Genomic DNA, 219,329 nt, shown 5'->3' with positions numbered 1-219,329 from the left:
CACCAGTCGGCCGATGCCATGCGCATGAAATAGGCGCTGACGGCAAGGCTGAAAATCGCGCCGACGACGCCGAGAAACACGAAGAGGCCGATCTTCACCGCCGGCACCGGCGGCCGGTCGACGCCATGACGATCCGGCAGTTGCACCGAGCCGGTTTCGAGCCAGGGCTTTGAGGTCAGCCGCTGCCCGGCCAGCCACCAGATGATGATGGCGCCGATTGCGGCCAGGAAGATCAGCATCACATTCATGCGGGAACCTCCCGTGTGACGCCGCCGCTCGCCGGCACATTCTGCGGGATGAAATCCTCGGCCGCCCCAGGCACACTGTAGTCATAGGCCCAGCGATAGACGACAGGCAGATCCTTGCCCCAGTTGCCATGCGCGGGCGGCGTCTGCGGCGTCTGCCATTCAAGCGTCGTTGCCCGCCATGGATTGCCGCCTGCCTGCCTGCCCCGGAAAAGGCTCCAGGCCAGATTGAACAGGAAGACGATCTGTGCCGCCCCGACGATCAGCGCCATGATGGTGATGAATATGTTCAGCGTATGCGCCGAAGGCGGAACGAAAGCCGTCTCTCCCATCTCGAAATAGCGGCGCGGCACGCCGAGCAGGCCGAGATAATGCATCGGAAAGAAGATGGCATAGGTGCCGAGGAAGGTGATCCAGAAGTGGATCTGGCCGAGCGTCTCGTCCAGCATGCGTCCCGTCACCTTGGGATACCAGTGATAGATCGCCCCGAAGATGACGAGGATCGGCGCGACCCCCATGACCATGTGGAAATGCGCGACGACGAACATCGTATCCGACAGCGGCACGTCGACGACGACGTTGCCGAGGAACAGGCCCGTCAGGCCGCCATTGACGAAAGTGACGATGAAGGCGAGCGCAAAGAGCATCGGCAGCGTCAGGTGGATATCACCGCGCCACAGCGTCAGCACCCAGTTATAGACCTTGATCGCCGTGGGCACAGCGATGATCAGCGTCGTGGTGGCGAAGAAGAAGCCGAAGGCCGGGTTCATGCCGCTGACATACATATGGTGCGCCCAGACGACGAAACTCAGCGCGCCGATGATGACGATCGCCCACACCATCATGCGGTAGCCGAAGATGTTCTTGCGCGCATGCGTGCTGATCAGGTCCGAAACGATGCCGAAGGCAGGCAGCGCCACGATATAGACCTCAGGATGGCCGAAGAACCAGAACAGGTGCTGGAACAGGATCGGGCTGCCGCCGCCATGCTGGAGCTGCGTGCCCATCTCGACGATGGCGGGCATGAAGAAGCTGGTGCCGAGCAGGCGGTCAAACAGCATCATGACGCAGGCGACGAAGAGCGCGGGAAAGGCGAGCAGCGCCATCACTGTGGCAGTGAAGATGCCCCAGACGGTGAGCGGCATCCGCATCAGCGTCATGCCGCGCGCCCGGCCCTGCAGCACCGTCACCACATAGTTCAGGCCGCCCATGGTGAAGCCGATGATGAAGACGATCAGGGAGATCAGCATCAGGAGGATGCCCCAGTCGTTGCCGCCCGGCGTGCCTGACAGAACCGATTGCGGCGGATAAAGCGTCCAGCCGGCCCCTGTCGGGCCGCCGGGGGCAAAAAAGCCCGCGACCAGGATCAGCACTGCAAGCAGATAGATCCAGTAGCTCAGCATGTTCGCGTAGGGGAAGACCATGTCGCGCGCGCCGACCATCAGCGGAATGAGATAGTTGCCAAAACCGCCGAGGAAGAGCGCGGTCAGGAGATAGATCACCATGATCATGCCGTGCATGGTGATGAACTGGTAGTAATGATCGGCATCGATAAAGGAGAGAGCGCCGGGAAAGGCGAGCTGAATCCGCATCAGCCAGGAGAGCACCAGCGCCACTAGGCCGATCGAGATGGCGGTGATCGAATATTGCACGGCGATGATCTTCGCATCCTGGCTGAACACATATTTGGTCCACCAGCTGTGCGGATGATAAAGCTCGACATCCTCGACTTCGGCGGAGGGGATGCTGCCGGATGGAATCTCGACCATGATCTCTCTTCCCTTTCCTTCCCCGATGCGGCCTCCGACCCTCTTCGTCGGTTTAGTTTGCCGGCGGTGGCTCTCCCGATGATGCCGTAAGCTGGGTGAATGTCTGCTGCTGATCGAGCCAGGTCTGATAGTCTGCGGCGTTGTCGACCACGACGGTCCCGCGCATCTGCGGATGGCCGACGCCGCAAAGTTCGGCACAGAGAATTTCGAAGGTTCCCGTCCGTGTCGGCGTAAGCCAGAAATAGGTGACCATGCCGGGGATCATGTCCATCTTGGCGCGGAATTCCGGCACGTAGAAATCGTGGAGCACATCGACGGAGCGCAGCAATATGTGCACCGGCTTGTCGATCGGCAGGTGCAGCTCGCCGCCCTCGATGATGACGTCGTCGAGGCCGCTTGCGTCGTTCTTGTCGAGGCCGAGTGGATTTTCGGCGGTGACATCGCGCGTCTCGGCGCGGCCGAGCTTTCCGTCAGCGCCCGGCAGGCGGAAGCTCCACAGCCATTGCTGGCTGACGACCTCCACCGATGCGGCATCTGGGGGCACCGTGATGAACTGTTTCCACACGATGAGGCCGGGCGCCAGCATGGCGGCGACGCCGACCGCCGTTCCCGAGGCGAGCAAAACTTCCAGCCTGCGGTTCTCGGGCTCGTAATGCGCCCGGTTCCCCGGCCTGTGCCGGAAGCGGAACACGCAATAGGCCATGAAGGAAATCACCGCCACGAAGACGACGCCGGTAATCCAGAAGGTGATGACGAGCGTGCTGTCGATATAGCTCCAGTTGGACGCAATCGGCGTCCACCACCACGGGCTCAGCACATGGAACAGCACGGAGCCGACGACAACAAGGACGAGGATCAGCACGACAGCCATTTCCGCTCCTCCCTGAGCAGGTTGACCGTGAAACCGCATTCCGCAAAAGTCCGTATTTATTATCGCACAGATGGAAAATATCTACAAATACGGCAATTTAGGCATGTGCCGGCCGGCTGCTACCCGACATTTGGAGTATGGTCCGTCACTGGGAATATTGCTTGAGATAGGCGATGAGATTGGTGATCTCCTGGTCGTCCTTCACGCCGACGAAGGCCATCTTCGTGCCCTTCACCTTTCCTTTCGGATTGTGCAGGTAGTCGCGCAGCGTCGTCTCGTCCCAGACGAGACCGCCCTCACCGGCCGCCTTCATTCCGGTCGAGTAGGCGAAATTGGGATGTGTTCCGGCCTGTCGGCCGAACAACTTGTTCAGCGACGGGCCAACCTTGTTCGTATCGGAATCGACGATATGACAGGTCGCGCATTTCTTGAAAACAACGGCACCCGCGGTTGCATCACCCTCCTGCGCCCCGGCATGGCCAGGGGAAAGGGCAATCACGGATGCACCGATCAGCAGAACAACACGGTAATCCACGGCAAACCTCATCCTCCTCAAGGTCGCCCAGCAACTCACACCCTCCGCTGGCATTCGCGCGCGGATGGTGGATTGCTACGTCTCAAAGCTTAATCATTCGCGGGAGCAAGTCAATCGGCTCCACAATTCCAGGCTGGGGAACGGATGGGAAGGTCGAAACCATCAGGCTGAGTGACCCTACCTGCGCACCGCGGCAATGGTCTTCTGCGCAAATATCTGGCCGGCCTGCGGCAGACCAGGCAAAAGCGATCTTTTCCGGCAGGACGGCCCATGGCAAACTCCACCGCGAGTGCCGATGCAGGCGCATCGAACATGACGTCACTGGAGGCTGTCTTGCCATTGAACCGATTGGTGATCTACGCCGGCGATGTCGAGGAAACCGCCGCATTCTACGAGACACATTTCGGCTTCAAGCCCATGCGGCTGACCGGCGACCGCATTGTCGAACTGGTCGCGCAGGATGGCGGCGCCAATATCATGCTGCATCAGGCCGCCAAGGGGCAGCGCCGAGGCCAGTCCACCGTCAAACTGGTCTTCGATGTGGAGAACGTCGAATCCTTCTGTGCCGAATGCGCCGGCAACGGCCTGACATTCGGGCCGATCCACAAGGCGGACGGCTATGTCTACGCCAATGCAAAGGACCCGTGTCAGAACTCGATCCAGGTTTCCAGCCGGGCCTTCCGGACCTGACATTGAGCACTTGCCGAAGCCTCGGGCCTCGCATTTTCAGCCGCACAGCAAACTCAGGAGATCCTGCACGTGCAGATGAATGGCATCCGCACCCTCCTCTGCTGAGAGCGAGGTAACATCCAGGTTGAGCGTATTCGCATGCTCGGGATCGAGTACCTGCAGCGTCCGGCTGCGCTCCAGCGAGGCCTCGGCATTGACCGATTTCAGCCGCTCTCGCCGCTCCGGTATCGCCACCCGCCGCGCCAACTCCTCCGCCTCGCAAAGCAATCGCACTGGCACCAGCAATGAACCCCGCCCTTCGGCAGCTTCGGCAATCTGCCGGAAGGTTCGGTGGCTGCGCTCATCGCCCTGAATGCCGGCATGGGTGAAGATGAAATTGGCTGACGGTGTGCTGAAAGCGACGATCGTATCCAGCACCGCCTGCCGCACTCTGCCCGTCTGCTCCCAGATAGCCTCTGGCAGCGGCTTTGTCAGATCGTGATCGAGAACCCCGAGGACCGGATTGTTGACCCAGTGATTGTCGATGATTTTTGCCGAAATGAGCGGGCTCAGCCGCTTGGCGATGGTGAGCTTGCCGGTACCGGGAAAGCCGATGAGCAGGAGGAAAATGCCGGTCATGAGAGCGCAACTTCGATAATATTGCTTAAGCTATGTCCGCAATCTGACCGCTTGCACCGCCGTCTGCAAGGGGCTTGAGCGAGCGCTTCAATTTCGAAGGGCTTGTTGTCAGTCGAGCCAATTTTCGATGTCGCGGGGACCGCAAACGATCGCCACCACGAAGATGCCATAAGGCATCGGGGAAGCCGGCGGCCGGGCGCATCTCGAATACCGGATACCGACCGAAAAGATGGACAGCTTCAACGCCGCCATCGTCGGGACCATCGCAGTGACGCAGATCTTCCAGTAATCTCCGCCTACTTGCACACGGCCCGTCCGCCCCTGCGCGACATGAGATCGAAGTGGAAATGGTTCCAGTGTTCGGGATTATAGCCCGGGCCAAGTACCGTCGTGAAATAATTGCAACTGTCGCTGCGCACGGCCTTCAATAGGCGCCCTTCGCGGAAGGAGAACAGCCCCTTCTTGCGCACATCGATCTTGTGGCCGTTCTTCAGCACGAACTTGCCGACATCGATGGCATTGCCCTTCGCATGTTCCGAAATCGGATTGTATCTCTGGCGGCTGTTGTTCATGCGCCGGCAGGAATAGCCGCCGAGCGGCTCGATTGTCTGAATGCCGGTCCAGTAACGGAAGCGGGCCGATGGTGCGAGCTCGTTCTTCACCCATTTGGCGAAGGCGAGTGTCACCTGGCAATTCAGGATCACCGCCGGCTTGACGCCGATATTGCCGGAGAGGCCCTTCAGCGACACCGGGTATGGCACCTGGCAGGCCGGCCCGTTGGAGATCGGCGGGCGATCCTCGAAGATCACCCCCATGCGTTTCAGCTCGCGCCGGCAGGAGAGTTCCGAGGCCGGCATGGCGCCGGGATCGATGGGCGCTGCCGGCTCGCTCATCATGGGGTTGTTCGGCCGCAGCATGGCGACCTCTTCCGGCTCATCCTCCTCGGGCACGCGCGTCGGCGCCAGAACTGGGCTGCCGTCGCTCCAGGTCTGGGCACCATTGCCCCGAGCGACACGTACCGGCGCGCGGCTCATCTGCGCAGCCGCGACCGGTTGCGGCATGTTCCGCTGATTGATCTGCGTGGGATTTTCCGTGCCGATGCCGTCGACAACAGGTTCGGTGGCATTGCCCTCGGCGATCTGCTGCTGTTGCTCTTGCGCCAGGCCGACGACCGGCTGATTGCCCGGCCCTGCGCCGAGCTCCTCATCCATGTTGACGCCGCCCTGGGGAACGGCGAGCGGCTGCACGCCGCCCCAGTTGCCGTTGGATGCCTGTTGCTGACTTTGTTGCGCCAAGGCTTCATCGCTATCGATCATAGGCAAGCGTCGCTGCCCCCGCTGCGGCACGGCCATAGGCGCCGATTGCTGTCCCGGCGCGCGCATTTGCCGGCCCGTTTCGGCAAGGTTTGGCGTATCGAGATAATCGATCTGCCCCTGCGTATTGCCGAGGGGCGCGCTGGCGACGGGATAGGGTTGCTGGCTCTGGACCGGAGCCATGCGCATGGCCCCGCCCCGCACCGGCGAAATGGAGCTGACACGCGTGCTGCTATCGACATTCTCAGGCGGCACAAGCCCATCGCTGATGGAACAGGTCGTCAACGCCGTGGAAAGCAGGATTGGCAGGGCAGTACGCCGGAGAAGGGAAAGAAACGCCATACTTATCGCTTCCGCATGCGGCCTGTGATCGGAAAACCTCGATTCAAATTTAATTAAAAACGGTGAATGAAAGCTTTACGTGTGGAGATTGACTGATCGCGAGCGTTCGCACTCGTTAGAGAGGTATCTCCACACCGCAGGATTAAAACGTATCCCAGCACATAAGAGCTGTTGCCATGAGCCGGCCTGCTCTAGCTTTCCGGCAAACTTCGAGAGGCACAGACCCCTATGACCCCACCCGAGATCCGCATAGAAGATCTCCGCACGCTTGAAGAAGCCCTGCATCGGCCGGAGATACGTCGCTCCCGCGAAGCTCTGGAAGACTTGCTGGCAGATCGCTTTGGCGAATTCGGCGCGTCGGGAACGATTTATCGCCGCGACGTTATGATCGGGCTTCTGCTGCAGGAAGACGACAGCGCCGACAACGACGAACTGCATTCCGACGACTATGCCTTGACGCAGATTTCGGCCGATGCTGCCCTGCTGACCTATCGTACCTGGCGCCGACAAGCGGATGGATCGGAGCGGCATGTGCTGCGCAGCTCCATCTGGAAACACGATGGACGGCGATGGCAGATGCTCTTCCACCAGGGCACGCCGACCCGGCTATAGCGTCGCAGCTGATTACCGATTGAGCTCTGGCGATCCGGCAAACGCTCGTCTTTGCTTTCGGACCTATTGGCATCTCAAGCCAGCACCATAACTACTGCACCATGAGCCCGGTCCTTACTCTGGAAAGTAGCCGATGGAAGCAGCGGTAAGCAAACTGTTCGAGCGCTATGAACGCCTTTTCCGGCAGGCTCTCGCCGGCAAAGCCGATATGGACGAGGTCGCCTCCCTCTATGCCTCAGATGTCATCGCCGCCTCGCCTGCCGGGGTCATGTCCGGCAAGAATGACGAAGAGTTCAAGCGGATGATGATACAGGGCTATGAGCACTATCGCTCCATCGGCACGAAGGAGATGATGCTTCGGCATGTCCGTCTCTCGCCAATCGATGAGAGCCACTGTGTGGCGCATGTCGCCTGGAGGGCGACTTACGCCCGCAAGAACCAGCCGGACACGAAAATCGACTTCGATGTCCATTACCTCGTGCAGGTTCTGGATGGAGAAGCGAAAGTCTTCGGCTGGGTTTCGGGCGACGAGCAGGCGCTCCTGAAGCAACACGGTATTGGCTGACGCCTGGTGCCAGGCCTGATCTGTCTTCCGAGGAAAAACAAAGGGCCGAGGCAGCGATGCCACGGCCCTTTCTCGTCAGATCGTCACCGGCCTATCAAGCAGCCCGGCCGTATCGCGCACCCTGCCCCGTCTGGTCGCGCAGGCGGAATTTCGACAACAGCGCCCGCAGCTGCTGGCTTTCCTCCGCCAGCGTCTGGCTGGCGGCCGTCGTTTCCTCGACCATCGCGGCGTTCTGCTGGGTCATCTGGTCCATGTGGTTGACCGAGGTGTTGATCTCATGCAGCCCGGTTGCCTGTTCGCGGGCAGCCGTCGCAATCGAGTCGACATGGGCGTTGACGCGGTTGACCAGCGCCTCGATCTCGACCAGCGCATCGCCCGTGGAGCGCACCAGCGCCACGCCACCTTCGACTTCGGCTGCCGAGCTTGAAATCAGCGTCTTGATCTCCTTGGCCGCATTGGCCGAACGCTGGGCAAGCTCGCGCACCTCCTGCGCGACGACTGCAAAGCCGCGGCCGGCTTCGCCCGCACGCGCTGCTTCCACGCCGGCGTTGAGCGCCAGCAGATTGGTCTGGAAGGCGATCTCGTCGATCACGCCGATGATCTGGTTGATGCGGCTCGAACTATCCTCGATGCGGCTCATGGCCGAGACGGCATTGCGAACGATCTCGCCGGATTTGCCGGCACTCGTCTTCGTCTCCGCCACCATGGTGCGGGCCTCGTTGGCACGCTCGGAGGCAGTACGGACCGTCGCGGTAATTTCGTCGAGCGCTGCGGCGGTTTCCTCGAGCGCTGCGGCCTGCTGCTCAGTGCGCTTGGAAAGATTGCCGGTCGCATCGCTGATGTCCCGGGCGCTGTCATTGACGATATGGCTGGATTCCGCGATCGCATGGATGACGCCGTTGAGCGCATCTACCGCCGCGTTGAAATCGGAGCGGAGCTTCGCATAATCATGGCCGAGATCGTCGATCGCGACCGTCAGATCGCCGGCCGCAAGCCGCTCCAGGCCGGCGCCGAGCGCGTGCATCGCCGCCGTCTGGCGTTCGGAGGACGAGCGCAGGCTCGCCTCGTTGCCGCGCCGTTCGCTTTCGATCTCCCGTTGGCGCTCGTCTTCGCGAACGCGCAGTTCGGCGCGCTCGGCAACGGAGTCGCGCAGCACGATCAGCGATTTCGCCATCTGGCCGATCTCGTCGCGCCGGTCGGCATCCGTGATATCGACCGAGGCATCCTCATTAGCAATCGCATTCATCGCAGCCTTCAGGCGCGCAACCGGCGCCGTCACGCTGCGCACGATCGCATAGGCGATGGCAAGGGTAACGAGCGCGCCGATGAGACCGACCACGGCCGTCCAGATCGCGTTCTGGCGATAGAGCGCTGCAAGGTCATCCGAATAGACGCCGGTGCCAACGATCCAGCCCCAGGGCGCAAAGCCCGCCACATGCGAGTATTTCAGTACCGGCTGGTCGGCGCCCGGCTTCGGCCAGTAGTAATCCACGAAACCCTGCCCGCTCGCCTTCACCGTATTGACGAATTCAACGAACAGGAACTTGCCGTTCGGATCCTTGTTCTGCGACAGGTCCGTGCCGTTGAGCTCAGGCTTGACCGGATGCATCACCATCGTCGGATGCATGTCATTGATCCAGAAATAGCCGGTGCCGCCGCCATAGCGCATGGAAGCGATCACTTCCTTGGCAGCCGTCTGCGCCTGCTCGCGGGTCATCGTGCCCGCCTGCTCCAGCTTGTAATATTTGTCGAAGATGGCAAGCGCCGTCGCATCCATCTGCGCCAGGCCGGCTTTGCGCTCGGCCTCCAGCTCCCGATAGGAATAGTTGAGGAAGAAGATCATCGTTGCGGCCAGCACGGCAAGCGCGAAGGCGACGAGGCTGTAGAGGCGGGTTGAAATCCTGATGTTGCGCATGGGGTTCCGGCAGCTCTCATGTGTGACAATCATCAGATACTGATATGAGCCGCTTACCGGACGGTAAAACTTGATTAGAATGTGATTAAATAACGCAACGTGAGGCAATCGGGCGCAGCCTCGCTGCAAGATCAAGCATTTGAATTCGAACCGAATTTTAACGGTTGAGATTCTTCTGCAGCCGCCTGATATTTTTTACAGGCGCAGCGCAAACCTGTGTTTTTGCGCCCTTTCCCACCGGCTAGCCTTTGCATTAGGGTGATTCCAGATGAATCACCGGCCAAACGGAGAGCCCCTGATGACCGATGCCGCCAAGCCGACAGGCGAACTGACGCTACGTACGCTCGCCATGCCCGGGGACGCCAATCCTGCTGGCGACATCTTCGGCGGCTGGGTCATGGCACAGATGGACCTTGCCAGCGGCATCCGTGCCGCCGAGCGCGCCAGGGGCCGCGTGGTCACCGCGGCGGTGAAAGAAATGGCCTTCGAACTGCCGGTCAAGATCGGCGATACGCTGTCCATCTATACCGAGGTGGAGCGGGTCGGGCGCACTTCGATCACGCTGCGCGTGGAAGCCTGGGCGCACCGCTCGCGCTACAATCAGCAGGAAAAGGTCACCGCCGGCACCTTCATCATGGTGGCGCTCGACGAAGACGGCAAACCCAAGGCCGTCCCCCAGGAGTGAGATGATGCAGGCGGCCGCGACACCGGAAGTCTACGTCTACATCCGGACCGTGATGTCGATGGTGATCGGCCTCTCGCTTGCCCGCCTGCTCACCGGCCTCGGCGGCATTGTGCAGTCGCCGGGCAAATTCAGGGTCTACTGGGTGCATCTCGGCTGGGTCGCCTCGATGTTCCTCTTCATCATCCATTTCTGGTGGTGGGAATATCGCCTGCAGTCGCTTGCGGTCATCTCCTTCGGCGTCTACCTGTTCCTCATCAGTTTCTGCTGCCTGTTCTTCTTCCTCTGCGTGCTGATCTTCCCGACGACGATCGAGGATTACGGTGGCTACGAGGAATATTTCATCTCGCGGCGCAGATGGTTTTTCGGCATGCTGGCCGTGACCTATGTGGTGGATTTTCTGGATACGCTGTTGAAGGGCAAGGCGTATCTGGCAGCACTCGGATGGGAATATCCGGCGCGTAATGCCGTCTATATCGTGCTGTGCATCGTGGGGGCCTGGACGGCGAACCGGCGGTTTCATGCGGTGTTCGTCAGCGCTGGCCTCATCTACCAGATCACGTGGATCTTCCGGCTGTATGATTTCATTTGAGGTGTTGAGCCCTCTGAATAGAAAGCCCCATCAAGCCCGCAAGAACTGCGACCCCTTGTCAAAACTCAGCCCCGGAAAGATCTTCCCCGTCAGATCCTCCGCCGATACATCGAACTGCCGGTAGAGCATCGCCGCCGCCAGCTCCCGCACATCCGCCGTCGGCATCAGGTCCCGGTCATCAAGCAGCGCACCATCGGCAAGCCCTGGCCATCTGCCGAGAGTACGTCCGCCATCGATCGCCCCGCCCGCAAGCACCGCACAGCCGCCCGTGCCGTGATCCGTCCCGCCGGAGCCGTTTTCACGCACGGTGCGGCCGAATTCCGTCATGGCGAGCACCACCGTCTTCGACCAGAGATCGGCGCCCATCGTGGCTTTCAGCGTCGTGATCGCCTGTGCCAGATCCTGCACCGGCCGCTTGAACTGGCCGAGCTGGCCGACATGCGTATCCCAGCCGGTAATCGAGAAACTGGCGATGCGGTAATCGCCCTTCAGCATATTGCCGGCGAGAACAGCCACATCGGTGATCTTCTCGCCGCGCTGGCCGGAGGGTTCGGCCATCATGGAGGCGCTATTTGCCCGCATCGCCTCGTCCATTGCTTTCGCGAAAGCCGGATCGCCGGCGTAAAGGCGCATCAGGAACTGCATCTCGTCCTTGGCCGGCCCGAGATTGGAGTCCGATGCCCAGACATCGACATTGTTCGGCCCGGTCAGGATCAGCTCGGTGGAGGTGTTGACGTCGATCGCCTTCCTCGCATCCGAGCGCGGGATGACGGCAAGCGCCCGGTTCAGCCAGCCGGTCTTTTCCTCCGCCACATGTTCGCCGCCGGATTCCAGCATGTCCTGCCCATCGAAATGACTGCGCTGGTCGCGATAGGGCGTGGAGACCGCATGCACGAAGGCAAGCTCTTTCGCCCTCCATAGCGGCATCAGATCGGCCGCCGCCGGATTGAGCCCGAAATGCCCGTCGAGATCGAGAAGCCCCTTGTCCGGCGTCAGCGCCAGCGTCGGCCTGAGCGCCGCAAAGCCGGGCTCGGCATAGGGCTGCACCAGGTCGAGCCCGTCCATCGCCCCCCGCAGCACGATCGTCACGAAGCGCTTGTCGCCCGGCATGGCCGCGAAGGTGACTGGCGTGAAGATCGGCGCTGCTGCGAGACAGCACGCGGAGGTGAGGAAGCCGCGGCGCGAAAGCGTAAACTCTGTCATGACAGGCTCCTATCGCCGATTGAATTCAGGGGAAGCAAGAACCAGCGTCAGCCCGCTCACCCTGCTCGGCGCCTGGGAGACGACGCAAATCGTCTCGTCGCGGGCGGCGTCCGCAAGCGTCGCCTTCAGAAATTCGCGTGGATCGACATCCTTGCCGAACTGGGCACTGGCGCGCCGCGCCCATGACAGCCGTTCGGAAAGCTGGCTCGCGGTGATCCAGGCGGAAAAACTCTCCTCGAAGCCGGCCGGGCTCGGCGGCAGCCATGTCGGCTGGCCCATGCGGCGAAGAGCGCCCTGCCCGAGCGCACGCGCCATCTGGAACGCCTTGCGTCGCTTGACACGCGCCTCATCCTCAGGGCTCGGCGGCACCTGCATCATCGCCTGCCCGTCGGAAGCGGGCGCTGCATCCTTCTTCGGCATCGCCATCATCTCGTCATTGTCGGCATCGTCCTGCTGATAGGCCTGCATGAAGGCCGCGACATCGCCCGCCCCCGCGCTGCTATTCAGCGCCCGCAGGCCCGTGACGATAAAATCGAAAGGCTGGCGCGCCTTGGCGCCCTCATCCGCCCAAGCGGCCGGATGGTCGAGCATGGCGCGGTAGACGGCGGGCAGTTCCCCATCCGTCTTCTTCCACGCCTCGCTCATGGCCCGGATCATCTCTTGCGGCGGTTGGTCCGAGATGAAATGCACCGCAAGCTTGCGGCTGATATGCTCGGCCGTCTTTGGATTGACCGCGAGATCGTCGAGCATCGCAAGGTAATCCTTGCGCGTGCGCTTGGCCCCGCCATAGGTGACGCCGAGCACCTCATGTGCGCCCGGCTCCGAGATCTGCGGGCGGAAAGCCGTTTCCATCGCCTGCTGGTCGACGGTTAGTCCGGTCAGCACCATGGCTGCCGAGCGTACGTCGGCTTGGGTATAGCCGCTGCCGGCGCCGAGCGTGTGCAGTTCCAGAAGCTCGCGGCCGAGATTTTCGTTGAGCCCTTTGTTGCGTTGCATGCCCCCTTTGGAATCCGGCCCCAGCGACTGCGCCTGATCGAGATAGATCAGCATGGAGGGATGCTCGGTGGCGCTGCGCAGCAGCGTCGCAAACTTGGCTCCCATATAGGGCCGGATCGCCTCGGCCTCATAGAGCGGCACGATCAGCCGCATCGGCAGGCTTTTGGCAGCACTGGTAGAAAAATGGTTGGTCCAGAAGGTCGCCAGCCGCTCGTTGAACCCATCGGGCGAAAGAACCGCCTGAATCAGCCGCGCATTGGCATCCATCTGGAAGAGCACCTGCGCCCGGTGCTGGAGAAGCCGACGCTGCTGCCGGCGATCGAGATCGTCGCCATCGGCTTGCCGGATCTGCTTCAGCCTGTCTTGTAGGTCGAGGATCGCAGTATGCCGCGCCTCGACGCCGCCGACGGGAAAGTCCGGCACGCCATTCGCGCCGCGCGTCACCTGCCCGATCAGATCATCCTTGGTCTGCGGCAAGGCCTCGCCCGGCCGCAGCCCGTAACCGAAACGGATCGCCGCCATCGTCGGAAAAGACAGGCTCATGACCGTTCACCTCCTCATCACCTGACGGTGACAGGGTCTCAGCCAATTGCGACGGCAAGGTGTAGGAAATGCGGCGATTTTCCGACATGGACGATTTGTAATCCATTGAAATCGTTGAATTTGAGTTGTCGGTGGCGTGACCCCATTACTTGTGGGTGGGTTTGTCAATTGCCTGTGGAACGGCACCATTGACCGCGTTGTCACTGGCTCAGCAACCGCGCGCGAGAGACACCACCCGCGGGCTGGACATGTCGCGCGGCGGCTCGCCCTCGACCATCACCCTGTTGCGCCCGGCCTCCTTGGCGGCATAGAGCGCCTTGTCGGCCCGCGCGATCTGCTCATAGAGGGAATGATCGGCCGGATTGGCGCCGGCGACACCGAAGCTTGCGGTGATCTTGCCGTCGAAGCCGATCGGTTTGCGGTCGACAGCAGCAAAGGCAAGCCGCACCCGGTTTGCGAAATCGGCAGCCGAAGCCAGCGGTGTTGCCGGCAGGAAGATCACGAACTCCTCGCCGCCGAACCGCGCCGCAAAGCCGCCCTCCTGCATCCGCGCCTGCAGCATCTCGGCAAAGGCGCGGATCACCTCGTCGCCGGGTCCGTGGCCAAACGTGTCGTTCACCCATTTGAAATTGTCGATGTCGCAGATGATGACGGCGCCTTCCGCCCTGCCGCGCTCCCCGACCATGCGGTCAAAGCCGCGCCGGTTCAGCATGCCGGTCATCGGATCGCGCTCTGCGGCATCGCGATGCGCGGCGATCGTATCGAGCGTCGTTGCCGCAAGGGCTGACAGCGCAAACATCAGCACCAGGATGGAAGCCGCCGCCTGCATGGTGAAGGCGTATTGCGACGAGATGAAATCCTCGTGGCCGCCATAGGATGGCACGATGAAGACGAAGACCACATTGCGGATGACGATGTCGGCAATGACGAGACCGGAAACGGCAAGCAGCAGCTTGTCGGCCGCATGGCGCATGTGCGGCAGACTGACAGCGACGGCAAAGCCGAGCAGTGCCACGCAGGCAAGATCATTCAGCAGGAACTCTGCCGGAATGCTGACGGCCACCAGCGCCGCATAGAGCATGCCCGCATACATCACCCCGGCAAAGACAAGACGCAGCCGGAAATAGGAAGGCCGTTTGAAACGGGCGAGCACGGCGCCTGAATAGAAAAGGAACGCGAGAAGGAACAAGGCATCGGCAATGGCCGAGGCGGTGCGCTCTTCAAGCAGGCTATCGAAAAGCGGAACGGAAAACGCGGCCGCAGAAAAAAGATAACCCGGCCCCCAAAGCTTCGCTTCCCGCGACCCGAACCGGGCGACGATCAGGAAAGTGCAGCCGAAAATCAGCATCATGACCGGCAGCAGGAAGGCGAAATTACTATCCATGACCCCTCGCGGCGGGACGCAATACAGAACCGGCGCTCGGACACGCTAGGACAATGATCTTAAAAAAGGAGAAACCGGCCGGCACCAGAAATTCGTACCAGAACTAGGCATTACGCAGCAGACAGCGAGCCTGCAGGGTGACCACAAGGAAAGGCCGGCAGCTTTCGCCGCCGGCCTTCAAGCCGCAGGCAGCGCTATATTCGCATCGCGCCACGCGGCTCCTCGGCCTCCTCCGTGCCGAAGCGCACATTCTTCTTCTCGTAACCGAGGCCCGTAAGCACTGCCACGACGACAGCGACGATCACGGCCACTATGACCAACGCATAGGCGTAGTCGCCGTTCCAATGGGCTGCGAGATCGGCCTGCATCGTAGCATTGCCTGAGGCCAGCAGATTGCCGAGCTGGTAGGCGAAGCCGGGGAATGTGCCGCGCACTTCGTCAGGCGAAAGCTCGTTGAGATGCACGGGCACGATGCCCCAGGCGCCCTGCACGAAAAACTGCATCAGGAAGGCGCCGATCGCGAGCAGCACCGGCCCCGGCGCATAGGCCCAGAGGGGTGCGACAGGCACGGCGATCAGTGCGGCGATGACGATCGCCCGCTTGCGGCCGATGCGCTGCGACAGCGCTCCGAAGAACAGCCCGCCGACGATCGCGCCGATATTGTAGACGACGGCGATCGCGCCGACCGTATAGCTCGAATAGTTGCGCTGGCTTTCGAGGAAGGTCGGGTAGATATCCTGCGTGCCGTGGCTGAAGAAGTTGAAAGCGGTCATCAAGAGCACCGCCCAGATGAAGAGCGGAATGTTTTCGCGCAGCACGGTGAGGAACGGACGGCGTCCCTGCTGCTGGCGTTTCAGGAAGGCCGGGCTCTCCTGCACATTGCGGCGGATATAGAGCACGAGCAGCGCCGGAGCCACGCCGACGAAGAACATGCCGCGCCATCCGATGACAGGAAAGAGCAGGAAGAACAGCAGCGAGGCGAACAGATAGCCGGAGGGATAACCCGCCTGCAGAATGCCCGAAACGATGCCGCGGCTTTCCTCCGGCACCGTCTCCATGACGAGCGAGGCGCCGACACCCCACTCCCCACCCATGGCGATGCCGTAAAGCGCGCGCAGTACCAGGAACATGGTGAGCCCGGTCGAAAAACCGGTGAGGAAGTCGAAGAGCGAATAGAGCAGCACATCCACCATCAGCGTGATGCGCCGCCCGTAACGGTCTGCCGCAAGCCCGAAGATCAGGGCACCGAGCGCCCGCATGGCAAGGGTCAGAAAGATCGCCACGGACACCGCGGGAACATCGGTATGAAACTCCTCGGCGATATATTTGAGAACGAAAACGAGAATGAAGAAATCGAAGGCGTCGAGCGTCCAGCCGAGATAGCTGGCGATGACAGTGTTGCGCTGCTGCGGCGTGAGCGCGCGCAGACTTGCCAATGCGGACATAAGCATTCCTCCGTCCGAAAGCGGCGGCGAGGCGGGGCAATTCCGGATGCCGTCGGAAGGGGTGTCAGGGTGGGCGTGCTGCCGGGAGACAGCGGTGCGGAAACGTCAGGGTTGCTGACTGGGTTCCATCACATCGGCGCGATTGGGGGATGCGTGGCTTTGAGCGTTAGCGCGTAGGATACCCCCCTCTGGCCTGCCGGCCATCTCCCCCCACAAGGGTAGAGATCGACAAGCGGCGCGGCCTTCGCGCATCACTAATGTCGTGCAATTTGCAACGTTGATTGTTTGGGGAAGCCCGTGCTCCCAGCCAATCTCCACCCTTGTGGGGGAGATGGCCGGCAGGCTAGAGGGGGGTGCCACGCGGCAGGCCTTAGCGTCTTCAGCAGCGGACGCAGGAGCCCAAGTCCGTGTCACCTTACGAGCGGCGAAAGCCTCCATCGCCGCCCATCAGCCTCAGCCACGGCCCGACATGGAACAGGCCCATAAGTCCATACATGGCCGCCATGCCGCTGAAGGCCGATGCGCCATGCATCGGCATCCCGCCCATCGAGCAGATCATGTCCGCCGCCGGGTCGCTTGCCGAGAGCGCGGCCATCACGGCAAAGGTGGGTGCCGCGGCAAGTGATAGCCCGCGCGCGATACCGGGCAGAAGCGGGCCGGCGCTATTGCCGGCCCCCATCTTCGAAGGCGTGCTCATTGCCCTGCCCCGTACCGGTCGTGGTGACGCCACCATACGCCCGTTTCGTTGCGACCCAGCGGTGCGCGGTCGAGCAGCTGGTACATGCCCCAGATCCCGTCCAGCCCGCGGGCATAGGAGGAGTAGCTGTGGTAGATTTCTCCGTCCTGCAGGACGAAGGCGCTGAGGCCAGGGCGGTCGCGGGTGTAGGTGGAGATATCGGTGCCCGTCGTTGCGGCCATCTGCGCCACCGGACCTTCGCCGCCGCGCAGTTCCCATTGCTGTACCCTCTTGCCGGCCTGCGCATCCGGCATCGGCGGTTCGCGCCGGTAGTTGTATTCGATGCTGCCGTCGCGCTGTTCCTGCAGCGTGAACACCACATTGAAATCATGGTTGAAATCGCTGCCGGCCGACGACGCCCAGTCGAAGGTCCAGCCCATGCGGCGCTTGTATTCCAGGAGTTTGGCCAGCGGCGCGCGGGAGATGGCAGTAAAGGCGACATCGTGGTTTTCCAGATGCACGGTGACGCCGTTGAAGCCATCGGCGATCGCCGAGCAGGATGGGCAGCCGGCCGTATAGTCCGGCCCGAACATGAAGTGATAGACGAGCAGCTGCGAGCGGCCCTTGAAGAGTGCCGACAGCGGCACGATGCCGGCTTCGGTCTCGAACCGGTAGTCCTTGTCGATCTTAACCCACGGCAGCTCCTGACGGCGCTCGGCCAGTGCATCGCTGCGGCGTGTCAGATCCTTTTCCTTGTCCAAGAGCGCCAGCCGCGCCTGCAGCCATTCCGCCCGTGTTCCGGTCTTGTGCATCGTCATTGGTCTTCTCCTCATTTGCATTGAAGGGTCTAAGCCGGCGGGCCGTTGCCTGCCGATGGGGAATAAACTAGGTCTGAATGCCCGAGGGGTGGGAGTTACAAGTGTGACGGGATTCCGATGGACTCGCTGATAACAGCTGCTGCACAGGCGCTGGCCGTGGGCGATGCGTTGGGCGCGATGAAGCGCGTGGCGCTGCGCGACGACCCGCCGGCTCTCGCCCTTCGCGGCATCGCCATGGCCCAGCTCGGCGATCTCATCCGCGCCAAGGCACTGCTGAAGAGCGCTGCTCATGCCTTCGGCCCGCGCGAGGCTGTGGCCCGCGCCCGCTGCATTGTGGCCGAGGCCGAAATTGCCCTCGTCTCGCGCGATCTCACCTGGCCGGAAAAGGCGCTGGAAGGCGCGCGCCTGACGCTCGAAAGGCGCGGCGACAGCGTCAACGCCGCCCATGCCCGCAACCTGCAGATCCGCCGCCTGCTCCTGATCGGCCATCTCGATGCCGCCGAAAAGCTGCTCGCCGATCTCGACCCCTCGCCGCTGCCGCCCGCCGCCCGCGCCGGCCATGAACTTGCTGTCGCCGGTGTCGCAATCCGCCGGCTGCGCACGGAGCCGGCGCGCGCAGCACTGGCTAGGGCAGCGGAGGCGGCGCTCGAGGCCAATATTCCGGCGCTCGCGGTCGAGGTGCGCGATGCGGCAAAGGTTCTGAAAGCGCCCGCCGCCCGGCTGATCGATAGCGGCACGCAACGCCTGCTGCAGCTTCAGGAGGTTGAGGCGCTGCTTGCCTCCGATACGCTGGTCGTTGATGCCTGCCGCAACGTGGTGCGCGTGGGCAGCGAGATCGTGCCACTCGCAAGCCGCCCGGTGCTGTTTGCGCTCGCCCGCACGCTCGCCGAGGCTGCACCATCGGATGTCATTCGTTCGATCCTGCTTGCCCGCGCCTTCCGCGCCCGCCATGCCGATGAATCCCACCGGGCGCGGCTGCGCGTCGAGATCGGCCGGCTGCGTGCCGCCCTTGCCAATCTTGCTGAGGTGAAGGCGACGAGCCACGGCTTTGCACTGATGCCGCACGATGGGCGCGCCGTGGTGGTGCTTGCCCCGCCGGTCGAGGAGGAGCACGCCTTCCTGCTGGCACTTCTCGCCGATGGCGAATCCTGGTCCAGCACGGCACTCGCAATCGCCCTGAGCCTGAGCCCGCGCACCGTGCAGCGGGCGCTAGACGCGCTGGAAGCGGCCGGTAAGGTGCAGTTTTTCGGCAATGGACGGGCGCGCCGCTGGATGATGCCGCCGGTCGTCGGCTTCCCGACAACATTGTTACTCCCGGGTCCGCTGCCGAGCGATTAGAAATAAACGGCAGCAAAGTGCGGAGCGGTTCTGCGTCCGGAATTGCGAAAAAAGAAGGAGGATGGAGCGCCATGAAGACATCACAGGCAGAAATCGTCAGGGAATACGGCCCATTCGAGGGCACGCGCAATATTGGTGGCGTTACTTATGATGGCCGCCGGGTCTGGTTTGCCGCCGGCGAAAACCTGCGGGCTTTGGATCCCGAAACCGGGGCCGAGCTCGAGACCATCGATGTCGCCGCCCATGCCGGCACCGCTTTCGACGGGCGTTACATCTTCCAGATCGCCGAGGACAAAATCCGCAAGATCGATCCCGAAACCGGCACCGTGGTCGCCACCATACCCGCCCCCGGCAAGGGCGCCGATTCCGGCATGGCCTGGTGCGAGGGCAGCCTCTGGGTCGGCCAGTACCGCGAAAACTGCATTCACCAGATCGACCCTGAGACGGGGAAGATCCTGCGCACGATCGAATCCAAACGCCATGTGACGGGCGTGACCTGGGTCGATGGCGAGCTCTGGCATGCCACCTGGCAGGACGACAAGAGCGACATCAGGCGCATCGACCCTGACTCCGGCGAGGTGCTGGAACGGCTCGATATGCCCGAGGGCACCGGCGTTTCCGGGCTCGAGGCCGATGGCGCGGACCTGTTCTATGCTGGAGGCGGCGGCAGCGGCAAGGTACGGGCGGTCCGCCGGCCGCGATAAGGTTGGGCCGGGCTGGGATGTCCATGGTGCAGCACAATTGCTGGGGCTGCCGATCCGCTCGCCCTGCTTACTTACCCTTCTTGCGCAGCGCCTCGATCAGCACATGCGCTGCCGGACCTGACGATGCCGGGTTCTGCCCGGTGATCAACTGCCCGTCTGTGACGGTGTAGACGCCCCAATCCTTGACCTTGGAAAAGATCACCCCGAGGCTCAGCAATTCGTCTTCCACCAGGAAAGGCACCACCTTCGTCAGCCCGACTGCTTCCTCTTCGCCATTGGTGAAGCCGGTCACCTTCCGTCCGGCGACGAAGGGCGTGCCGTCGGCGTTCTTGACCCGATGCAACACGCCCGGCGCATGGCAGACGAGCGCGATGGTCTTGCCGGCCGCGATGAAGGACTCGATCAGCTTGATGGAGTTGGGGTCTTCGGCCAGATCCCACATCGGGCCATGCCCGCCGGGATAGAAAACCGTGTCGTAGTCAGCCTGGTTGACGCTATCCAGCCGCACCGTATTCGCAAGCCGCGCCTTGGCGGCCTCGTCGGCATTGAAGCGTCGCGTGAGATCGGTCTGAAACATCGGCTCGTCGCTCTTGGGGTCGAGCGGCGGCTGGCCGCCCTTGGGCGAAGCGAGCGTCATCTCCGCACCCGCATCCTTGAACGCATAGTAAGGAGCGGCGAGCTCTTCCAGCCAGAAACCCGTCTTCTTGCCGGTATTGCCGAGCTGGTCATGTGAAGTCAGTACGAGCAGAACTTTCATGATACCTATCCTTCCGGTGATTAGTCTCGGGGCTGCATAGATCACGACTGAAACCTGGGCCCGCTGTCATGCGGGCGACAGTATCGGCGATTGGCGATGGCTTTAAGATTTTCGATACAGGGACGAAGTAGCGGAGAAGAATAAAGAGGGAAGACCACGCCAGAGGCAAGTAGTGCTGGCGAAGCCCCAGAGAAACGGAAACTTAACCATACAAAGACTGCTCCGGAACCGTCTCCCATGGCGGAAGTTTCCCTGCTGCAATCGATGAAGTGAGAGTGACATGGTTCAGTCGTTTCAGGAGCGTTATATCACGCGCGAAGAGCATCAGCGGATCGTCGATTATTATCGGAAGCTGGTGGCGCGGCTCTATGGCAATGTGCGGGATTTGAGGGCGCAGGCCGATGCGCCGGTGAAGAAAGCTCCGCAGGCCGCCGAACGGCCGGGCGGGATGCCGCAGGAAAAAGACCTTGGGCCGAATGTCGTCCACCTTGGCTTTTACCGCGACCGGCGGAAATCCGATGCCTGATAATCCGGTGCGCGTCTCTACGGTCGGCGCCATCTCCGATGAATCGCAGCCAACGTCAGCCTACCCCGGCACCCTGCCCCGGCAGGCCCAGGCAACAGAGGCAAACGACCGCGGCCCGTCTGGCTCTCCGGCCTCATAGGCACCCCTCACCGCGGTATCGACCCTCGCACGCGTATACGCATCCAGTCCCGCCACATACTTGCCGAGAGGGCCTTCGCCTGATGCAATCGGGCCCCAGTAGTCGGCAAACGAGCCGTAATCCATGCGGATCGTCAGCGAGGTCTCCTCCACATCGGCAAGGCCGTTGCTGATAAAGCTCGCCTTCATCTCCCCAGGCTGCGTCATCGGCTGGAAAGAATAACGATGGCGCATCGCCCGCGAATTCGCGTCGATCATGGCAACCGTATCCCACATCATGCGCATGCCAGACATGCCGCCATAATGATCCCAGACGGCGGCGGCAACGACACCGCCCGGGCGCACGACGCGCCGCATCTCGGCCACCGCCCTTCCGGCCTCCGGCACGAAATGCAACACGAGCATCGAGATCGCCCGGTCGAAGCTGTTATCCTCGAACGGCAGCGCGCAGGCATCCGCTTCTCGAATGCTGATGCGGGGATCGGTATTGCGCCGGTTTGCCGCCTCCACGAAGACGGGCGAAAAATCGATGGCCGAGATCGCCTTCAGACCGGGATTTTCCGCCAGCGTGAAAGTGAGGCTTCCCGTGCCGCAGCCGACATCGAGAATGCTTTCCCCATCCTCAAACCCGGCAAAATCGATGAGCCCGGGCGCGAGCCTTCTGCTCCAGCGCCCCATCAGTTGCTCGTAACCATCGGCACTTTCGACATTGAAACTCGACGGCATCGCAGTCTCCCCCAAAAAAGAGGCAAGCAAGCGGGACAATGTCCGCACCAACATTAGAACTGCGCGAGCCACGCCGCAAGCAAATCGGCTCTCTTTGTTTCACTCAACTTTGGCCGCAAGACCGCGGCGCAGTTTGCTAGACATCAGCAGACTTCGGTTTGCGCCACATGATCGAGATGCGGCATACTATTTCACGCTGGCGAGCAGGCGTCCGAATGCGGCTTCGAAATCCTCCAGGCTGAAATTCTGCGGGTCGTCATGCCCGTCGCTCAGGCCTTGATCGATTGCCGCATGAAATGCTGGAACCAGGCCACTCTGGGCACGCATGCTCGCCACGAGATAAAGGAGCGCGAGGCGGTCATACTGGGCTTGCGAGAAACCCGGCGTTGGCGCATTGCCGTCGGGCTGGCTCGGGTGTTTCCGGCGCGGCTGGACGTTCTCGATGTGAAGGAACATGCCACGCGCCAGGGTTCCGATCTGCAGTTCCAGCTTGGTTGCGCGCCAGGGCACGCCAAAATCATGGCCGACATAAATCTCGCCCCGGCGGTTGAGAAATATATGCGCCTTAGCATTCGACGCGCTCTTGAAGCCGTCGAGCCGATTGACTTGGTTGCTTGTATCGATGTCGGCGGGAAACTGCGCCACGTTCCCGAAATTCGGCGAACTCGTGTCGTGAATGACAAAATAGCGCGCGAACGGCGCATGCGGATTGTTAGAGTTGCCACGGGATATCGGGGCGTCAAGACTGCCTCCGAGCCTGGCTTCGGTGAGCCCCTGGGCAGAGATTGCCTGCTGCAGCTTGGCCTTGGAGATATCGACCGGTTTGCCGATGAAGCCGGCAAGATTAGGCGGCAACTGTGCGGGCGTGGCGTCCACATTTCCCAGAATTTTCACCTTGCGCAGCAGACAGGATGCCTGTTCGCCGGGAGTTCCCGCAAAGGCCATGGTCTCTGTGTTGAACTTGCATTTTCCAAAGGTCGCCGCTGTCGTCTGGCTGGTCGCGACGGCAAGTATCAGAATGCCTAGGGGTAAAAGGTAACGCATCGCAAACTCCTCTCCTGCTTGCGTGGAAACATCACGGGCACATTGCGCCGCCCGTCAGGTTGAGCTTCTCCTTGGCAAAGGCACACAATTTCGAGATGGCGTTCTCCGGCTTCAGATCGGAGCTCCGGCTGTCTGGGTAGACGATGAAAATCACATCGTGGCCGAGCCCGAAATTCTTGTAGGGATAAACGTGTCCCGGCCCGACGCAGGCCGTTCCATCGCTGTTCCACTTCTTGCAGCGACTTTCGCCGATTGCCTCGAAGACCCTGCTCGATCCCTCGCCGAGCCGCATGAAAGGACCGCCATCCGCGATCAGAACCGGCGTCCATCGGTCCTTGTAGACGACGACGCCCATATCACCTAGCCGCAGCCCGGTCTTGTCCGCGAACATGCGGCCCATTTCGCCGCTCTTGCTGCCGGTTATCTTGGAAAGGCCGGCCGTCGGCATCACGATGAAAGGAATGCGGTCAGGATCGATTTGCGCGGACTGCGCGGAAGAATTAGGTGAACCTGGCCACTTATAGGACGTCTCCTTCAGATCGGTAGCGCCAGGCAGACCGTTCCATGCCGCCCAGGATCCATCGACATCGAGCGCCATCTTGCTGCGCCAGTAGATCGCGCCGTCCTTGAGGCGCAGCAGCGCCTTCACATTGCTGGGGTCGCGACTGCACAGATAGTACTGTTTCGATTCCGCGACACCAGGAAGCCTCAGGTTAAAACCGAGAAACTTATCCTTCCTGCTCTGTCCGGCCGCGCCGTCGCAACCGATAAATTCTCCCCGGTAGGACTCGTCGAGCGGCACTGAAGCCGAGAATTCGACTGCCTTCAGGAGGTCGGCGGAGCTTGCTGGCGGTTCGGCAGCGCGAGCGTGAACAGCCAGCGCGGCAATGCCGAGCGTCACTAAAACTCGGGATAATTGAAGCATGTAAAGAGACATAATCTAAGGCTCCTCTTGCTCGGCTTCGGTGCAACGTCAGCGATCCAAGTGCTTCTTCCATTTAATCTTAGAGTGTGCAATTCTGACGACAATAGCAACACCAATGTCTCCGCAGGTTGAAAGTATTTCCTGCGGGGATTCTGCACGAGGGGTGAAAATGCAGTGGTTGTTTCTAATGACCTTGAGAAAGGTCGGGCTTGCTATTCTGATCACCGCGTTTGTCACACGCATCACGCAGGCAGCGGAAATCGACCCGGCGGCACTGACAACTGAAATGAAAGACCGCTTCGAGAGGCGGATCGATGGTGGCCAGTATATGAGATCATCATGCTCGCCAACGGCGGTTGATGGCTGGTCAGGCGTTGAACTCCTGCGCTGCACTTACAGGGAACTGAACGCCGAGGCGACGGTGACGCTCGCCTTGCCGAGCGCCGCACAGCTGGCACGCTGGACAGTCTCCGCCTGCCGCGATGCTGGGGCAACCGACATGAGTGCCTGCGCGCGCCACATCGAGAAGCGCATCTGGTCGGCTTCGAATGCCCAGTTTCCAGTGCGCGGCTATGTGATCGAACCGCATTCGGTACTCGGGGGCGCGTCGAACGAAGCCTACTGTTTTCTGTTCCGCGACGGCGTGACGGTAAGGACGGCAGCGGTCACGTCACGCGCGCCGCAAGGCGGCAAATGCGCTCCGCAAAGTGCGGAAAATGATCCGATCACGCGCGCCTTCACCTATGCGCGGATTGCGTCGACGACCCGGGCTGAGCTGGCGCTCGCGCCCGGCGCCCCAAGCGAGGCTGACTTGGCGGGCAAGGCTTTCCCCGATGCTGTGCGCAAGGAATTCGTCGCCGCATGGGCTTCCGATCGCAACCGCCTGATTTCCGGCGCTGCCATTGCAGACAAAGCGAAGGGGGAATTCAACTGACCGTATCTCGTGGTTTTCTGTCTAGTTCAACGAGGCGATGGCAGCATTGAGCGCCGTGGCATAGGCGACCCACACGCCGTAGGGCATGAACAGGACCGATGATAGCCGATCGCGTTTCCACGACAGCGCGATGAAGGCAAGGATCAGCAGGAGCAGCGGGATGATGATCATCAACCCCAGGTTCGGGGATTTTAGGCCGAAGAAAGCCGGCGACCAGGCGAAATTCAACACGAGCTGGGCGATCCAGGTGGTCATGACGGGTGAACGCCTGCTGCGCGCATAGGTCCGCGCGCCTGCAATACCAACAAGGATGTAAAGGACGGTCCAGGCCGGGCCGAACAGCCAGTTCGGCGGCGTAAACCAGGGCTTGGCGAGCGACTGGTACCATTCATCCGGCAGATTGATGAGACCGATGAGAAGCCCGCCGCCGAGCGTGAGCAGAATGAAAACGAGATAATGATCAAACCGGTGCAACGGAACCCCCGCGTAAGTGACGATTGAAGTGGCGTCCGCGCGCGCGCCGTCAAGAGCGGCCTCTTCCCGGCTCGATCAGGCGTCTCGCCAGTAGCGTTTCGGCGCACGGCCGAAGACGCGCTTGAAGGCATTGCCGAAGGCGCTTTCGGAGGAATAGCCGAGATCGGCGGCAAGGCCTGCCACCGTTGCCTCCTTGCGGCGCAGCGCCTCGCGGGCGCGGTGCATGCGCCAGCGGGTGACATAATCGAGGGGCGCAACACCGACCAGATCGCGGAAGCGCTGCGCAAAGGCGGAGCGCGACATGCCGGTGCGGCTTGCGAGCTCACCCACCGTCCAGCGATAGCCAGGCTCGTTGTGGATCAGGCTGATCGCCTTGCCTATGCCGGGATTGCCGAGCGCGCCGATCCAGCCGGCATTGTCTGCGCCGGCGCGGGCGACATGGGCGCGCAGCGCCTGCACCAGCAGGATATCGCCCATCCGCCGTGTCATAAGCGTCGAGCCTATTGCGCCGACTCCGAGTTCGTCGTTAAGGGTCGCAAGTGTAGCGCGCAGAACGGCGGCAGCGCGGTCGCTCGAGGGTATATGGATGAAGGGTGGCAGCGCATCGAGCAGCAGTTGCGCATTGCCGCCGGATATGACGAGACTGCCACCGATCAGGACCGTCTCGTCGCCGCCATGGCGGGCAATATCGGAATGGTCCCAGTCGAAGAAGGCGATGCCGTCTTCCGGCTCGCTCGCCAGATCATTGGCGATCACATAGGCGGGCGCATTGGCAAGCAGGAACGTATCGCCCGCTTCAAGCGCAAAGGGCTGCTCGCCCGGCAGGATGATCCAGCAGCCGCCCCTGATGACCGCGACGAATTTCAGCGCCGGCTTCGGCGGAAAGCGGAAGGCCCATTGCCCGCCCACCTCGAAACGAGTGCAGCGAGCGCTCTCGATATCAACAAGCGAAAACACATCGGACAGGGGATCGATCATGAATTCCGGACGATCTCGACGAAATGACAGAGCATAGAGCATAGATTCTCCAGCCTTCCGCTGCAATCCTTGAGGTCACCATCAAGGAGAAAGACGATGTCACCGATCAAGGACAAGGTCATTGCCATTACCGGCGCCAGCAGCGGCATCGGCGAAGCGACCGCCCTCATCCTGGCCGAGCGCGGCGCCAGGATCGCGCTCGGCGCCCGGCGCAGCGAGAAGTTGGAGGCGTTGGCTCAGCGCATCACCAAGGCCGGCGGCGAGGCCATCTACCGCGTCACCGACGTCAAGAAGCGCGCGGATCTCGAAGCGCTCGTGGCGCTTGCCTGCGACACCTACGGAAAGCTCGATGTGCTGATCAACAATGCCGGCATCGGGCCGATTTCACCAATGGATGAATTGCGCGTCGAGGATTGGGAGGAGATGATCGACGTCAATATCAAGGGGCCGCTCTATGGCATTGCCGCCGCCCTGCCCGTCTTCCGCCGCCAGGGTTTCGGCCATGTCGTCAACACGCTCTCGACCGCCGGCATCACGATCAAGCCGACCATGGCCGTCTATGCCGGCACCAAGAATGCCATGCGCACCATTGCCGAAGGCCTGCGGCAGGAGGCCGGCCCGCATCTGCGCGTCACCAATGTATCGCCGGGCATCATCAGAACCAATTTCGCCGACTCCATGACCAACCCGGCCGTGAAAGCCGGGATCACGAAAAGCATGGAGGAAATGGCGATCACGCCGGATGCAATCGGCCGCGCCATCGCCTTTGCCATCGAGCAGCCTGACGATGTCGATGTCGGCGATATCGTCATCCGGCCGACGGCCCAGGCGTGAGAATGGCGCCACTCACATGATGACGACAGCCGCCCCACCCTCCGTTATGCTCGGGCCTGTCCCGAGCATCTACGACGCCCCAACGAGTGGCGCAGGGTTTAGATCCTCGGCACAAGGCCGAGGATGACGGACACAACCTAGTCCGCGAGACCTTACTCCGCCTTGTCGAGCACACTCCAGTCAAAACCCTTCGCCCAGTCGGCATAGCTGTGCCAGCCAACATCAGGGAAATCGCGGCGCAGGGCGACGATATCGGCGGAATAGCCGGTGCGGTCGAACCATTCGAACATCAGCGCCGCATCCTCGCTCTGCTGGCGCATCGCCGCAATCGGCAGTTCCTGGAAACGGATCGGCCGGCCGAGCGCCTCGGTGAGGATCTTCGCCTGCTCCTCGCCCGAGAGTTCGTCGCCGGCAATATCGAAACGTTTTCCGAAGACCTGCTCGCGCCGTTCCGCAAGAACGGCGACGAAATGGCCGATATCGTCGATGGCGATCTGCTGCAGCTTGCGGGCCGGCGGCAGGGCCGCGGCATAGACGCCCTGTTTCAGGCCGCCGATCGACCAGGGGGCGACGGTATTTTCCATGAAGGCGACGGGCGCGCTGATCGTATAGGGAATGCCGAGCCCGACAATATGCTGTTCGACCAGATACTTGCTGTCGAAATGCGGAATGCCCGTCTTCCTGTCAGCATCGCCGACCGAGCCGTAGATGAGATGGCCGATACCGGCCTCCTTGGCCGCATCGGCAGCCGCAATGCCCTGGCGGGTTTCCGCCTCGACGCCGGCCTCATAGCTGTTGCCCATCAGGTACATCGTATCGACGCCCCTGGCAGCCTTGACGATCGACGCCTTGTCGTCGAGATCGCCGACGACAACCTCGATGCCGGATGCGGCAAGCCGCTTGGCGCTGTCGCCGTCCGGCCGGCGCGTCAGCCCCTTGACGTGATGGCCGCGTGCGGCGAGCGCGCGGGCGACGGCGCCGCCTTGCTGGCCGGTTGCGCCCGATACGAGAATGCTTCTGCTGTTGCTCATGTCTCTGCTCCTTCTTTTGCCGATGGCAGTTGCTGATGGAGCAGATTTAGGATTGCTGCATTGGTTCATAATGGCCTAAAAATGCCAAACATCGTCCCATTGAGAGCAACAATGATCGATCTCAACGATATCGTGATCTTCTCCCGCGTCATCGAAACCGGCAGCTTCACCGCAGCCGCGCGGCTGCTCGGCATGCCCAAGACGACGGTCAGCCGCCGGGTTGCGGCCCTCGAGCGCGACCTCGGTGTGCGCCTCCTGCAGCGCACGACCCGCAGCCTAGGCCTGACGGAGGCCGGGCGGCTCTATTATGAGGAGGCAAGCGAGGCACTGAGGAAGATTGAAGGCGCCAATAGCAGGCTCGCCGAAGCGCAGGCCGAGCCCTCGGGCACGATCCGTATTTCGGCTCCCGTCGGCTTCAGCGGCCATTTCCTGCAGGAGGCGACTTTCGAATTCATGGCGACCCATCCGAAGGCCAAGGTCGAGCTGCGGCTGACCGACGAGCGGCTGAACCTCGTCGACAATGGCATAGACCTCGCCTTCCGCACCGGATCGCTGGAGGATTCCACCCTGATCGCCCGCAAGCTCGGCCCTACCTATCGCCTGCTCTGCGCCAGCCCCGCCTATCTCGCCCGCGCAGGCCGGCCCTCCACACCTGGTGATCTCGCAAGCCATGACTGCGTCATCGCCGGGCCATCGGCCGCCCATGCGCAATGGGTGCTGGAAGGCTTGGCTGGACCGGAAACGGTCTCCGTATCAGGACGCTTCGCTGCCAATGAAATGCAGGCAGTGATGGAGGCGGCCATTGCCGGCTACGGCATCGCGCAGCTGCCTTACGGCGTCGCCTTCGCCTGCATCGCAGACGGGCGGCTGCAGCGCGTGCTCGACGACTACACGACCGCATCGGGCGGCCTCTATGTCGTCTATCCCAGCAGCAAGCACCTCTCGCCGCTGGTGCGCGCCTTCATCGCGCTCGCGGAAAAGCGGCTGAATGCGGCCGATGCGCGAAACGTCCTGCCAGATAGCGCATAGGGGCAGCGCGCTTCAGCCTGAATGGTTGCCAAAGCCGCCCGATAGGCAGAAGCTCGTTTTTTGTGATTGGGGGAATGCGGCACATGACGATATCAGCCATATCAGGGCATCCGCCAAAATCCGGCAGCGCGAGCATCTGCCGCGGCTGCTGGGACCAGATGCATATGCCGATCCCGATCCGCGGCCCGCTTTCGCTGCCCTTCCGCGCGTTTGGCATTACGCGCAGCAAGATGAACCCCGATATCTGCACGATCTGCGAGCGCTCCTTCCAATATGTGAAGAAGCAGCGCCACATCACTGCAGGCGCCACCATCCTCTTTGCCGATATCAGAGGTTACACCGGCCTTTCGCAGCGCATCGGCGCCATCGACCTCAGCCGCATCGTCAGCCTGTTTCATGATCGCGCCGCACAGGCGATCTGGGAAAATGACGGCATCGTCAACAAGCAGATGGGCGACGGGCTGATGGCGATCTTCAACTTCCCGATCACCCGCAAGGACCATGCAGCAGCCGCCATCAGGGCCTCGCTGGAGATCCAGCGCTCCTGCACGGAAGCGCTCGCCGAGCTCGACACCGGCTACACCCTCGGCATCGGCGTCGGCATCCACACGGGCGATGTGCAGATCGGCGAATTCTCCAGCTTCCGCAGCGATTTCACCGCAATCGGCGGCGTCGTCAACCAGGCCGCCCGGCTGGAATCACAGGCGGCACCGGGCGAAATCCTCGTGTCGCTGGAGACGACGCTGCAAGCGCCCGAACTGATGGGCGGCACGGAAGCACGGTCACTGTCGCTGAAGGGCATAGAGCAGCCGGTGGAGGCGCGGGTATTGCTGGTGGATTGAGAGAAATCCCATATTTCCCAGGCTTTTCAGCGCTGTGGCTCCAGCCCCTTTCGCCGCCCTGTCATTCCATAAAAACAAAACCGCTTGCATTTAAATCCGAACGTTCGTATTTTTATCCGCGAAAACCGGGAACCCTATTCGTGACGCGAACGCGCAAGATCACCACTGACGATATTCTGGACGCTGCCGAGCGCGTCGTCGTGCGCGCCGGTGCGACGGGGCTTTCGATCGATGCGGTGGCGAAGGAAGCCGGCGTCAGCAAGTCGCGCGTCGTCTATGACCACAGGACCAAGAGCGCGCTTCTGGAAGCGCTGGTCGATCGCCGCGTCGGCGCCGATATCGCCCATATGGAAGAATGCGTGAAGGCGAGTGCGGATACCCCTCACCCGGAGCTTTACGGCCGCATCGCGGCTGCCGACAAGACGCTTGATGATACCGACCGCGCCGTGGCGATGGCGATCAGCGCCTCCATGTCGAGCGAGGAAAATCTGCAGCAGATCATCCGCAAATGGGTGGTGACCGATCTGGCGGCGATGGCCGCCGGGCCGAAGCCGCGCGCGGCGCTGATGGCCTATCTGGCGCTGACCGGCTTCTACTGTACCGAACTCTTCGATTTCCACCGCTGGAGCGGTGCGGAACGGCAGGAGCTGCTCGAGGATATCCGTAACGTCTACACGACCTTCCCCGAGCCTCCTGAAACGAAGACTTGAAATCCTCGAAACCACAATAACTTAAGCAATTCCAGGAAAAGTGTGAAACGGTTTTCCGTCCGGAATTGCGTGAAAATGAAGAAACCAAAGTAATAACCTAGCAAGCCGCCGGGGCGGCCAAAAAGGGATACGATCGATGTTGCGCAATACCAGACTGCCGCGCCTGAAAGCGTTGATGGCAGCCACGACCCTTCTCGTACTGACAGCAGGGCACACATTCGCTCAAGAGGGCGGAATGCAGATGCCGCCGGCGGCCGTCGGCGTGGTCGAGATGAAGAGCCATGCCGTGCCCGTGGTCAACGAACTGCCGGGCCGCATTGCCGCCACCCGCGTTTCGGAAGTGCGCGCCCGCGTTTCCGGCATCCTGCAGGAGCGCGTCTTCGAACAGGGCACCTTCGTCAAGCAGGGCGACGTGCTCTACCGCATCGATCCGCGCCTTTTCCGCGTGCGGGTTGCCTCTGCTGAAGCCACATTGCAGCGCGCCAAGGCGACACAGCAGAATGCCCGCCTGCAGCTGGAGCGCCAGCAGAGCCTGAAGGAGCGCAATATCGCGACCGGCATCGATTACGATACGGCAGCCGTCGCCGTGGCCCAGGCCGATGCCGATGTGGCGAGTGCCGAAGCCGGCCTCGATGAAGCCAAGATCAATCTCGATTACACCGAAGTCCGCGCGCCGATTTCAGGCATCATCGGCGGCGCGCTAGTCACCGAGGGCGCGCTCGTGACCGCCGACGGCACCTCCAATCTGGCGCTCATCCAGCAGGTCGACCCTGTCTATGCCGACTTCACCCAGTCGGCGCAGGATCTCCTGAACCTCAAGCGGGCCGTGGCCGACGGCAAGCTCGCCAGCACCGCACCCGGCGAAGCCCGCGTCGAACTCGTCTTCGACGATGGCAGCCTCTATGCCGAGCCCGGCCGGCTGCTGTTCGCCAGCGCCAATGTCGACCCCAACACCGGACAGGTGACACTGCGCGCCGAATTTCCCAACAAGAACGGCGATCTCCTGCCCGGCATGTATGTGCGTGTGCGCATCGAGCAAGCCGTGCGCCAGGATGCGCTGACCGTGCCGCAGCGGGCCGTCACGCGCAACGAGGCCGGCCAGGCGCAGGTCTATGTGCTCGCCGAAGGCAATAAGGCGGAGCTTCGCCCCGTCACGCTCGGCCAGGTTCTCAGCTCCGAATGGGTCGTGGAATCCGGCCTCAAGAGCGGCGAAACCGTCATCGCCGATGGCGTCCAGAAAGTGCAGCCCGGCGCAACGGTCGCGCCCGAACCCTGGAAGCCGGATGCGGCAGCGGCAGCCTCGGCGCCCGCTCCGGCTAAGGCGGAGTAAGAACTCATGGCACAATTCTTCATTCGCAGGCCGATCCTGGCCTGGGTCTTCGCGCTGTTCATCTCGATTGCCGGCATCATCGCGATCCCCTTCCTGCCGGTCTCGCAATATCCGAAGGTCGCGCCGCCGCAGCTTTCGATCTCCACTTCCTATCCGGGCGCTTCCCCGCAGGAGATCTATCAGGGCGTCACGCGCCAGATCGAGGATGAGCTGAACGGCGTCGAAGGCCTGATGTATTTCGAATCGACCTCGGACAATTCCGGCTCGGTCAGCATCAACGCCACCTTCCGCGCCGGCACCGATATCGACCAGGCCTCCGTCGACGTGCAGAACGCCATCCGCCGCGTCGAAGCCCGCCTGCCCGCCACCGTGCGGTCCCAGGGCATCAACGTCGAAGAGGCAAGCTCCGGCTTCCTGATGTTCATCGCGCTGACTTCCACCGATGGCACGCGTGATGAAGTGGCGCTCGGCGATTACATCACCCGCAACATCATCGGCGAGTTGCGCCGCATCGATGGTGTCGGCCGCGCCCAGCTCTTTGCCGCCCAGCGCGCCCTGCGTGTCTGGATCGACCCGGACAAGATGGTCGGCCTGAACCTCACCACCGACGATATCAATGCCGCCATCACCGCCCAGAATGCCCAGGTGGCCGCCGGCCAGATCGGCGCCGCGCCAAACCCGGTCACCCAGGACCTGACGGCAACAGTGCTCATGCAGGGCCAGCTGCAGACGCCGCAGCAATTCGGCGAGATCATCCTGCGCGCCAATCCCGATGGCTCCACCGTGCGCCTGAAGGATGTCGCCCGGGTCGAGCAGGGTGCGGAATCCTATAACTTCACCAGCCGCCTGAACGGCCAGCCGAGTGCGGCGATCGCCATTCAGCTCTCGTCGACAGGCAATGCCGTTGCCGTCTCCAATGCGGTCAACGAGAAGATGAAGGAGCTCTCGCGCTTCTTCCCCTCAGGCATCGAATATTCCGTTCCCTACGATACCAGCCCCTTCGTCTCGGCCTCGATCGAAAAGGTCATCCACACGCTGGTCGAGGCCGTCGCCCTCGTCTTCGTGGTGATGTTCATCTTCCTGCAGAATTTCCGCTACACGGTCATCCCGACACTCGTCGTGCCGGTGGCGCTGCTTGGAACCTGCGCCGTCATGTATGCGACCGGCTTTTCCATCAACGTCTTGACCATGTTCGCCATGGTGCTCGCGATCGGCATTCTCGTCGATGACGCGATCGTCGTCGTTGAAAATGTCGAGCGCATCATGGCCGAGGAAGGGCTGTCGCCAAAGGCAGCCGCGCAGAAGGCGATGAGCCAGATCACCGGCGCCATCCTCGGCATCACGCTGGTCCTCTCCTGCGTCTTCATTCCCATGGCCTTCTTCCCGGGCTCCACCGGTATCATCTACCGCCAGTTCTCGCTGACCATGGTCGTCTCGATCCTGTTTTCGGCCTTCCTGGCGTTGTCGCTCACACCGGCGCTCTGCGCTACCTTCCTGAAGCCCATCAAGCAGGGCCATCACCACAAGCGCGGCATCGGCGGCTGGTTCAACCGCAATTTCGAGCGCATCACGTCAGGCTATTCGAAAACCGTCACCGGCATGGCGCGCCGCGCCGGGCGCATGATGATCGTCTACCTCGCCCTCGTCATCGGCCTCGGCTACCTCTTCATCAACCTGCCAACGGCATTCGTACCTGACGAAGACCAGGGCTTCATGATCGTCGATATCCAGGGCCCGCCGGAAGCGAGCGCCAACCGCACGATCGAATCCATCAAGCAGGTGGAAAAGATCTTCCGCTCCGAATCCGCCGTCGAGAACATCGTGGCGATCCAGGGCTTCTCCTTCTCGGGCAACGGCGCCAATGCGGCGCTGGCCTTCGTCACCCTGAAGGACTGGGCGGACCGCGGCCCCGGCAACACCGTGCAGGAAATCGCCAACCGCGTGAACGGCCAGCTCTTCGCCCTGAAGGATGCCACGACCTTCGCACTCTCGCCGCCACCGATCGAAGGCTTCGGCGCCACCGGCGGCTTCTCCTTCCGCCTGCAGGACCGCGGCGGCAAGGGCCAGGTCGCGCTTTCGGAAGCAGCCGGCCAGCTGATGCAGATGGCGGGCAAGAGCCCGGTTCTGACGGGCATGCGCGTGGAAGGCATGCCTGACGCAGCCCAGGTGCTGATGGTGATCGACCGCGAAAAGGCCAACACCTTCGGCATCTCCTTTGCCGACATCAACAATGCGATCACCGCCAATCTCGGATCGTCCTACATCAACGACTATCCGAATACCGGCCGCATGCAGCGCGTCATCGTCCAGGCGGATGATCGCGCCCGCCTGCAGATCGACGACGTGATGAAGATCAACGTGCGCAATGCGAGCGGCGGCATGGTGCCGCTCTCCTCCTTCGCCATCGCCCAATGGCAGAAGGGCGCACCGCAGATCGTCGGCTATAACGGCTATCCGACTGTGCGCATCTCCGGCGCGCCCGCCCCCGGCCAGTCCTCAGGTGCGGCAATTGCCGAAATGGAGCGCCTCGCCTCGCAGCTTCCCGAGGGTTTCGGCTTTGAATGGTCCGGCCAGTCGGCGGAGGAAATCACCTCCGGCAGCCAGGCCCCGATCCTCTTCAGCCTGTCGATCCTCTTCGTCTTCCTGCTTCTGGCAGGTCTCTACGAAAGCTGGTCGATCCCGCTTGCGGTCATGCTGGTGGTGCCGCTCGGCGTCATCGGCTCGGTCGCAGCGGTGATGCTGCGCGATATGCCCAACGACATCTATTTCAAGGTGGGCCTCATCGCCATCATCGGCCTCTCGGCCAAGAACGCCATCCTGATCGTCGAATTCGCCAAGGATTATTACGCCGAAGGCAAGTCGCTCCTGGATTCCGCGATAGAAGCCGCCCGCGTCCGCTTCCGCCCGATCATCATGACCTCGCTCGCCTTCACCCTCGGCGTCGTGCCGCTGGCGATCGCGACAGGCCCGAGCGCCGCCAGCCAGAACGCCATCGGCACCGGCGTTCTCGGCGGCATGATCTCCGCCACCGTGCTCGCCATCTTCTTCGTTCCGGCCTTCTTCGTCTTCGTGCTGAAGCTGATGCGCACGAGGCGGCCGGTCACTGAGGAGCAAACGCCAGCCGCACCCGCGACACCACCAACCGCCCCGGCCATCCACTCCTGACCTACGACCGGTGCGTCATGCCTCCCGGGCTCCCTTGAGGGCCCGGGAGGTTTTTTGTTTTGGGGCTTGGGCGAAGCTGAAGAATTGTAGGGTCTGCCGTGTGGCACCCCCCTCTGGCCCGCCGGCCATCTCCCCCACAAGGGTGGAGATCGACAAGCGGCGTGACCTTCCCACCTCGCTGACATTGCGCAGTTTGCAACGTTTACTATTTGGGGAAGCCGGCGCTTCCAGCCAATCTCCCCACCTGTGGGGGAGATGGCCGGCAGGGCAGAGGGGGGTGTCGAGCACTCCAAGGCCGGACGAACCAGCCAAGCAATAGACACCGTATCCACCCGCCCTATATCCGCCCGGCAAAAGCACAATTGCCGGGAGCCCCCCATGCCATCTACCTTCATCGCCAGGGGCGCACAGGCCTATGAAGCCGCCATGGGCCGCTGGAGCCGCAAACTCTCAGACCCCTTCCTCGCCTTCGCCGGCGTGCCCTCGCATGGCCGCGTGCTCGACGCCGGCTGCGGCACCGGCAGCCTGACGCTGGCACTCGCAGCCCACCCCGGCCTGCAGGCCATCGAAGCCCTCGACTTCGAAGAAAATTTCGTCGACGCCCTCAGCGGCCGCACGAATGACCCGAGGATATCGGCCCGCCAGGGCGACGTCTGCGCCCTGCCCTATGACGACAAGAGCTTCGACGCCGTCTATTCCCTGCTCGTCCTGCATTTCGTCTCGGACGCCGACAAGGCCATCACCGAAATGCGCCGCGTCCTCAAGCCGGGCGCCACCGCTGCCGCCGCCGTCTGGTCCCATGACGGCATGCCGAGCTGGCGCCTCTTCTGGAACACGATCCGCGCCGTCGAACCCGAAGCCGAAGGCAACGGCATTCCATCAGGCCCGCGGCCGATGACGGCGGAGGGCGAGTTGCGGGCGCTGTTTGCCAGCGCAGGCTTTGCCGATGTCACCGAGACAAGGCTGACGATCACGATGAACTACGCCGATTTCGACGATTTCTACGTGCCGAAAGTCTATGGACAGGGACGGTTTTCGGCCTTCTTCGAGGCATTGCCGGAGGCAAGACGCGAGCGGCTGCGGGAGGCGCTGAAGGCAGCCTATCTCGATGACAGGTCAGAGGATGGGCCGCGCGGGTTCGAGAGCGTGGCCTGGGCGGTGCGAGGCAGCGCGTAAGAAGAGCTTAGCGCCGCCTGCCCGTATTGGTGGCTGAACCCGGCTCCGTCAGTATGTCATGTTCCGCAGTTCAGGAAAATCATAGTAACGTAGCCGCTTGTCGCGGCAGCGGTAGTCATTCTTGGAGACACCCATGATCATGTTCTGTTTTAACGTAAGGTCGAAATAAGACCAGTTCGGGTAGGCACGTTCCGCCGTCCGCGTGCAATAAGCGTAGATCTGCTTTTCAGGATCGAGCAGTACCACGCTCGAAATCTCGGCCTTCTCGAAAATCCCCGGTTTGATGGTTCCGCGCAGGGCGTCCACATACTCGCGTTTAACCGAGTTGGGCGGAGGACGCTGCGAATCCAAAACAGATTGTGGTGCCGGAGTCTGGCAGCCGGCCAGTGTTATCGCGGCGGCACAGAGAAGTAAAGTCGTCCTCATTCAGTTCAATCTCCCAGAAGGTAGAGTAAAGGCGTACAATATTTCCTACAAATATTACGAGAATAATATCTGCCATACACGGCCATCCACAGCCGATGCCGCGAACCCGCGACACCGGCATCGTGCAGAGATCCAGGATGCGCCCTAACCTCACCAAGCCTGTTGCGTCGGCATCACAAACACCTCGGCAATATCCATATGCCGCGGTGCCTGCAGCGCAAACAGCACCGTCTCGGCAATATCCTCGGCCTTCAGGAACTCCATCTGCGTCTTCAGATCATCCATCTGCTGGCGTGCCGCCGGGTCCGAGATCTGGTCGTAAAGCTCGGTCTCGACTGCACCCGGCTGCACGCAGGTCACCCGGATATTGTGCTTCTTGCCGAGCTCGATGCGCATGCCGTCAGACAGCGCCGTGATGGCATGTTTCGTCGCGCAATAGACCGACAGGCCCGCAAAGACCTTGCGGCCGGCAATCGACGAGGTGTTGACGACATGACCGGATTTCCGGCCGATCATGTGCGGCAGCACGGCGGCCGTCGTGTTGAGCACGCCCTTGATATTGACGTCCACCATCCGGTGCCACTCATCCGTCTTCAGCGCATCGATATCCGAAAGCGGCATCAGGCCGGCATTGTTGAAGAGGATATCGATCGTGCCGAATGCCTCGGCGAGCTTTGAAACACCCGCAGTGACGGAGGCGTTGTCGACGACATCCATCTCCAGTGCGATGGCCTGACCGCCGGCTTTCTCGATCTCGGCGACCAGTTGCGTCAGCCGATCGGCGCGGCGTGCGGCAAGGCCGACCTTTGCGCCATTGGCGGCAAGCCTCAGCGCCGTGGCAGCGCCGATACCGCTGGATGCACCCGTGATGAGAGCGACTTTTCCCTGGATTGACATTGTTTCATTCCCTTTCGTTGCCGTCGTTGCGACGGTCGGTTGCGATGGGAACAAACTAGAAAATCAGGCGCCCGCTTTCGCTCGGCCGCTTGCTGCAACTATCGGGGATTTGCTGCGAACAAGAGCAATTTCAGCAAAAGTGCGCAGCGGTTTTGCGCCCGGAAATGCGCAGGACAAAAGCGCTACCCGCGGTAATGGCGCGGGCTGACACCGACCGCCCGCCGGAACACCTGCGCGAAATGGCTGGGGCTGGAATAGCCGAGATCGAGCGCGATCTGGATGATGCTCTCATCCGTCTCGCGCAGCAGCCGGCGCGCCTCGGCCATCTTCAGCTGGATGAAATAATCCGAGGGCGAAGAACCGGTCGATTGCTTGAAGACGCGGGAAAAATGAAAGGCGCTGAGCTCGGCCTCGGCAGCCAGGCTTTCGAGATTGAAGGCCTGATCGAGCCCCGCCTCCATCATCCGCACCACCTTCTGCAGCTTGAAGGCCGGCAGCGCCCCGCGCCGGGCGGGCAAGGCGCTATCCCGCTTGCCATACTGGCGCACGAGATGGACGGCGAGCGCCTGCGCAATGCCCTGCACGACCATTTCGCTGGGCTCGGCAGCGTCCGTCAGCTCTTTCAGGATCATCCCCATCAGCCCCGAAATCGCCTCGTCCCGTTCCCCCGAAACATCCGCCAGCCGAAACCCCTCGCCGCCCTCAGCGCCAAAAACCTCAGATATCGCCTGCTGGTAGATCGGCAGCCCGAGGTAGAGATGCATGACGCAAAGCGCCTCGCCCGCACTCGTCTCCCACCGCATCTCATAGGGCGTCTCACTCTGCGTCAGATAAAAATCCCCTGCCGAAACCTCCACCGACATCCACTCCCCGCCGATGTCGCGCTCCTCGATGCGCGCCGAGCCGGAGACGATCCAGACCACGAGCGGCTCGGCGACGGCGGGTATGAGGAGATTGGTTTCCAGCGGCTGGTGGGAGAGAAGATGGACGGAAATGGTGCTCCACGCCGGCCCGTGGCTGCGGGCGAGAAGGCGGGCGTGGATACGCTGGCTCAGGGCTTCGGGCGAGGATTTTTCGGGCATGAGGGTGCAAGCATTGGGATATTTTCGCGTCGGCGTACCCCAAAGGACCGCTGAATAGTCCATCACAAATCTATCTGCTCAGCTAACAGCTTGCCTATTGGGGCACCTGACAGACCGGATCTCATTCAAGGAACGCTTTCAGGCTCTCGGCAAGTGTTTCAGGGTTTCCGGTTTCGCATTCCCAAACCACCAGCGAAGACCATCCAAGAGAATTTAGTTCTTCTTGCACCCTCTCGTCGCGCGCTTGATTGGCGGAAAATTTTGCGTCCCAAAATTCCCTTCGGGTCCTGGAAGTAGTCGTCCGGCGGCAACCTAGATGCCGATGCCAAAAACAACCGTGAACGAAAATCACCTTCTTCCTAGGCCGAAAGACGATGTCGGGCTTCCCAGGAAGTTCCCTTGCTTGCAACCGAAAACGGTATCCCAAAGCGTGAAGAAGTCTGCGAACGATCATCTCCGGTTTCGTATCCTTCGGACCTACGCGGGCCATGAGAGATGAACGTTCCGGTGTAATCGGCGGGTCTTCGATCACGAGTCTCCGCCGCGAGCTTTCACATGCTCAATGAGTATCTCCCCTATATACTCGCCCAACAATACCGGAACAGCGTTCCCAATCATTCTTCCGAGCGGACTGAAATTGATAGGAGTGCCTTCGGGAACAAAAGCATAGTTCTTCGGAAAGCTTTGGATCATCGCCGCCTCTCGCAGACTGATTGCGCGATCTTGTTCTGGGTGACCAAACCTACCATTCCCAAAACCATAGCATTGCGTCGTCATTGTCGGCGCAGGCTTATCCCATTCCATTCGCCCATAAACCGAAGGGTAGGTCGAGCCGGTCTCGCGTGCATGGCACGCTGAAACGAGCTCTTTCGGCCAGTCCCGCCATGTTCCACCTGGTTTGGAGTGACGAATACGCGCGAGATTCAGTTCGCTTAAGGATGCAGCAGCGTGAAGCGGATCATGAGGGTCCGAAGCTCCTGCAGCGAGTGCTGGTAGGTCAGCAATAGCGTCCCTGACGGAGACCGGAGCTTTATCAGAATCAGAAATCGTAATCGGGCCGAGCAAAGAAGCAACAAGTACGAGGCGCTGGCGCCTTTGCGGCAGGCCTATGTCACGACCGTCTACAACCCTGAAGTCGACATCGTATCCGGCCGTATGCAGATCAGCGACGAAGTCCTTGAAAATCTGCTGTTTGCAAAGCGGAGGTACGTTTTCCATCGTTACAAGCGTCGGTCGAACCGCAAGGACAAGCTTGGAAAAAGATGAAAGCAGTTCCCAATCCTCATGCGGCTCTTCGCGCTTGGCAGACTGAGCATAGGAAGAGAAAGGCTGGCATGGAGCGCATCCAGCCAGCAGAGTAATCTGTGAGTCTCCAAATGCTGCTTGAATATCCGACGGTGCAAGCTTGCCGACATCTGCCTCGAGAAATTTCGCGGCATTATTCGCCTCCATCGGAAACCGACAAGCAGGATCAAGATCAACACCGAGGCGCACTTTAATGCCTGCGTTTGTCAATCCGTGCGTCAAGCCGCCTACACCACAAAAGAGATCTACGGCAACGATTTGGCTTCCTCTTCAGCCGCAAGATAGTCCTTGTTGCTGAGAAACACTTCATACGATTCGGCGACGGCCTTCAGAAATGGAAGAACTCGATCCGCCAACATTGATAGCTCGTCCAGCGTAAGATCGTGTGCGCCCTCCTCAAAGGTCGTTTCACCATGCGCAATATCGTTTCTTCGGCGAGCCAGATATTTCAGAGCCGTCGTTTCGTTGCGATACACCCGCTCATACGCCGCGCGCTTTACACCATCAGATAAAACCAACGAGCACCCCAAGCGCTCGGCCACCTTTTTGATCGCCTCATCGTCCCAGCTACCTGGTTCGCCTTTAACGACGAAAGCTTCTGGAGCTTCACCGGACACCAATTTACCGCTCACACGTGTCAACCGAGCAAGAGCTCCTTCGCCGACCCGTTCTTCACCGCTCCAAATCGCAGCGCGAACCCACTCCTTCAGCACGGCTTCAGTCCACCGTTTTGGTCTTTCCGTCACGATAGTTCTACCAACCACTGTCATAGTTCGCGTAATGACAGCCTCTACGATATTATACAGATGGATAAGCAGGCCAGACTTCAGTGTATTGATGTGCCTGACTTCAATCAGATTATCGTCTGCGCCCACCGATTCGTCAACGCGCGCCTCAAGCAAGCGAGCCACGGAAAGGTGACGAGCGAATTCGGATTCTCTTTCCACGAAGTAGGCTAAAACGTCCCTCATTGCTGCAACAACCAGTCTCTGACAAGCTTTATTCGCCCCAACAACTTGCTCTTCACGTTAGCGGCGTCTGATTTGGTCGCTGTGGCAAAAGCCTCGGAATCCAGAAGCGGAGTGATATCTGTTACACGATCGAAAAGAGTAGGATCAGCGCGCAGAGCAAGGGCCGATCCAACCGCAATTGCTTCGAATCTGACACGAGGAACCTGATTGCCGGTTTCTGATTTCGTGAACCCATGAGGCGAAACCTTCTTTACGAATGCAAGCACCTTATTGAATTCATTCTTCATCGCGTCGATAGATGGAGAAACGCTACCCTGCTCAATCTCGGAAGCAATCCGGTCGTTCGCTTCTTTTACGAATGAAAAATAGAAACGACGTGGCTCTTCCTTGTAATTCGGAATGTCACCATTTGGATCGAAGCTGTTCAGATACGCAAAGAAGCGCGTCACCAACTCTTCACGTTCACGCTTGTCCACGAGCGGCTGACTGACCGGCGTCAGCTCGACAAACTCCGGTTCATTCGCAAGCTGGATGATAAGATCCATAAAATTCCCGGGCAAACTACCCCGACGAACTTCCGCATCGTTCGCCGTCGTTCCGCCGGTATTGACGCGTGCGAACATCTCGGTCCGCGTAACCGCGTCGGTCGTATTATCCAGGATGATCACACGGATTGCGGTCTCGGCGAACTTGAGTTGACGCGCCGGCGAAAAATCCGAGTAGCGCAAGACATTGGCAGCCGGAATGGTCTCGAGTTCGCGCAAAGTGAACTTGTCGGCCATGAAATCTCTGATGGTGCGCAGGCGCTGCGATCCATCGACGATTTCCATACGACCATCTTTGTCCTGCCAAAAGAAAACGAATGGGATCGGCAAGCCCATGAAGACCAACTCGATGAATTTCGATTGTTTGGCTGGCGTCCAAACCAGTTCCCGCTGGTACCCCGGGACATAATAGCGATCGGAATTTAGCTTTTTACAATAAATTCAAACGAATACTCCGTAACCGTGAATTTCACAGTTCGAGAGTATTCCAATATTTGTTTTTCCGCTTCCTCGACGTGTGCCGGATCTGGGAGCTTGCGCCTCGCGTTTTTCACCTGCAATTCCTCAATATTTTTGCAACGTTAGATCATAAATATCCCGCAATCGTCCACCCGAGATTCTCACGCTAAAGCTGTCATAAGATCGAAATTCCACGACAATTTTCAATGTCACGGTTGGCTTAAATCGCGAGCGCTGGTAGCCGCGGCAATGATCTCCTGCTGATAGGCGCTTCTCGCAGAACCCTGACATCCCGCCATCCAAGCCGCTCGCGCGCCTGACCGTCAAAACCCACTGACAGCGGAAGCTCAGCATAAACGGTTGAAGTGATGGCATTGGCGGGATGTAGGGGCGCCTTAAAATGAAATGGAAATAATCGGGTGACACGGTAGGCTGCCACCCTCCGGTCTTGGCGGCTCTGGAAGTTCCCCTCACTCCCCCACCGCACCCCCAGCCTTCTTCCAAGCATCAATCCCACCCTCAATATGACACGCACTCCCCACCCCGGCATCCTGCGCCGCCTGCACGGCCATCGCCGACCTCTCCCCGAAAGCGCAATAAAACACCACCCTCTTCCCCGTCGCCATCGCCAGCTCATGCAGCATCCCGCCGGCTGACAGGTTCTCCTGCAGATCCGCATAGGGCGCATGCAGCGCGCCCGGGATCACCCCATGCCGCTCCCGCTCGCTCCTCTCGCGCAGGTCGACGATAACGACATCCGGCCGGCCGCGGAGAACAAGCGCATCCTTGGCGGATACCGCCCAGCCCTTGCGAGCGATTTCGTCCTGGTGGAGGCCGATGTGGATGTTGGCGGGGACGGCGACGTCCATCATTTTTGGGTTGGGCAGGTGCAGGTTGTTCATCAGCTCGGCATATTCCTCGACCGACTTGACCTGCAGGCGCGGGTTGAAGCGTTTTTCCTCGCCGATGGTGGAGACCGTGTCGCCCTTGTAGTCATGGGCGGGGAAGAGCAGCGTTTCCTCCGGCAGGCGGAGCAGCTTATTGAAGATCGAGTCATATTGGGCGCGGGGATCGCCGTTCTGGAAATCGGTGCGCCCCGTGCCGCGGATGAGCAGCGTGTCGCCGGTGAAGATGCGGTCGCCCATCAGGTAGGAATAGGAATCGTCCGTATGGCCGGGCGTATAGAGCACGTCGAGGCTGAGGCCCTCGATGCCGACGCGGTCGCCTTCGGAAACCCGCATGGCCACGACATCCGCCTTGGTTTGCTCGCCCATCACTGTGATGCAATGCGTCTGGTCGCGCAGCGCGCCGAGGCCGGTAATGTGGTCGGCATGCAGGTGGGTATCCACCGCCTTGACCAGCTTCAGGTCCAGCTCGCGAATGAGCTGCATGTAGCGATCCACCTTTTCCAGCACGGGATCGATGATCAGCGCCTCGCCGCCGCGCCTGGAGGCGATGAGATAGGTGTAGGTGCCGGAAACACTGTCGAAAAGCTGTCGGAAAATCATCTGTCCACTCCGTTGCTGGCTTGGTCGTCCCGGACCTGGGCTGCGAACTGCATCGGACCTATCAGCAGATCATAATATTGCGCCGGAAAAAGCGGAAGGAGCGACAGGGACGAACCGCATGGCCCGCCCCTCGCCTAATATTACTAGCTGCCGTAAGGCGATGTAGCCTTTCCCTTACGTAAGCCCCTGCATCTCAGGTCAGGTCGCTGCCTTTCAGGTCAGCCCTGCCTCTCAGGTCAGATCGGCTGCGGCACGATGCGGATATAGGCTTCGGCCTCCTTCCGGTCCCGTGAATAGAGCGGCTTTGCCGCATCGTGGGAAACGGATATTCGCCTCGGTGTCCGGGTCAGGTAAACAAATCGCAGACGGGCGTTGCGGTTTGAGCAGTCAAAAAGTCACACAAATCGCCGTTTTTACTGTGCAAAGATTGCGTAAATGCCCGGCGGAAAGTACCGCCGGGCATTTATTAAGCAATAGCTGAAATAATTTCCCCGAGATTTAAAAAGTGAAATTGCGGTTCCATTATTCCAGCCTACAATGCTCCACGCTGGATGCTGCAAACCCAGTGGAGAAGGGTTGCCCACAGCTCTAAATCGGGCCTCCCTTCTCCTTCCATACCGCAAGCGCCGATATGTTGCTATTACGTGCGTAACATCGTGAACAGGCATTGAAGAAATCCCCAGGACGGACCGGGGGCTGCACGATGACGTGATCTCCTTTTTATTGAAGAACACAATCTGCGCCCTAGAACGTTCCCGGGGGACGTTTGAGGGAATGTCGATGATCAGAGATAAAATGTCGGCGAGCCAGACGCCGATGCAGGAAGAAGATGTCGCTCTTTGCCAGCGCGTCTTTGAGCATATCTGCATGGCAAGGCATATCGCCAGCAATGACGAGCGCGAGGAACTGGCCATCCAGATCCTGCATTTCTATCAGCATGGGGTGAAGGACCAGGGGAGTCTGGAGCGCCTGTTGCTGTAAGTCAGGAGACGGCACATTGCGGAGGGTGTGCGCCGTGCGGCGCCACCTCTAGCTGCCGGCGGCGCCTTCGTCATGTCAGGGCCTGTCCACGATATCTGCAGCGGGCAGACTGCCTTTTGCGCCTATGCTACACTCCCGCTCGAGAGCATCTCATCGAGGGGACCGGCATGGAACGCAAGCTCGCCGCTATTCTCGCCGCCGATGTCGCCGGCTATTCGGCGCTGATGGAGCAGGATGAGGCCGGCACGTTCCAGCGGCTGAGGGCGGATCACAAGGAGCTGCTGGAGCCGGAAATCCGCAAACACAACGGCCGCATCTTCAAGCTGATGGGCGATGGATTGCTGGCCGAATTCGGCAGCGTCGTCGATGCGGTGGAATGCGCCGCCGCCCTGCAGCGCGGCATGATCAGGCGCAATGCCGGCGCTTCCGAAAACACCCCGCTGGAAATTCGGATTGGCATCAATCTCGGCGAAGTGATCGTCGAGGGCGAGGATCGTTATGGCGAGGGCGTGAATATCGCCGCCCGTCTGCAGGCCCTTGCCGAGCCCGGCGGCATCTGTGTTTCGGGCAAGGTTTCGAAGGAGGTTTCCGGCAAGCTTGCCTTTGCCTTCGAGCCGATGGGCGAGCAGCGGGTCAAGAACATTGCCGAGCCGATCGCCTGCTACCGCGTGAATTTCGATCAGGGCATGTCTTTCCGCACCGAGCCGCGATCACCGAAGAAAATATCGATCGCCGTCCTGCCCTTCAGCAACATGAGCGGCGACCCGGAGCAGGAATATTTCTCCGACGGCATCACCGAAGACATTATCACCGACCTCGCGAAAATCTCCGACCTGCATGTCGTCGCCCGCAATACGAGCTTCACCTATAAGGGCCGGGCTGTGAAGATCGAGCAGGTGGCCCACGAACTCGGCGTCGCCTTCCTGCTGGAAGGCAGCGTGCGCAAGGCCGGCGCCCGCGTCCGCATCACCGGCCAGCTTGTCGACGGCAGGGATGGCAGCCATCTCTGGGCGGAGCGCTACGACCGCGAACTGACCGATATCTTCGCCATACAGGACGAGATCGCCCACGCTATTATCGAACAGCTGAAGGTCAGGCTGCTACCGGGCGAGAAAGCGGCGATCAACACCGCGCCGACGGAAGATGTCGAGGCTTACACCTATTACCTCCGGGGCCGGCAATTCCTGCACATGTGCTCAAGATCCTACATGCTTTTGGCGCGGCGCATGTTCGCGAAGGCAGCCGAGATCGACCCAGAATATGCGCGCGCCTATGCCGGCATCGCGCTCTGCGATTCCGTTCTCCGCTCCTGGCAATATGCCGATATCTCGACAGCAGGCATTCTCGCGACGAGCGCCAGGGCGCTGGAACTCGATCCCGATCTCGCCGACGCACACGCCTCGCGCGGCCTCGCCCTCCAATATGGCGGACAGCGCGAACAGGCCGCCGCCGAATTCGAGCGTGCCCTGAAGCTCGATCCCGATCTGCATGAGGCAAACTATTTCTTCGCGCGCTTCTTCTTCGAAAATGGCGATTTCGAAAGGGCCGCCCTCCTGTTCGAACGGGCCACCCAGCTGCGGTTCGACGATTATCGCTCCGCCGCGCTCCTGGCCTGCGTCTATCTCAAGCTTGGCCGCGACGCCGACATGAAGCGGGCCGGCCGGCTGGGCCTGGAGCGGGCCGAACGCGAGCTCAGCCTGCATCCGGAGAATTCGAGCCCGGCCCAGCTGGGAGCACTGGTGCTGGCCTATCTCGGCGAGCGCGAGCGCGCCAGGGAATGGGCGGCGCGCACGCTCGCCATCGACCCCGATGATCTCAACGCCATGTACAACATCGCCTGCGCCTATCTGAACATGGGAGACCATGAAGCGGCGCTCGATCTCTTGGAAAAAGTCATCCCCCGCGCCTCCGCGCATCGCTATTGGTGGAGCAGCGATCCGGACCTCGACCCGATCCGCGATCACCCGCGGTACAAGCGGCTGGTTGAGGCCGTGATGGCGAGCGGCTGATCAACGCAGTTGACCTCCGCAAACGAGCGCTACCTAAAGCCCGGCTGATATGCGCAGGAGGCTATGGTGACGGCACCTATCGAGGACTACGCCCTTATCGGAGATTGCGAGACCGCGGCACTTGTGTCCAGAAACGGCTCGATCGACTGGTTGTGCTTTCCGCGCTTCGATTCTCCCGCCTGCTTCGCCGCCCTGCTCGGCACTGAGGATAATGGTTTCTGGTCGCTCTCGCCCGCGGGCGGAAAATACCGCGTCTCGCGCCGCTACCGCGAAGACACGCTCATTCTCGAAACAGAGTTTCAGACCGAGACCGGCACAGCCCTTCTCACCGACTTCATGCCGCTGCGCGATGGAGCGAGCGATCTGATGCGCATCGTCGAGGGCAAGAGCGGCACTGTCGCCTTCGATATGGAGCTCAACCTTCGCTTCGATTATGGGCGAACCGTTCCCTGGGTCACGCATGGCGAAGACGGCGGCATCACTGCCATTGCCGGCCCTGATAGACTGACGCTGAACTCCGCCGTGCCGCTGGAAGGCCGCGGGTTGAGCACGGTCGGCGCCTTCCAGGTCGCGGCTGGCGAGCAGCAGATCTTCACGCTCACCTGGTCCCCCTCGCATCTGCCGCCGCCGGCCCAGCGGCAGGTGGAATATGCACTGCCGGACACGGAGGAATTCTGGTTATCCTTTGCCGCGAAATGCCCCAAGGTGGGCAAGTGGACGGATCAGGTGAAGCGCTCCCTCATCACGCTGAAGGCGCTGACCTACATGCCGACCGGCGGCATCGTCGCGGCCGCCACGACCTCCCTGCCCGAAAAGATCGGCGGCCCGCGCAACTGGGACTACCGCTATTGCTGGCTGCGCGACGCGACGCTGACCCTGCTCGCCCTGATGAAGCTCGGCTATTACGAAGAGGCTCAAGCCTGGCGCCGCTGGCTGCTGCGGGCCGTCGCTGGCGCGCCGGCACAGATGCAGATCATGTATGGCGTCGCCGGCGAGCGCAACCTGCTGGAATGGCAGGTGCCCTGGCTGCAGGGCTACGAGGGCTCGGCGCCGGTGCGCATCGGCAATGCCGCCGCCGAACAGGTGCAGCTCGATGTCTATGGCGAGGTGGCGGATGCCATGCTGCAGGCCCGCAAGGGCGGCCTGCCGTCGCATCCGCGCGAGCGCGAACTGGCGAAGGCCATTCTGCCCTTTCTGAAAAAGGTCTGGGTCGAGCCCGACGAGGGCATATGGGAGGTGCGCGGCCAACGCCAGCATTTCACCTATTCCAAGGTCATGGCCTGGGTGGCCTTCGACCGCGCCGTCCAGATTGCCGAGGCCGACGGCGAGCCCGCTGGCGCCGCCCGCTGGCGCGCGCTCGCCGATCGCATCCATGCCGAGGTCTGCGAAAAGGCGTTCAATGCCGAGCTCGGCTGCTTTACACAGGCATACGGCTCCAGGGCGATGGATGCCAGCCTGCTGCATCTCGGCATGGTCGGCTTCATTGCGCCCGATGACCCGCGCTATATCGCGACCGTCGAGGCGGTGGAGCGCAAACTGCTGCGCGATGGCCTGCTCCTGCGCTACGAGACGCAGGAAGTGGATGACGGCCTGCCGCCAGGCGAAGGCGCCTTCCTCGCCTGCAGCTTCTGGCTCGTCGACGCCCTCAATATGATCGGCCGCCGCGACGATGCGCTGAAGCTGTTCGAACGGCTGCTTGATATCTGCAACGATGTCGGGTTGCTGGCGGAGGAATATGATCCGGGTGCGAAGCGCATGCTGGGGAACTTCCCGCAGGCGTTCAGCCATATCGGGTTGATCAATAGCGCCCTGAACCTGGCGCGGGCGGAAGGGCCGGCGGATCAGCGGTCGGCGTGATGGGTGTGCGGGCCTGGTTGGTGGAAGAGCAGCGGAAGGACGGCTAGCGTAATGGGTGAGTTGGGCGGCGGCGGTTCCTCCTCTCCCTCATTCCTGTGCTTGTCACAGGAATCCAGCCGGCTTGCGTCTGCAAGCCGAGAGGACTCTTTGAAAACGTGTCCGGCATCGGGCATTTTCAAAAGCCTGTGGGTCGTAAGATTCCTCCGCCGCGTGGACACGGCTGCTGGATTCCTGTGACAGGCACAGGAATGAGGGAAGTTGGAGTTGCCGCGGGTGCACAAAGCGAAGTCGACGCTTAAAAGCGAGGTTCGCGCCCGAAGAAGACACCCCCACTATTCCAAAATCCGAACAATTCATTCGTTTCCCTTTTGTACTCTCAACCCCTTCCATTTCACGATGACAACAGCCATATTCCGCGCATGGCAAAATCTCCGAAGAAATCTCCCGCCTCGACCGGTTTCGAGGAAGCCCCCCAATCGTCATTCGAAGGTGCCCCGCTCAGCGGCAGCGTCTCCGACTGGGTGAAGCAGCTCGAGGCGGATGCCGAGCAGGCCGGCGTCGAGAGCCAGCGCGAAATCGCCTCCAAGGCGGGCAAGCACCGCAAGAAGGTGGAGAACGAGGCGCGCAAGCATACGGAGGCCGTCAGCGTCAACAAGAAGGCCACTGTCAGCAAGACGGCGCGTGGCGTTTCCATCGGCGGGTCGAGCGACCCGAAGACGCGTGCGGCGGCCGGTCTCAACCCCGTTGCCGGCCTGGATATTTCCCTTGAAGATGCCGGCAGTCTCGCCAACGGCGGCGTCACGGCTACGGTCGAAGCGCTGTCGGCGCTGATCGAGAGCGGCAATCCGCTGCACAAGAACGGCAAGATCTGGACGCCGCACCGCCCTGCCCGGCCGGACAAGTCCGAAGGCGGCATCGCCATCCGCATGTCCTCCGAATACAGCCCTGCCGGCGACCAGCCGACGGCGATCCGCGATCTCGTGGGCGGGCTGGAAACCGGCGAGCGCAGCCAGGTCCTGCTCGGCGTCACCGGCTCGGGCAAGACCTTCACCATGGCCAAGGTGATCGAGGAAACGCAGCGCCCGGCGCTGATCCTCGCGCCGAACAAGACGCTGGCCGCCCAGCTCTATTCCGAGTTCAAGAATTTCTTCCCCGACAACGCGGTGGAATATTTCGTTTCCTACTACGATTATTACCAGCCGGAAGCCTATGTGCCGCGCTCCGACACCTATATCGAGAAGGAAAGCTCCATCAACGAGCAGATCGACCGCATGCGCCACTCGGCGACGCGCTCGCTGCTCGAACGCGACGATTGCATCATCGTCGCCTCCGTTTCCTGCATCTACGGTATCGGCTCGGTCGAAACCTATACGGCCATGACCTTCCAGATGAATGTCGGCGATAGGCTGGATCAGCGCCAGCTGCTGGCCGATCTCGTGGCCCAGCAATACAAGCGCCGCGACATGGATTTCCAGCGCGGTTCCTTCCGCGTGCGCGGCGACACCATCGAAATCTTCCCGGCCCACCTTGAGGATGCCGCCTGGCGCATCTCCATGTTCGGCGACGAGATCGACGCCATCACCGAATTCGACCCGCTGACGGGACAGAAGACCGGCGACCTGAAATCGGTCAAGATCTACGCCAACTCGCACTATGTAACACCGCGCCCGACGCTGAATGCCGCGATCAAATCCATCAAGGAAGAGCTGAAGGGCCGCCTGGTGGAGCTGGAAAAGGCCGGCCGCCTGCTGGAGGCCCAGCGCCTGGAGCAGCGCACCCGCTACGATGTGGAAATGCTGGAGGCCACCGGCTCCTGCCAGGGCATCGAGAACTATTCGCGCTATCTCACCGGCCGCGACCCCGGCGACCCGCCGCCGACGCTGTTCGAATATGTCCCCGATAATGCCATCGTCTTCATCGACGAAAGCCATGTCACCGTGCCGCAGATCGGCGGCATGTACCGGGGCGACTTCAGGCGCAAGGCGACGCTGGCCGAATATGGCTTCCGCCTGCCCTCCTGCATGGATAACCGGCCGCTGCGCTTCGAGGAATGGGACGCCATGCGCCCGGATACGATCGCCGTGTCGGCCACGCCAGGCAGTTGGGAAATGGAACAGGCCGGCGGCGTCTTCGCCGAACAGGTCATCCGCCCGACCGGCCTCATCGATCCGCCCGTCGAAGTGCGCTCCGCCCGCAGCCAGGTGGACGACGTGCTCGGCGAAATCCGCGAGACGGCCGCCAAGGGCTATCGCACCCTCTGCACCGTGCTGACCAAGCGCATGGCCGAGGACCTGACCGAATATCTGCATGAACAGGGCGTGCGCGTGCGCTACATGCACTCGGATATCGACACGCTGGAGCGTATCGAGATCATCCGCGACCTGCGCCTCGGCGCATTCGACGTGCTCGTCGGCATCAACCTGCTGCGCGAGGGCCTGGATATTCCCGAATGCGGCTTCGTCGCCATTCTCGATGCCGACAAGGAAGGCTTCCTGCGCTCCGAGACCTCGCTGGTGCAGACGATCGGCCGCGCCGCGCGTAACGTCGACGGCAAGGTCATCCTCTACGCTGACAACATCACCGGCTCCATGCAGCGCGCCATGGACGAGACCACCCGCCGTCGCGAAAAGCAGATGGCCTATAACGAGGCGCACGGCATCACGCCCGAAAGCGTCAAGGCCAAGATCTCCGATATCCTCGACAGCGTCTACGAGCGCGACCACGTCCGCGCCGACATATCAGGTGCCTCCGGCAAGGGCTTCGCCGATGGCGGCAACCTCGTGGGCAACAACCTGCAGACCCATCTCAACGCGCTGGAAAAGAGCATGCGCGACGCCGCCGCCGACCTCGACTTCGAAAAGGCCGCCCGCCTGCGCGACGAAATCAAGCGCCTCAAGGCCGTCGAACTCGCCGCAATGGACGACCCGCTGGCCCGCGAAGAAGCCAAGTCGATGGAAGGCATCCGCCGCAACGCCAAGGCCACCAGCGAGTCCCTTCCCTCGAAGGGAGAGAAATCAAACGGCAAGGCGGATGAGAATGCCACGCCCTCCTACTTCGCCAAGCCGGAACTGGACGACATGGGCGGCCGTAACGCCAACGGCAAGACCCTCTTCCGCCGCAACACGCTGGATGAGATGACCGTGGGCCGGACGGAAAAGCCGGTAACGGGACATGTGCCGGAGAAGCCGGATGCGGCGAAGGGCACGCAGCGGTTTTCGCCGTTGCTGGAGGGGCAGCCGGAGCGCGATGATGTACGGCCGCTGGTGCGCGGGAAGACGGGTGTCGGGAGCTATGAGGATCCGGGCGAGCAGAAGCGCAAGAGCCGGACGAAGGGCAAGACTGGGCGGCCCGGGCGGTAGTGTTAACTGTTTTGTGCTTTCCTATGCTCTGAGATTTTACGAGGTGAGTGAGTGAAAAATCGAGCGTCTGCGCAGACAATCAAGATCGACTATCTGACCGATCTATTGCGAAAAAAAGAACTTGAAGAAAATACGATCGTTATAAATGAATTTTCCAATCTGAATTGCGGAGCACGAGCCGATATTGCAATACAATCAGGAAAAGAGGTTCATGCTATTGAAATTAAAAGCGCGCGCGATAGTACCCGACGCTTGGAAAGCCAATTGAAAATATACACAACGTACTTCGACAGAATAACGCTTATTGTGGACGAGATTCATTTAAACCATGCGCTTTCGCTAGCAGATGGAACAGGCGCGGGCGTAGTGCTATATGAAAATGGACGTTTTCTAGTTAAAAAGCGAAGCAAACGTCGCTTCGTTTCAGATCAATTAATTAGGGATCGGCTGCTGCCATCGCATTTGCGGAGCCGAAAGCCAACCGAGCGTAGCGCTAGAGATTTACTTATCCATAGCATAAGAAACCGTTACCGAGAGAATATTGACGTTATCTCCCGCGTAATAGAACAAGGTTATATGCAAAGCTCCGACCTTGATGCTTTAAATCCACATTATTCAAAACGTCTTGGAGTATCCCAACAAATCAGCCAAATCGAAAAGACTTGGAGCGATTTGATACTCGCATTTAAAGATCAACCCAATCATCCTCGGTCAACTGATCAAGCGACGCACGGCTTGTCCGGAGAGCCTGCTTGAATAAATGAATATTTATGCGCGCCGACGTTGATCGAACAGGAGAGGTAATTCCATACTCGCTGCCTAGTTGGGTTAATTTGATCATCTGAGTGCCCCAGATATTAAGCCGCGGATCCCATTCACTACAAGCAATTGCCTCGGCCGCCGCCTTCTTATATGCCTCTAGGCGCACTTCTTTTTTGGCGTCTTGCGCAACTTCCTTTCGAAAAAAGTACCAAGAACTAGCTGATGGTAAATCTATTCGTGGTGCTGGCACACCTCCACCGCCATCTTTTGGCAGCCTGGCACTACCACGATCGCTATAGATTAGGCCGGAAGTGTCAGCCAATTCGGAAAGAATTCCATTAAATAAACTACGCTCAAATATCTCCTGCTCCCTAGCATCTTTGAATGTAGATGGAAAACTTGTCGAAGATATCGCAATATTGGGATTAGCAAATCCACCTCTAATCCTCTCAATAGCATTAATAGCAGACCTAACATCCGTTAGATATCTGTGGTCAGTCTGCATAAAATCCAGGACAAATAGAACGTCATCGATATTTTTCTCAACAAATATCGATAAAAATACTTCGATAGCATCAAGAGAGAATTTTGGGATACGAACTGCAATACCACGACCGATCTCATAAATTCTCAGTATCTGAGATCGAAGTAAGTCAATATCCGCTGTCACTTGAGCACATGGGATTGCCCCTGGGACCTCCTCTATGAATTCCGCCCATTTCCGAAAACCATCTGTCGGATCAGCCAATTCGGCCATCTCCTTTTGAACAGCTCCTTCACCAGTTGTCGGGTAATCGCTATCGAGCTCCAATACAAACTTATGATTTGAACAAGAATGAAGAATTTTCTCGACTGAACGCTTCAAGGTTCCGCCACCTAACCACGGCCTCAATAGCACGTGTGGTGTCATCGCCTTCTTCGCCGCATCAGGTAGTTCGCGCAAGGCGATCATCTCCGCTGGTCGAACGGACAGCAGCGGAAGGTATGAGATAGTTCCCAAGTCGATAATCACTATTTCAGCCCCAACCGAACTGCCATTGCATCCTCAGAGACATCAAATTTCTCGGCTAACGCCGACAAAGAATCTCGTTTCGAAACTCCCGGATTTTGCTCTCTCCATGCCTTTATCGCTGCGTGAGGCATCAAGATGTCTGCGGCTAAGCGGTTAGCTTCAGCCTCTAATGCATTAGAGAGTGTTGAGCGAAAGAGGATGTTGTCCACGATACCGTCGCCGATTTTGTCGCGATGGAGCAGAAAATGAGCTATCTCGTGCGCTAACGTAAACCGTTGGCGCTGCCGAACTTCGTGTCGATTAATTCGAATTTTGTATGTGTCGCTTGTGGGGGTTAGCGGTGAAATCTCCCCGGAGATTCCAATTTCTAAAGTTGCGATCTTAACGATGAGGCCCAATTCCGTGGCTAACTCGCCCAGCTTTACCGGGAGAACGTTCTGATAGCTTCCGATACTTTCCTGCATTTCCGCACTTAAGCGCAGCCATTCTTTGCTATACATCAATCGTGTTCGCCGTATTCATTGTTTTCGTTCCCCCACTCCTCTTTCTTTGGCTGCCCTCCAGAATGGCGATTTTCGAACTCGCCGAACATCACAAGAAGCAATTTACGCAAGTCGCCATCTTCACCTATCTCTCGTTCTACGCGAGCCAGCGACTGTTTTACAGCTGTTTCAACGGCATCTTCTTTGATCTTCTGAAACCCCCAAATGCCTAACATACCGATTATTAGCGCGGCACAGGTAATCACTATAGTGACACACGTTAGAACTAATACTGCGATGTCGGCATACATCATGTCACTATTCTTGCCCGGAACGTAGAAAAGACCGTAGTAACGCACCAAAAATAATAAGAACACAGCGCCGACTAAGACGCCACAACAGAAGACGCCAAATGCTGAATCGAATTCTTTGGGGCTTTTGTTCCGCACGACTCAAGCTCTGCTATTCAATGGAAGAATTGCAATTTAGTAGCCGGAGTGCAACATTAAATTGAATTGGTGCCCCAAAGTCTCTCGCGCTTTACATTTCGTTCGGTATTATCTCGTTCCTACTTTTCACGCTCCCGGATGCGGGTGCAGTCGGGGTCAAGTCAATTAAAGAGACGCGGAGACCGGAGGTTTTTACCCATTCCTAAAAATGGCCACTGCCCACGCTCGCGTCTCCTGCTACACATTCCTCCTCACCCAAAGGAGCCTCTATGCGCCTCCCCGCTTTCATCCTCGGCCTCACTCTGTCGGCGCTGATCGCCTCTCCTGTTTTCGCCTCAACCTACAAAACCCCAAAAGCGCTCCTCCAAGCCCTTTACACCTTCAACACCGACACCGCCCCTGACGACGCCCCCTCGCCCTACTCAGCCTTCTTCTCCGACCATCTGAACGAGATGCTCCAGACGGATCGCGACAACACGCCTGATGGCGAAGTCGGGGCCATCGATTTCGATCCCGTCATTGCCGGGCAGGATGGCGAGGCGAGCGGCCTGAACATCGGTCAGCCGATCCTGCTGGACGATCGCGCCGAACTGGAGGTGCAGTTCCGCAATGGTGAAGAGGTGACGCTCTATTATACGCTGGTGAAGGAGCATGGCGGCTGGAAGGTGGAGGATATTGCCAACCAGCAGGGTGAAGAGCCGTGGAGCCTCAGTGCACTGCTAGGCGACGCGCAATAGGCGGCCTCGCGCGCGGCATGTCATTGCCGCCGAATCTGCCTTTGGGCAACGGCGGCACCCTCTGAAACAACCCGCCTTTATTAGCGCCCGGTCATTGTAATGGCCGGCCCGCGCCCCATATCCCCAGTATGGCGGCATGTGGAATAAAACCGCCTTTTGCATCGGTTTACCCGATGCCCTCAAGGGAAGACGCGCTGTCTTCCGACACTCTGCAGAACAGCTTTTTCGCAGCATCCTGAGCAGCATGGCCGCGCCCGCAAGGGCCGGCGAAGAGCAATGTCTCTCATACGCCCAGACACTTAAAAGACCGCGCTGAAAAAGACCTCTGACGCATTCGATGATGAGCCGTGCATATCCCCGCCTGGTATCAGGCGTGGCCGCTTATGAGTTCCCGGCAGGAGCCGGAGGCGCCAATTTCTGGAGAAACTTCGATGTCCCTGATCTTCCCCAATAGAAGCCGCAGTTTCGACGAGGGCCGCGATGGGGTTCGTTTCTCCGGCTATGACGGCATGTTCGAGGTGCGGTTTCTGATCGAGGCGAGCGCGTTGCGCTCCATCGCCCAGACGGGCCGCACGGAGGCCGAATGCCTGAACGCCTTCGATGCGGCGCGCCCCGCCATTCTGGAGGCGGCATCCGGTGTCTACGGCCGCGGCGGCAAGGACCGGTATACGCTGACGGAGAAGGATATCCGCCGCTAAAGCATATCGCGCAAAAGTGTACAGCGGTTTGCGACGACGACATGCGTAAAACGAAGACTTAAAGCGTGGCAAACGAATCCTGGAGATCGCGACACGCTTCAATTTCACGCCCGGGATGAACCGGGCACGGAGATGAGACATGTCAGTCGACAGAAAACATCTGAGCGTGGTGGGCAGACGCCCGCGTGCTCAACCCGAAGACGTCGATCTCGAAACGGCTGTCTACGATGCACTTGCCCATACGGGCGATCTCGACCCCAGCTATATTTTCGTAACGGCGCGCGGCAGCGACGTCACGCTCGCCGGCTGGGTCTCCGTCAGCGAGGAAATCTCGCTCGCCGAGCAGGTGACCCTGCGGACACGCGGCGTGCGCAGCGTTCACAACGAGCTGTCGCGGGATCTCTAGCGCACCCATTCGTCTCGGCGCGGCTGCGCGCCGACCTCCGGCATCGCTCGAACGCAGGCCGGAGGCGAGGAGCCCGGCCCCGCGCCGGGTTCCACGTTGCCGGGCACGCACCCGCGTTGCAAGGCGCGAGCTGCCCGGCTCCCCCAAACACGCGACCGATCGCGATCGGCCCCACACGACCGACGGATAAGTGATGCGCAAGAAAATCGACGAGATCACCAGACCGGCCCCTTCCGCCACAGGCCGGCATGCCACTGCCAATGAGAACCGCCCTGCCCGAAGCCCCTCCGCAGGCGAGATGATCGCCGAAGCCGAAACCGCCCGCGCCACGCTGGATGCGGACGGCGATGAGGCGGCTACGGCGGAAAAGCCCGGTGAAGGCCAGGCAGACAACAAGGTGCCGGCGGGCGGCCCGCTTCCGACTATGGAAGAGCTGGAACTGGCCCGTGACGACCACAGCAGAAAGATCGCCGGAAGAGAGGCGGATGGGGAAGATTGAGCTGTGCGGGCGCAGCGGTTTCGGCGCGCAAGGTAGGCTCGGAAGGCCCGAACCCGCGCGCCGGCATGGCAGAGCGGCCGCATTTTCTGTAGCGTGAATCGACAGAAGCGCCACCGACCGGACCCGGACAACAAGCAATGCCAGACATCCGCATCGACCCATTCCCCTCGCCCGATGAATTCGCCTCTCTCTGGGCCGCCGCCTGGGATGGCGCGCAGGCACCGGATTTCGCCCGCATCCTGCCGCGCAGCCTTGCCCATCTCGGCGCCTACCACGAGGGCCGGCTGATCGGCTTCGTCAATGTCGCCTGGGATGGCGGCATCCACGCCTTCATCCTCGATACTTCAGTTCATCCGGATCTGCGCCGGCAGGGTATTGCGACCGCGCTGGTGATGGAGGCGGTGCGGATTGCCCGGGAACGCGGCGCCGAATGGCTGCATGTCGATTTCGAGCCGCATCTGACCGGCTTTTACCGCGCCTGCGGTTTCAGGCCGACGGAGGCAGGGCTGGTACAGCTTACCTAGAGGTAGGCCTATGACAGAAGCGGCCGGTAGCCGCCGCCGGGCTCGCGCCGGGTCAGGAAGAAATGCAGGAGATTGGCATAGCCGCGCGCATCATCGATGGCGCGGTGCGTGTGGGGCACATTGCCCAGCCATTCGCGCGGATAATGGGCGATATCGCATTCCCACGGCTTGCGGCCCGTCGCACCCGCCACCAGCGACAGGATGCAGAGCGGCGGATGGCGAAACAGGCGATCGGCAATCCACGGCCCCTGGAACAGCGGCCGGCCGCTGAACCGCTTCAGGTAGTGATCGAGCCAGGGACCATCGAGCGCCACGGGATGAGCGGCAAAGATCGGCTCGGCCTTGAAGGTTTTCACCCAGGCGATGAAGCGGGCCATGACCTCGGCAGCCGGCTCAGGGTTTTCAATCGCAGCCGCGAAGGCTTGCGGATGGGCCTGCCAGAAGGCCGTGGTCACAGGGTCGCGCCCGGCGCCGTCGAGCGGCTGCAGCACGGCTTCGAACTCGCCGAGGGCCTGGCCGGTCTCGGAAACGGCGACGGAGGCGAAGGACAGCATCGAATGGGTACCCGGTATCGGGCCGTCGAATTCGCAATCGGTGACGATGTAGATATGCGGCACGCGGGTTCTGCTCCCAGGTCTGCTTCGGTGTTGGGAGCAGCATAGCGGGATATTTTCGGGTTGCCATGGGTGGTTTGGGGGGATGGGCCTGGATTGAGGACTTGACGCCTCTCTCTCCTCCGTCATTCCTGTGCTTGTCACAGGAATCCAGCCGGCTTGTGTCTGCAAGCCGAAAGGACTCTTGAAAATCAGCGCAGAGACAGGCCACTCTTCAACCATGAAGGGCTACGTCTACATCCTCGCGTCTAAGAGAAACGGCACGCTGTACACTGGCGTGACGAGCGATCTTCCAGGCCGGCTATACGAGCATCAGAATGAGTTGACGCCGGGTTTCACCTCTCGATACGGCGTCAAGACGCTCGTTTGGTTCGAGGAGTATGATCTCGTCACGACCGCGATCACCCGCGAGAAGACAATCAAGAAATGGCCACGTCAGTGGAAGCTCAATCTCATCGAGGAGAATAATCCGGAATGGGAGGATATTTCCTGGCATTTGATGGGATTATGAGATCGCCGCACCGATAAGAGTCCTTTCGGCTTGCAGACGCAAGCCGGCTGGATTCCTGTGACAAGCACAGGAATGACGGAGGAGAGGGATTGCTCGCGTGCCACCCATCAGCTCCGCTGCGACTACCATCCTGGCAAACCACCCCCACAAGAAAACGCCCGGCCACCTATGATGACCGGGCATCCTCGACCCGCGCCGTGTCAGGCGATAGCGATCAATTATTGTGGGCCGCGCAGGCTTCGTCCGTCGGGGTGGCATTGCTGGTGCCGCCCTGGGTCTGCAACTTGCCGGGGCCGGTGCCGCTGCTGCTGGCGGCTTCGCCGGGGCAGTCGGGTCTCTTCATCTTCATGGCGCTGCCGGCCTTCGTGCTGCCGGTGGTCGTCTTGTCCATCACCGGCTTCTTGGTATGCGTCGTGCCGGCGCCGCCGCCGGAATCGACGGTGCTCTTGTCCATCGTGCGGGCCGTCGGGGCCGGGTTGGACTGGGCGAAGGCGGATGTGGCCATGCCGAGGGCAAGCAGCGACGCTGCGACAATTTTCATGCGCATTGGTCTTCTCCTGAGAGCATTCGGTTGCTGATCTCTAGGGAACCGCGCGTGGCCGAGATTGTTCCCGGCAATTTTCACCTGCCGCGCTCCCTTCCCCTTTTCAATCTCCGAGCGTGCGCCATCTTAAGCTTCAATCGGTTCGGCCGGTGACCGCTTCATTCGAAACGGCCAGAGGGGCAAAGGCCGAATAAAGAGGCGCAGCGGAAACGATCCGCCACGCCCACATTCGACCTCAGGCCCGGAAAACCCCGCCGGGCTTTTTTCCTGCGCCGTCGGCGGGTTGCGGGAGAAATAGTTGGCGCCCTGGCTTCAGTTCGCCAGATATTTCTGCAGGAAGCCGCGAATGCTGGCGATCGATTGTTCCGCCGCAGCCGCGTTATATTCCTCCACATGCCCGAACACCGTCTTCGGCTTGATCATGGCCTCATCATCGAAATCGTGACGCGCGCCGGGATAGATATGCAGCTCGACCGGTGGCCCCTTGCCGCTGAGCCGCGACACCCGCTGCCGGCAGCGCTCCGCCGGGCTCCAGTCATCGAGATCGCCATTCAGGATCAGCGTCGGCACCGTCGCGTCGCTCTCGTGCGGCGCACAGACCGGATAATAGGCAACCGCCGCCCTGAATTTCTCGTCCATCAGCTGCTCATTGCCCTCGATCTTCGTCGCCTCCAGCGTCGCAATCCCACCCGCCGAAAAGCCCATCAGCGCGACGCGCCTGGCATCGACGAAGCCGCTCTTCGTCAGGAAGTCCAGCGCCCCATAGGCATCGAACACCCGATCGGGAAGATAGGTCTTGCAGCTATTCTCGATGTTGCGGGTGGTGAAACTGTCGACCACGAGCGTGACATAACCCCAGGAGACCAGCCGCTCCGGCCAGACCTCTTTCACATGGGCATGGATGCCGCCGCATCCGTGCATCAACACCACGGCCGGAAACGGCCCGTCGCCCGGCGGACGGGTGAGATATCCGATGAGCGGGGTCGCCTGCGGTGATGGCAGCGCTACGCCCTGTTCTTTCGCCTTGCGTTCAAGAAACGGACTTGGCTTGACCGTGGCGCTGTCAAAGTGAACCAGCTCGTCTGCATAGGCCTGCGGCATGAAGCTCAGGGAGACGACGAAGCAGAAGAAGAATCGCGCGATTTTCACTGAACGACCTCTTGCCGGATGGATGGCACGACGTTGACACTTTCACCACGCAATTTGGGTGAAGCGACGGTCAAGGCAATGCGGCGGAGAGGCGCACCGTCCGGCGACCGCTGCTGGTGCAGAGCGGTGTCACGGTGGGTGACAGTGATTGCGGTTCAGTTCCACGCCTTCGCTGCTCGGATCGTGGCGACTGCCGGGTTTGGCGTGGATGACAGCCCGATCACCGAGAAAATCACAGAGGTCGAGCGAGATCCCGCATGGCGTCGGCCGTCAGCGTTTCCATCCGCGCCCTGAGCGCCTTCTCGTCCACATCCTTGCCGGCGGCGCGGATATCCGCAACCATCTTGGCGATCAAGCCTTCATCATCGGCTCCGGTCACCCTGAGAGCGATGATCTCGCCGATATAGGCCTCGCTGTCTGCGCCCGTCATGCCGCAGACCCAGCGGGCGAGTAGTCGGTCGCGGCGCGATCGCACCCTGAATGCCATGTCGGAATCCAGGAAATACATCTGCTCCAGCGCCTTCTCGCGATCTTCGAATACGGTCATGAGGAAAGTTCCCCTGTCGCATTCGTGGTCTCCAGCAGATGGTGGAGAAATGCAGGCTCGATCCTCACGATCCGGCGCAAGCGGCTGCCTTCCGCAATCGAGGGCAGATGAATGAAGGTTCCGACGCGCCGGTAGGCGATGCGCGAAAGCCCCTCGATCGGCTCCTCATCCTGCACGATCTTGTAGTCGCCGGCCGGATGGATCTCACCAACGAGATCGGGCAGCGTGAAGGAGGCGGAGAAATGGACGATGGTGTTGGTCGTGCGTGTTGTCGATTCGTAGGCTGACATGGTGACAGGCTCCAGGTGAAGGCGGTTGACCGCAGCCGGGTGAAAGCCTCATCGGGCTACGGCATCGGTCTGGCAATCGGAATTCGGAAGCGTGGCTGCCTTCAAGTCTCTGACACCGGCGAGAGCCATATGGCCAAACGACGACCGGATATCATTGCGCTCCAATTGAGTCGCGATTAGGACGAAAAGATAAAACAATAGTTTTATTGGGTTTTCATATTCACATCACAAGAATTTTTTTAATATAATTGAACGATTACAACAGAAATATCGAACAAAATAATAAACAAAGCGAAGAGTTTTTATTGTGTTATTATTTAAGTACGCGAAATCGCGTGCTTTTTTAAAGATTGGAATTCGTGATGCAAAATATAACATGGCTTCGCCCCGGCCTGTGGGGCGCCGTGTGCGGCGCGGCCGCATTGGCGATCGTGGGCTTCAGCTGGGGAGGCTGGGTGACCAGCGGCAGCGCCCAGAAAGCCGCCGGCATCGAGCGCACCTCGGCGATCGCCGCCGCGCTGACGCCCTACTGTCTCGACCGCGCCAAGAGCGATCCGGCCTCGGCGCAGATCATGGCCGAGCTGAACGCGGCCGGCACCTATGGACGCAGTGACATCATCAAGAAGGCCGGCTGGGCTACGCCGCTCGGCACCACCGAACCGAACGCGGACCTTGCGCAGGCCTGCCAGATCGCTCTTGGAAAGCCGAGCTGAGCGTTTCGCCCCCGCAAAAACGAGGCCGGCGAGAAATCCCCGGCCGCTTGCCCCACCGACCGCTCACCCAAGCCAACCGCTCGCCAATCCTTCCCGCAGGATGATCATGCACAGACAGAAATTCGCCGGCGCCACGAGCGCGACGATCTCCGGCTGCGACCAGGCGCCATGACCGTCAATCTCCGTCCGGCAGCGGCAGACCGCTGAAACCATGGGGATACGATACCCGCCTTCGATAGCGATACGGCACTCCATGCAGCGCCGGCGCAGGACCGAGGAAGGGTGGCGGCTTCAAGACACGAACAGGAGGCATGCAACATGCCTGGAAACACTCCCGACAAACCCGCCTCTCATAGGGATGGAAGGCACCACAACGCCAATGCGAAGCGCCCGGCAAGGAGCCCCTCGGCCGTGGAGCTGATCGCCCAGGCCACCGCTGCCCGTGCCATCCTGAACGGCCACCAGCCCGGACCGCAAGACAAGGCTCCAGCCGGCGATGATCTTCCGACGATTGAAGAACTCGAGGAAGCGCGCGACGACCACAAAAAGAAGATCGCCACCGAGAGGGAAGCCGACGGGAGAGCACGCGAAGCCTACAAGAAAGCCCGCGCAGCTGATGCGAAAAACCATAAATCCAAAGGAAAAACCGGGGCGCGCATAATCCGCGCCCGATGGAAGCCCGCGGTATGAACGGCAGGCTCAGCGCTGCAGCCGGATCGCCGCCTGGATCAGATCCTGATGGAATTGATGGTTGCGCAGGTCCTCGGTCATCGTGAGCAGCCTTTCCCGCGCCAGCCCCGCCGGCTCTCCCCGCGTAAGCATCCCGTCGATCAGGATCTCCTGCGCCGAAATCATCTGCCGGTCGGCAACAACTTGCCGGCGCGCAACGTCCAGATCCTTCAGAGAATAGGTCATCGATAATCATACCACATGCCGGACATGCTGTACGGAAATCCTTTGGGCTCACGCCTCTGCCATCCGAGTGGCTGCAACATCGGCCCGAAAATCGGAATCATGCGCGCGAGCAAGGCCGGATGATCTCCTGCGGCGATGGTTCCCCTATTCCGCAGCCTCTCCGCGCTGCGGCTCCACCGCATCCACCTCTTCCAGCGGCGCCAGAACCTCCACCTCATACGAATAGCCCTCGAGCATCGTATAGGTATGCTCGATCGTCTGGATCTGCTTTTCCGTCTTGCGGATGGCGTCGGCGATGGCCTCGCTGCGGGCGCGCAGCATGGAGCCGAGCACGTCGGTTTCCGGGCGCCGGCCGAGGCGGTCTATGTGTTTGCGCACGCGGGCGCGGTGGCGTTCGAGCTCCAGGATGTGGAATTGGCTCTTGACGATATCGTCCGACAGTTTGCGGCGCATGGCGGCGACCGGGTCGAAGCTGCCGGGTTCGCGCTCGTCGAGGATCACCTCGTTGACGAGCGATTCCAGCATCAACACGCCTTCGAGATCCTTGGGGTCGGCCAGTTGCGGATCGTAGCCGGTATCATCATAGACGCGCCGGCGCACGGGATCCTGCAGGAGTTCGTAGGCGATCTGCAGCCTGTTGAAATGATCGGTGTCGCCGCCGGCATCCGGATGTGCGCCCTTGGCGGCCTTGCGCCAGGCAAGCCTGATCGCCTCGCCATTGGCGTCACGCTCCAGTCCAAGCATGGCATAGGGATCGATCACGCCGGCACTTCCTTCATTCACTGCTTCGTCCCTCCGAGACCTACCGGCTGGCTCGCGCCGCATCAAGCCCCGAAACACCCTGCCATAATTGCGGCCGCTCGGGACGAAATTGTGGAACGGGGCGGATTTTCCCACAGGCAAGGGGTTAACGGGGCGCGATTTCTGCTGCGCTGGTTGGCTAAAGCCAGGCAAAAGAGCAAACGGGCAGCCCTTCCGGCCACCCGTCGTCTTGACCCGTTATCGATCAGTTGCCTGGCTTGTTCTTGATCGCCGCGTCTATTTGCCTCTTCACAGCATCCAGGTTGAAGGAGGCCGGATCCTGCATTGGCGGATAGTCAACCGCCGTAAGAGCGAGTTTGGCGACCTCCTGCTGAACACTCACGAAGCGCCAGAACTCGCGAGCAAAGAAGTCATTCATGTAGCCTCCACCCTGGTCATTGAGGCTTTGCTGGCCGATCGACGGAGTTCGCTCGAAGGGATCCTGGCGGATATTGACCATGGTGGGCATATCCGTCGTTACCTTCGCACCGGGCCAACCCTGCGGCTGTTGAAAGAACTGAAACTTGAAATTGTCGAGGCGTACAGCACCCAGAGCCGGGCCACCGAAGTAGAAGAACTCATGACGTGCGGACGGCGAATTGCCCTCCAGCAGGTCCAGCTGATTGTAGCCATCCAGGTGGTTCTTGTAGGTCACGTCACCCAGTTTCACGCCCTTGAGCAACTGGTCGGTGATGTTGGGGTTACCAGCCGCAGCCACCAGCGTCGGGAACCAATCCAGGGCGGAGAAAATACCATTCTCGACGGTGCCCGCCTTGACCTTGCCCGGCCAGCGGATGATTGCGGGTGCGCGGAATCCGCCCTCCATCACAGTGCCCTTGGTGCCCTTGAACGGGGTCATGCCGCCGTCGGGCCAGGTAAATACTTCTGCGCCATTGTCGGTCGTGAAGACGACGATGGTGTTGTCGGTCTCGTCGGCGTCCTCCACGCATTTCAGGATGGCACCGACGCTATCGTCCAGCTGCGCGATGCCGGCTTCTTCGAGACCATAATTGGTCTGGCTGTTCATCAAAGCCTGGTACTTGGGAGACAGGAACGTCCAGACGTGCATGCGCGTCGTGTTGTGCCAGACGAAGAACGGCTTGCCCTCGGTCTTGGCCTTGTCCATGAAGTCGCAGGAAGCCTTGACCAGCACTTCGTCGAACGTTCCCATGTCGTACTTGGCCTTGGGCGTTATGTCATGCATGTTCGGCACGTTGGACATATCAGGGTATGGCGCCAGCGGGCCTTCGTCGATGATCCGCTGCTTGCCGATCTTGCCCCAGCGCGGCTGCTGGGTCGCGTCATCAGTATCAGTGGCAAAGCTGTGCACCAGATTGCGCGGCCCGACCTTGTCACGGTACGACTGGTCATCCGGGAACGAATACCAGTAGGGGTCCGACATCGCATCGAGGTGGTACAAGTACCCGAAGAACTCATCAAAGCCATGCAGAGTTGGCAGAAACTTGTTCAAATCGCCGAGGTGGTTCTTGCCAAACTGACCCGTGGCGTAGCCCTCGGTTTTGAGGACGGCGGCGATGGTTGCGGCCTTGTCCGGCATACCAACATCTGCACCCGCCTGACCCACAGTCGTCAGGCCGGTGCGCAACGGGATTTCGCCGGTAATGAAACTCGCCCGGCCAGCCGTGCAGCTCGCCTCGGCATAATAGTCGGTGAACATCATGCCCTCAGACGCCAGCTTGTCGAGGTTCGGCGTCTTCCCGGACATGATGCCCCGGTGATAGGCACCGATGTTGAACCAGCCAACATCGTCGCCCATGATGACGAGGATGTTGGGTTTCGACTGCTGCTGTGCGACTGCCGGTGCGCCGAGCGCGGTCGCGCATGCGGAAGCCAGCAGACCAAAGCAAAGGTTTCTCATGGCACTCATGGCATATCCTCCGTTGAGTTTGCTCGTTGCTCGGCCCCATTGGCGCGGCCTCTCAGAGTAAAAGGATGCCATCCTCTCGGCCGAAGACGATCTGATGTCGTGACAGTTCGCGGCATGATGTTGTGGGAAGTCGGGTAGTTGGCCAGATGAATGCCGCACTGATCATTCGCCATAGAGTGGCGACAGGCGTACCCGCTATCGAAGCGTCGATGGCCAGTAATGAACTGCTTGCCCTGGCGTCTGCCTAGGTGTCAGCCGCCGCCTTGGCGGATAATCGCACATCTTTGCCTTCACCACCAGATTGAAGACTCTCGTCGCCACACTCCGATGGTCGGGAGCCGCCACGTCATGGCCGTTTTGCGCGCAAAATGACCGCTGGAACCGCTGTGAAGCGGCGTCCGGCATTTGCCACATCATACCGCCTTTCTCCACCCTTCTCTCCGCCGGCTGATAAAAGGGATTCCAAGGGAACCGGGAGTCCGTCAGCCGGAAGATGCAGGCCGCCGCCTTCAGGTTGCAAATCTCGCCTCGTCCCGTAATGACACAACCTTGCAAGGCTCTGCTAATCTTTCGCCAACCATTTGAATCATCACCCATTCTCGCAACCGCGAAAGGCATGCCACAATATTGCCGCTTGCTTTTTGCCCGAAATGCTGGCACGAACTGCAACACTCGGGCATTTCGCATGCCGGTGACTGGACTGAAGTGGTAATGCCCTTTCGGAGCGCCAACTCCGGTAGGGCGGTATGGGTGACACCCATGCGCGTAGATGTTCTTTCCCCGTACGTGACGTCTCGACTGACCCTTCGCGCCGGGCTCCAGGGCCGAAACGCGAAAGCTAAAGCCGTCCGCCTCCCCACCGCCGGGGGTGCGGATAAACTAACTACCAATGGGAAAAGGACTATCCCCCATGGCCACCAAGGGCACCGTAAAATTCTTCAACCAGGACAAGGGTTTTGGTTTCATCACGCCGGAAGGCGGCGCGAAGGACGTTTTCGTCCACATCTCCGCTCTCCAGGCTTCTGGCATCCAGTCGCTCCGCGAAGGTCAGCAGGTTTCTTTCGACACCGAGCCGGATCGCATGGGCAAGGGCCCGAAGGCTGTCAACATCCAGGCCTTCTGATCTGATTCAGGTCTTTCTGCGTCAAGTAGGCGACGGCGCTCCGTAAGGGGCGCCGTTTTTGTTTGTTGGGGGCTAGCGGCATTCAGCCAGCCTTTGAAGCTGCGACCCCATGCCCCCGCGAAAATTCCCGCGCCGCCATCAGCACCGGCATCAGCGCCCTGCCCGCCTCCGTCAACTGATATTCCACACGCGGCGGCTGCTCGCCGAAATCCCGCCGTTCGACAAGCCCGTCCTGTTCCAGTTCCCGCAGATGCTGGGTCAGCATCTTCTGCGAAATGCCCGGCATGTCCCGTTTCAATTGCAGAGTGCGCATCGAGGGCTCGGCAAAGAGCCGGAACAGGATCGGCAGCTTCCAGCGCCCGCTGATCATTTTGAGCACTCGCGTCACATGCGCGACGGAGCCGTCAGGCCCGAGGCAGACGGAGCGTTCTTCCTGTCCTACAGGCACTTTTAAGTGCGTAATTGTGTCGAGCATCGTCCTGTTCTTCTGTGCTTTCCTCCACTCCAAGATAGGAACACCGCGATGGATTTGAAACTCGACGGCAAGACGGCGCTCGTCACCGGCAGCAGCAAGGGCATAGGCGAAGCGATCGCCAGAGGGCTCGCCCGCGAGAAGGCCACGGTCATCGTCCACGGCCGCAACAGGGTCGAAACGGAGCGCGTTGCCCATGAGATCATTGCCGAAGGCGGCCGCGCCCATGCGGTGACCGGCGACCTCACCATCGATGACGAGGTGGAGCGCCTGATCGACGAAGCGCAGGCGCTTGCCGGCGGGATCGACATCCTCGTCAACAATGCCGGCGGCTCGGGCGAGCCGGAGGACTGGGCAACCAGCCGCCCCGCCTCCTGGGCCGCAGCCTACGACCGCAATGTCCTGGCCGCAGTCCGGGTAACCACAAGGCTGCTGCCTGACATGCGCAAGGCAGGCTTCGGCCGCGTCATCAATATTTCCAGCCTCGCCGGCCTGATGCCGCCTGCCGGCAGGCCTGATTACTCCGCCTGCAAGGCCGCCATGAACGCCATGACCTCTTCCATGGCCAAGGCGGTGGCGGCCGAGGGCGTGACCGTCAATACGATCTCGCCGGGCACGATCCGCAGCGCCCGCCTGGACGCCCGCTTCCGCGAGGTGGCGGGTGAGCGCGGCGTGGCTGCGGATGCCGCGTGGGAGACGATCGAACAGGCGGTGCTGCCGCTCTTCGCCGAGGTGCCGCTTGGCCGGGTGGGAACGCTGGACGAAATCGCCGACGCCGTCTCCCTCCTCGTCAGCCCACGGGCCGGTTATATCACGGGCGTGAATCTCAGGGTCGATGGCGGGATGCTGCCGGCGATTTAGCGTAGGTGCGGCAGAAGACCGGAATTCGGTAGCAGTGCCGCCAGCCGAAGGAAGTTGGTGGCCGCTTCGCGCCCGCCATAAGCGACCATTGCGGTTGTCACAAGACTCCCTACTCTGCTACGTCGTAAAAATCAGAAGAACGAGTATCGATTTAATCGGGAATTCTGCGACTAACCGTTGTTTTCATAAGCTGGATCGACTTTCATGGCTGAAATCCCAATCCGTAGCTTTGGCGTGTCCGTTGTTCTTCTTCGCAACGCCGAAACTGAAACCGAAGTCTTGTTGCTGCGCCGGAATCACACTCTTGTTGGCGAATGGTGCCAAATCGCCGGTGGCATTGAGGACGACGAAAAGGCGTGGGAGACAGCGCTGCGTGAGGTGAAGGAAGAAACGGGATTGACGTGTGTTCGCCTATATTCAGCAGATATATGCGAGCAGTTCTATGAGGCTGACCGCGATGCTATTACCATGGTTCCAGTTTTCGTTGGCTTCGTAGATGCGGAGGCGCAAGTCATCCTCAACGAAGAACACAGCGAGTTCTGCTGGACTTCATTAGCGACGGCACTGAACATGGTGCCGTTTGCGGGCCAGCGCCATGTTTTGAAGCATGTGGACGCCGAGTTTGTGCAGCGCGAACCTGTTAAGCACCTTCTCATCCACAAGTCGTCGTATGAATCCTGATTTTCGATGCAAAGAAACTCGACACCCCTGATCTTCAAGAGATGTCCGCTTAGGGTCGCCAAAAGCGGTCACCCCGGCGCCCTGACATCGAGCGAGATCGGTCGGGGCTTCCCGCCACCCGGGCCTCAGCGACCTTCGTCCGCAGGCTCATGCGCCTGCTGGAAACGGTCGATCAGCATGTCGGTCAGCACACGCACCTTCCGCGCGGGATACTGACCCGGCGGGCGAATGACATAAACGCCTGCCGGAGGGGGCGGATGGCGTGTCATGACCGGAACCAGCGCGCCGGAGGCGACATGATCATCGATGACGCCATCGGGAATCCAGGCGATGCCTAGCCCTTTCAAGGCCGCCGCAAGGAGAGCCAAGGCGTTGTCGGCCTTGAAGCGCCCCCGCGGGTAAACCGTGACAATCTCCTCGCCATCCATGAATTGCCAGGCTTCCGTTCCCTGCATGAGGGCCTCGTGGGTGGAGAGATCCTCCGGCTTTTCGGGAGACCCATGCGTCCTGATATAATCGGGGCTTGCGACCAGCTTCCCGTAGATCGGCCCGACGCGCCTCGCAATCATGTTGGAATCCTGCAGATAGCCGACGCGGATCGCGCAATCGAAGCCCTCGGCGATGAGGTCGACGAAACGATCGCTATAGACGGTTTGGAGTTGGAGCTGCGGGTGGCGCTGCGCCATGTCCGCGAGCACGGGCGCGAAGTGGGTCGGGCCGAAGGACAGCGGAACGGCCACTCTCAGGCGGCCACGAAGATCGCCGGTGGGCAGGATCGTTTCCCTGGCGATGTCGATCTCGGCACAGACCCTCGCCGCATGATCCCGAAACCGTTATCCCAGCCTCAGTCAGGGCAGCGCCGCGGGTCGTACGTGCCAGAAGCTGGACGCCGAGGTCCGCTTCGAGCCGGGCGAGCCGCCGGCTGACGATCGACTTGGTGACGCCCAGCCGTCGCGCAGCGGGCGAAACACCCCCGGCATCGGCGACCTCGACGAATGTCCTGAGTTCTTCAGCCGGAAGGCGTCATTTGTAGATTGACCACCCTCGCATTCATTCCCCACCCAGATAGGTCCCGATATACTCCCCCCGCTTCCAGAGCTCGGCGCGCAGCCGGGCCTCGGCACCCCCGGATGTCACCGGGCTAAGACACAGCATGCAGTCGGCAATCACCTCCCCCGGCTGCAGGATCGCCTCGATGGCGGCTGCCTCCTGCGCGATATCAGCGCAATCAGATATCGCCAGCAGTTGCCGCTCCGCCACCCTTGCGGCCTCATGCAGCTTGCGCCTGAGCACAGTAAGCACCGCATCGTCATCGTCGGCCGGCGCCTGCTCCATCAGGCCGCCACCCGCCTCGATCCGCGCAAGCAACAGTTCGATACTGCGCCCGAGATCGTAACCAGCCATCAGTCTCGTCCGCCATGCCTCGACCGCCTGCCTACACCGCGCACGTTCCCGGCCGATCGCCGAAGCAATTGCCCTTTCCTGGCAGAAGCCGCCCGAAAGCTGCGCGGCCCGAACCAGCACCATCAGGTCTTCGGGAATATCCTTCAAGAAGACCACCCGTTGGGCGCAAGAATGGCTGGCGTTTCTGCCGGCTGGAAGCATGTCACCGATCGGTGAGAGACGCCGTCAGACACCGCCGACAATGCTGCGATCCGCCGTGATGGCGCACCGTGCCCGAATGCCTTGATGATGGTGATGTCGCTCCTTTCGAGCGGGCAGGCATGCATGCAAAACTCTCCTGTTGGATATCGCTGCCGTCATAGGGTTGTACCCGCCAATGCCGGCAACAATCAAGGAAATTATTCCTATATTCGATCACGATCCATATCAGACGAGACTTTTCGGGGGACCCAGAACGCGCGAAAGCAAACAAAGATAGGTTTATGTTCCGCACCGGCAGGCGGCGCTCAGGCCGCCTCGCTGTGGCGTTCCACGAGCTCGGCCCATTCCATTGCCGCGTGGCGGCCGAGCACCGTCTTGTCGTTCCCGATGACGGCGGCGATGCGCCGGAAGAGCTCGTCGGCAAAGGGCGCGGGCCTGCCGGATTCGGCATTGCCGGCCGGGCGCAGTACCGTGCCCTCGGCAAGATGGATCATCTCGACGCCGAAGCCCTCATGATCTCCCGAGAGCTCTGCCGATCCATATAGCAGCAGGCCGTTATCGTTCCGGCCGAGGATGGGGATGACGAGTTCGTCGAAATCGAACCGCAGGCTGAAGGCGTTCATCGGCCGATGACCTCCTGCTGGAGGCGCTCCGCACGGATGAGCTGGGCCTCATAGCGGCCGGCGAGCGAGATCACGAAGCCGGCGGCAAGGAGCAAGCCGGCAAGCGGCTGGAGCCTGCCGATGGTGTCGAGGCGGCGGACGCCCGGCGTCAGCGCAGGCGCGCGGAAAGGCGCCTCGCCCCTTGCTTCAAAATAGTCAGATATCATGCGGCAGCTCCTGCATCGGCTTTGATTTCGGCGATGCGGGAGGATGCGATGCCAATGGTTGAGTGATGGAACGGGGTCGGCGGGCCTATGCGGCCAGCGAGCGTATATCCTTGGCCACGTCGGCGAGATCATTGTCGAGCTGGTGATCGCGCCCCGGCAGCGAGCAGAGGACGGCATCCGGGATCGCCCTGGCGTAGGCCTCGATATGGGCAAAGGGCACGGTGTCATCCTCGCTGCCGTGATAGATGAGCACGGGCAGCCCCTCCGGCAGGCTTTCGGAAAAGTCGTCGCTCCCTGCGATCTCATCGCTCTCCCATCCGCCGGCACCCATGAAGGGCGGCGCGATCAGGATGACGGCACCGGGCTCGAATGCCGGCCACTCTTCGGCAAGTGCGTGGAGAAGCACCGTGCCGCCGAAGGAATGGCCGATCAGGATGGCGCCGTCTTCGAGGGTCTGGAACTCGGCGACGACTGCGGCTTTCCAGGCCTGATAATGCGGGTCCGCTTCATCGGGCATGCGGGGATAGCGGATGGCATAGGCCTCGCCGAGTTCGCGTGCGAGGCTGTCGACGAGCTTGTTGTCCCACTGATCGTGGGTTGTTTCGCCGGCGCCCTGGATGAAGAGGATCTGTGTTGGCATGGGTAATGTTCCCGTTGTGACCGTCAGGGAGATGGGTCGTTACGGGAACAGGGCAAGGGCCTCGACCCGTCCTTCGCCCTCGACAAGGAGGGAGGTCGACGGGTGCCGAATTCGCCAGCGGATGCCACTAACCTTGGTTGCGTCGTTCAGGCCAGCTTTGCGCCAGAACCGGACGAGCGCGTGGCTCACCTTTTCGGCGCTATCGCCTTCCACCGATGCGGCGCATATCCACAACGCGGCCATCACGCTGCCGTATGGAAATTTCGAACCGGCTGTTGCCTCTGCGGGCATGATAAACGAAGAAACGACCACGGCAGTCGATCCGCCTGACGTCGCGAAAACCGCGGCTGCGGAGCAGCCTCTCGCCCTGACTACAGGTAATCCCTCTGCCTCTGTTGAGATTGGTGCCAACGCTAATGGAGATCTGGGCCTGTGCGCTTGCTTCAGTCGGCACGGTTATTGTTGGGACCGACAGGCCGACGGCCAGCACGAGTGACAGAAAAAACGACGATCTGGACAAGGCATCCTCCCTTGGGTAACGGGGTCTGAATACACCATACTCGTTTGCCGGCGGAATTATACAACCGTGGGGATAGGAGCGATAGAGGGTCGCGTCAGAACGAGCCGTCTCCGCTCCCCATTCGGTTAACCACAGGCATATTGAGGACCGGCCAGGGTCGGGACCCGTGGCTCGACCCTGGCCGAACGGAGGGGGCTTCCGACACACCCCCTACTCATCCATGCACCCTCACCTCGCCGCAACCACCTTCCCTCGCCTCAACACGACAGCGATCACAAACCCGCAAACCGCCGTCACCCCACCTACGAGAAACACGCTCCCGTAACCCGCCCAATCCGCCAGCAGGCCCGCCAGCGGTCCGGTGAGCCCGTAAGCCAGATCCTGAAAGGCCGAAAATCCGCCGAGCGCCGTGCCGCGCAGATGCGGTGCCACGAGATGCACGACTTCACGCCCCATGGCGGGAAAGATCATCGAGCAGCCGAGGCCGGTCATGAAGGCGCCGATCAGGGCGACGGTGGGATCGCCGGCACTCCAGATCAGCAACTGGCCGATGGCCTCGACCGCAAGCGAGACGACGGCGACCGCGAGCCCGCCATAGCGATCCGGCAAGTGGCCGAAGAGCAGGCGCACCAGCACGAAGCCGCAGCCGAAAGCGGTAAGCCCGAGACCTGCATGATCCCAGCCGAGATCGCGGAAATAGAGGGTGAAGAAGGAGCCGATCGCGGCAAAGCCCATGCCCTGCAGGCAGACGATCAGCCCATGCACCCAGATGCGGCCGATGACAGCGGCAAGCGGCGGGCGCTCCCTGCCCGGATGGGCGGCAACGGCGGGCACGCTGCGGATTGCGGCAAGCCCCAGCAAGGGCAGCACGGCGCTGACGGCCATCGTGCCGGCAAAGCCGAGATGATCGAGCAGCAGCAGCCCAACAGGCCCGCCGAGGCCGAGCGCGCCGTAGATCGCCGCACCGATGAGCGCCAGCACCCGGCCGGAACGCTGCGGCCCGACAAGCCCGATACCCCAGGCGATGACGCCGACGGCGACGAGGCTTTCGCCAAGCCCGATCAACAGCCGCCCGGCAACGAGAATGGCGAAAGCCGCAACCGGCGCCTGCAGCGAGAGTCCCGCGGCGAGCGAAATCAGCGCACCCGCCACATAGAAAAGCAGGCCGCGCTGCACGGCAAGCTTGGCGCCCCTGCCATCGGCAAGCCCGCCGGCATAGCCGCGGGTGAGGATGGTGGCGAGAAAGGCAATGCCGACGCCAAGGCCGGCCCAGCCATTGCCGAGACCAAGCGCGCCGGTCACGAATACGGGCACGACCGGAAGGGCGATCGCAACGCAGAGATAGGAGATGAAGAGGATCGCGGTCAGCAGGTAAAGCCGGACCTGCTCGCGATCATCAGTAAGACGGAAAGCCATGAAAACCTCCTGGCTATTCCCTCATCCGACGGGCACAAAAAAACGCACTCCGACCGGCGAGGATCGATAAGTGCGTTGCTTGACGTCAAACGCTTACGGCCAGAGGACTGGCGTGCGTTGGGAAATACGGGATATGTGTAGGAGTGTCAACGATGGCTGTGCCGCCACACCACCCGCTTCGTCCTCTCCTATGTCGGACGGCGGTACCCCACTATCGTCCTGATACGGCCTCTATCAGCGACCGCCTCATGAAGAGGCTTATGGGTGTCGCCGTATAGGGTGCAAAAGGCTCACATGGCTTGTATCCGCCGCGGCGATATAGCTGTTGTGCTTCGATGTTGCGTGTTCCAACTTCGAGCAGCATGGCCTGCGCTCCGAGCGTCAGCGCCTGAACTTCCGCTCGCCGAAGCAGTGCCATACCAATACCGGCACCCCGCACACCGGCATCCACGATCATGCGCTTCAGCTCCGTGGTGCCGTCACCTCGCTCAAACAGCACGCAAAGTCCGACCGCTCTGTCAGCAAGACGCGCGATGAGGACATACGTGCCAGGTTTTGCCAGCGACCCCGCGGTGATCGGCCGACGGTATTCACCCGGATAGAGCGCCGCGGCGACAGAATCCGACTCCGACAGAAGCGCCGAGACTTCGTGCTGCAGCGCAGGTTCGATATTGACGGCAACTTCAGACATCACGCCAGCACTCACCTCGTCAACATCAGACAAGCGCAGGTGAATACGGCTGCCGCAGCTTGTCAACTAGCTCGATACCCAGAGCTGAAACGCCGCCCGTATCAGGCCATGAGCGGCGTCACATCATCCCAGACGAAGACGAGGTTTTCCGATCGCCAGACCGGGCCGGGATCGATGAATCCGCCGGCAAGATCGCCATCCAGCGCCCGATAAAACGCAATCGCCGCCGCATTCCCCTTCACGACGCCGAGCGCAGCTCCCCGAAACTCCCTCGCCTTGAGATGCTGCGCCAGCCGCGCAAGCAGCGCCCGGCCTATGCCGCGGCGCTGGCTGTCCGGATCGACATAGAGAAATTTGATTTCGCCGCGATCCCCGAAGATCGGTTCCGAAGGTCGGCCGGCGGCGCCGATTCCGACGATCTGCCCGTTCGCTTCGGCAATCAGCACCATCTGGTCGGCGTCGGCAGACGCGAGCTTCTCCCGCCAGCGCTGACCGCGATAGGCTTCGTCGAGCGTCGCGTGGGCCACAGCCGGCGCAAGGGTTGCGTAAGTATGCCGCCAGACCTTCACATGGAACTCGGCAATCGACTGAGCGTCGGCGATGCCTGCGACTCTGATCGAAATATCATACATCTCCCGCCTTATCCTTGCCGGACAATCCGCCCGATCGTGACCGCATACCGGCGCCACTATTCCAGGCAGCCCCTATCCGATCACCTGCACCAGCGCCGGCAACAACCCCACCTAACCGGATTTCACAGTACCTGCATTGAACCTGGAGCGATCGACGAGAACATCCCTCTTCTGCCCCCACAACAGGCCGGCAACGAGGTTTCTCGCCTTGATGCTTTCGAGCTCCAGCCGGCGCAACTGCTTGCGCACCTTGCTGAGCGGCAGGAAGACCAGATCCTTTTCCGGGCGCACGAAATCGGCGCTCTCGCCCTCACCCTCCAGAAACCGCTGCTGGATGACGGGCGCCGGCTCGATCTGGTAGGCGGCAAGCCAGGAGCGGTGCCAGAAATGCGCATCGATCAGCGAATAGGTGGTGGTCTCTGCAAGCATGCGTTTTGCCGCCTCGGGGCCGATGACATAACCGGCCAGCCCCACGCGGTTCTGATAGACGCGGGTCGCTCCAAAACGGCCGGCCTCGTCCTGCCATGCGCGCTTGCGGTTGAGGATATGGCGACGCGGCGCGAATTCGAGATCGTAGACGCTGTTCCACGCATCGTTGCGGGCTTCGATATTGGCGAGGACGGCCGTGATATCGTCTGACAGCACCGCATCGTCTTCGAGGATGAGCATCTTCGCGCCATGCGCGATCACCGCCTGCCAGGCCTTGCGGTGGGACAGGAAGCAACCGATGTCCTGCCGCCGCGTCGGGCTCGGCCAGTTACTGGCAGCCGTCTGGCATTCCTCGGCCGTGAGATCGCCAGCTTCGAATGCGTCGAGAAACTCGAAGGACAGGCCGAGTGCGGCCATCTGCCGGATCTGGAAGCTCCGCCGAACCTCCTCCGCCTTGCGGCTGATGATCAAAATTCTCAAGTGAACTCCCTGGCGCCCGATGCCTGCCCCGTCAGCGCAAGCATATAACCGTGTTCCGATGCAAGCAAAAGCGCGGAATTCGCGAGCAGATGCCACCGGCCGAAGCGAGTTCGTGGCCGCTTTGCGCGACAATCAGAGATGCCGTTTTGGCGGTGTGCTGGTTGCGGTGGTTCCGTGGGTGTAGACTGCCGGCACTGTTGCATGTTCATACAGGGCAACGATGATGAGTACCCCCGCACTCGACCGGAAGCTGCTCGCGATCCTGGCGGCGGATATGGTAGGCTACTCGAAGGCGATGGAGGCCGATGAGGCCGGCACCATCAGGCGACTGAAGGCCATCCGCACCGACCTGATCAATCCCGCCATATCTGAGCGCCACGGCACCGTTATCAAGCTGATGGGCGACGGCACGCTTGTCGCCTTCGACAGCGTGGTCGATGCGGTTGCCTGCGCCGCGGAGTTCCAGAATAGCGTGGCAGCGCGCAACGCCGACCTGCCGGAGCCAGAGCGCATCATCTTCCGCGTCGGGATCAATCTGGGCGATGTGGCCTTGGTGGATGGCGACCTCTACGGGGATGGGGTGAATGTCGCCGCGCGGCTGGAGCATTTGGCCGAGCCGGGCGGCGTGATGGTGTCGGGGACGGCATACGATCATCTCCAGGGCAAACTCGACTGGCCGCTCGATTTCGCCGGCGAGCAGCAGGTCAAGAACATCAGCCGCCCGGTGCGGATGTATCGGCTGAGGCTCGACGGCAAACGGGCGCGCCGCCCGCTTCTCGGAATGATACCGCGCTGGGCCGGGACGGCTGCGGTGGCAATCGTTGCGCTTGCTCTGGCCGGCGGCGGGGCCTGGTGGTTCCTGCAGCCCGAACCTTCGAGCGGCAAGCCGTCGGTGGCGGTGCTGCCCTTCGACAATTTTGGCGGCGACGAGGCGAGCGGGCGTCTGGCTGATGGCCTGACGGAGGACATCATCACCGACCTCGCGCGGTTTCCCGAATTCGAGGTGGTGGCGCGCAATTCGACGGACGTTTTTAAAGGCAAGCCGGTGGATGCCCGCCAGGTAGCAACTGCACTCCATGTCGGCTTTGTGCTGGAAGGCTCGATCCAGCGGCAGAGTGGCCGGGTTCGGATCACAGCAGAGTTGATCGATGCAAAGACCGGCCACCACCTTTGGTCGGAGAATTGGGACCGGCCCGCCGAGGACGTGTTCGCCGTTCAGACCGAAATCGCAGAGCAGGTCGCCAACCGCCTCGGCGGCGGCGTGGGACTGATTCAAGAGGCCGGGCGGGCTGCGGCCAAACGCAAACGGCCCGAAAACCTGAATGCCTATGATTATTATCTGCTCGGGTCCGAGAAGATTGAAAAGCTCACCAAAGCCGATGAGGAGGAGGCCATCACGTTTCTCAACCGCGCCATCGAGCTGGACCCAGGGCTGGCACGGGCCTGGGTAGAACTTTACCATGCGCATGAAATATTGAGTTTGTTTGGCGTCGATCCCGAGAGCAACCGCAACGCGGCCGACGATGTGGCCGAACGCGCGGTGCGGCTTGATCCGAGCGACGCCGAAGCACATGCGGTGTTTGGCATGAGCCTTGCCAACAAAGGCGACATGGGCCGCGCCAAGTCTGAGCTGGACACGGCCCTTCGCCTGGCGCCGGGTTCGTCCGAAATCCTGACTTTCTATACCGGCTATGCAGCACGCTTCGGCGAACCCGAGCGCGGCGCTCAAATGGTCGACCAGGTAAAGCGGCTCGACCCGAACTATCCGATGTGGACGTCCAACTTCTTCTCACCCGCCTACTTCATGGCGGGTCGATATGAGGACGCCGTGAAGATGCTCGAGCGCATGACGCCTGACAGCTACCAAAAGTGGACCTGGGTAGTGCGCAGCAGCTCGCTTGCGGCACTCGGTCGAACCGACGAGGCGAATGCTTCGGCCAGAGAAGCCCTCAAGCAGCACCCGGACCTGACTGTGGAGGGAATGATCAATGAACCCGGCCTAAGCTCAATAGAACGCAGTCGGTTCATAGAGACGATGCCGTTAGCCGGCTTCCCGGCATGCGCTAAGCCCGAGGCGCTTGCGAAACTCGCCAAACCCGTGCGACTGCCGGAATGTGGGGCGGCGAAGGCGGACCCTCTCGCGCAGCCATAGAACAGCCCTGTGCAACACGCCTGCGAGGCGCAAGCCGTCTGCCCTCACTGCGGATAAAGGGTCGAGACGCGCCCGGCGAAATAGTAGGCGACGATGCCGATCCATTCCCGCAGGCCCGTCGTCAACAGGTCGGCATTGTCAATCGGATGGCCGGCCGACAGCGTCAGGCCCTGTTTTCCAGTCGTACGGTAATCGGCGACCCAGGGCGTGACGTCCATGCCGAGATTGCGGAAGATTGCCACCGCCCGCGGCATGTGGAAACCCGATGTCACGAGCAGGCAGTGGTTAAGGTTCAGCCGCTGCAGGATCACCCTTGTATTGATGGCGTTCTCATAGGTATCGCGCGACTCCGCGTCATATTCGACACGGGTCGGGTCGATATGGAAATCGTCGAACATCCTGCGGATGATATCCGCTTCCTTGACGTAGCCTCCGGTGAGACTGCCATCGCCGCCAGACATGATGATCCTGGCATTGGGATAGACGCCGGCCAGCCGCACCGTTTCGATATAGCGATCAGCCGCGTCATCCAGGTTGTAGCCACCGCGCACGCCATCGACCTTTGTCGCGATCCCGCCGCCGAGAAGGACAATGCAGGCGACATCGGCAGGTGCGGCCGGCCGCGGAAAACGATCCTCCAGCTCCTGTACGATCAGCGCACCCGATGTGGTGTAAAAGCTCACGAAGATGAGCGTGAGCGACAGGAGCCCGGCCGCGATAGCGAGCCGCCGGATACGGAAGATCATCAGGATGACGCTGAGCGCGATCAGCAGGAAGCCGATCGTGACGGGTTGGGACGTGAGCCAGAAAACCTTCGCGAAGAAAAACATGGGCGTGCCGGTATCCTACTGAAATGCAGCCACGAAAGCCTATGGTTGGATTCGAGGCAAGTCTGGTTTTTGGGAGACGTTCTGCCTTCTCCAGCCGATCAGGTCAATTGATGAGGCGAGTGGCGCGCAAGTCCCACTCCTCCTTTCCGCTTCGCCGCTCGCCGCACGAATTTACGGCCGCATTTACGGTAACGTACTTCCCCGGCATGCGCGTGGTGTGTTTAGGACGTGTGCAGCAGAGGAGCGCAGACATCGGGCCCGCCGGCGTTCGGCATCGTATATGCGCCGGAGCCCCGGACATGGCGAGTGCCATGATAGGTGGTATCGGGTTCGTCGCGCGGCTCCGCGACAGCATCGAGGATCGGAAACGGAGGGGTTTCTGTGAGACATCATCACGAAGACAGTCCGAAACATGCGAGGCGCACGCCCGCCGGACCGCCGCAAAGTTTTAAGCGACCTGCGGCCATGCTTGCCGCTACGGTATCGCTTTTCATCGCCTCGGCATCCCTTGGCAACCTCCAGGCCGCCGATCTCGTGATCGCCGTGCCGAACTGGCCGTCGGGACAGGCGACGGCCAATATCCTGAAGGTCGCGATCGGCAAGAACTTCGGCCTCGAGGCCGACCTGCTCGAGATGGGCGAGCTCAATGCCTTTGCCGGGCTGGAATCCGGCGAGCTCGATATCCACCCGGAGGTCTGGCGACCGAACCTCGATGCGGCAATCGAAAAATATGTCGATGAGAAGAAGGCGGTGGTTCTGGCCAAACGCGCCGTTGCCGCCTGGCAGGGCCTCTGCGCTACCGAGGACGCCGAAAAGGCTGGCATCAAGAGCGTCAAGGATCTCTCGGATCCTGAAAAGGGCGCCCTGCTCGATACCGATGGCGATGGCCGCGGCGAGCTCTGGATCGGAGCGGCAACCTGGACCTCGGCGAGCATCGAGCGGGTGCGCGCCTTGAGCTACGGTTACGCCAGCAACCTCACGCTGGTGGAGGCGGAAGAGGATGTCGGCATGGCCGCCGTCGATGCAGCCGTTGCCACCGGCCGGCCGATGGTCTTTGCCTGCTACGCGCCGCACAATGTCTTCGAACTGCACAAGGTGACGCGGCTGGAAGAGCCGGCTTACGACCCCGCACGATGGAAGATCGCGCCCGGCAGCGATCCGCTCTGGATCGAACATTCGAAGGCCGATGTCGCCTGGCCGCCATCCGAATTCCACATCGCCTGGTCGACGTCTTTCGGCGCCAAGCATGCCGATGTCGCCGCCTTTCTGGAGAAGGTCGATCTGACGCCTGAGGAAGTGACTGCCATGACCTACGCGCTGCAGGTGGAACGGACGCCGCCCGCCGATTACGCGGAAAAATGGGTGGCCGAGAATGCCGCCCGCATACAGGGATGGGCAAAACCATGAACCGGACATTGCAGAAAGCTGCGCTGACCGCGCTGGCGCTTAGCCTCGCCGCCTATGTCGCCCTTGCGGCCGGCACGCAGATCTACGATCCCAAGACGCGCCAGTGGGTCGACTACGACAAGAATACGGCACGCAAATATTTCGCCCGCAACAAGCAGGTTCCGGATGCCTTCCGCCGGCAGGTCGTGACCTTCCGCACGGCGGAGGAGCCGGGCACGATCATCATCGACGGCAACCAGCATTTTCTCTACCTCGTACAGCCGGGCGGCCAGGCGATCCGCTACGGCATCGGGGTCGGTCGCGAAGGCTTCGGCTGGGCCGGCATCGTCCGCGTGGGGCGCACCGCCGAATGGCCGACCTGGACGCCGCCCGCCGAGATGGTGGCCCGCGACCCGAATGCCCGCAAATGGGCAGCCGGCCAGCCGGGCGGCCCCGACAATCCGCTCGGCGCGCGCGCGCTCTATCTCTATGCTGGCGATGCCGACACGATCTACCGCATCCACGGCACGCCGGAATCCTGGTCGATCGGCCTCGACGTATCCTCGGGCTGCATTCGCATGAACAATGACGACATCATCGATCTGCACTCGCGGATAAAGGTCGGCGCCAAAGTCATCGTCCTGATGCAGGGCGCGGCCCTCTATAAAGGCGTCTGAAATGGGGGAATTAGTATGCGCATGTTCTTGAAGAGCCGGTCGCTCCCGGCCCTGTTCCTTTGCTCGCTATCGGCACTTGCCGCCTGCCAGTCGGCCCCGCCACCCGACCAGATGTCGCGCACGGCGGTCGAAACCGCCCCTGCCGACCTGCAGCTGCTCTGCGCCGATGCCGCCGCCAAACAGGCCGGCCTCGACAGGGCGAAAGTCCTGCCGACGAGTTCGCGCCCGGTCGAAGCCGGCGGCTTCACCGTCGATCTCGACGCCTCGGGCCGCAAGTTCGCCTGCGTCATCGACCGCACGGGCGTGGTGAGGAGCGTTCAGGCTGCGTAAGCGCGCCGGCCGCTCCCGGTGCCCGCCACTTTGTCCTGCCGAAAAGGGCCCCGGCTGCCAGCGGTCGCCTTTTGCCGGGAACGACTCTTTTTATGCCGATCTCGCGTTCCTGATTGCTGTAGAACGAGGCATTCTCGAAGAAACCGCCATGCCGTTGCACGGGCATATCCGTTCTCTTCTGAAGATTTTTGAAGATTATCGGGATTGTCGGCTAATCGTCAAAAGAGAACGGTATAGTAATAATATGCATCGGATCTGCAGCAACGCATTTCATTTTTTCGGTTACTATCTATCTGAGGAGGAAGGTAAATGCCGTTTGTGGAATCTCAGGTCAACACGTTCACGGTCAACTTTCAGTACAATGCAGCGACCACCCAGCTGCCGAACGGCGGATGGGTGATCACATGGGCCTCCATGCTGGAGGACGGCAGCGGTTCCGGAGTTTACCAGCAGGTCTACAACTCGACAGGCGCCCTCGTCGGACCCGAAACCCGCGTCAACACTACCGTCGAGGGCAATCAGGACATGCCGGCTGTGACGGTCCTTGCAGATGGCGGTTGGGTGGTGACCTGGGGAGACCAGGGGATTTCCACCCCCGGGGTCTATCAGCAGGCATTCAATGCGGACGGCACTCCGCGCGGCGGCGAGACCCAGGTCAACACTTTTGAAGGCGCCGGACAGGGGTCGCGGTCGGTCATGGGGCTAGCCGATGGAGGCTGGGTCGTCAGTTGGCTGTCTGTAGGCCAGGACGGTTCCGGATATGGGATCTACCAGCAGGCCTTCGCTGCCGACGGCTCCAAGGTCGCCGGAGAAGCCCGGGTCAACACTTTCACCGATGGAAACCAGTGGCTGGGCTCGATGGCGCCAGTCGATGGCGGCGGCTGGGTCGCCACCTGGTCATCGCCCGGGCAGGACGGTTCCGAAACCGGCGTATTCCAGCAGATCTACAATGCCGACGGCACGCCGCACGGCGGGGAAACCCTCGTCAATACCTACACCAATTCCTATCAGGACAGCCCGACCGTGCTGGCACGCGACGGCGGTTGGGTCGTCATCTGGGAATCGAATGGCCAGGACGGTTCGAGCGGCGGGATCTATCAGCAGGCCTATAATGCCGACGGAACACGGCTCGGTACGGAGACACGCGTCAATACCACGACGGACGGCAACCAAGCCTATCATGGCTCCGCAGCATTGGGCGACGGCGGCTGGGTGGTGATTTGGCTTTCGGGCGACGACGGCCATATCATGCAGCAGGCCTACAACGCGAACGGGACGCCGCAAGGCGGCGAGGCCCAGGTCGATACCGACGGGACATATGCATCGAACCAGAAGGTGACGGCTCTGGCCGACGGCGGCTGGGTTGTGACCTGGACGGTGATGGGATTCACCGACACCTTCTATCACGTCTACCAGCAGGCGTTTAACGCCGACGGGACGAAAAACGGCGATGAGGCGCTCATCAACACGCTGACCCACAGCTATAAGGATATACCCCAGGTGGCGGCGCTCGATGACGGCGGCTGGGTCGTCAGCTGGGCGTCCGACAGTGATTATACCGATGTCCAGGGATATGACTCCGGCATCTTTCAGGTCCGCTTCGATACCGACGCCCATGCGGTGGAACTTCCGAGCAACCGCATCTACGGCACCTATCCCGACAAGAACCTCGTTGGCACGGCCGGCGACGACGCCATATATGCAAGCTCCGGCAACGATACGCTTACAGGCCTTGCGGGCAATGACCATCTGGACGGAGGATACGGCCGCGACCGGATGACGGGCGGCCTGGGCGACGATACCTACATCGTCGACACCTCGGCCGACAGGGTCGTGGAGCTGGCAGGACAGGGTACCGATACGATCCTCGCCCAGGTGAGCTATTCGCTGGGGGCCAATGTCGAGAACCTCGCCTTTGTCGCGGAGGGTAACCTGTATGCGAGCGGCAACGCGCTCGATAACGTCATCACGGGCAATAGCGGCAACAATACGCTCGGCGGCGCTGCCGGAAGCGATACGCTTTCCGGTCTCGATGGCAACGATTATCTCGATGGCGGCGCCGACAATGATACGCTATACGGCGGCTCCGGCGATGACATACTCGCAGGCGGTACCGGCAACGACACGATGGATGGCGGGGATGGAAACGACAAATACAAGGTCGACAACGCCAGCGACGTCGTCCACGATACCGGTGACAGCATCTGGGATTGGAACGATATCATCTATTCCACGGCCGAAACCTATTCGCTCGCGGGAACCGGAGCTGAAACTCTGATCCTTCAGACGGGCGCCGTTACCGGGATCGGCGATAGCGGCAACAACCTGCTAACAGGCAATACCGCCGCCAACACGCTCGTCAGCGGCGGCGGCAGTGATGGCCTGACCGGCGGCGGCGGCGGCGATACTTTCGTCCTCGCCGCACCGAGCCCGTCCAACTTCGCTTCCATCAACGATTTCGGCTCGGACGATTTCCTGTCGTTCCAGTCCAGCGATTTCCAGGGCATGACCACGGCCACCCTGGATTATCATGTCGGCAAAACCGCCATCGGCGCAGACGCCCAGTTCTACTTCAATACCTCGGACCGCACGCTCTATTGGGACGAGGATGGTACCGGAGGAGACGGCGCCGTTGGAGTCGCGATGCTCAACGGAGCCTATGTCCTGCAGTCCGGCGACTTCCTGTTTGCCTGACTTCCTGTTTGCTTGACTTCCTGTTGCTTGACGGGGCGCCGACGTGGCATTCGTCGCCCCGCCGGCGCTGCTCTCCTATTTGAACTCGTCATAGAGCGAGAGCAGCGAGGCTTGCCCGGCAATCGTCGTCTTGATCGTTTCCGCCATTGCAGGCTTCTTGCTTTCCGCGTCGATGGCGTCCTGGAAATTCTGCAGCGCCTCCTTGGAGGCTTCCAGGGCCTGCGCGCGGATGCGCTCGGCCATGTCAGCGTCGAGATGGCCGACCTTGAGCGGCAGCAGGATCTTCAGGCCCTCGATGATCTCATCCTTGTCGATCGCTCCCTTGCCGGTGGGATCGAAGGTCGACCAGCGTTCTTCGGCGGCATCGATATCGAAGATCCTGTTATCGGCATCAGCCAGCCGCTTTTGAGCGGCCATGTACTCATCCTTGCTCATCAGCCCGTCGCCATCGATATCGGCATCGTCGAGCGTCTGCTGGGCGGTGCGATCGTAAAGTTCGGCCAGCAGCTGATCATCCGTTTTTGCCGGAACCGTATTCACCAGCTCCCCGGTTGTCTTTTCGTATTTCCCCTCGCCAAAAACACTGACGGAGACTCTGGGCATATAGCTGAACAGGTTGCGAGTTGAATTATCGGAGCCGACGATCACGGTGTTTCATCCTTTTGTTTGGCGTGTGGATGCGCGCAAACTGGAAAGCAGAGCTTGCTTGAAACTGGCCAAAAACGGGTATTTGATCCCTATGTTACAACCGTAACGAAATTCCCGGAGAGGGCTATTCTCCTGCCTGCAGAACCGAGGGATAGGCAGCACTGCCCTCCCCGCCAAGCCGCTCCAGCATGATATCGATCAGCGCCCGCACCTTGGCCGGCACATGCGGCCCCGGCGGGCGCACGACGTAGATCGCGCCCTCATCCAGATAATAATCGACAAGCACCGGCACGAGCGTGCCCTTGCGGATCTCATCGGCGACGATGAAAGACGGCAGTTCCGCGACGCCGAGCCCGGCGAGCGTCCAGCTCAGATGCACCTCGGCATTATCGGTCAGAAGCCGACCGTTCGGGCGGATCGACACCATGCGCTCGCCGACACGGAACTTCCATTCCGGAATATGGCGCCCGGAATAGATGATGCAGTCATGCGAAAGCAGGTCTTCGGGCCTGCCTGGGCGGCCATGGCGGGCGATATAATCCGGGCTGGCGACGATGAAGGGCCTGACCGGCGCGATGCGGCGCGCAATCAGCGAGGGGTCGCGCAGCTCGAAGAGCCGGATCGCCGCATCGTAATGCTCGCCGATGAGATCGACGGCGCGGTCGGAAAAGGACACGTCGAGCTCGAGGCGCGGATGGCGGCCGGCAAGCTCGGTCAGGATCGGCCCGAGATAGCGCTGGCCGAAGGCAAGCGGTGCGGCAAGCCTCAGACGCCCGGTGACATCGCCGCCGGCATAGGTGGCGACCGCATCCCGCGCTTCCTCGAGTTCGGCCAGAATCCGCCCGCAGCGCAGCTTGAATTCAAGCCCGGCCTCCGTTGCGCTGATGCCGCGCGTGCTGCGGTTGATCAGCTGCGCGCCGAGATCCGTTTCCATGCGTGCGATGCGCCGGCTGACGATCGATTTCGAGACGCCGAGCTGCTGGGCGGCGCGGTTGAAGCCGCCGCTTTCGACCACCGCCACGAAGCTTCTGATATCATCCAGGTCGATCATCTGCGTTCCACTGAGCGCAACACCCTGTTGACGGAAGCGGGCATTGTGCCGCCCTTGCCCCCGCTCTAACCTGCCGCGACTCTATTCAGCCTGATGGCTACTATCATGACGGATGTGGTGTCGCCAATGGCGGCCGCGAGGTGGATGCGCGCTCAAAAACGGCGCGCGCCCACAACGGGAAACTATTGTCTCAAGCAAACTATTGCCCCCGCTGAAACATATGGGCCGAAACATATTGGCTGAACACATAGGAAGAGCGCATGGCCGACACGCCGATAGCGAGAAACATCGCTGCTCGATGGAATGACGCCAGACGCAGCGAGCGATCTGCCGAACAGGCGCCGATCGTCGTCATCAAGGGCGGTGCCGGAAGCGACCTGCCGGCAAAGCGCCCGCGTGGCGAGGCGCACCATACGGTCTCCATCCATCACCTCCCGGTTCCGGTCCTGCAGCTTGATGCCATGGGTCTCAGGGCGCTCTTCGCCGGATTGAAAGCCAGGGGTGATGCCGAGCACCTGTTGTCGAAGGGCCTATGGCAGGGTGGTATCGCGCAGGCCGGCCTTTTCATCGCCGATGCCAACGAGATGGCTGTTTCTCTTTTACAGGCCTCTTCGTCAGATGATCTCGTGGGGCCGGCGAGCTACCTGTTTGCGGCTTCGCCCGAGACCATCAAAAGGCTGATGCGCACCTGGTTTGACGGGACCAAGCTCTTCTCGGAGTTGATGAAGATGCGCAGCTTCAAGGGCGCCATCCTCGATGTCAAACTGTCGGTCACCTTCCCCTCGTCCGAAAGTCTCGACACATTGCTCGTCGTGCTGGAGAATATCACCGGGCGGAGACAGCCACACGAACACGAGGTCGACCCGCTGCATACGGCGCGTCTTTCCATGCTCGGCAGGCTTGCGACCTCGATCGCCCATGAGGTGAACCAGCCGCTTGCCGCTATCGTCACGGATTGCGAAACCACCATGCGGCACCTCTCGCGCGACGAGCCGAATCTCGCCAAACTCGGCGAGCTTGCTGCGCGCATGGCGGCGAGCGCCCATAGGGCAAGCGAAATCGTCAAGCGCGTCCGGGGCATGGCGAGCGGCCAGACGAACACACGCATGCCGCTCGATCTGAACGACATCGTCAAGGACGCGCTGTCCTTCGTCGGCCATGAGACCGATATGCACGCGATCCGCCTTTCGGTTGCGTGCAGGCCCGGCCTGCCTGCCTTCCTCGGAGACCGCATCCAGATGCAGCAGGTCGTCGTCAACCTGCTCGTCAATGCCATCGAAGCCGTCGTCAGCGGTGGCAAGCGGCCGCGACGCATCGAGATTGCCACCAGCGAGGCGGACGGGAGGGTCCAATTCTCCATCCGCGACAGCGGTGACGGCATCTCAGCTGCCGATCTCGGCCGCATCTTCGATTGCTTCTATACGACGAAGCAGGACGGCGTCGGCGTCGGCCTCTCCATCTGCCAGTCCATCGTCCTCAACCACGGCGGCGATATCAGCGCCGCCAATGCCGGCGATGGCGGCGCCCTCTTCCGCGTCTCGCTGCCGGCAGGCTGACATTGCGTGATCGGCGTTGTGCATATCGGGACTGACACCGCACAGAGCCTCCCGACAGCTTTCCTTTGCGGCAGCCGGCCGCTAATGCGTGTGAGCAAAAGCACAGGAAAGGCGCGCCCGATCATGACACGTTCCATCAAGTCCATCGCGGTATTCTGCGGATCGAACTTCGGCGCAACCGAAGATTTCGCCGATGGCGCCCGGGCGCTCGGTCGGGCCATGGCCCGTGAGGGCATCGGCCTCGTCTATGGCGGCACGACAAAGGGCCTGATGGGCGTCGTCGCCGATGCCGTGCTCGAAGCCGGCGGCACGGCGCATGGCGTCATCACGGAAAGCCTGAATCAGCGCGGCCATTCCCACCCGCGCCTGACGACAGACGAAATCACGCCGACCCTGCGCCTGCGCAAACAGCGTATGGCCGAACTCGCCGATGCCTTCATCGCGCTGCCAGGCGGCATCGGCACCATGGAGGAACTGATGGAGGTCTGGACGATGAACCAGCTCTCCGAAATCGACAAACCGGTCGGCTTGCTGAACTCCGCCGGATTTTTCGACGCGTTTCTGCAATTCATCGACCATATGGTGGAAACGAAATTCCTGCCGCCGGCCCATCGATATTCGATTTCGGTCAATGCGGATGCGGATGGATTGATCGAGGAGCTGCGCGCGTTTCAGCGGGTTGAAGTGCCGAAGTGGCTGTAAGGCGCGCTCCCAACCGGACGTTCGCCGGGCAAACGAAAGCCGGCGTGCTCCGTTAAAAGCACGCCGGCCAATGACGACCAGTATCAGGCAGCTTCGGCATTCACCGTCGTCTCGGCGATCTCGGACAGCAACTCGTCGGTTGCCTCCTCCTCGTCGAGGGTTTCGGCAAGCAGGGCTGCGACCTCATCGAGGCCGAGACGTTCGGCCCAGGCGAGCATCGTGCCATAGCGGCTGATCTCGTAATGTTCGACGGCCTGGGCGCCGGCGAGCAGGCCGGCATCGAGTGCAGCCGTTCCCTCGAATTCCGACATCACTTCCTTGCCTTCCTCGATGATGCCGAGAATTGCCTTGCAAGGCTTCTGCTCGGCGGGCTTGTCGATGATGTCGAAGATCTGTTCCAGACGCGCCACATGGGTGGCGGTCTGGGTGGCATGGGTCTGGAAGGCCTCTCTCAGCTCGGTCGCCTGGGCCGCTTCCGCCAGTCTCGGCAGGGCGGTCAGGATCTGCTTTTCTGCGAAGTAGATATCCTTGAGCGTTTCATAGAGAAGATCGTTGAGATTCTTTGGCATGGTCTTGTCCCTTCAGGGGTTGGATCAGGTATTTCTGCCGAGCGTGTATTCTTCGACGACGACGGCGGGCTTGGTGCCGGCAACACCGCCGAACCAGGCTGCAACGACGCCGAGCACGAGCGCGAGGAACCCGAGGAGTGCACCTCTGGAAACGGCCGTGGTCGTGGCCTGCGCTGCAACGAGCGCCTGCTGGCGGGCAGCTTCGACCGTAGCCTTGTAGTTGGCTTCATATTGATCGACCTTGGTGCGCGCCTGATCGACGGGGATGTTCTGGGCCTTGGCCAGAGCATCGGCAGCATGGGCCTTGGCGTCATCGACGCCGGCCTGGTTGCCTGTTGCCACGGCCCGCATGGCGGAGACTGCGGCAGTCTGCAGGGCCTGCGGCTCGTTACCGCCGCTCGCATCGCGGATCTGGCGTTCGATATCGCCCATCGGATCGGTGGCCGAGGCAATTGCCGGTACGGCAGCGGTCACAGCAGTCGCCGCACTGTTGCCGACGCCGCTGACCACGCCCGAAAGGCCGCTGAATGCACCGCCGACAAGAGCACCGACGGAGGTTGTCAGAAGATAGAGAATGACGAGCGTCGTCACCGCCCAGGAGGTGATGCCGTGAAAACCGCCCGTGGATTGGCTGGGACGGCCCGAGAGGCGGCTCGCGACATAGGCGCCGATGAAGGCGGCGATAATGCCGGCAACGACGAACCAGAGGCCGCCGATGATGGAAAAGGTGCTGGCGGCCGGATTGTCCGATCTGACGGGATCAAGCACGGCAGCGCCGATACCGACACCAAGCAGGTTCAGAAGAAACTGGGCGGCAAGCGCGAGAACGACGCCGGCAAACACCGCTCCCCACGAGATCTTGTTGAGGGCGCCGGTAAGCGAGGGATCGAAGATCCTGGTATCGGCGGTCACGGCATCGCCGCGCGGCCGGGAGATCGATGGCTGGGCCATCGTTGGCTGGGAAGTGGGCATAGGCATATTCCTTTGGTTCACGCCTGCATCGATGCAGCGTGCTGACTACAGATTCCGCTCGGGTGTTTGCGTGGTGGCTTGCCGTCATTCGCGCCCCATCCTGGGATGGGCGGTGGAGAGCACGGAAAGCCCCGAGATGTTTCAGAGAGAGGGTCTCTCACGACCTGCCGAGGATCTGATGCGTCGGTGGGTCAATGCCTAACAGAAGCGGAGCCGAATAGTTCCGCGCCGGGCGCGTCTTATTGATCGGATGGAGAAATGAAGGTTGCGCAATTTCCGCAACCGGCGTGGCGTGGGCACAAAAAAAGCCCGCTTGCTGCGGGCCCTTCCCTGATCGTTTCCGATCTACTTGCTGCTTTTATGGCTCTGCTCGCCAGCCTTGACGTGCTGCTCGTGAGTGCCGCCGCGTGTGCTTGAGCTGGCCTTCGTGTCCGCAGCCTTCTTGGTGGACTTGACGTCACCGCTCTTGCTCGACTGGCCGGATTTGCCGCTGTCGTTGGAGGCGTTTTGGTTCGGCATGATATTCTCCTTGGGTGTTGAAGCCGGGATCGGCCTCGCACCTCAACCCTCGGGACGCAGCTCTGTTCCAAAATCAATTAAGGCAATCGGCGACCGGGATTGGCATTCGTGACGCAATTGGCCTTGAGCCGGAAAGCGAGTGACTGGAAAGCTGCTGTCCATTGCGTGGGCAGCAGACCGGGATGCTCCGCGGCCCCACTGCCGGCATGCTCTACTTTCCCCCAAGCTCCTGCCCGACCAGCGACAGCCAATAGCGCACCCCATGCGCAATCGCCTTGTCGTTAAAGTCATAGGCGGGATGATGCAGACCAGCACTATCCCCATTGCCGATCAGGATCATCGCACCCGGGCGCTTTTCCAGCATGTAGGAGAAATCCTCAGCCCCCATCGACTGCTCGTATTTCGCATCCACCTGCCCCTCGCCGGCTACCTTCGATGCCGCCGCAACGATGGCCGACGTCCTCCCGGCATCGTTGACCGTGACAGGATAACCCGGCCGCCAGTCGATCTCGGCTTCCGTCTCGAAGAGTTTCGCCGTGCCATGCACGATCTCGCGGAACCGCTGCTCGACGGCCTTCCTCGTATCCGCCTGCATGGTGCGGATCGTACCGCCGAGGCGCACGGAGGCCGGGATGACGTTCAACGCCTTGTCGTTGCCGGCCTCCGAGAAGGTGATGGAAACGACGACCGGATCGAAGGGATCGGTGAAGCGCGAGGCGATCGATTGCAGCGCGGTCACCATATGGGCGCTGACGAGAACGGGATCGCGGGTCATGTTCGGCGCAGCCGCATGACCGCCCTTGCCGTTGATGGTGATGACGAAACGGTCGGCACCCGCCATGAAGGGGCCCGCGCGTGTGGCAAAGGAACCGATCTCTAGCCCCGGCTCATTATGCATGCCATAGACCTCGTCGATGCCGAAACTTTCGAGCAGCCCCTCCTCGATCATCACCCGCGCTCCGCCGCCGCCCTCCTCCGCCGGCTGGAAGATCAGCACGACCTTGCCGGAGAAATCCCGGCTTTCGACAAGGCACTTGGCGGTGGCAAGCAGCATGGCCGTATGCCCGTCATGGCCGCAGGCATGCATGCGGTTTGCATTTCTGGAGGCATAGGGAAGATTGGTCTGCTCCGACATCGGCAGCGCATCCATGTCGCAGCGCAGCGCTATCGTCTTGCCCGGGCCTTTGGTGCCCTCGATAACGGCGACGACGCCGGTCTTGGCAAGCCCGGTCGTGACGTCATCGCAGCCGAATTCCGCAAGCTTGCCCGCCACGAAGGCCGCCGTCTCCGGCAGATCGAAGAGCAGCTCCGGATTCTGATGGATATGACGGCGCCAGCCCTTGGCCTCTTCGGCAACGGCTTCGATAGTGCTCATGATGGTATCCTCGTGATGTGGCTGGCCGGACGAATGCGCCTGACGCCGAAGGTGGGGTGGCGCGAGACTAGCCGCTGCGGCGGCGATTTGCCAACCGGGGAATGGAATAGCGATGAGAGAACAGACCTATCCTCGATCGACACCCCTCGAATGCAGAGGTTGCTTTGGGCACCAACGCCCTCCTCCCCACTCCCTCATCCCTGTGTCCTCGTGCTGGCACGAGGACACAGGGATGAGGGAGGTATATGGATGCCTCACCCAACAGCATCCATCCCGCCGCTTATCCAGCAGCTACACCGCAACCACGCAAGCCTCCCAGCACGGAAACTCGATTAACAGTTCGGCCCCTGTTTACCCGAACATGCCGGGCGAATAGGTGCCGTCGCTTTCCGTCTCCTGAGCGCGCTGCTGCAGCCAGAAGAGAAACTGGTGGATCGAGTTGGTGGTCTGGTCGCCGTTTCCGGCGTGGAACGAATATTTGTCAGCCTCGCCGCTCTGAATGAGATAGGTGATATATTCGATCCGCGGCTTGATGGCGTCATCGGGCAATGTCGCGACATTGGTTTCATACATGTCATTGCTCTCGGTCTGCGGATTGTAGAGCTCCGGATTGGCAGCCCTCTCAGCATCACGTTCCGCCTGCAGCTGGCGCGCCAGCTCTTCGTTGGCAGCAAGCTGGGCCTTGACCTCCGGCGACATGGGCTTGATGGCACCGGGCGGCAGTGTCAACCGCACGGCATTGGAGAGATCGTACTTAGGAATGCCGTAGATCGCCGGCGCCAACGAACCGACAAGATATTCCCTTTGCGCCTGCGACATGTTCGGGTCACGGATCATTGCTTCAAACGCCTCCTTCGACATCGGTGGCTCGCCGGGCGGCAAGACGACGGGGCCTTGCGGCAGATGCGGCATGCCGCCTCCGCTTGCCGGCTGGGCGGTGACCTGCCGCGTGCTGCCATCCGCAAAGGCGATCGTCAGCGATGACGACGCTCCGGCGTAAAGCTCGACAGTGATGACATCGTCGGGATTGCCATTGATGCTGATGGTCGCCGTGCGGCCATTGACGGTGACCTGCACCGCATCGGCGGAAATGCCTTCGCCGAGCTCCAGCGTGGCGGAGCCGGAGACCATGATCTGGTCGCGCCCGTCGCCCGCGGCATATTTGAGGATCGAGCCGCCGCCGGTCTGGATCCGGTCGGCGCCCTTGCCGCCGGTGATGACCGACCGTTCGTAGGTCTCGATGACATCGTTGCCGGCCCCGCCATCAACAGTGGAGTCGCGATAGACAGAGATGTAGTCATTGCCGTCTCCGCCATCGACGGTAGAATAATCGTAGCCACTCACCCAGTCGTTGCCTGCCCCGGCATTCACCTTCGAATGATCGTAGACGGATACGTGGTCGTTGCCGGCGCCGCCTCTGACATCGGAGTTGCCGTAGCCACTGATGCCATCGTCACCGGCACCGCCATCAACCGTGGAATTGGCATAGGTCCAGATCTCGTCATTGCCGTCACCGCCGTCGATGATGGAATAATCGTAGGTATCGATGACGTCGTCGCCCCGCCCGCCACTGACGGTCGCATGATCATAGGCGCTGATGTAATCGCTGCCGTCGCCGCCATCAACCGTCGCGTTGGAATAGGCCGACACCTCGTCATTGCCCGCCCCGGCACCGGACTTTGCAGCCCGCCACTCCTCAACCGTCGTCTTTGAAGACCGGTATGTCGAGGATTGGTAGATTGCTGACATAATCGAATTGGTAACCGTCATGCGTGTTCCCCTTGCCGACGCAAATGCAGGTGTTGAGGGATGCGCCCCCGCATCCCTCACCAAAGTTGAGCACTCCTATGCATGTATAAACTTGCGCGGGCATTGCGCTCGGTCGCATCAGCGGAATTCCACAACCTTCGGCTTTGGAATCCGCGGGAAGGATGACGATGAGCAATTCTCCGCGCGCCCATGCCATCAGCACGAAGCGCTCCGTGAATTCCTTTGCAAGGGGAGTTTCGCGCGAGACATTCGCGGAAAATATTTCACATTCCGGTTTGGGGCTGGCGCCCCTCACCCATCACGCATTCGCCTTTCGATATGCAGCAACCGTCATCCACACAGCCGAGAGCAGGAAATAGAAGGCACCGAACCCGGCATAGGGCGCAATGTCGAGGATGCTCGGCGGCGTGGAGCCGAAGGACTGGCTGATCATGAAACCGCCGGCGAGCGTGGATTGCGCACCGCTGAGGATCATCGCCCATTGCGCGCCGTAGATGCGCCAGCGCCGCACGCCGGCCGAAAGCTGCAACAGGCCGGAAAGGATCGCCCAGACGCCGAAGACCGCGAGGACGGCATAGGTGCTGTTCAGGACGGCTATGATGACGGCAAGCGTGGTGATCGTGCTGACGGCGACGTTGAACGTCTGGGCGGGGTTCGCCTTCAGGCCACCGTTCGAGCGGGCGTCCACCAGGTTCGCCACCGCATCCCAGGCCGGATAGATGACGAGCAGCACGGAGGCGAGCGCCGATTGGCTTCCCGACAGAGTGGCCGAGAGGATGGCGGCGATGATCCAGCCGATCGAGAACAGCGCGCGGATGAAGTAGTAGGATCGCAACCAGCTCGATTGCGGAGAAGATTGGTTTTGCATGACAGGTTCCTTGTTTTGTCTTCCTACTAGTAGGTAGCTATAGTTAGAGAGTCAACCGTCAAACGCCGCTGCCCTCTGCCGGCTGGAACACATGCGCGTGAGCGAGCCCGCTGTGCCAAACTTGACAGCCTTCCTACCCGCAGATAGGCAAGCTGCATGGAACAGACGACCTCGGAAAAGATCCTTGATGTAGCGCAGTCCCTCGTCGTGGCGGGAGGCTATAACGGCTTCAGCTATGCCGATATTTCCGATGCGGTCGGCATCCGCAAGGCGAGCATCCACCACCATTTCCCCACCAAGGCCGAGCTGGTGCAGGTCCTGGTCGACCGCTATACGCAGCGCGCCGAATCCGGCCTGAAGTCGCTACGCGAGCACGTCCCCGGCCCTGTCGAACAGCTGCAGGCCTATCTGGACTACTGGCAGAAATGCATCCTCGACGCGTCGGAGCCGTTCTGCGTCTGCGCCATGCTCGCGGCCGAAATACAGATGCTGCCGGAGCCGGTGGCAGCCCATGTGCGCCGGCATTTCGAGAACCTGGCGGCCTGGCTGACATCGGTGCTGAAGGCCGGCGTAGAGAAGAAGCTCTTCCGGCTCGCCAGATCGCCCGAAGAGGAAGCGCAGATCCTGATGGCGTCGGTTCACGGCGCCATGCTGTCGGCCCGAGTGCTTGGCGAGCCCAGCCTCTTTGCCGCGATTGTCGGCCCGCAGATCGCCAGACTTAAAGCGTAGAAGCGGCCGCCGCGTCATCCCGATGGACCACATGCGTAAAGCCTGATGGCTCTGCGATCCGGCGATCATCATCTCAGCGAGAGTGACTTCTTCCGGGCTACGGGCTTGCGCGGCGTCAGCGGCAGGCCGGCATCGCAATTCCGCTCAACAAGGGTGTCAGTGACGGACTCGTCTGCATAGGTCTCCTGCATCCGGATGTAGACCGCCGACAGGCTCGGATCGAGGGAAAGTGCTTGCCGAACCAGGAATTCAGCCTTTCCAGCGTCGCCGCAGGCCATGCTTGCAGCAATCTGGTAGAGCGACTTGCGCCTTGTCTGGAAGGGCAGCGTCAGGGCGACGCGCATCATCTCTTCGAAACGGCCCAACGCGTATAGGGCCGCCACCCGCTCTTCGGTGATCCAGACCGGCAGGAAGGGATCAAGCGTCTCGGCGCGATCAAGCATTTCGAGGGCGCGCTCAGCCTCCCCGACATAGACATAGAACGCCGCGCTGCGGCCGAGAATATAGGCGTCGTTCGGAGCAAGTTCGTGGGCACGAATGTGATGGTAACGCGACGAAACGAAGTCGCCCGATTTCATCTTGATCGCGCCCATGATGCGATGCGCTTCCGGATCGGACGGGTCGAGGGCGAGTGCGTGCGCGACCTGCTGTTCGGCCCTATTGAGGTCAAAGCTTGGCAGGTTGCTCCACGAGCAGACATGCATTGCGAAGGGACGGCCGAAACCGGGGTCAGCCGCCATTGATCGCTCAAACCAGGCCATGGCTTCGTGGACGTGAATATCCGACACGCCAACCAGGCGGTGATGGTCCAGACCGCGCAGATAATACTCATAGGCCGTCATATTCTCCGGGCGCTTCAGCCGTGCTGCCGCAAGTTCCGACTGCTCGATCCGTCCGGACACGGTTGCTGCAACACGAGCGATGATCTCGTCCAGCACATCGAGCAACTCGCGAAACGGACGCCTGATACGATCCGACCAGATGACGAGCCCCTCTCCCGTCTCGGTAAGCGCGATGTTGACCCGCAGGTCGTCGCCCACTTGCCGGATCGAGCCGCTGATGACGTAGCCGACGCCGAGAAGGCGGCCGATCTCGACGGGATCTTTCGTCGTCAGCGCGGTTGCCGCCGAGCGCGAACTGACAAACAGGCCCCTCAGGCGGCTGAGTTCGAGCGTCAGATCGTCGGTAATGCCCTCCGCCAGGAAACATTGATCTGCGACGGCGCCAGGTGCCACGTCGAACCGCGCCACTGCAATCGAGTTGGTCCGTGGGGATTGGGCAGCATTGGGGGCGGATCGCGTCGGAGCGAACTGAAAGACGTGACGGTCCACCAGTTCAGTGACCCGGTAGATCCGGATCGGCTCCAAAATTCCCTTCAGCTGCCTTTCGCCGATATCTTCGAATCCGCAAGGCGAGACCCGCCGGACCTGGTCGTAAAGCAGCCCTGAAACCTCGATTGCGCCAGGTGGCGCAGACGCCTCGATGCGCGCGGCGATGTTCACCCCATCGCCGCGCAGGTCCGAGCCTACGACGACGACGTCGGCGAGATGGAGGCCGAACCGCATGTCGCCGCCGCTCGCTCCGGGAAGGGCAGCAATCTCGGCACGCGCCTCGATGGCGGACCTCAGCGCATTGACAGGGCTGGCGAACTCGGCGAGCAGGCCATCGCCCGCCGTGCCGAAGACACGGCCGTCATGGCGCTGGACAATCATGCGAACCGTCTCGAGGACAGTGTCGATCCGGGCGATTGCACCTTCTTCATCCGATTCCATCGCGGCGGTGGAGCCGACGAAATCCCCGACCATGATCGTAGCCAGCTTGCGCTGCATTCTCGATCCCTCCCGCGACAGAAGCACGCGATGACGCAATGTAGCACATCCGCGGGCTTGGATGTTTTGCGATTGGCAACGCGGTGGCAAGCCGGTGGGCCGTTGGCCGCTTCCGGCACATGGTCGCGGACGATCCGCGCTTTGACGGTCGACTACAACGTGCGCGTCCGCCCGAACGACCGCAGAAGAAGATTAAGAGAGACCGCGACTTTATCGATGTCGCGAATGTCCTGCGAATATTGACCAGTGTAGAGTTTCACAATCATGCTGTCGCGAGCAGAGTCACTGAGTTCGAAATGCAGGTGCAGGTAGTAAGATTGCTTGTCACCGCTGCGACTTATGGTCCTGCGTCGTTGGGTGACCTGTCTGAGCTCTGATTTGAACGGAGCAAAGCCGGGCAGTTTAAGCACGACCGATTTGGATTGAAATCGGGCCATGGTAGGGACTGCAACGACTGCCTTGTCCAGTGCCAAACTTACGATTTGGCCAGGGACATCGTCTACGATCGCGGGTTCATCGAGCTTGAACGCATGAAACAGGCGCCGGGGTTTCTCAAAGCAGATGAGTGACGCGATGAGCAAGACGACGATATTGATACCTGACCACCAGGCCGCGACCGGTGAAAACTGGCCTTGCACGTGCGACGTTTCCGGTACGATGTTGACCAGCAGACCAAAGACAGTGACCGTAATCATGCTTGCGATCCAGGCGAAGCTGTAGCGGTCGAACTGGTTCGACTCGTTGCCGCTGCCCTTTGGCGTCACCCTGAACGGCTTGCCAAATGGTCGCACCAGGCTGGAGACCACGGTAGGCAACATGCGAAATGTCGCAAAGGTCCCGACGGCACTGGAAATCACAGGCAGATAGCGCGTCGGGGTGATCCACAGCATAAGCAGAAAATAGGCCGCCAGCAGCGGCACCTGATGAGCCACATAATCGGCTATATCAGTGAAATAAAGCGGGATCAGGCCGAGCCAGAGATAGACGATGGGAACGAGCAATATCATGAAGCGAACCAGATATTGTACGAGCCATGATGCTGGCAGGAACATGATCCGTTGAAAGAGCGTCAATCCCGGGCCGCGCAGCGGGCCGTTATAAAGGTAAAGGGTTTGAATTCCTCCCTGACACCACCGCTCGCGCTGCACAAAATAACCGGTCAGGTTTTCGGCAGCCAGTCCCATCGACAGCCGCTCGTTCAGGTAGCGGGTCTTGTAACCTTTGTTGAGCATCGAAAGAGTTGTCAGCAGGTCTTCCGTGATCAACTCCGTCGGAAACCCTCCTATTGCGTCGATGGCCTTGCGGCGGGCAATCGAGCATGACCCGCAGCAGAAACTGACGTCCCAGGCGTCTCGGCTGGGCGCGATCTCGTCGAAGAACAAGCGCTGCTCGTCCGGCCAGATATTCTCCAAACCCAGGTTCGATTGCACCGGATCGACATTGAAGAAATGTTGAGGTGTCTGGACGATGCCGATGCTTTCATCGCTGAAGAAGGGCAGAGTCCGGCGAAGAAAATGTCGATAGGGAACAAAATCGGCGTCGAAGACTGCAATAAACTCGCCCGAGCTGACCTTCAGCCCATTGTTCATATTGCCCGCTTTGGCATGGCTGTTGTCGCCGCGAGTGACGTGGATGGCGTTCTTCTCCTCGCAATAGGCCTTCAGCCAGTCTCGGCGTTGATCGTCAAGCACATACACATTCAATTTATCCGAAGGATATTCCAGCGACAGAGCGCCGATGATGGTTCGCTCGAGCACGTCGAGCGGCTCATTATAGGTGGGAATGAAAACATCGACAGTCGGAAGTTCACACTGCTCTCGCGCAAAGAAAACGCGCGCCAGCCTGTCCGCTTCTGCGCTCCGGTCGACGTAGCGGCTCATCAATACCAGAAAAAGGATGACCTCGACGCACGCGAGAATCTCCACCACGAAGAGGATCCAAACCCAGTAGAAATTCGCACCGTCGTTGGGATAGGGAAGCACTGTCTCCGTCAAGCGCCAGAACATGTATCGCAATGCGACTGCTGCGACAAACGCGCAGGTCACCGCCCGTGTCCAGGTGTGATGGCGCGACCAATTGAACGGCCCCAGGAAAAAGAAGGCTAAAACGAGAAAGGTCGGAGCCAGCGCTACAAGATACTGAACCACAGGCTTTTGACCCAGTTGGACACGTCGATGCCATGCTTGGAAAACCGTACCTGCACTGTGCGCCCCACTTGGCAGGAATTCGCAAAATCGTCGTTCATGACGGATGGATCAAGGCGAACCAAAATACGGGCATTGCGCTGTGTCGACGGCGGCAAACTGGCGGCAAAGGAATCGGTCTCGACCGAAGCCGAGTTGCCTCTGACAGAAATGACCGTGCCCTTGAAGACATCGCTGCGGCCGAATAAGCGCACCTGCGCGACAAGACCAGGATAGATCTCGTCATAATTGACCTCGGGAACAAGGATATCCACAAACAGCTCTCGACAGTCGAGGAGGCGCATCAGCTCGTCGTTCAGCACGACGTTCGAACCATTGACGATACTCCTGCTCCAAACAACGCCGTCGAACGGCGCTATCGCGGTTGCGGATTCAAGGCTGCCGACACGGTTTCTCTCTTCGACCAACTGCTTTTGAACTTCAGTGGCTTTTGTCTCATTTTCCGCTATGCGTGAGTTCAAGTCGTTGATGCGAACGACAACCTCGTCCTCGCGCTGTCGCGAATAAGGCACGTCATTCTGTCCGTCGCCGAAGACAAAGATTCCCTGGCGGACCGCATTGAGCCTTTGTTGCAATTGATCGACGGTTAGATTGCTGATTTCGACTTCGCCGCCGGTTGCAGCTCCCGCGGCGCGCGCGGCCTCAACCAGCTTCTGCGTAAGTATGCCTTTTGACTCGAGCTCCATCCGACGGTTCAGGTCGACTTGCGCGACCAGATCCTGCGCTTGCGACACCTCGACTTTCTTCCGCAGGATTTCGACTTCGCGTTCGAGATTGGCAATGGTAGTCTGCTTGTAGACTTCCAATCTGGCAGATAATTCTCCGCGAAGCGCGGAAAGCTCCTCCCGTTCCTTTTTTAGTGCTGCGACGCGGTCGAGTGCGGTGTTGCGATCTGCCTCGAGCGAAGCGAGGATTGCGCGATTGACGCGCGTATTTTTGATTTCTGCGAGGGATTGTCCCGCTCTGACCGGGCTGCCGACCTTGAGGGGTTCTTCCGCAATCGTGCCGTCGATAGGAGCATTGACAAAAGCGAACCGCGCATTGACGGTGCCATCAAGGCTCGTAAAGCCGGTAATCGCTGGCAATGAGACGACAGCGATGATTGCCAGCAGCAGCAGACCAACGGTGATGCGTGTGATGCGATTGTTCCAGATCATGGTGTCATCCGAAGGTATCGCTTCGCCATCCATTGACCTATCGATCTGGTACAATGAATGCAACTAAATCTTGCATAATTTAACGCAGCGAAACCTAATAGACAAGTGATGGTCGTATACGTTCGGCAGAAACAGGTCAGCCATGGACGAAACGCTGCATTGAAAGCCTGCAGCGCCTGTTCGATCGGAGGCTTAAGGCGATCAAGGAAACCACGCCTTCCTTGGCAAACACTCTGATACTCATCGATCAGAAAGCGTTCGGAGGTTTTTCTAAATCAGGTGCCCCTGACACTGCGGCATAGTAGGGCCTAGCCGGAGATCGGGTTTCGGCACGGATATCACGCTGAAGCGGCGAAAGCGTCGATCTCCTCGACGCTTGTCAAACGGACCACTGCTTTCCCTTGTTGCTCTGCCTCGACGCACAAGGCGCGAATCTTGGCCATCCAAGATTGCTCAACATCCCACATCGCTTGAAATAGGGCTTTGGTGGGGGGCATTGTTGTGAGGCCACCGGGGCGGTGCTCGAGTAATCCAGCACCCCAAGCAATCTGCCGCTCAGCCGCCAACCAAAAGTGCATCCACAGTGGCATATCAATAAGCACGATATCCGTGGCGCGATCCAGTCGCTCGGGTATGGAATCTGCGCGACCAAGGCCATCTATTACCCAGTGATCTTCGGCTATAATGTCAGCATGCCGCTGCCTATAAACTTCGAGGGGCGTGTCGATCCACCCCTCCTGCCAAAGCAGGCTATCGATTTCCGTGTGCCGTGTTCCGAGTTTGTTAGCAAGCTGGCGTGCGAGTGTAGATTTACCCCCTCCAGCATTTCCAATTATCGCAATTCGAGCCATCTCCGAGTTCCCAGGAAAAAATAGCCTCCGCGGAGGATTTCGAGTGTGCCGTTAAGACTCCACCATAGGGGTTACCCTTCCCCACGCAATGACCGCAGTTGGCACATAGCCGCCATGCCCATTAAGGGTTCCGGACATCAAGGCCGAATCCAGGTTTTTCTGTCAACCTGCGACGGCACACCGCTTACGCCAGCTCTTTATGGCGCTTGCGGCATCGCGAGCGCGGCTACCGGTCAGCCCGATTGCCGACCCGCTCCTGCCAGGCAGGCGCAGCTTGAGAGAGATCAAGGAAAAATCCTGTTATTGTGCCAAATTCCCGGGCGCGTAACGGATCTCAGGCGACGATTTCAAAGCATCGATCCTGCGCACCCGAAAGGAAAATGGGAGGCGTGCGACCATGAGCGTTCTGGACGAGCCGAAGGCTCAACCCCGAATTCGCATTTTCGGGGAATTGCCCGCCTGGATGCCCAGCATCGGATTGAGGTCGACGATGATGGCGTCGGCATCCCTCATCGGTCTGTTGGTAGCTCTCTGTCTGTTCCTGCTGGGCTACGGTTCTGCAAGCCGGTTCGTGCTGGCGGCAAGCACCTGCACTGCTCTCGCATTCCTGTTGATCGACATCTTTGCAAAACTCAGAAACGGCGATCTCGGTCTCGACCTGATCGCCGCGCTCGCAATGGCCGCGACCCTCTGGTTCGGCGAATATCTTGCCGGAGCGATCGTCGCCCTCATGTATGCCGGCGGCCAGTTTCTGGAAGCCTATGCGCATCGGCGTGCCGACGAAGGCATGACGGCCTTGCTGGCGCAGGTGCCGCGAACGGCACTTCGCCTGCGCCAGAATGGTATCGAAGAAGTCCCCATTCCCGAACTTGCGATGGGTGATGTCCTGATGATCCGCAGAGGCGACGTCATCCCCGCAGACGGCACGCTGATGACAGGCCATGCATCGATCGATCAATCCGTCCTGACCGGCGAGGCCTTTCCGGTCGCCGTCTCCAGTGGCGAGCGGATTTCGAGCGGCGCCACCAATGCCGGGGACGCGATCGAGATCAGGGTGGAAAGCCGCGCCGAGGACAGCACCTATTCCGGCATCGTCAAACTGGTCGAGGCATCGAAGCGTTCCAAGGCGCGGATAGCGCGGCTGGCCGATCGATATGCGATCGCCTTTCTTCTGCTGACGCTGGCAATCGCGGCCGGAGCCGCCATCCTGTCGGGCGACATGGCGCGCATCGTCGCGGTTCTCGTCGTTGCAACCCCCTGCCCGCTGATCCTGGCCGTTCCCGTCGCCCTTGCGGCCGGAACCTCGAAGGCTGCAAAGGCGGGTGTGCTGGTGAAGGGCGCAGGTCCGCTGGAGATCCTGGCGGATGCCTCCGTCGCGGTCTTCGACAAGACCGGCACGCTGACGGCCGGCGATCCCGAGGTCGTCTCGATCGACGGGCCGGAAGGACCGGACAGGATCTTGCGGCTTGCCGCCTCGCTGGACCAGGCATCCTCGCATGTCGTCGGCCGCGCGATCGTCAGGGAGGCCCAGAGACGCCAGCTGACGCTGTCACGCCCGACTGATGTATCGGAGCTTCCGGGCGCCGGCATCTCCGGGCTTGTCGATGGTATCAGGGTGAGCGTTGGCGGCGATACCTATTTCACGCCCGATGGCAAGCCGCCGCGTGCCCCCGAGAAAAAAGGCACAATGCAGGCAAGCGTCTTCATCAATGGCCGGCTTGCAGGCGAAATCGGCTTCGAGGATCGCCTGCGCGGCGATGCCGTCGAACTTGTGGCCAAACTCCGCAAGTTGGGTTTTGGCAGGATCGTGCTTGCGAGCGGCGATGAGCGCAGCGTCGCTGCCGCCATTGCCGGCTCGCTGTCGCTGGATGCCGTCGAGGCGCGATTGTCTCCGGTCGAGAAGGTCGAGGTCATTGCCAGGGAACGTGCGGCCAGTAAACGCCTGGGCGGAAAGGTTCTCATGGTCGGCGATGGCGTCAACGATGCTCCAGCACTCGCAGCCGCCGATGTCGGCATCGCCGTCGGCGCCACCAATCTTGCGGCCGCAGCCGAAGCCGCTGACATCGTCCTGATCCGCAACGATCTGGGTAGGATCGCCTCGGCCATCGAAATAGCCAGACGCTCCCGCGCCATCGCGGTCCAGAGCATTTTCGCGGGCATCGGCCTCTCGCTCGTCGCCATGATCTTCGCCGGCGCCGGCTTCCTGCCGCCGGTCACGGGGGCCATGCTGCAGGAAGTCATCGATGTGGCCGTGATCCTGAATGCGCTGCGGGCGCTGCGCTAGTTAATCAACGAGTCCTAGGCCTTGCCCAGATGCTTCGGCCAGAATGCTTTATGTACCTCGGCGGCTTCTTCTTCGATGTTCGGGCCGTCGACGGTGACAATGCGCGCGCCGGTCTGCAGCACCGCCCGGCTCGGCACGTTCAACCCGATCCCGGCAATCTCACCAAGCCGCGCTTCGGAGCACGCAAACACCATACGCCCGATGCCCGACCAATAAATCGCCCCGGAGCACATCGCGCACGGCTCCGTGCTGGTGTAGAGCGTGCAGTCAGCAAGATATGCAGTGTCGTAATGCTGTGCCGCCAGTTTGATCAGGTTCATCTCGGCGTGGTTCGTCATATCATGACCGGTGAAGACGCTGTTTTCGGCGCGCAGGATGACTTTGCCGTCCTTCACCAGCACGGAGCCGAACGGTTCGTCTCCCTGTTCCACCGCGGATTTCGAGAGCGCAATCGCCTCACGTAAAAACGGCTCGTGGTTTTCCATCAGCGCCTCCCCTCTAAAGCTAGAGCGGGATGATCTTCTCTTGGATCGGAGAGATTTCCAAGGGCTACAAATGGGGTACAAGGCGCCGATCCGTATCGCCGCGCCGTCATCGTCCGGCCCCGTTACCGAAGTCCTGAGCCTGGGTTACCGAGGACAGACGTCGTCGTCGTCAACCGGATCTCGGATGGCTTCCCCCTTTTCGCCATTGTCGACGGTCTGCGACCCGTGACAAAACCGCAAGATCGGTCGAGCGCGTCATGTCTGCCTGCGCTTAGTTGGTGCGGCCACGGAGGACGGAACGATGAAGGCGGCGCTTCAAGCCTACCATGCCCGGATGCAGCGGGTGCTGGATCACATAGACCGGCATCTGGACGACGATCTGGACCTGGGCGCGCTGAGCAGCGTCGCAGCCTTCTCGAAGTTTCACTTTCACCGGCAGTTCTCGGCAACCTTCGGCTTGTCGGTGCATCGCTATGTCCAGCTCGCCCGTTTGAAGCGCGCCTCGCACAGGCTGGCCGCAAAGGACGATCAGAGCGTCACCGACATAGCGATGGACGCCGGTTACGGTGCGCCTGATGCCTTCACCCGCGCCTTTCGGCAACGGCTCGGGCAATCGCCTTCGTCGTTCCGGAAGTCTCCCGACTGGGCTCCGTGGCTTGCCGCCTTCAGGCCCCTCGAAAACGCAAGGAGCAAGCTCATGCAGATAACCTATGAAGAAGACGATGTGACGATCCGCGATGTGCCGCCCACGCCGGTGGCGATCCTGGAGCACCGGGGCGACCGGGCGACCCTCGGCGCCAGCATTGAGCGGTTCATCGCCTGGCGCAAAGCCGCCGGCCTGTCACCAGAGACAAGCCCTACCTTCAACATCTTCCGATCGCCGAGAACCCCCGCGATTCCCGCCGGTTATAGCATGGACCTGTGTGTCGGGACCGACCGGCCGATCGATGCCGATGATGAGGTGATGAAGGCCGGCGTGATCCCGGGCGGACGCTGCGCGGTCATCCGCGTCGTCCACGATACCCACAATCTGGAGCCCGCCGCACTCTACCTTTATCGTGACTGGCTTCCGGCCAGCGGCGAGGAGGCGCGCGACTTCCCGATCTATTGCCAGCGGCATTTTTCCTTCCCTCCGAATGTGCCGGTCCATGAGGTCATCGTGGAATTGTTTCTGCCGTTGAAGTAGCGCCCTGCGACAGCGGCCTGTCCCTTCCGATCGCAGGGAAATGGGCAGGCCGCGATCCAGCCGACCGTGGAGGATGCGCTCAGCCGAGTTCCTGGGCGATTCCGATGAGAATCCCTTCAGGCCCACGGATGTAGCAGAGCCGATACGCGTCTCTATACTGGACGACTTCGCCGACGAGCTGCGCGCCGCGCGTGCTGAGCCTCTCAAGCGTCTCGTCGATGTCATCGACGGCGAACATGACACGGAGGTAGCCGAGCGCGTTGACCGGGGCATTCCGGTGATCTGCGGCGACATCAGGCTTGAGGAATCGGGAGAGCTCGAGCCGGCTGTGGCCATCAGGTGTGCGCATCATGGCAATCTCGACATGCTGATCGCCCAGTCCGGTGATGCGCCCGGCCCATTCTCCTTCGACCATGGCCCGCCCTTCGAGCTCGAGGCCAAGTTCGGAAAAGAAATCAATCGCCGCTCCGAGGTCTTCGACGACGATTCCTACATTGTCCATCCGCTTGAGCGCCATGTTTTCCAATCTCCAAGCTGTCGTTTCAATCGACAAGGTGTCGCCTCGTCGAACATAGGACGTTTGAGGTGCATCAACACCGACAGCCGTTTGCACGCAATTCCGCACGCAAAACCGCTGCGCACTTTTCCTGGAATTGCTCTCCTGTTTCACGCAATTCCGCACGCAAAACCGCTGCGCACTTTTCCTGGAATTGCTCTAGCAGTTCGGGCGCACCTGTGCGGACGTGTCCGATCCGGGAAGCCCGGCCGAGGCGCCGGTGCCGGTCATTCCGTTGCAATCGGGTGTTCCCTTGCCCATGCCATTGCCGGTGCCGGACGTGCCGCGCGCTGCCGGATTCGTCGTATCGGGATTGGGCAGGGTGTTGATGCTGCCGGTTGCGTTCGGCGACATCGTATTGCCGGTGCCGGCACCCGTGCCGGTCCCCACGCCACCGGATGCGCCGGAGCCGATAGTGCCGCCGCCGGAAATGCCGCCAACACCACCTGTGCCATTGGCCGCACCGCCCGCGCCGCCACCAACGCCGCCCGATGACTGCGCCATTGCCGAAGTGGCGAGCCCGATGGAAAGGATGGATGCCGTGATGAGCTTCAGAAGCATGAGAAACCTCCATAGTGCTTCATTGGTCATCAGGCTCAACCTGAGGCTCGGCGCGAAGTTCCGCTCAGGACAAATAAGTTTCAGCTTGCCAAAGGAAGGACGATGTCGAGATTCTGCATGGTGCCGACATGGTTCCAGGGCGGCGAATTGTAGAATTCATATCCCCCGTTGCCATCAGGCAGGAACATTTCGCTGGATGCCGCGAGCCAATCGACGCTGACGAATTCGTAGGTCCGAAGGATCTCGGCGTAAGAACCTGAATGGTTCATCGAGACATAGCGGCCCGCCCGAAACCGCAGCGGCGACAGGGCGGTATTGTCAGTCAGAAAACCCTGATCCACGACAGCACAGTCGTAGCGGACGAGTTCCCCTGGCGTGATCAGCGGCGTGTCGAGGGTGATGCCGACCGGCCGCGCTTCTTCAAGTGGAAAGCCGATCCGCTCCAGATAGTCGGCAAATTTCCGCCAGTTGTCCTCGACCAGTGCATAGGATCCATAGAACCGCATGGCCAAAAGCCTCAATTCCGGACGCTGGCCGACCTTCACCCGCGCCAGGTCCGTCTTTTCCGGTCTCGGCCGAGCCGGCAGCACCTTCTGGGCCGCGACACGGTAATCCGAAGGCGTCAATCCGAATTGCCTTTGGAACGCGCGGATGAAAGCCTCATGGCTGGCATAGCCGGCATTGAACGCGATGTGCGTGATTGGCTGCCCGCTCATCTGCAGATTCATCGCCGCACGGTCGAGCCGTGTGCGGCGCATGTAGGCGCTTGGCGATTCCCCCATGACCTCCTGGAACTGCCGCTGGAAGTGAAACGGACTGAGGCCGAGATGGGCCGAAATGTCCTGCAAGGTCGTTGACGCGGCGGGAGTACGCTCGATCATGCGCACAGCGCGCGCAATGCGGGGATGGTCGAGCATTCGCGGGGGCGGCGCCTTCCGGAGCGAAGATGCATTGTAACCCGCCGGGGGCGGATCGTAAGCCGGCTCCCGATCGGAACTTTCGAAATCATCGTTCATTGAAAATATCAAAGACTACGGTTGGATAAGGGGCCAACCTTAGCCTTACCGCAAGCTTTATCAAGTCAGCGGACGCGCTTTCCGTGTAGAGAAGCGCATTCCTGTGCGATATTTTAAACCACTGCGAGTTTTTTTCATGGCCCTCTCCCTGCCCGGCCGTCCGGCCCCAACCTTTCGACGGCTGTCCGAGACGCCGGAAAGCAGCGGGAACAACCGGCATGATCGGGCTTCTCCGGGCAGGACGTTCATGCGGCGCGTCATGGTTGGCCCACTTTCCCTGATTCTTCTTTCGATGATCGTGCTGTTCTGCGCGCTAACGTCTTCCGCCCAGTCCGCCCCGGTCGTTACCTCCGTTTCGGTCCCCGCCAACGGATATTACAACGGCGGAAACAACCTGACCTTTGCCGTGCAGTTCAGCGAGAACGTAATAGTCGGCGGCACACCGTACCTCTCCGTGGTGATCGGCAGCACGTCGCGTCAGGCAAGCTATCTGTCAGGAAGCGGGACGAGTTTGCTCCTGTTCGGCTACACGGTCCAATCCGGCGACAGGGACATGGACGGCGTGCAGCTTGGAGCCGTGATCAGCCTGAACGGCGGCACCATCGAGAACGCCGGAGGTGAAACGGCCGGCCTCGGCCTCAGCAATGTCGCTCCGACGACCGGCGTCTTCGTCAATACGCAGAACCCAGCTGTCGTGACCGCCGTCGACGGCAATCCGTCGTCCAACGACACGCAGGTGATGTTCCAGATCGTATTTTCCGAGGCCGTGACAGGCTTCACAGCGGCAGACATAATCTTGGCCACGACAGGAACCGCCAGCGCCACGCTGGCCAACCTCCAAACCTCTGACAACATCAAGTATACGATTCTTGCCCAGAATATTTCCGGCTCGGGCACTCTCCGTCTCGATATCCCGGCAGGTTCCGCTCAGAATATCGGAGGCAACGGCAACCTGGCAGGGACCGGAGCGCCATGGACCGTCAGCGCCTCGTCCAATGCCGATCTGTCGCAGTTGCAGCCCAACCAGGGGAGCCTCAGCCCGGCTTTCAATGCGAATACGCTGACCTATGCGATCTCGGTGGCCAACAATGTCACCGCGATTACGCTGACACCTGTCGTCTCCGAGCCGAACGCGACGGTCACGGTCAATGGTTCTCCGGTCGCTTCCGGAAGCGCCAGCAGTTCCGTTACCCTTGCTGTAGGCGCCACGGCGATCACCGTCGTCGTCACCGCGCAGGACGGAACGGTGAAGACCTACAATGTCACCGTGACGCGTGCCGCCTCCGCGATAGCCGATCTCGCTTCGCTGGTTCCGAGCAGCGGAACGCTTGACCCCGGCTTCAACCCGAGCATCCCGACTTATGACCTCAGACTGGCCAATGCGGTTGCCAGCATTGCGTTTACGCCGACGGCTGCCGATCCCACGGCGATCATCTCCGTGAACGGCAGCCTCGTACCGTCAGGGACAGCAAGCAGCTCGATTGCGCTGTCGGTCGGGTCGAACTACGTATCCGTCGTCGTCGCGGCGCAGAATGGCACGCTCCGGAGCTACCTCATCGACGTGATCAGGTCCGCTCCGGGGCCGACAGCCACGTCCCGCACCATCAATGTGATGGCGGGCACCACTGTCGCAGTCGATCTTACGGCGGGCGCGACCGGGGGACCCTTCACCACAGCGGCGTTCACCTTCCAGTCGAACCCGGAAGCAGGAAGCGTATATCTCGACGCACCGCAGAAGCGGCTCACCTTCTCGGCGAGCCCTTCATTCGCAGGATCGGCAGAGGTTGGCTATACGCTGTCGAATGCCTCCGGCACGTCGGTTCAGGCAACGATCACATTTGCCGTTACTGCCCGTCCCGATCCGACTGACGATCCCGATGTGGTCGGCCTTCTCAATGCGCAGGTGGATGCCGCCAGGCATTTTGCCCAATATCAGACGCGCAACTTTAACAGCCGCCTGGAGCAGCTGCACGATGAGGGCGAGCGCCAGCGCCGATCGCTTGATATCCGCCTCGGGCTTCGCCGCTCCGACAATGGTGGCCCCGGTGGCGGGATCGTCAATGCCGAGCGCCAGTTCGGCTGGCCAGGCAGCAGCGCCCCCGACCTCATCAATCCCTCCGTATCCGGCCGGCAAGGCAACGGCTCAAACCCGGAGATCCAAGGGCCGGATCTCGGGCCGTTTGCAATCTGGTCCGGCGGCTTCGTCGATTTCGCCGATACGGGCAACAGCGGTCTGGACATCGGCTCGACTACGGTCGGCGTGAGCGCCGGCGTGGATTACCGGTTTTCCGATCGCTTCGTCGGTGGCTTCGGTCTGGGATATGGCCACGACAGGAGCGATGTCGGCGATAGCGGCACGGAAAGCCGCGGCGCGGCTTACAGCGCTGCGATCTACGGCTCCTTCAAGGCCGCCGAGAACCTGTTCCTCGACGGCCTGATCGGCGCGGGGCGGCTCGATTTCGATTCAAGCCGCTACGTCGCCTCTACGGGAGATCTCGCCACGGGAAACAGGGATGGGCGGCAGATGTTCGGCTCCCTCACCGCCGCCTACGAATTCCGGGACAAGACATGGCTCGTCTCTCCATACGGCCGGTTCGAATTGTCCAGGTCATGGCTCGACGGGTTCACCGAGAACGGCGGGGGCATCTACGGCCTGACCTATGGCGATCAGACGGTCGATACGGCCGCGGGCGCTATCGGCCTTCGCCTGAGCTATACCGTGCTGATGGACTGGGGAGCGCTGACACCCGGCGTGCGGGCGGAATATACCCATGATTTCGCCAGCTCCAGCCGGCTGCGGCTCGGATATGCCGACATCGGCACGCTTCCATACGAACTCGAAGCGGAAGAATTGGGGGATGACTATTCCACACTCGGGCTCTCGCTCGATGCCGCATTGCTGAACAACTGGGCGGTCGGCGTGGAATACCGGGCGGCTGTCGGCAGCGGAAGGCAGGACCACGCCATCGGCGTAAGGGTGAGGAGTGAATTCTAGAGCATATCGCGCAAAACTGTGCAGCGGTTTTGCGATAACGACATGCATAAACAAAGAGATAAAGCGCGGCTAGCGAATCTTGGAGATCGCGACACGCTTTAGCAAGGGCGGCGATAAAACCGCCAGCGCCGGCTCAACGGCGGGCGCCAGCGCCGTCAATGGCACAGCGCAAGAGCGCGTACGCGCCCTTCGATATCATGGGCGCGATGATGTTCGACCGAGAGAATGTCGATCAGGTCGGCGAGTTTGAAATGGTGCTCGCAGCCGCCAACGTCGATGTGAATCTGGTTGCCGCTAATGTGTAAGCCGACGGCAACGAAGTTTCTCTCTTCGCCTTCATCCAATACCGATACAATAAACAGAGGCCCCTCCCTCTTTCGCTTATCTCTTTTTATAAAGTAAATCGGTGAATGCTTTATTATTAGCAGTTAATAATAATTTGTACTCAATACATTGCTATAGATCAATGCGTGGCAGGCAGAAATGCGCCCTTGCGGTCATCTGCCGATCAGCGGCACGCGAGCCAAATGCGGCCGTGCCTTTGAATTCTGGAGACGGCTGAAACCCTGATGGCATCGGGAGCGTCAGAGCATTTTCTTTTCGCCGATTGCGGCAACCAGACCGCGCGAGCGTTGGATCGCTGTTCAAATGGACATCCATGCCCTACTTAAGGGCGGTCACCATTGTCAGGGAACGCGCCAATGACGATACCCACGGCACTTGCAGACTGGCTTTCTCCCGATCGAACCGCATTGCTGATCTACGATATGCAGATCGGCATCGCCCGACAGGTCCCGGGAGCGGAAGAAACGAGCCGTCGCATCGCCGATATCGTCGCTGCGGCCAGACGCACCGGGATGAGAATCGCCTTCTGCCGCCAACTTTCTCTGCCGAAGCCGTGGATGGGGCTGTTTGCGACGCGCATGGCAATGGCATGGCAACGCACCGATGACCCCGAGGCTGTAAAACCCTGGTTCCTGAAGGACAGCGAAGCGGTTCAGATCATTCCGGAACTCTATCCGCAGGAGCAGGATTTCGTGTTCGACAAGCTCGGAATGTCGGCTTTCGAGGGGACGCCGCTCGAAATCGCCATGCGGGATGCCGGCCTTTCGGCATTGGCGATCTGCGGAATTGCGATGGAGATCGGCATAGAGCCGACCTGCCGCCACGCCGCCGACCTCGGCATCGTCCCGATCCTGATCGAAGGCGCATGCGGATATGGAGACGCGGAAGCCGCCAGACGATCCGTCGACTCCCTTCGCTTCATGGGCGACACCATTCTGTCGAATACGCAGGAATTCCTGTCAGCCGTCGCGCGTCCGCAATAGCGGCCCGGGCACGGAACTCCGGCAGGCCATCTGCGCGAAGGCCGCGATTTGCCCCGAAGGCGGATGTCACTTCTTATTCCTGGACAATTCCGCCTTGCTCAAATCCGTGCTGCCTTTCGCCAGGGAGCGCGGGCTCTCCAAAAGGCGCGAAAGCACGTTTCCTTTTCTCTTGCGCGGGATGAGATCGATGTCGCTCACCAGCTTTGCGCCGCCCTCGCGCCGCTCCAGGGTGATCTTGCGGCTATGGAAGGCTTCGAGCTCGGCGCGATGCGCCACACTCACGATGGTGACTTTGGGCAATTCCTCAATCACCATCTCCATCATCCTGTCCTGGCTCTTCTCATCGAGCGCCGAGGTTGCCTCATCGAGCACGATAATGTCAGGGTTGTGGAGTAGCAGACGCGCGAAGGCCAGCCGCTGCTTTTCGCCGCCTGACAGGATCTGGTCCCACGGCGCCTCTTCCTCGAGCTTCTCGTTCAGATATTCGAGCCCGACCTTCTGAAGGGCCACGTTGATCTCATCCAGCGGCCAGCCGTCGGCGGCATTGGGATAGGCGACGGCGCGGCGCAGCGTGCCCGAGGGGATATAGGGCCGCTGAGGCAGCATGAACAACCGCCTGTCGGCATGGAAATCGACGCTGCCGCGACCCCAGGGCCAGAGACCTGAAATGGCGCGGACCAGCGTGCTCTTGCCCGAACCGGATTCGCCCGCCACGAGCACCCGCTCGCCCGGCTCGATCTCGACCTGTGTTTCCGTGACCACGGCCGTGCCGTCATCCAGCGATACGGCGAGATCGTTGAGGCTCAGCATCGTCTCGCCTTCCGTTTCGCCATGCTGGATCCGCCCGAGCGCGTCACTCTGTTCGGCCCGCTCCAGCCCGTCGAGCGACATCATCAGCGAGGCGACACGACGCGCACAGGCGTTCCAGTCGGCAAGCCGCGGATAGTTGTCGACCAGCCATCCGAAGGCGGTCTGAACGATGGCGAAGGCTGACGCAGCCTGCATCACTTCACCCAGCGTCATGCTGCCTTCCAGAAATTTCGGCGCGCAGAGCAGCACCGGCACGACAGGCGCAATCAGCATCGACCCATGCGACACGAAGGTCGTGCGCATATACTGGTGGGACAGCTGCGCCCATTGCTTCAGCACATTGGTGAATGTCTTGTCGAGGTCGTTGCGCTCCTCCTCCTCGCCGCCGAGAAGTGCTATGCTCTCGCCGTTTTCGCGCACATGCGTCAGCGTATAACGGAACTCGGCCTCCACCTGGTTCTTGACCTCGGAGACCTTGACGAAATGCCGGCCGATGACGGCAATCGTCGTGGAGGTGATCGCAGCGTAGAGCACTGCCGTAACGACAAGAAAGCCGGGAATGGTGATCGACGTCCCGCCGATCGGCAGGGTCAGGGCACCACCGATCGCCCACAACACCACGATGAAGGTCGAGGCCGAGAGAAAGGCCGAGATGACGCCGGCGGTGAAATCGACGGGCGATTCCGTCGCGATCCGCAGATCCTCGGAAATACGCGCCTCGGGGTTTTTGTGATCGCCGCCGATGAGGTTCAGCTGATAGTAACGGCCGTTGGCCAGCCAGCGCGCAATCAGTGCAGTCGCCAGCCATCGGCGCCAGTGTCGCTGGATCATCATGCGGACATAGACTTGCGACGTCACGAGAACGACACTGCCGGCCACGAGCGGCAGGAAGACGGCGCTCAGATAATAGACGGTGGCGGCATCGTGCCGTTCTATGGCGTCGAATATGCCGCGGTTCCACCTGTTGATCCCATACTGGAACCCGACATTCATGCCGATCATAACCAGCAGCCCGATGGAACACGGCCAAGCGAAGCCATCGCCGCTGCGGCCCCAATAGCCGCGGGCGCTGATCCAGAAACGCTTCAGCAGATATTTCTTGCGCGCCTGCTCGGCCTCCTCCGGTGTCAGATCCGGATCGGGTTCGATAACATCTGGCGGCGGCGCGACCTCGACAGTCGATGCCTTCCCCTGGGGTGTCTCCTCGGCACCATCAGGCCTGGCGCCGTCGACCGATTTCGGCTTCAATTTTGCGTCGGTCATGCCAGCGAAAACGGATTACCGATCGAAAGGTTTCACGAGCGGGGCCAAGCTTGATGCTTGCCGGAAACCGGAAGGTGGATCGACGGCTTCGACCGGACCGATATGTCGGGGAGAAACCTGAACCAGGACACAATCGGCACGCGAAAATCCGCTATTCGGCGCTTCCATTATGTGGCACTCGCCATCTGTTGGCTCTCGCTGTCAAACCCGTAGGCTCGCTGCACGAGAGCGACGCGAATTTCGTACTTCGAGTACCAGTCTTTGCGGCCTCTTCGTTGTGCTTCAACATGATCGACGACGGCCTTCCATGCGCGGATACTGTCTTCGTCTTTCCAGAACGATACCAGTATTCCGAAGCCATCTGCGCCGCGAGCGCTTTCGAAGCCGAGATACCCCGGTTGTTGACTAGCAAGTTTGGTCATTGCGTAACCAATCTCGCCATAACCATCGTCCAGGTTTGTTCGCTGTGAGGTGAAGCTAACCATATAGTATGGTGGTTCTGGTAGCACGGTTATCTGCATGTGATTTCCTCTGTTTTCGAGTCAGAAGCTACTTGCGCAATCCATTCCCCATCCATTTCGGCAGGACCGCTAAGTCCGCTTTCGGGCCCGAAGCAGATATCCGCTGCCTCCGCCCCTGGAGAGATGATCGGAAGTGGGTGATGCTTGCCCGCAAGAGTTCAGGTTAAGAAGGGCATGATATCGACTCCGTCACCAGGAAACACGGTGATGTGCGGATGGTCCTCGAACATTCGTGCGGCGGCATCAGCGGTTTCCGCCTGAACCACGAGATAGCCGCGGCACTACCTCCTATGCTCAATGGTTTGTCAGCTTACACGCCACTCGTCGAAAATCACCCGCGTAGCCCATAAAAATGGCGGCTTCGGGGGCGCAAAGCGGTCGACTTGGCCCGTCCGCTGAAGCCTGTGTGTAAGTCGGCATCAAGTTTCCGATCAACCGCCGTAACGACATCAATCACTTACGTTGCGTATCGGCTTCACGCTGCCCCACAATCTGCAAGCTTTGACAAAAGATCCGGGCCGTTTATACCAGCGTGAGCACTCGCTCATTATAGGCTGATCATGGCTCGCCCCCTTAGTGAAGACAAACGCACTGCCCTGCTGAATGCTGCCGTCGCAGCAATCGCCACGCTCGGCACCGCCGCGTCGACCGCCAAGGTGGCAAAGGATGCGGGTCTGGGTGAGGGAACGTTGTTCGTCTACTTCCAGACGAAGGATGAGCTCCTCAACCAGGTCTTTCTCACACTCAAGGCCGACCTGCGGGACGCAATCACTTCGGATTATCCAGCCACCGCAAGCGTCAAGGACCGCTTTGCCCATATTTGGGACCGCCGTATCAATTGGGGCGCGACCAGCCCCATCAAGCAGAAGGCCCTGCGACAATTGGCAGTTTCCGAGAAGCTGCAGCCGGCCAGGGAAACGGCGACCGACGCGGATTGCCGCAGCATCGAAACCATCTTTGCCGAAGGATTTCAAAGCAAAGTCCTGAGGCCGCAACCCGTCGAGTTCCTCGTCGCGACCATAGACAACCTTGCGGCCATGGTGCTCGACATGGCGGAAGGCTCACCCGACCGCCTCGCCGAATATAAGGACCTCGGCTGGTCCTCCCTTTGGAGCTCGATTTCACGCTGAGGACGGGCCGCTACTTTTGATCTTTAAATGAGTGCGTACTCACTTTGTTTACAGGAGATAATGAAATGACGAAAACCTGGTTGATTACCGGCAGTGCAAACGGCATCGGCCGCGCCACGGCCGAATTGGTTCTTGAACGCGGCGACCGGCTGGTCGCAACGGCTCGTAACGTGGACCGGCTCGCCGATCTCAAGGAAGCATATGGCGCCAATGTCGAACTGTTCGAGCTCGACGTCACCGATGCCGACGCAGCGGGTGGCGCAACACGCAGGGCGGTCGATGCATTCGGCGGCCTCGACGTCCTGCTCAACAATGCGGGGTACGGCCATCTGTCCCCATTTGAGCAGACCTCAGCGGAAGATTTCAAAGCCGAGATCGATACCAACTTCTATGGCGTCGTGAACCTTACCCGAGCGGCCTTGCCAGTCATGCGCGCGCAACGGTCTGGACACATCATCAACATATCCTCGAGCTCGGGACGCTTTGGCGGTGCCGGTTCGAGTGCTTACAGCGCGGCGAAATGGGCGGTGAGCGGCTTCACAGAATCCATCGCCAAGGAAGTAGCCACCTTCGGCGTCAAGGCCGTGGCGATCGAACCCGGTAGCATCAGGACCAATTGGACGCGCGTAGCCCGAGGCCACGTACCCGAACTTTTGCCTGAGTACGTCCCCACTATCGGCCTGATCATGAAGATGACCGAGAACTATGCCGGCAACGAACCTGGCGACCCTTCCAAGGTCGCCCAAGTCATCTTCGACCTCTCGCGACGCGACGACCTGCCCGAGCATTTGATCCTCGGCAGCGACGCGATCACGCGCATCGAGGAAGCCGAAGCGGCCCGTACTGCGATAGCAAATCAATGGGCCGCGATCAGTCGCTCGACCGACATTGATTAACGAGTGGCGCCGGCAATGCCGGCGCCCGCTCACTAAGAAAGCGAGCGTCGGGTAGCCCCCGACGACGTCCGCTTTCAGGAAACGATAACCGGGGCTCCACGTCTGATATGAGGGCGCAGTGCGGACCTTAAGAAAGCGCGTCTCGATCAATGCCGGTCACCGCGATGCGGCCAGCATGACCTCAGCACCTTCAATGACATAGTTCGCATAGCGATGGTCGCGGATCAGGCTTATCTTTTGCTCCCGCCATTCGAGCAGCATGAAATAGGAAGGACCATCAGGCGGTTCGGCTGATACCAGCAAGATTTCCCGGCCTTCCAGCCAGGCCGGTTCGATCCTGACCGGCGGATATTCGGCATAGTAGGTGAAAAATCGACCGATGTCGGCGGCACCGGAGATTTCCGGCCGTCGCGCCTGACGAAGCCGAACATCCTGCGCCAGCATGCGGCGCAAAGCATCCCAGTCTCGGGCGTTGAATAGCGCTGCAAAGTTCAGGACCTCGGGACTCGGTGGTGGAGGAACCTCGGAGCGCACGTCGGAGATGGCGCGCAATCTCGCCCGACCGCGCGACAGATGGGCCTTGACGGCATCGACACTCAGTTCCAGCAGCGCTGCGATGTCGGCAAGCAACTCTCCCAACACATCCTTGAGGATGACAGCGCTGCGTTGCGGCACCGGCAATTCTGCAAAGTGGCCGAGGGCCACCCGCACCGCGTCCTGCCGGATCAGCGCGTCCTCCGGACCGACGGCGCTGATATCGGCCAGATCGAAAGCCATCTCAAGGGGCTCCGATCGCAGCGTACTGCGCTGGCGCAGGGCATCTATGGCTCTGTTATGGACAATGCGAAACAGCCAGGGTCGCAGCGGCGTGCCCGGCGGGATCGAGCCAGCCGTCGCAAATACCCTGGCAAACGCGTCCTGAATCACATCCTCGCCGTCGATGACAGAACCCACCAGACGGGCAGCATAGCGGTGCAGTTCGGGGCGAAGCGCGTCCGCTTCGCTCGCGAGCGCTGCGAGCAGAGTTTTCCTCTCTTCGTCTTCGAGAGCAGCGTCTTCTGTCATTCGATGACCGTCACACCCGTATCCCCACGCACCGCGTAGACCATGGCCTCGGTAAGACCCGTCCTGCCGATCAGGTCGGCGACCATATCGCCAAAAGCCCGCGGCGTCATGTCCGGCCAGGTGGCGGCCTGTTCGGCAAATGTCCGACCCGCCGCCGCGGCATAGGCCGCGATGCCGGTATCGCCCACACCGGTTCCTGCAAACATCTGCCGGGGAACGATGACCCGGAACCGCAGACCCAGGCCGAGTTGCGCAGACAGGCTCTCGGCATATTTTGCAATGAACCACTGCGCGCGCTTGGCTCCCGCATAGCCGCCCGATAGCGGCGACCCCTGCACGGCGGCTCCGCTGGAGACCAGCACGACAAGCCCGCCCGGCGTCATCGGCAAGGTCAGAGCAGCCTGTACCCAGTGCAGCGCGGCCTTGACGTCCACATTCCAGTTGGTCGTGAATGCCTCCCAGCCAATCCGGTCGATGCGTTCCATGGGCGGTTCCGCACCGGCATTCATGATGACGAGATCAGGTCGCGCCTGCTCCATGATCCGCCATGCCGCGTCGACATCGGTTGCATCGGCCGATATGGCGGTGACGGTCCCTTGCTCGCCTGCCCCCTGCGCGGCCGTCGCATTTCGGGCGACCACGGTGACGTCGGCTGCGCGCGCCACGAATGCCTCGGCAAGCCCCCTCCCCAAACCGCGGCTCCCGCCGACAACCACAATTCGCTTTCCGTCCAGATTCATCTCTCAGTCCTCATTCGGGTCGATCCAACCGTTCGACGACGGTCGCAACTACGACGTTCCAGCGAGGCAAAAAGAGTCACTGCCATCTGCGATTTGTGGCGGCCGGCGTTTAAAGATCTGGCTCGACCGAAATTCGGCGGTGATCGATATCGGCCTGGAACGGAAGCTGCCATGGATTTCGCTCTCCCGAAACAACGGCATCCGCGAAGGCGCGGATGATTGCGCGCAATTTTCTGATATTGTACATTCGCGCAACTGCATTGAGAGCTTCCGTCCGGGGTTTATCATGCGAGGGGGAACAACGATCTGATGGGGCATCTGCGGCCCCCAGGCGCGACGATGACGACCAGAGCGTTCCCATCGCCGGCTCCGCTTTTTCGTCTATCAAGCTGATCAAGAAAAACAGCACGCTCAAACCGTGCAATCGCCTGCTCTACGGCATGTGCTCCACGCATCCCGAAATCATCACCCCAGGCGGGGAAGCGTCTTCATCCTGACCCCTGCAGCCCCGCCGCCATTCCGGAAAGGACCTGCCAGATGACCCAGGATTTCAGACTTTCCCGTCGCGGGTTTTGTCTCTGCTGCATGGCCGCCTCGACATTCGCTGCATCGGGAGGCTGGCTCACCCCAAGACAGGTATTCGCGAAGGCTCAGGGCATTGTCGACCTGATCCGCGACTCCGCCGCCAAGGACCCGATCAAAGTACATAAGGCAAGGGCCGGCGTATCGATCCTTGAAGGATCGGGCGGAAACATCGCCGTCCTGACGGGGGCGGACGGAAAGGTCCTCATCGATGGCGGCATCACCGCGTCCCGGCCCCGGATACTCGAGGCCCTGGCCCGACTTGGCAAACAGCCGATCAGTCATCTCATCAACACGCACTGGCATTTCGATCATACGGATGGAAACGCATGGCTGAACGCCGAGGGCGCGGCCATTCTGGCGCATGAAAACACTTGCAAACACCTGATGTCAGTCGTGAGGGTCGAAGACTGGGATTACGAGTTCCCGCGACCGCCGCTCGCCGCCGTGCCGTCGGAAACCGTCACCGACGAGATGTCCCTCAAGCTCGACAAATCCACCCTGATGCTGAAGCATCATCCGAATGCTCACACCGATGGCGACATCTCTGTCACCTTCGGCGAAGCAAACATCGTCCACGCCGGAGACCTCTATTGGTACGGCATCTATCCGTTCATCGACTATTCGACCGGCGGCGGGATCGACGGAATGATCAAGGCGGTCGAGGACATCCTGGCCAATGTCGCCAACGACACGATCGTCATCCCCGGTCACGGTCATCCCGTCAGCAACAAGCCGGAGCTGGTCGAGTACAGGACGATGCTGGTCGATATCCGTGGGAACGTCGCCAAACTGAAAGCCGCCGGAAAGCCGATCGACGAGGTCATTGCCGCAAAGCCTACGGCCGAGTTCGATGCGAAATGGGGGCAGTTCCTCGTTACCCCCGAATTGTTCACGCGCCTCGTCTATCATGGCGTCTGAAAAGATCGTGCAACGGGAAGCTGCCCGCGCCGTCGCGAGATGCGCAACGTCTGGGAGGAGGCATGACGAAGCATCGTATCTATTCGATCAGCGTCGCAAGCGTTTACCCCCATTATATCGCCAAGGCCGAGAAGAAGGGCCGCACCAAAGCGGAGGTCGATGAGATTATCTGCTGGCTGACGGGGCACAGCCCGGAGAGCCTGGACGATGAGCTGTCGCAGAAAACCAGTTTCGAAGATTTCTTTGCGCAGGCGCCGGCGATGAACCCTTCCCGGTCGCTGATAACAGGTGTCGTCTGCGGCGTGCGCGTCGAGGAGATCGAGGAGCCGACCATGCGGGAGATCCGCTACCTGGACAAGCTGGTCGACGAGCTCGACAAGGGAAAGACGATGGAGAAGATCCTGCGAGCATAGCCGCGGCCGCGGCCCGCGGCTTCAGTCGACCAATCCGCATCTCAGAAGGATAACGGCGGGCTTTCAGTCTTCATTCTGGCCGGATTCGACCGTTCGACGACGGTCGCAACAACAACGTTCCAACGAGATTAAAAGAGTTATCGCCATCTGCGATTTATGGCGGGCCAGCGTCTAAAAGTGTGACTCGACCGAAATTCGACGGTGATCGACTTCGAATGGATTTCGCGCCGGCCTTGCCGATCAGGCCAACAGTCCGTGCAGCACGAGATCGACATGCGCCTTCAGGTAGGCATCCCTGTCCAGGGGCCGCCGCTCGTCGAAGAGAAGCTTGAAGAACAGGAAGGTGATGGCTGGCGCCACGACTGCGTCGGAGAATGCAGCCGGCGCCGAGCGGAATTCGCCAAGCCTTACGCCGTCATCGATGAGGGACTGCATTTGCCAGTCGAGAGGATCGATGAATGCCTCGTGATGCCTGTCGACGATCTGGGGGAAGCGTGAACCTTCGGCGATAATGAACCGCATCAGTTCGCGCAATCTGCGGTCCCTGACCACGAGATCGTAGATCAGCTCGATCGTCTTCTGAAGCCGCTCCGCAGCAGTCCCCTGCTGTTCGTTTGCGCGCGCCAACAGACCTTCCAGCGGCGTCGAAATATGCCCGATCATCGCTTCGAAAAGCTGTTCCTTGGTTTCGAAGTAAACATAGACGGTTCCCTTCGTGACCCCGATCCGGCTGGCGATGTCTTCGACACGTGTCGCGACATAGCCGCGCTCGACGAATTCTTCAAACGCAGCGTCCAGGATCTCTATGGGTCGGCGAGCCTTCTGCTCGGCGCGCGTCAATTTCTTCGTATCAGGCATGGCTCACCTTGAGCGTTTTTCGTGGTCGGGCGTCAAGAAATTTTCATTGACTAATGGGTTAGTCAATATTATTCGTCTGCCGAACCGATGCAAGAGGTAAATCATGAAAACTGTCCTTGTTGCCGCCTGGCTGGGCGTCAGCGCAGTCGCGCTTGCCTCATGCGAAAAGCAAAGCGCGAGTGAGGCAAAGCCAAAGAATGTGGAGGCTGTCGTGGCCAAGGTCACGCCAACAGTCGAAAACAACGCCATAACAGGCGAAGTCAGCGCACGCGTCGAAAGCGACCTTTCCTTCAGGGTCAGCGGGCGCATTGTCGAGCGTCTCGTCGATGTCGGCTCATCGGTGAAGGCGGGACAGGTGCTCGCGCGCATGGACGCCGAAGAACAGAAAGCCGATCTCGGCGTCGCCACCGCCAACCTGCAATCGGCGCTTGCCCAGCAGACGCAGGCCCAGCTCGCGTTCGACCGGCAGCAGAACCTTTTCAAGACGCAGGTTGCGACCCGCGCGGCACTCGATCAAGCCCAGGAGGCGCTGCTGACGGCTGAGGGCGGCGTGAAACTGGCGCAGGCGCAATTCGATACGGCACAAGACGCGCTCTCCTATACGGAACTGCGCGCCGATGCCGATGGCGTCATCACCGCTAGAAATGCCGAGGTTGGCCAGGTCGCTCAGGCGGCGCAACTCATCTTCACGCTTGCCCATGATGGACCGCGCGACGCCGTCTTCAATGTCTTCGAGTCCCTTTATCTCGGCCGCAACCTTGAAAACACGGTCGCCGTCAGCACCCTCTCGGCGCCATCTCACAGAATAGAAGCCTCCGTGCGCGAGATCTCGCCCACGATCGACCCGTCGACCGGAACGATCAGGGTCAAGGTGGGTCTCGAAGGCACGGCGGACATGCAGCTTGGCGCACCTGTTGTCGGCTCCTTCCGCTCCGTAGCGCAGGATGCAATCGAATTGCCGTGGTCGGCCATGGCCTCGAAGAGCGGCCAGCCGGCCGTCTGGATCGTCGACCCCGCCTCATCGAGCGTGTCGCTCCACCCGATCGATGTCTCCAACTATGAGACCGGCCGCTTTGCGGTGCGCGCGGGTGTCTCCCCGGGAGACATCGTCGTCGTCGACGGCACGAAGTTCCTGCGACCAGGCGAGGTCGTCGCATACGGCAAGGGAGCCGCAGAATGAATATCCGTATCACAGCCGGCCTTGCGATCGTCGGATCACTGCTGCTGACCTCCTGCCAGAAGCAGGAAGAAGCACATGAGCAGCCGCCGCGTCCCGTCCTTTCCGTTGTCGTCAAGTCGACCGCAGCCTCCGCACTGACCCTGCCAGGCACGGTCCAGGCCAAGATCGAGACCCAGCTGGCATTTCGGGTCCTCGGACGGGTCATCGCCCGCAAGGTCAGCGTCGGCGACGTCGTGAAGAAGGGCGATGTCGTTGCTGCCATCGATCCGCTGGCGCTGGAACTTGCGGTCAGAAGTTCGCAATCCGAGCTTTCCAATGCGCAGGCGCAGCTCGCGAATGCCGCATCCACCGAGGAACGCCAGCGGTCCCTGCTCCAGAGCAGATCGGGAAGCGAGGCGGCCTACGAAGAGGCCGAACTTGGGCGCAAGAGTGCCGCTGCCGCGGTTGCCAAGGCCCAAGCCAATCTGGACAAGGCCGAGGAGCAGCTCGGATACGCGCAGCTCAGGGCGGAATTCGACGGCGTCGTGACGGCGACTTCGGCCGAAGTCGGCCAGGTCGTGGCCGCGGGCCAGAGCATTGCGACCATCGCCCGCCCTGAACAGAGCGATGCGGTGATCGACATACCGGTCGCAAGCTTCGACGGCCTCAAGGTGGGATCGCCCTTCGAGATTGCTCTCCAGCTGGACCCGACCATCCGTGCGAGCGGCGCCGTCAGGGAGATCGCACCGGAAGCCGAGGCGACGACCCGCACGCGACGCACAAAAATAACGCTCATCGATCCTCCTGCCGCGTTTCGCCTGGGCTCGGTCGTAACCGCAACCGCAACCGTCGACGCTCAGCCGACAATCCTGCTCCCCTCCTCCTCCATCCTGATCAAGGACGGAAAGCCGAACGTCTGGGTGGTCGATCCCGCTGCCGCCAAGGTTTCCATCCGCGCGATCGGGATCGACGGAGACGTCGCCGAGGGAGGCTCCGTTCGCATCGCCGGGGGCATCAGCCCGGGCGAACGCGTCGTCATTGCCGGCGTTCACAAACTAGTCGATGGCCAGGCCGTCAGAGTAGACTGAGGAAAAATCCCCGTGAAAAAATTTAACCTGTCCGACTGGGCGCTCGAACATCGTTCGCTCGTCTGGTACTTCATGATCGTCTTCATTCTGGCCGGCGCCTTTTCCTATATCGGTCTCGGCCGCGAGGAAGATCCCAACTTCACTATCAAGACCATGATCATCCAGGTGCAGTGGCCTGGTGCATCAGCCGAGGAAGTGACCAAGCAAGTCACCGACCGCGTCGAAAAGAAACTCGAGGAACTGGAATCGCTCGATTTCACCCGCAGCGAGACGGTTGCCGGGCAGACGACGATCTTCGTGGAATTGCTGCCGACGACCAAGGCCAAGGATGTGAATGCCATCTGGATGCGCGTACGCAACATGATCGGCGACATCAAGGGAGATTTCCCGAGCGGCGTTATCGGGCCGTTTTTCAACGATCGTTTCGGCGATGTCTTCGGCAATATCTACGCCTTTACGAGCGACGGGCTGACACAGCGCCAGCTTCGCGATCTCGTCGAGGACGCGCGCGCAAAAGTGCTGACCGTTCCCAATGTCGGCAAGGTGGACATTATCGGCGCGCAGGATGAGGCCATCTATCTCGAATTTTCGACGCGAAAGATCGCCGCTCTCGGGCTTAACCAGCAATCGGTGATCGAGACGCTGCAGGCGCAGAATGCCGTGACGCAGTCGGGCTTCGTCGACGCCGGTCCCGAGCGCATCGCCTTGCGGGTCAGCGGCCAGTTCACTTCAGAGGAAAGCCTCAAGGCGATCAATCTTCGTGTCAACGATCGCTTCTTTCCGCTGACCGATGTCGCCACGATCAAGCGCGGCTACGTCGATCCGCCCTCCGCACTGTTCCGCTATAACGGCCAGCCGGCGATCGGGCTCGCGATCGGCATGAAGACCGGCGCAAACCTGCTTGAATTCGGTGAAGCGCTCGACAAGGAGATCGAGCAGGTCACTGCCGACCTTCCCATCGGCGTAGACGTGGAACGCGTTTCCGATCAGCCCGCCGTCGTGGACGAGGCCGTGTCGGGCTTCACGCGTGCGCTGTTCGAGGCGATCGTCATCGTGCTTGCGATCAGCTTCATCAGCCTCGGCGTTCGGGCGGGGCTCGTGGTTGCCATCTCCATTCCGCTCGTGCTGGCGATCACCTTCCTCGTCATGGCCTATACCGGTATTTCGATGCAGCGCATTTCGCTGGGCGCGCTGATCATCGCCCTTGGCCTTCTGGTCGACGACGCGATGATTGCCGTGGAAATGATGGTGGCCCGCCTGGAGGTCGGCGACGACCTCAGAAAGGCGGCGACATACGTCTACACCTCGACCGCCTTCCCGATGCTGACAGGCACGCTGGTGACGGTCGCGGGCTTCATCCCCGTCGGCCTCAACACCAGCGCCGCCGGCGAGTTTACGTTCACCCTTTTCGTGGTGATTGCTGTCTCGCTCCTGGTTTCATGGGTCGTTGCGGTCCTGTTCACGCCGCTGCTCGGCGTGACCATCCTTCCGAAGACCATGAAATCGCATCATGAGCAGAAAGGCCGTTTTGCACGGATCTTCGCATGGCTCCTCGGCCTGGCCCTGCGCTGGCGCTGGATAACCATCGGCGCGACGGTGGCGGTGTTTGCCCTCTCCATCGGCGGCATGAGCCTGGTGCAGCAACAGTTCTTCCCGTCCTCCGACCGGCCCGAACTGATCGTCGACTGGAACCTGCCGCAGAACAGCTCCATCTCGGAGACGAACAGGCAGATGGCCAGGTTCGAAAGCGAGATGCTGGCCAACAACGGGGATATCGATCACTGGACGAGCTATGTCGGACAAGGGGCTCCCCGCTTCATCCTGTCCTATGATGTGCAGACCCCCGACGTCTCGTTCGGCCAGACGGTGATCGTCACCAAGGGGCTCGACGTTCGTGACAAGGTGAAAAGCGAGCTTCAGGCATATCTGACGAAAACCTTCCCCGGAACCGACGCCTTCGTAAAGCTTCTCGACATCGGCCCGCCGGTCGGCAAGCCCGTGCAATATCGCGTCAGCGGGCCGGATATCCAGAAGGTCCGTGACATCGCCCACCAGCTTGCCGGCATCGTCGGCCCGCATCCGCTGCTGTCCAACATGACCTTCGACTGGAACGAACCATCGCGCGTGGTCAAGGTCGATGTGCTCCAGGACAAGGCGCGCCAGCTGGGTGTCTCGTCGCAGGATATTGCAACGGCCCTGAACAGCATCGTCGAGGGATCGGCTGCCACGCAGATCCGCGATGACATCTATCTCGTCGATGTGATCGGCCGAGCCCAGACCTCCGAGCGAGGTTCGATCGAGACGCTGCAAAACCTTCAGCTTGCCGGCTCCAATGGCAAGTCCGTGCCCTTGTCTGCCGTTGCGAATTTCCACTACGAACTGGAGCAGCCGACGATATGGCGGCGCACACGCACGCCGACCATCACCATCAAGGCCGCGGTGGTGGGACCGACCCAGCCGGCAACGATCGTCACCGAACTGCAGCCGAAAGTCGATGAGTTCCGCAAGGGCCTTCCGAGCGGCTATCGTATCGTTGACGGCGGTTCGGTCGAGGAAAGCGCCAAAGCGCAGGGGCCGATCGTGGCCGTCGCACCGCTGATGCTGTTCATCATGGCGACGATCCTGATGATCCAGCTGCAAAGTTTCAGCAGGCTGTTCCTGGTCTTCGCCGTTGCCCCCACCGCGCTGATCGGCGTTGTTGCAGCGCTGCTGTTCAGCAATTCGCCCATGGGGTTCGTCGCAATCCTCGGCGTCCTGGCGCTGATCGGCATTCTGATCCGCAACTCGGTCATCCTTGTCGTGCAGATAGAGCATCTTCGAAGCGAGGGCATGCCACCCTGGCAAGCCGTTATCGAAGCGACGGAGCATCGAATGCGTCCAATCATGCTGACAGCGGCCGCAGCCACGCTCGCGCTGATCCCGATCTCCAGGGAGATATTCTGGGGGCCGATGGCCTACGCGATGATGGGCGGCATTGTCGTCGGCACGGTCCTGACGCTGCTCTTCCTGCCTGCTCTGTATGTTGCCTGGTTTCGAATACCCCGCGAGGCCTGACAACATAAGGCCCGTCCGGATCACTCCGGACGGGCCCCCTCCCGCTGACTAAAACGCGTTGCAAGCCATCTCGTTAACGCCTCCCTTTCATCCTCCAATATAGGCTGCCAGTTCGTCGGGCGTTCCCATCGGAAAGGCTTCCTTCAGATAATCGAGAAAGGCCGATACGCGGGGGCTCAGCAGCCGCCGCGATGGATAGAGCGTCCAGAGCGCGATCTCCGGCCCGTCCACATCGCCCCAGCACACCAGGCTGCCGGCGGAGAGATCGTGACTGACGAGCGAGATGGGAAGCCGCGCGGCGCCGACGCCCATGCGCACTGCATCTCGCACCATGATGAGCGATGACAGCCTGAGCACCGGATCGATGGCGATGCCCGATCGGCCGGTCGCTTCCTTGACATGCCATATGCCAACCTGATCGCCCGCCCCCCGCACGACGGCCGGCACGTCTGAACCATCCGCCGGCCGCGCGAGAGCCGGGCTCGCCACGACCACCAGCCGGTCGCGCAGGAATATCCGTCCGACGAGGCTCTCATCCGGATCGGGATTGACCCGGATCACCAGATCAAAGCCCTCCTCCACCATATCGACGGCCCTGTCTTCCGTCGTCACCTCGAGCCGGACCTCGGGATAGGCGAGCGCGAAGCCCGCGGAAAGCTTGCCCATCGCCGTTTGCGAAAACAACAGCGGCGCGCTGATGCGCAGCCTGCCGCGCGGCCTGTCCCCGCCTGAAGCGATCGACGCTGCCGTCTCGTCGAGTTCGGTCAGCAAGGCCCCCGTCCGCTCGTAGAGCGCCCGCCCCTCCTCCGTCAGCTTCAGGACGCGCGCTCCGCGCTCGAAGAGACGCAGGTCGAGCGCCGCCTCCAGCTCCGCGACCCGGCGCGAGAGCGTCGCCTTCGGCCGCCCGGCGGCGCGGGCTGCGCGCCCGAACCCGCCGTGGCGGGCAACAAGATTGAAATCGGCGAGCGCAAGCAGGTCCATGTGTTCCACCCATGAGACGAACCGTCCAAAATCTGCGTCTATCGGATCATTTCTGAACCATCCATCTTGAAGGTGTCAAGCAACCGAACACAGCGTCGCCGCCTCCGCCTGATGGCAGCTGCGCCACGCAAACCAAGCAGAGGACTATGACGATGATCTATTCAAGTGCGACTGTCCCGATCAATCCGGAAGGCGAGACCCCGCTTACCCGTGCCCAGGCATGGCAGGGTCTTGTGCTCAAGGCACGCGACGCCCGCGAATTCCTTCCGCCCAACCTCTGCACCGCTTGCGAAGTGGTCGAAGAGAGCGCCACTCATATCGTGCGCGAGGCGACGATCGCCGGCCAGGATCTGCGCGAAATCATCACCTTCGAGCCGGACAGCAAGGTCACATTCTTCCAGGCCACCGGGCCGCGCGAAGGCGCGATCGTCAACGAGCTGTTCGAGGATGAGGCAGGTGCGCTGCAACTGCGCTTCTACTGCTATCTCGGCCTGCGCGGCAAGGAGCCCGATGGCCCCGAGGAGCAGGCCGAACAGGCCTGGATGGATGGCGACAAGGGCTACAAAAGCGCCCTCATTTCGACGCTGAAGCGGACCCGCGAACTGCTCGCAGAGGGCAGGCTCTGATCATCAACCCGAAACGACGGGACGGCCTTGCGTGAGGCGTCCCGCCTTGCCAATAGGAATAAAGCCATGACCGACAATATCCAGGCAGATCAACCGAAGATCCTGATCCTTGGCGCAACCGGCCCCACCGGCCGTCTGATCGTCACCCAGGCGCTGGCACGCGGCTACGACGTCACCGCGCTCGTGCGCTCGCCCGAAAAGGCAGGCGACCTGGAGGGCGCCAAGCTCATCGTTGGAGATGCGCGCGACAAGAATGCCTTGCGCCAGGCCCTGAAGGGCCGCAATGCCGTCATCAGCGCGCTCGGCACGCAGGCAAGTCCGTTCCGTGAAGTCACGCTCCTATCGACCGCGACGCGCGCCCTCGTCAACGCCATGAAGGCGGAGCAGGTTTCCCGCCTCGTCTGCATCACCGGCATCGGCGCCGGCGACAGTGCCGGGCATGGCGGCTTCCTCTTCGACAAGCTGATTTTCCCGCTTATCCTGAGCAAGGTCTATGCTGACAAGAACCGGCAGGAAGCGATCGTGAGAGACAGCGGCCTCGATTGGGTTCTCGTCCGTCCCACGGTGCTGAACAACAAGGCCGGCGGCGCACCGGTCCGGGCACTGACCGACCTCTCCGGTTTTGACGGCGGCACGATATCGCGGGCGGATGTTGCCGGCTTCGTGCTGGACCAGCTGCATCAGGATCGCTGGCTGCGCCAGGCACCTTTGATCACGCAGTGAACGGATATCCGCCTCGTCCCTGATGTCCGCAAGAAGACACGGGGATGAAGCGGCGGCGGATTGCGACGAGCATGCCCCTTCGCCGATGATGTGCCGCCGCACGAGTGGCGGCGGCAACCAATAAGCCACATGGTATTCGGTCTGATCCGACATGGCTCGGCGTATGATGCGTTTGGCTGTCAGGCGCCCTGTTGGAAATACTGCAAGGCCGGAGAGATGAACTCGCTGTTTTCCCAAGTCGGATACTTCGCGCGGATCTCGCTTTGGAGATCGCTGACGGAACGCCCACCAGCCCGAACGAGGCTGCGCATCGCCGAGAAGTAGGCGAGCACATCCTCGGCGATTTCCACGCCGCCCAGATTGCCGTGACCGGGCACGATCAGCCGTGGTTCGAGGCGCCGAATATCATTCAAGACAATCTCCCACCGCGCGACATCGATGTCGCCTGAGGTGATCATTGGCGGGAATAGAGGAACGATCGGAAACATCCTTTCCTCAAGTAGGTCGCCAGCAAAGACGATGCCTTCCTGGGGAAGGTATATGATCTGGTCACCCGGAGTATGCGCTGTGCCCCAGGTGCGGAATTCGACCATCCGACCGCCAAGGTCCAATACTGCCTGGGCGCCGTCATAAGTTTCATCGGGAGGGGTAAGCACGACGCCGTCCAGCAGGTGCTTCTGCGTAGGCGGAAGAACGCCGGTACGAAAGCCATCAAGCAGTGTCGCACCGGAGCGCTGGAGGTAATCGCGCTGGGTGGCGTTGTAGTAGATTCGTCCGTCCGGTTTGAACACCTGCGCTCCGAAACCGTGCTCGGGATGTGCGTGCGTGACCGTCAGGACGATCTGCCGGCCTGGAGCAAGTTGCCCCGCGAGTTGCATCACCTTCTCTGCGTTTTCGACGCCCATCCCACAATCGACGACGAGCACCTTTTCGCGACCGACGATGATGCCGATATTTGGGACGAGTGGTATCCGTTTGTCAGGCAGGACAAACACGCCAGGCGCCATCTCAGCGGGGAAGCGTGTATCGACGATCGGCATAGGCCGCGCGGCCAGAAGCGGCTGCGCGTCTTGCGCCTGCGCCACGCCAGGCGGCGAAACGACGGCGGCCAAACCACCGGCCATGGAGAGCTTCAGCAAGAGCCGTCTATCAACCAGTCTGCTTGTTTTAGGGTCTGCGGGTTCCATCGATTTTCCTCATCTATGTTCCAATCGCGCCACCTCCCCAAATCGGAGAACAGCCGCGTCTGCACATTTTGCAGGATGAGCAGCACCCAACCATTCGGCAAATTGATTTCCTGTATTTGTTGACATCCACAGCTTTTATGATGAGCGCTTGGCGTCGATGCCCTACTCCTGAACTACAGGATTGAATCAATTAAGAAAATTGATGCTTGCAAGATGCCGAGCGTAGTCCTGTAGCGGGCTGGAGCGCGCCCCAAATGCCAGACGTTACGCCCCGAATTATGGGTCGACCGTCAGTCAGCCGTTGAACGGTCACCGAGGGCAGGCAGTGACATCGAGAGGGATGCGATGCAGTCCCTGAACCATCGCTGGGCAGGATGAACATCGTTGCGCCGATGCCACGACAGGACGAACTGGACAGGCTCCAGCTCGAGCGGTAGTGGCAGGATCGAGAGTTCGTGCGAGTGTCCAGATGCGAGAACCACGCCTCCCATCAGCGTCGCGATCATATCGGAACGAGCAATCAACAGGGGCGCTGCGTACATATGCGGGAGCGTCAGCGCAAGACGCCGCTTCAGGCCTTGCTTCGCCAGGGCCGCATCGACTAGTCCAAATCGGTCGTTCTCCGGCGAGACCAGCAGGTGAGAAAGTCCGAGGAACGTCTTGAGGTCGAACGGCGCCGACGCGACGGCGTGCCCTTTTCGAACGATGCAGACGAACCCTTCCTGAAACAGAGGTCGATTGAGAATTCTGCCCGTCGGCGAAGGCGGCACGCCGATGGTGAGATCGACCTCCCCGGAATCGAGCATGCTGATGGCGTCGTCACGCGCCGTGAAGTTGCGGATGCGCAATGTAATCCCTGGCGCCTGTTCGCGCAGGGCTTCAAGAAGACTTGGCAGCAGGACGAAGGTTGGGTGATCGGATAGACCCAGAGAAAAACTGACCGTCGAGGTCGATGGGTCGAAGCCTTGGGTGAATTCAAGCGTCCGCTGAATCTCGGCCAGTGCATGACTGAGCGGCTCGGCTAAATCGAGGGCGCGTGGCGTCGGCTGCAGCCCATTCGGCCCGCGAATAAACAACTCGTCTTTCAATAAGGTTCGCAGCCTTGAAAGGGCCGCGCTCATGGCCGGCTGCGTGCGCCCGATCCGTGTGCCAGCGCGGGTGACGCTTCGCTCGGCCATCAGCGCGTCGAAGGCAACGAGCAGGTTAAGATCGATACCGTGCAAATCCATAAAATGGATGATTACACATACTCAATATCGATTTCAAGCATGACGCGCCGTCGGATAACGTCTTCCCAAGCCACATCCTCAGCAAGGGAAGCAACTATGGAAACTACCGAAAATAAACCGAGTGTTTTCGGCATTTCGCCGGAAGAACTGCGAGCCGTGGAGACGCTCTACCGGGCCTTCAGCGAAGGGAACCCGGACCTTCTCGACGAAGCCGTTACGGCGGACTGGCAGGATATCCCTCTTGCACCGCACCAGCAGCCGGGTCGCGATGGCATGAAACCCCTTATCCGAGAATTTGTCGCGGCCTTTCCGGACATCAGGATCCAGATCCTGGAGATCATCGGCGCACCAGGTCGCGCTGCCGTACGTGCAGTCATTACTGGGACCCATACCGGCGAATGGTTCGGCATCGCTCCAACCGGTAGATCCTTTCGGATGCCCATTCACGAATTCCACCACATCGACAACGGCATGCTTACGCACACCTGGCATCTCGAGGACTGGTTCGGCTGGCTGTTTCAGGTTGGCGCATGGCCTGTCCAAGCGGAGGAGACGACCCGATGAAAGCCCTCCGCATTGGCAACTATAACGCTGCGCCGGTCGTCGAGGACGTACCGACGCCAGATATCAGCCCGGGCGAGGTTCTCGTGCGTATCAAGGCGGCAAGCCTCAATCCGCTCGATGTAAAGCTGCAGCGTGGGTTTATGCATGCGTTCTTCCCGCTGGCATTCCCCTACATCTTGGGCACCGACCTTGTGGGCACCGTCGAATACGCAGGAAGCGACGTCACCCGTTGGCGCAAAGGCGACGAAGTCCTGGCTCGCCTCGACCCGACAAGCGGCGGCGCCTTTGCCGAATTCGCTGTCGTCAGAGATGACTATTTGGTCAGCGTGCCGAAAAAGGTATCGTTCGAAGAAGCAGCAGGCATTCCGACAGCGGCGGGCACCGCGTGGCAGGCACTGTTCGAAGTCGCGGATCTGAAACGCGGTCAACGCGTCCTGGTGCATGCGGGTGCCGGTGGCGTCGGTAGTTTTGCCATTCAGTTTGCCCGTTCTGTCGGCGCACACGTGATTGCGACAGCATCGGGAACGGGGATCGACATCGCCCGCCGGCTCGGCGCGGATCAGGTGATCGATTATCGGTCGGAGAACTTTGTGAACAAGGTGTCTGACATCGATGTGGTGCTCGACACGATCGGCGGTGAAACCCAGCAGCGATCGTTCAACGTCCTGCGCTCGGGCGGATATCTCCTGGCTACCTCCGCGCCACCGGATGAAGCGCTCGCGAAGGCGCATAATGTAGCGGCGAGCTTCGTTTTCCATGCTTCCGACCGAAGCCGTCTTGAAAAGATCGTCGAAGCTATTGACGCGAGTTCGCTGAAGGTTCTCGTCGATCAGAAAGTGTCGTCGCTCGACCTTGCCCACGCCTTTGAGCATCAGGCATCAGGTCGCGCTCGCGGCAAGATCATCGTCGCATTCGACTAGACACAGCAACGCCACTGCATACCGCGGTGGCGTTTCCCTCAGTGCATTATCGACGATCAAGTCCCTCGCCCAGACCGGCGACCGGCGCTTCAAGAACCGCTGATTGTTGCTGATGACGCGGCAGCAAGAAAGCTTCGGTCGAGCTGTCATATCTTGTCGCGACGCTTCGCCAAGCACGCAAGCCTGTTGGGTACGGGACCCTAGCGGCCGACTGCGGCGCCGAGGCGTTCAAGCGCCTCGCGCACGCGCCCACGCGCCGATTCCGGAAGGCCAAGCACCGGCCGCGGTGGCGCAAACCGACCGAGGCCGATGAGATCGGCAATGGTGTACATGACGCGGAAACTGCCGAATTCCTTGAATAGCGCCCAGAGCGGCGCGAAGGCTTCGTTGATGCGTCCCGCCTCTTTAGTGTCGCCCGCCTGCGCCGCCCTCGTCAGTCTCAGGGCCTCGGCGGGCAGCAGGCCTCCCGCCACGCTATACCAGCCATCGGCACCCGCCAGCAGCGCATCCGCAGCACCCCAGTCGCCGCTATAGCCGACAGCGAAATTATCAGGTATCACCGAACGGAGACTTGCAATCTCTGCTGCGATATCGCCATTGGCGGGCAGCGGCATCTTCACCGCCTTGACGGTGCCGAGCCTGGAGAGCCGGGCGATCAGCTCGACGCTGAAGGTAAATTTCGTCGTGCCCGGATTGTTGTAGATGCAGAGCGGCAACTGCCCGACATCGGCCACAGCTGCAAAATGCTCGTAGACCTCATCATCGGTGAGCGGCGTGTAGGAGACCGGCGCCAGCAGCAGGCCATCCGCCCCGAGCTCCCGCGCATCTTTTGCGAGCGCCTGCGCCTCGTCTGTTCGAAGCGCTCCGACGCCGACGATGACTGGGATCTTGCCGCCGACGGCAGACATCGCCGTTTCAACCGCCCGGCGCCGCTGATCGCGCGACAGGAAGGCGTAACCGCCGGTGCTGCCGAGCAGGCCGATGGAATCGGCGCCCGCGGCCTGGATGCGGGCAAGCAGGGTGGCGAGCGCGTCGGTATCGACAATGCCGGAAGCATCTGATGGCGTGATCGGAAATGCGGAAAGACCGTGAAAAAGCGGCATCGGGAACGTCCTCTTTATGCGCGCGACAGCAGGAGCTTCATGCCGGCCGCCCCGAAGACGAGCGCCAGTGTGCCCTCGATCCAGCGCCGCGCGTGGCGATACATGCGGATCATCGGCGCGGTGGAGAAAACCAGCGCATAACCGCAGAAGATCGTGATGCTCAGAACAGCGCAGCCTGCGAGGATGACGGCAACCGTCGTCGGCGTCGCACCCGGGCCGAGGCCGAGCGTCATGGTCGCGATCCAGCCGAGCAGCGCCTTCGGGTTGGTCAGATGCATCAGGAGGCCGCGGCGATAGAGGCTGAAGCCCGAAGCCGGCCTGATGGCATCGAGCGGCCTGCCCTGCTTCTCGTCAGAGGTCATGGCGGATTTGCCGGCCTTGTAGGCAAGGAACAGCAGGTACAAACCGCCTGCTATCTTCAGGATAACAAGCGCCTGGGCATATTGCGCCAGAATGGCGGAAACGCCGGTCGCCGCCATCGAGCCCCAGAAGAGCGAGCCGCTGACCACACCGGCGGCAATCATCAATGCGGACTGGCGCCCCTGATGCATGGCCACGCCCATGATGCGCATATTGCTGGGGCCTGGGCTGGCTGCGGCGATGATATAGGCGGTGAAGACAAGGGCGAGATGATGCGGGTCGACTGACATTCTGATTTCCCAAGGTCGAATGCGCTTGAGGCGTATGCAGCCGTCACATGCCGTTCAGGAGCTTGAACGCGATCAGCCACATCACGCAAGCGATGATGGTTTCGAGAATGCGCCAGGAAACCGGCCGTGAAAAGATGGGGCGAAGCCAGGCCGCACCATATCCCAGCGAAAAAAAGAACAGGAAGGAGCCGGTCACGGCCCCCGCGGCAAAAGCCGCCTGATGGCCGGCAAAGCGCGTCGAGATCGTGCCGAGCAGGATCACCGTATCGAGATAGACATGCGGATTGAGCCAGGTGAGTGCCAGGCACATGGCCATGGTCTTGCAGAAGCTTGCCCCCGCCCCGTTTGAAACCTGCAGCGCGCCCGAAGACCACACTGCCGAATAGAGGCTTTTTGCCCCATACCAGATGAGGAATGCCGCCCCGCCATAGCGCATGACCGGATCGAGCCAGGGCATGAGGTTCACCACCCGCGCCAGGCTGGTGACGCCGACGACGATCAGGATCGCATCGGATAGAGCGCAGGCCAGGCAGACGGCGAAAACATATTCATTGCGCAGCCCCTGGCGCAGGATGAAGGCATTTTGCGCACCGATCGCCACGATCAGGCTGAGGCCGGCGGCCAAGCCGGTGAAATAGGTCGTAAAGTTCATGATATCAGAGGTTTCCGTCGCGTTGTTGAGACGCTCAGTAGACGGATCGGTCACATTAAGCTAATTAATCATCCTTACGTTAATTAAGCGCAGCTTACCCATGATCGATTATCCCGCCCTTCGCGTGCTGCTTGCCGTGGTCCAGACCGGCAGCTTCGAAAAGGCCGCCGCCGTCCTGAACGTCACGCCATCGGCAGTCTCGCAGCGCATCAAGCAGCTGGAAGAGCGCCTGGGCGCCGCCCTCGTCGTGCGCGGAACGCCATGCACGGCGACGGAAAAGGGCGACTGGCTCTGCCGGCACATGGAAAATGTCGGCATGCTGGAAAGCGAATTGCTGGAACACCTGCCGGCGCTGAGCGACCGCGACAGTCCCGAACAGCGCGTCACGCTGCGGATCGCCACCAGTGCCGACAGCCTCGGCACCTGGTTTCTGGAGGCCATGGCGGATTTTTCGAAAAGCTCGAACTATCTCCTGAACATTTCCATCGACGATCAGGACCACACGGCCGAATGGCTGGAGCGCGGCCGCGTCATCGCCGCCGTCACCAGCATGGAAAAGCCGGTCTCCGGCTGCCGCCGCTACTCGCTCGGCGCGCTGCGCTACCACGCGACCGCAAGCCCCGAATTCGTCCATCGCTATTTCCCTGATGGCGTCACCCCGGAAGCACTTGCCCGCGCCCCGTCCTTCACCTTCAACCAGAAGGACCGCCTGCAGGCGCAATGGATCCGCCGCACACTGGCGACCGACGTCAACGTGCCGACGCACTGGCTGCCGGCCACACAGGGCTTTCTCGATGCGAGCCTGCTCGGCATGGGCTGGGGCATGAGCCCGATCCAGCTGATTGAGCACCACATCAAAGCCGGCCGCCTCGTCGAACTGATCCCCGACACACCGCTTGATGTCGTGCTCTACTGGCAGATCAGCCGGCTTGCTGCAGACCGGCTTGCGGGTTTGACGCAAAAAGTGATCGATGTGGCGAGGCGGTCGCTGGTGTGAGGGTGACGCGTGGGGACAACAGCGTCTGCTTTGGGCCAAAAGCCGCCATTCCGCCCCATGCGGTGATTAGATCACGAATTCCTCCTCGTACGTCTGTGGCTCGGGAACGACCGTGATCTCCACCGGAATGATCCAATTGGCCACGTAGCTCTCGCAGTCGGAACGCTGGAGGTCGGGCTGCGCGGACCCGGCCCCATCGATCGCGCGACATCGCAGTATATATCGCCCCACTTCTTCAGGGGTCCACATGTATTCCCACAAGCGCCATGCAAAGGGACGTTCTGTTTCGAGGAGCTTTCCCTCGCGCCAGCCCCTGCCATCCCCGGTGCAGACCTGCACCTGCCGGACAGCAGCCTCTCCGCTCCAGGCGGCTCCGAAAATCCGGTACGGTTGGCCGACGATGAGACGCGCCCCCTGTACGGGACGCGCGATCTGCGCTTTGACCTCCATCTCCGCAAGGGGGACCAGCCTGGGTTCCCCGAGGCTGCGCTCCCAACGGAAATAGTCGCGCGCCTGCCAGTAGCCAAGGAACGGTTGCTCCACAACCGTGATATCAGTGACCCACTTGACCCAAGCCATGCCGAACCAGCCACCCACGACCGCGCGTAGCGGGTAGCCGTGATCGCGCGTCAACGGCTGCTCGTTCATCGAATAGGCAAGGATCGTGCTGTCAGCGATGGCCTTCTCAAGCGGCAAACTGCGCGCAAAAGCGATGGGGCCGGGAGAAGCCGTTTTCTTGTTCGCGTCGACGACGCCGCTGTCGGCGCCTGCGAGCAGGACCTCACATGCGGTTCGCTTGACGCCCGCCATTTCCAAAATCTCGCGCAGAAGAACACCTGTCCAGGCAGCATTGCCGACGGCTCCATTCTGCCACTGCAATCCCTCCTTCGGCGGCTCATAGTAGACGCGCCCGTTCCCCGCGCACTCGACGACGGCGGTGAAAGTCGTGCTCCGCATCGCCTTGATGCTGTCGAGGTCAAGTTCGATCGGCCGCTCCACCGCCCCGCCAACCCGCAATCTCCAGTCTCGCGCATTGAGGTCCGGCGACGGGAAATGATTTCGCACGAAAAACAGCTCGGTTGGGATCAGCCAATCGGAGAGCGACGCAAACGGAAACTCGATATTCTCTGGGGATTTCTGTCGAACTATTAGACTGGGCTGCTGTGGTGTCGGCATCGCGTACTCGTCTCCCCCTTCAAAGAGCACAACGTCGGCTCTCGGTCGCACGAACTCCGGTTCGATCACACCGCCCCTCGCAGTGCGTCTGTCGCATTCCGCCTTCGGGCCGCATTCTAGCACATACCGTACGTCTCTCGGATCGACCTCGAACGGCAGCAAAGGGCCGAAAGCGGTCATTCGCTCCAAGTCAGACCAGTCCACCAGAACGCCAGACTTCGCATGCCGGAGCAGAATGCCAACAGCCGGCCCAGCCCGCCATCTATCATCAAACCGCGCTCAGCCTGAATAGCGGCAACGGACAGCGCCGCACTGGCAGCCGCCGGAATAGGCCTCAGCCATCACGCCCCCTCACCACCCATGCGGTGGTATCGTGATCGGGGTGCTGGTTGCTGCTCTCCTTGATTGCCGCGGCCCAGTCGGCGCCGTTGTTTTCGGTCGCACCGGTATTTTCTATGCCGGTGATCGTATCGAACCATTTCACCATGTTCTCGGTGCAGGTATTGGCACGCGGCGAGAAGGCGTGCGGGTCATCAAGCGAACCGATCATCAGGTTGGTGCGACCGTTTTCGAGGTGGTGGAAAAACAATGGCGTGCCGCAATTGGCGCAGAATCCGCGCTCGACAAGCTCCGAGCTCTTCCAGACATCAGGCTTGCCGCGTGTCCAGGTGAGTGCATCATCGGGCGCGGCGACAAGCGCGGCAAAGATGTTGCCCGAGGCCTTCTGGCACATGCGGCAATGGCAGAGATGCGAATTGTCGAGCATAGCGGTTGCGTGATAGCGCACGGCGCCGCACTGGCAGCCGCCGCTCACCTCCATCTCGATGCGTTTCATTTTTTCTCCTCCTTCAAGAGGCGGGTTGGGTTTAATTTCTTTTAGATTTTCGTCTTTTGATCGTCCAGCCTGAGGAATACTCTCTCGGTGGATCGTCGAACGGTTCTTCGCATGGATCATGCCGGAACCACATGAATTCTCGGACGAACTCCGGGATAACCCGATTCCTGTTGCAATCGCCAAAAAATTGTATTAGCTAATTCTTGAGGAAATATTCACGTAAAACTTGGAAACTGCAAAATCCACTTGGTCTTGGCGCAATTAATACGCGTGGCCTAGCGAGATTTACTGTCTGTTTGCTATGCGCTCTTCGTGCAACGGGAGCGTGGCCTGATAGTTATGCTGTCGGTAGCGATCTCTGAGGCGGTCGTGCCATCTGGACGTGGAGAGGATCATGATTCAGACGGTTTACTTCGCAACCAATCGTCAGCCCCTCCTTGACCCCACGGATCCGCAGCATCAGCGGATCATCGGCTTCGGTTCCGAACTCGGGCCGACCAGCGGCATCGATGTCCGCTACGGCAGCGCCAAGGTCAACGTCAATCTGTCGAGGAAGACGAACGTGCTCGTGCCGGGCTCGCTCGCCGTCGCCAACCAGCAGCTTCTCTTTGCCGAAGGCGAGGCGCCGACGCTTGGCAGCGACACGATCTTCGATGCCATCCGCGCCTCGATGAAGGCCGATGACAAGCCAACCATCGCCTTCATCCATGGCTTCAGCAACAGTTTCGTCGATTCCATCGAGCGCGCCGGCTGGCTGAGCGCCTTCTACGGCCTCGACGTCAACATGTTCGTTTTCTCCTGGCCGTCGATTGCCTCGCTCCTGCCCATACCCACACCGTTTGGCGATTACGCCCATGATCGCAAGACCGCGGCGGCATCAGGCATCGCGATCGCCCGAACCCTGCGTCGCCTCAGCGATTTCGTCGACAAGCTCAGCGAGGAAGAGCGCTGCAACCAGGCCATTCACCTCATCTGCCACAGCATGGGCAATTATGTGATGCGAAACGCGCTGCAGGCGCTGATGAAACTGCCCGAACCGCCCTCCCCGACACTCTCGACCGTTAGTGCCATGACCTCGCTCGATGGCACATCGTCATCGCCCCTTCGCCGCTATTTCGACAAGGTGATCCTGGCTGCCGCGGACGAGGATGCCGATGCCTTCGACGATCCCCAGAAATTCAAGTTCCTGCCGCGGATCTGCCGGTCGATCACCGTCTATTATTCCGAGAAGGACTGGATTCTCAGCACGCTCAGCAGCGGCACAAAATTCAACGGACCGCGCCTCGGCGCAGACGGCCCCGACAATATGGGCACGATCAGCGACAAGGTATCGGCGGTCGACGTCAGCGCCATACTCGAGCTCTCAGAGCCGGAGAACCATCAATATTACCGCGTCTTCCCGCAGATGCGCGACGACATAAAGGCGGTCCTCACCGGCACCCCGGCCGAAAAGATCGCCAATCGCCAGGCAATCGGGCAATCCAGGTGGCGGATCGTCAGGAGGGCCGGGAGAAGCGGATGAACGGGATCAATTCGGCCGGGTTTTGAACCTGAAGCCGGCGTTCGCGCGAAGCTTCTGTCCGATCAAAACCCCTCCCCAACCACTAGCCGGAAATCAGGCGATGCACGACAAACAAGTTCCGAGAAAGTACCTCATTCCCATAGTGAGATACCTTCTTGAGAAAGCGCGTTTTGAACGGCCGGTCTGTCTTCAAGACGGCGGGCATGTCTGGTCCACGCTGGATAGCTATTCTGCATGTCTATGTGCATCCGATTTCCCCATCGATAGAACACCAGCAGATATGGATCGACCACGGAATAGTGGTCTCCCACGGCCCAGAGACGCTCGTTCAGTCTGCTTTCGATAAGCGCGAAGGCTGAAGAAAGATGCTGCTTGCCCTTGGCGATCAACGAATCATACTCGCCATCGTCGGTGAAATAGTCCGGTCGCCAAATCATTCGAACAGCGACGGCATGCACCGTGCCTGACAGCCAGTTAAACCATTCGATCGATCGAACGATTGCTTCCGGATCTGCGCTCAAGAGCTTGGCACCAGGGTTGGTTAGCCCGAGATGGACGAGGATTGCCGGCGCTTCCGTCAGGATAAAATTGTCAGCGGTGAGGACGGGAATGCGGCCTTTCGGGTTTAGTCGGCGGAATTGATCAGTTTTAGTTTCTGGATGCCCCGGAGACATCAAAGCAAGTGAGTAGGGTTCGCCGATTTCCTCCAGTACGATGTGAGGCGCGAAAGAGCATGAGCCCGGTGCGGCATGTAGTGTGTATAGCATCTGATCATCGAATGAATGCGGTGAAAGTCCCAATGAAAGCGACAGTTTTACAGATGAATTCCGCGACGCCGTAAAAATCAGCGTTTCGCGACGAATAAGTGCGCAGACTGCTTCGCGAAGATATCTCCATCAAGATAAATCGCCCAAAATACCCCCGCACCGCAGGGGATTCTCCGGCAGTATCGAGTTCGATTCCACATTTCAGTTGGGGGCTGGGCGCAGCTCATAAACAATGCCATACCGAGTGCGACAAGGGAGTCATCGATGACCGGGAACGCTTCTCTGCACACATTCGCCATCGGCGATGTCCACGGGCGTGCCGACCTGCTGGAGAAGATGCTCTCCGGCATTGCCGGCAAGGCGCGCGACGAGACGATCGACTACCGGATCGTCTTCCTCGGCGACATCATGGACCGCGGGCCGGAGAGCCGCAAAGCGATGGATCTCGTCATCCGGACGCTGCGCGACAGACCGGGCTCGAAGCTGATACGCGGCAACCACGACGCCCTCCCTCTTCAGATCCTCGACGAGACGGACCCGGCCGTTCAGGCAGATCTCGTAAACCACTGGCGGGACCTCGGAGGCAGCGAGACGATGCTGTCCTACGGCCTGCCCCTTGAGGCAGCCATCACCGCAGATGAGATCAGCAGCAGGTTTGGAGACGAGCGCCTGCAATGCCTGCGCGCGGCGGAACGCTATGTCGAACTCGACCACCACATCCTCGTCCATGCCGGCCTGAAACCCGGCATTCCCCTGGCCGAGCAGGATGCGCATACGCTGATGTGGATTCGCGGCGAATTCCTGAACGCCAGCACCTCATTCGGCAAGATCGTCGTCCATGGGCACACGATTACCGCAAGCGAACGCGTCGAGATCTTCCCGAACCGGATTGCCATCGATACCGGCGCCTTCGCGACGAATATCCTCTCTGCGCTCCACATCAGCCCATCCGGCGATGTGGCGGTGCTGCAGGCAACGGAAGTCCGCCCCGGTCCGTGCCGTTTTCAGGAAGGCCGGCCCCTCCACCGGTCTCATGATAATGCGGATATGCTTTTCTAGGATTGGGCAGAGCGAGACGGGGTAAACGGGATCAATTCGGCTCTCGTCTGAATGGCACCAGATTGGACGTGGAACCCTTCGCAATATCCCGGCCCGTCTCTTCATTCCGGCGATCGCCTTCGCCCGGTTCCGCGCGCCAATCCGCCGTGATTTCCAGCCTGTGCGGGCTTGCCGGCAACTGGTCGCTGAAATAGCGCGTCGGCGTCGTGCCGAGCATGCGGCGGAACATGGCAATGAAGGCGCTGACGCTCTCGTAGCCGAGATCGCCGGCAATGACGGTCACGAGCTGCCCCGCCGCCAGGCGCTGAAGGGCGACGCCGATATGCAGCTGCTGTCGCCAGCGCAGGAAGGACATTCCCGTTTCCCGCTGGAACAGGCGGCTGAGCGTCCGGTTGCTTGCGCCAACCCGCGCACCCCATTCGTCTATGGTGAACCGCAGGCCAGGTTCGGCGACCATCGCTTCGGCGAGCCGCTGCAGCCTGCGATCGGTGGGCATCGGCAGATGGATCGGCTCGAGCGGTGCTGCCCTCAGCTCATCGAGAAGCACGCCGACCAGACGGTGAAGACGGTCTTGCGCCATATCCGGACTATCCGGGCGCGGCTCCAGGCGAAAAATCAACTCGCGCAGGAAAGGCTGGACGAAGAGAATGCCGCATTCGTCCTTCAGGTCACCGGTCAGTTTCGCGTCGACATAGAGATTGCCGATCTTGATATGGCCGCAGGCACGCCCGCTATGGGAAGTGCCGCCCGGAATCCACAGCGCGCAATTCGGCGGCACCGTCCAGACACCGCCGGCCGCCCTCATCGTCAGCACGCCGCTCATCACGTAAAGCAGCTGCGCCTTGCCATGACGATGCGGCTCCGTCTCGCCGACGAAACTCGCCTCGGTGATGAAACTGAAGGCCGGGCGCAACACCTCATCGATCGCCGACGGGTCAAATGTCTCTGGAATATCCATTGTCGATCCTCGTCGGTAAATTCACACCGAAGGCACCTCGCTCTATCACAGAAGCCACGCATCGTCCCTGCTGCCGAGCAGGCTCCGCCCCTTGCGCTCCGCCTCGTCTTCGTTTGCCGCAAAGATGATCGCGAAACCAAACGCCTTTCCGGCCGTGGCCGCCGCAATCTTGATCGCGGCCGATGTCGGCCTGCCGCCATCGATGACGATCATGCCCCGGCAATAGGCCCTCATCCGATCCTTGATCCTCTTGAAAAACAGCGCCCGCTCCTTGCGCTCCTCCTGCGTCTCCTCCTCGTGATCGTCAGGCGCGTGATCCGTGACCAGCACGAACGGCCGCCGCTCCTCCAAGAGAGCCTCGATCTGGTCATTGATGGAGGTTTCTGCATCGGCATTGGTGCGGATGAAGACGACAGGCAGGCGGGAAACGATCCAGAAGCACGGCAGCGGCCTTTCGAAATGGAAGCAAGTGAGGCCAGACTAGCATTCCGGACGGGAGCCGGATTTCGCGAAGCTGCCAACAAATGCCGGGGATCGGCCAAGTTTGGGCAACTGCGATGGGTGAAGCTTGCCGTGACGCATGAGCCCGTGGAGAGCAAGGCGCACATGGCGACTGACAGCGTCTGCCTTGCGCCGATAGCGGTCCTTCTTCAATTATCGAATGCGCACTCAGTTCATTGACTTGAACGTCTGAAAGATCAGCGCTCTCAGCCAACGATGAACGGGATCTGCATCCATCCGCGGGTGCCACGCCTGGACGATGTCGAATCCCGGCACGGCTACCGGCAGGTCAAACGTCCTGATCTGGCTTGTTGCGGCGGATTTACGATAAGAATTCGGAATCGCGCCGATCAAATCGGATGCCGCCGCAACTGCGATCACCGCTGGAAAGCTTGGCACGATCAGTCTGACATCGCGGTGGACGCCGAGTTCGGCGAGCGCCCTGTCGACCGGACCGGCAAAATCCGCGTGCGGTGAAAAAAGTACGTGGCCCCAGGCGGCATAGCTCTCGACCGTGATCTCATCTGCATCGAAAATCGGGTGTCCTGTCCTTGCAAGACCCACATACCGGTCTTCGAAAAGGGTCTGGCAACGCAGTTCCCCGCTCTCCGTCGGCAGGACGCCGATATCCAGATCCACGGCCGCGTCTCTCAAGGATTGAACGTCCTTGTCCGATCGCGGCGCAAATCGAAGCCTTATCCCTGGTGCCGCGTTCGCCACAGCAGCGCTCAGGCCCGCGGCAAAAATAAGCACGAACGCCTCATTGGCACGGATGGTGAAATCGCGGCGCACCTCGCGGATTTCCACGGTCGACGGCGGACTGAGCACCGCTTTCACAGCTTCTTTCAACGAATGCACGTCTTCGGCAATCGCCAGGGCATGGGGCGTTGCGACCATGCCGCGCCCGGCCGGCACAAGGATCGGATCGCCGAGCGCAGTCCTCAAGCGTGACAGCGTCCGGCTCATGGCTGATGTACTGAGGCCAAGCCGACGCGCGGCGGCCGATACGCTTCTCTCGCGCAACAGCGCATCCAGTGCCACCAGGAGGTTGAGGTCGAGATCGGGCATGACTCCATTTACTCACGCATGGCGTTTCATGCAACAGTTGTTTGATTTCGTTGCGTCTGGCGCTCGCAGTCGGCAAGGCCTAACTAGTCGTCCATCCGATAACGATTGGGAGTTTCTCAATGTCCCTCGCCTCCACCGTACCGATTTCTCAGGATGGCCCGGCATCGCCTAGACAGTACATGGCCATCGCACTCATCCTTCTCTCAGCTGTTCTTGTCGTTCTGGACGGCGCCATTGCCAACGTCGCCTTGCCCTCGATCGCGCTCTCGCTGCACGTGGAAGCGGGCAGCACCGTATGGGTCGTCTCAGCCTATCAGCTGGCCGTGCTGGTCGCCCTTCTTCCGTGTGGCGCGCTCGGGGAAATCTATGGCGCGCGGCGGGTCTTCCTGATCGGCGTCGCACTGTTCACCGCGGCTTCGGCTGCCTGCGCCTTCGCCGGTGACCTTTCCTTGCTGGTCCTTGCCCGTTTCGCGCAAGGCCTCGGCGCGGGCGCGATCATGGCGCTTGCCATGATGAACCTGCGCTCAGCCTTGCCGCAGCACATGCTGGGTCCGATCATCGGAATCAATGCAATGGTCATCGCAATTTCTTCCGCTGCCGGTCCAGGCATTGCCGGCGCCATTCTTTCCGTCACGACCTGGCCCTGGCTCTTTGCGGTCAACATACCGCTCGGCATCATTGTACTTCTCAGCGGCGGTCTGCTGGGCAAGATGCAGGGCACGAACCGAAAGCTGAACACCAAGGCCTTGCTGGCCAACACATCGATGTTCATCCTCTTCTTCTGCGGCACCGACCGGATAGCGACTGCGCCGGCAAGTGGCGCGGTCCTCATTGCCGCCTCGGTAGCTTGCCTTGTCATACTGCTGCGCCTGGAACGCAACAGCGACGCCCCGATCATTCCGACCGATCTCCTGGCGGCACCTGCATTCCGCGTGGCGGTGATCGCATCGGTATCCTGCTTCTGCGGCCAGATGCTGAGCTACATCGCGCTACCCTTTTATCTCCAGCACAGGTTGCACATGACTCCGGTTCTGGCCGGTCTCTACATGATGCCCTGGCCGGTTGCGACCGCGATCATCGCGCCATTTTCGGGACGTCTGGCAAACCGCGTCAAGACCGCATGGCTTTGCGCGACAGGCGGCGCACTGCTGGGTGTCGGCCTCCTTGTGGCAGCTCTCTGCCCACCCGATCCGAGAGGTATTGCCTTTCTGGTCGGCACGGTGATTGCCGGCCTGGGTTTCGGCCTGTTCCAGACGCCGAACAACCGCATTCTGCTTCTCTCGGCTCCGAAATCCAGAAGCGGCGCGGCAGGTGCCATGCAGGGCACCGCACGGCTTCTCGGCCAGACCCTGGGCGGAATCTTCATGTCGCTCATCTTCGCGACATTGCCGCTCTCCGCCGCGCTCGAATTTGCGGTCGTCCTGTCGGCTGGCTGCGCGGCAATTGCCAGCCTGGTCAGCCTGAGCCGCGCCCGCTCCGAACTGGCGGGACAATCTGGAGAGAGCAGTCGATGAGCATTCTGTTCGCCAGGGGCCGAAAGCATTCGTTCGTTCCTGGTCAGACCGATCCCGCAGAACGCCCGACCTCACATGCCGATAGCAGCATCCCGAACAACCAGCTCAGACCGGCATCCATCATCGCCGCGCGCGGGGCAACGGCGCTCAGCCGGAAACGCGGCAGCGGCAAAGGCGCATCCACCGTCACCAGGTCGAAGCGCGGCGCGTAGAGTGCGGCGAAGCGACGGGGGACGGCAGCAAGCATGTCGCTCTCGCCGGCGATGGCGAGCGCGAACATGAAGTTCGGCACCGTCAGCGCCATCCGCCTGTTCAAGCCCCGCTGTTCAAGCGCCGTGTCGACGAAGCCGTGCGGATCACCACCAAGCGAAACGACGAGGTGGCGCATCCCGATATAGCGGTCGAGCGTCGCCTCCCGCGCGAAAGGATGGCCGGCGCGCATGGCGATGACGAAATCCTCTTCGTAGAGCGTGAGACTGTGAAAGCGCGCCGGGATATCATCGGCGGGCACCACCGCGATATCCATGGCGCGGGCTTCCAGATCGCCAAAAGCATTGCGCCAGGCCCGCGCAGGCGCGCTTTCGCCCTGTTCCGGCAGCAGCTGGCGTATGCTGATATCGATCTGCGGCGCCGCCTTTTCCAATCCGGCAAGCAGCGCGGACAGGAAGACCGCGGAAACGCCATCCGGCGCCCCGAGCGTGAACCGGCGGCTCGACCTTACCGGATCGAACGGCTCGGCGGTCGCAATCACGCTTCGCACCCTGGCGAGGATCTCGGCAACCGGCGCGGCAAGCTCCATCGCCCGGGCCGTCGCCACCACGCCTCTGGGCGTCCTTACGAACAGCGGATCATTGAGCATCCGCCGCAGGCGTCCAAGCCCGTGGCTGACGGCTGACGCTGAGATATTCAGCCGGTCGGCGGCGCGGCCGACATGGCCCTCCTCGATAACGGCTTCGAAAAGCACGAGGAGATTGAGATCGGCGCGCGAGAGATCAGTTTCATTCAGCATATTGCTGAAATCATATCATTGGCTTCAGCATCGGGGAACTGGCATTTCTGGAGCATGCGGGCGCCGCAGCCGCGTCTCCGAACTCCAGGCTGGCAAAGGAAATCTCATGTCACCGTCTCGACGATCCCTTCTCGTTGCCGGCACCGCTGGTCTTGCGTCCCTTGCCGGTAATGTCGGCGACAGCAACGCGGATATGCCGGCAGCAAATCTTGCCCGGATATCGGAAGAGGCCAATGCCGCGCTGATGCGCGGCGATGTCGATACCTACCGGGCGCTTGTGCCACGTACGCAGGACTTCACACTGATGTCACCCTTCGGTGGCACGCCGTCTCACGAGACCGGCTTCACCGAGAAGACCTGGGATGGCATGCGGCAGTTTTTCAGGAACGGCACGCTGAAACAGGAAGTTGTCGAGACCTATGCCGGCACCGATATGATCGTGCTCGCCGTCATCGAGCGCGCCCATGTCGAAGTCGGCGGCCTGCCCGCGCAGGACTGGGCGCTGCGGGTGACGCTCGTCTACCGGCGGGAGGGCGGAGAGTGGCGGCTTGCCCACCGCCACGCCGATCCGCTCGGCCATGCCATCACGTTGGAGCAATCGGCGGCGCTGGGGCGTGGGGCTGCATCTTGACGAATGTTTTGCGCCGAGAGCGGACAAGAGGTTGCGACAAAAGCAGAAAGGGAGCGAGCACCCTGCCCGCTCCCTATTCCAAATTCATTTGTCTGATACCGCGTCTCTGAACTTCGCCAGATCGCCATTGAAGCGCTGCGCCTCTTCCAGGAATGGCGCATGCCCCGACTTTGGATAGATCTTGGTCTGAACGGCCGGATTGAGCTCCCGCGCTCTTGCGATGCTCGGCTCGACATTGACCAGAACGTCCTTGCCGCCATAGAGCAACAGAACCGGCACACGCGCTTTAGGCAAACCGGCAGAAACGGTCATCGACGGGACGGTCCGCGTCATGATCCACGAGGCCATCGCGGCATTTGACAGCAGCCGTTCGAACGTCGCCGTATCCGGCTTGGTCTCGAAACACAGGCCAAGGAACGTCCTGACGGCATCGAGATGCACTGTTAGATCATCCGAAGCCATGCCCGCATAGACATCAGGATGCGATGTGATCAGCGCGGCGTTGAGTTCGATGACGCCGTCGACATAGACGATGCCGCCAAGGCCATCGTCTCCATAGGCGGCAAGATAGTTGGAGAGCACGACACCGCCGAGCGACCAGCCGACCAGAACGGGATTTTTCGCGCCTGTCTCCTTGAGGACGGCCGAGAGATCGTCGGCCCAGCGGCGCCCGTCATGATAGGCCTCTGCATCATCTGGCTTGCCCGACAGGCCGTGGCCGCGCAGGTCATAGGTGATCAGCCGATATTTCTGCAGATTGGCGCTGCCTACCTGCATGTCCCAGTTCAGATGGCTGCCAAGCAGGCCGTGGATGAAAACGATCGCCAGCCCGGCGGGATCGCCCGATTCCTGAACCGCGATCTCGACGCCATCAGGCGCCTTCATCGTGTAATTCTTCTCCGCGCCCATCGCCATGGAAGACAGGCCCATCAGCAGGACCGCCACCCAAATTCCGCGCATTATTCGTATCATGCCAAAATCCTTATGTTTAGTGATCACTACAAACTAACGGCTTGCTTTTTGCTGTCAAGCGGTCTTTAGTGATCACTATGGATAAGGTTGTGAAAACACGTCGCGGCGGCCCGCGAACCTTCGACAGGGATCAGGCGATCGATATCGCCATGCGCCTCTTCTGGAGGCATGGATACGAGGGGGTCTCGCTGAACGACCTGACGGCCGCAATCGGCGTCGCGCCCCCAAGCCTCTATGCGGCTTTCGGCAGCAAGGCGGGGCTCTACCGCGAGGCGCTCGATCGCTATTTCGGCCTGCGGGGGCCGGTGTGGGATATCAGAACGGCCACGACCCTTCAGGAGACGATCGAGACGCTGCTGCACAAGGCGATCGACGCCGTTACCGACCCAGCCGGGGAGCGCGGCTGCATGATATCAAGCGGCTTGATCCAGTGCGGGCCTGATCATGCGGACCTGGCGCGCGAAACGGCAGAGCGGCGAAACACAATGCGGGAGATGATCGCAGAGACGCTCGGGCGATGGCTGGATCAGGAAAATGCGGTTTCGCTCGCCCGCTATCTCGTGGCCGTCCTGCAGGGATTGTCCGTTCAGGCATATGACGGCGCCTCGCGGCAGGAACTGCGGCAGGTCTCGGACGAAGTCATCGCGGGTGTGCAGGCCAGGGCGTTGAAGGGCATCTAGCGGGGCTTTCGCCCACATCCACTAGCGCGGGTGCCGGGACGGAATAGAGTTCGCTCGTCGCCCTTCGCCGTAGTGATGAAACCCATCGGACATGCTATGTTACAACCAAGGCGTATCTGCTGTGGCCTCCATCTCGAGTTGATTTCGTTGCGTCGATGGCCAGGGCGAAAGGAGGGGGAGACCGATCTCGAGCAGCATTGTACTCGTGGAAACCGCAATCGGCGGCGCTGACATGCCTACACCACAACTCGGGAGGATGTCTAATGATACGTGCAGCGCTTCTGGCCGCCTCCGCGGCCCTTTTTGCAGCCGTGCCTGCAAACGCTCAGCAGGTTACCGGGACGCTCGGCTCGCCCAACGCCACGACGACGATCGACGGGCGTTATCTCCCGCCGCCGCCGCAGCCGTTTGAGGGCACCATCAATCTCAACGCCTTGCAGTCCAAACAGGCATGGCCAGCGCGTGTCGTGCCGCCAAGGGGCGCGCCAAATGTGCTCTTGATTATCACCGATGACGTTGGCTTTGGCGCTCCTTCGACGTTCGGAGGCGTCATTCCGACACCCACTCTGGATCGCATCGCCGCGGATGGCCTGCGTTTCACGAACTTTCACACAACATCGCTCTGCTCGCCGACGCGTGCGTGTCTCATCACAGGACGCAATCACCACTCAGAAGGCTTCGGAGTGATCTCGGAGCAGGCCACCGGCTTCCCCGGCTATGACAGTGTTCTTCCCAGGGACACCGCCACAATCGGCCGCATTCTGCTTGAGAATGGCTTCCGTACCTCATGGTTCGGCAAGGATCACAACACGCCGACCTATCAGACCAGCCAGGCAGGCCCGTTCAATCAATGGCCGACCGGCATGGGGTTTGAATATTTCTATGGCTTCATGGGTGGGGACAGCAGCCAGTGGTCGCCCATGCTGTTTCGCAACACCACGCAGATCGCTCCCTTTGTCGGCAATCCGCAATGGAACCTGATCACCGCCATGGCCGACGACGCCGTCGGCTGGCTGAACCAGTTGAATTCGATCGATCCGGCGATGCCGTTCCTGCTCTACTACGCGCCGGGGGGCACACACGCGCCACACCACCCGACGCCGGAGTGGATCGAGAAGGCCAGCGATCTTCATTTGTTCGACAAAGGCTGGAACGACGTTCGCGATCAGATCTTCGCCAACCAGAAAAGACTTGGCGTTGTCCCGACGGACGCCCAGCTCACGCCATGGCCGGATATGTTGAAGAAGTGGGATAGTTTGTCGGCCGACGAAAAGAAGCTGTTCATTCGCCAGGCGGACGTCTACGCCGCCTACCTGATGTACACCGATCACGAGATCGGCCGTGTGGTCCAGGCCGTCGCGGACATGGGCAAGCTCGACAACACCCTGATCATCTTCATCAGTGGCGACAATGGCGCGAGCGCCGAAGGCACGATGAACGGTACCTTCGCAGAATTGGTTCCGTTCAACGGCATCAATCCGACCGTTGCCCAGAACCTGAAGTTCTACGACGCGTGGGGCAGCAACGAGACCTATCCGCACTATGCCGTTCCGTGGGCCTGGGCACTGGATACGCCCTTCAAATGGACGAAGCAGATCCCGTCCTTCTTCGGAGGCACCCGCAACGGCATGGCCATCTCCTGGCCCGCGCGCATTTCCGACAAGGGCGGAATTCGGTCGCAATTCCATCATGTGATCGACGTCGTGCCGACGATCCTTGAAGCGACTGGCGTTCCCGCACCGATCATGGTCGACGGCATAGCGCAAAAGCCGATCGAGGGCGTGAGCATGGCCTACACCTTCGACAAAACCAATGCCGAGGCTCCCTCGCGACACCGCACGCAGTATTTCGAGATGATGGGGGCGCAGGGTCTATACGATGACGGTTGGATGCTGAGCGCAGTCCCCATCCGTGCGCCCTGGGAGTTGGCTGGCAAGGCGATCGATGATCCCGCCACCGCGTTCAAGATGGAACTCTATGACGTCCAGCACGACTGGACCCAGAACAACGACTTGGCTGCCGCCAATCCTGCGAAGGTCCAGGAGATGAAGGACCTGATGTTCGGCGAGTTTGCGAAGTACCAAGTCCTGCCGCTGGACGCTTCCGCTGCGACGCGCCTCGCTTCTCCGCGCCCGTCGGTCACGGCAGGAAGAAACGTGTTCACCTATAAGCAACCGGTGACGGGCCTGCCGGAAAGTGTGGCGCCCAATCTTCTCAATACCTCCTACACGATCACCGCGGACATCGATGTGCCGCAAGGAGGTGGCGATGGCGCCATTGTTTCCCAAGGTGGACGGTTTGGCGGATACGGGATGTACCTGCTGGGAGGCAAGCCGGTCGTGACCTGGAACCTTCTCGGTCTTGACAGAATTCGTTGGGAAGGCCCCGAAGCGCTCTCGCCCGGCAAGCACACCGTCGAATTTGACTTCAAATACGACGGTCTTGGCTTCGCAACGCTTGCCTTCAACAACCTCAGCGGCATCGGTCGTGGCGGCACGGGAACGCTGACGGTCGACGGCAAGACGGTCGCAACGCAGGCGGTACAGCGTACCGTACCGCTGATCCTGCCGGTCGATGAGACTTTCGACATCGGCTCGAAGACCGGCACCCCGATCGATGACCGCGACTATCAGGTTCCATTCCCGTTCACCAGCAAGCTCGAGAAGCTGACGATCTCCGTCGAGCCTCCTAAGCTGACACCGGACGACGAGAAGAAACTTATGGAAGCCTATCGAAGCGGACAGGACGCGAAATAGTCTGCGTCCATCGCCGAGGGCCGCTTGGCCCTCGGTGCCGCTTTACGGTTTGGACGGGCCTTGATACCGCTTCAGACGGACCGCCTCTCGATCCCCGTCTCTCAGTCATCGATGACCGATATCGCCGCGGTCAGGCGATCGCCAGTTCGCCCGCAGGCGCTGCGCGATAGGCTTCCCGGCCGCCGACCCAGGTGCGGCGAACGGCGGGAGCAGCACCATCAGGCCAATCGACCAGCACGAGATCCGCCCGCTTGCCGACTTCGATGACACCACGATCGGCAAGACCGGAGGCGCGGGCCGGATTGCCCGAGACGAGCGGCCAGAGCGCATGGAGCGGCGCCACGCCATCGGCCTTGAGCCTTGCAAGGCCGAGCAGCATCGCCGGGTAGTAATAGTCCGAGGCGAGAATATCGCAGAGCCCTTCGCGGATCATGTCGGCCGCACCGATCGACGCGAGATGGCTGCCGCCGCGCGTCGCGTTCGGTGCGCCGAAGACGATGAAGTCGCCGGCATCGCGGGCGGCCCGCGCCACCCGCCGGTTCATCGGGAATTCGCAGATCCTGGCACCGCGGAGACGGAAGAAGTCGCGCGTTTCGATCTGGCTGTCGTCATGCGACAGCATCGGTGCGCCCGAGGCCTGGCCGAGCGCTGCCACTTCCTCGATTGCATCTGGCACCTGCGGACGGCGCGCCCACATGTTGCGCACGAGTGCCACCATGTCCGCCACCGGGATTTTCGCCCGCTTGGCGCGCTCCCCCATCTTCTCGGCGAAGGCAGGCGTTTCGGGATCGACTGTCGGGAAGGCCGGATCGAGGTCGAACGGCCGTTCCTGCAGCGGCGTCGAAGGATGCAGCATCGCCATCGAGGTGTGGTCGTTGAAGGCAATCGACGGCAGGCGCGGACCGGCAAGCGCCTCGCGAATGAGGTCGATCGCCTCGAAGCAGAAGGTCTCCCAGCGCAGCTGCACGCGATTGTCCACCGTCAGCCGGGGCGTGAGCGCGTCGAGCGCACGCACGATGGCATAACCGGTTTCGACCGAACGCAGCCCAGGCTCCCAGCTCAGCGTCAGCGCATGATAGGCCGTGGCGATGCCGTTGGCGGCAAGCTGGCGGTCGGTTTCGAGCAGCGCGGCCGCGACCGGCAGCATCGTGCCGGGCCGCGGCATGACTTGCCGCTCGAAGGCATCGCCATGAATGTCCACGAAAGCCGGGCCGAGCAGATGGCCTCGTCCATCGATAGGATCCGCCCCGTCGCGCGCACCGTCGATATCAGTGATCCGGCCGTCTTCGACACGCACGGAGGCGGTCTCCAGACGGTCGCCAAAAACCACGGTTGCACCCTCGATAATCACTGCCGGATTGTTTTGCATGGGTCTCATTCCGAAAAAAAGAGGCGCAGCAGCTGAGTCCCTCGACAGGCTGCGCGCAGGCCGCCGCTTCTAACCAGCGGATATGACAAATTTGCGAACGTCGCTGTGCGTTGGCACTATTTGATCGCATGCGGCAGCGCTCCCTCCTCCTCGCCTCAATCCGGGCTCTTCTTGCCCGGGTGGAAGCTGCTTTACGGATATGTCTGCGAATGGCACGCTCAATGACAAGGCGACGCGTCGGCAGTTGCTGAACCATAGTCCGGGATTCGATTCGTTTGCATTCCTCCGCGCGGATCAGAGCAAGCAGCGTTAAATTAATGGCCAAGCAGTCGGAAAAGATCGGGTCGTCACGGCGCAGGCAAAGCAAGGGCGCGCCCGCCCGGTCTACACACGTCTCCGGGCCCGAATTCCTGAAGGGCCGGGATCGCGACATTGCCCTGATCGACCAGATGATCGCGCGGATCGATCAGGGCGGATCGACGCTCGTGATCAGCGGGAGCCCGGGATTGGAAAATCCGCCCTCCTCGAACGGGCCAGGCATCAGGCCCGCGAACGCGATCTGACGGTCTTGAGCATGACCGGCGTTCTGGCCGAGGTTCATCTGCCCTTCGCAGCGCTCGAGCAGGCGCTCCGCCCGCTGATGAAGGAGGCCGTCAACCTGGTTCCCCGTCAGCGATCTGCCTTGTTCTCCGCTTTCGGCATGCATGATGACATGGGCGCACCCGACATCTTTCTGGTGGCGCTCGCCGCACTGTCCCTTCTGACGGAAAGTGCTGCGCGCAGGCCCATCCTGCTCATCGCCGACGACGTCCAGTGGCTGGACGAGGCGACCTATGAGGTGCTGGCCTTCATCTCACGCAGGCTGAGTTCGGATCCTATCGTCCTGTTCGTGGCCATGCGCGATGGCTTCGACCGCCTGTTCGACGATCCCTCCCATCTGCGGCTTCGGCTTTCGGGGCTCGGCGAAGCCGATGCCGAGCACCTGCTGGACGCCCATGCGCCTGATCTTTCGGCCGACCTGCGCAGCCGCTTCCTCCAGGAGGCCGCGGGCAATCCCCTCGCCCTCCTGGAACTGCCGCGCGACAGGCGAGCGGCTGATATCAAGGATACGACATGGCTTCCACTGACGGAACGCCTGGAACGCGCCTTCTCGTCCCGGCTGACCGATCTTCCCGCTGCAACCCGGATGCTGCTGTTCGTGGCGGCGGAAAACGACGGGACATCGCTCCACGAAATCCTGCGCGCGGGCAAAGCCGTGTTGGGCGAAGAAGTGGATGTCAGTACTCTGACGCCCGCCATTGCCGCCAGGCTGATCGGCCTTGACGAAACGGAGGTGCGGTTCCGGCATCCGCTGGTGCGTTCGGCGATGCACCAGGCGGCAGATCTGGCGACGCGGCACCGGATCCATGCCGCCCTTGCCGAGATCGTCCATGAAGAGCTGGACCGGCATTTATGGCATCGTGCGGCGGCAACGATCGGACCGGATGACGAACTGGCGGGCGAATATGATGTCATGGCGGGCCGGGCCCTGCGCAAAGGCGCCGTCGCCATGGCAATCGAGGTTCTCGAAAAAGCGGCGGCGCTGAGCAGCACGCCGCGAGCCAGGAGCGACCGTTTCCTGCGTGCCGCCGAGCTTGCCGCCGATCTCGGCCAGCCGGACTTGCTGGAGCGACTGCTGCGCCAGGCCAATGTCAGCGAGCCTGATCCTGTCGCATCGGCGCGGATCGGCTGGTGCCGCGAGATGGGTCAGCCTCCGATGGTCAACGACCCCGCGAAAATCCCCAGTCTGGTTGGCCTCGCCGCTGAGGCCCATGCTGCTGGCGCCACGGATCTGGCAAGCAACCTGCTCTGGCGCGCCGCGCAACGCTGCTGGTGGAGCAATGCGGATGGGGATCTTCGCAAAACCATCCTGATGGCGGCAAACAGGCTCGAATTGCCCGACACTGATCCACGCCTGATCGCGATATCCGCTTACGTCGAGCCGCTTCATCTCGGGAGCGAGATATCAGGCAAGCTCCAGCAGCTTGCCGGCACGAGCGGCGGCAATCCGGTCGCGGCGCGCATTCTCGGCAGTACGGCCAATGTCATCGGCGCCTTCGACCTTGGCGTCGGTTTACTCACCTATTCGGCTGCCGCCCTGCGCGATCAGGGGCGCCTCAGCGACCTCGCGCGCGTGCTTTTTGCTCAAGCCTGGGCGGAAATGGAAGTCGGCGACTGGACGGGCGCGATGCGGGAGGCCGAGGAATCCGTTCGCTTCGCCGAAGAAACGGGAGGAACGCTCTGGATTGCCGCGGCCACGATCGTCAAGGCGAGGCTTGCGGGCATGATGGGCAATCTGGACCAGTCACAGGCCTATGCGGCCCAGGCAGAACGCCTGGTCGTCTCGGTCGGCGCGAGTTTCCTGCTGGCAATGCTGCAGATTGCACGCGGCACGGCCGCCATCGGCGCAGGCCGGCATTGGGAGGCCTATGAACATCTGCGGCGTCTTTTTATCCCCGCCGACCCGGCTTTCAATTCCGGTCTGCAATTCTTCGGTCTTGCTGATTTCGTGGAGGCCGCAGTGTTCTCCGGACATGCCGAAACGGCCGAGGAGGTGATCGAGGAGATGCAGCGTGTCGCCGGTCCGTCGCCAGTGCCGTGGGTCGAAACGATGCTGTCCTATGGCAAGGCACTGCTCGCAACACCTGCGGAGGCCGAGCAATTCTATCTGCAGGGTCTCGGGCCCTGCGCAAGCAAATGGCCTTTCCTGAGAGGACGGCTTCTGCTGGCTTATGGCATATGGCTGCGCCGCCAGCGTCGGTCCGCCGATGCGAGAGCGCCGCTACGCGAGGCCCGTGACATCTTCGATGCGCTGAGCGCCCTGCCCTGGAGCGAGCGTGCGCGCGAGGAACTGCGCGCTTCGGGAGAAGCAAGCCGCAAGCGAACCGAATATGTCTGGGAGACGCTGACCCCACAGGAGCTTCATATCGCCCAGCTTGCCGCCGAGGGTCTGTCGAACAAGGAAATCGGCGCCAGGCTCTATCTGTCGCACCGGACGGTCGGCTACCACCTTCATCGCATCTTTGCGAAGACCGGCGTCACGTCGCGCTCGGGGCTGCGTCCCATTCTGACGGACGCCATCACGCCTGAAAGCTGACCACCGACCTGTCACCGGACCGGTCATTTGACAGAAGCGGAAGCTTCCGGCCGGGGGCTACCAATGCGGCTGCGTGCAACCTTCCCGGAGAGAAAGACCGTGAAATTCTTGCCCCTACTCGCAACCCTCAGCCTCGGAGTAACTCTCATGATTCAGCCCGCTCAAGCGGCGCCCGACGCCGCGACCGACCCGCGGATCGACCCCCAGGTCCGCGCCTTCCTTGCCGAGATCAACAAGGATCCGAGCCCGTTCTGGAAACTGCCGCAGCCCAAGCCCCAGGACATCCTGACCGGGCTTCAGAACATGACGCCGGTCGACATGTCAGGCGTGACCACGACCGAGCAGACCATCACCCAGGATGGTCTGAGCGTGAAGATCTACATCATGAAGCCCGAGCATATCACCGGCAAACCCGGCGTGCTGCTCTTCATTCATGGCGGCGTCTGGATCGTCGGCAATTTTGAAAACCACCAGCGCCTGCTGCGTGATCTCGTGGTCGGCTCCGGCCAGGTCGGCGTCTTCGTCGAATATACGTCCCTGCCGGAAGCACGCTTTCCCACCCAGCTCGATCAGTCCTATGCCGTGCTGAAATGGGTGGCGGCTCACGCCGGTGAATTCGGCGCGGATGGCAGCAGGATCGCGGTTGCCGGCAATTCGGTCGGCGGCAACATGACCGCGGCCCTGACGCTGATGGCCAAGGACCGCAACGGCCCGAAGATCAGCTTCCAGGCCCTTCTCATCCCCGCGGCCGATGCCAGCGTCGATACGGGCTCCTATCACGAATATGGAGAGCAGCGCTTCCTGGCGCGCGCATTCATGAAATACGGCTGGGATCTCTACGCGCCCGACGCCAAGACCCGCGACAACCCCTATGTATCGCCGCTGCGCGCCAGCATCGACCAGCTCAAGGGCCTGCCGCCGGCACTCGTCATCACTGCCGAGAACGACCCGCTGCGCGACGAGGGCGAGGCCTATGCCCGCAAACTGAAGGAAGCCGGCGTGACCGTGGCTGCGGCCCGCTACAACGGCACGATCCATGACTTCGTGCTGTTGAACGCGATCCGCAATGTGCCTTCCACGGAAGCCGCGATCGAACAGATCAGCGACAATCTGCGCCGCTATCTCGAACCCGCAACGCATTGATCGATGCGGCGACGCGGCGGCCATCAGCGCGCCGCGTCGCTGGCTTGCATCGATCCTTGCCCGTCCCAGGTGACGGTCCCGGTAGTTCGAATAAAAACGGAAAGGCTCTAAACCAAGGGAACCTTAAAAAACAGCTTCTGCTGCTCGGGCCTGTCTGAGGGATGGGGCGCGCGTCGCACCAGCTGACCGCCAACTCGCTCTATGACGGCGCGGGAAATGACGTTCTCTTCATTGCAGAGAATATCGAGCTCACTCAGCCCCCGGGATTTTGCGAACTGGAGCAGAGCATCAAGCGCGGCTGTGGCGTAGCCCCGGCCCTGTTTCCAGGGCACCACCGAGTATCCGACATGTCCCGGAATACCATCGGGAACTGTCCAGGTGACGGGCAGATAGCGCAGGTCGATCCTGCCGCAGAACTCCCCATCCCAAATCCAGAACGTGTGATTGGTGAGTGCCATGGCCGTATCGCCAATCTGCTGTCCGGCCGAAGCATGTCGCCCCATCAGCTTGTCGAGATATGCCGCAGGATCATTGCGAAGGTCCTGAAGTTCGGCTTCGATGAAGCCAGTATCTCCAATGCGCCGCGGGTCGGGCGACCAGCCCTTCGCCAGCGCCGCTTCATACCCCGAGAGCTTCTCAAGGTCCGGCATGACCAGGATTGGGCGTCCGTCCAACATCCAAATTCCAACCAACTCGAATAGACCGGCCAGATCGCAGCCGCGGTTCAGCCGATACCACCCGTCCAGTCAGGAGCCGTCAATAGAGCGACTTCCTGTAGGCGTCTTCGAGTTCGTCATCTATCTTGCGCATTTCGATATCATCGGTCGGAGCGCCCGTTGTCTGATCCAGGATGATCTTTGAAAGCGAGGGCATCTCGCTACGATCCTGAAAGTGCTCCGGGTCCCACAAATGAGAGCGCCTGAATGCCTTGGCGCAGTGCAGGAAGACCTCACCCACCTTGACCAGTATCGCGAGCTTGGGCACGCGTTCGCCGACGCCCATATCCCCAAGAATATCAGGGTCGGTCACCAGCCTGGCCTCGCCATTCACGCGAAGCGTGTCGTCAAATCCCGGAATGATGAAGAGCAGTCCAACGCTCGGATTGCTGAGAATATTGGCCAGCGTATCGAGGCGATTGTTGCCCGGCCTGTCCGGGATCGCCAGCGTCTGCGGATCGAGGATTTTCACGAAGCCGACCGGGTCGCCGCGAGGGCTGACATCGGCTTTGCCATTCCGGTTCTGGGTGCCGATGCACAGGAATGGCGATCGCCTGATGAACTCCTGGGCGTGCTTGTCAAGCGCGCCCATGCATTTCTGAGCTGCCAGAGCATGCGTCGGTTGAAACAGTTCTCGAAGAGCCTGTTCATCCCTCACGACAAATTTTGGATCGACACTGAACTCCTTCATTCCATTTTCCTCCCGCAGCCCCTGTCGGACGGATCGCGTCCGAGGTAATGATGTACGTACCTCAGATTTGAGGCGTTCGTCAAGCCGCGGTATCCTGGGGAGCGAAGTGGGTTCGTGAATGCAGGTATCTGCCCTGCTCTCAGTCCCCTCTCTCGACCATCAAACTGGTGATATCAACTTGATGGTCGGGAAATACGAGCGGTACCGGCCAACATCGCGCGTCAGGACCGGCAGCCCGCAGCGCTAACGGCAAACGTCATGATTTCTCCCGCATCGTGACATTGTTCGGTGTGCCCCACCAGTGCAGGCAGATCAAAGACCTCGTAACGAAAGGAATGAAGTGCCAGCTTGCCGTCCGCTCCCGGCTTGCCGGGTACGGCATATTGCTCGGCCTCTATGCTCGGCTTGCCTCGGGTCATTGCGGGCTCCTTCGTCTGCCCGAGGGAAAGTAAGTGCGCTCTTCCTGCGCAGCAAGCAAAAGCAGCCTTCTGCGGCAGTCGAGTGACGGGAGCGTCATAGCGGTCGCCGCCAAGTTCCCTATTCTGCGAAGTTGCAAAGTCAGGAAAACAGGTCTCGTTTCAACCGGAAATTTACGACAAAAGGAATGAAAAGAATGCCGATCGTTCTTGTTCGCGTTTTCTGGAATATCTTCTGGCGCTCGATCGTTGTTCTGGCGCTGAATGCCGGCATCACCTACGGAATATACGCATCGGCATATTCCCTGTTTGTACAAACTGAATTTTCCGTCAAGTTTCGGCTGTCGCTATCGCTCCTGCCGGCTGCCATCATATTTGCAGCCTTGGCTGCGCAATCCAGCCTCGTTCAAAACCTCTTGTTCGAGCGCCGATCGTTGCTGTCATCGTCGCAATGGCGACAGACCTATCTCGGATTATCCCTGTGCTCGTTCGTCAGTGTGATAATCATCGGCACGACAGCGCCGTTCCTGGACACGGCGGCCTGGTTATCTCTCCGGTCATTGCTGCCATTGGCGTTGTTCTCGATCTTTTGGGTTGGAGCGGCCATCTGGCATGCGCAATCCGTACATAGCCGTCGCATGTCGCAGAGCATGGGCAGACAGTCCTGAGGTTCGGCGGCAACTGCTCCTGCAAGAGCTGCATAGCAGCCTGCCGAATGGATCAAAGCGCCCATGAACACCTCATGCGCTGAACAGGTTGGCGGCCATATAGTCGACGAAGGCCCTGACCTTGGGTGACAGATACCGGCTGCTCGGCCAGAGAACCCTGAAGGTTCCCGTATCGTCAAGATGATCGTCCAGCAGCCGGACGAGCTTGCCTTCGGCGATCTCCGACGCCACGGCGAAGGGCGGAAGGCATGTGATGCCGAATGAGCGTTCGGCAAGATAGATCAGCGGCTCCAGCGTGCTCGCCACCGTGGTCACCGGCAGATCGAGCTTGAGCGCAATGCCGTCGCGCACCAGCGGCCAGGGTTCCAGCCTGCCGGAATTGGCGAAGCGATGGTGCAGGCACCGGTGATCGAGCAGATCCTCAGGCACATCAGGACGACTGTAGGTCGCGAGATATTCGGGCGAGGCCACGATCACGTGCCGGAATGTGCCGAGCTTGCGGCTCATCAGTCGCGTATCCCTGACCTCTCCGGTCCGGATAACCGCGTCGAATCCCTCCTCGATGACATCGACGAGGCGGTCGGTGAAATCGAGATCGAGATTGATCTCCGGATAGGCTGCCATGAAGGACGATATGGTCGGCATGAGAAGCATGCCGGCGAGCGGCAGGCTGACACGCAGCTGGCCCCGCGGCACAGAATGCGATCTCGAAAGCCTCGCCCGTGCCTCTTCATATTCGGCCTGAATGCGCCTGCATGTTTCGAGGAAGAAGCTGCCCTCCTCCGTCAGGGCCATGCTGCGGGTCGAGCGGTTGAACAGGCGCACGCCGAGCTCTTCCTCCAGCCGCGCGATCGCCTTGCCGACCGCCGAGCCCGAGATGCCCAAGCGATGGCCGGCAGCCACGAAACTCCCGGCCTCCGCGACTTGAACGAAAATGCCTGATGTGCCGAGCCTGTCCATTGCGGAAAAAATATCCGATCTGTTGAGAATACCGGCCCATTTCTCCGATATTTGCCGTCCGATATCCAGACCTTGCCGCGGCCATTTCGTCCGTGCGCTTCAAATGGAGATCTTCATGAACACCAAAGCGATCGCCGCCTTTGCAGACGCTCCCGTTCCCACGACCTTTATCGTCAACGTCATTCATGCCCATCCCGGAAAGCAGGAGGAAGCCTTCGAGATCATCCAGGACGTGGTGCATTACGTCGCCGAGCGGAAGGAAGGTTTTCTCTGGAGCAGCCTGGCGAAGAGCAGCGATGGCCTGACGGTCGTCAACATCGAGGCGATCCAGGAAGCCGGCAATGTCGGCGAGTTCTTCTCCGACCCTGATTTCGCCGAAAAGTTCAAGCGGCTGGACACGGTTTCCAGCAGCGAATTCCACACCTATACGGTCGCGGACCTTGTGCTCCCGAAGCGCGAAACGGCCGGGTGAGCATGATGACCGGGTCCATTTCCGGATGGAATGCGCCCGGCCGACAGAAATCCGGCGGAGGGACCCTCCCTTTGCCGGCGCTGACCACGCTCGCGCCCTCCGGTTTGTCAAAATCCTGACCGAATCGCCTCCGGGGAACCGCAGAGCCTGCTTGCCCGTTTTGCGACGGCGACAGCCGGAAGTTACCAAAACCCTAACATATTGATTTATAAAACTGTCGCATTTGAAACTCCTGTTGCCGCCCGGCAACAACCCGTCGCTTTTGGAACATCACGCCCTGCTTTATGATCGGCTGATCGCTTGCGGGACAGGCCGAACCCGCGCAGACACATCCTGTAAGCGTATGCATATATTAGAAACAACTTATCGGTGACAGACATGGGCGGCGGCGCTGCGGGCATAGCAACTATCGGAAAACGAACCCTCCTTGCCGGCGTTAGCGCCACGGCCTTGGCTATTGCCTGCTGTCTGCCGACTGTCGTGGCGGCGGGGGAATACACCGCCGGCACCCAGGGGCAATTGGACGGCGCCATCCGCGCCGCGAATCTCGATGGTGATGCCAGTGCAACCATCAGGTTGACGGGCAGCTTCTTCGTGAACTCAACCAGCCTGGCTAGTTCCACCAAGCCTATCACGATCGATACGCAGGGGTTTACCGTTTCCGGCTTGAATGGTTCCGGCGCAACCGCTGGCACCACGGTGGCCCTGCAGGGGAACAGCGGTGGGACCTATATATTGATGGGGACTTTCAAAGGCGGCGACGCGGCTGCGGGAAGCGGGGGGTCGGTGCGCCTAGCTTTTGGGGCATCGGTCATCAACAATGGCGCTATCCTGGGAGGAGGCAGCGTGAGTGGCCCCGGGGGGGCCGGTCTCGAGTTCGGAGGACCCGGCGCCGCGCCTGTTTTGGTCAACAACGGAACGATCCGCGGCGGAAGCGGAGCTGCCGGTGGCCCCGGGATTCGCTACCGCGCGGGCACCATTACCAACACAGGTACAATCGAGGGCGGAACGGGCGCGGCCGCCATCCTCGGCAACGCAGCTAACACAAATCTCTCCATCATCAACAGCGGCACAATCCGGGCCGGCGCGGGCCAGCCGAATGCGATCACGCATTCAGTTGCGGCGACGACGGGCACACTCACCCTTGAGCTGCGGGCCGGGTCGGTGATCGAAGGTAACGTCGTTGCCGGTATCACGCCCACCACTGACACGCTGCGTCTCGGCGGCACCGGCAGCGACAGCTTCGACGTCTCCGCGATCGGCGCCGCCGCGCAATACCAGAACTTCGACATCTTCGAGAAGACCGGCACCGGCACCTGGCTGCTCACTGGTGTCGGCACCACCGCGACGGACTGGACGATCTATGACGGAACACTGCTGATCGGCGACCACAGCGCCGCTTCGAGCATCATCGGCGATATCACCAACTTCGGCACGCTGGGCGGCAGCGGTACCATCTTTGGTGACGTCACGAACTCGGGCACGGTCTCCCCCGGCAATTCGATCGGCACGCTGACGATATCGGGCAACTATATCGGCAATGGCGGCACGCTTCTTATCGAAAGCGTGCTCGGCGGCGATGCCTCGCCGACCGACCGCCTTGTCGTCACGGGCAACACGTCGGGCACCACCAACGTCAAGGTCACCAATCTCGGCGGCGGCGGGGCGCAAACCGTCGAGGGCATCAAGATCGTCGATGTCGGCGGCAGCTCGGCCGGAAATTTTTCGCTGCTCGGCGACTATGTTTTTCAGGGAGATCAGGCCGTGGTCGGCGGTGCATACGCCTATCGGCTCTACCAGAACGGCATCGCAACCCCGGCCGATGGCGACTGGTATCTTCGCTCGGCACTGGTCAATCCGGCCGCATCAGGCGCATCCGCAGCCCCACTCTATCAGCCCGGCGTTCCGCTTTACGAAGCCTATCCGCAACTCCTGCTCGCTCTCAACGGACTTTCCACGCTGCAGCAGCGCATCGGCGACCGCACCTGGCCGGACGAAGGCAAAGCGACGCCGACGAGCGGTCCTGACAATATCTGGCTTCGCACCGAGGGGACCCATGCCGGCCTCCAGCCGGACACAAGCACGAGCGGCACCACCTATGACTACGATCTGTTCAAGCTGGAGGGAGGTCTCGATGGCGAGCTCTACCAGGACCAGGCCGGCCGGCTGATCGGCGGCCTGACCGTCCATTACGGCACGGTTTCCGGCGATATTGGCTCGGTCTACGGCGATGGCGATATCGACACGAGAGGCTATGGGGTGGGCGCGACGCTCACCTGGTATGGCGAAAACGATTTCTACGTCGACGCCCAGAGCCAGCTCACCTGGTATGACAGCGACCTGAAATCCGATCTCGTCGATGGCGCCATGGAGAACGGCAACAATGGCTTCGGCTATGCGCTGAGCCTCGAAGCCGGCAGGCGCTTCGCAACCTCCGGGTCCTGGTCGATCACGCCCCAGGCGCAACTCGTCTATTCCTCCGTCGACTTCGACAGTTTCGACGACCGGTTCGGCGCACGGGTTTCGCTTGATGACGGCGACAGTCTGGTCGGACGGCTCGGGATGGCACTCGACCGCGAGGAGAGCTGGCAGCGTGCCGATGGCCAGACGGCGCGCGCGAAAATCTACGGCATTGCCAATCTCTACGGCGAGGTCCTGGATGGCACGGCAGTCGATGTCTCCGGCACTGGTTTCGAAACGAAGAACGATCCGGTCTGGGCAGGCCTGACGCTTGGCGGCTCTTACAATTGGAACGACGAGCGCTATTCGCTCTATGGCGAAGTGGCGGCCAGATCCTCGCTTAAGGACTTCGGCGACAGCTACGCCCTCAGCGGGACCGCCGGCTTCCGCGTGAAGTGGTAAAGGCGGGCGGAAGCGTGGAGTGCCGGATGCGACGAGGGCTGAGCGTATCGCCCTCGCGCATATAGTCCAGCGCGGCGGAGAGCTGCGACATCGGGTTCGAGGCGTCCAGAAGCTTCTCGCCGCGTGTGCGCCTGACACATTCGATCTTGAAATGGCGGCTAGCGTCGCATCCGTCGCGATCAACGAACCCGATCCCGCATTCGCCGAAAAGTTCAAGCGGCTGGACACGGTCTCCAGCAGCGAATTCCACACCTATACGGTCGCAGACCTCGTGCTCCCGAAGCGCGAAACGGCCGGGTGAGCCCAGCGCAACCGCGGCATCGTGTGAAGGGTTGGATCGGTAAAGCATTCGCCTGTCATATCAGCCATATCGCGACACCACGCACGCATGGAGCCGCCAACAGCCACCCCTAGATATCAGGAGGGTATGCGGATGAGGGGTAAACACAATGCGCGATTGAGTTATTCTCGCTCAGGTTGACCTTTTGGGCCTTCCTGAGCGAGCTGCTCTTGTTACCGTCCATGCCATCAGGTGATTGCCGGCGGCAATGGATAAGATTTTAACCTATTGATTTCAATGAACTTCACGAATCATCTCTAAGTTACGACCAGCAAACTCTCATTTCCAACCCGCCAGAAATTGTTATTTGTCAAATTTGGCAGGCACGATACGGAAATGCAGAAAAGCAACTTTTCCTTGTGATTGCCTGATTCCGACGCATGGCGAACACACATTTCAAAAGCAGCATTGCATCTATCGATTTATAGGGGCGGGTATGAGCTACGGTGTTATCGGCACGGCTATTTTCAGGAAAGCAAAACTGTTTGCAAGCGTGAGCTATGTGGCGCTGACGATGGCAGCCGCGGTCTATACGCCCGCTTCGGCAGCGATCTACTTCGCCGGCAACGAGACGGAACTGCGCGACGCCATTACAGCGGCGAACACAGATGGCGATAGCAGCGCAATCATCAAACTGACATCGACGTTCCCGCTCAGCGGCGCAGTCCTTCCGACCCCTGCCAAGCCGATTACTATTGACACGCAGGGCTTCAATACCGGCAATCTCCTGTTCAACAATCCCGGCGTCCCGGCACTGACCATCGAAGGGTCACTCCTGGGCGGTACCGGTCAACGCGGCATTGTCATTTCAACCATCACGCCGTCAGTTTTGATCAATAACGGCTCGATCACAGGCGGCCCCGATGGGACGTCCACGACGAGCACCGGCGCGAGTTTGAGCGCCACCACGTTTATCAACAACGGCACCGTCACCGGCGGCTCGAATTCCGGCGCCGGAAGCGGCGGCTTTGGATTTCAAAGCCAGCGTGGAACCAACACCACCAACAATGGCCTCATCCAGGGCGGAAGCAGCGCAACCGGCAATGGCGCAGCAGGTGTCTTTCTGGGTGGCGCTGCCGGGGCTCTCAACATTTTGACAAATAATGGCACCATCCGTGGCGGCAATGGTGTCAACGGCGCCGTTTTCACCGGCGAAGGCGTGCATATGCGCACCAACGGATTTCTCATCAACAACGGCACGATCGAAGGTGGCAGCAATGCCTATGGCGTGACCGTTCAGATGGTAGACGGCACGATCATCAACAGCGGCACCATTCGTGCCGGTGCGGGCATGGCGGATGCCATCGTCACGTCCAATCCGGCCTCCAACATGATCCTGGAGCTTCACGCAGGCTCCAACATCATCGGCAATGTCGTCGGCAATACCACGTTGTCAGATACGCTGCGCCTCGGCGGCACCGGCAGCGACAGTTTCGACATCTCGTCCATCGGCCCCGCCGCGCAATACCGGAACTTCGACACGTTCGAAAAGACCGGCACCAGCACCTGGCTGCTGACCGGCATTGCCACGACGGCGACCGACTGGACGATCTATGACGGCACGCTGCTGATCGGCGACCACACCACGCCGACATCGGTCATTGGCGATATCACCAATCTCGGCACGCTGGGCGGCAGCGGCACGATCATTGGCGACGTCACGAGTTCCGGCACCGTCGCCCCCGGCAATTCCATCGGCACGCTGACGATCACCGGAAACTATATCGGCAATGGCGGCACGCTTGCCATCGAAAGCGTGCTCGCCGGCGATGCCTCGCTGACCGACCGGCTCGTCGTAACAGGCAATACGGCAGGCACCACCAATGTTCGCGTCACCAATCTCGGCGGCGCGGGCGCACAGACCGTCGAAGGCATCAAGATCGTCGATGTTGGCGGCACCTCAGCCGGCGGTTTTTCGCTCATCGGCGACTATGTCTTCCAGGGAGATCAGGCCGCCGTCGGCGGGGCATACGCCTACCGGCTCTATCAGAACGGTATCGCGACCCCTACTGACGGAGACTGGTATCTTCGCTCGACGCTCATCGATCCATCGGGAACGGTGATCGGCCCCGTCTATCAGCCGGGCGTTCCCCTCTATGAAGCCTATCCGCAGTTGCTTCTCGGCCTGAACGGACTGTCGACGCTGCAGCAGCGCATCGGCGACCGCACCTGGCCGGACGAAGGCAAAGCGACGCCGACGAGCGGTCCTGACAATATCTGGCTTCGCACCGAGGGGACCCATGCCGGCCTCCAGCCGGACACAAGCACGAGCGGCACCACCTATGACTACGATCTGTTCAAGCTGGAGGGAGGTCTCGATGGCGAGCTCTACCAGGACCAGGCCGGCCGGCTGATCGGCGGCCTGACCGTCCATTACGGCACGGTTTCCGGCGATATTGGCTCGGTCTACGGCGATGGCGATATCGACACGAGAGGCTATGGGGTGGGCGCGACGCTCACCTGGTATGGCGAAAACGATTTCTACGTCGACGCCCAGAGCCAGCTCACCTGGTATGACAGCGACCTGAAATCCGATCTCGTCGATGGCGCCATGGAGAACGGCAACAATGGCTTCGGCTATGCGCTGAGCCTCGAAGCCGGCAGGCGCTTCGCAACCTCCGGGTCCTGGTCGATCACGCCCCAGGCGCAACTCGTCTATTCCTCCGTCGACTTCGACAGTTTCGACGACCGGTTCGGCGCACGGGTTTCGCTTGATGACGGCGACAGTCTGGTCGGACGGCTCGGGATGGCACTCGACCGCGAGGAGAGCTGGCAGCGTGCCGATGGCCAGACGGCGCGCGCGAAAATCTACGGCATTGCCAATCTCTACGGCGAGGTCCTGGATGGCACGGCAGTCGATGTCTCCGGCACTGGTTTCGAAACGAAGAACGACCCGGTCTGGGCAGGCTTGACCCTTGGCGGCTCGTATATCTGGAACGACGAGCGCTATTCGCTCTATGGCGAAGTCGCGGCAAAATCCTCGCTGAAGGACGTCGGCGATAGCTATGCCGTCAGCGGAACAACCGGTTTCCGCGTGAAGTGGTAAGGGCGGAAGCGGCCAATCTCCATATGGCGTCGGAAGCCTCCGACACCTTATAATTTGTCGACCATCAGGTCTTTACCGCGTCAAAACCCCTCCCCAACCCCTCCCCACAAGGGGGAGGAGCTAACCTGGAGCACCGCTGCCCTCCTCCCGAAACGTTGAAGATGTGGAAAGCGGGTGCGGCAGATTAAGCCCCTCCCCCTTGTGGGGAGGGGTTTGGGGCGGGGTCTTCAGTACCGCAGGAGCTCGAACCTACCCCTTCACAAACGCCCCGCCCCCGAACACCTTGGCAAGCACCCGCGTCCCCATATCCGCCTCCTCCTCGGAAAGCCCCGAAAACCCGAGCAGCAATCGCGACCGATCCGTCGAAACCACATTCATCCGCGACAGCGGCATCACCACCACGCCTTTCTTCAGCGCCGCAGCAGAAACGGCCGTGTCGTCGTCCCAACCGCCGCCCGTGCTGCGAACCGTGAGATTGATCCCCTGATCCGGCAACAGCACCGCCACATGCTCCGCCAACCGCTCCCCCAGAAATCCAGCCAGCATATCGCGTGAGGCCCGCAGCCGCTCCCTCAGTCGCCGCAGATGCGCCGGGAAATAGCCCTCCTCCAGAAAATCGGCGATCACCCGCTGCTGGAAGCTTGGCGGGCAGCGATCGACGGCGGGGCGTACCGCGCGGAAGGCGGGCACGAGATCGGCGGGGACGACGAGGTAGCCGATGCGCAGGCTCGGCAGCAGCGCCTTGCTGAAGGTGCCGGTGTAGAGAACGCGGCCCGCCTTATCGAGGCCGTGCAGCGAGGCGATCGGGTGGCCCTGGTAGCGGAATTCGCTGTCGTAATCATCCTCGATGATCCAGCAGTCGTTCTCCTCTGCATAAGAGAGAAGCCCGAGACGGCGCGAGAGCGACAGAACGGAACCGACCGGATATTGGTTCGAGGGCGTCACATAGAAGGCGGCAGGCGGAGGCAGCGTGCCGTCGAGCAGCCGCGCGATGTCGATGCCATCACGATCGACCGGCAGTCCGACGACATCGATGCCATTCAGCGCCAGGCATTGCCGGGCCGGCGGATAGCACGGATCTTCGACGACGGCCCTATCGCCCGGCGTCATCAGCACGCGGAAGGCAAGGTCGAGTGCCTGCTGCGTTCCCGCTGTGATGAAGATCCGGTCGGGGCTGCAGCGCACGCCGCGCGAGACGGCGAGATGGGCGCTGATCGCCGCCCTGAGCGCCCTCTCCCCCTGGATATCGCCATAGCCTTCGAAAGCATAGTTCATATGCCTGACGGCAATGCGGTTCAGAAGCCGCGCCGTGCGTTCGTCGTGGGCGATGCGGCCGGTGACGAATGGCAGCGCCTTCTGCGGCTCAAGGCTCGGCCCGCGTGTGAGGATCGCTGTCGCTGCGGCCGAGACGCCCCGGCGGATCGCCTGCGCGCTGCCTGCACCTGATGGATCCATGCGCGCCGCACCCTCAGGAATGGACGAGGCGATATAGGTGCCGGAGCCGTGGCGGGCGACCGCAAAACCCTCTGACATCAGGATTTCATAGGCCTCGGCAATGACGCCGCGCGAGATCGTCCATTCCGCCGAGGCGAGCCGCGTCGAGGGCAGCCGCTGCCCGCCCGTCAGCCGGCCTTCGGCGACGGCGTTGCGCAGCGAGAGATAAAGCTGGCGCGGCAAAGGCGCCGATGACGACGGATCGATCGTGGGCCGGAACGAAGCCGATGGCCCTTCGCGTCTTCTCGTCAGCGTCATCAAAGCTCCCCAATGGCTGGTTCAAGTGGCCCACGCGCGACAAGCAAAGTGGATCTTCAAAGATACACTAAACTGCATTTAGATTGAGCCACTTTCAAGCGGATTCGCAATCGCAGTGCCTGACGGAGACGACATGAACCAACTGAGCCTCGACGTGCCCTATTTCAGCCAGTGGGAAACGCCCGAGATGACCTTGCCGGTGCTGGCCGAAGGTGCTGCCGCCCTGCATCGCGATGTCAGGTGGAAGAATTCCGGCGCCGAGACCATTGAGGAATATGCGCGCTGGGCGGTGAATGTCTGCGGCATGGCCTGCCTGAAGATGATCCTGGCCGCCCGCGGCGAGGCGCATCCGATCCTGTCGCTCGCAAGGGCCTGCACCAGCTATGGCGGCTATGTGATCAACGAGGCGGACGCCTCGATCAAGGGGCTGATCTATGCGCCCTTCGTGACCTTCGTGCACGAACGCTTTGGGCTTGCGGCCGATGTGAGGACACAGGTGCAAACGGAAACCATTCCCGAGATCCTCTCGGGACACAGCTTCTTCATCGCCTCTGTCAGCAGCGCCATCCGCTGGCCGGAGCGCGAGCCGCCTGGCAAGGGCGGCCATCTGGTCCTGGTGACGGCGGCCGATGAGGAGAGCGTGCGCTTCCACAATCCCTCCGGCCATGACCGCGCCAGCCAGGCCGATGTCATCCTGCCGCTTCCTACCTTCGACCGCTTCTTTGCCAACAGAGGCATCGCGGTCGGCCTTTAGAGGCTTTTGTTTTCAAGGAGATTTTCATGAGCTCTTCCCAATCCAGGCTGCGCATTGCCGTGCTCTTCGGCGGCCGCTCCAGCGAGCACGACGTATCCATCATGTCGGCGACCAATGTGATGCGCGCCCTCGATCCGGAACGTTATGACGCCCTGCCCGTCTATGTGAGCAAGGACGGGCGCTGGCTGCAAAGCCGCTTTGCCGATGGCGAACTCGACAAGCCCTCCTCCGGCACCGAGCTTTGCCTCGTGCCCGGCGGGCGTGGACGGTTGCTGGCGGTCACGCCCGATGGAAAGGCGGCAGAGGCCGGCAGGATCGACATCGTCTTCCCGGTGTTGCATGGCCTGCATGGGGAAGACGGCGCGGTCCAGGGCCTCTGCCAGGTGGCGCGCGTGCCGCTTGCCGGCTGCGGTATTCTGGGCTCGGCAACGGCGCTCGACAAGGATATCGCCAAGCAGCTGCTGAAGGCCGCCGGCCTGCCCGTTGCCCGTTCGGTGACACTCGATCAGGAAGCGCCGCCCGCGCTTGAGGCGCTCGAAGGCGCGCTCGGCCTGCCGCTCTTCATCAAGCCGGCCCGCCAGGGCTCCTCGGTCGGCGTGCGAAAAGTCTCGGGCAGCCAGGAATTCGCCCCCGCCCTTGCCGAAGCCTTCAGCCACGACCGAAAGCTCATCGCCGAAGAATTCATTGCCGGGCGCGAGATCGAATGCAGCGTGCTGGAAGATACAAAAGGCGGCCTCTTCGTCTCCCGCCCCGGCGAGATCGCGCCCGCCGAAAGCCACGGCTTCTACAGCTACACCGCCAAATATCTCGATGAAAATGGTGCAGCCCTGAAAGTGCCCGCCGAGCTTCCCGCCGATGTCGAAGCCAGGATCCGCGACATGGCCGCCCGCGCCTTCCGCGCACTCGGCTGCGACGGCATGGCCCGCGTCGATTTCTTCGTGATGGAAGACATGCGCTTCGTCGTCAACGAGGTGAACACCATTCCGGGCTTTACCGATATCAGCATGTATTCCAAGGCGATGGCCGCAAGCGGTGTGGCCTATGCGGAGGTCATCGACCGGCTGGTGGAGCATGGGTTGGCAAGGGGCGCTTGAGCTTTCAGCCTTAAACCCCTCCCCACGGGTGGGAGGGGCTAACTCGCGGCACCGTCGTTCGCTCCGTCGATCAGCTGGGCGGAGAGGCGGATGCGTTCACCGGCCTTGCGCACATTGCCTTCGAGTATATAGGCCACATTGAGCTGCTGGGCGATGGCGCGTGCGCTCTGAGCCTTGATGCTGAACGATGTCGCGCGGGAAACGACCGTCAGCGACGAGAGCTTGCTGAGATCGATGATGATATCCTCGGTAACGCCTGCGCTGAAATAGTCCTGCTCCGGATCGCCGCCGATATTGGCGAAAGGCAGGACGCAGATCCCGATCCGCTCGCGGCTGGCGGAAGCTTGTGCCGGCGCCTCACCCTGGACGGCGAAGGCACGGACGGGGCGCTCGATATTCTTGAGCGAGATCGTCCCGAGGTCTTCAAGAGCGACATTCAATTTTCCCGCCACGTGTTCGCGCACCGTTTCGGAGAGCACGATACCGCCAGGCTGGGCGAGCGCCTGCAGCCGCGCTGCGATGTTGACCCCCTCCCCGAAGAGATCGCCGTCATCGACGATCACGACTCCGAGATTAAGCCCCATGCGGAAACGAAGCGTCAGATCGGTTGCTGAAGCCGTGCCTTGAAGCGCAATGGCGCAGACTGCCGCATCGACTGCGCTCGCGAACTCGATGAGGGCGCCGTCGCCCATCAGCTTGACGATGCGACCATGGTGGCGCGCCAATGCAGGATCAAATGCCGCAAACGCCGCCTTGACGCGGGAAAGCGTGCCAGCCTCCGCGCCCCATCAGCTTGCTGTAGCCGGCGACATCGATACAGAGAACGGCAGCCAGTTTGCGCATAGAACCGTACCTGTGAGTTGGGTGCTCGCGGCAAAAGCCCGGGTTTTCCCCTCAAGCAGTGCATCACATTCCGGCATTGGAGACAAGCGAGCGAAGCTGCGCACCGTTTTCAGCAACCGGCAACAGGCGTTTGCAGACTACCGCGCAGAAAGCTGCCGATTGCCTGAACGTCTCCCGAGTTTTGCTCCTGATCTAGCGGGCTGCCGCGGCTCTGCGACCAGCGGAAACCGGCGCTTCATCGGCCGGGCAGAGCGGATCCAGTTCTGGAAGTTTCTGCTGTTCCTCGCGATATCGGTCCCCCCAGTCCCTTAGGTTGCCAAGGATCGGCACCAGCGAGCGCGCAAGCTGCGTCGCCTCGTATTCGACGCGCGGCGGGACCTCCGGAAAGACGTGGCGCGTTATCAGGCCATCAGCCTCCAGCTCCCGCAGCTGGAGCGTCAGAACCCGGTGGGTCGCGTCCGGCATGAGACGGTTCAGTTCCATGAAACGCTTCTTGCCCATCAGAAGGTTGGCCAGGATCGTCGGCTTCCAGATTCCGCCGATGATGGAGACGGTGAGTTCGACGGAACATCCGCTCTTGGGCTGGAGTCGCTTGGGTCGCATCGACGGTGTCCTCTTCGGTCCTCACGCACATAATTGATAGTATAGGCTGTAATTGTGCGTTCTTTCAATGACTTCCGAGTGCACATACAACAGCGAAATCATTTCAAGAAGGAACGATTTCGTGTCTTTTCAAGCAATCCTCGCAAGGCAATCGGCAGACGGCGTAACGGCAACCGTCGAGACGGTTGAGGACGATATCCTGATGGAGGGCAGTGTCACGGTCGCGATCGACTGGTCGACGGTAAACTACAAGGACGCCTTCGCTCTCGCCGGGCAGAGGATCATCCAGACCTTTCCGCTGATATCAGGCATCGACTTTTCGGGAACCGTCGAAAGCTCGCGCGACGCCCGCTTCGCCCCCGGCGACAAGGTCGTCGCGACAGGTTGGGGACTGAGCCAGACGCATCATGGCGGGTTCGCGCAGAAAGCGCGCGTGCCGGCGGACTGGCTGATCAAGCTTCCGGCCTCGATCTCGACGCGGGACGCCATGGCGATCGGCACGGCTGGCTTCACCGCGATGCTGAGCGTGCTTGCCCTGGAGCATGGAGATGTGGAGCCTGAACGAGGAGAAGTCCTCGTCACGGGCGCGTCCGGCGGCGTCGGCTCCATCGCGATCGCCATTCTGTCCAGGCTCGGCTACCGCGTCGTCGCCTCCACCGGCAAGAGGAACGAGACCGATTATCTCCAGCGGCTCGGCGCCGGCGAAGTGATCGACCGGGCAATGCTTGCGCAGGAGGGTGCGCCGATCGCTGCCGAGCGGTGGGCGGGAGCGGTCGACGCCGTCGGCGGCCGGACGCTCGCAAACGTGCTTGCCCAGACGAAATACGCAGGCGTGGTGACGAACTGCGGCTTCGTGGGCGGACGCGACCTTCCGGCCAGCGTCCTCCCGTTCATCCTGCGAGGCGTCACGCTCGCCGGCATCGATTCCGTGAACGCGCCGATGGCGATCCGCCAGAAGGCATGGGCAAGGCTTGCGACGGATCTCGACCTCGACAAGCTGGCATCCACGATCACGCAGGCCAGTCTCTCCGATGTGCCGAGGATTGCGTCAGAGATGCTGGAAGGCCGCGTCCGCGGCCGCACGCTGGTCGACGTGAACAGCTGAGCGGTTCCGCAATCCCCTCAACCGCCGAACCGCTCCGGGTCGGCCCCAACAATTCGCGCAGCACGGCGGATGGCTCCCCTGGAACCGGACGGCGATGACGCGCGCCCCGATACTTGAAAACCTCCCCCGAAAGGAACTGACATGACCAATTCACTGCAGACTGCGCCCACGCAGTATCTCGAAGCGGATGGAATCCGCTTCGCTTACCGCCGCCTCGGCCCTGATGCAGGCACGCCGCTGATCCTTCTGCAGCACTTCACCGGCACGATGGATTCCTGGGATCCTGCGCTGGTCGATGCGCTGGCGGCGGAGCGCACCGTCATCGTCTTCGACAATGCGGGCGTCGGCAGATCGTCAGGCGCCACGCCTGACAATGTCGAGCAACAGACGGCGGACGCGGAATCCTTCATAGCCGCGCTCGGCTTCGACGAGGTCGATCTGCTCGGTTTTTCCCTCGGTGGCTTCCTTGCCCAGCTGATGGCAGTCCGGCCGAAGGTCAAGGTTCGCAGGATCATCCTGGCCGGCACCGCGCCGAAAGGTGGCGAGGAACATCTGCTGCAGGTGGTCGGGGAGGCTTTCGCAAAAGATGCGCAGGACGTAAGGCTTCCGCTGTTCTTCACCCCGTCGGCGCAAAGCCAGCGAGCCGGCGAGGCCTTCGTCGACCGCGCCCTCGCCCGGAGGCAGGACCGCGATCCCGATAGCGCAGATACCGTCAGCGATCCGCAAGCAGCGTCGATCATCGCATGGTGCTCTGAGCGCGACCCGCATCATGCCTCGCTAAAGGCGATCGGGCAGCCGACGCTCATCGTCCACGGCAGCGACGACACGATGTTTCCGTCGGTCAACGCCTACGAGATGTTCAAGGCGATGAGCAACGCAACGCTGATCATCTACCCGGATTCCGGCCACGGCGCGCTTTTCCAGTATCCGGAGACATTCGTCTCGCACGTCAAGACCTTCCTCGACGCCTGAGCGTCATCTCTTTTAAGGAGTACCAAAATGAATGCATTGGCGCAGAAGATCATCGACGCTCACGGCGGTCTCGAGACCTGGAACAGGTTCTCTTCGCTCACGGCCCACCTCAGGCAGGGCGGCGCACTCTGGGGGTTGAAGGGTCATCCTGGGAAGCTCGACGAGACTGATGTCACGGTCGGTCTGCGGGAAGAATGGGCATCGCACGCGCCGTTTGGCCCCGAGGGCAAGGTCAGCCGCTTCGAGCCCGGCAGGGTCGTTCTCAGGGATTCCGCCGGCAGCGATCTCGACACGCTTTCCGACCCGCGCAGCTCCTTTGCGGGCCATGCACTCGAAACGCCGTGGACGGAGCTTCAGCTCGCCTATTTTGCCGGCATTGCCATGTGGACCTACCTCAACATGCCTTTCCTTCTTGCTCAACCGGGCATTGAAAGCGAAAAGATTGCGGACTGGCATGAGAATGGCGAAACGTGGCGGCGTCTCAGGGTGACCTTCCCCAAGAGCATCGCGACCCATAGCACGGTGCAGACCCTCTATGTCGACGAGGCCGGGCTTCTCAAGCGCCATGACTACGACGTCGAGATCGCCGGCAACACGCCGGGCGCCCACTATATCGGCGGTTACGTCGACGTTCAGGGCCTGATGTTCCCGACCGAGCGCCGGATCTATCCACGCCTGCCGGATGGTTCCAGCCTGTCCGAACCGCTGGTCGTCTCCATCGACCTCTCTGATATAAGTCTGGCCTGACACGTTATGCGACATCCAAGAACTCGATCTGGCGGCCGCACGCAGGATGATCGCGGCCGCGGAAACGCGTGCCGGGGAGACCGGCGTCAGGGCGACCATCGCCATCCTCGACGGCGGGGGCGATCTCCTCGCCATGATCAGGATGGACGGCGCATGGCCTGGCGGGTTCGACCTCGCCCTCGGAAAGGCCACGACCGCCCGATCCTTCCACGCGCCCTCCTCCGCCTTCGTTCCGCTGATCCAGCCCGGCCAGCCGCTGTTTTCGGTAAGCAACGTGGGAGGCGGACGATACGTGATCCTCGGCGGCGGGTTTCCTGTCGAACTTGACGGCAATGTCATCGGCGCCATCGGCGTGAGCGGCGGCTCGGTCGAACAGGACATCGCAATCGCCGAGGCGGCGCTCGCCGCCTTCAATCTCAGCAAGTGACTGGAGTACATAATGACCGATCTCGTCAATCTGGCGATCGAAGCGCATGGCGGCCTGAACCGTTTCAACCAGTTCTCCTCCCTGACGGCCAGGCTGTATCAGGGCGGCGTGCTATGGGGCCTGAAGGGGAAGCCGACGGTCCTGGAGAACTGCAACGTCAAGGTGGACCTCAAGCGCGAGCGGGTCTCGCACTGGCTTTCGCCCCCACGCAGCACCGGTCTGCATTCACGCCTGATCGTGTGGCGATTGAAACGGCTGATGGAACCGTCGTCGAAGAACTGATCAACCCACGGCAGTCTTTTGAAGGCTATCTGATGGAGACGCCGTGGAGCGATCCCCAGGTGGCCTATTTTGCTGGCTACACGATGTGGACCTACCTGACGTCGCCCTTCATCCTGAAGCGCTCAGGGGTTACATCGAGGGAGATCGAGCCGTGGCATGAGAACGGAAAGACCTGGCGGCGGCTGCATGTCACCTTTCCGGACGAGATCGCGACACACAGCGCCGAGCAGATCTTCTATTTCGACGACGCCGGGATTCTGGTCCGGCATGACTACGAAGTGGACATCCAGGGCAGGAATGCAGCGGCCCGGTACCTGAGCGATTACGTGTCTGTCGAAGGAATTCTCCTGCCCGGGAAGATGCGCATCTTTCCGCGTGGAAGCGACGGCATCGCGCTGACCGAACCGTTGATCGTCTCCGTCGACCTGTCCGACTTCCGTTTCGAGTAACGAAAATTCCGCAGCGCGTGTTCGCGCGCGCTGCAGGCTTGAGGCTGCAAATTTCAAGGCAAGCGTCGAGCATGGCCTTCAGTTGCGGCTCATCGACCTTCTCGATGTCTCCCCGCAAATGGTCCATGATGTCGTGAAGCGCGTCTGTATCTTTTGAGTATGGCGGCGCGGATCATGATTGACTGCACTGACGAGAGATATTCTCCCATGGGTCGATGTTTCGATGAACCGACGATCCGCTTGGCGGTTGCAAGCCAAACTCCTGCCGAACTCTTTGCTGCCGCTGCCACCACCCTACTTTGTCCGAAGGAGGAATTGATATGGCTACCGTCAGCGTTCGTTATATCGTCGACGACGTCGATGCAGCGATTGCATTCTATACGCAGTCGCTCGGCTTCGCGCTCACCATGCATCCGGCTCCGAGCTTCGCCATGCTCACCAGGGGCGATCTTCGCCTGCTCGTGAACGGGACGACGGGGCCAGGCGGCGCGTCCCAGCCCATGCCGGATGGACGCCGGCCTGAGCCCGGCGGATGGAACCGCATCCAGATAGAGGTCGAAAATATTGAAGACGAGGTCCAACGCCTGAAGACATCAGGCGCCAGATTTCGCAACGATATCGTCACCGGGTTTGGCGGCAAGCAGGTCCTCGTCGAAGACCCCGCGGGCAATGCCGTCGAATTGTTCGAGCCGCCGAAAAAGTAGCTGCGCAGCGGCGGCCCTGAAATTTATAGGGCGTGGTCTTCAGGCTGGACTGCACTGTCTCAGTCTTCGCCGCGCCACCCGCGAGATCGGCGACGTCATGCCCCTCCCGCGCCGAGGGCAACGAGAAGCTCGTCCAGTTGCTCGAACTGCTCGGGCATCCCGCCCTCCGCCCCGGAATTGGCGTCGAACGCTTCCTTCGAGGGATAGAGTTCGTGCAGCACCAGCAGCGTCTTGCCGCCTTTTTCCTCGAAAGTCACCGTGGTGATGGCAGCGTCATCACTTTCCTCATTCGTCCAGACCAGGCGCGCGTTCGGTATCACTTCGAGATACTTGCCGAAGAATTCCATGGCGCTCGAGGCATCGTGGCCAAACGCAACGCGGTAGCCACCTCCGACGCGGACATCCATATCGCAGGAAAGCATGGGCACGCCCATCGACTTCGGCGCCCACCACCGCATGAACAGCTCGGGCTTGGTCCACGCCGCAAACACGATATGTGCCGGGCCGTTGAAGGTTCTGACAACGACGAGCTCACGCTCGGACGTCCGTTCCACCGTCGTGGGGTTCTTCATGGGGGTAGGCTTACTCTCCATCGTCCTTCTCCTTCCGTTTCAGTTCCTCGATAACCTTGTCCAATTCGTCGAAGCGCGCGTCCCAGAGCTGGCGATAGCTCTCGATCCATGCCGCCTCTTCCTCCAGCCGGCGCAAGCCGAGCTTGCAGGTGCGCACGCGCCCGACCTTCTCCGTGATGACAAACCCCGCCTGCTCCAACACGCCGACATGCTTCTTCATGCCCGTCAGCGTCATGTGGAACTTATCGGCAAGGTCCGTGATCGACGCGTCTGCACGTCCAAGCTGCTCCAGAATGCCGCGTCGGGTGGCGTCCGAGAGCGCGGCAAACGAGGCATCGAGGCGGGCTTTCGAATACTGAACCATATGGTTCAGTATATAGCGCAGAGACGAGCGACACGCAAGGGACCGGGCGCTGCGTTAGCGATCTTGCCTGATCGAGCGCCTCCGCGTTTCGCCAATTATGGTTGCCCCTGATCTCATATGGGAACAATATCCCCCGCGATGCGAGATCGCCCCTCGGCCGAAGCCGACCGTGGCGACGACAGTCGATGTGTTTCACTTAATCCAAGCATGGAATTTCTCGCGGCTGTGTCGGCTTTCGCGATCGTAACCTGGAACTCCGGCCCAAGAGGGTCGCGGGAGGAGAACCCGTTATGAAAATCGTACTTATCGGAGGCACCGGCCTCATCGGATCGAAGACCGCAGCGCGTCTGCGCGACAAGGGCCACGAGGTGCTGGCCGCATCCCCGAAAACCGGGGTCAACACCATCACCGGGGAAGGACTGGCGAGCGCGCTCGCCGGCGCCGACGTGGTCGTCGATCTCGCAAACGCGCCGTCCTGGGAAGACCAGGCAGTCCTGGACTTCTTCGAGACATCGGGCCGCAATCTGCTCGCCGCAGAACGCGACGCCGGCGTGAAGCACCATATCGCCCTGTCTATCGTCGGATCGGAACGGCTGCCGGAGAACGGCTATTTCCGGGCCAAGCTGGCCCAGGAGAGGCTCATCAAGGGATCGCCGATCCCGTACACGATCATTCATTCCACCCAGTTCATGGAATTCCTGAAGGGCATCGCCGATGAGGCGACCGTCGGCACTGTGGCCAGGCTCTCGCCTGCAGCCTTCCAACCCATAGCCTCGGACGACGTTGCCGACATCGTGGCGGATGTTGCCCTTGCACGGCCGGTCAACGGGATGATCGAAATTGCAGGTCCGGAGCGCTTCCGCATGAACGAGATCATCGGCCGTTATCTGAAGGCGATCCATGATCCGCGGACAGTCGAGGCGGATGTTCACGCGCGCTATTTCGGGTCGGAACTGGACGATCGCTCGCTCGTGCCCGACGAGGGCGCGCGGCTCGGCAAGATCGGCTTTGCAGACTGGTTTCGCCAGTCCCAGCAGTCCAGGTAGCTCGAAGCTCCCGACACGCATTTTTGCACGGCAACGAAGAGGGTTACGACGATGAATTCCGCCCTATCCGCATCGCTGGTGGCAGCCAGCATCTGCCTCTCCGGCACCTTGGCTATCGCCGCCGAGGACACAGCGAAGGTAAAATCGCTCATGAGCAAGGATCTTCCGCACTATCCGGGCAAGGAGGGTCTCATGATTTCGGTAGATTACGGGCCGGGAGGCTCCTCGCCGATTCACAAGCATGAGGCAGACGCCTTCGTCTACGTGCTGGAAGGTTCGATCGTGATGCAGGTCAAGGGAGAAAAAGAGGTTACCTTGTCTCCAGGGGATACGTTCTACGAAAGCCCTTCCGACATCCACCTGATCAGCCGCAACGCGAGCAAGACGAAACCGGCGAAATTCATCGTCGTGCTGGTCAAGAAAAAGGGCGCTCCGGTGGTGATGCCGGTAAAATGACATCAGGCGCTCTAAGCGCCGAATTTTTGCGGTGCCGGCCGAACCAGTGCCGGCATTGTCCGAGCTTTTGATCGTTGCGATCGAGGTTAGGGGCGAAAACACGGAGGGGATCGATGAAAGTAACGGTCATGGGAGCGAGCGGGCGCATCGGAACGCGCCTCGTTGAAAGCCTCAGGCAGGCGGGGGCCGAAGTCGTCCTGGCATCCCCCACTTTCGGAGTGAACAGCGTGACAAGGGAAGGCCTCAGGACCTCGCTCACGGGCGCGAACGCCGTCATCGACGTCACGAACGCTGCATCCTTCGGAGACAATTCCGCGTTGGAGTTCTTCAGGACATCCACGCGAAATCTGCTGGCCGCCTCCGCAGATTCAGGGGTCGGCCACTATCTCGCCCTGTCGATCGTCGGGACCCCTCGCCTTGTCGAGAGCGACTACTTCCGCGCAAAGATGGTGCAGGAGAACCTGATCAAGGCGGCCCGGCGCCCCTATACGCTTGTCCACTCGACACAGTTCATCAGCGGCGTGATCGACATGGCGGCAGGTGATGACGGTATCCGGCTTCCTTCCGCCTCCGTGCGGCCGATAGCTGCCGATGACGTCGCGGAGGTGCTCACCCGGTTGGCGTTGGAACCTCCGGTGAACGATACGGTGGAAATAGCGGGACCGGAGCAGTTCGCCCTCGATGAGATCGCCCGCATGCTTGTCGCAGCCAACGAAGACATGCGCCCGGTAATCACCGACGAGACCGCGCGCTACTATGGCGTCGAACTGAACGACGACACATTGCTGCCGCTTCACCTCGCCCATGTCGGTCCTATAAGGTTCGAAGACTGGCTGAACCAGTCCATGGCCAGTTAGTGGGCAATTCCGGCCCGAGGCTGACAGCGCTTTTGTGTTTTCATGGCCGTCGTGGCAATACGGATGCGACCAAGGAAACCTCGCTCTTGTCAGGTTCATAGATGATGCGCCTGCCCCGTATCCCCCAAGCCGTCTTGTTCGACATGGACGGGGTGATTTTTGACACCGAAACTCTGTATCGCGATGCGACGATAGCGGCTGCTCGACACGCCGGCTTTCAATTGCCTCAATCCGTCTATCTTGAAACAATTGGTTTACCCGCTCCCGCTGTTCGCGAACTTTTGCTGGCGCAATTCGGAAAGGACGCTCCTTTAGAGGATTTTTGGAGGCATGCTTCGGAGCTGTTTGAAGAGATGGCTCAAACGGATTTGCGAACAAAGCCAGGCTTGCCGGAAATTCTCTCTCTCCTCGAAGCCGAACAGATACCTTCAGCGATTGTCACCTCTTCAAATCGGGCTCTTGTAGAGGCGCACCTCTCCGCAGCCGGCCTGCAAGGTCGCTTCAAAACCATTGTTGCGTATGGCGACTACATCGCGGGAAAACCACACCCCGCCCCTTATCTGCTGGCCGCTGAGCGGCTAGGCTTGCCCATTGGTGATTGCGTAGCACTTGAGGACTCCCGCAACGGGGTTCTTTCCGCGTCGAGTGCGGGAGCCATGACCATCATGGTGCCGGACCTCGTTCAGCCTGATCGAGATATTTCCGGCCTGTGCGAATGCATAGTGGCCGATCTTCATGTTGTACGGGAATTGATCTCGAACAGTTTGATTGACCTCGTCGGCTGGGCCGCAAACTCATAAGCGCGGAGCCAAAGCCGCATTGAGGCGAGCTGAACCACAGCGCGGCGCGCTGTCGGATACGCATACCTCGCCTTGCACGCAGCCCAATGCTATCGTTACTGTCATAGGAAACGGAGCAAGACAATCATGGATTTGGCAATTCCCAGCGCAACCAATCTCAGCCTGTTCGTCAGCGCCACGCTCGTGCTGCTTCTCGTACCTGGACCCGCCGTCCTTTACATCTTCGCGCGCTCGGTCGAGCAGGGCCGTTCTGCCGGCCTCGTTTCCATCCTTGGCATCCACACGGCCACACTTGTTCATGTCGTCGCCGCCGCTGTGGGGTTGTCGGCTCTCCTGGCATCGTCTGCGCTCGCCTTCAGCGTCGTGAAATATGCCGGCGCGGCCTACCTGATTTGGCTTGGCCTCAAGAAGCTCTTCGGCCCGTCGGGCATTCCCGACGTCGAGGGAGGTTTACCGACGCGCAGCCGTATGCGCATCTTTCGTGAGGGCTTTATAGTCAACCTCCTCAATCCGAAGACAGCGCTGTTCTTTCTGGCTTTCCTGCCGCAGTTCGTTGAGATCGACCGTGGCCATGTGGCAATGCAGGTCGCTTTTCTCGGGATTCTCTACACGGCGATCGGCGTTCTGACGGATAGCTCCTATGCCCTTGCTGCCGGCACCGCCGGCACCTGGCTAAAGCGCAGTCCCGTCTATCTCAAGGCTGAACGCTGGGTTAGTGGCTTCGTCTACATCGGCCTTGGCTTGACGGCCGCTTTTGCGGGCAATCAGAAAAAATAGCCCGTCTGGCTTCCCTTGAAAGTCGCTGGCGGCGGCCAGACCGCGATGTCATCAGGTGATCAGCCTGCGTTCGTTGCTGCCGGTGGCCGTCCGTAGGCGCTCAGGATGGCCCCGATGAGACCGGGGAAACGGCTATCCACCTCCTGGCAGCGCGAATGGTTGCGCATCTCCACTCCTTGACGCTCGCCCCGGATAAGCCCGGCCTCGCGCAGCACTTTCATATGCTGCGACAGCGATGATTTGGGGATGACTCGGCCCCCGAGATTGGAAAGCGCAGTGCATGTGCCGCTGGAGCCGAGGCCTGCGATTTGCGCGAAGATCGCCACACGCTCCGGATCGGAGAGCGCATACAGGATCGCTTCCGGCTTCAAATCCTCGACGGCTGGATGAAAAAGCGGTCTCATGAATTTTATATAGGGCTACTTGAAATCGAGATCAACAGTTCCGAATTTCTGAACTATAGAACAATGCCGTCAACCCCGGCGGCAATCCAGGTCGAAAGGAATTGATATGTCTAAGCTTGCTGGAAAAGTCGCCGTCGTGACAGGGGCCTCCAAGGGGATCGGCGCTGCGATTGCCAAGGCGTTCGCCGCTGAAGGTGCAAAGGTGGTGGTGAACTACGCGTCGAGCAAGGCGGGTGCAGACGCTGTCGTCGAGACGATCACTGCCGCCGGCGGCAAGGCCGTCGCGGTACAGGGCGATGTTTCCAAGGCGGCACAGGCGCAAGGGTTGATCGACGCCGCAGTCAGGGAATACGGCCGTCTGGACGTGCTGGTCAATAATTCCGGCGTCTACGAATTCGGGGCGATCGAAGAGATCACCGAGGAACACTACCACCGCCAGTTCAACGTGAACGTTCTGGGCCTGCTGCTGACCACCCAGGCCGCTGTCAAACACATTGGCGAGGGCGGCAGCGTCATCAACATCTCGTCCGTGGTAACGAGCCTCACTCCCCCCGCCTCGGCCGTCTATACCGGCACCAAGGGAGCCGTGGACGCCATCACCGGCGTGCTCGCCAAGGAGCTCGGTCCGCGCAAGATCCGCGTCAACGCCATCCTTCCCGGCATCGTCGAGACCGAAGGCACGCACACTGCAGGCGTCATCGGTTCGGATTTCGAGCACACCGCGGTGGCACAGACCCCGCTCGGGCGCATCGGCCAGCCCAACGACATCGCCACGGTCGCGACCTTCCTCGCTTCTGATGATGCCGGTTGGCTGACTGGCGAGCGACTGGTCGCCGCCGGCGGTTTCCGCTGATTGACGATTGATGCTGCTGCGTGCTCTCTCAGGGAGCACGCACCCTGCCCCGGTTGCCGGTGCATGCGCTGGCTTGCGAGGCGGGATCAGCCCGGAAACTCTTCCCAGACTTCGGCATAGGCCTTGAAGCCGATGCGCTCGTAGGTGGCTTTGGCTTTAGGATGATCCCAGGTGTCGGTGTGGAGCCACACGCGATCAGGCCGATGAGCCCATATCGCCCTGAGGGACCAATCCAACAGATAGGGCCCGAGACGACGGCCCTGGACCTCGGGAACGAGGCCAAAATGCTTCAGCTCCACATCCCTTTCGCCCACGCCCACGAATTCGCAGAGCCCGACCGATTGTCCGTCGTGCCGCAAAATGTAGAGCGCTGTGGAACGGCTGCGCAGAAACGCCAGAAGCCCTTCCCTTGTCATCCGGAGACGCTCGTCCCATTGCAGGGGCACCCCTATGGATTGATAGAGGCTGAGATAGTCGTCCGCATCAGGACGCTCCTCCGCGATGCCAGCGGCCGCAAGCGGAGACGACAATGCACCGCCCTGCGGGGGCGCAAGCTGTTCCATATATGTGACGAGAAGACGGACCATGCGGGAACTCAACAACTGCCGATCGATAGCAGACCCGGTTCATGAAATCGACGTCTCACATGGCCTGCGGAGAAGAAGCGTAAGCGGTGTCGCAATCACATCGCTATGTACGATCGTCCATTGCAAGGATCGAATTGACCCTCCATAGTTGCGTTTAGTGCGAAGATGGATAGTGATGCTTCGACAAACTTACGATCGAAAGATTCAGCTCTCCGCTTCCTTGCCATATGAAAATGATCTGGGAGAAACGGATGACGGAAGCCGAACGCGTCGATCAACTATTCGAGGCCTGGAATAATCAAGAATCGCCCGGCTGCGCGGTTGCGGTCATACGCGATGGCGATGTTGTCTATAAGCGCGGCTTCGGCATGGCCAATCTGGCCTATGGCATCGCGATCGGGCCGTCCACTGTCTTCCATTCGGCATCCGTCTCCAAACAGTTCACGGCATTTGCAATCCTGCTGCTGTCATCAGAAGGAAAATTGTCGCTCGATGATGCCGTGCGGAAATACGTGCCCGACCTGCCTGATTTCGGCGCGCCGATCACGCTGCGACATCTGCTCCACCATACCAGCGGTATCCGCGATCATTGGGAATTGCTGGCCCTCGCAGGCTGGCGTTACTCCAAGGACTTGATCACCGACGACGACATCCTCGCCGTCGTCTCCCGCCAGCAAGATCTGAATTTCCAGCCCGGCGACGAACATCTCTATTGTAACACGGGTTATGCCTTGCTGGCACAAGTCGTGAAGGCGGTCAGCGGCCAGTCCCTGCGTGCCTTTACCTCGGCCCGGATTTTCGAACCCCTCGGCATGCGCAATACGTTCTTTCGCGACAACTACGCCGAGGTCGTCAGGAATGTCGCCGACGGTTATGTGAAGACGGAGTTCGGGGTGGAGATCTCGAACACCAATTTCAACACTGTGGGCGCGACCAGCCTGCTGACCACCGTCGAAGATCTCGCGCTTTGGGACGAAAATTTCTACCATTCGCGTGTGGGAGGTCCGGATGTCATCGCAGAGATGCTCAAACGCGGCCGGCTGAACGATGGCAGTGAAATCGGCTATGCCTCGGGCCTCGGCATCGGTAGCTATCGCGGCATAACGATCGTCGAACATACCGGCGGCGATGCCGGCTTCCGCTCCGATCTCATTCGCTTTCCCGAGCAGCATTTCTCCGTGGCGATCCTCGCCAACTTCGGGTCGATCGTACCCAGCAATCTCGTTCGACAGATCGCCGATATCTACCTCGCGGATGTGTTGCAGCCGGTACCAGATCCTGCGCCGAGCGCGTTCCCACAGCCCGACGCGGATGCATTGGAACTGCTCACCGGCTATTACGCCGAGCCGCGACTAGCCGGCCGCGTTGCCCGTCTCGCGCCGCATGAAGGGAAGTTGCTGGTAGGCTATGACATCGAGTATGGCAGCTATGCCCTTGAAGCAGTCGATGATCGTCGTTTCCGCTTCAGCGATTTCCCGAACTATGAGATCGAGTTGGAGCAACAGAAAGGTGAGCCCGCGACCGAGCTGACGTCCTATCTCGACGGCAAGCGCGGATATCAATACCGGCGATTGCCGGCATATACGCCTTCGCCAACAGAGCTTGCCGATTTGGCCGGCTCCTATCGTCCGGTCGAAAACGACATGCCCTATGAGGTTAATGTCAGGGAGGCGCGCCTGGTATTCAAATCAGTGAAGTCCCGAGAAATCACACTGACAGCCGTCGCTCCGGACCATTTTCTCGGTGATGGCGACCGGTTCACCTTCACCCGCGACGGAGACGGCCGGGTGAACGGCCTGCTGATGAACAGCGGTCGCATCCGCAATTTCCGCTTCGACCGGCTTTGATCTGCTCGCTCGTGACATACAACGTAAGCAGGGGAAATTCGTTGCCGCCGCCACGGGCCACGCCTTGCTGTTCAAGCCGGCATTGTGGAAGAACCATCTCGATCATTACATCGATAGTGTTGCGAAGGGGATCAGTCTGCAGAGCTTCTGATATCAGTGACCATCGCAAGGCGCTTTCTCCGACCTTGCCATCTCGCACCGGCGCGCCCTGGCTGTTACTCTAACCGTCCGGCAGCCCGGAGCGCAAGGAGGATGGACGACACGTGAAGAGCCTGCCCGATCAAGCCGGCCTGCAGCCCATCCAGCACCTCCGCAATGGGAAGGGCATGAACGGTCAGGCCCTCCTCGCCCGCATCGAGGCGTTGCTGATATTTTTGCTCGGCGCCGGTTGCGAGATAGGTGTGAAGACGGTTCGTGTGAGAGGCCGGGTTCGGATAAAGCGTGCTGATCAATTGCCAGTTCTGGGCAATGTAGCCGGTTTCCTCTTCCAGTTCGCGACGGGCTGCCTTTTCGCTATCCGCGTCCCGCTCGTCGAGGCCGCCTCCCGGTATTTCCAGGAAGAACTTGCCGGCCGCATGTCGATATTGGCGAACAAGCAAGAGGCGATCGTCCGGGGTGATCGCAACGATATTGATCCAGTCGGGATAGGACAGCACGTAATAGGGAGAGATCGTCACTCCACCTGAAGTCAGGCAATCGTCGGCCCGCAAATTCAGCCACCGATCCTGCAGGATCGTCCTGGATTCAACCACCTTCCAGCCATCGTCCATTCGAAAATTCTCCCGTTTCGAACTCTCCGATTCCGAAGACTAGTTCAATGCACGCCCGTCGGCCATGGCACATGCCTTGCGAAATTCATTGCAGTTTTCGAATGGCCTGTGGGAGTTTGCGTCGGCGGAAATCGGGCGCGAATCCAGATGGCGACAGCTCTCACCAGGCTTGAGAAATATTTCATTCCCTCCGGCGAGCCAGATGCCCGACTGGAAATTGTTGCGGCCAGGCCCCGGCACGAAGGACCATATCCGACCATCGTCTTCAACCATGGTTCTACCGGACGGGGCCACAATAAGTCCCTCTACTCAAGGACGGTGTCTCCGGCTGTCGTGGCAAACCATTTCGTCGAACGGGGCTGGATGATCCTCTTTCCGCAACGCCGGGGTAGAGGCAAATCAGGCGGAGACTATGGCGAGGGACTTGCTCCTGATGGTTCCGGCTATTCCTGCAATGTCGAGATTGCGGTTGCGGGCTTCGAGCGGGCCGCTGAGGATTTGGATGCTGTCGTGCGCCATCTGCGCGAGCGGCCTGATGTGGATCAGAGTCGACTTGTCATCGCGGGCGTCTCGCGTGGCGGCATCCTGTCGATCGCATATGCAGGCATGCGCCCGGCTATCTTCCGGGGCGCTGTCAATTTCAACGGTGGCTGGCTCGGCCGAGGTTGCGCCAACCATGAAATCGTCAACCCGGCCATCTTCGAACGCGGAGCATCGGCCGGGATTTCGACGCTCTGGCTGCATGGCACGCATGACCAGTACTATCGGATTGAGCACTGCCGGGGAAATTTCGAAAGGTTCCGCTCGGCGGGCGGACAGGGGAAGTTCATTGCGGCGGCCGCCGGCCATGCCCTGATGTACAAGCCGGCATTGTGGTCGAACCATCTCGATCACTACCTGGATAGTCTGTAACCGATGTTCTTAGGCCGCCAAGCAGGGATGTAGCTCCTCCCTTTGTTGACGCGATGTACCAAAGGCGCAAAGCGATACTCAACGGCGATCGGGGGGAGCCAGGCCAGGATGGCGCTGACCTTGCCCCAGTGATTGCCCCAGTGATCGAGGTGTACTCCTCGACGTAATCCTCTCCGATTTAAGGATTATGCAGAAGCGCGCAACCCTATTGCTGCTGCTGCGCCGGCGGCGGGGTGCCGATCTTTTCCAGAACCTTCTTGGCGAGAGCCGGGTCGCTCTGTGCTGCCGTCAGAATCGACGAGTATTCCTCGACAGAGATGCCGTTAGAGGCTTCGACGGTGTCGACCATCTGCTTTTTGGCTTCATCCTGCAGCTTTTGCTTCGCAGCCTCGTCCTTCGTCGCGCCGATTTTGGCCGAATATTCCTGCCTGACCTTGTCGACCTGCTGATAGGCAACGGCAAAGGCCTCGATTTTCTGATCGCTGACAGGGGCGGCTGCACCATTGTCTCCGGTCTGCCCCTGCATCGGCGCCTGGCCCTGCGCCGGCGGCTGCTGTTGCGCCTGGGCCAGATCCACGGCGGATGCCGGGCTGAGAGCAAGCAGGCTGAAGACCGCAGCGGTCATCGTTGCGACGGGTGTGTAACGAGTGATCATAGTCATTCCTTTTCACGTGCATGATTTGATCGGCAGCAGGACCGCCTCGGTCGATCGCTCAGCCGCTTGAGGCCGGCGAGGTCGCAACGATGGACCGTTAAGAGGGCACGGTGCGGCGGTGGCGAGGCAATTTGCTGACGATTGAGCGGCAGCTTTGTGACCATCGACATCCCGGCCCGGCGCGGATAAATCCGGTGCTAGTTGACGAGGCTGGCGTTCTTGGAGGTCTCCCGCCGGGAAGTTGCATCCGGAGGTGGATCTCAGACTTGGCTGAGCCAAGGCCTCCACCATGACATCGGATCAGCCTGCAAGCGTCAGCCAATCGCCGATCGTTGTCCCGTGATGCCGTGTGGAACGCGCAGCCGGAACAGCCGGGCGCTCGGTTGCCACGGTTCTTCGGATTTCACGCGGGCTCAATCCGAATTCGTGGCTGAAAGCGCGCGTAAAATTGGCAGCGACGACGAAACCGGCGGCCTCCGCGATCTCGGAGATTGGCCTGTTATCGGCCGGGTTGCTGAGATCCGCATAGGCCTGCAGCAGCCGCCGCTTGCGGATATAATTCAGAACTCCCCCGCTCGCTTCGAACAGCTGGTAGAGCCGCGTGCGCGAGATGCCCAGGGCGCGGCAGATGGAGTTGGGCGTCACATTGTCTGATTGCAGGTTGAGGTGAATGTAGCGATGCGCCCGCTCCATCATTCCCATACTGCCTTGGACTTGACCCGTATCCGACCTTATGGATGAGGCAGCACTTGCAACGACCATGTCGGCGATTGTTTGTATGATCCGCGGCACCTCCCCAGCCGTCAGGTTGCCCAGCTTCGTTTCCAGACCGGCGATATAGCTGACGAGCAATTCAGCCAGGCTACCGGACAGAAGCGTATTGTTGGCACCCTGGAGAAGGCTTGCATCCACGGCCAGCAATTCATAGGGCAGGAAGACGAGCACGGCGACGCAATCGGTCATCCGCCCGCGATAGGGATAGCTGAGAGATCTGAAAAATACCTCGCCGGCACCGGTTTCCGTAACGTGACGGCTGACCTCGGTCCAGATCCGGCCGCTGCGAAGCAGGCCGACGTTCCAATGGTCTATCGGGCTCGAACGGAGCATGGATTGATCGCGGATATAGCTATGCGCCTGTGTGTGCTGCTGGACGATGAGCACGCTGCCGAGATGCCAGCCGATCTGTTCGGCAAGAAACCCGTCGTCGGGTGATTTTCCATCCGGCAGATGGACATCCACGAGCGGCGCCATATGCGCACGCCAGGCCTGGAACTGGTCTTTCGCCGGCAGATCCCTCGTCGAGAAACGCAGGGGCACCAGCGCAGGCGCGACATCCTGAAGTCGCTCCTTCTCCATGGCCGGTTCGCGCGGCCAGCGCCGCCGCTCCAGATGGGCCGGCCATGCCTGCCCCGCAGCGGGGTCATCTCCAGATCCAGAACCCGTAGCCATCCAATCCCTCCAGCGTGCCAATCGATCCGACCGGGCCGTTGAAATTGAGAGTGAACAATCGTTTTTGCGGCAAAATCGCCGCCAGAAACCGCCCTAGCCGGGAATCGGCAAGCAGCCACCTCCATAAGTTGTTTATCATAATCCCTTTGGATCAGAAATGTACGCAACGATAATTTTCAGGACGCGCGGATAACGACAATTGCGTCCCATGGCTGTATTTAAATAAGCACGGTTAATTCCCGAATGAGAACGGAATAGACCAGAATACTTCACCTGCCAGCGCCCCATAGAGACGGAGCAATTCCAGGTGAAACGGCAAGAACTCAAGAAAAAACACGATAATACGAGAAGGTAGTCGTGAACTACCCGGGAAATATTCGTGCGTTTTCTGCATAAGCTTCGGCCCATTGCAGAGACTCTTCGTCACACAACCTGCAGCCGCCAAAAAGAATACTTATAACCGGCTGCGGAGGCTTCCTTGATCACTCAACTGGGGGAGGATTGAGGCGATCGTTAGCAAGGCCAAGTGGGACGAAGCGAGGGGTTGCGCGCAAATTCAGGCGCCATTGAGTCGATGCGTATGAGCCTGATGCTGACGCGCAACCCCATTCTATCGAACCTGGAGAATTCTGATGCGAACTGCCCTCTTATGGGCAAACGGAGGCTAAGATGATCACGACGGAAGACCAGAACCACATCGAATTGAAACAGACTTCGAACTGCAGAAGGGACGTCGAAATCGCAATGATGGGAATGCTCACCAATCTGCAGAAACACGGATGGTCAGCAGCGGAATTGGCACTGGCGCTTGCGGATGCCTCCGAAGAGCTCGTCATGCTGATCGCCAGCAAAACGGTGAGATCGAACTAGACTGCAGTGACGAATTCGTCATGTAAGCCACATCATTCTGCTGGCGAGCTTGATGAAGCCGGGGAAGTTGGCGGCGAGTACGTCGTATCGCGTTGCGATACGACGCCGCTGTTTGAGCTTGGCAAAGAAGCTCTCGTCGCGCCATCGCCCCAGCTTTCGCTACGGCACCTCTATCGCGATTACTGCGAAATCAGCCCTTCATCATGAGCTCGCGCCCGATCCGTTTGCTGGGCTCGCTGCGTAAAACGATCGCGGTGTTGACCGAGCCGTAGCGGGCAACGGCATCGACGATGCTTTCCAGCTCCGCCGGCGACGGCACGATGACTTTCAGGTGAAAACAGTCTTCTCCCGTCAGCCTGAGAACCTCAATGACTTCAGGCATTTCCGAAAATTGCTTCAAGCAAGTCTTGATATATTCGTGCGTGGTGCGCAGGCGGATGATCGCCATCATTCCAAGCCCGACCGAAGCAGGGTCGATGACAGCCCTGTAGCCGCTGATGATGCCGCGTTCTTCAAGCCGCTTCAGGCGTTCCGATGCTGCCGGCTGCGAGAGGCCGACCCTTCTCCCAAGTTCGGAAACGCTGATGCGCCCGTCGCCTTGCAGGGTTTCGATCATGGCAATGTCGGTTGGATCGAGCTCGGCACGACTATCGAATTTCGCCATCGACTTTGAATCCATCGGTTTGCGACGAGTTTTTCCGATGAATGCCAATTTATCCACTCTGAGTAAACGGTCATGTTGGCGCGATAATCACGAGAGGCCAGACATGACCGAAATCATCCATCTGCCGGGTATCGGCAATTCCGGCGAGTTCCATTGGCAAAGCCGTTGGGAGAGCGCCGATCCCTCCATCCGTCGTTTCGACCCTGCGAACTGGGACGAGCCGGATCTTTCCGACTGGATCGCGGCGCTGGAGCAGGCCGTGCATGCCGCGCGGACGCCACCCGTTCTCGTGGCTCATAGCCTCGCCTGCCTGCTCGTCGCACATTGGCATCAGGTTTCTGATCTGCCGATCAATGGGGCAATGCTGGTCGCCGTGCCGGATCCGGCGTCTCCGGCTTTTCCCTCAGAGGCTGTAAGCTTCGCAGAGGTACCCCGGAAACGGTTTCGATTTCCGTCTCTCATCGTGGCAAGCACCGATGATCCCTATGGTTCGTTGCCCTATGTCGAGACACGGGCTGGGCAATGGGGAAGCGAATTGAAGGTGATCGGTGCGGCTGGCCACATCAACGGCCAAAGCGAACTCGGCGATTGGCCGGAAGGCCTGGCGCTCCTGAGAAACTTCGCAAGCCGCCTGTAACCCGCGTCGCCTCTAGAGAGGAATGAGGTGGCGACGCCCGCCACCCAACCCTCGGCAAGCATCACGGCAGGAGCAATATGCTGCCGGCCGACCGCCCGGTTTCCATCTCCTCATGCGCCTTCGCAACCTCCGCCAAGCCATATTCCGCAGCGATCTCGCAGACGATGCCCCTTTCCATCGCGGCGATCGCAGCCTCTGCCGCCTCGCGGTATCGTCCGACATCGGCGCACCAGGCCATGATGCTCGGATGCGAGAGCGACTTGCCGGGCCGAAGCTCTTCCACGGCAACGGGCGGAATGGGGCCGGCGGCCTGGCCGATGGTGATCGCCGTGCCGAAGGGGCGCACGGCGCGGATGCTCTTCAACAGCATGTCGCCGCCGATACCGTCATAGGCGACATCGACGCCGTTTCCGCCCGTCAGCCGCTTCACCTCGGCGACGATATCGGCCCCTCGCCCGATGATCAGGTCATCGGCGCCATAGGAGGTGGCAAGGGCCGCCTTTTCGGGCGAACTGACCGTGCCGATGACGGTGGCTTCGAGCGATTTCGCCCAGCGCACGAGAATGCTGCCGAGCCCGCCGGCGGCGGCATGGATCAGCACGGTGCTGCCCCGCCCGACATTGGTGACTTTCCTCAGGAGCATATAGGCCGTCATGCCCTTGAGCAGCGAGCTTGCTGCCACCTTGGCCGATACCGCATCGGGAAGCGCAATCACCCTTTCGGCCGCGATGATGCGGGTGGAGGCATAAGCGCCGGCGGGCGGTCCGGCATAGGCGACGCGGTCGCCCGGCTTGAAGCCCGAGACATCGGCACCGACCTCTTCGACGACACCCGCGGCCTCCACGCCGATGACGGCGGGATAGGAGGGCAGCGCATAGAGGCCCTTGCGGTGATAGATATCGAGGAAATTGGTGCCGACCGCCTGATGGCGGATCTTGACCTCGCCGGGACCGGGGAACTCCGACGGCTGATCCTGCAGCCGGAACTGGGAGATGTCGCCGGGGGCATTCAGCAGGATGATCTGGTCGGGCATCGGTCGTTTTCCTCTATGGAGCAACTTGATGCAAGCAAACTAGCCGATAGCCTTATGTGTGAAAATTCCCTATTGTCGCACAATGATTGGGAAAGAATTCACACAAATAGACTGGGACGACCTGAGGCATTTCCTGGCGCTGGCGCAGGCAGGAACCTTTCTCGGCGCCGCAAGACAGATCGGCGTCGAGCACGCGACGATCAGCCGGCGCGTCAGCGCCCTTGAGAAAGGCCTTGGCCGCAAGCTCGTCGACCGCCGCGGGCGGCGCATCATTCTGACCGCGGATGGTGAGCAGATTGCCAGGCACGCCACCCTCGTCGCCCAGCAGATGGCAGCCATCGAGCAGCTCGGCCGGGCGAGCGCCACGGAGACGCGCGGCCATGTGAGGATCAGCGCCCCGCCAGCGCTTTCGAGCGTGCTTCTCGCAAAGCCCGTGGCCGCCATCAGGCGTGAGCATCCGGGCGTCGAGATCACGCTGGTGGGCGAAAAGCGCCTCGCCTCGCTGAACCGCCGCGAGGCCGATATCGCCGTGCGCATGTCGCGCCCCGAAGATGGCGATTATGCCATCACCAAGCTCGGCGAAATGGCCTTCCACCTCTATGCATCGAAGGCCTATCTCGAAACCGTGCCGGAGGCGCAATGGACCTTCATCGGCTATGACGAAGGCATGAATGCCTCGCCGCAGCAATTGCGCCTCTTCGAACTCGCCGCCGGCCGGCCGATCGCGATCCGTTCATCGGTTCTGGAGTTTCAGGCCGCCGCCGCAAGGCTTGGCGGCGGTGTGGTGTTGCTGCCGGATTTCGCGGTTTCGGGCATCACTGGGCTAGAGCGCATCGAGGATGAAAACCCGCTCAGGCGGGAAATCTGGCTTGTCGTGCACAATGAGATTAGGGATATTCCCTCGGTGCGGGTGGTGATGGAAGCGTTGAAGACGGTGGCGTGGTGAGAGGCTGGCCGATGAAATGGGCGATCGCATTGCTTCTGGCCCTGCTGCCGGCCACAGCCTGGGCATGTCAGGGCCTGATCACCTATGATCTAGCAAATCCTGGCGCCGATCCGAGGGCACTGCGTGGCGAATACTGGTATTTCATCGGCCGTATCGTCGCGGTCGAGGAAATGGCTGGGGCCGATACCGATGCCGGCGTCGGGGCCACTGTCACATTCGAGATCCTGACCGATTACCGCCTGCAGAACAAGGCGACTGCGATCACCGCCTATGTGCTGCGTAGCTCGTGTTTCGGCCTGCCGAAGACCGGAACTGTCGGAAAGTTCGGGATCGATGATCGCAGCGGCAAACCGGTCCTCGTCCAAACCAGGTTTAGCTTCTGACATCGAAATCGGCACTCAATTCGCTACTGGCGGCGAAATCCTCACTGCGGAAGGGCGCCGCGAACAAGGGCGGCCACCGCCTCAACGAGATTGACCTGCTCAACCGGGCGATCGTCGAGGTGGAGGCCGGCATGGCTGTTGCCAACTGACCGCCCTGCCCCGGAAGCTGATTGCGGGAAGGCGCCCTTTCGGGCGCCTCTCTTATTGCATTCCGGATTACTGCACGTGACAGCTGGTCGACCGTCCAGGCACTTCCAGCTGGGCGTCGTTACCCTTGATCCAGAACAGCGCGGTCCCGTCGGTGTAACGCGCACCCGAACCGGAGAAGCCTTGCGGCAGGCGGAAGGTCTGCCCGTCCGTGGTGATCAGCGCCTCGTTGCTCGCAGTCAGGAAACTTGTGGTGACACCCTTGCCATCGTCGCAGCGATAGATCACGCCCGTCTTGTCCTCCGCAGATACCGGAGTGAGGCTCATCAAGAACACCGCACCTGCCAATGCCAAAATACCATTCTTCATTCTGCTCGTGCCCGTCTCCCTCGGTTGGAACATGTGTGAGGCTATCAGCAGATGACGGCCGTGGCTTCGACGTCCGTTCTGGCAAAGCCTGCGGCCCCAAGGGCACATTGCCACCTGATCGCAGATTTCATACCCTGTGCGGATGTTTTCGTCGCGGGCTCACGTCAAGGCATGCGTTGATCAATGTTTTACATGCAGCGTTTGAGCTTGAGAGAAAGCGTTTGAGCGTGCGACCCTATACCCTGATCTCATGGTCCGTCGTTTCCTTCTTTGCGATCGTTATTCTGGCCTCGCTGCCTACGGCCAGGGGACGTCAATGGACCTCGGTATTGCCGTCAGAATATAATATAAATCAGCGGCAGGCCCACGGTTCGACGCAACTGCCGGATGGTGCCGGAGAGTGCGGAGCAGTGATTTATCAATTGTCTTGGTCGCAAACCCAGGACATCCGACACAATGGCATCGCAGCACTACCGGCTGGTCTGAAAGGGCCTGATGGATTGAAGTATGGGGACTGGGCAAATACCCCGGTGCCCAAGGATATTCTCGAGCGATATGTTCTGAATACCGCCCATCCTCCGGTTGGACTGGATTGCAGCGGCGGGACCTGGGAAAAGGAGTGGCGCGCCAACGCCCAGAAGGCAGGCAACTACTATTCGACCGATGGCAAGGCCCTGATCCTGTTGCAGGTCTCGCACCTGCAAGACAATCTGAACAATCTGGCAGCGGTGGGATATTTCTATAATCCCTAGAGCCATCGCCTGGCGTGCGAGCTGACTGGCATTCGATGGCGACATCGATGCACCTCCGGAAGGATTCTCTGCCGCGACAGGCTCGCCGCCGTCAAAGCTCCCATCTGGCCAGAGCTAGGCGCGCTGCGACCTGGCTCGGCGCCCAGGGCTGACGGTCATTTTTCTGCGTGAGCGATGGCGAAAAATGGCACCGGCTGTCGAATTCGCGCCCGCTCGCGCGTCTTCTTGACAGAGAGCTCAAGGAGAACAGCCATGAGGATTTCCATTACCGTCTTTGAACGCTCGCCGCCCTTGCCATGTTTTTGCCACCACCCTGACATGTATTCTTTACAAATAACACCTACCATAGGTTCGGACATGGAGGACCTGCGATGAATGAGATGACCGCATCGGACATGCTGAGGGATCCGCTGATCCGCCAGATGCTGCGCGCCGACAGGATCAGCCTTGCGTCCTTCGCGACCCTGCTCGATACCGCCAGCCGGCGGCAGGCCCGCCGCGCCGGCGAAAGCGTTCCTCCCCAGCCTGCGGCTCCGCAGGCCCGGAGCAGCGAGGCTCTTTCCTCCGTTTGACATCCCCATGCCCGACCAGGGCAGGAACTTTCGGCTCGCCTTAGCCAGGCGGGTCTTTTTTTGCGCGGCCCTTCGGGCTAAGCCACCGCAATTACAGGCTGGCTAGCCTCCCCGGTTTCGTCAGACGTCTTGCCCGCAATATCGGCAGGCGTCTTGCCCGCAAGATCGCAGAGCATCGTCAGGGCCAGATCGGGCGCGACATGGTGCGGCATGTGGCCGACATCGTCGAGCAGTTCGACGGTGAGCGCCGGATGCCGCTCATGGAGCCAGTCGAGATGCCAGCCGGGGTCGATGATCCGGTCTTCGCGCCCGAAGAGAACGGAGACCGGCAGATCGGCAGGCAGGCCCTCGGGCGGCTGCATGTCGCCGTTGAAGGCCCAGAGCTCCTCGGCCATGGTGGCGATCGACGCGGCATTGACCATATGCATGGCCGGCAGGGTGGAAAGCTCTGCTGTCACGGGATTGGGATAGGACGAGGCGCGCAAGCCGCGCTCGAGGAAATAGGACGACCAGCGGGCAATCACATGCTGGCGGATGACCGGGCCGACGAAGGGTGCCACGGCGCTGCGCAGCACGATGAACGGCTTGAAGGGAACGGGCCGGCAGCAGGGCGAGATGAGAAACAGGCCCTTCAGGAGATCCGGCCGGCGGGCGGCCAGATGCAGTGCTGCCGCACAACCGATCGAATGGGCGGCCACCACGACCTTGTCCAGCTCCAGCGCCTCAAGGAAACGCTCCAGCCAGAAGGACTGGCCACGCGGGCCGCGCTCACCGGCGGGCAGTGCCTGGCTGAAACCGTAGCCCGGCCTGTCGGGCGCGATGATGTGTAGGCCGCTGCCCGAAAACGGCATCATCACCTCCTCGGCGATACTGCCGCAGCCATGCAGCAGCACGACGGGATTTCCATTTGCGCCTCCACTTTCGAGCATATGGATCTGCTCGCGACCGGTTTGAATGATTTTGCCAACCTGCGGGGAGACGGTCGGTGGAGGGAGAGGCTGGACGTAGATCATGCCGGGCCAAACGCAAACGCCGGAAAAACGTTCCCCCCGCCCCTGAAAATCAGGCCGCTTTCAGATGGTTAGGGCACCGGACCATCAGTCGGACACCTGCCCTGCCCTCCTCAGGATATTCCGGCAAAGGCGGCAGCCGTCAGTAATCGACGGCCACCGCATCCGCTGTGCCGAGATAGGCCGCGAGTTTGGCCCGCTCATGCCAACCAGGATCGGCATTCCTGCCCATCAGCTCCGCCGGAACCTTCCAGCCCGGATCGACGCCTTTCATGTCAGGAAGTTCATGCGCGATGCCCTTGTGGCAATCGATGCAGGTCGCCTTGCCCGGGAGCAGGTATCGCGTGTGGATGTCAGCGGCGCGCACGGTCTGTTTCGTCAGGTCCATAGCGCCCATCGAGTGGCAGTTCCGGCATTCCAGGCTGTCATTGGCCTTCAGCCGCGCCCATTCGTGCTGGGCAAGTTCCAGCCGCTTGTCGAGGAACTTCTCGCGCGTGTTGATCGTCCCGAATATCTTGCCCCAGACTTCCTTCGACGCCTGCATCTTGCGGGCGATCTTGTCGGTCCATTGGTGCGGCACATGGCAGTCCGGGCATGTGGCGCGAACGCCCGAGCGGTTCGAGAAGTGAACCGTGCGGCTCAGCTCCTCGTAGACATTCGTTCGCATTTCATGGCAGCCGGTGCAGAAGGCCTCGGTGTTGGTGGTCTCCAGCGCGGTGTTGAATGCACCCCAGAACATGACGCCGCCGACGAAGCCGCCAAGCGTCAGGAAAGCCAGACTGAGTGTCGTTGCCGGCGAGCTCAACAAGCGCCAGCACCAGAGTACTATCGCCTTTATCTTGCCGATCATTGCTCGCTTCCCGCAGGTTTGAAGCCCAGCTCGCTCATGTCCTTGAAGCTGTTCGGCACCAGGGGCTTCGCATCCGCCTGAGGCACGTGGCAGGCGGTGCAGAAGTATCGCCGAGGCGAGACGTCGGCCAGCATCTGCCCTTCGCGGGTCATGAAGTGCGTAACACTGATCATCGGCGCGCCGGAGCCTTCGGTCAGCTCGCGGCGATGGCAGGAAAGACAGCGATTAGCGTTCACCGTCAGCTGGTAGCCCTCGATCGAATGCGGGATGATGGGAGGCTGGTCCGGATAATTCCGCATCTTCCTGACGTCATCGACGACCCATTTGGGAACCGGCTTCGCCTCCTTGCTCTCCATCGGATTCTCGTTGCCCGACAACGAGGGCACCATCTGCGCCACGGTGACGGTGCCTGTGAACAGGAGAAGGGCGACGGCCGCGATCGCCCAGACGCGCCTTGATATTAGGCGACGGGAAGAATCTTGACTGCGCATTTTTTGAAATCCGCTTGCTTGGAGATGGGGTCGGTGGCGTCGAGCGTGACCTTGTTGATCAACTGGCTGGCGTCGAACCACGGGACAAAGATCACGCCATGCGGCATTCGATTGCGCCCACGAATTTCCACGCGGCTGATGATCTCGCCGCGCCGCGACCGGATCCGGACCTCCGCCCCCTGATTGATGCCCATTTTCCTGGCGTCGTCTCCGTTCATGAAACAGCGCGCGCCGGGAAACGCCCTGTAGAGCTCGGGAACACGCATCGTCATCGAGCCTGAATGCCAGTGTTCGAGAACACGGCCCGTCACGAGCCAGAAATTGAACTCGTCATCAGGCGACTCGGCGGGCGGTTCGTAGGGCACCGCCAGGATGACCGCGCGGCCGTCCTTCTGCCCGTAGAATTTCAGCCCCTCGCCTGGCTTGACATAGGGGTCGTAGCCTTCGCGGTAGCGCCAGCGCGTCTCCTTGCCGTCGACGACCGGCCAGCGCATGCCGCGCACCTGATGGTACATGTCGTAGGGCGCAAGATCGTGTCCATGCCCGCGACCGAACTCGGCATATTCCTCAAACAGCCCCTTCTGGAGGTAAAAGCCGAAGGCCTTGGCCTCCCGGTTCTCATATTCGGGCGAGACGTCCGACAGGGGAAATTCGTCCACCTTTCCGTTCTGGTAGAGCACCTGGTAGAGCGTCTTACCCTTGTATTCCGGGTTCTTCGCGAGGATCTCGGCAGGCCAGACCTCGTCGGTCGTGAAGCGCTTGGAGAATTCCACCAGCTGCCAGAGGTCGGAGCGGGCTTCGCCCGGAGCATTGACCAGCTGGTGCCAGACATGCGTGCGCCGTTCGGCATTGCCGTAGGCGCCCTCCTTCTCCACCCACATGGCCGCCGGCAGCACCAGATCGGCGCTCATGGCGGTGACTGTCGGATAGGCGTCCGAGACGACGATGAAATTGTCCGGATTGCGATATCCCTTATAGGTCTCGTTGCTGGTGTTCGGCGCGGCCTGGACGTTGTTGTTGACCTGCACCCAGTAGAAATTCAGCTTCCCGTCATGGAGCATGCGATCCTGCTCGACGGCGTGATAACCGGGCTTCTCCGGAATCAGCCCGCTCGGCACCTTCCATATTTCCTCGGCATGCTTGCGGTGCTCCGGATTGGTGACGACCATGTCGGCCGGCAGGCGGTGGGCAAAGGTGCCGACCTCCCGGGCCGTACCGCAGGCGGACGGCTGTCCCGTCAGCGAAAACGGACTGTTTCCCGGCTCGGAAATCTTGCCCGTGAGCAGATGCAGATTGTAGACCATCTGATTGGCCCAAACGCCGCGGACATGCTGGTTGAAGCCCATGGTCCACAGCGACATGACCTTGGTCTTGGGATCGGCGTAGAGTTCGGCGAGCTGTTCCAGGAAGGCGCTGTCGACGCCCGAAAGCTCGACCGCCTTTTCGAGCGTATATTCGGAGACCATCTCCTTGAACGCCTCGAAATCGATCGGCTCCATCTTGGCGGCGTCCGCCACGCCCTTGGCCTTCATTTCAAGCGGATTGTCGGGCCGCAGGCCGTAGCCGATGTCAGTCGTCCCCTTCATGAACTTGGTACGCTTGTCGACGAAGTCCTGGTTGACGCGGCCGGTCTGGATGATGTGGTTGGCAATGTAGTTCAGGATCGCGAGATCCGTACCCGGCTTGAAGATCAACGGGATATCGGCAAGGTCCATGCTGCGATGCGTGAAGGTGGACAAGACAGCGACCTTCACATGCTCGTGCCCGAGCCGCCGGTCGGCGACGCGCGTCCAGAGGATCGGATGCATCTCGGCCATGTTCGAACCCCAGAGCACGAAGGCGTCTGCGTTCTCGAAATCGTCGTAGCATCCCATCGGCTCGTCCATGCCGAAGGTGCGCATGAAAGCCACCGCTGCCGAAGCCATGCAGTGACGCGCGTTGGGATCGAGGTTATTGGAGCGGAAGCCCGCCCGCATCAGTTTGGTCGCGGCATATCCTTCGAAGATAGTCCATTGGCCGGAGCCGAACATGCCGAGTGCCGTCGGCCCCTTTTCCTTCAGCACGCGCTTGGCCTGCGCCGCCATCACATCGAAGGCCTCTTCCCAGGTAACGGGTTCGAACTCGCCGTCCTTGGCGTAGACGCCGTCCCGCTTGCGCAGGAGCGGGCTCGTAAGCCTGTCCTTGCCGTACATGATCTTGGAGAGGAAGTAGCCCTTGACGCAGTTGAGGCCGCGATTGACCTCGGCCTCCATGTCGCCATGGGTCGCGACGACCTGGTTCTCCTTCACGCCCACCATGACGCCGCAGCCGGTGCCGCAGAAGCGGCAAGGCGCTTTCGACCATTTGATCTCCAGTGCCGCCACTCCGCCGGGCACCGACTGTGCCGAGGCGGGCGCGGCAAGGCCTGCGGTCGCAGCGGCGATTGCCGCCGCCTGCGCCTTCAGGAGATCACGCCGCGTGAGTTCGGTCGTCATCGATCGTCTCCTCTATTTCCAATGCCTGTTCGAAAACCATGTGGGCGGCGAGCACGCCGTCCATCCCCGAGATGCCGATGAGCGTTTCCCCGAGCACGCCGGAATGCGGCCCCTCGATCACGACGACGATCTTGCCCGGTCCCGTCGCGTGAACCTCGACCCCTTCGATTGCAGCGAGACGCGCCGCGACATCTTCGGTCAGTTCCGGGCGCGTGATGACGACGGCACTGGAGACGTGATGCCGGCTGTTAGACATGAGCAGCCTCCGGATGATGGGGCTTCATCGTGATTGCATCGGCCGGGCAGACCGAAATGCAGGCGCCGCATCCCGTACATGCCGCCGCATCGAGTTCGGGAACGAACGGTCCGCCGAGCCGCGGCCGAAACCGGATCGCGCCGGCCGGACAACAATCACGGCAGGCCTGACAGTCGACGTAATTATTGGCCAGGCATCCATCGCCAATTGCCGCATAATGGGCAAAGCCGCCTGCAGAACCGGCCGGAAAGACATTCTCGGGACATCGTTCCGCGCACTTGCCGCAAAAGGTGCATTCTCCCTGCCGAAAATCCACGGCCGGAATGCCCGAACGGATCGAAATGATCTTCGTGGGACAGGCATCGACGCAGGCGCCGCAGCCCGAACAGTTTTGAACGGATGTCTCACTCGCTCCGGGAGGCAAGATCCTATCCAGATCCTCCGGGAATTTGCCGGTCAGAAAGCCACGTCGGGTGCGCGTTGCGAGAACCATGAACCGATCCTCACTCTACCGAGGCTGAAGGCGCGGGCTTGACCTCATGAGGTCCCGGTGGCCCATTAACGATCTGGTACATCCAGACCAGGAAGCCGTAGCCGCCGACGACCCCGACAGCGACGACGGGCCAGATGCCGAAAGCGAGCACGGCGAAGGTCAACAGCTCCCGCCGGCGCTTCTTCCTGAACTCTCCGCCAGTATCCGTGATTTGAGCCACAACGCCTCCCCAGAGTTGCTGACGCTACTGGTATAACCCCTTAAGCGTGTCCAGCCAATCTCCATCTGTTATCGCGACTTGCGCCAGCGCTTCGCGATCGGGAAATCGGCTATGCGAGAACGGTGTATCGCACGCCTGCCCGGCAGTCCTTGACAGAGATCAAAGCAGGCAGTCGACGGATTGAATCCACCGAGCGGCCGACCCGGCCTTGCCGGACCAACGCACCCTGCCAGGCCTCGTTCTTTGTGACCGGCACGCGCTATCGTTCCAAGGGTGAGCGATGGCGCACGGTCGGGCTACGCTTGGCCCGCGCGCGGGGATTATTTCCATCATCCCGCTGTCGGATTCCCGCCCGCCCGCTCGTCTTCCAGACGGACAGGAAGGAGAACGATCATGACGATTACCATTACCGCCTTTGAACGCTCGCCCGATCGCGGCAAGGGTCTGGCGCGTGACATGCGCGTTCGCTGGGCGCTCGAAGAAGTCGGGCAGCCCTACGAAGTTCGCCTTGTCTCGTTCAAGGCGATGAAGCAGGCGGCCCATCTTGCGCTTCAGCCTTTCGGGCAGATTCCGACCTATGAGGAAGGCGATCTCACCCTCTTCGAATCCGGCGCGATCATCCTGCATATCGCCGAGCGCCATGCCGGCCTGCTGCCGGACGATGCCAACGCCCGCGCCCGCGCGATCACCTGGATCTTCGCCGCCGTCTCCACGATGGAACCCGTCATCGTCGATCGCGAAACCGCCAGATATCTGGAGGGCAAGCAGAGCTGGTACGAAGAGCGTCTGGCCTACGTCAACGACCGCATCCGCAAGCGGCTCGGCGAACTCTCCGCCCGGCTTGGCGATGCCGACTGGCTGGACGGAAACTTCACCGCCGGCGACCTCGAGATGGTCTCGGTGCTGCTGAGGCTGGAGGGATCGGCCCTGCTGGACGAATATCCCAACCTCTGCGCCTACATCGCACGCGGGCAAGCGCGGCCCGCATTTAAGCGCGCCTTCGAGGCGCAGAAGGCGGTATTCCTGGCTATATCTGCTGGCGGGCAATAGTCCTGATAGGGTCGATGGGCGGCGAAGCCGTTGCAGAGCGCGGCGAAATCTACAGGAAAAATCGCCCCTCGGCTTCGTAGCCTTCCGGTTTTGGATCAGGAATCGCATGAAGCTTTTCCTTCATGTCAGCCCGAAGATAGGTGTCGAATACATAGTGTTTGCCATTTCCCTGAAGATGCTTCCCGGTTTTCCGTTCAAGCCAGGCGCTTGCGGTCGCGCCTACAAATTTCGGGTAATGGACTTTCTCGGCTAAGGGCCTGCTGTGACCGAACCGCTCGCGTGCGTTTCCTGAGCATTCGGCTTGAGGGTGTTTCGAGTGGTCGTAGTTCCACCAAACCGAAACACGCAGCTCGCCGAAGCTGATGCTTTCCCAGAGTACCACGGACGGATGTCCGGCAATACCGGCAAACAGGTGACCATCCTCGTCGCTTGGACCATCATCGGGCGGGGCAGCAAGGGATATCCTGCCCTGCTTAATTGCCTCGTTCATCCCTAAGACCAGCAATTTCCGGTAGCTTTCCATGAGCCCCTCGCCTGATTATCTGGCAATACCTTGTTCATAGACTCGGTTGAGGTGGTGGCAAACGACCGACCGACCTGGGAGCACAAAGCTGTCCTAAAAAATCCGGGCTTCTATGTTCGCTTCGGGCCGAAAGCTAGCGAAAGCCTTGACCGCTTTGCGCCACAAGCGGTCGGTGGCAGTTGCTGCCGAAGCCAACTGCAAATTATGAATGTCGCCGCCGCATGTTCGGCGTATGATCCTCCCTGGCAATCGGGGGATTTCCAATGCTTCATCGCACGAAAATCCGCATGGCGACGAGCACCGTGGCTGCCCTGCTGTTCACATATTTGCTGCTTGCCTATTTCGTCATTCCCGAAATCTGGATTTTTCACGATGCCGACCGCGTTGCCAAGGTTGGCAACATGGTCACGACCACCGAGCAGGGTATTCCCGGCGACCCCATCAATGTCGGTCTTGTCGGTTCGAAGGAAGAGGTCATCCGGGCGTTCGCGGCTGCCGGATGGGATCCTGCCGATAAGATTACCTTGCGCACATCGATCGATATCGGACTAAGCGTGGTGCTTGATCGGCCTGATCTCGATGCGCCGGTCAGCCCACTGCTTTTTGAGGGCAGAAAACAGGATCTGGCTTTCGAAAAGCCCGTGGGCAAAAGCGCCGACGAACGCAACCATGTTCGTTTTTGGCTGACCGAACAAACCGGCCCAAATGATCGCCCGCACTGGCTGGGCTCGGCAAGTTTTGATCGGGGCGTCGGCTTCAGCCACGATACCGGTCAAATCACGCATCATATCGGCCCTGATGTCGACGCAGAGCGAGACCTTGTCATCAGCGATCTTCTCAAGGCCGGGCAACTTTTGTCGAGCTATGAGATCAATGGCATCGGACCGACCAAAGACGGTCGCAACGGAGGCGGCGATCCCTATTTCACCGACGGAAAGGCTCTCGTCGGCGTGCTTCGAAACCAGTAGCAGGCCGCAGAAGCCAGGTGCGAGATGGTGTCCTGGGAGCAGCGAGGGACGAAACAATATTTTCACTGGTTCAGTCAAAGCGCGTGTGTCAGTGTTTTGCAACCGACAAGGCGCGTCTGGCGGTGAAGGTGGCACATGTCGACAATACAAGTCCCGGGACTGCTGTCGTTCACCATAGCGATCCTCGTGTTCTTCGCGGGCGCGAACCTCAATCGGCTCATCCCCGCCCTCACCCGCTGGAGCATCCCGGAGGCAGTCACCGGCGGGCTCCTGGCAGCGTTCGTGACGCTCGTCGCCTATGAGTTCCTTGGCATGGAGATCAGCTTCGCGCTTGGCGCTCGCGACCTGTTGCTGCTTTACTTTTTCACCGGCGTTGGCCTGAACGCGCGGCTCTCCGATCTCCTTGCCGGAGGCAAGCCGTTTCTCATCCTGCTGGCCGTCACGCTTGCGTTTCTTGTGATCCAGAACCTCGTTTCCAAGGGGGCCAGCGAGGTGCTCGGTCTTCCACAAGGCATGGCAATCCTTCTCGGTTCGACCTCGCTGATCGGCGGACACGGCACGACGATTGCCTGGGCTCCGATCGTGTCGAGCCGTTTCGGCCTCACAAACGCTCTCGAAATCGGCATCGCCAGCGCAACGCTCGGCCTGGTCGTCGCCAGCCTCGTCGGGGGACCGATCGCACAGTATCTGATCACCCGGAATGGCTTGAGCGGCCCCAAGGACGAGGAGTTGACGATCGGGGTGCCGCGGGATTCTGCTGGTGGCCACGAAGACGATGTCAGCTACATCAGCCTGTTGCGCACATTGCTGGTGACAAATATTGCGATCATCATTGGCTACGCCCTGCACGAGATTATCCTCGAAGCCGGGATCAATCTTCCGCTGTTCGTCGTCTGTCTGTTGAGCGCCATCGTGATGACGAACAGCATTCCGATCCTGGCGCCGCGCCTGCCTTGGCCGACGCACACCCGAGGTCTCGCGCTCATATCCGATCTCTCGCTGAACATATTCCTGGCGATGTCCTTGATGAGCATGCAGTTATGGGGCCTGAGCGGGCTCGGCCTTTCGCTCGCGATCGTGCTGGCGGTGCAGACGCTTGTGGCCGTCGTCTACATCATCCTGGTCGTGTTCCCGGCCATGGGGCGCAACTACAATGCGGCGGTCATTTCCGCCGGCTTTTGCGGGATTTCGCTCGGAGCTACCCCGACGGCAATAGCCAACATGACGGCGGTCACCAAGATCCACGGAGCAGCGACCATCGCGTTCATCATCCTGCCGCTCGTCTCCGCATTCTTCATCGATCTTGCAAACGCAGCAGTGCTTGGGTTCCTTGTTCGGTGATTGGTCCCGCGGAAATATCGTCGTGAAGCGTTCTGCGCACTCACTTGTCGCAAAAACTGTCGCTTTAATTGGGATTTTTGCGACAAGGAAGGAGCCGCGATATGGAATCGATTATTGAGATTGGGACCATAAAAGATGTTGAGCCATGGGCGCAGCTTCGCATTGCGCTATGGCCGCATCATTCACTTGAAGACCATTGTGCCGAGCTGGTTCGGTCGTTTCTTTCAGGAAATGGAAAAGCAGCCGCGTTCATCGCTCGAAATGATGCGAATGAAGCTATCGGGCTTGCAGAGGCCACTTTACGTCATGATTATGTGAACGGATGCAGTAGCTCACCAGTCCTGTTCCTTGAAGGGATCTATGTCCGGCCCGCTGACAGGCGAAGGGGTATTGCGCGGTTGCTGTGCAACGCGGTTGCCGAATGGGGAAAATCGCTTGGATGCGTCGAATTTGGCTCCGACGCGCCGCTTGAGAACGCAGCCAGCCATGCGCTCCATGCTGCATTAGGATTTGCGGAGACCCAGCGCGTCGTGTTCTTCCGAAAAACCCTGTAGTCCGTCTTGCCCTTCCGGGGCCGTTTCAGTCACTTGTCGGAAGGGTATGCGCGGTTATCGTATAGCCAAATGGATCGACGAAGGCGAAATAGCGTCCGAAGGAACCGTCCTTCGGCGGGAAAGCTATCCGCACGTCGCGCTCGCACAGATGAGCGTGCAATTCGTCAGCGTCGTCGCAGCCAAACCAGATCGCGATGCCAACCCCTAGCTTCGCCGTGTCGTCAAAGTCCTCGATCGGCGTGCGGACGGCGAATGGGATGGGGTGCGTTTCGAAAACAACCGCACCTGGAGGGGCTTTTGCCGATGGCGTAAGCCCGACAATGTCCCGATAGAAGCTCCGTGCGGCGTCCAGATCCTTTGTCTGTATCCCGATGAAATCCGGTCCAATGAGGCGAGGCATGAGCTATCTTTCCTTTTTATACCTGACGCAGTATCGTCAGGGCCCTGATATAATATAAGGACCCTGATATGTCTAGCCTGATCGATCCGCCTGTTGATGACACCTACCGCTCGCTCGGATATGCGCTGAAGCGGGCGCAGCAAGCGCTGCGGGGCCATCTCGACACCGAACTTAGAAACATCGGATTGACGACCCCGCAATACTCGGTGCTGGCGGGGCTTGAGGTCAGCGCAGGCCTGTCAAGTGCGGAGCTCGCGCGGCGGGCCTTCGTAACACCGCAGACGATGCAGTCCATCATAGCGACACTCGAACGGGACGGCCTCATCAAGCGAATGGCCCACCCGGTACATGGGCGGGTCCTTACGACCGAACTGACGCCGGACGGCCGGTCGGCCTTGCGTGCGGCCCACGAGATTGTCGCCAACGCCGAAGGCCTGGTCCGAAATGCCGTTGCACCCGATGATCCCGAGATCATCTATTCAGCCTTGCTGCGGATAGCAGAGGCCATGCGGGACTGATTAAGTGACGGAATTGGGGCCAGTGAACGAACCCGCTGCGCGGGAGGGCGCGCGCGGTTGAGTGCGGAGACAACAATCTCCGCACTCAACACCATCGTTCGCAAGCTGCCGTGCTAACCGGCAGAGAACTTCTGGACGGCGGTCACGTCGAAATAGTCCCGCCACTCGACAATCTTGTCGCCTTCAAGCTCGAAAATTCCCATGATCATCACGCGCCCGATTTCACTGCCGTCGGCACGCTCGAACCGGTCAAGCCTTTCGGTGAGAACGCGGGATCCATCGGCGGCAATCGCGAGCATGTCGATATGGACCGTGGAGATGCCCATCGAGGTCTCCAGGCCATCGATCATCGCAATGGCCTCGTCGGTACCCGTCGTGACTGAAACGCCTTCGTTGACCCAGCGCGTAGCGGGTGTGAACCAGCGGCGGACGGCCGGTCGTCCACCGTCTTCAACGAACGTGGCACAAAAAGCCGATACAGTTTCAATTGGGGTAGGCATGGCAGTTTCTCCTGGACCATCAGAAGCCCCGATGGCCTCTGTCTTGGCCCGATAGTAGGATTTGAACCCCAAGGCCACGATGCCGAAACTTCCGCCACTCTTGCCTGATTTTCCGGAATGCTTGATAGAAGTGGGCAATCGGATTAGGGTGGCTCCATGAGCGAACTCGACACAATACGCGCCATCGCAATGCGCCACGCTGGCCGTCCGAGTCTTAAGTTGCCACGACTGTTCGCCTACACTCTCGACCATACGACCGAGGTCGATCCACTGATCTATGATCCTGCGGCGTCCGTGGTGATCCAGGGCACACAGCGCATGTTTATCGGCGACAAGATGTTCGAGTACGGACCCGGTCAAAGCATGATCGTCGCGGCCGAGATCGCCGCGTTGGGACAAGTCTGCGAGGCGTCGCCAGATAGGCCGTTTATCGCCATCGGTCTGTATCTGGACCCGGCTCTGCTGTCCGACCTCGTCCTCGAGATGGCAGCGATGCCGGAGTTGCCGATAGAATCGGGATACGGCGTCAGCACCGCGAGCGCGTCGCTTCTCGGTGCTTGGGGGAGATTGGTAGACCTACTCGATCGCCCAACCGAAATCCCGGTCATGGCTCAGTCTCTGGAGCATGAGCTGATGTTTCGGCTGCTGATGGGGCCGCACGGCGGCCTGCTCCGTCAGATTGCTGGGGCTGACTCGCGCCTGATGCACATTCGAAAGGCCATGGCCTGGATCCGCGACCACTACACCGAGCATCTCGATTTCAAGGCGGTCGCGGCACTGGCAGGCATGAGTGTATCCGTTTTTTACGACCGCTTTAAAACTGTCGCCGCCGTCAGCCCGCTCCAGTATCAGAAGTATATCCGGCTTCACGAGGCCCGCCGACGCATGATCGCGAACCAGGCAGGTGCAGCCGAAGTTGCGTTCGCCGTCGGCTACGAGAGTGCCTCGCAGTTCAGCCGCGAGTATAGGCGTCTGTTCGGAGCGCCCCCAGGTCAAGACAGCATGCGAGCGAAGGCTGGCTTGGGGGGCATCAATTCGCCAAAAGCGCCTGGTGCGCGGCCAGATGTTGCTTGAACCGATGACCGTAGTCCCGACCCACCGCCGCCACAACGCTCTCTCGTAGAGCCAAAGCCTTTGGCCATCGCGTGACGCGCGGGAGACCCTGAAGTATCGTCTGTGTCACGCCCGGGTCGATGAGATCGAAATACCGGAGGAGAGGCGCGAACATCGCATCGACCATGCTGAACGTCGAACCAGCGAAGTACGGCCCCGCTCACCATCCCGCGGTCATCGACTCGCGGCAACCCGCGCCACAGCGGGAAGAACGGCGATTTGCGCACCACCTAGCGCTCGCTCAAACCGGTGATTTCGATAGGTTCACCTGAGCGCCTGTCACCATAATGCTTGAAGGACAGCTTTCAAGAGCTTCCACGGATGTTCCGAACGACCGAAATGCGGGCGCAAAGCGGTCGTCTACGCCGAGATCGCCAAACGGCCGCTTCGGGCTGAAAGGCGGCCGACGCCCTTGGCCGCGTCGCGCCCATAGCTGACGTCGCGCCGGACGATTGCTAACGGTCAGCAATGCGGCTCGATGCCAAGCCGCATGCCGCACACCAGACGCCCAGCGCGATGTGGGCCGCGACAACAGGCCAGAAAGCGATGCCGGCGATGCCGTGGCGAATCCATCCAAGAATGAGTATTGCGACCACGGCGAAGTTGTAGAACAGCATCGCTGTCACCAATCCCTTGGCAGCCTTGCCTGCCAGGTCATCCCGCGCAAGCCAGCAGGCGACGGCCAGGCTCAGCACGGCCGCTCCGGCGACACGGGCGGCCGTCATGCCGGCAGGCGTGTCCGGCGCGGCCCCGAGCAACACTTGAACCAGGAGCGCTGGTGCAATCAGCAATGCCAGTCCCGTCGCGGCTTCGACCACGCCCGTTACCGACAACAGCAGCCTGGCATTTGCAGCCATCGTTCCAAACATGCCGCCCCCACTATTGCCCGAGCTTGAACGTCAGCTTGTCGATCTTGCCGGAGAACTTGAACGGAGCGTCGTAGCGATACTCGACCAAAGCGACCCCTGTGCGCGTATCCTGGCCGACGTCGAAGCTTTCGTCCTCTGGAAAGGTGACGGGCGTCGTGTGTTCGACCGAGTTTGTCGCCACCTGCTTGCCATCCACCGACAGGACGCCGCTACCGCCCTTGCCGAGGCCGGGGCCATCGGACTTGAACTCGAAGACGATTTGGTGCTTGCCGGGTTCCAGTTCCGGCCCCTCCCACATCGTGCGCTTCAGGTCGAGAAGGTTGTAGAGAAAGACGACCCTGCCCCGCCCGACGCCGAAGTCGCCTTTGCTGAGGAACAGGCCGTAGCCGCCGAACCGTCCGCCCTCGGTCACGATCATGCCGTCCGCACCGCCTTCGGGTATCTCGACCTCGGCCGTGATCGTATAGGACTTGTTGAGGACGCTCGGTGCAGCGCTCGTCGGCACACCGCTCAGTGCCCCCGAATAGGTGAACTCGGTTCGCCCGGCCGTCAGGTTGGGGCGCGGCGTGTTCCAACGGGAAAGCGTCGAATTGTCGAGCGGCAGCACGTCGTACTTCTTCGCCTCGGAATAGAAGAGGTCCTGCATCTGCTTGAGCTTGTCGGGCATCTTGGCCGCCAGGTCGTTGAACTGGGTCGGGTCCTCGTTAACGTTGTAGAGTTCCCAGTTATAGCCGGTGATGACGTCGGGCGGCGTTGCGGTGCTCAGCTCCCACGGCCGGGTTGCCGGCGTCGTCGCTGCCACCCAGCCGTTGTCGTAGATGGCGCGATTGCCGAGCATCTCGAAATATTGCGTCGTATGCCGAGTGGGGACATCGGCATTTGCCTTGTCCCATGTGTAGGCCATGCTCACCCCTTCGACCGGCTTCTGAACGATGCCGTTGATCGTCTCGGGTGCCGGGATGCCGGCGGCTTCGAGGATGGTCGGCACGATGTCGATCACGTGCGAGAACTGGCGGCGGATGCCGCCCACGTCAGTGATGTGGCCGGGCCAGGACATCGCCACCCCTTGCGAGGTTCCGCCGAAATGCGACGGCACCTGCTTCACCCACTTGAACGGCGTGTCCATCGCCCAGGCCCAGGCTGCCGAAAAATGCGGGAATGTCCGCTCCGATCCCCAGAACGGATACCAGAGCAACTGGTCCTTCACCGGCACCGGGATGCCGTTGAAGGTGGTGAACTCGTTCGGCGTGCCGTTGAGCATGCCTTCGGCACTCGCGCCGTTGTCGCCGCCGATATAGATGATCAGCGTATTGTCGAGTTCGCCGAGATCGTCGACGGCCTGAATGACCCGGCCGATCTCATTGTCAGCGTAAGCAAGGTAGGCGCCGTAGATATCCGCCTGCTTGATGAAGAGTTTTCTCTCTTCCAGGCTCAGCGTATCCCATTGCGGCAGTTCCTTCGGCCACGGCGTCAGTTGCGCATTCTCGGGCATGATGCCGAGCCGTTTCTGGTTGGCGAAGATCGTCTCGCGCAGCTTGTTCCAGCCGTCGTCGAAGAGATGCATGTCGCTGATCTTCTTGATCCATTCCGGCGTCGGATGATGCGGCGCATGCGTGGCGCCCGGCACGTAATAGACGAGCCAGGGCTTGTCCGGCGCGATCTCCTTCAACTGCTTCATATATTGGATGGCCTCGTCGGCCATCGCCGTTTCCATGTTCCATCCGGGATTGCCTTCGAACGGGTAGATCGCCGTCGTGTTGCGGTAGAGGTTCGGCTGCCACTGGCTGGCGTCGCCGCCGACGAAGCCGTAGAAATATTCAAAGCCCATTCCCGTCGGCCATTGATTGAACGGCCCTGCCTGGCTCGACTGATAGGACGGGGTATTGTGGTTCTTGCCGAACCACGATGTCGCATAGCCGTTCTCCTTGAGGATCGTGCCTATGGTGCCTTTGTCGACCGGGATGATGGAATCGTAGCCCGGATAGCCCGTCGCAATTTCGCCGACCACGCCGGAACCGACCGAATGATGGTTTCGCCCGGTGATCAACGCGGCCCGCGTCGGCGAACAGAGCGACGTCGAGTGGAAATTGGTAAAGCGCAGCCCCTGGTTTGCAATGCGATCCATGGCCGGGGTGGGAATGACCCCGCCGAAGGTGCTTGGGGCACCAAATCCCTGGTCATCGGTCATGATCAGCAGCACGTTCGGCGCACCCTTTGGCGGCGTGACACGTGGAGCCCACCAGGGCTGTGATTCCGACGCTTTTTCCTTGATCACCCCGCCGAAATTCGGTGTGGGTGGCGGAAGCTGCTTGCCGTCGAGGGTAATTGTGGCCCCCGGAGCCCCCGTTGCGGCCTGTGCGCCCGATGCCGCCTGTGCGAATGCCGCCGGACAGCCAAACCCGGTCAACGCTGTAAAACCCAGCGCGGCGAGCACGCCGCGAGAGATGTGCAGTACACTGTAGCGACACATGGAACCCCTCCTCTTGGCTAAGCGGAGCAGCGTCTACCAAGAAGTACAGAACCAATATTCGCTCGTAGGAGCACAGAGGTCGGAACCTGGATCGGTCTGGCCAGAATCAACAGGAGCAATCGTTGGCAGCGCTTCCATCCCAAGACGCATGCAACCCTAGATAAGAATGCATGATTGCCGGCCCAGTGTACAGCAAAAACACCGGTTGATGCCGCGTGCCCCGCAGGGGCACTAAGTCCGCTTCGAACCGAACCCGGACGAACATGTCGGCCGACTGTGGTCTTTGGGCCCGCGCTATGTCACCGCACAATTCCACGGTAAGAGTTTCCCAATCTGGCTCTGCTTGTGACCGTTGAGGATCGATGGCAGATCCTTCAGGCCAGGATCTCGGCGGCGAACACCTTCTGGACGATCTGCCAGCGCCCGTTGAGGTAAAAGCACGACAGCAGGTCGGTCACCTCGCGGGGCGGGATCCGCAGGCGGAGCTTGAGCAGCGCCATGTCACTGACAATGGCGATGGAGAGGATCTGGTCGGCGCGCACGCTGCCGGCATCCTGCGGTGAGGTCAGGCTCCGGACCGCATCGAGCCAGGCGGCAACAGGCGTAACCACCACGCTGTCGCCATCGCCGCGCCTGGTGACCAAGGCCGCGGGGTCGAAGATGGTCGCGAACGTGTCGGCGTCCATCGCGTAGGCGGCATCGAAGTAGGTTTTCGCCAAGGCGACCAATTCATCTATGTTTCCCGTCGGGGGCGTGTTCTGCAACGTCATGGTGGTTCCCTTCAACTCTCGTGTCCAGCTGAGTATAAGGACGGGCGCGGCAAGGTTTAGTCCGCGCGCACTAATCAGCCTTGTAAGCTCAGCTAAGTAATTGAGGGCGATCATGAAACCTTCCCTTCCGTCTGCCGGAGACTTCAACCAGCTCCGCGCCTTCGTGGCCGTTGCCGGTTCGCTGAACTTCAGCCGGGCGGCTGAGAACCTCGGCGTGTCATCCTCGGCGCTCAGCCAGATGGTCCGAGGGCTCGAGGAGCGGGTCGGAGTCAGCTTGTTCAACCGCACCACCCGCAGCGTCTCCCTGACCGAGGCGGGGGCCAAGCTGTTCGAACGGGTACAGCCCGCCGTCGAGGAGCTGGCGGAGGCGCTGGGCGAGACCCGCGAGCGCCGCGCCCATCCCGCCGGGACCGTGCGGGTGCACTGCTTCCGGGCAGCCGCGGACCTCTACCTGACACCGATCCTTCGTGACTTCAGCGATGCCTATCCGCAGGTCGTGCTCGACGTCACGCTCGACGACGCCGTCGTCAACATCGTGGCCGAAGGCTACGATGTCGCCATCCGCCTCGGGGAGGTGATCGACAAGGACCTCATCGCGGTGAAACTCGGCCCGGACCTGCGCCAGACCGTGGTCGCCTCGCCCGACTATCTCGCCCGGCACGGGACGCCGGCTCATCCGCGCGACCTTCTCGCCCATCGCTGCATCGCCTGGCGATGGCCGGGGCAGAAGACGCCTTACAAATGGGAGTTCATGGAAAACGGCAAGTGGTTCGAAGTCGCAATCGACGGCCCGCTGATCTCCAACATGAAGGACTTCGGGGTGCAGGCGGCGGTCGACGGAGTGGGTGTTGCATTCGCCAGCCAGCAGCTGATCGCGCGCCACATCGCTGAGGGTCGCCTTGTCGCGCTGCTCGAGACCTGGTCCGCCCCCTTCCCCGGCTACTACCTCTGCTATCCGGCCCAACGGCAGATGGCGCCGCCGCTTCGCGCCGTGATCGACACCATCCGCGCCGGCCTGCGCCAGAGTAACGGCGTCGAGGCGGCGGCGATCGGCGCGGCTGTTCCTCGAGGTCTGCGTCTGCACCAACGATGAGTTTTCCGGCACCTCGCCGGAGTGCAACTATCCGCGCTTGCACCACCGCGTTTGTGGATCTATGTCGCTGGGATACTGGCATCCCCAACATATTGGTCCAAGTTCGACAAGATGACGCTTCGATGCCTCGATATGTTTCTCTGATGGATGCGGCCAGCCTTTTGGCGACAGTCGAGCGTGTTCTCGTTATTGGATGTTCGGGAGGCGGCAAGACAACCTTTTCTGCAAAGATCGCGGATTTGCACCGCCTGGAATTCCAATCACTCGACCGGGATGTGCGGTGGCTTCCAGGCTGGATAGAGCGTGATCGTAGCGAGCAAAGAGCAATCATATCGGATATGGTCCAACGTGACCGATGGGTCATGGACGGCAGTGGAGCGTCTTCCTTCGACCTGAGATTGCCGCGAACCGATCTGGTTCTGTGGGTTCGAGTGCCGAGATGGGTTGCACTGATTGGTCTGTTGAAGCGCGTCTCTCGTTTCTATGGTTCAGTTCGCCCAGCGATGGCTGAAGGGTGCCCTGAGCCACTGCCGGATCGAGAGTTCCTGTCCTACATCTGGAACTTCGAGAAAAAATACGCCCCGCTTTTTGTGAAGCAAATCGAGCGTTATGGGCCGGACGTTCCGGTAGCCGTGCTCAACTCTCATCGCGAGATGGACCGGCTCCTTCAACTATCGGGCAGACCTATCGCTCGATAACGCAATAACCGCGATGGGCCGAGAGCTGTCGTTTCCGGATGCACGGGGAAATGCGCCGGCGGCTGAATTCATAGAATCTCGTATACATCGTACTCGACACCGCCTGCACGCCGGCCGCCCTGCGCAACCGCGACTATTTGGTTGAGCCACGCGTGCCGTGGTTCGGCCGTTTCGAAATAGGGTGTTGTTCGCAGATAATATTCCGAGGGGTCGACTGCTTCGCCATCAGCGAGACGCTCGTCGACGCTCTGGGAAGAGCGCCTGACGCCGCGATAGGTCATCAGGATCAGACCACCGTCGTCAGCGGCGAGCAGGAGCCTGACATCCTGCTGAAATGTGCCGTCGGCGCGTCCGAGCAGGAGGTCAGAGCCGATCAGCGGCGACACCTCTCCTTTCAGTCGCTCGCCCCGGAAATGGCCGCCGGAAACGGGAAATATACGCCGGCTACCGGCCGGCGTCTGGCCCAGCTCAAGCGCCGGGTGAAGGGTCAGGAAGAGTGTCATCAAGTGCCGAGATTGCAGGGACATGTCAGATCGCCTATTGTTTGCGTGAAGCCCGAAGCGCGTCGCGATCCTCCGTATCCGCTCGCCGCGCTTCAGGTCTTCGGGTTTGCGCGATAAGCTCTAGCTGAAGGCGCCCTGCCCCCAAAACGCGCTTTGCTTGGCACCTTCACAAGCAAAACTCATCAAGAGAGAAGAGATCATGCGGCCGCCGTTGGAATCTCTGCGAATTCTGGAAGCGTGCGTTTCCGCCTCCAGCTTTGCCCGCGCCGCCGAAAGGCTGTGTCTGACGCCTGCTGCCGTCAGTCTCCGTATCCGCACACTGGAGGCCGAGCTTGGCCAGCCATTGTTCGTGCGGGTGGGGCGACGCGTCGTGCCGACAACTGCGGCCGCTCAACTGGCTGCCCGAATTCGCCACGCACTGGATGGCATTGCCGGCGCGCTCGATGAATTTCGGGCTGCGACGCCCCCACTCAGATTGACGGCGCCTCCGACATTCGCGTCACGCTGGCTGGCACCCCGGCTGGCGCGCTTTCCCTTGGCGGCGGGATCGCCGATCGAGGTCGACGTCTCCGCCGATATTCGCGACCCCGGCGCGTTTGATGTCGCCATCAGGACCGGTCGTGGCGGTTGGGAAGGGCTTGACGAATACCGGCTCGCGCCGGTTGAGGTAACACCCATGCTGGCGCCCTCTCTGCTCGGAACGCGGACCCTGGACGGGCCGGAGGCGCTCACCGATTTCGAGCTGTTGCCGCATCCGGATTGGCAGGCATGGTTCAGGGCCGCTCACTGCGAGATGCCGCAGGCTCTGCGGTTTGTGGCAGTCGATTACCCCACGCATGAACTCGACGCCAATGCGGCAGTGGCAGGCGCAGGTGTCGCGCTTCTATCGCCCTTGTTGTTTCGCCCGCTCCTGGAAAAGGGCCTCCTGATCGCCCCTTTCGCCTATGTGCTGAGCGGGCCGGCCTGGCATTTTGCGCTGATGCGCTCAGACGACCCCCGTCTCGCGCCAAGGCAGCTCTGCGCCTGGCTCCACGAGCAGGCTCACGACCCGCTCTTGAGCCAGACTGACCGCCTGCCGAGCTAGGCCCGTCGGTCACGTCGAGAAATAGCGCGTTGGTGTCGTCCCGAGTGCCTTCTTGAACATCACGATGAAGGCGGTGACAAACTCGTAGCCAAGGTCGCTCGACACCCTCTGGACCGTCGCGCCGCTGGCGAGTTCGCGTAGCGCGATGACCAGGTGCAGTTGCCGCCGCCACCGGCCGAAGGTCAGCCCCGTTTCCTGAACCATCAACCGCTTCAGGGATCGCTCGCTCATGGCGACATGGGCGGCCCATTCCCCGAGGGTGCGGCGGTCACTCGGCTCCGCCGTCAGGGCGGCGGCGATCACGGCGATCTTGGGGTGGCTGGACACGGGCAGCTCCAGCCCCTCTTTCGGCATCAGCGCCAGTTCCTCCAGCAAGACCCGCACGAGACGGCCGACATGGTCATCAGGAGCATAGCTGCCCTGCACATCCGCCAGGCGCAGGATCATCTCGCGCAGCATCGGCGAAACGGACAGCGTGCAGCATTCCTGCGGCAGGGCCGCAGCATCCGGTTCGACAAACAGGTAGGACAGGCGAGCGTTGGACGTGACCTGATTGCTGTGCGGCACGCCGCCCGGGATCCAGATCCCGCAGTCCGGCGGGACAATCCAGAGGCCGTTTGCGGCCCTGCAGGTGACGGCCCCGTGCAAGGCAAGGATGAGCTGCCCCTGCCGGTGCTGGTGCTGCGGCACCTCGGCTTGGTAGTCGCTGAAGTCGACATGCAGGGCGACCGCCGGGCGACCCAACCGGTCGGGGTCGGGATCGAAGTCCACGCTGCAGGGGCGCAGCGTCCTAGCGGATTGGCCCGATTTGGAGATCATATGGCATTATCTCCAAATTCGCGTGCACTGCAATTCGCTACAAGCGGGCATCAACAACCCGATGGAGACTATCATGCGAATTGCTGTCGTCGGCGCAACCGGCAGGATCGGCGCCCAACTCACCCGAAACCTGCTGAGCGCAGGGCATCAGGTAAAGGCCCTGTCGAGGGGCGGTCCAGCCCTTGAGGCACTGGCCGAAATCGGCGCGGAGCCATTCCTCGGAAGCTTTGACACGGGTGCGGGAGCGCTCGACAAGTTCTTTCAGGATGCCGATGCCGCGTTCCTGATGGTCAAGACCGACTGGAACAACCTTGAAGGCCACTATCCCGTGGTTGCCCAACGCTTCGTCGATGCGCTTGGCAATTCCCCCGTCAAGCTGGCTGTGAGCCTGTCGGCCATGGGATCGGACGTGAACGGGAAGACCGGCCATTTCGAGTGTTTCTACCATCTGGACCAGAAGCTGAACGAACTTACCAATATCGACCTGGTCCATCTGCGCGCTGCCTGGTTCATGGAGAATGCGCTGGCGTGGACGGCGCCGGTTGCCAGATATGGTCGCATCGCCTGGTCCTGTAAGCCCGATCTGAAGATGCCCTGGGTGGCGACGGATGACATCGCATGGCTTGCGGCCAGGGAACTGACAAATCCGACGGGCAAGCACCGGGTGATCCGCGAGGTCGGCTCGGAAGATATCTCGATGAATGAATTGGCCGCGATCATCGACAGAGAGATCGGCCGGCCGGTGGAGTACCGGTACATCGAAAGAACGCGCAAGGACGTGGAAGCTGAATTTCTCAAGCGCTTCGGGACTTCAGAGAGATGGCACTATGACACCCTGACCGCCGACGCTCTGAACGATGGCCTGGTGCGGTTCCAGGGTGAGCGTGAGGTTCGCCCGTCGCTGCCCACCACGATGGAAACGTTCATCAGAGACGTCTGGAAGCCGCGTTACCTGGAGTCGGTTGCGGACCGACACGAACCCGAGACATTTCATATGTGGAGCGCAAAGGAATAGTTGGGAAGCCCAGTATCGGCCCATCAGTAACGTTTCCCTGGCCAGGCGGACCCGCCTGTCGAGCGACGCTTGGCAAAGGAACATGCGGGTACCGTGCGTCCGAATGGACGCACGGTGCTCCAAGGGGCGGCATGAAGACCGACGAAAGCCTCAACCGCTTGGCGCGGCAAGCAGTCATTGCGGTTGTTCCTAAACGGCTTACTCTGGGATGCCGCAGAAATCAGGAAAACAAGTATCGCTCTAATCGGGACTTTTGCGAAAACCACCGTCTAGGAGGCGCGATGAGTGCAGGAAATGAGGTTGCAGGAGCTGTCTCCATTTCTGACGAATTCGAGAATTTGCACGAGATCGTCGTAAAAGCGCACCAGGTTCTGCCAAAAGAAAAGTGGGACAGCCTCATAGGAGGCGCGGAAACGGAGACGACGCTCAAACGCAACCGTCTGGCCATTGATTCGATCGCGTTCAAACCGCGCGTGTTACGCAACGTCAGCACCGTCGATCTCTCGGTCGAGTACTTCGGCCGCAAGCTGCGACTGCCAGTATTTCTCGCGCCAACCGGCCCATTGAACCTATTTGGCGATGGCGGCGGCGCAACCGTTGCAAAGGCCGCTCAAGCTTTTGACATAGGCCACATGCTCAGCTCAGGCTGCACGCCGCTTGAGGCCGTTGCCGAGGCCGCATCATCGGCCCTACGAATGGCGCAGCTCTATGTCAGAGGCGACGATGGCTTCGTGCATGAATACGTGGGGCGCGCGCTTGCATGTGGCTGCGCCGCAATCTGCCTGACTGTCGATAGCGCCGTTCTCGCTCGCCGCGATCGAGACATTGCCAACCGCTATCGCACGGCCGGATTAGCAAAGCGGCCCGATCAGTCCCACCAGGCCGCCCTTGATTGGCGAACCGTCAAGTTGATCAAGGACAGCTACAATATACCGCTCGCGCTCAAAGGTATTGCTACGGCCGAGGATGCTCGTATTGCGGTCGATCATGGAGTGGATTGGATTTATGTTTCAAACCACGGGGGCCGTCAGCTCGACCATGGGCGTGGTACAATCGACGCCCTGCCTGAAATTATCGACGCCATAGCCGGCCGGGCAAGGGTGATGGTCGATGGAGGTTTCTGTCGGGGATCGGATATCATCAAGGCTCTCGCGATAGGCGCGGACTTGGTAGGTCTTGGCCGCATGCAGTGCTATGCCCTCGCTGCGGGAGGCGAAGCGGCAATCATTCGCATGCTCGAGCTGTTGGAAGACGAAATGCTTCGTTCGATGGCTCTGCTTGGCGTCCCGACCATTGGGGAACTGGGTCTATCGTATCTGCACCCGGCAGCCCCGGTCGCCATACCAAGCGCCTTGAGCGCTTTTCCGCTGATTGATCTGTCGCGAATTTCCAGCAGACTGTCTTAAAACGCGGCGCGCATGAGGTTTTGTGGGCGCTCGGCGCTGGTCGGTGAAGATTTCCCGGAGATTTTCCGATCATCAGTTCCTTGGGGCGGCATGTGGCCTCAATTGCGTACTTTCAGTGGTTTTCGTGCGTCTAGAAGGCGGATTCTCACCGATCACGCCCTCACGGCGGCGATCAGACCCGGCACACCGACAAGGGCGATGGCCCTTTTGATGTTGTAGGTGAGCACCGTCAGACTGAACTCCCCTCGCACGTTTTTCAGCCTGCGCCCCGTTTCTTTCGCCGTCACCCGTACGAACCCGGCAGCAGTCAGATCGAGACCGTCGACGAAAGCCTCGATGAAGCGAACCGGGTTGTCCGGCCCAACTTAATCGTCAACCGCCTCGGGCGGAAGCAGCAGTTGCGACCGATCGGTTCCTGAAAGATGCGCCATCGCAGGAGCCTATCATGTACGATCATCATCAGGAATCGCCTTCAGCGTTTTGGGGCGGTCACCGGAACTTTTTCGACAATTTCCCTATTCCGCCACGGACCGACGTAAGTTAGATATACTTTGTAGGCACCGTCCTGCTGATTCAAACAACGAAGCGCGCCACATCGACCAGCACCGTCTGGAGATGGGACGCGGCTTTGCAATCAGAGGCTCTGCGATGAACGATATCGCCGGTCACGGTGTCCGTTTTGGACGAATTGCCGCCACGCTCCCCGTAAGGGACATGAGCAAGTCCCATAATTTTTATACCCAGGTTCTCGGTTTCCAGAAGATTTTCGAGAACGGCAATCCTGTCGGCTTCATGATCCTGAAGCGCGATCAGGGTGAACTGCACCTGACCTTACAGCCGGGCCACAAAGCTGCGGATTTCAATGTTGCCCACCTGATGGTGGATGACATTGATGCTCTCCATGCTATTTGCAA

Annotated in this window: 225 protein-coding genes and 5 pseudogenes (2 of these 230 running past the window's edge); 106 read left to right on the top strand and 124 right to left on the bottom strand. The window is 60.9% G+C overall.

Annotated elements, in window-relative coordinates:
- The 4 genes from ACR9ZQ_RS14095 to ACR9ZQ_RS14080 form a co-directional block, all read right to left on the bottom strand.
- Positions 1–248, bottom strand: partial view of a cytochrome c oxidase subunit 3 gene (locus tag ACR9ZQ_RS14095; protein WP_481428109.1) — the 5' end (the start) only. The gene continues 466 nt to the left of window position 1, outside the view; the window shows 248 of its 714 coding nt (coding positions 1–248); the start codon lies at positions 246–248; its stop codon lies off the left edge, out of view.
- A complete protein-coding gene (ctaD, locus tag ACR9ZQ_RS14090) occupies positions 245–2,014 on the bottom strand; it encodes a cytochrome c oxidase subunit I (RefSeq protein WP_481428108.1) in 1,770 nt (589 codons plus the stop codon). The genes ACR9ZQ_RS14095 and ctaD overlap by 4 nt, the downstream gene beginning before the upstream one ends.
- 52 nt (positions 2,015–2,066) lie before the next feature.
- Positions 2,067–2,885: a cytochrome c oxidase subunit II gene (locus ACR9ZQ_RS14085; RefSeq protein WP_310387922.1), complete on the bottom strand. Its 819-nt coding sequence runs from the start codon at positions 2,883–2,885 to the stop codon at positions 2,067–2,069.
- A gap of 145 nt (positions 2,886–3,030) precedes the next feature.
- Entirely contained in the window at positions 3,031–3,420 is a 390-nt protein-coding gene (locus ACR9ZQ_RS14080) for a c-type cytochrome (protein WP_310387924.1), read from the bottom strand.
- Between the two features lie 333 nt (positions 3,421–3,753).
- On the opposite strand from ACR9ZQ_RS14080, the gene ACR9ZQ_RS14075 reads away from it, so the two are divergent.
- Complete coding sequence (locus tag ACR9ZQ_RS14075) at positions 3,754–4,110, top strand: VOC family protein (protein ID WP_310388023.1); 357 nt, start codon at positions 3,754–3,756, stop codon at positions 4,108–4,110.
- A gap of 36 nt (positions 4,111–4,146) precedes the next feature.
- Here the strand turns inward: ACR9ZQ_RS14075 and ACR9ZQ_RS14070 are convergent, their stop codons facing one another.
- Both ACR9ZQ_RS14070 and ACR9ZQ_RS14065 read right to left on the bottom strand, forming a co-directional pair.
- Positions 4,147–4,728 (bottom strand): DEAD/DEAH box helicase family protein, encoded by a 582-nt coding sequence (locus ACR9ZQ_RS14070; protein WP_310387926.1) that lies wholly within the window; start codon positions 4,726–4,728, stop codon positions 4,147–4,149.
- A 296-nt stretch (positions 4,729–5,024) separates the two neighbouring features.
- On the bottom strand, positions 5,025–6,383 hold the full coding sequence (locus ACR9ZQ_RS14065) for an extensin-like domain-containing protein (protein ID WP_310387927.1): 1,359 nt from the start codon (positions 6,381–6,383) through the stop codon (positions 5,025–5,027).
- 228 nt (positions 6,384–6,611) lie between these two features.
- Between ACR9ZQ_RS14065 and ACR9ZQ_RS14060 the strand changes: the two genes are divergently transcribed.
- Positions 6,612–6,995, top strand: a complete 384-nt coding sequence (locus ACR9ZQ_RS14060) for a nuclear transport factor 2 family protein (RefSeq protein WP_310387929.1) — start codon at positions 6,612–6,614, stop codon at positions 6,993–6,995.
- Positions 6,996–7,128: 133 nt separating this feature from the next.
- Positions 7,129–7,560, top strand: a complete 432-nt coding sequence (locus ACR9ZQ_RS14055; protein WP_310387931.1) for a nuclear transport factor 2 family protein — start codon at positions 7,129–7,131, stop codon at positions 7,558–7,560.
- A gap of 94 nt (positions 7,561–7,654) precedes the next feature.
- Here ACR9ZQ_RS14055 and ACR9ZQ_RS14050 read toward each other — a convergent pair whose 3' ends face one another.
- Positions 7,655–9,475 carry a methyl-accepting chemotaxis protein gene (locus ACR9ZQ_RS14050; protein WP_310387932.1) on the bottom strand — a complete coding sequence of 607 codons (1,821 nt, stop codon included), beginning with the start codon at positions 9,473–9,475 and terminating at the stop codon, positions 7,655–7,657.
- A 298-nt stretch (positions 9,476–9,773) separates the two neighbouring features.
- On the opposite strand from ACR9ZQ_RS14050, the gene ACR9ZQ_RS14045 reads away from it, so the two are divergent.
- Positions 9,774–10,160 (top strand): acyl-CoA thioesterase, encoded by a 387-nt coding sequence (locus ACR9ZQ_RS14045; RefSeq protein ID WP_310387934.1) that lies wholly within the window; start codon positions 9,774–9,776, stop codon positions 10,158–10,160.
- A 4-nt stretch (positions 10,161–10,164) separates the two neighbouring features.
- Positions 10,165–10,749, top strand: a complete 585-nt coding sequence (locus ACR9ZQ_RS14040; RefSeq protein WP_310388025.1) for a hypothetical protein — start codon at positions 10,165–10,167, stop codon at positions 10,747–10,749.
- A 30-nt stretch (positions 10,750–10,779) separates the two neighbouring features.
- On the opposite strand, the gene ACR9ZQ_RS14035 is transcribed toward ACR9ZQ_RS14040, so the two are convergent.
- The 6 genes from ACR9ZQ_RS14035 to ACR9ZQ_RS14010 all read right to left on the bottom strand — a co-directional run bounded on the left by ACR9ZQ_RS14035 (position 10,780) and on the right by ACR9ZQ_RS14010 (position 17,814).
- A complete protein-coding gene (locus ACR9ZQ_RS14035) occupies positions 10,780–11,952 on the bottom strand; it encodes a DUF1501 domain-containing protein (protein WP_310387936.1) in 1,173 nt (390 codons plus the stop codon).
- Positions 11,953–11,961: 9 nt separating this feature from the next.
- Positions 11,962–13,491, bottom strand: coding sequence for a DUF1800 domain-containing protein (locus tag ACR9ZQ_RS14030; protein ID WP_481428107.1), 1,530 nt, complete (start codon positions 13,489–13,491; stop codon positions 11,962–11,964).
- 208 nt (positions 13,492–13,699) lie between these two features.
- Positions 13,700–14,875 carry a GGDEF domain-containing protein gene (locus ACR9ZQ_RS14025; RefSeq protein ID WP_310387939.1) on the bottom strand — a complete coding sequence of 392 codons (1,176 nt, stop codon included), beginning with the start codon at positions 14,873–14,875 and terminating at the stop codon, positions 13,700–13,702.
- 194 nt (positions 14,876–15,069) lie between these two features.
- A complete protein-coding gene (locus ACR9ZQ_RS14020) occupies positions 15,070–16,320 on the bottom strand; it encodes an MFS transporter (protein ID WP_310387940.1) in 1,251 nt (416 codons plus the stop codon).
- A gap of 415 nt (positions 16,321–16,735) precedes the next feature.
- Positions 16,736–17,017 carry a hypothetical protein gene (locus ACR9ZQ_RS14015; protein WP_310387942.1) on the bottom strand — a complete coding sequence of 94 codons (282 nt, stop codon included), beginning with the start codon at positions 17,015–17,017 and terminating at the stop codon, positions 16,736–16,738.
- Positions 17,014–17,814, bottom strand: coding sequence for a DUF899 domain-containing protein (locus tag ACR9ZQ_RS14010; RefSeq protein ID WP_481428106.1), 801 nt, complete (start codon positions 17,812–17,814; stop codon positions 17,014–17,016). Before ACR9ZQ_RS14010 ends, ACR9ZQ_RS14015 begins: the two co-directional genes overlap by 4 nt.
- 117 nt (positions 17,815–17,931) lie before the next feature.
- Between ACR9ZQ_RS14010 and ACR9ZQ_RS14005 the strand changes: the two genes are divergently transcribed.
- Positions 17,932–19,152 carry a helix-turn-helix domain-containing protein gene (locus tag ACR9ZQ_RS14005; RefSeq protein ID WP_310387946.1) on the top strand — a complete coding sequence of 407 codons (1,221 nt, stop codon included), beginning with the start codon at positions 17,932–17,934 and terminating at the stop codon, positions 19,150–19,152.
- A 71-nt stretch (positions 19,153–19,223) separates the two neighbouring features.
- Positions 19,224–19,856 (top strand): Vgb family protein, encoded by a 633-nt coding sequence (locus ACR9ZQ_RS14000; RefSeq protein ID WP_310387948.1) that lies wholly within the window; start codon positions 19,224–19,226, stop codon positions 19,854–19,856.
- Between the two features lie 67 nt (positions 19,857–19,923).
- On the opposite strand, the gene ACR9ZQ_RS13995 is transcribed toward ACR9ZQ_RS14000, so the two are convergent.
- Positions 19,924–20,613: a type 1 glutamine amidotransferase domain-containing protein gene (locus ACR9ZQ_RS13995; RefSeq protein ID WP_481428105.1), complete on the bottom strand. Its 690-nt coding sequence runs from the start codon at positions 20,611–20,613 to the stop codon at positions 19,924–19,926.
- Positions 20,614–20,893: 280 nt separating this feature from the next.
- Between ACR9ZQ_RS13995 and ACR9ZQ_RS13990 the strand changes: the two genes are divergently transcribed.
- A complete protein-coding gene (locus tag ACR9ZQ_RS13990) occupies positions 20,894–21,139 on the top strand; it encodes a hypothetical protein (RefSeq protein WP_481428104.1) in 246 nt (81 codons plus the stop codon).
- Positions 21,140–21,199: 60 nt separating this feature from the next.
- On the opposite strand, the gene ACR9ZQ_RS13985 is transcribed toward ACR9ZQ_RS13990, so the two are convergent.
- The 3 genes from ACR9ZQ_RS13985 to ACR9ZQ_RS13975 all read right to left on the bottom strand — a co-directional run bounded on the left by ACR9ZQ_RS13985 (position 21,200) and on the right by ACR9ZQ_RS13975 (position 23,984).
- On the bottom strand, positions 21,200–22,003 hold the full coding sequence (locus tag ACR9ZQ_RS13985) for a class I SAM-dependent methyltransferase (protein WP_481428103.1): 804 nt from the start codon (positions 22,001–22,003) through the stop codon (positions 21,200–21,202).
- Positions 22,004–22,189: 186 nt separating this feature from the next.
- Entirely contained in the window at positions 22,190–23,047 is an 858-nt protein-coding gene (locus ACR9ZQ_RS13980) for a peptidoglycan recognition protein family protein (protein ID WP_481428102.1), read from the bottom strand.
- A 31-nt stretch (positions 23,048–23,078) separates the two neighbouring features.
- Positions 23,079–23,984 carry a hypothetical protein gene (locus ACR9ZQ_RS13975; protein ID WP_481428101.1) on the bottom strand — a complete coding sequence of 302 codons (906 nt, stop codon included), beginning with the start codon at positions 23,982–23,984 and terminating at the stop codon, positions 23,079–23,081.
- Between the two features lie 175 nt (positions 23,985–24,159).
- Between ACR9ZQ_RS13975 and ACR9ZQ_RS13970 the strand changes: the two genes are divergently transcribed.
- Positions 24,160–24,906: a hypothetical protein gene (locus tag ACR9ZQ_RS13970; RefSeq protein ID WP_481428100.1), complete on the top strand. Its 747-nt coding sequence runs from the start codon at positions 24,160–24,162 to the stop codon at positions 24,904–24,906.
- Positions 24,907–24,927: 21 nt separating this feature from the next.
- Here ACR9ZQ_RS13970 and ACR9ZQ_RS13965 read toward each other — a convergent pair whose 3' ends face one another.
- Entirely contained in the window at positions 24,928–25,380 is a 453-nt protein-coding gene (locus ACR9ZQ_RS13965; protein ID WP_310387962.1) for a TspO/MBR family protein, read from the bottom strand.
- A 75-nt stretch (positions 25,381–25,455) separates the two neighbouring features.
- Entirely contained in the window at positions 25,456–26,358 is a 903-nt protein-coding gene (locus tag ACR9ZQ_RS13960) for an AraC family transcriptional regulator (RefSeq protein WP_481429318.1), read from the bottom strand.
- Positions 26,359–26,454: 96 nt separating this feature from the next.
- Here ACR9ZQ_RS13960 and ACR9ZQ_RS13955 point away from each other — a divergent pair, with 96 nt between their 5' ends.
- Positions 26,455–27,192 (top strand): SDR family oxidoreductase, encoded by a 738-nt coding sequence (locus ACR9ZQ_RS13955; protein ID WP_481428099.1) that lies wholly within the window; start codon positions 26,455–26,457, stop codon positions 27,190–27,192.
- A 152-nt stretch (positions 27,193–27,344) separates the two neighbouring features.
- Here the strand turns inward: ACR9ZQ_RS13955 and ACR9ZQ_RS13950 are convergent, their stop codons facing one another.
- Complete coding sequence (locus ACR9ZQ_RS13950; protein ID WP_481428098.1) at positions 27,345–28,223, bottom strand: NmrA/HSCARG family protein; 879 nt, start codon at positions 28,221–28,223, stop codon at positions 27,345–27,347.
- A 111-nt stretch (positions 28,224–28,334) separates the two neighbouring features.
- Between ACR9ZQ_RS13950 and ACR9ZQ_RS13945 the strand changes: the two genes are divergently transcribed.
- The 6 genes from ACR9ZQ_RS13945 (at position 28,335) to ACR9ZQ_RS13920 (ending at position 36,475) form a co-directional block, all read left to right on the top strand.
- The gene (locus ACR9ZQ_RS13945) at positions 28,335–29,252 is read left to right on the top strand and encodes a LysR family transcriptional regulator (protein ID WP_481428097.1); all 918 of its coding nucleotides are present in this window, start codon (positions 28,335–28,337) and stop codon (positions 29,250–29,252) included.
- 74 nt (positions 29,253–29,326) lie between these two features.
- Entirely contained in the window at positions 29,327–30,094 is a 768-nt protein-coding gene (locus ACR9ZQ_RS13940; RefSeq protein ID WP_481428096.1) for an adenylate/guanylate cyclase domain-containing protein, read from the top strand.
- Between the two features lie 140 nt (positions 30,095–30,234).
- On the top strand, positions 30,235–30,804 hold the full coding sequence (locus ACR9ZQ_RS13935; RefSeq protein WP_481428095.1) for a TetR/AcrR family transcriptional regulator: 570 nt from the start codon (positions 30,235–30,237) through the stop codon (positions 30,802–30,804).
- 136 nt (positions 30,805–30,940) lie between these two features.
- A complete protein-coding gene (locus ACR9ZQ_RS13930) occupies positions 30,941–32,134 on the top strand; it encodes an efflux RND transporter periplasmic adaptor subunit (RefSeq protein ID WP_481428094.1) in 1,194 nt (397 codons plus the stop codon).
- A 6-nt stretch (positions 32,135–32,140) separates the two neighbouring features.
- The gene (locus ACR9ZQ_RS13925; RefSeq protein ID WP_481428093.1) at positions 32,141–35,299 is read left to right on the top strand and encodes a multidrug efflux RND transporter permease subunit; all 3,159 of its coding nucleotides are present in this window, start codon (positions 32,141–32,143) and stop codon (positions 35,297–35,299) included.
- Positions 35,300–35,677: 378 nt separating this feature from the next.
- The gene (locus ACR9ZQ_RS13920; protein ID WP_481428092.1) at positions 35,678–36,475 is read left to right on the top strand and encodes a class I SAM-dependent methyltransferase; all 798 of its coding nucleotides are present in this window, start codon (positions 35,678–35,680) and stop codon (positions 36,473–36,475) included.
- 48 nt (positions 36,476–36,523) lie between these two features.
- On the opposite strand, the gene ACR9ZQ_RS13915 is transcribed toward ACR9ZQ_RS13920, so the two are convergent.
- The 8 genes from ACR9ZQ_RS13915 to ACR9ZQ_RS13880 all read right to left on the bottom strand — a co-directional run bounded on the left by ACR9ZQ_RS13915 (position 36,524) and on the right by ACR9ZQ_RS13880 (position 43,668).
- Entirely contained in the window at positions 36,524–36,901 is a 378-nt protein-coding gene (locus tag ACR9ZQ_RS13915; RefSeq protein ID WP_439015309.1) for a hypothetical protein, read from the bottom strand.
- A 150-nt stretch (positions 36,902–37,051) separates the two neighbouring features.
- Positions 37,052–37,798, bottom strand: a complete 747-nt coding sequence (locus ACR9ZQ_RS13910) for an SDR family oxidoreductase (protein ID WP_481428091.1) — start codon at positions 37,796–37,798, stop codon at positions 37,052–37,054.
- Between the two features lie 182 nt (positions 37,799–37,980).
- A complete protein-coding gene (locus ACR9ZQ_RS13905) occupies positions 37,981–38,943 on the bottom strand; it encodes a helix-turn-helix domain-containing protein (RefSeq protein WP_481428090.1) in 963 nt (320 codons plus the stop codon).
- Between the two features lie 58 nt (positions 38,944–39,001).
- Positions 39,002–39,412 (bottom strand): very short patch repair endonuclease, encoded by a 411-nt coding sequence (locus ACR9ZQ_RS13900; protein WP_481428089.1) that lies wholly within the window; start codon positions 39,410–39,412, stop codon positions 39,002–39,004.
- Positions 39,409–40,407: a DNA cytosine methyltransferase gene (locus ACR9ZQ_RS13895; RefSeq protein WP_481428088.1), complete on the bottom strand. Its 999-nt coding sequence runs from the start codon at positions 40,405–40,407 to the stop codon at positions 39,409–39,411. The genes ACR9ZQ_RS13900 and ACR9ZQ_RS13895 overlap by 4 nt, the downstream gene beginning before the upstream one ends.
- A gap of 23 nt (positions 40,408–40,430) precedes the next feature.
- The gene (locus ACR9ZQ_RS13890; protein WP_481428087.1) at positions 40,431–41,156 is read right to left on the bottom strand and encodes an MAE_28990/MAE_18760 family HEPN-like nuclease; all 726 of its coding nucleotides are present in this window, start codon (positions 41,154–41,156) and stop codon (positions 40,431–40,433) included.
- Positions 41,153–42,085, bottom strand: coding sequence for a DUF262 domain-containing protein (locus ACR9ZQ_RS13885; protein ID WP_481429317.1), 933 nt, complete (start codon positions 42,083–42,085; stop codon positions 41,153–41,155). Before ACR9ZQ_RS13885 ends, ACR9ZQ_RS13890 begins: the two co-directional genes overlap by 4 nt.
- Before the next feature lie 545 nt (positions 42,086–42,630).
- A complete protein-coding gene (locus tag ACR9ZQ_RS13880) occupies positions 42,631–43,668 on the bottom strand; it encodes an MBL fold metallo-hydrolase (protein ID WP_481428086.1) in 1,038 nt (345 codons plus the stop codon).
- Between the two features lie 780 nt (positions 43,669–44,448).
- Here ACR9ZQ_RS13880 and ACR9ZQ_RS13875 point away from each other — a divergent pair.
- From ACR9ZQ_RS13875 to ACR9ZQ_RS13855, 5 genes are all read left to right on the top strand, one after another.
- Complete coding sequence (locus ACR9ZQ_RS13875; protein WP_113323600.1) at positions 44,449–44,649, top strand: hypothetical protein; 201 nt, start codon at positions 44,449–44,451, stop codon at positions 44,647–44,649.
- A gap of 167 nt (positions 44,650–44,816) precedes the next feature.
- On the top strand, positions 44,817–46,658 hold the full coding sequence (locus ACR9ZQ_RS13870) for a TPR end-of-group domain-containing protein (RefSeq protein ID WP_481428085.1): 1,842 nt from the start codon (positions 44,817–44,819) through the stop codon (positions 46,656–46,658).
- Positions 46,659–46,724: 66 nt separating this feature from the next.
- Positions 46,725–48,515 carry a glycoside hydrolase family 15 protein gene (locus ACR9ZQ_RS13865; RefSeq protein ID WP_481428084.1) on the top strand — a complete coding sequence of 597 codons (1,791 nt, stop codon included), beginning with the start codon at positions 46,725–46,727 and terminating at the stop codon, positions 48,513–48,515.
- A gap of 419 nt (positions 48,516–48,934) precedes the next feature.
- Positions 48,935–51,874, top strand: a complete 2,940-nt coding sequence (uvrB, locus tag ACR9ZQ_RS13860; protein ID WP_481428083.1) for an excinuclease ABC subunit UvrB — start codon at positions 48,935–48,937, stop codon at positions 51,872–51,874.
- A 51-nt stretch (positions 51,875–51,925) separates the two neighbouring features.
- Positions 51,926–52,630 carry a sce7726 family protein gene (locus ACR9ZQ_RS13855; RefSeq protein ID WP_481428082.1) on the top strand — a complete coding sequence of 235 codons (705 nt, stop codon included), beginning with the start codon at positions 51,926–51,928 and terminating at the stop codon, positions 52,628–52,630.
- Here ACR9ZQ_RS13855 and ACR9ZQ_RS13850 read toward each other — a convergent pair.
- The 3 genes from ACR9ZQ_RS13850 to ACR9ZQ_RS13840 are packed head-to-tail and all read right to left on the bottom strand — an operon-like array spanning position 52,560 to position 54,579.
- Complete coding sequence (locus tag ACR9ZQ_RS13850) at positions 52,560–53,648, bottom strand: beta family protein (protein ID WP_481428081.1); 1,089 nt, start codon at positions 53,646–53,648, stop codon at positions 52,560–52,562. The two genes, ACR9ZQ_RS13855 and ACR9ZQ_RS13850, sit on opposite strands and share 71 nt — an antisense overlap.
- On the bottom strand, positions 53,648–54,148 hold the full coding sequence (locus tag ACR9ZQ_RS13845) for an ImmA/IrrE family metallo-endopeptidase (protein WP_481428080.1): 501 nt from the start codon (positions 54,146–54,148) through the stop codon (positions 53,648–53,650). The genes ACR9ZQ_RS13850 and ACR9ZQ_RS13845 overlap by 1 nt, the downstream gene beginning before the upstream one ends.
- A complete protein-coding gene (locus tag ACR9ZQ_RS13840) occupies positions 54,148–54,579 on the bottom strand; it encodes a hypothetical protein (protein WP_481428079.1) in 432 nt (143 codons plus the stop codon). Before ACR9ZQ_RS13840 ends, ACR9ZQ_RS13845 begins: the two co-directional genes overlap by 1 nt.
- Before the next feature lie 269 nt (positions 54,580–54,848).
- Here ACR9ZQ_RS13840 and ACR9ZQ_RS13835 point away from each other — a divergent pair, with 269 nt between their 5' ends.
- From ACR9ZQ_RS13835 to ACR9ZQ_RS13815, 5 genes are all read left to right on the top strand, one after another.
- The gene (locus tag ACR9ZQ_RS13835) at positions 54,849–55,316 is read left to right on the top strand and encodes a DUF3828 domain-containing protein (RefSeq protein ID WP_481428078.1); all 468 of its coding nucleotides are present in this window, start codon (positions 54,849–54,851) and stop codon (positions 55,314–55,316) included.
- Positions 55,317–55,747: 431 nt separating this feature from the next.
- The gene (locus ACR9ZQ_RS13830; protein ID WP_007818474.1) at positions 55,748–56,014 is read left to right on the top strand and encodes a DUF1488 family protein; all 267 of its coding nucleotides are present in this window, start codon (positions 55,748–55,750) and stop codon (positions 56,012–56,014) included.
- Between the two features lie 139 nt (positions 56,015–56,153).
- The gene (locus ACR9ZQ_RS13825) at positions 56,154–56,420 is read left to right on the top strand and encodes a BON domain-containing protein (RefSeq protein WP_310390556.1); all 267 of its coding nucleotides are present in this window, start codon (positions 56,154–56,156) and stop codon (positions 56,418–56,420) included.
- Between the two features lie 193 nt (positions 56,421–56,613).
- Positions 56,614–56,919: a hypothetical protein gene (locus tag ACR9ZQ_RS13820; RefSeq protein WP_481428077.1), complete on the top strand. Its 306-nt coding sequence runs from the start codon at positions 56,614–56,616 to the stop codon at positions 56,917–56,919.
- Positions 56,920–57,056: 137 nt separating this feature from the next.
- A complete protein-coding gene (locus ACR9ZQ_RS13815; RefSeq protein WP_481428076.1) occupies positions 57,057–57,443 on the top strand; it encodes a GNAT family N-acetyltransferase in 387 nt (128 codons plus the stop codon).
- Between the two features lie 8 nt (positions 57,444–57,451).
- On the opposite strand, the gene ACR9ZQ_RS13810 is transcribed toward ACR9ZQ_RS13815, so the two are convergent.
- Complete coding sequence (locus tag ACR9ZQ_RS13810; RefSeq protein ID WP_481428075.1) at positions 57,452–58,060, bottom strand: exonuclease domain-containing protein; 609 nt, start codon at positions 58,058–58,060, stop codon at positions 57,452–57,454.
- A 217-nt stretch (positions 58,061–58,277) separates the two neighbouring features.
- On the opposite strand from ACR9ZQ_RS13810, the gene ACR9ZQ_RS13805 reads away from it, so the two are divergent.
- Positions 58,278–58,568 carry a GIY-YIG nuclease family protein gene (locus tag ACR9ZQ_RS13805; protein WP_439017226.1) on the top strand — a complete coding sequence of 97 codons (291 nt, stop codon included), beginning with the start codon at positions 58,278–58,280 and terminating at the stop codon, positions 58,566–58,568.
- Between the two features lie 214 nt (positions 58,569–58,782).
- Here ACR9ZQ_RS13805 and ACR9ZQ_RS13800 read toward each other — a convergent pair whose 3' ends face one another.
- The 4 genes from ACR9ZQ_RS13800 to ACR9ZQ_RS13785 all read right to left on the bottom strand — a co-directional run bounded on the left by ACR9ZQ_RS13800 (position 58,783) and on the right by ACR9ZQ_RS13785 (position 61,098).
- Complete coding sequence (locus tag ACR9ZQ_RS13800) at positions 58,783–59,115, bottom strand: hypothetical protein (RefSeq protein WP_481428074.1); 333 nt, start codon at positions 59,113–59,115, stop codon at positions 58,783–58,785.
- A 309-nt stretch (positions 59,116–59,424) separates the two neighbouring features.
- Positions 59,425–60,261, bottom strand: coding sequence for a dienelactone hydrolase family protein (locus ACR9ZQ_RS13795; protein ID WP_439015324.1), 837 nt, complete (start codon positions 60,259–60,261; stop codon positions 59,425–59,427).
- A gap of 232 nt (positions 60,262–60,493) precedes the next feature.
- Positions 60,494–60,808 (bottom strand): ATPase inhibitor subunit zeta, encoded by a 315-nt coding sequence (locus tag ACR9ZQ_RS13790; RefSeq protein WP_439015325.1) that lies wholly within the window; start codon positions 60,806–60,808, stop codon positions 60,494–60,496.
- A complete protein-coding gene (locus tag ACR9ZQ_RS13785; RefSeq protein WP_439015326.1) occupies positions 60,805–61,098 on the bottom strand; it encodes a hypothetical protein in 294 nt (97 codons plus the stop codon). Before ACR9ZQ_RS13785 ends, ACR9ZQ_RS13790 begins: the two co-directional genes overlap by 4 nt.
- Before the next feature lie 362 nt (positions 61,099–61,460).
- Between ACR9ZQ_RS13785 and ACR9ZQ_RS13780 the strand changes: the two genes are divergently transcribed.
- Together ACR9ZQ_RS13780 and ACR9ZQ_RS13775 are read left to right on the top strand one after the other, a co-directional pair.
- Positions 61,461–61,811 carry a hypothetical protein gene (locus tag ACR9ZQ_RS13780; RefSeq protein WP_007818485.1) on the top strand — a complete coding sequence of 117 codons (351 nt, stop codon included), beginning with the start codon at positions 61,461–61,463 and terminating at the stop codon, positions 61,809–61,811.
- A gap of 411 nt (positions 61,812–62,222) precedes the next feature.
- Complete coding sequence (locus ACR9ZQ_RS13775; protein ID WP_310388333.1) at positions 62,223–62,501, top strand: hypothetical protein; 279 nt, start codon at positions 62,223–62,225, stop codon at positions 62,499–62,501.
- A gap of 9 nt (positions 62,502–62,510) precedes the next feature.
- On the opposite strand, the gene ACR9ZQ_RS13770 is transcribed toward ACR9ZQ_RS13775, so the two are convergent.
- From ACR9ZQ_RS13770 to ACR9ZQ_RS13760, 3 genes are all read right to left on the bottom strand, one after another.
- Positions 62,511–62,726, bottom strand: coding sequence for a hypothetical protein (locus tag ACR9ZQ_RS13770; RefSeq protein ID WP_481428073.1), 216 nt, complete (start codon positions 62,724–62,726; stop codon positions 62,511–62,513).
- Positions 62,727–62,870: 144 nt separating this feature from the next.
- The gene (locus ACR9ZQ_RS13765) at positions 62,871–63,470 is read right to left on the bottom strand and encodes a J domain-containing protein (protein WP_481429316.1); all 600 of its coding nucleotides are present in this window, start codon (positions 63,468–63,470) and stop codon (positions 62,871–62,873) included.
- 262 nt (positions 63,471–63,732) lie between these two features.
- Complete coding sequence (locus ACR9ZQ_RS13760; protein ID WP_481428072.1) at positions 63,733–65,415, bottom strand: arylsulfatase; 1,683 nt, start codon at positions 65,413–65,415, stop codon at positions 63,733–63,735.
- 910 nt (positions 65,416–66,325) lie between these two features.
- Between ACR9ZQ_RS13760 and ACR9ZQ_RS13755 the strand changes: the two genes are divergently transcribed.
- Positions 66,326–66,538, top strand: a complete 213-nt coding sequence (locus tag ACR9ZQ_RS13755; RefSeq protein ID WP_007818490.1) for a cold-shock protein — start codon at positions 66,326–66,328, stop codon at positions 66,536–66,538.
- An 82-nt stretch (positions 66,539–66,620) separates the two neighbouring features.
- Here the strand turns inward: ACR9ZQ_RS13755 and ACR9ZQ_RS13750 are convergent, their stop codons facing one another.
- Positions 66,621–67,013, bottom strand: coding sequence for a winged helix-turn-helix transcriptional regulator (locus ACR9ZQ_RS13750; RefSeq protein WP_310388340.1), 393 nt, complete (start codon positions 67,011–67,013; stop codon positions 66,621–66,623).
- A gap of 48 nt (positions 67,014–67,061) precedes the next feature.
- On the opposite strand from ACR9ZQ_RS13750, the gene ACR9ZQ_RS13745 reads away from it, so the two are divergent.
- On the top strand, positions 67,062–67,871 hold the full coding sequence (locus ACR9ZQ_RS13745; protein ID WP_481428071.1) for an SDR family NAD(P)-dependent oxidoreductase: 810 nt from the start codon (positions 67,062–67,064) through the stop codon (positions 67,869–67,871).
- Positions 67,872–68,075: 204 nt separating this feature from the next.
- Complete coding sequence (locus ACR9ZQ_RS13740) at positions 68,076–68,552, top strand: NUDIX hydrolase (RefSeq protein ID WP_481428070.1); 477 nt, start codon at positions 68,076–68,078, stop codon at positions 68,550–68,552.
- Between the two features lie 125 nt (positions 68,553–68,677).
- Here ACR9ZQ_RS13740 and ACR9ZQ_RS13735 read toward each other — a convergent pair.
- The 10 genes and pseudogenes from ACR9ZQ_RS13735 to ACR9ZQ_RS13690 all read right to left on the bottom strand — a co-directional run.
- A pseudogene (locus ACR9ZQ_RS13735) lies at positions 68,678–69,563 on the bottom strand (LysR family transcriptional regulator); the annotation flags it as partial.
- A gap of 39 nt (positions 69,564–69,602) precedes the next feature.
- Positions 69,603–70,103 carry a hypothetical protein gene (locus tag ACR9ZQ_RS13730; protein ID WP_481428069.1) on the bottom strand — a complete coding sequence of 167 codons (501 nt, stop codon included), beginning with the start codon at positions 70,101–70,103 and terminating at the stop codon, positions 69,603–69,605.
- A gap of 359 nt (positions 70,104–70,462) precedes the next feature.
- Positions 70,463–70,780: a hypothetical protein gene (locus ACR9ZQ_RS13725; protein ID WP_113324534.1), complete on the bottom strand. Its 318-nt coding sequence runs from the start codon at positions 70,778–70,780 to the stop codon at positions 70,463–70,465.
- Positions 70,777–70,986 (bottom strand): hypothetical protein, encoded by a 210-nt coding sequence (locus tag ACR9ZQ_RS13720; protein ID WP_481428068.1) that lies wholly within the window; start codon positions 70,984–70,986, stop codon positions 70,777–70,779. Before ACR9ZQ_RS13720 ends, ACR9ZQ_RS13725 begins: the two co-directional genes overlap by 4 nt.
- 85 nt (positions 70,987–71,071) lie before the next feature.
- Complete coding sequence (locus ACR9ZQ_RS13715; RefSeq protein WP_310388352.1) at positions 71,072–71,626, bottom strand: alpha/beta hydrolase; 555 nt, start codon at positions 71,624–71,626, stop codon at positions 71,072–71,074.
- A 39-nt stretch (positions 71,627–71,665) separates the two neighbouring features.
- A complete protein-coding gene (locus tag ACR9ZQ_RS13710; protein WP_481428067.1) occupies positions 71,666–71,938 on the bottom strand; it encodes a hypothetical protein in 273 nt (90 codons plus the stop codon).
- Between the two features lie 436 nt (positions 71,939–72,374).
- Complete coding sequence (locus ACR9ZQ_RS13705) at positions 72,375–73,562, bottom strand: arabinose transporter (RefSeq protein WP_481428066.1); 1,188 nt, start codon at positions 73,560–73,562, stop codon at positions 72,375–72,377.
- Positions 73,563–73,773: 211 nt separating this feature from the next.
- Positions 73,774–74,253 carry a GNAT family N-acetyltransferase gene (locus ACR9ZQ_RS13700; protein WP_481428065.1) on the bottom strand — a complete coding sequence of 160 codons (480 nt, stop codon included), beginning with the start codon at positions 74,251–74,253 and terminating at the stop codon, positions 73,774–73,776.
- A gap of 101 nt (positions 74,254–74,354) precedes the next feature.
- Complete coding sequence (locus ACR9ZQ_RS13695) at positions 74,355–74,885, bottom strand: GNAT family N-acetyltransferase (protein WP_310388361.1); 531 nt, start codon at positions 74,883–74,885, stop codon at positions 74,355–74,357.
- Positions 74,886–74,996: 111 nt separating this feature from the next.
- On the bottom strand, positions 74,997–75,794 hold the full coding sequence (locus ACR9ZQ_RS13690) for a glycosyltransferase family 25 protein (RefSeq protein WP_310388363.1): 798 nt from the start codon (positions 75,792–75,794) through the stop codon (positions 74,997–74,999).
- 223 nt (positions 75,795–76,017) lie between these two features.
- Here ACR9ZQ_RS13690 and ACR9ZQ_RS13685 point away from each other — a divergent pair, with 223 nt between their 5' ends.
- Entirely contained in the window at positions 76,018–77,946 is a 1,929-nt protein-coding gene (locus ACR9ZQ_RS13685) for an adenylate/guanylate cyclase domain-containing protein (RefSeq protein ID WP_481428064.1), read from the top strand.
- A gap of 44 nt (positions 77,947–77,990) precedes the next feature.
- Here ACR9ZQ_RS13685 and ACR9ZQ_RS13680 read toward each other — a convergent pair whose 3' ends face one another.
- A complete protein-coding gene (locus ACR9ZQ_RS13680; RefSeq protein ID WP_310388364.1) occupies positions 77,991–78,776 on the bottom strand; it encodes a YdcF family protein in 786 nt (261 codons plus the stop codon).
- 465 nt (positions 78,777–79,241) lie between these two features.
- On the opposite strand from ACR9ZQ_RS13680, the gene ACR9ZQ_RS13675 reads away from it, so the two are divergent.
- The 4 genes from ACR9ZQ_RS13675 (at position 79,242) to ACR9ZQ_RS13660 (ending at position 83,863) form a co-directional block, all read left to right on the top strand.
- Positions 79,242–80,183, top strand: a complete 942-nt coding sequence (locus ACR9ZQ_RS13675; protein WP_310388641.1) for an ABC transporter substrate-binding protein — start codon at positions 79,242–79,244, stop codon at positions 80,181–80,183.
- Positions 80,180–80,839, top strand: coding sequence for a L,D-transpeptidase (locus ACR9ZQ_RS13670; RefSeq protein WP_310388365.1), 660 nt, complete (start codon positions 80,180–80,182; stop codon positions 80,837–80,839). Before ACR9ZQ_RS13675 ends, ACR9ZQ_RS13670 begins: the two co-directional genes overlap by 4 nt.
- A 15-nt stretch (positions 80,840–80,854) precedes the next feature.
- A complete protein-coding gene (locus tag ACR9ZQ_RS13665; RefSeq protein ID WP_310388367.1) occupies positions 80,855–81,169 on the top strand; it encodes a hypothetical protein in 315 nt (104 codons plus the stop codon).
- 309 nt (positions 81,170–81,478) lie between these two features.
- Positions 81,479–83,863 carry a calcium-binding protein gene (locus ACR9ZQ_RS13660; RefSeq protein ID WP_481428063.1) on the top strand — a complete coding sequence of 795 codons (2,385 nt, stop codon included), beginning with the start codon at positions 81,479–81,481 and terminating at the stop codon, positions 83,861–83,863.
- 75 nt (positions 83,864–83,938) lie between these two features.
- Here ACR9ZQ_RS13660 and ACR9ZQ_RS13655 read toward each other — a convergent pair whose 3' ends face one another.
- Both ACR9ZQ_RS13655 and ACR9ZQ_RS13650 read right to left on the bottom strand, forming a co-directional pair.
- Complete coding sequence (locus ACR9ZQ_RS13655; protein ID WP_481428062.1) at positions 83,939–84,511, bottom strand: EF-hand domain-containing protein; 573 nt, start codon at positions 84,509–84,511, stop codon at positions 83,939–83,941.
- 124 nt (positions 84,512–84,635) lie between these two features.
- Positions 84,636–85,562 carry a LysR family transcriptional regulator gene (locus tag ACR9ZQ_RS13650; protein ID WP_310388374.1) on the bottom strand — a complete coding sequence of 309 codons (927 nt, stop codon included), beginning with the start codon at positions 85,560–85,562 and terminating at the stop codon, positions 84,636–84,638.
- 260 nt (positions 85,563–85,822) lie between these two features.
- Here ACR9ZQ_RS13650 and ACR9ZQ_RS13645 point away from each other — a divergent pair, with 260 nt between their 5' ends.
- Both ACR9ZQ_RS13645 and ACR9ZQ_RS13640 read left to right on the top strand, forming a co-directional pair.
- On the top strand, positions 85,823–87,118 hold the full coding sequence (locus tag ACR9ZQ_RS13645) for a sensor histidine kinase (RefSeq protein ID WP_481428061.1): 1,296 nt from the start codon (positions 85,823–85,825) through the stop codon (positions 87,116–87,118).
- A gap of 123 nt (positions 87,119–87,241) precedes the next feature.
- On the top strand, positions 87,242–87,820 hold the full coding sequence (locus ACR9ZQ_RS13640; protein WP_481428060.1) for an LOG family protein: 579 nt from the start codon (positions 87,242–87,244) through the stop codon (positions 87,818–87,820).
- Positions 87,821–87,903: 83 nt separating this feature from the next.
- Here the strand turns inward: ACR9ZQ_RS13640 and ACR9ZQ_RS13635 are convergent, their stop codons facing one another.
- The 6 genes from ACR9ZQ_RS13635 to ACR9ZQ_RS13610 form a co-directional block, all read right to left on the bottom strand.
- Positions 87,904–88,389 (bottom strand): YciE/YciF ferroxidase family protein, encoded by a 486-nt coding sequence (locus ACR9ZQ_RS13635; protein ID WP_481428059.1) that lies wholly within the window; start codon positions 88,387–88,389, stop codon positions 87,904–87,906.
- Positions 88,390–88,413: 24 nt separating this feature from the next.
- Complete coding sequence (locus ACR9ZQ_RS13630; RefSeq protein ID WP_481429315.1) at positions 88,414–89,340, bottom strand: PhnA-like protein; 927 nt, start codon at positions 89,338–89,340, stop codon at positions 88,414–88,416.
- A 366-nt stretch (positions 89,341–89,706) separates the two neighbouring features.
- On the bottom strand, positions 89,707–89,880 hold the full coding sequence (locus ACR9ZQ_RS13625) for a hypothetical protein (RefSeq protein ID WP_481428058.1): 174 nt from the start codon (positions 89,878–89,880) through the stop codon (positions 89,707–89,709).
- 211 nt (positions 89,881–90,091) lie between these two features.
- Complete coding sequence (locus ACR9ZQ_RS13620; RefSeq protein WP_481428057.1) at positions 90,092–91,255, bottom strand: M20 aminoacylase family protein; 1,164 nt, start codon at positions 91,253–91,255, stop codon at positions 90,092–90,094.
- A 351-nt stretch (positions 91,256–91,606) separates the two neighbouring features.
- Complete coding sequence (locus tag ACR9ZQ_RS13615) at positions 91,607–93,025, bottom strand: hypothetical protein (protein ID WP_481428056.1); 1,419 nt, start codon at positions 93,023–93,025, stop codon at positions 91,607–91,609.
- 298 nt (positions 93,026–93,323) lie between these two features.
- Entirely contained in the window at positions 93,324–93,893 is a 570-nt protein-coding gene (locus tag ACR9ZQ_RS13610; protein WP_310388388.1) for a DUF308 domain-containing protein, read from the bottom strand.
- Between the two features lie 156 nt (positions 93,894–94,049).
- Between ACR9ZQ_RS13610 and ACR9ZQ_RS13605 the strand changes: the two genes are divergently transcribed.
- Positions 94,050–94,622, top strand: a complete 573-nt coding sequence (locus ACR9ZQ_RS13605) for a TetR/AcrR family transcriptional regulator (RefSeq protein ID WP_481428055.1) — start codon at positions 94,050–94,052, stop codon at positions 94,620–94,622.
- A 68-nt stretch (positions 94,623–94,690) separates the two neighbouring features.
- On the opposite strand, the gene ACR9ZQ_RS13600 is transcribed toward ACR9ZQ_RS13605, so the two are convergent.
- From ACR9ZQ_RS13600 to ACR9ZQ_RS13585, 4 genes are all read right to left on the bottom strand, one after another.
- A complete protein-coding gene (locus ACR9ZQ_RS13600; RefSeq protein ID WP_481428054.1) occupies positions 94,691–96,451 on the bottom strand; it encodes an adenylate/guanylate cyclase domain-containing protein in 1,761 nt (586 codons plus the stop codon).
- Positions 96,452–96,603: 152 nt separating this feature from the next.
- Positions 96,604–98,598: a glycosyltransferase family 2 protein gene (locus tag ACR9ZQ_RS13595; protein WP_481428053.1), complete on the bottom strand. Its 1,995-nt coding sequence runs from the start codon at positions 98,596–98,598 to the stop codon at positions 96,604–96,606.
- A complete protein-coding gene (locus ACR9ZQ_RS13590; protein WP_481429314.1) occupies positions 98,580–99,812 on the bottom strand; it encodes an HlyD family secretion protein in 1,233 nt (410 codons plus the stop codon). Before ACR9ZQ_RS13590 ends, ACR9ZQ_RS13595 begins: the two co-directional genes overlap by 19 nt.
- A gap of 338 nt (positions 99,813–100,150) precedes the next feature.
- Positions 100,151–100,663, bottom strand: a complete 513-nt coding sequence (locus tag ACR9ZQ_RS13585) for a P-loop NTPase family protein (protein WP_310388396.1) — start codon at positions 100,661–100,663, stop codon at positions 100,151–100,153.
- A gap of 463 nt (positions 100,664–101,126) precedes the next feature.
- Here ACR9ZQ_RS13585 and ACR9ZQ_RS13580 point away from each other — a divergent pair, with 463 nt between their 5' ends.
- On the top strand, positions 101,127–102,947 hold the full coding sequence (locus ACR9ZQ_RS13580) for a heavy metal translocating P-type ATPase (RefSeq protein ID WP_481429313.1): 1,821 nt from the start codon (positions 101,127–101,129) through the stop codon (positions 102,945–102,947).
- A 14-nt stretch (positions 102,948–102,961) separates the two neighbouring features.
- Here ACR9ZQ_RS13580 and ACR9ZQ_RS13575 read toward each other — a convergent pair whose 3' ends face one another.
- Positions 102,962–103,432 carry a nucleoside deaminase gene (locus ACR9ZQ_RS13575; protein WP_113324838.1) on the bottom strand — a complete coding sequence of 157 codons (471 nt, stop codon included), beginning with the start codon at positions 103,430–103,432 and terminating at the stop codon, positions 102,962–102,964.
- 301 nt (positions 103,433–103,733) lie between these two features.
- Between ACR9ZQ_RS13575 and ACR9ZQ_RS13570 the strand changes: the two genes are divergently transcribed.
- On the top strand, positions 103,734–104,618 hold the full coding sequence (locus ACR9ZQ_RS13570) for an AraC family transcriptional regulator (protein WP_481428052.1): 885 nt from the start codon (positions 103,734–103,736) through the stop codon (positions 104,616–104,618).
- A 79-nt stretch (positions 104,619–104,697) separates the two neighbouring features.
- On the opposite strand, the gene ACR9ZQ_RS13565 is transcribed toward ACR9ZQ_RS13570, so the two are convergent.
- From ACR9ZQ_RS13565 to ACR9ZQ_RS13555, 3 genes are all read right to left on the bottom strand, one after another.
- Positions 104,698–105,135, bottom strand: coding sequence for a VOC family protein (locus ACR9ZQ_RS13565; RefSeq protein WP_481428051.1), 438 nt, complete (start codon positions 105,133–105,135; stop codon positions 104,698–104,700).
- 198 nt (positions 105,136–105,333) lie between these two features.
- Positions 105,334–105,735, bottom strand: coding sequence for a hypothetical protein (locus tag ACR9ZQ_RS13560; RefSeq protein WP_310388403.1), 402 nt, complete (start codon positions 105,733–105,735; stop codon positions 105,334–105,336).
- Between the two features lie 80 nt (positions 105,736–105,815).
- Positions 105,816–106,751: an AraC family transcriptional regulator gene (locus tag ACR9ZQ_RS13555; protein WP_481428050.1), complete on the bottom strand. Its 936-nt coding sequence runs from the start codon at positions 106,749–106,751 to the stop codon at positions 105,816–105,818.
- A 247-nt stretch (positions 106,752–106,998) separates the two neighbouring features.
- Here ACR9ZQ_RS13555 and ACR9ZQ_RS13550 point away from each other — a divergent pair, with 247 nt between their 5' ends.
- From ACR9ZQ_RS13550 to ACR9ZQ_RS13540, 3 genes are all read left to right on the top strand, one after another.
- Positions 106,999–109,746 (top strand): autotransporter domain-containing protein, encoded by a 2,748-nt coding sequence (locus tag ACR9ZQ_RS13550; RefSeq protein ID WP_481428049.1) that lies wholly within the window; start codon positions 106,999–107,001, stop codon positions 109,744–109,746.
- 158 nt (positions 109,747–109,904) lie between these two features.
- Complete coding sequence (locus ACR9ZQ_RS13545; protein WP_310388409.1) at positions 109,905–110,051, top strand: hypothetical protein; 147 nt, start codon at positions 109,905–109,907, stop codon at positions 110,049–110,051.
- 396 nt (positions 110,052–110,447) lie between these two features.
- Positions 110,448–111,074, top strand: a complete 627-nt coding sequence (locus tag ACR9ZQ_RS13540) for a cysteine hydrolase family protein (protein ID WP_481428048.1) — start codon at positions 110,448–110,450, stop codon at positions 111,072–111,074.
- Between the two features lie 66 nt (positions 111,075–111,140).
- Here the strand turns inward: ACR9ZQ_RS13540 and ACR9ZQ_RS13535 are convergent, their stop codons facing one another.
- Positions 111,141–113,147 (bottom strand): ABC transporter ATP-binding protein/permease, encoded by a 2,007-nt coding sequence (locus ACR9ZQ_RS13535; protein ID WP_310388414.1) that lies wholly within the window; start codon positions 113,145–113,147, stop codon positions 111,141–111,143.
- Between the two features lie 167 nt (positions 113,148–113,314).
- The gene (locus tag ACR9ZQ_RS13530; protein WP_481428047.1) at positions 113,315–113,668 is read right to left on the bottom strand and encodes an antibiotic biosynthesis monooxygenase family protein; all 354 of its coding nucleotides are present in this window, start codon (positions 113,666–113,668) and stop codon (positions 113,315–113,317) included.
- Positions 113,669–114,228: 560 nt separating this feature from the next.
- Here ACR9ZQ_RS13530 and ACR9ZQ_RS13525 point away from each other — a divergent pair.
- On the top strand, positions 114,229–114,798 hold the full coding sequence (locus ACR9ZQ_RS13525; protein ID WP_481428046.1) for a TetR/AcrR family transcriptional regulator: 570 nt from the start codon (positions 114,229–114,231) through the stop codon (positions 114,796–114,798).
- A 65-nt stretch (positions 114,799–114,863) separates the two neighbouring features.
- Positions 114,864–115,694 (top strand): SDR family NAD(P)-dependent oxidoreductase, encoded by an 831-nt coding sequence (locus ACR9ZQ_RS13520; RefSeq protein WP_481428045.1) that lies wholly within the window; start codon positions 114,864–114,866, stop codon positions 115,692–115,694.
- A 156-nt stretch (positions 115,695–115,850) separates the two neighbouring features.
- On the opposite strand, the gene ACR9ZQ_RS13515 is transcribed toward ACR9ZQ_RS13520, so the two are convergent.
- The 3 genes from ACR9ZQ_RS13515 to ACR9ZQ_RS13505 all read right to left on the bottom strand — a co-directional run bounded on the left by ACR9ZQ_RS13515 (position 115,851) and on the right by ACR9ZQ_RS13505 (position 117,914).
- Entirely contained in the window at positions 115,851–116,759 is a 909-nt protein-coding gene (locus ACR9ZQ_RS13515; protein WP_481428044.1) for an RNA polymerase sigma factor, read from the bottom strand.
- A complete protein-coding gene (locus ACR9ZQ_RS13510; protein WP_481428043.1) occupies positions 116,756–117,499 on the bottom strand; it encodes an SDR family NAD(P)-dependent oxidoreductase in 744 nt (247 codons plus the stop codon). The genes ACR9ZQ_RS13515 and ACR9ZQ_RS13510 overlap by 4 nt, the downstream gene beginning before the upstream one ends.
- A gap of 109 nt (positions 117,500–117,608) precedes the next feature.
- Positions 117,609–117,914: a hypothetical protein gene (locus tag ACR9ZQ_RS13505; RefSeq protein WP_481428042.1), complete on the bottom strand. Its 306-nt coding sequence runs from the start codon at positions 117,912–117,914 to the stop codon at positions 117,609–117,611.
- A 122-nt stretch (positions 117,915–118,036) separates the two neighbouring features.
- Between ACR9ZQ_RS13505 and ACR9ZQ_RS13500 the strand changes: the two genes are divergently transcribed.
- Positions 118,037–119,002 (top strand): MBL fold metallo-hydrolase, encoded by a 966-nt coding sequence (locus ACR9ZQ_RS13500; RefSeq protein WP_310388425.1) that lies wholly within the window; start codon positions 118,037–118,039, stop codon positions 119,000–119,002.
- Positions 119,003–119,064: 62 nt separating this feature from the next.
- Complete coding sequence (locus ACR9ZQ_RS13495) at positions 119,065–119,415, top strand: DUF2200 domain-containing protein (protein ID WP_481428041.1); 351 nt, start codon at positions 119,065–119,067, stop codon at positions 119,413–119,415.
- 240 nt (positions 119,416–119,655) lie between these two features.
- On the opposite strand, the gene ACR9ZQ_RS13490 is transcribed toward ACR9ZQ_RS13495, so the two are convergent.
- Positions 119,656–120,273, bottom strand: a complete 618-nt coding sequence (locus tag ACR9ZQ_RS13490; RefSeq protein WP_310388429.1) for a TetR/AcrR family transcriptional regulator — start codon at positions 120,271–120,273, stop codon at positions 119,656–119,658.
- Positions 120,274–120,376: 103 nt separating this feature from the next.
- Here ACR9ZQ_RS13490 and ACR9ZQ_RS13485 point away from each other — a divergent pair, with 103 nt between their 5' ends.
- From ACR9ZQ_RS13485 to ACR9ZQ_RS13475, 3 genes are read left to right on the top strand one after another with little or no spacing between them, the layout of a single operon-like run.
- Positions 120,377–121,453 (top strand): efflux RND transporter periplasmic adaptor subunit, encoded by a 1,077-nt coding sequence (locus ACR9ZQ_RS13485; protein ID WP_310388431.1) that lies wholly within the window; start codon positions 120,377–120,379, stop codon positions 121,451–121,453.
- Positions 121,450–122,520 carry an efflux RND transporter periplasmic adaptor subunit gene (locus tag ACR9ZQ_RS13480; protein WP_481428040.1) on the top strand — a complete coding sequence of 357 codons (1,071 nt, stop codon included), beginning with the start codon at positions 121,450–121,452 and terminating at the stop codon, positions 122,518–122,520. Before ACR9ZQ_RS13485 ends, ACR9ZQ_RS13480 begins: the two co-directional genes overlap by 4 nt.
- A gap of 12 nt (positions 122,521–122,532) precedes the next feature.
- A complete protein-coding gene (locus ACR9ZQ_RS13475) occupies positions 122,533–125,574 on the top strand; it encodes an efflux RND transporter permease subunit (protein WP_481428039.1) in 3,042 nt (1,013 codons plus the stop codon).
- A gap of 87 nt (positions 125,575–125,661) precedes the next feature.
- Here ACR9ZQ_RS13475 and ACR9ZQ_RS13470 read toward each other — a convergent pair whose 3' ends face one another.
- Positions 125,662–126,555 (bottom strand): LysR family transcriptional regulator, encoded by an 894-nt coding sequence (locus tag ACR9ZQ_RS13470; protein WP_481428038.1) that lies wholly within the window; start codon positions 126,553–126,555, stop codon positions 125,662–125,664.
- Positions 126,556–126,707: 152 nt separating this feature from the next.
- Here ACR9ZQ_RS13470 and ACR9ZQ_RS13465 point away from each other — a divergent pair, with 152 nt between their 5' ends.
- Positions 126,708–127,181 carry an SRPBCC family protein gene (locus ACR9ZQ_RS13465; RefSeq protein ID WP_481428037.1) on the top strand — a complete coding sequence of 158 codons (474 nt, stop codon included), beginning with the start codon at positions 126,708–126,710 and terminating at the stop codon, positions 127,179–127,181.
- Positions 127,182–127,247: 66 nt separating this feature from the next.
- Positions 127,248–127,904: an NAD(P)-dependent oxidoreductase gene (locus ACR9ZQ_RS13460; protein WP_481428036.1), complete on the top strand. Its 657-nt coding sequence runs from the start codon at positions 127,248–127,250 to the stop codon at positions 127,902–127,904.
- A gap of 179 nt (positions 127,905–128,083) precedes the next feature.
- On the opposite strand, the gene ACR9ZQ_RS13455 is transcribed toward ACR9ZQ_RS13460, so the two are convergent.
- Positions 128,084–129,091 (bottom strand): MBL fold metallo-hydrolase, encoded by a 1,008-nt coding sequence (locus ACR9ZQ_RS13455; protein ID WP_481428035.1) that lies wholly within the window; start codon positions 129,089–129,091, stop codon positions 128,084–128,086.
- A gap of 290 nt (positions 129,092–129,381) precedes the next feature.
- Entirely contained in the window at positions 129,382–130,320 is a 939-nt protein-coding gene (locus tag ACR9ZQ_RS13450) for a LysR family transcriptional regulator (protein ID WP_113322115.1), read from the bottom strand.
- A gap of 96 nt (positions 130,321–130,416) precedes the next feature.
- Here ACR9ZQ_RS13450 and ACR9ZQ_RS13445 point away from each other — a divergent pair, with 96 nt between their 5' ends.
- A complete protein-coding gene (locus ACR9ZQ_RS13445) occupies positions 130,417–130,884 on the top strand; it encodes an ester cyclase (RefSeq protein WP_113322116.1) in 468 nt (155 codons plus the stop codon).
- Positions 130,851–131,804 carry an NADP-dependent oxidoreductase gene (locus tag ACR9ZQ_RS13440; protein ID WP_481428034.1) on the top strand — a complete coding sequence of 318 codons (954 nt, stop codon included), beginning with the start codon at positions 130,851–130,853 and terminating at the stop codon, positions 131,802–131,804. Before ACR9ZQ_RS13445 ends, ACR9ZQ_RS13440 begins: the two co-directional genes overlap by 34 nt.
- Positions 131,805–132,004: 200 nt before the next feature.
- Here the strand turns inward: ACR9ZQ_RS13440 and ACR9ZQ_RS13435 are convergent, their stop codons facing one another.
- From ACR9ZQ_RS13435 to ACR9ZQ_RS13425, 3 genes are read right to left on the bottom strand one after another with little or no spacing between them, the layout of a single operon-like run.
- Positions 132,005–132,907, bottom strand: coding sequence for a dihydrodipicolinate synthase family protein (locus ACR9ZQ_RS13435; RefSeq protein WP_310388445.1), 903 nt, complete (start codon positions 132,905–132,907; stop codon positions 132,005–132,007).
- Positions 132,908–132,921: 14 nt separating this feature from the next.
- On the bottom strand, positions 132,922–133,557 hold the full coding sequence (locus ACR9ZQ_RS13430) for a LysE family translocator (RefSeq protein WP_442205611.1): 636 nt from the start codon (positions 133,555–133,557) through the stop codon (positions 132,922–132,924).
- 43 nt (positions 133,558–133,600) lie between these two features.
- On the bottom strand, positions 133,601–134,209 hold the full coding sequence (locus ACR9ZQ_RS13425) for a LysE/ArgO family amino acid transporter (RefSeq protein ID WP_481428033.1): 609 nt from the start codon (positions 134,207–134,209) through the stop codon (positions 133,601–133,603).
- A 100-nt stretch (positions 134,210–134,309) separates the two neighbouring features.
- Between ACR9ZQ_RS13425 and ACR9ZQ_RS13420 the strand changes: the two genes are divergently transcribed.
- Entirely contained in the window at positions 134,310–135,206 is an 897-nt protein-coding gene (locus ACR9ZQ_RS13420) for a LysR family transcriptional regulator ArgP (RefSeq protein ID WP_481428032.1), read from the top strand.
- A gap of 66 nt (positions 135,207–135,272) precedes the next feature.
- Here ACR9ZQ_RS13420 and ACR9ZQ_RS13415 read toward each other — a convergent pair whose 3' ends face one another.
- Positions 135,273–136,451, bottom strand: a complete 1,179-nt coding sequence (locus tag ACR9ZQ_RS13415; RefSeq protein WP_310388453.1) for a sulfite oxidase — start codon at positions 136,449–136,451, stop codon at positions 135,273–135,275.
- Between the two features lie 265 nt (positions 136,452–136,716).
- Positions 136,717–137,217 carry a GFA family protein gene (locus ACR9ZQ_RS13410; protein WP_310388455.1) on the bottom strand — a complete coding sequence of 167 codons (501 nt, stop codon included), beginning with the start codon at positions 137,215–137,217 and terminating at the stop codon, positions 136,717–136,719.
- A 394-nt stretch (positions 137,218–137,611) separates the two neighbouring features.
- Between ACR9ZQ_RS13410 and ACR9ZQ_RS13405 the strand changes: the two genes are divergently transcribed.
- Positions 137,612–138,739, top strand: a complete 1,128-nt coding sequence (locus ACR9ZQ_RS13405) for an alpha/beta hydrolase (RefSeq protein WP_310388457.1) — start codon at positions 137,612–137,614, stop codon at positions 138,737–138,739.
- 131 nt (positions 138,740–138,870) lie between these two features.
- On the opposite strand, the gene ACR9ZQ_RS13400 is transcribed toward ACR9ZQ_RS13405, so the two are convergent.
- The gene (locus tag ACR9ZQ_RS13400) at positions 138,871–139,506 is read right to left on the bottom strand and encodes a glutathione S-transferase family protein (protein WP_310388459.1); all 636 of its coding nucleotides are present in this window, start codon (positions 139,504–139,506) and stop codon (positions 138,871–138,873) included.
- A 264-nt stretch (positions 139,507–139,770) separates the two neighbouring features.
- On the opposite strand from ACR9ZQ_RS13400, the gene ACR9ZQ_RS13395 reads away from it, so the two are divergent.
- The gene (locus tag ACR9ZQ_RS13395) at positions 139,771–140,565 is read left to right on the top strand and encodes a metallophosphoesterase (protein WP_310388461.1); all 795 of its coding nucleotides are present in this window, start codon (positions 139,771–139,773) and stop codon (positions 140,563–140,565) included.
- A gap of 31 nt (positions 140,566–140,596) precedes the next feature.
- Here the strand turns inward: ACR9ZQ_RS13395 and ACR9ZQ_RS13390 are convergent, their stop codons facing one another.
- The 3 genes from ACR9ZQ_RS13390 to ACR9ZQ_RS13380 form a co-directional block, all read right to left on the bottom strand.
- Positions 140,597–141,523, bottom strand: coding sequence for an AraC family transcriptional regulator (locus ACR9ZQ_RS13390; protein ID WP_310388463.1), 927 nt, complete (start codon positions 141,521–141,523; stop codon positions 140,597–140,599).
- A gap of 45 nt (positions 141,524–141,568) precedes the next feature.
- Positions 141,569–141,853, bottom strand: coding sequence for a hypothetical protein (locus ACR9ZQ_RS13385; protein WP_481428031.1), 285 nt, complete (start codon positions 141,851–141,853; stop codon positions 141,569–141,571).
- A 339-nt stretch (positions 141,854–142,192) separates the two neighbouring features.
- A complete protein-coding gene (locus tag ACR9ZQ_RS13380) occupies positions 142,193–143,092 on the bottom strand; it encodes a LysR family transcriptional regulator (RefSeq protein WP_310388466.1) in 900 nt (299 codons plus the stop codon).
- 179 nt (positions 143,093–143,271) lie between these two features.
- Here ACR9ZQ_RS13380 and ACR9ZQ_RS13375 point away from each other — a divergent pair, with 179 nt between their 5' ends.
- Positions 143,272–144,606 (top strand): MFS transporter, encoded by a 1,335-nt coding sequence (locus ACR9ZQ_RS13375; protein WP_481429312.1) that lies wholly within the window; start codon positions 143,272–143,274, stop codon positions 144,604–144,606.
- Between the two features lie 43 nt (positions 144,607–144,649).
- On the opposite strand, the gene ACR9ZQ_RS13370 is transcribed toward ACR9ZQ_RS13375, so the two are convergent.
- Positions 144,650–145,615 carry a LysR family transcriptional regulator gene (locus ACR9ZQ_RS13370; protein WP_310388468.1) on the bottom strand — a complete coding sequence of 322 codons (966 nt, stop codon included), beginning with the start codon at positions 145,613–145,615 and terminating at the stop codon, positions 144,650–144,652.
- Between the two features lie 106 nt (positions 145,616–145,721).
- Between ACR9ZQ_RS13370 and ACR9ZQ_RS13365 the strand changes: the two genes are divergently transcribed.
- On the top strand, positions 145,722–146,246 hold the full coding sequence (locus ACR9ZQ_RS13365) for a YybH family protein (protein WP_481428030.1): 525 nt from the start codon (positions 145,722–145,724) through the stop codon (positions 146,244–146,246).
- An 84-nt stretch (positions 146,247–146,330) separates the two neighbouring features.
- On the opposite strand, the gene ACR9ZQ_RS13360 is transcribed toward ACR9ZQ_RS13365, so the two are convergent.
- A complete protein-coding gene (locus ACR9ZQ_RS13360; RefSeq protein WP_481428029.1) occupies positions 146,331–147,218 on the bottom strand; it encodes an alpha/beta fold hydrolase in 888 nt (295 codons plus the stop codon).
- Positions 147,219–147,295: 77 nt separating this feature from the next.
- Here ACR9ZQ_RS13360 and ACR9ZQ_RS13355 point away from each other — a divergent pair, with 77 nt between their 5' ends.
- A complete protein-coding gene (locus ACR9ZQ_RS13355) occupies positions 147,296–147,898 on the top strand; it encodes a TetR/AcrR family transcriptional regulator (protein WP_481428028.1) in 603 nt (200 codons plus the stop codon).
- A gap of 263 nt (positions 147,899–148,161) precedes the next feature.
- Entirely contained in the window at positions 148,162–150,654 is a 2,493-nt protein-coding gene (locus tag ACR9ZQ_RS13350; RefSeq protein WP_481428027.1) for an arylsulfatase, read from the top strand.
- 130 nt (positions 150,655–150,784) lie between these two features.
- Here the strand turns inward: ACR9ZQ_RS13350 and ACR9ZQ_RS13345 are convergent, their stop codons facing one another.
- Positions 150,785–152,023 carry an alpha-D-ribose 1-methylphosphonate 5-triphosphate diphosphatase gene (locus ACR9ZQ_RS13345; RefSeq protein ID WP_481428026.1) on the bottom strand — a complete coding sequence of 413 codons (1,239 nt, stop codon included), beginning with the start codon at positions 152,021–152,023 and terminating at the stop codon, positions 150,785–150,787.
- Positions 152,024–152,340: 317 nt separating this feature from the next.
- Here ACR9ZQ_RS13345 and ACR9ZQ_RS13340 point away from each other — a divergent pair, with 317 nt between their 5' ends.
- From ACR9ZQ_RS13340 to ACR9ZQ_RS13330, 3 genes are all read left to right on the top strand, one after another.
- The gene (locus ACR9ZQ_RS13340) at positions 152,341–152,586 is read left to right on the top strand and encodes a hypothetical protein (protein ID WP_481428025.1); all 246 of its coding nucleotides are present in this window, start codon (positions 152,341–152,343) and stop codon (positions 152,584–152,586) included.
- Complete coding sequence (locus tag ACR9ZQ_RS13335) at positions 152,499–155,159, top strand: LuxR C-terminal-related transcriptional regulator (protein WP_481429311.1); 2,661 nt, start codon at positions 152,499–152,501, stop codon at positions 155,157–155,159. The genes ACR9ZQ_RS13340 and ACR9ZQ_RS13335 overlap by 88 nt, the downstream gene beginning before the upstream one ends.
- Before the next feature lie 147 nt (positions 155,160–155,306).
- Positions 155,307–156,302, top strand: a complete 996-nt coding sequence (locus ACR9ZQ_RS13330) for an alpha/beta hydrolase (protein WP_481428024.1) — start codon at positions 155,307–155,309, stop codon at positions 156,300–156,302.
- Positions 156,303–156,409: 107 nt separating this feature from the next.
- Here the strand turns inward: ACR9ZQ_RS13330 and ACR9ZQ_RS13325 are convergent, their stop codons facing one another.
- The 3 genes from ACR9ZQ_RS13325 to ACR9ZQ_RS13315 all read right to left on the bottom strand — a co-directional run bounded on the left by ACR9ZQ_RS13325 (position 156,410) and on the right by ACR9ZQ_RS13315 (position 158,128).
- The gene (locus ACR9ZQ_RS13325) at positions 156,410–156,979 is read right to left on the bottom strand and encodes a GNAT family N-acetyltransferase (RefSeq protein WP_113325236.1); all 570 of its coding nucleotides are present in this window, start codon (positions 156,977–156,979) and stop codon (positions 156,410–156,412) included.
- 79 nt (positions 156,980–157,058) lie between these two features.
- A complete protein-coding gene (locus ACR9ZQ_RS13320) occupies positions 157,059–157,709 on the bottom strand; it encodes a pyridoxamine 5'-phosphate oxidase family protein (RefSeq protein WP_481428023.1) in 651 nt (216 codons plus the stop codon).
- Between the two features lie 221 nt (positions 157,710–157,930).
- Positions 157,931–158,128, bottom strand: a complete 198-nt coding sequence (locus ACR9ZQ_RS13315; protein WP_481428022.1) for a hypothetical protein — start codon at positions 158,126–158,128, stop codon at positions 157,931–157,933.
- 194 nt (positions 158,129–158,322) lie between these two features.
- Between ACR9ZQ_RS13315 and ACR9ZQ_RS13310 the strand changes: the two genes are divergently transcribed.
- Positions 158,323–158,793 (top strand): hypothetical protein, encoded by a 471-nt coding sequence (locus ACR9ZQ_RS13310; RefSeq protein WP_037071742.1) that lies wholly within the window; start codon positions 158,323–158,325, stop codon positions 158,791–158,793.
- Positions 158,794–158,865: 72 nt separating this feature from the next.
- Here the strand turns inward: ACR9ZQ_RS13310 and ACR9ZQ_RS13305 are convergent, their stop codons facing one another.
- Positions 158,866–159,753 (bottom strand): LysR family transcriptional regulator, encoded by an 888-nt coding sequence (locus ACR9ZQ_RS13305; RefSeq protein WP_310388489.1) that lies wholly within the window; start codon positions 159,751–159,753, stop codon positions 158,866–158,868.
- Positions 159,754–159,868: 115 nt separating this feature from the next.
- On the opposite strand from ACR9ZQ_RS13305, the gene ACR9ZQ_RS13300 reads away from it, so the two are divergent.
- The 4 genes from ACR9ZQ_RS13300 to ACR9ZQ_RS13285 all read left to right on the top strand — a co-directional run bounded on the left by ACR9ZQ_RS13300 (position 159,869) and on the right by ACR9ZQ_RS13285 (position 166,473).
- Positions 159,869–160,225, top strand: a complete 357-nt coding sequence (locus tag ACR9ZQ_RS13300; protein ID WP_310388491.1) for an antibiotic biosynthesis monooxygenase — start codon at positions 159,869–159,871, stop codon at positions 160,223–160,225.
- A gap of 378 nt (positions 160,226–160,603) precedes the next feature.
- On the top strand, positions 160,604–163,087 hold the full coding sequence (locus tag ACR9ZQ_RS13295; RefSeq protein ID WP_481429310.1) for an autotransporter family protein: 2,484 nt from the start codon (positions 160,604–160,606) through the stop codon (positions 163,085–163,087).
- A 19-nt stretch (positions 163,088–163,106) separates the two neighbouring features.
- Positions 163,107–163,388, top strand: a complete 282-nt coding sequence (locus ACR9ZQ_RS13290; RefSeq protein WP_481428021.1) for a hypothetical protein — start codon at positions 163,107–163,109, stop codon at positions 163,386–163,388.
- 475 nt (positions 163,389–163,863) lie between these two features.
- Entirely contained in the window at positions 163,864–166,473 is a 2,610-nt protein-coding gene (locus ACR9ZQ_RS13285; protein WP_481428020.1) for an autotransporter family protein, read from the top strand.
- 249 nt (positions 166,474–166,722) lie between these two features.
- Here ACR9ZQ_RS13285 and pdxR read toward each other — a convergent pair whose 3' ends face one another.
- Positions 166,723–168,225, bottom strand: a complete 1,503-nt coding sequence (pdxR, locus tag ACR9ZQ_RS13280) for a MocR-like pyridoxine biosynthesis transcription factor PdxR (RefSeq protein ID WP_481428019.1) — start codon at positions 168,223–168,225, stop codon at positions 166,723–166,725.
- A gap of 133 nt (positions 168,226–168,358) precedes the next feature.
- On the opposite strand from pdxR, the gene ACR9ZQ_RS13275 reads away from it, so the two are divergent.
- Both ACR9ZQ_RS13275 and ACR9ZQ_RS13270 read left to right on the top strand, forming a co-directional pair.
- Positions 168,359–168,979 (top strand): C39 family peptidase, encoded by a 621-nt coding sequence (locus tag ACR9ZQ_RS13275; RefSeq protein ID WP_481428018.1) that lies wholly within the window; start codon positions 168,359–168,361, stop codon positions 168,977–168,979.
- 26 nt (positions 168,980–169,005) lie between these two features.
- Positions 169,006–170,073, top strand: a complete 1,068-nt coding sequence (locus ACR9ZQ_RS13270) for a D-alanine--D-alanine ligase family protein (protein ID WP_481428017.1) — start codon at positions 169,006–169,008, stop codon at positions 170,071–170,073.
- Positions 170,074–170,111: 38 nt separating this feature from the next.
- On the opposite strand, the pseudogene ACR9ZQ_RS13265 reads toward ACR9ZQ_RS13270, so the two are convergent.
- A pseudogene (locus tag ACR9ZQ_RS13265) lies at positions 170,112–170,819 on the bottom strand (adenylate/guanylate cyclase domain-containing protein); the annotation flags it as partial.
- 289 nt (positions 170,820–171,108) lie between these two features.
- Positions 171,109–171,519, bottom strand: coding sequence for a winged helix-turn-helix transcriptional regulator (locus tag ACR9ZQ_RS13260; RefSeq protein ID WP_310388499.1), 411 nt, complete (start codon positions 171,517–171,519; stop codon positions 171,109–171,111).
- 121 nt (positions 171,520–171,640) lie between these two features.
- On the opposite strand from ACR9ZQ_RS13260, the gene ACR9ZQ_RS13255 reads away from it, so the two are divergent.
- The 7 genes from ACR9ZQ_RS13255 to ACR9ZQ_RS13225 all read left to right on the top strand — a co-directional run bounded on the left by ACR9ZQ_RS13255 (position 171,641) and on the right by ACR9ZQ_RS13225 (position 176,205).
- Complete coding sequence (locus ACR9ZQ_RS13255; protein WP_310388501.1) at positions 171,641–172,624, top strand: MDR family oxidoreductase; 984 nt, start codon at positions 171,641–171,643, stop codon at positions 172,622–172,624.
- Between the two features lie 141 nt (positions 172,625–172,765).
- Complete coding sequence (locus tag ACR9ZQ_RS13250; RefSeq protein ID WP_481428016.1) at positions 172,766–173,596, top strand: alpha/beta fold hydrolase; 831 nt, start codon at positions 172,766–172,768, stop codon at positions 173,594–173,596.
- Between the two features lie 27 nt (positions 173,597–173,623).
- Positions 173,624–174,343: a hypothetical protein gene (locus ACR9ZQ_RS13245; protein WP_481428015.1), complete on the top strand. Its 720-nt coding sequence runs from the start codon at positions 173,624–173,626 to the stop codon at positions 174,341–174,343.
- A gap of 46 nt (positions 174,344–174,389) precedes the next feature.
- Positions 174,390–174,770 carry a GlcG/HbpS family heme-binding protein gene (locus tag ACR9ZQ_RS13240; RefSeq protein ID WP_481428014.1) on the top strand — a complete coding sequence of 127 codons (381 nt, stop codon included), beginning with the start codon at positions 174,390–174,392 and terminating at the stop codon, positions 174,768–174,770.
- Between the two features lie 12 nt (positions 174,771–174,782).
- Entirely contained in the window at positions 174,783–175,052 is a 270-nt protein-coding gene (locus tag ACR9ZQ_RS13235) for a hypothetical protein (protein WP_481428013.1), read from the top strand.
- Positions 175,053–175,084: 32 nt separating this feature from the next.
- Positions 175,085–175,501: a hypothetical protein gene (locus ACR9ZQ_RS13230; protein WP_481428012.1), complete on the top strand. Its 417-nt coding sequence runs from the start codon at positions 175,085–175,087 to the stop codon at positions 175,499–175,501.
- A gap of 320 nt (positions 175,502–175,821) precedes the next feature.
- Positions 175,822–176,205: a VOC family protein gene (locus ACR9ZQ_RS13225; protein ID WP_481428011.1), complete on the top strand. Its 384-nt coding sequence runs from the start codon at positions 175,822–175,824 to the stop codon at positions 176,203–176,205.
- A gap of 95 nt (positions 176,206–176,300) precedes the next feature.
- Here the strand turns inward: ACR9ZQ_RS13225 and ACR9ZQ_RS13220 are convergent, their stop codons facing one another.
- Together ACR9ZQ_RS13220 and ACR9ZQ_RS13215 are read right to left on the bottom strand one after the other, a co-directional pair.
- Positions 176,301–176,798 (bottom strand): SRPBCC family protein, encoded by a 498-nt coding sequence (locus tag ACR9ZQ_RS13220; protein WP_310388513.1) that lies wholly within the window; start codon positions 176,796–176,798, stop codon positions 176,301–176,303.
- The gene (locus tag ACR9ZQ_RS13215) at positions 176,788–177,141 is read right to left on the bottom strand and encodes an ArsR/SmtB family transcription factor (protein WP_481428010.1); all 354 of its coding nucleotides are present in this window, start codon (positions 177,139–177,141) and stop codon (positions 176,788–176,790) included. Before ACR9ZQ_RS13215 ends, ACR9ZQ_RS13220 begins: the two co-directional genes overlap by 11 nt.
- Positions 177,142–177,431: 290 nt before the next feature.
- Here ACR9ZQ_RS13215 and ACR9ZQ_RS13210 point away from each other — a divergent pair, with 290 nt between their 5' ends.
- The 5 genes from ACR9ZQ_RS13210 to ACR9ZQ_RS13190 all read left to right on the top strand — a co-directional run bounded on the left by ACR9ZQ_RS13210 (position 177,432) and on the right by ACR9ZQ_RS13190 (position 181,077).
- Positions 177,432–178,187: an SDR family oxidoreductase gene (locus tag ACR9ZQ_RS13210; RefSeq protein WP_481428009.1), complete on the top strand. Its 756-nt coding sequence runs from the start codon at positions 177,432–177,434 to the stop codon at positions 178,185–178,187.
- Positions 178,188–178,238: 51 nt separating this feature from the next.
- On the top strand, positions 178,239–178,643 hold the full coding sequence (locus ACR9ZQ_RS13205) for a cupin domain-containing protein (protein ID WP_442205572.1): 405 nt from the start codon (positions 178,239–178,241) through the stop codon (positions 178,641–178,643).
- Positions 178,644–178,756: 113 nt separating this feature from the next.
- On the top strand, positions 178,757–179,500 hold the full coding sequence (locus tag ACR9ZQ_RS13200) for an SDR family oxidoreductase (protein ID WP_481428008.1): 744 nt from the start codon (positions 178,757–178,759) through the stop codon (positions 179,498–179,500).
- Between the two features lie 101 nt (positions 179,501–179,601).
- Positions 179,602–180,300 (top strand): HAD family hydrolase, encoded by a 699-nt coding sequence (locus ACR9ZQ_RS13195; protein ID WP_481428007.1) that lies wholly within the window; start codon positions 179,602–179,604, stop codon positions 180,298–180,300.
- A gap of 126 nt (positions 180,301–180,426) precedes the next feature.
- A complete protein-coding gene (locus ACR9ZQ_RS13190) occupies positions 180,427–181,077 on the top strand; it encodes a LysE family translocator (RefSeq protein WP_113323529.1) in 651 nt (216 codons plus the stop codon).
- Positions 181,078–181,136: 59 nt separating this feature from the next.
- On the opposite strand, the gene ACR9ZQ_RS13185 is transcribed toward ACR9ZQ_RS13190, so the two are convergent.
- Positions 181,137–181,481 carry an ArsR/SmtB family transcription factor gene (locus ACR9ZQ_RS13185; RefSeq protein ID WP_310388527.1) on the bottom strand — a complete coding sequence of 115 codons (345 nt, stop codon included), beginning with the start codon at positions 181,479–181,481 and terminating at the stop codon, positions 181,137–181,139.
- A gap of 106 nt (positions 181,482–181,587) precedes the next feature.
- Here ACR9ZQ_RS13185 and ACR9ZQ_RS13180 point away from each other — a divergent pair, with 106 nt between their 5' ends.
- On the top strand, positions 181,588–182,334 hold the full coding sequence (locus ACR9ZQ_RS13180) for a glucose 1-dehydrogenase (RefSeq protein ID WP_113323527.1): 747 nt from the start codon (positions 181,588–181,590) through the stop codon (positions 182,332–182,334).
- Positions 182,335–182,420: 86 nt separating this feature from the next.
- Here the strand turns inward: ACR9ZQ_RS13180 and ACR9ZQ_RS13175 are convergent, their stop codons facing one another.
- The gene (locus ACR9ZQ_RS13175) at positions 182,421–182,921 is read right to left on the bottom strand and encodes a GNAT family N-acetyltransferase (RefSeq protein ID WP_113323526.1); all 501 of its coding nucleotides are present in this window, start codon (positions 182,919–182,921) and stop codon (positions 182,421–182,423) included.
- A 251-nt stretch (positions 182,922–183,172) separates the two neighbouring features.
- Between ACR9ZQ_RS13175 and ACR9ZQ_RS13170 the strand changes: the two genes are divergently transcribed.
- Positions 183,173–184,768 carry a serine hydrolase domain-containing protein gene (locus ACR9ZQ_RS13170; protein ID WP_481428006.1) on the top strand — a complete coding sequence of 532 codons (1,596 nt, stop codon included), beginning with the start codon at positions 183,173–183,175 and terminating at the stop codon, positions 184,766–184,768.
- A gap of 215 nt (positions 184,769–184,983) precedes the next feature.
- Here the strand turns inward: ACR9ZQ_RS13170 and ACR9ZQ_RS13165 are convergent, their stop codons facing one another.
- The gene (locus ACR9ZQ_RS13165) at positions 184,984–185,538 is read right to left on the bottom strand and encodes an NUDIX hydrolase (RefSeq protein ID WP_481428005.1); all 555 of its coding nucleotides are present in this window, start codon (positions 185,536–185,538) and stop codon (positions 184,984–184,986) included.
- 147 nt (positions 185,539–185,685) lie between these two features.
- On the opposite strand from ACR9ZQ_RS13165, the gene ACR9ZQ_RS13160 reads away from it, so the two are divergent.
- Positions 185,686–186,450: an alpha/beta hydrolase family protein gene (locus tag ACR9ZQ_RS13160; protein ID WP_481428004.1), complete on the top strand. Its 765-nt coding sequence runs from the start codon at positions 185,686–185,688 to the stop codon at positions 186,448–186,450.
- Between the two features lie 205 nt (positions 186,451–186,655).
- On the opposite strand, the gene ACR9ZQ_RS13155 is transcribed toward ACR9ZQ_RS13160, so the two are convergent.
- Positions 186,656–187,105: a DUF4168 domain-containing protein gene (locus ACR9ZQ_RS13155; protein ID WP_113323522.1), complete on the bottom strand. Its 450-nt coding sequence runs from the start codon at positions 187,103–187,105 to the stop codon at positions 186,656–186,658.
- Positions 187,106–187,405: 300 nt separating this feature from the next.
- Positions 187,406–188,554, bottom strand: coding sequence for a helix-turn-helix domain-containing protein (locus tag ACR9ZQ_RS13150; RefSeq protein ID WP_481428003.1), 1,149 nt, complete (start codon positions 188,552–188,554; stop codon positions 187,406–187,408).
- A 669-nt stretch (positions 188,555–189,223) separates the two neighbouring features.
- Here ACR9ZQ_RS13150 and ACR9ZQ_RS13145 point away from each other — a divergent pair.
- Positions 189,224–189,424, top strand: coding sequence for a hypothetical protein (locus tag ACR9ZQ_RS13145; RefSeq protein ID WP_113323520.1), 201 nt, complete (start codon positions 189,224–189,226; stop codon positions 189,422–189,424).
- Between the two features lie 18 nt (positions 189,425–189,442).
- Here ACR9ZQ_RS13145 and ACR9ZQ_RS13140 read toward each other — a convergent pair.
- Together ACR9ZQ_RS13140 and ACR9ZQ_RS13135 are read right to left on the bottom strand one after the other, a co-directional pair.
- Positions 189,443–189,571 (bottom strand): annotated as a pseudogene (locus tag ACR9ZQ_RS13140) (IS5/IS1182 family transposase); the annotation flags it as partial.
- A gap of 43 nt (positions 189,572–189,614) precedes the next feature.
- Positions 189,615–190,088 carry an Lrp/AsnC family transcriptional regulator gene (locus ACR9ZQ_RS13135; RefSeq protein ID WP_310388541.1) on the bottom strand — a complete coding sequence of 158 codons (474 nt, stop codon included), beginning with the start codon at positions 190,086–190,088 and terminating at the stop codon, positions 189,615–189,617.
- Between the two features lie 103 nt (positions 190,089–190,191).
- Between ACR9ZQ_RS13135 and ACR9ZQ_RS13130 the strand changes: the two genes are divergently transcribed.
- Complete coding sequence (locus ACR9ZQ_RS13130) at positions 190,192–190,725, top strand: RBBP9/YdeN family alpha/beta hydrolase (protein ID WP_481428002.1); 534 nt, start codon at positions 190,192–190,194, stop codon at positions 190,723–190,725.
- 61 nt (positions 190,726–190,786) lie between these two features.
- On the opposite strand, the gene ACR9ZQ_RS13125 is transcribed toward ACR9ZQ_RS13130, so the two are convergent.
- The gene (locus ACR9ZQ_RS13125) at positions 190,787–191,758 is read right to left on the bottom strand and encodes a quinone oxidoreductase family protein (protein WP_481428001.1); all 972 of its coding nucleotides are present in this window, start codon (positions 191,756–191,758) and stop codon (positions 190,787–190,789) included.
- A gap of 82 nt (positions 191,759–191,840) precedes the next feature.
- Between ACR9ZQ_RS13125 and ACR9ZQ_RS13120 the strand changes: the two genes are divergently transcribed.
- Entirely contained in the window at positions 191,841–192,704 is an 864-nt protein-coding gene (locus ACR9ZQ_RS13120) for a LysR family transcriptional regulator (RefSeq protein ID WP_310388547.1), read from the top strand.
- 11 nt (positions 192,705–192,715) lie between these two features.
- A complete protein-coding gene (locus tag ACR9ZQ_RS13115) occupies positions 192,716–193,087 on the top strand; it encodes a hypothetical protein (RefSeq protein WP_310388549.1) in 372 nt (123 codons plus the stop codon).
- Between the two features lie 216 nt (positions 193,088–193,303).
- Here ACR9ZQ_RS13115 and ACR9ZQ_RS13110 read toward each other — a convergent pair whose 3' ends face one another.
- Positions 193,304–193,603 carry an MliC family protein gene (locus ACR9ZQ_RS13110; protein WP_481428000.1) on the bottom strand — a complete coding sequence of 100 codons (300 nt, stop codon included), beginning with the start codon at positions 193,601–193,603 and terminating at the stop codon, positions 193,304–193,306.
- A gap of 176 nt (positions 193,604–193,779) precedes the next feature.
- On the opposite strand from ACR9ZQ_RS13110, the gene ACR9ZQ_RS13105 reads away from it, so the two are divergent.
- Positions 193,780–194,355, top strand: coding sequence for a hypothetical protein (locus ACR9ZQ_RS13105; protein WP_310388553.1), 576 nt, complete (start codon positions 193,780–193,782; stop codon positions 194,353–194,355).
- A 155-nt stretch (positions 194,356–194,510) separates the two neighbouring features.
- Here the strand turns inward: ACR9ZQ_RS13105 and ACR9ZQ_RS13100 are convergent, their stop codons facing one another.
- On the bottom strand, positions 194,511–194,714 hold the full coding sequence (locus tag ACR9ZQ_RS13100; RefSeq protein WP_310388554.1) for a hypothetical protein: 204 nt from the start codon (positions 194,712–194,714) through the stop codon (positions 194,511–194,513).
- Between the two features lie 12 nt (positions 194,715–194,726).
- On the opposite strand from ACR9ZQ_RS13100, the gene ACR9ZQ_RS13095 reads away from it, so the two are divergent.
- Positions 194,727–194,927, top strand: coding sequence for a hypothetical protein (locus ACR9ZQ_RS13095; RefSeq protein ID WP_310388556.1), 201 nt, complete (start codon positions 194,727–194,729; stop codon positions 194,925–194,927).
- Between the two features lie 77 nt (positions 194,928–195,004).
- On the opposite strand, the gene ACR9ZQ_RS13090 is transcribed toward ACR9ZQ_RS13095, so the two are convergent.
- The 7 genes from ACR9ZQ_RS13090 to napE form a co-directional block, all read right to left on the bottom strand.
- On the bottom strand, positions 195,005–195,940 hold the full coding sequence (locus tag ACR9ZQ_RS13090; RefSeq protein ID WP_481427999.1) for an alpha/beta fold hydrolase: 936 nt from the start codon (positions 195,938–195,940) through the stop codon (positions 195,005–195,007).
- Positions 195,941–196,079: 139 nt separating this feature from the next.
- Positions 196,080–196,787, bottom strand: coding sequence for a NapC/NirT family cytochrome c (locus ACR9ZQ_RS13085; protein ID WP_113323512.1), 708 nt, complete (start codon positions 196,785–196,787; stop codon positions 196,080–196,082).
- Positions 196,784–197,278: a nitrate reductase cytochrome c-type subunit gene (locus tag ACR9ZQ_RS13080; RefSeq protein ID WP_310388560.1), complete on the bottom strand. Its 495-nt coding sequence runs from the start codon at positions 197,276–197,278 to the stop codon at positions 196,784–196,786. Before ACR9ZQ_RS13080 ends, ACR9ZQ_RS13085 begins: the two co-directional genes overlap by 4 nt.
- Positions 197,248–199,752 (bottom strand): periplasmic nitrate reductase subunit alpha, encoded by a 2,505-nt coding sequence (napA, locus tag ACR9ZQ_RS13075; RefSeq protein WP_481427998.1) that lies wholly within the window; start codon positions 199,750–199,752, stop codon positions 197,248–197,250. The genes ACR9ZQ_RS13080 and napA overlap by 31 nt, the downstream gene beginning before the upstream one ends.
- A complete protein-coding gene (locus ACR9ZQ_RS13070; protein ID WP_310388564.1) occupies positions 199,727–200,008 on the bottom strand; it encodes a chaperone NapD in 282 nt (93 codons plus the stop codon). The genes napA and ACR9ZQ_RS13070 overlap by 26 nt, the downstream gene beginning before the upstream one ends.
- Positions 200,001–200,501: a ferredoxin-type protein NapF gene (napF, locus tag ACR9ZQ_RS13065; protein ID WP_481427997.1), complete on the bottom strand. Its 501-nt coding sequence runs from the start codon at positions 200,499–200,501 to the stop codon at positions 200,001–200,003. Before napF ends, ACR9ZQ_RS13070 begins: the two co-directional genes overlap by 8 nt.
- A 10-nt stretch (positions 200,502–200,511) precedes the next feature.
- The gene (gene napE / locus ACR9ZQ_RS13060) at positions 200,512–200,721 is read right to left on the bottom strand and encodes a periplasmic nitrate reductase, NapE protein (RefSeq protein WP_029868513.1); all 210 of its coding nucleotides are present in this window, start codon (positions 200,719–200,721) and stop codon (positions 200,512–200,514) included.
- A 393-nt stretch (positions 200,722–201,114) separates the two neighbouring features.
- Here napE and ACR9ZQ_RS13055 point away from each other — a divergent pair, with 393 nt between their 5' ends.
- On the top strand, positions 201,115–201,771 hold the full coding sequence (locus ACR9ZQ_RS13055) for a glutathione S-transferase family protein (protein ID WP_481427996.1): 657 nt from the start codon (positions 201,115–201,117) through the stop codon (positions 201,769–201,771).
- A gap of 49 nt (positions 201,772–201,820) precedes the next feature.
- Here ACR9ZQ_RS13055 and ACR9ZQ_RS13050 read toward each other — a convergent pair whose 3' ends face one another.
- Positions 201,821–202,294, bottom strand: coding sequence for a hypothetical protein (locus tag ACR9ZQ_RS13050; protein WP_007818989.1), 474 nt, complete (start codon positions 202,292–202,294; stop codon positions 201,821–201,823).
- A gap of 287 nt (positions 202,295–202,581) precedes the next feature.
- Between ACR9ZQ_RS13050 and ACR9ZQ_RS13045 the strand changes: the two genes are divergently transcribed.
- The 3 genes from ACR9ZQ_RS13045 to aac(6') all read left to right on the top strand — a co-directional run bounded on the left by ACR9ZQ_RS13045 (position 202,582) and on the right by aac(6') (position 205,157).
- A complete protein-coding gene (locus ACR9ZQ_RS13045; RefSeq protein ID WP_157179644.1) occupies positions 202,582–203,262 on the top strand; it encodes an LssY C-terminal domain-containing protein in 681 nt (226 codons plus the stop codon).
- 135 nt (positions 203,263–203,397) lie between these two features.
- Positions 203,398–204,603, top strand: coding sequence for a sodium/glutamate symporter (gltS, locus tag ACR9ZQ_RS13040; protein ID WP_481427995.1), 1,206 nt, complete (start codon positions 203,398–203,400; stop codon positions 204,601–204,603).
- 77 nt (positions 204,604–204,680) lie between these two features.
- Positions 204,681–205,157, top strand: a complete 477-nt coding sequence (gene aac(6') / locus ACR9ZQ_RS13035; protein ID WP_405049777.1) for an aminoglycoside 6'-N-acetyltransferase — start codon at positions 204,681–204,683, stop codon at positions 205,155–205,157.
- Between the two features lie 25 nt (positions 205,158–205,182).
- On the opposite strand, the gene ACR9ZQ_RS13030 is transcribed toward aac(6'), so the two are convergent.
- Entirely contained in the window at positions 205,183–205,557 is a 375-nt protein-coding gene (locus tag ACR9ZQ_RS13030; RefSeq protein ID WP_481427994.1) for a VOC family protein, read from the bottom strand.
- Positions 205,558–205,625: 68 nt separating this feature from the next.
- Here ACR9ZQ_RS13030 and ACR9ZQ_RS13025 point away from each other — a divergent pair, with 68 nt between their 5' ends.
- Positions 205,626–206,075: a MarR family winged helix-turn-helix transcriptional regulator gene (locus ACR9ZQ_RS13025; RefSeq protein ID WP_481427993.1), complete on the top strand. Its 450-nt coding sequence runs from the start codon at positions 205,626–205,628 to the stop codon at positions 206,073–206,075.
- A gap of 113 nt (positions 206,076–206,188) precedes the next feature.
- Here ACR9ZQ_RS13025 and ACR9ZQ_RS13020 read toward each other — a convergent pair whose 3' ends face one another.
- Positions 206,189–206,575 carry a limonene-1,2-epoxide hydrolase gene (locus ACR9ZQ_RS13020; protein WP_481427992.1) on the bottom strand — a complete coding sequence of 129 codons (387 nt, stop codon included), beginning with the start codon at positions 206,573–206,575 and terminating at the stop codon, positions 206,189–206,191.
- A 156-nt stretch (positions 206,576–206,731) separates the two neighbouring features.
- On the opposite strand from ACR9ZQ_RS13020, the gene ACR9ZQ_RS13015 reads away from it, so the two are divergent.
- The gene (locus ACR9ZQ_RS13015; protein ID WP_481427991.1) at positions 206,732–207,649 is read left to right on the top strand and encodes an AraC family transcriptional regulator; all 918 of its coding nucleotides are present in this window, start codon (positions 206,732–206,734) and stop codon (positions 207,647–207,649) included.
- Here the strand turns inward: ACR9ZQ_RS13015 and ACR9ZQ_RS13010 are convergent.
- The 4 genes and pseudogenes from ACR9ZQ_RS13010 to ACR9ZQ_RS12995 all read right to left on the bottom strand — a co-directional run.
- Positions 207,606–207,833: pseudogene (locus ACR9ZQ_RS13010) on the bottom strand (glutathione S-transferase family protein); the annotation flags it as partial. The gene ACR9ZQ_RS13015 and the pseudogene ACR9ZQ_RS13010 sit on opposite strands and share 44 nt — an antisense overlap.
- A gap of 310 nt (positions 207,834–208,143) precedes the next feature.
- Positions 208,144–208,557 carry a hypothetical protein gene (locus tag ACR9ZQ_RS13005; protein WP_481427990.1) on the bottom strand — a complete coding sequence of 138 codons (414 nt, stop codon included), beginning with the start codon at positions 208,555–208,557 and terminating at the stop codon, positions 208,144–208,146.
- Between the two features lie 10 nt (positions 208,558–208,567).
- Positions 208,568–211,027, bottom strand: coding sequence for an arylsulfatase (locus ACR9ZQ_RS13000; protein WP_481427989.1), 2,460 nt, complete (start codon positions 211,025–211,027; stop codon positions 208,568–208,570).
- 374 nt (positions 211,028–211,401) lie between these two features.
- Positions 211,402–211,797: a nuclear transport factor 2 family protein gene (locus tag ACR9ZQ_RS12995; RefSeq protein WP_439015452.1), complete on the bottom strand. Its 396-nt coding sequence runs from the start codon at positions 211,795–211,797 to the stop codon at positions 211,402–211,404.
- Positions 211,798–211,909: 112 nt separating this feature from the next.
- Here ACR9ZQ_RS12995 and ACR9ZQ_RS12990 point away from each other — a divergent pair, with 112 nt between their 5' ends.
- Together ACR9ZQ_RS12990 and ACR9ZQ_RS12985 are read left to right on the top strand one after the other, a co-directional pair.
- On the top strand, positions 211,910–212,890 hold the full coding sequence (locus tag ACR9ZQ_RS12990; protein WP_481427988.1) for a LysR family transcriptional regulator: 981 nt from the start codon (positions 211,910–211,912) through the stop codon (positions 212,888–212,890).
- Positions 212,891–213,012: 122 nt separating this feature from the next.
- Entirely contained in the window at positions 213,013–213,588 is a 576-nt protein-coding gene (locus tag ACR9ZQ_RS12985; protein WP_481427987.1) for a P-loop NTPase family protein, read from the top strand.
- 68 nt (positions 213,589–213,656) lie between these two features.
- Here ACR9ZQ_RS12985 and ACR9ZQ_RS12980 read toward each other — a convergent pair whose 3' ends face one another.
- Positions 213,657–214,115, bottom strand: coding sequence for a DUF3237 domain-containing protein (locus ACR9ZQ_RS12980; protein WP_481427986.1), 459 nt, complete (start codon positions 214,113–214,115; stop codon positions 213,657–213,659).
- A 175-nt stretch (positions 214,116–214,290) separates the two neighbouring features.
- Here ACR9ZQ_RS12980 and ACR9ZQ_RS12975 point away from each other — a divergent pair, with 175 nt between their 5' ends.
- Positions 214,291–215,175: a LysR family transcriptional regulator gene (locus ACR9ZQ_RS12975; RefSeq protein ID WP_481427985.1), complete on the top strand. Its 885-nt coding sequence runs from the start codon at positions 214,291–214,293 to the stop codon at positions 215,173–215,175.
- 9 nt (positions 215,176–215,184) lie between these two features.
- Here ACR9ZQ_RS12975 and ACR9ZQ_RS12970 read toward each other — a convergent pair whose 3' ends face one another.
- On the bottom strand, positions 215,185–215,994 hold the full coding sequence (locus tag ACR9ZQ_RS12970) for an AraC family transcriptional regulator (protein ID WP_481427984.1): 810 nt from the start codon (positions 215,992–215,994) through the stop codon (positions 215,185–215,187).
- A gap of 73 nt (positions 215,995–216,067) precedes the next feature.
- Between ACR9ZQ_RS12970 and ACR9ZQ_RS12965 the strand changes: the two genes are divergently transcribed.
- The gene (locus ACR9ZQ_RS12965; protein ID WP_481427983.1) at positions 216,068–217,009 is read left to right on the top strand and encodes an NmrA family NAD(P)-binding protein; all 942 of its coding nucleotides are present in this window, start codon (positions 216,068–216,070) and stop codon (positions 217,007–217,009) included.
- 281 nt (positions 217,010–217,290) lie between these two features.
- Positions 217,291–218,415: an alpha-hydroxy acid oxidase gene (locus tag ACR9ZQ_RS12960; protein WP_481429309.1), complete on the top strand. Its 1,125-nt coding sequence runs from the start codon at positions 217,291–217,293 to the stop codon at positions 218,413–218,415.
- 263 nt (positions 218,416–218,678) lie between these two features.
- Here the strand turns inward: ACR9ZQ_RS12960 and ACR9ZQ_RS12955 are convergent.
- A pseudogene (locus ACR9ZQ_RS12955) lies at positions 218,679–218,846 on the bottom strand (IS1182 family transposase); the annotation flags it as partial.
- 217 nt (positions 218,847–219,063) lie between these two features.
- Here ACR9ZQ_RS12955 and ACR9ZQ_RS12950 point away from each other — a divergent pair.
- A protein-coding gene (locus ACR9ZQ_RS12950) for a VOC family protein (protein ID WP_113325099.1) crosses the window boundary here: on the top strand, positions 219,064–219,329 show its 5' portion. The gene runs 112 nt beyond the window's last position; the window shows 266 of its 378 coding nt (coding positions 1–266); it begins with the start codon at positions 219,064–219,066; its stop codon lies beyond the right edge, outside the window.

The sequence above is a fragment of the Rhizobium sp. KNZ14-9A genome (genome assembly GCF_056755015.1).
This window is presented reverse-complemented; position numbering and strand designations above follow the sequence as displayed.

What these genes read in the sequence shown, in the direction of transcription:
- ctaD (WP_481428108.1), bottom strand. Translation starts at nt 2,014, where the DNA reads ATGGTCGAGATTCCATCCGGCAGCATCCCCTCCGCCGAAGTCGAGGAT.
- ACR9ZQ_RS14085 (WP_310387922.1), bottom strand. Translation starts at nt 2,885, where the DNA reads ATGGCTGTCGTGCTGATCCTCGTCCTTGTTGTCGTCGGCTCCGTGCTG.
- ACR9ZQ_RS14070 (WP_310387926.1), bottom strand. Translation starts at nt 4,728, where the DNA reads ATGACCGGCATTTTCCTCCTGCTCATCGGCTTTCCCGGTACCGGCAAG.
- ACR9ZQ_RS14065 (WP_310387927.1), bottom strand. Translation starts at nt 6,383, where the DNA reads ATGGCGTTTCTTTCCCTTCTCCGGCGTACTGCCCTGCCAATCCTGCTT.
- ACR9ZQ_RS14060 (WP_310387929.1), top strand. Translation starts at nt 6,612, where the DNA reads ATGACCCCACCCGAGATCCGCATAGAAGATCTCCGCACGCTTGAAGAA.
- ACR9ZQ_RS14055 (WP_310387931.1), top strand. Translation starts at nt 7,129, where the DNA reads ATGGAAGCAGCGGTAAGCAAACTGTTCGAGCGCTATGAACGCCTTTTC.
- ACR9ZQ_RS14050 (WP_310387932.1), bottom strand. Translation starts at nt 9,475, where the DNA reads ATGCGCAACATCAGGATTTCAACCCGCCTCTACAGCCTCGTCGCCTTC.
- ACR9ZQ_RS14045 (WP_310387934.1), top strand. Translation starts at nt 9,774, where the DNA reads ATGACCGATGCCGCCAAGCCGACAGGCGAACTGACGCTACGTACGCTC.
- ACR9ZQ_RS14040 (WP_310388025.1), top strand. Translation starts at nt 10,165, where the DNA reads ATGCAGGCGGCCGCGACACCGGAAGTCTACGTCTACATCCGGACCGTG.
- ACR9ZQ_RS14035 (WP_310387936.1), bottom strand. Translation starts at nt 11,952, where the DNA reads ATGACAGAGTTTACGCTTTCGCGCCGCGGCTTCCTCACCTCCGCGTGC.
- ACR9ZQ_RS14030 (WP_481428107.1), bottom strand. Translation starts at nt 13,491, where the DNA reads ATGAGCCTGTCTTTTCCGACGATGGCGGCGATCCGTTTCGGTTACGGG.
- ACR9ZQ_RS14025 (WP_310387939.1), bottom strand. Translation starts at nt 14,875, where the DNA reads ATGGATAGTAATTTCGCCTTCCTGCTGCCGGTCATGATGCTGATTTTC.
- ACR9ZQ_RS14020 (WP_310387940.1), bottom strand. Translation starts at nt 16,320, where the DNA reads ATGTCCGCATTGGCAAGTCTGCGCGCGCTCACGCCGCAGCAGCGCAAC.
- ACR9ZQ_RS14015 (WP_310387942.1), bottom strand. Translation starts at nt 17,017, where the DNA reads ATGAGCACGCCTTCGAAGATGGGGGCCGGCAATAGCGCCGGCCCGCTT.
- ACR9ZQ_RS14010 (WP_481428106.1), bottom strand. Translation starts at nt 17,814, where the DNA reads ATGACGATGCACAAGACCGGAACACGGGCGGAATGGCTGCAGGCGCGG.
- ACR9ZQ_RS14005 (WP_310387946.1), top strand. Translation starts at nt 17,932, where the DNA reads ATGGACTCGCTGATAACAGCTGCTGCACAGGCGCTGGCCGTGGGCGAT.
- ACR9ZQ_RS14000 (WP_310387948.1), top strand. Translation starts at nt 19,224, where the DNA reads ATGAAGACATCACAGGCAGAAATCGTCAGGGAATACGGCCCATTCGAG.
- ACR9ZQ_RS13995 (WP_481428105.1), bottom strand. Translation starts at nt 20,613, where the DNA reads ATGAAAGTTCTGCTCGTACTGACTTCACATGACCAGCTCGGCAATACC.
- ACR9ZQ_RS13990 (WP_481428104.1), top strand. Translation starts at nt 20,894, where the DNA reads ATGGTTCAGTCGTTTCAGGAGCGTTATATCACGCGCGAAGAGCATCAG.
- ACR9ZQ_RS13985 (WP_481428103.1), bottom strand. Translation starts at nt 22,003, where the DNA reads ATGCCGTCGAGTTTCAATGTCGAAAGTGCCGATGGTTACGAGCAACTG.
- ACR9ZQ_RS13980 (WP_481428102.1), bottom strand. Translation starts at nt 23,047, where the DNA reads ATGCGTTACCTTTTACCCCTAGGCATTCTGATACTTGCCGTCGCGACC.
- ACR9ZQ_RS13975 (WP_481428101.1), bottom strand. Translation starts at nt 23,984, where the DNA reads ATGTCTCTTTACATGCTTCAATTATCCCGAGTTTTAGTGACGCTCGGC.
- ACR9ZQ_RS13970 (WP_481428100.1), top strand. Translation starts at nt 24,160, where the DNA reads ATGACCTTGAGAAAGGTCGGGCTTGCTATTCTGATCACCGCGTTTGTC.
- ACR9ZQ_RS13960 (WP_481429318.1), bottom strand. Translation starts at nt 26,358, where the DNA reads ATGATCGATCCCCTGTCCGATGTGTTTTCGCTTGTTGATATCGAGAGC.
- ACR9ZQ_RS13955 (WP_481428099.1), top strand. Translation starts at nt 26,455, where the DNA reads ATGTCACCGATCAAGGACAAGGTCATTGCCATTACCGGCGCCAGCAGC.
- ACR9ZQ_RS13950 (WP_481428098.1), bottom strand. Translation starts at nt 28,223, where the DNA reads ATGAGCAACAGCAGAAGCATTCTCGTATCGGGCGCAACCGGCCAGCAA.
- ACR9ZQ_RS13945 (WP_481428097.1), top strand. Translation starts at nt 28,335, where the DNA reads ATGATCGATCTCAACGATATCGTGATCTTCTCCCGCGTCATCGAAACC.
- ACR9ZQ_RS13940 (WP_481428096.1), top strand. Translation starts at nt 29,327, where the DNA reads ATGCGGCACATGACGATATCAGCCATATCAGGGCATCCGCCAAAATCC.
- ACR9ZQ_RS13930 (WP_481428094.1), top strand. Translation starts at nt 30,941, where the DNA reads ATGTTGCGCAATACCAGACTGCCGCGCCTGAAAGCGTTGATGGCAGCC.
- ACR9ZQ_RS13925 (WP_481428093.1), top strand. Translation starts at nt 32,141, where the DNA reads ATGGCACAATTCTTCATTCGCAGGCCGATCCTGGCCTGGGTCTTCGCG.
- ACR9ZQ_RS13920 (WP_481428092.1), top strand. Translation starts at nt 35,678, where the DNA reads ATGCCATCTACCTTCATCGCCAGGGGCGCACAGGCCTATGAAGCCGCC.
- ACR9ZQ_RS13915 (WP_439015309.1), bottom strand. Translation starts at nt 36,901, where the DNA reads ATGAGGACGACTTTACTTCTCTGTGCCGCCGCGATAACACTGGCCGGC.
- ACR9ZQ_RS13910 (WP_481428091.1), bottom strand. Translation starts at nt 37,798, where the DNA reads ATGTCAATCCAGGGAAAAGTCGCTCTCATCACGGGTGCATCCAGCGGT.
- ACR9ZQ_RS13905 (WP_481428090.1), bottom strand. Translation starts at nt 38,943, where the DNA reads ATGGACTATTCAGCGGTCCTTTGGGGTACGCCGACGCGAAAATATCCC.
- ACR9ZQ_RS13890 (WP_481428087.1), bottom strand. Translation starts at nt 41,156, where the DNA reads ATGAGGGACGTTTTAGCCTACTTCGTGGAAAGAGAATCCGAATTCGCT.
- ACR9ZQ_RS13880 (WP_481428086.1), bottom strand. Translation starts at nt 43,668, where the DNA reads ATGATTTTCCGACAGCTTTTCGACAGTGTTTCCGGCACCTACACCTAT.
- ACR9ZQ_RS13875 (WP_113323600.1), top strand. Translation starts at nt 44,449, where the DNA reads ATGATCAGAGATAAAATGTCGGCGAGCCAGACGCCGATGCAGGAAGAA.
- ACR9ZQ_RS13870 (WP_481428085.1), top strand. Translation starts at nt 44,817, where the DNA reads ATGGAACGCAAGCTCGCCGCTATTCTCGCCGCCGATGTCGCCGGCTAT.
- uvrB (WP_481428083.1), top strand. Translation starts at nt 48,935, where the DNA reads ATGGCAAAATCTCCGAAGAAATCTCCCGCCTCGACCGGTTTCGAGGAA.
- ACR9ZQ_RS13845 (WP_481428080.1), bottom strand. Translation starts at nt 54,148, where the DNA reads ATGTATAGCAAAGAATGGCTGCGCTTAAGTGCGGAAATGCAGGAAAGT.
- ACR9ZQ_RS13835 (WP_481428078.1), top strand. Translation starts at nt 54,849, where the DNA reads ATGCGCCTCCCCGCTTTCATCCTCGGCCTCACTCTGTCGGCGCTGATC.
- ACR9ZQ_RS13830 (WP_007818474.1), top strand. Translation starts at nt 55,748, where the DNA reads ATGTCCCTGATCTTCCCCAATAGAAGCCGCAGTTTCGACGAGGGCCGC.
- ACR9ZQ_RS13825 (WP_310390556.1), top strand. Translation starts at nt 56,154, where the DNA reads ATGTCAGTCGACAGAAAACATCTGAGCGTGGTGGGCAGACGCCCGCGT.
- ACR9ZQ_RS13820 (WP_481428077.1), top strand. Translation starts at nt 56,614, where the DNA reads ATGCGCAAGAAAATCGACGAGATCACCAGACCGGCCCCTTCCGCCACA.
- ACR9ZQ_RS13815 (WP_481428076.1), top strand. Translation starts at nt 57,057, where the DNA reads ATGCCAGACATCCGCATCGACCCATTCCCCTCGCCCGATGAATTCGCC.
- ACR9ZQ_RS13805 (WP_439017226.1), top strand. Translation starts at nt 58,278, where the DNA reads ATGAAGGGCTACGTCTACATCCTCGCGTCTAAGAGAAACGGCACGCTG.
- ACR9ZQ_RS13800 (WP_481428074.1), bottom strand. Translation starts at nt 59,115, where the DNA reads ATGCGCATGAAAATTGTCGCAGCGTCGCTGCTTGCCCTCGGCATGGCC.
- ACR9ZQ_RS13790 (WP_439015325.1), bottom strand. Translation starts at nt 60,808, where the DNA reads ATGACCGTATTCGAAGATCGCGAGAAGGCGCTGGAGCAGATGTATTTC.
- ACR9ZQ_RS13785 (WP_439015326.1), bottom strand. Translation starts at nt 61,098, where the DNA reads ATGTCAGCCTACGAATCGACAACACGCACGACCAACACCATCGTCCAT.
- ACR9ZQ_RS13780 (WP_007818485.1), top strand. Translation starts at nt 61,461, where the DNA reads ATGCAAAATATAACATGGCTTCGCCCCGGCCTGTGGGGCGCCGTGTGC.
- ACR9ZQ_RS13770 (WP_481428073.1), bottom strand. Translation starts at nt 62,726, where the DNA reads ATGACCTATTCTCTGAAGGATCTGGACGTTGCGCGCCGGCAAGTTGTT.
- ACR9ZQ_RS13765 (WP_481429316.1), bottom strand. Translation starts at nt 63,470, where the DNA reads ATGCTTGGACTGGAGCGTGACGCCAATGGCGAGGCGATCAGGCTTGCC.
- ACR9ZQ_RS13760 (WP_481428072.1), bottom strand. Translation starts at nt 65,415, where the DNA reads ATGAGTGCCATGAGAAACCTTTGCTTTGGTCTGCTGGCTTCCGCATGC.
- ACR9ZQ_RS13755 (WP_007818490.1), top strand. Translation starts at nt 66,326, where the DNA reads ATGGCCACCAAGGGCACCGTAAAATTCTTCAACCAGGACAAGGGTTTT.
- ACR9ZQ_RS13750 (WP_310388340.1), bottom strand. Translation starts at nt 67,013, where the DNA reads ATGCTCGACACAATTACGCACTTAAAAGTGCCTGTAGGACAGGAAGAA.
- ACR9ZQ_RS13745 (WP_481428071.1), top strand. Translation starts at nt 67,062, where the DNA reads ATGGATTTGAAACTCGACGGCAAGACGGCGCTCGTCACCGGCAGCAGC.
- ACR9ZQ_RS13740 (WP_481428070.1), top strand. Translation starts at nt 68,076, where the DNA reads ATGGCTGAAATCCCAATCCGTAGCTTTGGCGTGTCCGTTGTTCTTCTT.
- ACR9ZQ_RS13725 (WP_113324534.1), bottom strand. Translation starts at nt 70,780, where the DNA reads ATGAACGCCTTCAGCCTGCGGTTCGATTTCGACGAACTCGTCATCCCC.
- ACR9ZQ_RS13720 (WP_481428068.1), bottom strand. Translation starts at nt 70,986, where the DNA reads ATGATATCTGACTATTTTGAAGCAAGGGGCGAGGCGCCTTTCCGCGCG.
- ACR9ZQ_RS13715 (WP_310388352.1), bottom strand. Translation starts at nt 71,626, where the DNA reads ATGCCAACACAGATCCTCTTCATCCAGGGCGCCGGCGAAACAACCCAC.
- ACR9ZQ_RS13705 (WP_481428066.1), bottom strand. Translation starts at nt 73,562, where the DNA reads ATGGCTTTCCGTCTTACTGATGATCGCGAGCAGGTCCGGCTTTACCTG.
- ACR9ZQ_RS13700 (WP_481428065.1), bottom strand. Translation starts at nt 74,253, where the DNA reads ATGTCTGAAGTTGCCGTCAATATCGAACCTGCGCTGCAGCACGAAGTC.
- ACR9ZQ_RS13695 (WP_310388361.1), bottom strand. Translation starts at nt 74,885, where the DNA reads ATGTATGATATTTCGATCAGAGTCGCAGGCATCGCCGACGCTCAGTCG.
- ACR9ZQ_RS13685 (WP_481428064.1), top strand. Translation starts at nt 76,018, where the DNA reads ATGAGTACCCCCGCACTCGACCGGAAGCTGCTCGCGATCCTGGCGGCG.
- ACR9ZQ_RS13680 (WP_310388364.1), bottom strand. Translation starts at nt 78,776, where the DNA reads ATGTTTTTCTTCGCGAAGGTTTTCTGGCTCACGTCCCAACCCGTCACG.
- ACR9ZQ_RS13675 (WP_310388641.1), top strand. Translation starts at nt 79,242, where the DNA reads ATGCTTGCCGCTACGGTATCGCTTTTCATCGCCTCGGCATCCCTTGGC.
- ACR9ZQ_RS13670 (WP_310388365.1), top strand. Translation starts at nt 80,180, where the DNA reads ATGAACCGGACATTGCAGAAAGCTGCGCTGACCGCGCTGGCGCTTAGC.
- ACR9ZQ_RS13665 (WP_310388367.1), top strand. Translation starts at nt 80,855, where the DNA reads ATGCGCATGTTCTTGAAGAGCCGGTCGCTCCCGGCCCTGTTCCTTTGC.
- ACR9ZQ_RS13660 (WP_481428063.1), top strand. Translation starts at nt 81,479, where the DNA reads ATGCCGTTTGTGGAATCTCAGGTCAACACGTTCACGGTCAACTTTCAG.
- ACR9ZQ_RS13650 (WP_310388374.1), bottom strand. Translation starts at nt 85,562, where the DNA reads ATGATCGACCTGGATGATATCAGAAGCTTCGTGGCGGTGGTCGAAAGC.
- ACR9ZQ_RS13645 (WP_481428061.1), top strand. Translation starts at nt 85,823, where the DNA reads ATGGCCGACACGCCGATAGCGAGAAACATCGCTGCTCGATGGAATGAC.
- ACR9ZQ_RS13640 (WP_481428060.1), top strand. Translation starts at nt 87,242, where the DNA reads ATGACACGTTCCATCAAGTCCATCGCGGTATTCTGCGGATCGAACTTC.
- ACR9ZQ_RS13635 (WP_481428059.1), bottom strand. Translation starts at nt 88,389, where the DNA reads ATGCCAAAGAATCTCAACGATCTTCTCTATGAAACGCTCAAGGATATC.
- ACR9ZQ_RS13630 (WP_481429315.1), bottom strand. Translation starts at nt 89,340, where the DNA reads ATGGCCCAGCCATCGATCTCCCGGCCGCGCGGCGATGCCGTGACCGCC.
- ACR9ZQ_RS13625 (WP_481428058.1), bottom strand. Translation starts at nt 89,880, where the DNA reads ATGCCGAACCAAAACGCCTCCAACGACAGCGGCAAATCCGGCCAGTCG.
- ACR9ZQ_RS13620 (WP_481428057.1), bottom strand. Translation starts at nt 91,255, where the DNA reads ATGAGCACTATCGAAGCCGTTGCCGAAGAGGCCAAGGGCTGGCGCCGT.
- ACR9ZQ_RS13615 (WP_481428056.1), bottom strand. Translation starts at nt 93,025, where the DNA reads ATGACGGTTACCAATTCGATTATGTCAGCAATCTACCAATCCTCGACA.
- ACR9ZQ_RS13610 (WP_310388388.1), bottom strand. Translation starts at nt 93,893, where the DNA reads ATGCAAAACCAATCTTCTCCGCAATCGAGCTGGTTGCGATCCTACTAC.
- ACR9ZQ_RS13605 (WP_481428055.1), top strand. Translation starts at nt 94,050, where the DNA reads ATGGAACAGACGACCTCGGAAAAGATCCTTGATGTAGCGCAGTCCCTC.
- ACR9ZQ_RS13600 (WP_481428054.1), bottom strand. Translation starts at nt 96,451, where the DNA reads ATGCAGCGCAAGCTGGCTACGATCATGGTCGGGGATTTCGTCGGCTCC.
- ACR9ZQ_RS13590 (WP_481429314.1), bottom strand. Translation starts at nt 99,812, where the DNA reads ATGATCTGGAACAATCGCATCACACGCATCACCGTTGGTCTGCTGCTG.
- ACR9ZQ_RS13585 (WP_310388396.1), bottom strand. Translation starts at nt 100,663, where the DNA reads ATGGCTCGAATTGCGATAATTGGAAATGCTGGAGGGGGTAAATCTACA.
- ACR9ZQ_RS13580 (WP_481429313.1), top strand. Translation starts at nt 101,127, where the DNA reads ATGCCCAGCATCGGATTGAGGTCGACGATGATGGCGTCGGCATCCCTC.
- ACR9ZQ_RS13575 (WP_113324838.1), bottom strand. Translation starts at nt 103,432, where the DNA reads ATGGAAAACCACGAGCCGTTTTTACGTGAGGCGATTGCGCTCTCGAAA.
- ACR9ZQ_RS13570 (WP_481428052.1), top strand. Translation starts at nt 103,734, where the DNA reads ATGAAGGCGGCGCTTCAAGCCTACCATGCCCGGATGCAGCGGGTGCTG.
- ACR9ZQ_RS13565 (WP_481428051.1), bottom strand. Translation starts at nt 105,135, where the DNA reads ATGGCGCTCAAGCGGATGGACAATGTAGGAATCGTCGTCGAAGACCTC.
- ACR9ZQ_RS13560 (WP_310388403.1), bottom strand. Translation starts at nt 105,735, where the DNA reads ATGCTTCTGAAGCTCATCACGGCATCCATCCTTTCCATCGGGCTCGCC.
- ACR9ZQ_RS13555 (WP_481428050.1), bottom strand. Translation starts at nt 106,751, where the DNA reads ATGAACGATGATTTCGAAAGTTCCGATCGGGAGCCGGCTTACGATCCG.
- ACR9ZQ_RS13550 (WP_481428049.1), top strand. Translation starts at nt 106,999, where the DNA reads ATGCGGCGCGTCATGGTTGGCCCACTTTCCCTGATTCTTCTTTCGATG.
- ACR9ZQ_RS13545 (WP_310388409.1), top strand. Translation starts at nt 109,905, where the DNA reads ATGGCACAGCGCAAGAGCGCGTACGCGCCCTTCGATATCATGGGCGCG.
- ACR9ZQ_RS13540 (WP_481428048.1), top strand. Translation starts at nt 110,448, where the DNA reads ATGACGATACCCACGGCACTTGCAGACTGGCTTTCTCCCGATCGAACC.
- ACR9ZQ_RS13535 (WP_310388414.1), bottom strand. Translation starts at nt 113,147, where the DNA reads ATGACCGACGCAAAATTGAAGCCGAAATCGGTCGACGGCGCCAGGCCT.
- ACR9ZQ_RS13530 (WP_481428047.1), bottom strand. Translation starts at nt 113,668, where the DNA reads ATGCAGATAACCGTGCTACCAGAACCACCATACTATATGGTTAGCTTC.
- ACR9ZQ_RS13525 (WP_481428046.1), top strand. Translation starts at nt 114,229, where the DNA reads ATGGCTCGCCCCCTTAGTGAAGACAAACGCACTGCCCTGCTGAATGCT.
- ACR9ZQ_RS13520 (WP_481428045.1), top strand. Translation starts at nt 114,864, where the DNA reads ATGACGAAAACCTGGTTGATTACCGGCAGTGCAAACGGCATCGGCCGC.
- ACR9ZQ_RS13515 (WP_481428044.1), bottom strand. Translation starts at nt 116,759, where the DNA reads ATGACAGAAGACGCTGCTCTCGAAGACGAAGAGAGGAAAACTCTGCTC.
- ACR9ZQ_RS13510 (WP_481428043.1), bottom strand. Translation starts at nt 117,499, where the DNA reads ATGAATCTGGACGGAAAGCGAATTGTGGTTGTCGGCGGGAGCCGCGGT.
- ACR9ZQ_RS13500 (WP_310388425.1), top strand. Translation starts at nt 118,037, where the DNA reads ATGACCCAGGATTTCAGACTTTCCCGTCGCGGGTTTTGTCTCTGCTGC.
- ACR9ZQ_RS13495 (WP_481428041.1), top strand. Translation starts at nt 119,065, where the DNA reads ATGACGAAGCATCGTATCTATTCGATCAGCGTCGCAAGCGTTTACCCC.
- ACR9ZQ_RS13490 (WP_310388429.1), bottom strand. Translation starts at nt 120,273, where the DNA reads ATGCCTGATACGAAGAAATTGACGCGCGCCGAGCAGAAGGCTCGCCGA.
- ACR9ZQ_RS13485 (WP_310388431.1), top strand. Translation starts at nt 120,377, where the DNA reads ATGAAAACTGTCCTTGTTGCCGCCTGGCTGGGCGTCAGCGCAGTCGCG.
- ACR9ZQ_RS13480 (WP_481428040.1), top strand. Translation starts at nt 121,450, where the DNA reads ATGAATATCCGTATCACAGCCGGCCTTGCGATCGTCGGATCACTGCTG.
- ACR9ZQ_RS13470 (WP_481428038.1), bottom strand. Translation starts at nt 126,555, where the DNA reads ATGGACCTGCTTGCGCTCGCCGATTTCAATCTTGTTGCCCGCCACGGC.
- ACR9ZQ_RS13465 (WP_481428037.1), top strand. Translation starts at nt 126,708, where the DNA reads ATGATCTATTCAAGTGCGACTGTCCCGATCAATCCGGAAGGCGAGACC.
- ACR9ZQ_RS13460 (WP_481428036.1), top strand. Translation starts at nt 127,248, where the DNA reads ATGACCGACAATATCCAGGCAGATCAACCGAAGATCCTGATCCTTGGC.
- ACR9ZQ_RS13455 (WP_481428035.1), bottom strand. Translation starts at nt 129,091, where the DNA reads ATGGAACCCGCAGACCCTAAAACAAGCAGACTGGTTGATAGACGGCTC.
- ACR9ZQ_RS13450 (WP_113322115.1), bottom strand. Translation starts at nt 130,320, where the DNA reads ATGGATTTGCACGGTATCGATCTTAACCTGCTCGTTGCCTTCGACGCG.
- ACR9ZQ_RS13445 (WP_113322116.1), top strand. Translation starts at nt 130,417, where the DNA reads ATGGAAACTACCGAAAATAAACCGAGTGTTTTCGGCATTTCGCCGGAA.
- ACR9ZQ_RS13440 (WP_481428034.1), top strand. Translation starts at nt 130,851, where the DNA reads ATGGCCTGTCCAAGCGGAGGAGACGACCCGATGAAAGCCCTCCGCATT.
- ACR9ZQ_RS13435 (WP_310388445.1), bottom strand. Translation starts at nt 132,907, where the DNA reads ATGCCGCTTTTTCACGGTCTTTCCGCATTTCCGATCACGCCATCAGAT.
- ACR9ZQ_RS13430 (WP_442205611.1), bottom strand. Translation starts at nt 133,557, where the DNA reads ATGTCAGTCGACCCGCATCATCTCGCCCTTGTCTTCACCGCCTATATC.
- ACR9ZQ_RS13425 (WP_481428033.1), bottom strand. Translation starts at nt 134,209, where the DNA reads ATGAACTTTACGACCTATTTCACCGGCTTGGCCGCCGGCCTCAGCCTG.
- ACR9ZQ_RS13420 (WP_481428032.1), top strand. Translation starts at nt 134,310, where the DNA reads ATGATCGATTATCCCGCCCTTCGCGTGCTGCTTGCCGTGGTCCAGACC.
- ACR9ZQ_RS13410 (WP_310388455.1), bottom strand. Translation starts at nt 137,217, where the DNA reads ATGAAACGCATCGAGATGGAGGTGAGCGGCGGCTGCCAGTGCGGCGCC.
- ACR9ZQ_RS13405 (WP_310388457.1), top strand. Translation starts at nt 137,612, where the DNA reads ATGATTCAGACGGTTTACTTCGCAACCAATCGTCAGCCCCTCCTTGAC.
- ACR9ZQ_RS13400 (WP_310388459.1), bottom strand. Translation starts at nt 139,506, where the DNA reads ATGCTATACACACTACATGCCGCACCGGGCTCATGCTCTTTCGCGCCT.
- ACR9ZQ_RS13395 (WP_310388461.1), top strand. Translation starts at nt 139,771, where the DNA reads ATGACCGGGAACGCTTCTCTGCACACATTCGCCATCGGCGATGTCCAC.
- ACR9ZQ_RS13390 (WP_310388463.1), bottom strand. Translation starts at nt 141,523, where the DNA reads ATGGATATTCCAGAGACATTTGACCCGTCGGCGATCGATGAGGTGTTG.
- ACR9ZQ_RS13380 (WP_310388466.1), bottom strand. Translation starts at nt 143,092, where the DNA reads ATGCCCGATCTCGACCTCAACCTCCTGGTGGCACTGGATGCGCTGTTG.
- ACR9ZQ_RS13375 (WP_481429312.1), top strand. Translation starts at nt 143,272, where the DNA reads ATGGCCATCGCACTCATCCTTCTCTCAGCTGTTCTTGTCGTTCTGGAC.
- ACR9ZQ_RS13370 (WP_310388468.1), bottom strand. Translation starts at nt 145,615, where the DNA reads ATGCTGAATGAAACTGATCTCTCGCGCGCCGATCTCAATCTCCTCGTG.
- ACR9ZQ_RS13365 (WP_481428030.1), top strand. Translation starts at nt 145,722, where the DNA reads ATGTCACCGTCTCGACGATCCCTTCTCGTTGCCGGCACCGCTGGTCTT.
- ACR9ZQ_RS13360 (WP_481428029.1), bottom strand. Translation starts at nt 147,218, where the DNA reads ATGATACGAATAATGCGCGGAATTTGGGTGGCGGTCCTGCTGATGGGC.
- ACR9ZQ_RS13355 (WP_481428028.1), top strand. Translation starts at nt 147,296, where the DNA reads ATGGATAAGGTTGTGAAAACACGTCGCGGCGGCCCGCGAACCTTCGAC.
- ACR9ZQ_RS13350 (WP_481428027.1), top strand. Translation starts at nt 148,162, where the DNA reads ATGATACGTGCAGCGCTTCTGGCCGCCTCCGCGGCCCTTTTTGCAGCC.
- ACR9ZQ_RS13345 (WP_481428026.1), bottom strand. Translation starts at nt 152,023, where the DNA reads ATGCAAAACAATCCGGCAGTGATTATCGAGGGTGCAACCGTGGTTTTT.
- ACR9ZQ_RS13340 (WP_481428025.1), top strand. Translation starts at nt 152,341, where the DNA reads ATGGCCAAGCAGTCGGAAAAGATCGGGTCGTCACGGCGCAGGCAAAGC.
- ACR9ZQ_RS13330 (WP_481428024.1), top strand. Translation starts at nt 155,307, where the DNA reads ATGATTCAGCCCGCTCAAGCGGCGCCCGACGCCGCGACCGACCCGCGG.
- ACR9ZQ_RS13325 (WP_113325236.1), bottom strand. Translation starts at nt 156,979, where the DNA reads ATGTTGGACGGACGCCCAATCCTGGTCATGCCGGACCTTGAGAAGCTC.
- ACR9ZQ_RS13320 (WP_481428023.1), bottom strand. Translation starts at nt 157,709, where the DNA reads ATGAAGGAGTTCAGTGTCGATCCAAAATTTGTCGTGAGGGATGAACAG.
- ACR9ZQ_RS13315 (WP_481428022.1), bottom strand. Translation starts at nt 158,128, where the DNA reads ATGACCCGAGGCAAGCCGAGCATAGAGGCCGAGCAATATGCCGTACCC.
- ACR9ZQ_RS13310 (WP_037071742.1), top strand. Translation starts at nt 158,323, where the DNA reads ATGCCGATCGTTCTTGTTCGCGTTTTCTGGAATATCTTCTGGCGCTCG.
- ACR9ZQ_RS13305 (WP_310388489.1), bottom strand. Translation starts at nt 159,753, where the DNA reads ATGGACAGGCTCGGCACATCAGGCATTTTCGTTCAAGTCGCGGAGGCC.
- ACR9ZQ_RS13300 (WP_310388491.1), top strand. Translation starts at nt 159,869, where the DNA reads ATGAACACCAAAGCGATCGCCGCCTTTGCAGACGCTCCCGTTCCCACG.
- ACR9ZQ_RS13295 (WP_481429310.1), top strand. Translation starts at nt 160,604, where the DNA reads ATGGGCGGCGGCGCTGCGGGCATAGCAACTATCGGAAAACGAACCCTC.
- ACR9ZQ_RS13285 (WP_481428020.1), top strand. Translation starts at nt 163,864, where the DNA reads ATGAGCTACGGTGTTATCGGCACGGCTATTTTCAGGAAAGCAAAACTG.
- pdxR (WP_481428019.1), bottom strand. Translation starts at nt 168,225, where the DNA reads ATGACGCTGACGAGAAGACGCGAAGGGCCATCGGCTTCGTTCCGGCCC.
- ACR9ZQ_RS13275 (WP_481428018.1), top strand. Translation starts at nt 168,359, where the DNA reads ATGAACCAACTGAGCCTCGACGTGCCCTATTTCAGCCAGTGGGAAACG.
- ACR9ZQ_RS13270 (WP_481428017.1), top strand. Translation starts at nt 169,006, where the DNA reads ATGAGCTCTTCCCAATCCAGGCTGCGCATTGCCGTGCTCTTCGGCGGC.
- ACR9ZQ_RS13260 (WP_310388499.1), bottom strand. Translation starts at nt 171,519, where the DNA reads ATGCGACCCAAGCGACTCCAGCCCAAGAGCGGATGTTCCGTCGAACTC.
- ACR9ZQ_RS13250 (WP_481428016.1), top strand. Translation starts at nt 172,766, where the DNA reads ATGACCAATTCACTGCAGACTGCGCCCACGCAGTATCTCGAAGCGGAT.
- ACR9ZQ_RS13245 (WP_481428015.1), top strand. Translation starts at nt 173,624, where the DNA reads ATGAATGCATTGGCGCAGAAGATCATCGACGCTCACGGCGGTCTCGAG.
- ACR9ZQ_RS13240 (WP_481428014.1), top strand. Translation starts at nt 174,390, where the DNA reads ATGATCGCGGCCGCGGAAACGCGTGCCGGGGAGACCGGCGTCAGGGCG.
- ACR9ZQ_RS13235 (WP_481428013.1), top strand. Translation starts at nt 174,783, where the DNA reads ATGACCGATCTCGTCAATCTGGCGATCGAAGCGCATGGCGGCCTGAAC.
- ACR9ZQ_RS13230 (WP_481428012.1), top strand. Translation starts at nt 175,085, where the DNA reads ATGGAGACGCCGTGGAGCGATCCCCAGGTGGCCTATTTTGCTGGCTAC.
- ACR9ZQ_RS13225 (WP_481428011.1), top strand. Translation starts at nt 175,822, where the DNA reads ATGGCTACCGTCAGCGTTCGTTATATCGTCGACGACGTCGATGCAGCG.
- ACR9ZQ_RS13220 (WP_310388513.1), bottom strand. Translation starts at nt 176,798, where the DNA reads ATGGAGAGTAAGCCTACCCCCATGAAGAACCCCACGACGGTGGAACGG.
- ACR9ZQ_RS13215 (WP_481428010.1), bottom strand. Translation starts at nt 177,141, where the DNA reads ATGGTTCAGTATTCGAAAGCCCGCCTCGATGCCTCGTTTGCCGCGCTC.
- ACR9ZQ_RS13210 (WP_481428009.1), top strand. Translation starts at nt 177,432, where the DNA reads ATGAAAATCGTACTTATCGGAGGCACCGGCCTCATCGGATCGAAGACC.
- ACR9ZQ_RS13205 (WP_442205572.1), top strand. Translation starts at nt 178,239, where the DNA reads ATGAATTCCGCCCTATCCGCATCGCTGGTGGCAGCCAGCATCTGCCTC.
- ACR9ZQ_RS13200 (WP_481428008.1), top strand. Translation starts at nt 178,757, where the DNA reads ATGAAAGTAACGGTCATGGGAGCGAGCGGGCGCATCGGAACGCGCCTC.
- ACR9ZQ_RS13195 (WP_481428007.1), top strand. Translation starts at nt 179,602, where the DNA reads ATGATGCGCCTGCCCCGTATCCCCCAAGCCGTCTTGTTCGACATGGAC.
- ACR9ZQ_RS13190 (WP_113323529.1), top strand. Translation starts at nt 180,427, where the DNA reads ATGGATTTGGCAATTCCCAGCGCAACCAATCTCAGCCTGTTCGTCAGC.
- ACR9ZQ_RS13185 (WP_310388527.1), bottom strand. Translation starts at nt 181,481, where the DNA reads ATGAGACCGCTTTTTCATCCAGCCGTCGAGGATTTGAAGCCGGAAGCG.
- ACR9ZQ_RS13180 (WP_113323527.1), top strand. Translation starts at nt 181,588, where the DNA reads ATGTCTAAGCTTGCTGGAAAAGTCGCCGTCGTGACAGGGGCCTCCAAG.
- ACR9ZQ_RS13175 (WP_113323526.1), bottom strand. Translation starts at nt 182,921, where the DNA reads ATGGTCCGTCTTCTCGTCACATATATGGAACAGCTTGCGCCCCCGCAG.
- ACR9ZQ_RS13170 (WP_481428006.1), top strand. Translation starts at nt 183,173, where the DNA reads ATGACGGAAGCCGAACGCGTCGATCAACTATTCGAGGCCTGGAATAAT.
- ACR9ZQ_RS13165 (WP_481428005.1), bottom strand. Translation starts at nt 185,538, where the DNA reads ATGGACGATGGCTGGAAGGTGGTTGAATCCAGGACGATCCTGCAGGAT.
- ACR9ZQ_RS13160 (WP_481428004.1), top strand. Translation starts at nt 185,686, where the DNA reads ATGGCGACAGCTCTCACCAGGCTTGAGAAATATTTCATTCCCTCCGGC.
- ACR9ZQ_RS13155 (WP_113323522.1), bottom strand. Translation starts at nt 187,105, where the DNA reads ATGATCACTCGTTACACACCCGTCGCAACGATGACCGCTGCGGTCTTC.
- ACR9ZQ_RS13150 (WP_481428003.1), bottom strand. Translation starts at nt 188,554, where the DNA reads ATGGCTACGGGTTCTGGATCTGGAGATGACCCCGCTGCGGGGCAGGCA.
- ACR9ZQ_RS13145 (WP_113323520.1), top strand. Translation starts at nt 189,224, where the DNA reads ATGATCACGACGGAAGACCAGAACCACATCGAATTGAAACAGACTTCG.
- ACR9ZQ_RS13135 (WP_310388541.1), bottom strand. Translation starts at nt 190,088, where the DNA reads ATGGCGAAATTCGATAGTCGTGCCGAGCTCGATCCAACCGACATTGCC.
- ACR9ZQ_RS13130 (WP_481428002.1), top strand. Translation starts at nt 190,192, where the DNA reads ATGACCGAAATCATCCATCTGCCGGGTATCGGCAATTCCGGCGAGTTC.
- ACR9ZQ_RS13125 (WP_481428001.1), bottom strand. Translation starts at nt 191,758, where the DNA reads ATGCCCGACCAGATCATCCTGCTGAATGCCCCCGGCGACATCTCCCAG.
- ACR9ZQ_RS13120 (WP_310388547.1), top strand. Translation starts at nt 191,841, where the DNA reads ATGATTGGGAAAGAATTCACACAAATAGACTGGGACGACCTGAGGCAT.
- ACR9ZQ_RS13115 (WP_310388549.1), top strand. Translation starts at nt 192,716, where the DNA reads ATGAAATGGGCGATCGCATTGCTTCTGGCCCTGCTGCCGGCCACAGCC.
- ACR9ZQ_RS13110 (WP_481428000.1), bottom strand. Translation starts at nt 193,603, where the DNA reads ATGAAGAATGGTATTTTGGCATTGGCAGGTGCGGTGTTCTTGATGAGC.
- ACR9ZQ_RS13100 (WP_310388554.1), bottom strand. Translation starts at nt 194,714, where the DNA reads ATGTCCGAACCTATGGTAGGTGTTATTTGTAAAGAATACATGTCAGGG.
- ACR9ZQ_RS13095 (WP_310388556.1), top strand. Translation starts at nt 194,727, where the DNA reads ATGAATGAGATGACCGCATCGGACATGCTGAGGGATCCGCTGATCCGC.
- ACR9ZQ_RS13090 (WP_481427999.1), bottom strand. Translation starts at nt 195,940, where the DNA reads ATGATCTACGTCCAGCCTCTCCCTCCACCGACCGTCTCCCCGCAGGTT.
- ACR9ZQ_RS13085 (WP_113323512.1), bottom strand. Translation starts at nt 196,787, where the DNA reads ATGATCGGCAAGATAAAGGCGATAGTACTCTGGTGCTGGCGCTTGTTG.
- ACR9ZQ_RS13080 (WP_310388560.1), bottom strand. Translation starts at nt 197,278, where the DNA reads ATGCGCAGTCAAGATTCTTCCCGTCGCCTAATATCAAGGCGCGTCTGG.
- napA (WP_481427998.1), bottom strand. Translation starts at nt 199,752, where the DNA reads ATGACGACCGAACTCACGCGGCGTGATCTCCTGAAGGCGCAGGCGGCG.
- ACR9ZQ_RS13070 (WP_310388564.1), bottom strand. Translation starts at nt 200,008, where the DNA reads ATGTCTAACAGCCGGCATCACGTCTCCAGTGCCGTCGTCATCACGCGC.
- napF (WP_481427997.1), bottom strand. Translation starts at nt 200,501, where the DNA reads ATGGTTCTCGCAACGCGCACCCGACGTGGCTTTCTGACCGGCAAATTC.
- ACR9ZQ_RS13055 (WP_481427996.1), top strand. Translation starts at nt 201,115, where the DNA reads ATGACGATTACCATTACCGCCTTTGAACGCTCGCCCGATCGCGGCAAG.
- ACR9ZQ_RS13050 (WP_007818989.1), bottom strand. Translation starts at nt 202,294, where the DNA reads ATGGAAAGCTACCGGAAATTGCTGGTCTTAGGGATGAACGAGGCAATT.
- ACR9ZQ_RS13045 (WP_157179644.1), top strand. Translation starts at nt 202,582, where the DNA reads ATGGCGACGAGCACCGTGGCTGCCCTGCTGTTCACATATTTGCTGCTT.
- gltS (WP_481427995.1), top strand. Translation starts at nt 203,398, where the DNA reads ATGTCGACAATACAAGTCCCGGGACTGCTGTCGTTCACCATAGCGATC.
- ACR9ZQ_RS13030 (WP_481427994.1), bottom strand. Translation starts at nt 205,557, where the DNA reads ATGCCTCGCCTCATTGGACCGGATTTCATCGGGATACAGACAAAGGAT.
- ACR9ZQ_RS13025 (WP_481427993.1), top strand. Translation starts at nt 205,626, where the DNA reads ATGTCTAGCCTGATCGATCCGCCTGTTGATGACACCTACCGCTCGCTC.
- ACR9ZQ_RS13020 (WP_481427992.1), bottom strand. Translation starts at nt 206,575, where the DNA reads ATGCCTACCCCAATTGAAACTGTATCGGCTTTTTGTGCCACGTTCGTT.
- ACR9ZQ_RS13015 (WP_481427991.1), top strand. Translation starts at nt 206,732, where the DNA reads ATGAGCGAACTCGACACAATACGCGCCATCGCAATGCGCCACGCTGGC.
- ACR9ZQ_RS13005 (WP_481427990.1), bottom strand. Translation starts at nt 208,557, where the DNA reads ATGTTTGGAACGATGGCTGCAAATGCCAGGCTGCTGTTGTCGGTAACG.
- ACR9ZQ_RS13000 (WP_481427989.1), bottom strand. Translation starts at nt 211,027, where the DNA reads ATGTGTCGCTACAGTGTACTGCACATCTCTCGCGGCGTGCTCGCCGCG.
- ACR9ZQ_RS12995 (WP_439015452.1), bottom strand. Translation starts at nt 211,797, where the DNA reads ATGACGTTGCAGAACACGCCCCCGACGGGAAACATAGATGAATTGGTC.
- ACR9ZQ_RS12990 (WP_481427988.1), top strand. Translation starts at nt 211,910, where the DNA reads ATGAAACCTTCCCTTCCGTCTGCCGGAGACTTCAACCAGCTCCGCGCC.
- ACR9ZQ_RS12985 (WP_481427987.1), top strand. Translation starts at nt 213,013, where the DNA reads ATGCCTCGATATGTTTCTCTGATGGATGCGGCCAGCCTTTTGGCGACA.
- ACR9ZQ_RS12980 (WP_481427986.1), bottom strand. Translation starts at nt 214,115, where the DNA reads ATGTCCCTGCAATCTCGGCACTTGATGACACTCTTCCTGACCCTTCAC.
- ACR9ZQ_RS12975 (WP_481427985.1), top strand. Translation starts at nt 214,291, where the DNA reads ATGCGGCCGCCGTTGGAATCTCTGCGAATTCTGGAAGCGTGCGTTTCC.
- ACR9ZQ_RS12970 (WP_481427984.1), bottom strand. Translation starts at nt 215,994, where the DNA reads ATGATCTCCAAATCGGGCCAATCCGCTAGGACGCTGCGCCCCTGCAGC.
- ACR9ZQ_RS12965 (WP_481427983.1), top strand. Translation starts at nt 216,068, where the DNA reads ATGCGAATTGCTGTCGTCGGCGCAACCGGCAGGATCGGCGCCCAACTC.
- ACR9ZQ_RS12960 (WP_481429309.1), top strand. Translation starts at nt 217,291, where the DNA reads ATGAGTGCAGGAAATGAGGTTGCAGGAGCTGTCTCCATTTCTGACGAA.